212 protein-coding genes, 1 tRNA gene and 3 riboswitches (1 of these 216 cut by a window edge) are annotated in these 230,686 nt (G+C 62.7%); of the genes, 127 read left to right on the forward strand and 86 right to left on the reverse strand.

What is annotated here, in order from left to right; genetic code table 11:
• Positions 1-190 (reverse strand): hypothetical protein (locus BG57_RS33565; RefSeq protein ID WP_206539423.1); only part of this gene is annotated, 190 nt, incomplete at its 3' end.
• A 1,884-nt stretch (positions 191-2,074) separates the two neighbouring features.
• Between BG57_RS33565 and BG57_RS07730 the strand changes: the two genes are divergently transcribed.
• From BG57_RS07730 to BG57_RS07745, 3 genes are all read left to right on the forward strand, one after another.
• Positions 2,075-2,389 (forward strand): hypothetical protein, encoded by a 315-nt coding sequence (locus BG57_RS07730; RefSeq protein ID WP_052005676.1) that lies wholly within the window; start codon positions 2,075-2,077, stop codon positions 2,387-2,389.
• Positions 2,390-2,428: 39 nt separating this feature from the next.
• Positions 2,429-5,026, forward strand: a complete 2,598-nt coding sequence (locus BG57_RS07735) for an SIR2 family protein (RefSeq protein ID WP_081850852.1) — start codon at positions 2,429-2,431, stop codon at positions 5,024-5,026.
• Between the two features lie 980 nt (positions 5,027-6,006).
• A complete protein-coding gene (locus BG57_RS07745; protein WP_206539424.1) occupies positions 6,007-7,350 on the forward strand; it encodes a DNA cytosine methyltransferase in 1,344 nt (447 codons plus the stop codon).
• Positions 7,351-7,355: 5 nt separating this feature from the next.
• On the opposite strand, the gene BG57_RS07750 is transcribed toward BG57_RS07745, so the two are convergent.
• Positions 7,356-8,387, reverse strand: a complete 1,032-nt coding sequence (locus BG57_RS07750) for a NotI family restriction endonuclease (protein ID WP_075583100.1) — start codon at positions 8,385-8,387, stop codon at positions 7,356-7,358.
• A gap of 46 nt (positions 8,388-8,433) precedes the next feature.
• Between BG57_RS07750 and BG57_RS07755 the strand changes: the two genes are divergently transcribed.
• Entirely contained in the window at positions 8,434-8,841 is a 408-nt protein-coding gene (locus BG57_RS07755; RefSeq protein WP_035961983.1) for a very short patch repair endonuclease, read from the forward strand.
• A gap of 50 nt (positions 8,842-8,891) precedes the next feature.
• Here BG57_RS07755 and BG57_RS07760 read toward each other — a convergent pair whose 3' ends face one another.
• The 3 genes from BG57_RS07760 to BG57_RS07770 form a co-directional block, all read right to left on the reverse strand.
• Complete coding sequence (locus BG57_RS07760; RefSeq protein WP_035961985.1) at positions 8,892-9,770, reverse strand: restriction endonuclease; 879 nt, start codon at positions 9,768-9,770, stop codon at positions 8,892-8,894.
• A complete protein-coding gene (locus BG57_RS07765) occupies positions 9,767-11,056 on the reverse strand; it encodes a hypothetical protein (protein WP_035961986.1) in 1,290 nt (429 codons plus the stop codon). The genes BG57_RS07760 and BG57_RS07765 overlap by 4 nt, the downstream gene beginning before the upstream one ends.
• 70 nt (positions 11,057-11,126) lie before the next feature.
• The gene (locus BG57_RS07770; protein WP_035961988.1) at positions 11,127-12,272 is read right to left on the reverse strand and encodes a site-specific integrase; all 1,146 of its coding nucleotides are present in this window, start codon (positions 12,270-12,272) and stop codon (positions 11,127-11,129) included.
• Positions 12,273-12,482: 210 nt separating this feature from the next.
• Here BG57_RS07770 and BG57_RS07775 point away from each other — a divergent pair, with 210 nt between their 5' ends.
• Positions 12,483-12,890 (forward strand): VOC family protein, encoded by a 408-nt coding sequence (locus BG57_RS07775; RefSeq protein ID WP_035961990.1) that lies wholly within the window; start codon positions 12,483-12,485, stop codon positions 12,888-12,890.
• 2 nt (positions 12,891-12,892) lie between these two features.
• Here the strand turns inward: BG57_RS07775 and BG57_RS07780 are convergent, their stop codons facing one another.
• Together BG57_RS07780 and sap1 are read right to left on the reverse strand one after the other, a co-directional pair.
• Positions 12,893-13,444, reverse strand: coding sequence for a YaeQ family protein (locus BG57_RS07780; protein ID WP_035961994.1), 552 nt, complete (start codon positions 13,442-13,444; stop codon positions 12,893-12,895).
• A gap of 209 nt (positions 13,445-13,653) precedes the next feature.
• Positions 13,654-13,998, reverse strand: coding sequence for a surface attachment protein Sap1 (sap1, locus tag BG57_RS07785; protein ID WP_035962393.1), 345 nt, complete (start codon positions 13,996-13,998; stop codon positions 13,654-13,656).
• 406 nt (positions 13,999-14,404) lie between these two features.
• Here sap1 and BG57_RS07790 point away from each other — a divergent pair, with 406 nt between their 5' ends.
• Together BG57_RS07790 and BG57_RS07795 are read left to right on the forward strand one after the other, a co-directional pair.
• Positions 14,405-15,031 (forward strand): LysE family translocator, encoded by a 627-nt coding sequence (locus BG57_RS07790; protein ID WP_035961996.1) that lies wholly within the window; start codon positions 14,405-14,407, stop codon positions 15,029-15,031.
• Entirely contained in the window at positions 15,028-15,498 is a 471-nt protein-coding gene (locus BG57_RS07795; protein WP_052005677.1) for an SgcJ/EcaC family oxidoreductase, read from the forward strand. The genes BG57_RS07790 and BG57_RS07795 overlap by 4 nt, the downstream gene beginning before the upstream one ends.
• Here the strand turns inward: BG57_RS07795 and mnmE are convergent, their stop codons facing one another.
• Positions 15,499-16,887, reverse strand: coding sequence for a tRNA uridine-5-carboxymethylaminomethyl(34) synthesis GTPase MnmE (mnmE, locus tag BG57_RS07800; RefSeq protein WP_035962000.1), 1,389 nt, complete (start codon positions 16,885-16,887; stop codon positions 15,499-15,501). It lies immediately after the preceding gene.
• 297 nt (positions 16,888-17,184) lie between these two features.
• On the opposite strand from mnmE, the gene BG57_RS07805 reads away from it, so the two are divergent.
• Positions 17,185-17,601 carry a helix-turn-helix domain-containing protein gene (locus BG57_RS07805; protein ID WP_035962002.1) on the forward strand — a complete coding sequence of 139 codons (417 nt, stop codon included), beginning with the start codon at positions 17,185-17,187 and terminating at the stop codon, positions 17,599-17,601.
• A gap of 179 nt (positions 17,602-17,780) precedes the next feature.
• Positions 17,781-18,194: a hypothetical protein gene (locus tag BG57_RS07810; protein ID WP_152562540.1), complete on the forward strand. Its 414-nt coding sequence runs from the start codon at positions 17,781-17,783 to the stop codon at positions 18,192-18,194.
• 60 nt (positions 18,195-18,254) lie between these two features.
• On the opposite strand, the gene yidC is transcribed toward BG57_RS07810, so the two are convergent.
• The 4 genes from yidC to rpmH all read right to left on the reverse strand — a co-directional run bounded on the left by yidC (position 18,255) and on the right by rpmH (position 21,038).
• A complete protein-coding gene (gene yidC / locus BG57_RS07815; RefSeq protein WP_035962006.1) occupies positions 18,255-19,922 on the reverse strand; it encodes a membrane protein insertase YidC in 1,668 nt (555 codons plus the stop codon).
• Between the two features lie 30 nt (positions 19,923-19,952).
• Positions 19,953-20,279, reverse strand: coding sequence for a membrane protein insertion efficiency factor YidD (gene yidD / locus BG57_RS31145; protein ID WP_229754046.1), 327 nt, complete (start codon positions 20,277-20,279; stop codon positions 19,953-19,955).
• A gap of 58 nt (positions 20,280-20,337) precedes the next feature.
• Positions 20,338-20,814: a ribonuclease P protein component gene (gene rnpA, locus BG57_RS07825; RefSeq protein WP_035962395.1), complete on the reverse strand. Its 477-nt coding sequence runs from the start codon at positions 20,812-20,814 to the stop codon at positions 20,338-20,340.
• 89 nt (positions 20,815-20,903) lie between these two features.
• On the reverse strand, positions 20,904-21,038 hold the full coding sequence (rpmH, locus tag BG57_RS07830) for a 50S ribosomal protein L34 (protein ID WP_006998755.1): 135 nt from the start codon (positions 21,036-21,038) through the stop codon (positions 20,904-20,906).
• 406 nt (positions 21,039-21,444) lie between these two features.
• Between rpmH and dnaA the strand changes: the two genes are divergently transcribed.
• The 6 genes from dnaA to dbpA all read left to right on the forward strand — a co-directional run bounded on the left by dnaA (position 21,445) and on the right by dbpA (position 29,585).
• Positions 21,445-23,022, forward strand: a complete 1,578-nt coding sequence (gene dnaA / locus BG57_RS07835; protein ID WP_035962008.1) for a chromosomal replication initiator protein DnaA — start codon at positions 21,445-21,447, stop codon at positions 23,020-23,022.
• Positions 23,023-23,292: 270 nt separating this feature from the next.
• Positions 23,293-24,399, forward strand: coding sequence for a DNA polymerase III subunit beta (gene dnaN / locus BG57_RS07840; RefSeq protein ID WP_035962010.1), 1,107 nt, complete (start codon positions 23,293-23,295; stop codon positions 24,397-24,399).
• Between the two features lie 114 nt (positions 24,400-24,513).
• The gene (gene gyrB, locus BG57_RS07845) at positions 24,514-26,985 is read left to right on the forward strand and encodes a DNA topoisomerase (ATP-hydrolyzing) subunit B (RefSeq protein WP_035962399.1); all 2,472 of its coding nucleotides are present in this window, start codon (positions 24,514-24,516) and stop codon (positions 26,983-26,985) included.
• A 32-nt stretch (positions 26,986-27,017) separates the two neighbouring features.
• Complete coding sequence (locus BG57_RS07850) at positions 27,018-27,932, forward strand: phosphorothioated DNA-binding restriction endonuclease (protein WP_052005664.1); 915 nt, start codon at positions 27,018-27,020, stop codon at positions 27,930-27,932.
• A gap of 71 nt (positions 27,933-28,003) precedes the next feature.
• Positions 28,004-28,198 carry a hypothetical protein gene (locus BG57_RS07855; protein WP_035962012.1) on the forward strand — a complete coding sequence of 65 codons (195 nt, stop codon included), beginning with the start codon at positions 28,004-28,006 and terminating at the stop codon, positions 28,196-28,198.
• A 4-nt stretch (positions 28,199-28,202) separates the two neighbouring features.
• Entirely contained in the window at positions 28,203-29,585 is a 1,383-nt protein-coding gene (dbpA, locus tag BG57_RS07860; RefSeq protein ID WP_035962014.1) for an ATP-dependent RNA helicase DbpA, read from the forward strand.
• Positions 29,586-29,654: 69 nt separating this feature from the next.
• On the opposite strand, the gene BG57_RS07865 is transcribed toward dbpA, so the two are convergent.
• The 4 genes from BG57_RS07865 to mgrA form a co-directional block, all read right to left on the reverse strand.
• Positions 29,655-30,311, reverse strand: coding sequence for a response regulator (locus BG57_RS07865; RefSeq protein ID WP_035962402.1), 657 nt, complete (start codon positions 30,309-30,311; stop codon positions 29,655-29,657).
• 8 nt (positions 30,312-30,319) lie between these two features.
• Positions 30,320-31,141, reverse strand: a complete 822-nt coding sequence (locus BG57_RS07870; RefSeq protein WP_035962017.1) for a sensor histidine kinase — start codon at positions 31,139-31,141, stop codon at positions 30,320-30,322.
• A gap of 323 nt (positions 31,142-31,464) precedes the next feature.
• On the reverse strand, positions 31,465-32,235 hold the full coding sequence (locus tag BG57_RS07875) for a ferredoxin--NADP reductase (protein ID WP_035962019.1): 771 nt from the start codon (positions 32,233-32,235) through the stop codon (positions 31,465-31,467).
• 356 nt (positions 32,236-32,591) lie between these two features.
• Positions 32,592-33,635 carry an L-glyceraldehyde 3-phosphate reductase gene (gene mgrA / locus BG57_RS07880; RefSeq protein ID WP_035962020.1) on the reverse strand — a complete coding sequence of 348 codons (1,044 nt, stop codon included), beginning with the start codon at positions 33,633-33,635 and terminating at the stop codon, positions 32,592-32,594.
• A gap of 192 nt (positions 33,636-33,827) precedes the next feature.
• Between mgrA and BG57_RS07885 the strand changes: the two genes are divergently transcribed.
• A complete protein-coding gene (locus BG57_RS07885; RefSeq protein ID WP_035962022.1) occupies positions 33,828-34,622 on the forward strand; it encodes a mechanosensitive ion channel family protein in 795 nt (264 codons plus the stop codon).
• Positions 34,623-34,686: 64 nt separating this feature from the next.
• Complete coding sequence (locus BG57_RS07890) at positions 34,687-34,890, forward strand: DUF3185 family protein (protein WP_035962024.1); 204 nt, start codon at positions 34,687-34,689, stop codon at positions 34,888-34,890.
• Positions 34,891-34,900: 10 nt separating this feature from the next.
• Here the strand turns inward: BG57_RS07890 and BG57_RS07895 are convergent, their stop codons facing one another.
• Positions 34,901-35,677, reverse strand: a complete 777-nt coding sequence (locus BG57_RS07895) for a phytanoyl-CoA dioxygenase family protein (protein ID WP_035962027.1) — start codon at positions 35,675-35,677, stop codon at positions 34,901-34,903.
• Between the two features lie 324 nt (positions 35,678-36,001).
• Between BG57_RS07895 and BG57_RS07900 the strand changes: the two genes are divergently transcribed.
• Positions 36,002-36,352: a hypothetical protein gene (locus BG57_RS07900; protein WP_174447198.1), complete on the forward strand. Its 351-nt coding sequence runs from the start codon at positions 36,002-36,004 to the stop codon at positions 36,350-36,352.
• 86 nt (positions 36,353-36,438) lie between these two features.
• On the opposite strand, the gene metK is transcribed toward BG57_RS07900, so the two are convergent.
• Positions 36,439-37,626, reverse strand: coding sequence for a methionine adenosyltransferase (metK, locus tag BG57_RS07905; RefSeq protein ID WP_035962031.1), 1,188 nt, complete (start codon positions 37,624-37,626; stop codon positions 36,439-36,441).
• Between the two features lie 271 nt (positions 37,627-37,897).
• Between metK and BG57_RS07910 the strand changes: the two genes are divergently transcribed.
• The 12 genes from BG57_RS07910 to BG57_RS07965 all read left to right on the forward strand — a co-directional run bounded on the left by BG57_RS07910 (position 37,898) and on the right by BG57_RS07965 (position 50,934).
• A complete protein-coding gene (locus tag BG57_RS07910; RefSeq protein ID WP_035962033.1) occupies positions 37,898-38,782 on the forward strand; it encodes a lipid A biosynthesis lauroyl acyltransferase in 885 nt (294 codons plus the stop codon).
• Between the two features lie 51 nt (positions 38,783-38,833).
• Complete coding sequence (gene dapF, locus BG57_RS07915) at positions 38,834-39,706, forward strand: diaminopimelate epimerase (RefSeq protein ID WP_035962035.1); 873 nt, start codon at positions 38,834-38,836, stop codon at positions 39,704-39,706.
• 33 nt (positions 39,707-39,739) lie between these two features.
• On the forward strand, positions 39,740-40,456 hold the full coding sequence (locus BG57_RS07920; protein WP_035962037.1) for a DUF484 family protein: 717 nt from the start codon (positions 39,740-39,742) through the stop codon (positions 40,454-40,456).
• 7 nt (positions 40,457-40,463) lie between these two features.
• Positions 40,464-41,405 (forward strand): tyrosine recombinase XerC, encoded by a 942-nt coding sequence (xerC, locus tag BG57_RS07925; RefSeq protein WP_035962039.1) that lies wholly within the window; start codon positions 40,464-40,466, stop codon positions 41,403-41,405.
• A 34-nt stretch (positions 41,406-41,439) separates the two neighbouring features.
• Positions 41,440-42,639 carry a class I SAM-dependent rRNA methyltransferase gene (locus tag BG57_RS07930; protein WP_035962041.1) on the forward strand — a complete coding sequence of 400 codons (1,200 nt, stop codon included), beginning with the start codon at positions 41,440-41,442 and terminating at the stop codon, positions 42,637-42,639.
• 107 nt (positions 42,640-42,746) lie between these two features.
• On the forward strand, positions 42,747-43,820 hold the full coding sequence (locus tag BG57_RS07935) for a CobW family GTP-binding protein (protein ID WP_035962043.1): 1,074 nt from the start codon (positions 42,747-42,749) through the stop codon (positions 43,818-43,820).
• Positions 43,821-44,379: 559 nt separating this feature from the next.
• Positions 44,380-44,796 carry an RNA polymerase-binding protein DksA gene (gene dksA / locus BG57_RS07940; RefSeq protein ID WP_035962045.1) on the forward strand — a complete coding sequence of 139 codons (417 nt, stop codon included), beginning with the start codon at positions 44,380-44,382 and terminating at the stop codon, positions 44,794-44,796.
• A gap of 354 nt (positions 44,797-45,150) precedes the next feature.
• On the forward strand, positions 45,151-45,687 hold the full coding sequence (gene hslV / locus BG57_RS07945; protein ID WP_035962047.1) for an ATP-dependent protease subunit HslV: 537 nt from the start codon (positions 45,151-45,153) through the stop codon (positions 45,685-45,687).
• Between the two features lie 11 nt (positions 45,688-45,698).
• A complete protein-coding gene (hslU, locus tag BG57_RS07950; RefSeq protein ID WP_035962048.1) occupies positions 45,699-47,036 on the forward strand; it encodes an ATP-dependent protease ATPase subunit HslU in 1,338 nt (445 codons plus the stop codon).
• A gap of 338 nt (positions 47,037-47,374) precedes the next feature.
• A complete protein-coding gene (gene ada, locus BG57_RS07955) occupies positions 47,375-48,457 on the forward strand; it encodes a bifunctional DNA-binding transcriptional regulator/O6-methylguanine-DNA methyltransferase Ada (RefSeq protein ID WP_035962403.1) in 1,083 nt (360 codons plus the stop codon).
• A 203-nt stretch (positions 48,458-48,660) separates the two neighbouring features.
• Positions 48,661-50,280, forward strand: a complete 1,620-nt coding sequence (gene gshA / locus BG57_RS07960; RefSeq protein ID WP_035962050.1) for a glutamate--cysteine ligase — start codon at positions 48,661-48,663, stop codon at positions 50,278-50,280.
• 147 nt (positions 50,281-50,427) lie between these two features.
• Positions 50,428-50,934: a hypothetical protein gene (locus BG57_RS07965; protein WP_035962052.1), complete on the forward strand. Its 507-nt coding sequence runs from the start codon at positions 50,428-50,430 to the stop codon at positions 50,932-50,934.
• A gap of 10 nt (positions 50,935-50,944) precedes the next feature.
• On the opposite strand, the gene BG57_RS07970 is transcribed toward BG57_RS07965, so the two are convergent.
• Both BG57_RS07970 and BG57_RS07975 read right to left on the reverse strand, forming a co-directional pair.
• On the reverse strand, positions 50,945-52,516 hold the full coding sequence (locus tag BG57_RS07970; RefSeq protein ID WP_035962053.1) for a DHA2 family efflux MFS transporter permease subunit: 1,572 nt from the start codon (positions 52,514-52,516) through the stop codon (positions 50,945-50,947).
• A gap of 91 nt (positions 52,517-52,607) precedes the next feature.
• Positions 52,608-53,090, reverse strand: a complete 483-nt coding sequence (locus BG57_RS07975; RefSeq protein ID WP_035962055.1) for a MarR family winged helix-turn-helix transcriptional regulator — start codon at positions 53,088-53,090, stop codon at positions 52,608-52,610.
• A 182-nt stretch (positions 53,091-53,272) separates the two neighbouring features.
• Between BG57_RS07975 and BG57_RS07980 the strand changes: the two genes are divergently transcribed.
• Together BG57_RS07980 and BG57_RS07985 are read left to right on the forward strand one after the other, a co-directional pair.
• On the forward strand, positions 53,273-53,563 hold the full coding sequence (locus BG57_RS07980) for a hypothetical protein (protein WP_052005665.1): 291 nt from the start codon (positions 53,273-53,275) through the stop codon (positions 53,561-53,563).
• Positions 53,564-53,741: 178 nt separating this feature from the next.
• On the forward strand, positions 53,742-55,298 hold the full coding sequence (locus BG57_RS07985; protein ID WP_035962056.1) for an efflux transporter outer membrane subunit: 1,557 nt from the start codon (positions 53,742-53,744) through the stop codon (positions 55,296-55,298).
• Here the strand turns inward: BG57_RS07985 and BG57_RS07990 are convergent.
• The 12 genes from BG57_RS07990 to gspD form a co-directional block, all read right to left on the reverse strand.
• Entirely contained in the window at positions 55,295-56,077 is a 783-nt protein-coding gene (locus BG57_RS07990) for a type II secretion system protein N (protein WP_035962059.1), read from the reverse strand. The two genes, BG57_RS07985 and BG57_RS07990, sit on opposite strands and share 4 nt — an antisense overlap.
• Positions 56,074-56,577, reverse strand: coding sequence for a type II secretion system protein GspM (gene gspM, locus BG57_RS07995; RefSeq protein ID WP_035962060.1), 504 nt, complete (start codon positions 56,575-56,577; stop codon positions 56,074-56,076). The genes BG57_RS07990 and gspM overlap by 4 nt, the downstream gene beginning before the upstream one ends.
• Positions 56,574-57,896, reverse strand: coding sequence for a type II secretion system protein GspL (gene gspL, locus BG57_RS08000; RefSeq protein ID WP_035962063.1), 1,323 nt, complete (start codon positions 57,894-57,896; stop codon positions 56,574-56,576). The genes gspM and gspL overlap by 4 nt, the downstream gene beginning before the upstream one ends.
• 31 nt (positions 57,897-57,927) lie before the next feature.
• The gene (gene gspK / locus BG57_RS08005) at positions 57,928-59,037 is read right to left on the reverse strand and encodes a type II secretion system minor pseudopilin GspK (protein ID WP_035962065.1); all 1,110 of its coding nucleotides are present in this window, start codon (positions 59,035-59,037) and stop codon (positions 57,928-57,930) included.
• Between the two features lie 2 nt (positions 59,038-59,039).
• Entirely contained in the window at positions 59,040-59,723 is a 684-nt protein-coding gene (locus BG57_RS08010; RefSeq protein WP_075583101.1) for a PulJ/GspJ family protein, read from the reverse strand.
• Positions 59,701-60,087, reverse strand: a complete 387-nt coding sequence (gene gspI / locus BG57_RS08015; RefSeq protein WP_035962069.1) for a type II secretion system minor pseudopilin GspI — start codon at positions 60,085-60,087, stop codon at positions 59,701-59,703. The genes BG57_RS08010 and gspI overlap by 23 nt, the downstream gene beginning before the upstream one ends.
• Positions 60,087-60,560: a GspH/FimT family pseudopilin gene (locus tag BG57_RS08020; protein WP_035962071.1), complete on the reverse strand. Its 474-nt coding sequence runs from the start codon at positions 60,558-60,560 to the stop codon at positions 60,087-60,089. The genes gspI and BG57_RS08020 overlap by 1 nt, the downstream gene beginning before the upstream one ends.
• Before the next feature lie 24 nt (positions 60,561-60,584).
• Positions 60,585-61,055: a type II secretion system major pseudopilin GspG gene (gene gspG, locus BG57_RS08025; protein WP_035962073.1), complete on the reverse strand. Its 471-nt coding sequence runs from the start codon at positions 61,053-61,055 to the stop codon at positions 60,585-60,587.
• Positions 61,056-61,188: 133 nt separating this feature from the next.
• Positions 61,189-61,602, reverse strand: a complete 414-nt coding sequence (locus tag BG57_RS08030; protein WP_035962075.1) for a type II secretion system protein N — start codon at positions 61,600-61,602, stop codon at positions 61,189-61,191.
• A complete protein-coding gene (gspF, locus tag BG57_RS08035) occupies positions 61,602-62,819 on the reverse strand; it encodes a type II secretion system inner membrane protein GspF (protein ID WP_035962077.1) in 1,218 nt (405 codons plus the stop codon). Before gspF ends, BG57_RS08030 begins: the two co-directional genes overlap by 1 nt.
• A 16-nt stretch (positions 62,820-62,835) precedes the next feature.
• The gene (gene gspE / locus BG57_RS08040; protein WP_035962079.1) at positions 62,836-64,356 is read right to left on the reverse strand and encodes a type II secretion system ATPase GspE; all 1,521 of its coding nucleotides are present in this window, start codon (positions 64,354-64,356) and stop codon (positions 62,836-62,838) included.
• Positions 64,353-66,797, reverse strand: a complete 2,445-nt coding sequence (gene gspD / locus BG57_RS08045) for a type II secretion system secretin GspD (RefSeq protein WP_052005666.1) — start codon at positions 66,795-66,797, stop codon at positions 64,353-64,355. Before gspD ends, gspE begins: the two co-directional genes overlap by 4 nt.
• A gap of 591 nt (positions 66,798-67,388) precedes the next feature.
• Between gspD and BG57_RS08050 the strand changes: the two genes are divergently transcribed.
• Together BG57_RS08050 and BG57_RS08055 are read left to right on the forward strand one after the other, a co-directional pair.
• Positions 67,389-67,835, forward strand: a complete 447-nt coding sequence (locus BG57_RS08050; RefSeq protein WP_052005667.1) for a lytic transglycosylase domain-containing protein — start codon at positions 67,389-67,391, stop codon at positions 67,833-67,835.
• A 114-nt stretch (positions 67,836-67,949) separates the two neighbouring features.
• Positions 67,950-69,155, forward strand: a complete 1,206-nt coding sequence (locus BG57_RS08055; protein WP_035962084.1) for a GTP-binding protein — start codon at positions 67,950-67,952, stop codon at positions 69,153-69,155.
• A gap of 139 nt (positions 69,156-69,294) precedes the next feature.
• Here the strand turns inward: BG57_RS08055 and BG57_RS08060 are convergent, their stop codons facing one another.
• Positions 69,295-69,573, reverse strand: coding sequence for an HU family DNA-binding protein (locus tag BG57_RS08060; RefSeq protein ID WP_035962086.1), 279 nt, complete (start codon positions 69,571-69,573; stop codon positions 69,295-69,297).
• Between the two features lie 476 nt (positions 69,574-70,049).
• Here BG57_RS08060 and mnmC1 point away from each other — a divergent pair, with 476 nt between their 5' ends.
• Positions 70,050-71,861 carry an FAD-dependent 5-carboxymethylaminomethyl-2-thiouridine(34) oxidoreductase MnmC1 gene (gene mnmC1, locus BG57_RS08065; protein ID WP_035962087.1) on the forward strand — a complete coding sequence of 604 codons (1,812 nt, stop codon included), beginning with the start codon at positions 70,050-70,052 and terminating at the stop codon, positions 71,859-71,861.
• 416 nt (positions 71,862-72,277) lie between these two features.
• Here the strand turns inward: mnmC1 and BG57_RS32950 are convergent, their stop codons facing one another.
• Complete coding sequence (locus BG57_RS32950; RefSeq protein ID WP_160174714.1) at positions 72,278-72,415, reverse strand: hypothetical protein; 138 nt, start codon at positions 72,413-72,415, stop codon at positions 72,278-72,280.
• A gap of 209 nt (positions 72,416-72,624) precedes the next feature.
• Here BG57_RS32950 and BG57_RS08070 point away from each other — a divergent pair, with 209 nt between their 5' ends.
• The 6 genes from BG57_RS08070 (at position 72,625) to BG57_RS08095 (ending at position 79,000) form a co-directional block, all read left to right on the forward strand.
• On the forward strand, positions 72,625-73,827 hold the full coding sequence (locus BG57_RS08070; RefSeq protein ID WP_035962089.1) for a cation:proton antiporter: 1,203 nt from the start codon (positions 72,625-72,627) through the stop codon (positions 73,825-73,827).
• A gap of 40 nt (positions 73,828-73,867) precedes the next feature.
• The gene (locus BG57_RS08075; RefSeq protein WP_035962091.1) at positions 73,868-74,983 is read left to right on the forward strand and encodes a YbdK family carboxylate-amine ligase; all 1,116 of its coding nucleotides are present in this window, start codon (positions 73,868-73,870) and stop codon (positions 74,981-74,983) included.
• Between the two features lie 702 nt (positions 74,984-75,685).
• On the forward strand, positions 75,686-76,330 hold the full coding sequence (locus tag BG57_RS08080) for a MarR family winged helix-turn-helix transcriptional regulator (RefSeq protein ID WP_035962093.1): 645 nt from the start codon (positions 75,686-75,688) through the stop codon (positions 76,328-76,330).
• Positions 76,331-76,470: 140 nt separating this feature from the next.
• Positions 76,471-77,187: a glutamine amidotransferase gene (locus BG57_RS08085; protein ID WP_035962095.1), complete on the forward strand. Its 717-nt coding sequence runs from the start codon at positions 76,471-76,473 to the stop codon at positions 77,185-77,187.
• A gap of 70 nt (positions 77,188-77,257) precedes the next feature.
• The gene (locus tag BG57_RS08090) at positions 77,258-78,370 is read left to right on the forward strand and encodes an NADH:flavin oxidoreductase/NADH oxidase (protein ID WP_035962096.1); all 1,113 of its coding nucleotides are present in this window, start codon (positions 77,258-77,260) and stop codon (positions 78,368-78,370) included.
• Between the two features lie 174 nt (positions 78,371-78,544).
• Positions 78,545-79,000: an SET domain-containing protein gene (locus tag BG57_RS08095; RefSeq protein WP_035962406.1), complete on the forward strand. Its 456-nt coding sequence runs from the start codon at positions 78,545-78,547 to the stop codon at positions 78,998-79,000.
• Between the two features lie 9 nt (positions 79,001-79,009).
• Here the strand turns inward: BG57_RS08095 and BG57_RS08100 are convergent, their stop codons facing one another.
• Together BG57_RS08100 and BG57_RS08105 are read right to left on the reverse strand one after the other, a co-directional pair.
• On the reverse strand, positions 79,010-80,554 hold the full coding sequence (locus BG57_RS08100; protein WP_229754044.1) for a sensor histidine kinase: 1,545 nt from the start codon (positions 80,552-80,554) through the stop codon (positions 79,010-79,012).
• A gap of 29 nt (positions 80,555-80,583) precedes the next feature.
• Positions 80,584-81,270 carry a response regulator transcription factor gene (locus tag BG57_RS08105; protein WP_035962098.1) on the reverse strand — a complete coding sequence of 229 codons (687 nt, stop codon included), beginning with the start codon at positions 81,268-81,270 and terminating at the stop codon, positions 80,584-80,586.
• Between the two features lie 507 nt (positions 81,271-81,777).
• On the opposite strand from BG57_RS08105, the gene BG57_RS08115 reads away from it, so the two are divergent.
• Positions 81,778-82,263, forward strand: coding sequence for an Lrp/AsnC family transcriptional regulator (locus BG57_RS08115; protein WP_035962102.1), 486 nt, complete (start codon positions 81,778-81,780; stop codon positions 82,261-82,263).
• Here BG57_RS08115 and BG57_RS08120 read toward each other — a convergent pair.
• Both BG57_RS08120 and BG57_RS08125 read right to left on the reverse strand, forming a co-directional pair.
• A complete protein-coding gene (locus BG57_RS08120; protein WP_035962104.1) occupies positions 82,239-82,775 on the reverse strand; it encodes a class IV adenylate cyclase in 537 nt (178 codons plus the stop codon). The two genes, BG57_RS08115 and BG57_RS08120, sit on opposite strands and share 25 nt — an antisense overlap.
• Before the next feature lie 60 nt (positions 82,776-82,835).
• Positions 82,836-83,738, reverse strand: a complete 903-nt coding sequence (locus BG57_RS08125; RefSeq protein ID WP_035962105.1) for a LysR family transcriptional regulator — start codon at positions 83,736-83,738, stop codon at positions 82,836-82,838.
• A gap of 225 nt (positions 83,739-83,963) precedes the next feature.
• Here BG57_RS08125 and BG57_RS08130 point away from each other — a divergent pair, with 225 nt between their 5' ends.
• The 29 genes from BG57_RS08130 to BG57_RS08260 all read left to right on the forward strand — a co-directional run bounded on the left by BG57_RS08130 (position 83,964) and on the right by BG57_RS08260 (position 114,495).
• The gene (locus tag BG57_RS08130) at positions 83,964-85,634 is read left to right on the forward strand and encodes a GMC family oxidoreductase (RefSeq protein ID WP_035962107.1); all 1,671 of its coding nucleotides are present in this window, start codon (positions 83,964-83,966) and stop codon (positions 85,632-85,634) included.
• A gap of 294 nt (positions 85,635-85,928) precedes the next feature.
• Complete coding sequence (locus tag BG57_RS08135; RefSeq protein ID WP_035962410.1) at positions 85,929-86,708, forward strand: ABC transporter ATP-binding protein; 780 nt, start codon at positions 85,929-85,931, stop codon at positions 86,706-86,708.
• The gene (locus BG57_RS08140; protein WP_035962109.1) at positions 86,705-87,466 is read left to right on the forward strand and encodes an ABC transporter ATP-binding protein; all 762 of its coding nucleotides are present in this window, start codon (positions 86,705-86,707) and stop codon (positions 87,464-87,466) included. Before BG57_RS08135 ends, BG57_RS08140 begins: the two co-directional genes overlap by 4 nt.
• A gap of 56 nt (positions 87,467-87,522) precedes the next feature.
• Positions 87,523-88,743: an ABC transporter substrate-binding protein gene (locus BG57_RS08145; RefSeq protein ID WP_035962111.1), complete on the forward strand. Its 1,221-nt coding sequence runs from the start codon at positions 87,523-87,525 to the stop codon at positions 88,741-88,743.
• Positions 88,744-88,815: 72 nt separating this feature from the next.
• Positions 88,816-89,700 (forward strand): branched-chain amino acid ABC transporter permease, encoded by an 885-nt coding sequence (locus BG57_RS08150; RefSeq protein WP_035962113.1) that lies wholly within the window; start codon positions 88,816-88,818, stop codon positions 89,698-89,700.
• A complete protein-coding gene (locus tag BG57_RS08155) occupies positions 89,700-90,671 on the forward strand; it encodes a branched-chain amino acid ABC transporter permease (RefSeq protein ID WP_035962411.1) in 972 nt (323 codons plus the stop codon). Before BG57_RS08150 ends, BG57_RS08155 begins: the two co-directional genes overlap by 1 nt.
• Before the next feature lie 331 nt (positions 90,672-91,002).
• Positions 91,003-91,215 carry a hypothetical protein gene (locus tag BG57_RS32455; RefSeq protein ID WP_152562542.1) on the forward strand — a complete coding sequence of 71 codons (213 nt, stop codon included), beginning with the start codon at positions 91,003-91,005 and terminating at the stop codon, positions 91,213-91,215.
• A complete protein-coding gene (locus BG57_RS08160) occupies positions 91,193-92,359 on the forward strand; it encodes an ABC transporter substrate-binding protein (protein WP_035962115.1) in 1,167 nt (388 codons plus the stop codon). The genes BG57_RS32455 and BG57_RS08160 overlap by 23 nt, the downstream gene beginning before the upstream one ends.
• Positions 92,360-92,598: 239 nt before the next feature.
• A complete protein-coding gene (locus BG57_RS08165) occupies positions 92,599-93,771 on the forward strand; it encodes an ABC transporter substrate-binding protein (protein WP_035962117.1) in 1,173 nt (390 codons plus the stop codon).
• A 142-nt stretch (positions 93,772-93,913) separates the two neighbouring features.
• The gene (locus BG57_RS08170; RefSeq protein ID WP_035962119.1) at positions 93,914-94,969 is read left to right on the forward strand and encodes a branched-chain amino acid ABC transporter permease; all 1,056 of its coding nucleotides are present in this window, start codon (positions 93,914-93,916) and stop codon (positions 94,967-94,969) included.
• A gap of 4 nt (positions 94,970-94,973) precedes the next feature.
• Positions 94,974-96,758 (forward strand): branched-chain amino acid ABC transporter ATP-binding protein/permease, encoded by a 1,785-nt coding sequence (locus tag BG57_RS08175; RefSeq protein WP_075583102.1) that lies wholly within the window; start codon positions 94,974-94,976, stop codon positions 96,756-96,758.
• The gene (locus BG57_RS08180; protein WP_035962123.1) at positions 96,755-97,504 is read left to right on the forward strand and encodes an ABC transporter ATP-binding protein; all 750 of its coding nucleotides are present in this window, start codon (positions 96,755-96,757) and stop codon (positions 97,502-97,504) included. Before BG57_RS08175 ends, BG57_RS08180 begins: the two co-directional genes overlap by 4 nt.
• Before the next feature lie 153 nt (positions 97,505-97,657).
• Complete coding sequence (mnmG, locus tag BG57_RS08185; RefSeq protein ID WP_035962125.1) at positions 97,658-99,613, forward strand: tRNA uridine-5-carboxymethylaminomethyl(34) synthesis enzyme MnmG; 1,956 nt, start codon at positions 97,658-97,660, stop codon at positions 99,611-99,613.
• Positions 99,610-100,260, forward strand: a complete 651-nt coding sequence (rsmG, locus tag BG57_RS08190) for a 16S rRNA (guanine(527)-N(7))-methyltransferase RsmG (protein WP_035962127.1) — start codon at positions 99,610-99,612, stop codon at positions 100,258-100,260. The genes mnmG and rsmG overlap by 4 nt, the downstream gene beginning before the upstream one ends.
• A gap of 60 nt (positions 100,261-100,320) precedes the next feature.
• A complete protein-coding gene (locus tag BG57_RS08195) occupies positions 100,321-101,136 on the forward strand; it encodes a ParA family protein (protein ID WP_052005669.1) in 816 nt (271 codons plus the stop codon).
• Complete coding sequence (locus BG57_RS08200; RefSeq protein WP_035962130.1) at positions 101,133-102,038, forward strand: ParB/RepB/Spo0J family partition protein; 906 nt, start codon at positions 101,133-101,135, stop codon at positions 102,036-102,038. The genes BG57_RS08195 and BG57_RS08200 overlap by 4 nt, the downstream gene beginning before the upstream one ends.
• Positions 102,039-102,052: 14 nt before the next feature.
• Positions 102,053-103,189, forward strand: coding sequence for an SLC13 family permease (locus BG57_RS08205; protein WP_035962131.1), 1,137 nt, complete (start codon positions 102,053-102,055; stop codon positions 103,187-103,189).
• Between the two features lie 283 nt (positions 103,190-103,472).
• A complete protein-coding gene (locus BG57_RS08210; protein WP_152562543.1) occupies positions 103,473-103,997 on the forward strand; it encodes an ATP synthase subunit I in 525 nt (174 codons plus the stop codon).
• A gap of 180 nt (positions 103,998-104,177) precedes the next feature.
• A complete protein-coding gene (gene atpB, locus BG57_RS08215; protein WP_035962133.1) occupies positions 104,178-105,029 on the forward strand; it encodes a F0F1 ATP synthase subunit A in 852 nt (283 codons plus the stop codon).
• A gap of 90 nt (positions 105,030-105,119) precedes the next feature.
• The gene (atpE, locus tag BG57_RS08220; protein WP_035962415.1) at positions 105,120-105,386 is read left to right on the forward strand and encodes a F0F1 ATP synthase subunit C; all 267 of its coding nucleotides are present in this window, start codon (positions 105,120-105,122) and stop codon (positions 105,384-105,386) included.
• 138 nt (positions 105,387-105,524) lie between these two features.
• Positions 105,525-105,995, forward strand: coding sequence for a F0F1 ATP synthase subunit B (locus tag BG57_RS08225; protein ID WP_035962134.1), 471 nt, complete (start codon positions 105,525-105,527; stop codon positions 105,993-105,995).
• Positions 105,996-105,997: 2 nt separating this feature from the next.
• Complete coding sequence (locus BG57_RS08230) at positions 105,998-106,540, forward strand: F0F1 ATP synthase subunit delta (RefSeq protein ID WP_035962136.1); 543 nt, start codon at positions 105,998-106,000, stop codon at positions 106,538-106,540.
• A gap of 57 nt (positions 106,541-106,597) precedes the next feature.
• Positions 106,598-108,139, forward strand: a complete 1,542-nt coding sequence (atpA, locus tag BG57_RS08235) for a F0F1 ATP synthase subunit alpha (protein WP_035962138.1) — start codon at positions 106,598-106,600, stop codon at positions 108,137-108,139.
• A gap of 62 nt (positions 108,140-108,201) precedes the next feature.
• Positions 108,202-109,086, forward strand: coding sequence for a F0F1 ATP synthase subunit gamma (gene atpG, locus BG57_RS08240; protein WP_035962140.1), 885 nt, complete (start codon positions 108,202-108,204; stop codon positions 109,084-109,086).
• A gap of 41 nt (positions 109,087-109,127) precedes the next feature.
• Positions 109,128-110,522: a F0F1 ATP synthase subunit beta gene (gene atpD, locus BG57_RS08245; RefSeq protein WP_035962142.1), complete on the forward strand. Its 1,395-nt coding sequence runs from the start codon at positions 109,128-109,130 to the stop codon at positions 110,520-110,522.
• Between the two features lie 91 nt (positions 110,523-110,613).
• Entirely contained in the window at positions 110,614-111,039 is a 426-nt protein-coding gene (locus tag BG57_RS08250) for a F0F1 ATP synthase subunit epsilon (protein ID WP_035962143.1), read from the forward strand.
• A 175-nt stretch (positions 111,040-111,214) separates the two neighbouring features.
• Positions 111,215-112,945 carry an AMP-binding protein gene (locus tag BG57_RS08255; protein WP_035962145.1) on the forward strand — a complete coding sequence of 577 codons (1,731 nt, stop codon included), beginning with the start codon at positions 111,215-111,217 and terminating at the stop codon, positions 112,943-112,945.
• Positions 112,946-113,159: 214 nt separating this feature from the next.
• On the forward strand, positions 113,160-113,444 hold the full coding sequence (locus BG57_RS32460; RefSeq protein ID WP_152562544.1) for a hypothetical protein: 285 nt from the start codon (positions 113,160-113,162) through the stop codon (positions 113,442-113,444).
• Positions 113,445-113,547: 103 nt separating this feature from the next.
• Positions 113,548-114,495: an alpha/beta hydrolase gene (locus BG57_RS08260; RefSeq protein WP_035962147.1), complete on the forward strand. Its 948-nt coding sequence runs from the start codon at positions 113,548-113,550 to the stop codon at positions 114,493-114,495.
• A gap of 4 nt (positions 114,496-114,499) precedes the next feature.
• Here BG57_RS08260 and BG57_RS08265 read toward each other — a convergent pair whose 3' ends face one another.
• Positions 114,500-115,330, reverse strand: coding sequence for a transporter substrate-binding domain-containing protein (locus BG57_RS08265; protein WP_035962149.1), 831 nt, complete (start codon positions 115,328-115,330; stop codon positions 114,500-114,502).
• A 180-nt stretch (positions 115,331-115,510) separates the two neighbouring features.
• On the opposite strand from BG57_RS08265, the gene hemE reads away from it, so the two are divergent.
• Both hemE and BG57_RS08275 read left to right on the forward strand, forming a co-directional pair.
• Complete coding sequence (hemE, locus tag BG57_RS08270; protein ID WP_035962151.1) at positions 115,511-116,596, forward strand: uroporphyrinogen decarboxylase; 1,086 nt, start codon at positions 115,511-115,513, stop codon at positions 116,594-116,596.
• Between the two features lie 417 nt (positions 116,597-117,013).
• Positions 117,014-119,248 carry a primosomal protein N' gene (locus BG57_RS08275; RefSeq protein WP_035962153.1) on the forward strand — a complete coding sequence of 745 codons (2,235 nt, stop codon included), beginning with the start codon at positions 117,014-117,016 and terminating at the stop codon, positions 119,246-119,248.
• A 6-nt stretch (positions 119,249-119,254) separates the two neighbouring features.
• Here BG57_RS08275 and BG57_RS32955 read toward each other — a convergent pair whose 3' ends face one another.
• Positions 119,255-119,413 carry a hypothetical protein gene (locus BG57_RS32955; protein WP_160174715.1) on the reverse strand — a complete coding sequence of 53 codons (159 nt, stop codon included), beginning with the start codon at positions 119,411-119,413 and terminating at the stop codon, positions 119,255-119,257.
• Between the two features lie 297 nt (positions 119,414-119,710).
• On the opposite strand from BG57_RS32955, the gene putA reads away from it, so the two are divergent.
• Both putA and BG57_RS08285 read left to right on the forward strand, forming a co-directional pair.
• A complete protein-coding gene (gene putA / locus BG57_RS08280) occupies positions 119,711-123,640 on the forward strand; it encodes a trifunctional transcriptional regulator/proline dehydrogenase/L-glutamate gamma-semialdehyde dehydrogenase (RefSeq protein WP_035962155.1) in 3,930 nt (1,309 codons plus the stop codon).
• 97 nt (positions 123,641-123,737) lie between these two features.
• Complete coding sequence (locus tag BG57_RS08285) at positions 123,738-124,886, forward strand: branched-chain amino acid ABC transporter substrate-binding protein (RefSeq protein WP_035962157.1); 1,149 nt, start codon at positions 123,738-123,740, stop codon at positions 124,884-124,886.
• A 119-nt stretch (positions 124,887-125,005) separates the two neighbouring features.
• Here BG57_RS08285 and BG57_RS08290 read toward each other — a convergent pair whose 3' ends face one another.
• From BG57_RS08290 to BG57_RS32960, 4 genes are all read right to left on the reverse strand, one after another.
• A complete protein-coding gene (locus BG57_RS08290) occupies positions 125,006-125,527 on the reverse strand; it encodes a cytochrome b/b6 domain-containing protein (RefSeq protein WP_035962417.1) in 522 nt (173 codons plus the stop codon).
• A 20-nt stretch (positions 125,528-125,547) separates the two neighbouring features.
• The gene (locus tag BG57_RS08295; RefSeq protein WP_035962159.1) at positions 125,548-125,811 is read right to left on the reverse strand and encodes a PepSY domain-containing protein; all 264 of its coding nucleotides are present in this window, start codon (positions 125,809-125,811) and stop codon (positions 125,548-125,550) included.
• 77 nt (positions 125,812-125,888) lie between these two features.
• Complete coding sequence (locus tag BG57_RS08300) at positions 125,889-127,580, reverse strand: thiamine pyrophosphate-binding protein (RefSeq protein ID WP_035962161.1); 1,692 nt, start codon at positions 127,578-127,580, stop codon at positions 125,889-125,891.
• Between the two features lie 50 nt (positions 127,581-127,630).
• Entirely contained in the window at positions 127,631-127,768 is a 138-nt protein-coding gene (locus BG57_RS32960) for a hypothetical protein (RefSeq protein ID WP_160174716.1), read from the reverse strand.
• Between the two features lie 62 nt (positions 127,769-127,830).
• Between BG57_RS32960 and flhF the strand changes: the two genes are divergently transcribed.
• From flhF to BG57_RS08320, 3 genes are read left to right on the forward strand one after another with little or no spacing between them, the layout of a single operon-like run.
• Positions 127,831-129,555 carry a flagellar biosynthesis GTPase FlhF gene (flhF, locus tag BG57_RS08310; protein WP_035962165.1) on the forward strand — a complete coding sequence of 575 codons (1,725 nt, stop codon included), beginning with the start codon at positions 127,831-127,833 and terminating at the stop codon, positions 129,553-129,555.
• Entirely contained in the window at positions 129,548-130,465 is a 918-nt protein-coding gene (locus BG57_RS08315; protein ID WP_035962167.1) for a MinD/ParA family ATP-binding protein, read from the forward strand. The genes flhF and BG57_RS08315 overlap by 8 nt, the downstream gene beginning before the upstream one ends.
• A gap of 20 nt (positions 130,466-130,485) precedes the next feature.
• Entirely contained in the window at positions 130,486-131,217 is a 732-nt protein-coding gene (locus tag BG57_RS08320; protein WP_035962420.1) for an RNA polymerase sigma factor FliA, read from the forward strand.
• Between the two features lie 729 nt (positions 131,218-131,946).
• On the opposite strand, the gene BG57_RS08325 is transcribed toward BG57_RS08320, so the two are convergent.
• Positions 131,947-132,022 (reverse strand) — tRNA-Arg (locus BG57_RS08325).
• Positions 132,023-132,305: 283 nt separating this feature from the next.
• Here BG57_RS08325 and BG57_RS08330 point away from each other — a divergent pair.
• Complete coding sequence (locus BG57_RS08330; RefSeq protein WP_035962169.1) at positions 132,306-133,199, forward strand: c-type cytochrome; 894 nt, start codon at positions 132,306-132,308, stop codon at positions 133,197-133,199.
• Between the two features lie 112 nt (positions 133,200-133,311).
• Here the strand turns inward: BG57_RS08330 and BG57_RS08335 are convergent, their stop codons facing one another.
• Entirely contained in the window at positions 133,312-135,399 is a 2,088-nt protein-coding gene (locus BG57_RS08335; protein WP_035962171.1) for a UvrD-helicase domain-containing protein, read from the reverse strand.
• 228 nt (positions 135,400-135,627) lie between these two features.
• Between BG57_RS08335 and BG57_RS08340 the strand changes: the two genes are divergently transcribed.
• The 8 genes from BG57_RS08340 to BG57_RS08375 all read left to right on the forward strand — a co-directional run bounded on the left by BG57_RS08340 (position 135,628) and on the right by BG57_RS08375 (position 145,778).
• The gene (locus BG57_RS08340) at positions 135,628-136,671 is read left to right on the forward strand and encodes an oxidoreductase (RefSeq protein WP_035962173.1); all 1,044 of its coding nucleotides are present in this window, start codon (positions 135,628-135,630) and stop codon (positions 136,669-136,671) included.
• Positions 136,672-136,808: 137 nt separating this feature from the next.
• A riboswitch (glycine riboswitch) is annotated at positions 136,809-136,903 on the forward strand.
• 18 nt (positions 136,904-136,921) lie between these two features.
• Positions 136,922-137,055: riboswitch (glycine riboswitch) on the forward strand.
• Positions 137,056-137,170: 115 nt separating this feature from the next.
• Complete coding sequence (gene gcvT, locus BG57_RS08345; protein ID WP_035962174.1) at positions 137,171-138,295, forward strand: glycine cleavage system aminomethyltransferase GcvT; 1,125 nt, start codon at positions 137,171-137,173, stop codon at positions 138,293-138,295.
• A gap of 64 nt (positions 138,296-138,359) precedes the next feature.
• Positions 138,360-138,740, forward strand: coding sequence for a glycine cleavage system protein GcvH (gene gcvH / locus BG57_RS08350; protein WP_035962176.1), 381 nt, complete (start codon positions 138,360-138,362; stop codon positions 138,738-138,740).
• 55 nt (positions 138,741-138,795) lie between these two features.
• Positions 138,796-141,726, forward strand: a complete 2,931-nt coding sequence (gene gcvP / locus BG57_RS08355) for an aminomethyl-transferring glycine dehydrogenase (RefSeq protein ID WP_035962178.1) — start codon at positions 138,796-138,798, stop codon at positions 141,724-141,726.
• 110 nt (positions 141,727-141,836) lie between these two features.
• Positions 141,837-142,955, forward strand: a complete 1,119-nt coding sequence (locus BG57_RS08360; protein ID WP_035962180.1) for an alginate lyase family protein — start codon at positions 141,837-141,839, stop codon at positions 142,953-142,955.
• 20 nt (positions 142,956-142,975) lie between these two features.
• Positions 142,976-144,364, forward strand: a complete 1,389-nt coding sequence (locus tag BG57_RS08365) for an L-serine ammonia-lyase (protein WP_035962182.1) — start codon at positions 142,976-142,978, stop codon at positions 144,362-144,364.
• A gap of 170 nt (positions 144,365-144,534) precedes the next feature.
• Entirely contained in the window at positions 144,535-145,032 is a 498-nt protein-coding gene (locus BG57_RS08370; RefSeq protein ID WP_052005670.1) for a hypothetical protein, read from the forward strand.
• Positions 145,023-145,778, forward strand: a complete 756-nt coding sequence (locus tag BG57_RS08375; protein WP_035962184.1) for a hypothetical protein — start codon at positions 145,023-145,025, stop codon at positions 145,776-145,778. Before BG57_RS08370 ends, BG57_RS08375 begins: the two co-directional genes overlap by 10 nt.
• A gap of 10 nt (positions 145,779-145,788) precedes the next feature.
• Here the strand turns inward: BG57_RS08375 and flhA are convergent, their stop codons facing one another.
• The 5 genes from flhA to flgA all read right to left on the reverse strand — a co-directional run bounded on the left by flhA (position 145,789) and on the right by flgA (position 151,665).
• Positions 145,789-147,894 (reverse strand): flagellar biosynthesis protein FlhA, encoded by a 2,106-nt coding sequence (gene flhA, locus BG57_RS08380; protein WP_035962186.1) that lies wholly within the window; start codon positions 147,892-147,894, stop codon positions 145,789-145,791.
• On the reverse strand, positions 147,891-149,099 hold the full coding sequence (gene flhB, locus BG57_RS08385) for a flagellar biosynthesis protein FlhB (RefSeq protein ID WP_035962188.1): 1,209 nt from the start codon (positions 149,097-149,099) through the stop codon (positions 147,891-147,893). Before flhB ends, flhA begins: the two co-directional genes overlap by 4 nt.
• 180 nt (positions 149,100-149,279) lie before the next feature.
• Positions 149,280-149,714: a flagella synthesis protein FlgN gene (locus tag BG57_RS08390; RefSeq protein WP_035962189.1), complete on the reverse strand. Its 435-nt coding sequence runs from the start codon at positions 149,712-149,714 to the stop codon at positions 149,280-149,282.
• An 82-nt stretch (positions 149,715-149,796) separates the two neighbouring features.
• Positions 149,797-150,123, reverse strand: a complete 327-nt coding sequence (flgM, locus tag BG57_RS08395) for a flagellar biosynthesis anti-sigma factor FlgM (RefSeq protein ID WP_035962422.1) — start codon at positions 150,121-150,123, stop codon at positions 149,797-149,799.
• A 210-nt stretch (positions 150,124-150,333) separates the two neighbouring features.
• The gene (gene flgA / locus BG57_RS08400) at positions 150,334-151,665 is read right to left on the reverse strand and encodes a flagellar basal body P-ring formation chaperone FlgA (RefSeq protein WP_035962192.1); all 1,332 of its coding nucleotides are present in this window, start codon (positions 151,663-151,665) and stop codon (positions 150,334-150,336) included.
• Between the two features lie 256 nt (positions 151,666-151,921).
• Between flgA and flgB the strand changes: the two genes are divergently transcribed.
• The 12 genes from flgB (at position 151,922) to flgL (ending at position 164,645) form a co-directional block, all read left to right on the forward strand.
• Positions 151,922-152,410, forward strand: coding sequence for a flagellar basal body rod protein FlgB (flgB, locus tag BG57_RS08405; RefSeq protein WP_035962194.1), 489 nt, complete (start codon positions 151,922-151,924; stop codon positions 152,408-152,410).
• Between the two features lie 26 nt (positions 152,411-152,436).
• Positions 152,437-152,862, forward strand: a complete 426-nt coding sequence (gene flgC, locus BG57_RS08410; protein ID WP_035962196.1) for a flagellar basal body rod protein FlgC — start codon at positions 152,437-152,439, stop codon at positions 152,860-152,862.
• Between the two features lie 22 nt (positions 152,863-152,884).
• A complete protein-coding gene (locus tag BG57_RS08415; protein ID WP_035962198.1) occupies positions 152,885-153,601 on the forward strand; it encodes a flagellar hook assembly protein FlgD in 717 nt (238 codons plus the stop codon).
• A gap of 47 nt (positions 153,602-153,648) precedes the next feature.
• Entirely contained in the window at positions 153,649-154,866 is a 1,218-nt protein-coding gene (gene flgE / locus BG57_RS08420; RefSeq protein WP_035962201.1) for a flagellar hook protein FlgE, read from the forward strand.
• 38 nt (positions 154,867-154,904) lie between these two features.
• Positions 154,905-155,657, forward strand: a complete 753-nt coding sequence (gene flgF, locus BG57_RS08425; protein WP_035962203.1) for a flagellar basal-body rod protein FlgF — start codon at positions 154,905-154,907, stop codon at positions 155,655-155,657.
• Between the two features lie 27 nt (positions 155,658-155,684).
• Entirely contained in the window at positions 155,685-156,473 is a 789-nt protein-coding gene (gene flgG, locus BG57_RS08430; protein WP_035962205.1) for a flagellar basal-body rod protein FlgG, read from the forward strand.
• 75 nt (positions 156,474-156,548) lie between these two features.
• The gene (locus BG57_RS08435) at positions 156,549-157,232 is read left to right on the forward strand and encodes a flagellar basal body L-ring protein FlgH (RefSeq protein ID WP_035962209.1); all 684 of its coding nucleotides are present in this window, start codon (positions 156,549-156,551) and stop codon (positions 157,230-157,232) included.
• A 2-nt stretch (positions 157,233-157,234) separates the two neighbouring features.
• Positions 157,235-158,362 (forward strand): flagellar basal body P-ring protein FlgI, encoded by a 1,128-nt coding sequence (locus BG57_RS08440; RefSeq protein WP_035962211.1) that lies wholly within the window; start codon positions 157,235-157,237, stop codon positions 158,360-158,362.
• A 12-nt stretch (positions 158,363-158,374) separates the two neighbouring features.
• Positions 158,375-159,418: a flagellar assembly peptidoglycan hydrolase FlgJ gene (gene flgJ / locus BG57_RS08445; RefSeq protein WP_035962213.1), complete on the forward strand. Its 1,044-nt coding sequence runs from the start codon at positions 158,375-158,377 to the stop codon at positions 159,416-159,418.
• A gap of 196 nt (positions 159,419-159,614) precedes the next feature.
• Positions 159,615-160,367, forward strand: a complete 753-nt coding sequence (locus BG57_RS08450; RefSeq protein WP_035962423.1) for a flagellar brake protein — start codon at positions 159,615-159,617, stop codon at positions 160,365-160,367.
• Between the two features lie 1,081 nt (positions 160,368-161,448).
• Positions 161,449-163,392, forward strand: a complete 1,944-nt coding sequence (flgK, locus tag BG57_RS08460) for a flagellar hook-associated protein FlgK (protein ID WP_035962217.1) — start codon at positions 161,449-161,451, stop codon at positions 163,390-163,392.
• An 11-nt stretch (positions 163,393-163,403) separates the two neighbouring features.
• On the forward strand, positions 163,404-164,645 hold the full coding sequence (flgL, locus tag BG57_RS08465; protein ID WP_035962219.1) for a flagellar hook-associated protein FlgL: 1,242 nt from the start codon (positions 163,404-163,406) through the stop codon (positions 164,643-164,645).
• A gap of 834 nt (positions 164,646-165,479) precedes the next feature.
• Here flgL and fliR read toward each other — a convergent pair.
• From fliR to fliF, 13 genes are all read right to left on the reverse strand, one after another.
• On the reverse strand, positions 165,480-166,274 hold the full coding sequence (gene fliR, locus BG57_RS08470; RefSeq protein WP_035962221.1) for a flagellar biosynthetic protein FliR: 795 nt from the start codon (positions 166,272-166,274) through the stop codon (positions 165,480-165,482).
• A 10-nt stretch (positions 166,275-166,284) separates the two neighbouring features.
• Complete coding sequence (fliQ, locus tag BG57_RS08475; protein WP_035962223.1) at positions 166,285-166,554, reverse strand: flagellar biosynthesis protein FliQ; 270 nt, start codon at positions 166,552-166,554, stop codon at positions 166,285-166,287.
• Between the two features lie 17 nt (positions 166,555-166,571).
• Positions 166,572-167,312, reverse strand: coding sequence for a flagellar type III secretion system pore protein FliP (gene fliP / locus BG57_RS08480; RefSeq protein WP_229754047.1), 741 nt, complete (start codon positions 167,310-167,312; stop codon positions 166,572-166,574).
• Between the two features lie 237 nt (positions 167,313-167,549).
• Positions 167,550-168,062 carry a flagellar biosynthetic protein FliO gene (gene fliO / locus BG57_RS08485; protein ID WP_035962226.1) on the reverse strand — a complete coding sequence of 171 codons (513 nt, stop codon included), beginning with the start codon at positions 168,060-168,062 and terminating at the stop codon, positions 167,550-167,552.
• On the reverse strand, positions 168,059-168,493 hold the full coding sequence (gene fliN / locus BG57_RS08490) for a flagellar motor switch protein FliN (RefSeq protein ID WP_035962228.1): 435 nt from the start codon (positions 168,491-168,493) through the stop codon (positions 168,059-168,061). The genes fliO and fliN overlap by 4 nt, the downstream gene beginning before the upstream one ends.
• Positions 168,486-169,487: a flagellar motor switch protein FliM gene (gene fliM, locus BG57_RS08495; RefSeq protein ID WP_035962230.1), complete on the reverse strand. Its 1,002-nt coding sequence runs from the start codon at positions 169,485-169,487 to the stop codon at positions 168,486-168,488. Before fliM ends, fliN begins: the two co-directional genes overlap by 8 nt.
• Before the next feature lie 35 nt (positions 169,488-169,522).
• Positions 169,523-170,014, reverse strand: coding sequence for a flagellar basal body-associated protein FliL (fliL, locus tag BG57_RS08500; protein WP_035962232.1), 492 nt, complete (start codon positions 170,012-170,014; stop codon positions 169,523-169,525).
• A gap of 947 nt (positions 170,015-170,961) precedes the next feature.
• Positions 170,962-172,362: a flagellar hook-length control protein FliK gene (locus BG57_RS08505; RefSeq protein WP_035962234.1), complete on the reverse strand. Its 1,401-nt coding sequence runs from the start codon at positions 172,360-172,362 to the stop codon at positions 170,962-170,964.
• A 56-nt stretch (positions 172,363-172,418) separates the two neighbouring features.
• Complete coding sequence (fliJ, locus tag BG57_RS08510; RefSeq protein WP_035962237.1) at positions 172,419-172,868, reverse strand: flagellar export protein FliJ; 450 nt, start codon at positions 172,866-172,868, stop codon at positions 172,419-172,421.
• Between the two features lie 58 nt (positions 172,869-172,926).
• Complete coding sequence (gene fliI / locus BG57_RS08515) at positions 172,927-174,453, reverse strand: flagellar protein export ATPase FliI (RefSeq protein WP_035962239.1); 1,527 nt, start codon at positions 174,451-174,453, stop codon at positions 172,927-172,929.
• The gene (fliH, locus tag BG57_RS08520; protein ID WP_035962240.1) at positions 174,447-175,115 is read right to left on the reverse strand and encodes a flagellar assembly protein FliH; all 669 of its coding nucleotides are present in this window, start codon (positions 175,113-175,115) and stop codon (positions 174,447-174,449) included. Before fliH ends, fliI begins: the two co-directional genes overlap by 7 nt.
• Positions 175,108-176,103: a flagellar motor switch protein FliG gene (gene fliG, locus BG57_RS08525; RefSeq protein WP_035962242.1), complete on the reverse strand. Its 996-nt coding sequence runs from the start codon at positions 176,101-176,103 to the stop codon at positions 175,108-175,110. The genes fliH and fliG overlap by 8 nt, the downstream gene beginning before the upstream one ends.
• Complete coding sequence (gene fliF, locus BG57_RS08530) at positions 176,093-177,868, reverse strand: flagellar basal-body MS-ring/collar protein FliF (protein ID WP_035962243.1); 1,776 nt, start codon at positions 177,866-177,868, stop codon at positions 176,093-176,095. Before fliF ends, fliG begins: the two co-directional genes overlap by 11 nt.
• 255 nt (positions 177,869-178,123) lie before the next feature.
• Here fliF and fliE point away from each other — a divergent pair, with 255 nt between their 5' ends.
• The 5 genes from fliE to BG57_RS08555 all read left to right on the forward strand — a co-directional run bounded on the left by fliE (position 178,124) and on the right by BG57_RS08555 (position 181,122).
• Complete coding sequence (gene fliE, locus BG57_RS08535; RefSeq protein ID WP_035962245.1) at positions 178,124-178,489, forward strand: flagellar hook-basal body complex protein FliE; 366 nt, start codon at positions 178,124-178,126, stop codon at positions 178,487-178,489.
• A 235-nt stretch (positions 178,490-178,724) separates the two neighbouring features.
• A complete protein-coding gene (gene fliS / locus BG57_RS08540) occupies positions 178,725-179,144 on the forward strand; it encodes a flagellar export chaperone FliS (protein ID WP_035962247.1) in 420 nt (139 codons plus the stop codon).
• A 30-nt stretch (positions 179,145-179,174) separates the two neighbouring features.
• Complete coding sequence (locus BG57_RS08545) at positions 179,175-179,504, forward strand: flagellar protein FliT (RefSeq protein WP_035962249.1); 330 nt, start codon at positions 179,175-179,177, stop codon at positions 179,502-179,504.
• Positions 179,505-179,548: 44 nt separating this feature from the next.
• The gene (fliK, locus tag BG57_RS08550) at positions 179,549-180,823 is read left to right on the forward strand and encodes a flagellar hook-length control protein FliK (RefSeq protein ID WP_035962251.1); all 1,275 of its coding nucleotides are present in this window, start codon (positions 179,549-179,551) and stop codon (positions 180,821-180,823) included.
• Positions 180,820-181,122: an EscU/YscU/HrcU family type III secretion system export apparatus switch protein gene (locus BG57_RS08555; protein ID WP_035962253.1), complete on the forward strand. Its 303-nt coding sequence runs from the start codon at positions 180,820-180,822 to the stop codon at positions 181,120-181,122. The genes fliK and BG57_RS08555 overlap by 4 nt, the downstream gene beginning before the upstream one ends.
• A gap of 21 nt (positions 181,123-181,143) precedes the next feature.
• Here BG57_RS08555 and BG57_RS08560 read toward each other — a convergent pair whose 3' ends face one another.
• Positions 181,144-182,856, reverse strand: coding sequence for an isovaleryl-CoA dehydrogenase (locus tag BG57_RS08560; protein WP_035962427.1), 1,713 nt, complete (start codon positions 182,854-182,856; stop codon positions 181,144-181,146).
• A gap of 333 nt (positions 182,857-183,189) precedes the next feature.
• Here BG57_RS08560 and BG57_RS08565 point away from each other — a divergent pair, with 333 nt between their 5' ends.
• A complete protein-coding gene (locus BG57_RS08565) occupies positions 183,190-184,905 on the forward strand; it encodes an OmpA family protein (protein ID WP_035962428.1) in 1,716 nt (571 codons plus the stop codon).
• Between the two features lie 86 nt (positions 184,906-184,991).
• Here the strand turns inward: BG57_RS08565 and BG57_RS08570 are convergent, their stop codons facing one another.
• Positions 184,992-185,921, reverse strand: a complete 930-nt coding sequence (locus tag BG57_RS08570; RefSeq protein WP_035962255.1) for a LysR family transcriptional regulator — start codon at positions 185,919-185,921, stop codon at positions 184,992-184,994.
• Between the two features lie 155 nt (positions 185,922-186,076).
• Here BG57_RS08570 and BG57_RS08575 point away from each other — a divergent pair, with 155 nt between their 5' ends.
• The 11 genes from BG57_RS08575 (at position 186,077) to BG57_RS08625 (ending at position 197,310) form a co-directional block, all read left to right on the forward strand.
• Positions 186,077-186,502 carry a CidA/LrgA family protein gene (locus BG57_RS08575; RefSeq protein WP_229754048.1) on the forward strand — a complete coding sequence of 142 codons (426 nt, stop codon included), beginning with the start codon at positions 186,077-186,079 and terminating at the stop codon, positions 186,500-186,502.
• A gap of 17 nt (positions 186,503-186,519) precedes the next feature.
• Positions 186,520-187,242 (forward strand): LrgB family protein, encoded by a 723-nt coding sequence (locus tag BG57_RS08580; RefSeq protein ID WP_035962430.1) that lies wholly within the window; start codon positions 186,520-186,522, stop codon positions 187,240-187,242.
• Positions 187,243-187,312: 70 nt separating this feature from the next.
• Positions 187,313-187,454, forward strand: a riboswitch (S-adenosyl-L-homocysteine riboswitch).
• 32 nt (positions 187,455-187,486) lie between these two features.
• The gene (gene ahcY / locus BG57_RS08585; RefSeq protein WP_035962259.1) at positions 187,487-188,908 is read left to right on the forward strand and encodes an adenosylhomocysteinase; all 1,422 of its coding nucleotides are present in this window, start codon (positions 187,487-187,489) and stop codon (positions 188,906-188,908) included.
• Between the two features lie 83 nt (positions 188,909-188,991).
• Positions 188,992-189,345, forward strand: a complete 354-nt coding sequence (locus tag BG57_RS08590) for a phage holin family protein (RefSeq protein ID WP_035962261.1) — start codon at positions 188,992-188,994, stop codon at positions 189,343-189,345.
• A gap of 28 nt (positions 189,346-189,373) precedes the next feature.
• Positions 189,374-190,213, forward strand: a complete 840-nt coding sequence (gene metF, locus BG57_RS08595; protein ID WP_035962263.1) for a methylenetetrahydrofolate reductase [NAD(P)H] — start codon at positions 189,374-189,376, stop codon at positions 190,211-190,213.
• Between the two features lie 238 nt (positions 190,214-190,451).
• The gene (locus tag BG57_RS08600) at positions 190,452-192,083 is read left to right on the forward strand and encodes an ABC transporter substrate-binding protein (RefSeq protein WP_035962265.1); all 1,632 of its coding nucleotides are present in this window, start codon (positions 190,452-190,454) and stop codon (positions 192,081-192,083) included.
• 122 nt (positions 192,084-192,205) lie between these two features.
• Positions 192,206-193,216 (forward strand): ABC transporter permease subunit, encoded by a 1,011-nt coding sequence (locus BG57_RS08605; RefSeq protein ID WP_035962268.1) that lies wholly within the window; start codon positions 192,206-192,208, stop codon positions 193,214-193,216.
• Between the two features lie 10 nt (positions 193,217-193,226).
• Positions 193,227-194,144, forward strand: coding sequence for an ABC transporter permease subunit (locus BG57_RS08610; protein ID WP_035962270.1), 918 nt, complete (start codon positions 193,227-193,229; stop codon positions 194,142-194,144).
• 1 nt (position 194,145) lies between these two features.
• Positions 194,146-195,177 carry an ABC transporter ATP-binding protein gene (locus tag BG57_RS08615; RefSeq protein WP_052005671.1) on the forward strand — a complete coding sequence of 344 codons (1,032 nt, stop codon included), beginning with the start codon at positions 194,146-194,148 and terminating at the stop codon, positions 195,175-195,177.
• Entirely contained in the window at positions 195,174-196,178 is a 1,005-nt protein-coding gene (locus tag BG57_RS08620; protein ID WP_035962272.1) for a peptide ABC transporter ATP-binding protein, read from the forward strand. The genes BG57_RS08615 and BG57_RS08620 overlap by 4 nt, the downstream gene beginning before the upstream one ends.
• Before the next feature lie 55 nt (positions 196,179-196,233).
• Positions 196,234-197,310: a TraB/GumN family protein gene (locus tag BG57_RS08625; RefSeq protein WP_052005681.1), complete on the forward strand. Its 1,077-nt coding sequence runs from the start codon at positions 196,234-196,236 to the stop codon at positions 197,308-197,310.
• Between the two features lie 142 nt (positions 197,311-197,452).
• On the opposite strand, the gene BG57_RS08630 is transcribed toward BG57_RS08625, so the two are convergent.
• From BG57_RS08630 to pxpB, 16 genes are all read right to left on the reverse strand, one after another.
• Complete coding sequence (locus tag BG57_RS08630; protein WP_035962274.1) at positions 197,453-198,193, reverse strand: WecB/TagA/CpsF family glycosyltransferase; 741 nt, start codon at positions 198,191-198,193, stop codon at positions 197,453-197,455.
• Positions 198,190-198,996, reverse strand: coding sequence for a heparin lyase I family protein (locus BG57_RS31465; RefSeq protein ID WP_160174717.1), 807 nt, complete (start codon positions 198,994-198,996; stop codon positions 198,190-198,192). Before BG57_RS31465 ends, BG57_RS08630 begins: the two co-directional genes overlap by 4 nt.
• A gap of 119 nt (positions 198,997-199,115) precedes the next feature.
• Positions 199,116-200,390, reverse strand: a complete 1,275-nt coding sequence (locus tag BG57_RS08645) for a WzyE family oligosaccharide polymerase (RefSeq protein ID WP_035962280.1) — start codon at positions 200,388-200,390, stop codon at positions 199,116-199,118.
• Between the two features lie 69 nt (positions 200,391-200,459).
• Complete coding sequence (locus tag BG57_RS08650; RefSeq protein WP_160174718.1) at positions 200,460-201,515, reverse strand: glycosyltransferase family 4 protein; 1,056 nt, start codon at positions 201,513-201,515, stop codon at positions 200,460-200,462.
• 50 nt (positions 201,516-201,565) lie between these two features.
• Positions 201,566-202,810 (reverse strand): hypothetical protein, encoded by a 1,245-nt coding sequence (locus tag BG57_RS08655; protein WP_052005672.1) that lies wholly within the window; start codon positions 202,808-202,810, stop codon positions 201,566-201,568.
• A complete protein-coding gene (wecC, locus tag BG57_RS08660) occupies positions 202,807-204,051 on the reverse strand; it encodes a UDP-N-acetyl-D-mannosamine dehydrogenase (RefSeq protein ID WP_035962284.1) in 1,245 nt (414 codons plus the stop codon). Before wecC ends, BG57_RS08655 begins: the two co-directional genes overlap by 4 nt.
• 29 nt (positions 204,052-204,080) lie before the next feature.
• Positions 204,081-205,226, reverse strand: a complete 1,146-nt coding sequence (gene wecB, locus BG57_RS08665) for a non-hydrolyzing UDP-N-acetylglucosamine 2-epimerase (protein WP_035962285.1) — start codon at positions 205,224-205,226, stop codon at positions 204,081-204,083.
• A 39-nt stretch (positions 205,227-205,265) separates the two neighbouring features.
• The gene (locus BG57_RS08670) at positions 205,266-207,467 is read right to left on the reverse strand and encodes a polysaccharide biosynthesis tyrosine autokinase (RefSeq protein ID WP_035962286.1); all 2,202 of its coding nucleotides are present in this window, start codon (positions 207,465-207,467) and stop codon (positions 205,266-205,268) included.
• A complete protein-coding gene (locus BG57_RS08675; protein ID WP_035962287.1) occupies positions 207,464-207,901 on the reverse strand; it encodes an arsenate reductase/protein-tyrosine-phosphatase family protein in 438 nt (145 codons plus the stop codon). The genes BG57_RS08670 and BG57_RS08675 overlap by 4 nt, the downstream gene beginning before the upstream one ends.
• Positions 207,898-209,076, reverse strand: a complete 1,179-nt coding sequence (locus BG57_RS08680; RefSeq protein WP_081850855.1) for a polysaccharide biosynthesis/export family protein — start codon at positions 209,074-209,076, stop codon at positions 207,898-207,900. Before BG57_RS08680 ends, BG57_RS08675 begins: the two co-directional genes overlap by 4 nt.
• A 15-nt stretch (positions 209,077-209,091) precedes the next feature.
• Positions 209,092-210,426 (reverse strand): undecaprenyl-phosphate glucose phosphotransferase, encoded by a 1,335-nt coding sequence (locus BG57_RS08685; protein WP_160174719.1) that lies wholly within the window; start codon positions 210,424-210,426, stop codon positions 209,092-209,094.
• A gap of 470 nt (positions 210,427-210,896) precedes the next feature.
• Positions 210,897-211,853, reverse strand: coding sequence for a DUF979 domain-containing protein (locus BG57_RS08690; RefSeq protein WP_035962289.1), 957 nt, complete (start codon positions 211,851-211,853; stop codon positions 210,897-210,899).
• Entirely contained in the window at positions 211,850-212,569 is a 720-nt protein-coding gene (locus tag BG57_RS08695; protein WP_035962291.1) for a DUF969 domain-containing protein, read from the reverse strand. The genes BG57_RS08690 and BG57_RS08695 overlap by 4 nt, the downstream gene beginning before the upstream one ends.
• A 128-nt stretch (positions 212,570-212,697) precedes the next feature.
• Positions 212,698-213,444 (reverse strand): 5-oxoprolinase subunit PxpA, encoded by a 747-nt coding sequence (pxpA, locus tag BG57_RS08700; protein WP_035962293.1) that lies wholly within the window; start codon positions 213,442-213,444, stop codon positions 212,698-212,700.
• 33 nt (positions 213,445-213,477) lie between these two features.
• Positions 213,478-214,509 carry a 5-oxoprolinase subunit C family protein gene (locus tag BG57_RS08705; RefSeq protein WP_035962295.1) on the reverse strand — a complete coding sequence of 344 codons (1,032 nt, stop codon included), beginning with the start codon at positions 214,507-214,509 and terminating at the stop codon, positions 213,478-213,480.
• The gene (gene pxpB / locus BG57_RS08710; RefSeq protein ID WP_035962436.1) at positions 214,506-215,159 is read right to left on the reverse strand and encodes a 5-oxoprolinase subunit PxpB; all 654 of its coding nucleotides are present in this window, start codon (positions 215,157-215,159) and stop codon (positions 214,506-214,508) included. Before pxpB ends, BG57_RS08705 begins: the two co-directional genes overlap by 4 nt.
• A 173-nt stretch (positions 215,160-215,332) precedes the next feature.
• On the opposite strand from pxpB, the gene BG57_RS08715 reads away from it, so the two are divergent.
• Positions 215,333-215,845 (forward strand): winged helix DNA-binding protein, encoded by a 513-nt coding sequence (locus tag BG57_RS08715; protein ID WP_035962437.1) that lies wholly within the window; start codon positions 215,333-215,335, stop codon positions 215,843-215,845.
• Positions 215,846-215,858: 13 nt separating this feature from the next.
• Here BG57_RS08715 and BG57_RS08720 read toward each other — a convergent pair whose 3' ends face one another.
• On the reverse strand, positions 215,859-216,485 hold the full coding sequence (locus tag BG57_RS08720) for a 5-formyltetrahydrofolate cyclo-ligase (RefSeq protein ID WP_035962439.1): 627 nt from the start codon (positions 216,483-216,485) through the stop codon (positions 215,859-215,861).
• A gap of 8 nt (positions 216,486-216,493) precedes the next feature.
• On the opposite strand from BG57_RS08720, the gene BG57_RS08725 reads away from it, so the two are divergent.
• The 4 genes from BG57_RS08725 to BG57_RS08740 all read left to right on the forward strand — a co-directional run bounded on the left by BG57_RS08725 (position 216,494) and on the right by BG57_RS08740 (position 221,395).
• Positions 216,494-218,461, forward strand: a complete 1,968-nt coding sequence (locus tag BG57_RS08725; protein ID WP_035962296.1) for a lytic transglycosylase domain-containing protein — start codon at positions 216,494-216,496, stop codon at positions 218,459-218,461.
• A 109-nt stretch (positions 218,462-218,570) separates the two neighbouring features.
• Positions 218,571-219,527: a complex I NDUFA9 subunit family protein gene (locus BG57_RS08730; protein WP_035962298.1), complete on the forward strand. Its 957-nt coding sequence runs from the start codon at positions 218,571-218,573 to the stop codon at positions 219,525-219,527.
• 12 nt (positions 219,528-219,539) lie between these two features.
• Positions 219,540-220,163 carry a glutathione S-transferase family protein gene (locus BG57_RS08735; RefSeq protein WP_035962300.1) on the forward strand — a complete coding sequence of 208 codons (624 nt, stop codon included), beginning with the start codon at positions 219,540-219,542 and terminating at the stop codon, positions 220,161-220,163.
• Positions 220,160-221,395, forward strand: a complete 1,236-nt coding sequence (locus tag BG57_RS08740; protein ID WP_035962302.1) for a multifunctional CCA addition/repair protein — start codon at positions 220,160-220,162, stop codon at positions 221,393-221,395. The genes BG57_RS08735 and BG57_RS08740 overlap by 4 nt, the downstream gene beginning before the upstream one ends.
• Positions 221,396-222,263: 868 nt before the next feature.
• Here BG57_RS08740 and BG57_RS08745 read toward each other — a convergent pair.
• Together BG57_RS08745 and BG57_RS08750 are read right to left on the reverse strand one after the other, a co-directional pair.
• Positions 222,264-222,458 carry a DUF2905 domain-containing protein gene (locus BG57_RS08745; protein ID WP_035962304.1) on the reverse strand — a complete coding sequence of 65 codons (195 nt, stop codon included), beginning with the start codon at positions 222,456-222,458 and terminating at the stop codon, positions 222,264-222,266.
• Positions 222,459-222,468: 10 nt separating this feature from the next.
• Positions 222,469-223,674: a class I SAM-dependent methyltransferase gene (locus BG57_RS08750; RefSeq protein WP_035962306.1), complete on the reverse strand. Its 1,206-nt coding sequence runs from the start codon at positions 223,672-223,674 to the stop codon at positions 222,469-222,471.
• Between the two features lie 13 nt (positions 223,675-223,687).
• On the opposite strand from BG57_RS08750, the gene BG57_RS08755 reads away from it, so the two are divergent.
• From BG57_RS08755 to glmS, 5 genes are all read left to right on the forward strand, one after another.
• On the forward strand, positions 223,688-224,533 hold the full coding sequence (locus BG57_RS08755) for an SDR family oxidoreductase (RefSeq protein WP_035962308.1): 846 nt from the start codon (positions 223,688-223,690) through the stop codon (positions 224,531-224,533).
• Positions 224,534-224,549: 16 nt separating this feature from the next.
• Positions 224,550-224,951, forward strand: a complete 402-nt coding sequence (locus BG57_RS08760; protein ID WP_035962310.1) for a dihydroneopterin aldolase — start codon at positions 224,550-224,552, stop codon at positions 224,949-224,951.
• Positions 224,948-225,907 carry a tRNA 2-thiocytidine(32) synthetase TtcA gene (gene ttcA, locus BG57_RS08765; protein ID WP_035962313.1) on the forward strand — a complete coding sequence of 320 codons (960 nt, stop codon included), beginning with the start codon at positions 224,948-224,950 and terminating at the stop codon, positions 225,905-225,907. The genes BG57_RS08760 and ttcA overlap by 4 nt, the downstream gene beginning before the upstream one ends.
• Positions 225,908-226,014: 107 nt before the next feature.
• Complete coding sequence (gene glmU / locus BG57_RS08770; RefSeq protein WP_035962315.1) at positions 226,015-227,376, forward strand: bifunctional UDP-N-acetylglucosamine diphosphorylase/glucosamine-1-phosphate N-acetyltransferase GlmU; 1,362 nt, start codon at positions 226,015-226,017, stop codon at positions 227,374-227,376.
• Between the two features lie 73 nt (positions 227,377-227,449).
• Positions 227,450-229,267, forward strand: a complete 1,818-nt coding sequence (glmS, locus tag BG57_RS08775; RefSeq protein ID WP_035962317.1) for a glutamine--fructose-6-phosphate transaminase (isomerizing) — start codon at positions 227,450-227,452, stop codon at positions 229,265-229,267.
• A gap of 363 nt (positions 229,268-229,630) precedes the next feature.
• Here the strand turns inward: glmS and BG57_RS08780 are convergent, their stop codons facing one another.
• Positions 229,631-230,335 (reverse strand): FadR/GntR family transcriptional regulator, encoded by a 705-nt coding sequence (locus tag BG57_RS08780; protein ID WP_035962319.1) that lies wholly within the window; start codon positions 230,333-230,335, stop codon positions 229,631-229,633.
• A 302-nt stretch (positions 230,336-230,637) separates the two neighbouring features.
• Between BG57_RS08780 and garL the strand changes: the two genes are divergently transcribed.
• Positions 230,638-230,686 carry the start of a 2-dehydro-3-deoxyglucarate aldolase gene (gene garL / locus BG57_RS08785; protein WP_035962322.1) on the forward strand. The gene runs 737 nt beyond the window's last position, so the window shows 49 of its 786 coding nt (coding positions 1-49); its start codon is at positions 230,638-230,640; its stop codon lies off the right edge, out of view.

Here is a 230,686-nt window from a genome sequence, read left to right on the forward strand (position 1 = left end):
GTCGTATCAATTCCAGAGTGCCGTTGACAGATGCAAATAGCAATGCTGGATCTCGTTGAAAAACCAGCTGCCCGGTAGCCCATCTTCGATCGTCATCCGTCATGCTTTTCGAATGAGTGGCTACCAATTTAACCGCTTCCAATGTAAGCGATTGGCGCCGGCTATTTCGGTCGCCGGAAGTTGCCGTCATTCGCGGACTGCAAAATAAGTGCGTCTTGGCTCTGCTCTCCGACGGTGTCTTCAAAGGACCGTCAAGATTTAGCCGCTAAATTTCCCGCCCGGTTCCCTCGCCCGCTCGCCGGGAACGGTTCAGTGTTCCGAAGGTGCGGTTGCGGTTATCGCCCGACGCTGGCGCGCTAGGCGAATTTAGCGTCTAGATTTCGCTCCTGAACGAGGACATGTCAAGCTTTGTGACGACGCGGACTGGTGTGAATAACTCGCCGACGAAAAACATGCGGCAGATGAGTACGACGGTGAATACGTGGTAAAGGAGGAGAAATGAGCGGAGATAGGATAGTTGAGCAGAGCGCGGGCGGATGTACAACGCCGTGGAAAACGTACTACGAGCTGTTTGATGACGATGTGTTGCACGTCGAAATACAGGGAGTTGATTTCGAGGTGTTGGTGGTTCGACAGAAGGCTTCGATTCTATTGCGGTTGCCGCGTGAGTTGGCTCGGCAACTCGGGTTCCGCGTGGGGGAGAGGTTTTGGGACGGGAACCCTGACGGTATCGCAGATGGCGCATAGGTCATCTGTCACAAGCGCTGTTGACAAACGAGGGGCAAGACAGAACGTCTATTCGGTTTGGGTCAACGTATTCCCGAACATCAAGAATGTCTTGATGCTTTTGAACAACGTCACTATGTTTTCCTAGAAACGCGGGGGTTTGCATGAAGGATGTGACAGATCGTAGGACGTTTGAGTTGCCGGCGTTCTCGGATCAGACATTGGTAACGCAGCGGGTAGCGACGGAGCTGCGCGAGGGGGGCCTCTTGACCGCCTTTGCGTTGGTTCGCGTTCCAGGCGGATGGGTGGTTCGCTTCTTTGGAACTAAAGATCGAGCGGTGGCGTTGCGAGCGGTTAAGGATGGTGCCGCTCGGGTGTTTAAGTCGTTGGATGCTGCGGCGTCGGCGGTCGAGGTTGTTGGATTTGAAGTGTCGGCGCTTGGGACCTCGGTGTGATGGGTTGGTCAGGTCGCAAAGCGGCACGTTCGACCCGGAAGCCGCGCCCGTTCGAGCTGGACATTAAAGCCATTCTGCGTGAGCGGCCGTTTGAAGCGGTCTTAGCAGCCGGTCAACCGGCGTATGTGTCGGCTCCCGAAGGGATGGACGGAATTTTAAAGGTGTATCCGGACGGTCGACGGGAGCTGGTGACATTTGACCTGCAAGGCGAGCATTTGATAGCGGTTTTGCCGAGCTATAAGGGACCGCGGCGCTATTCCGTCAAGCCCCGTCTCGGAGACCGCCGGACGCGGCGGACGTAGGTTGATGGCCCGAAAGAAATAAGCTCCTCGGTAGAGGGGAGGGGTTGAGAACCCCACCCCTCTACCGAGCGGCGAGCTGGATTAATAGAGGGGTGATCGATGGTGGAGCGGGAAGAGCGTAAGCGCGTTCCTTGATTGCTGCGTCCGTCCAGAAGGCCAATGACGCTGTAGACGACGCCTGTCGTTCATCTCCGCTTCGAATCGGCGTATCGACAAGGAGAAGGACGAGCCCCACAGGAGTGGAGTCTATAGCAACTAACCCCGCCCTCGTACTGTCAACGTAGAGGCGGCGGCACGATTTTTCGCACGGCTTCAATCAACAACATCAAGGCGCGGTTGTTTCGGGGCCTTCGACGCTCATGGCGGTCCCATAAGGCGTTCGAAGCCGTGCCTCGCGGCTTGAGATTGTGCAAGAGGCCTTGAATCTGCGCGCGATGGCATCAACGGCAATGGCGCGTAAGACCGTCAGCTCCCGTTCATTGGCAGTACGGGGGCGCGCGGTTTTTCAATCCCGCAGACGAAAACGACGAGTCTGTGCGGAGCTGTAATCGAAGAGATGTGGCAGTGGACCGTGCGCAAGCGAGGCCGGACATGAACCCGGAACTAGCTGCCGAACTGGCAGAAGATGCGCAACTGAAGACGGCGATACGCGAATTGCGGAAGCTGAGGAAGGACAGCGAACAGCTTAATCGTGCGTGGTCGGAAACCTGGGTGGCTCGTCAAAAGTACGAGCGAGACTACGCATTCATGGTCAAGCAACTCCGGGAACGGGAGGACCGTATCATGGACGAGCTCAGGCCCTATCTCGCAAAGATAGAGGAGCTTGAGAAGCAAGTAAGGAAGCTGGACCGAAAAATTCGAAAGCGACACTGCAACAAAGGTCGTCCGAGCCTGTCAGATTTTTAGTGTGCCGAGGTCATGAGACGATAACGGGAATAACGTCCTATGACCGAAGCAACCGATGGCGAACAATGCGTCGACGCGCACCACGCAACTGTACGACCGACGACACGATTTCGGCACTTGCCCTTCACAGGGCCGAAATCCCGTGTACGAGCGAGTTTGGCTTCGTTTAGATCGATTAGAATCCCGGAAACGGCACCAAAGGCTAACGAAAAAATGGCGATGACTTGGGGATTCACAGTTAGAAGTTTCGACGATATGGCAACGCAAGATTTCCTTCGCGGGATTTTGCGTACAGAGCAATGCGTACCATTTATCGGAACCGGGTTCACTGCAGGGGAAAAGACTCGAGGGGCGACGGTGCCGTTCGGTTCGCAGTGGATGGAAACGATGCGGAGACAAATTCTCGCTGCAGAAACCGAAGATAAGCCTGGCGAAGACGAGATTGGCGAGTATTCGTTTCAGGAATTGTCCGATGCTTATTTCCGTAAGGAAATTGTACCACTTGAAGTAATAAAAGAGACGCTGAACAAGTATTTCACCAAGACTGATATTCTCGACCCCGCAAAAAAAGAATTTCTTAGCATTCCGTGGCCGTATCTTTATACGTTGAACATCGATGACGGACTTGAACGAGCAATCGATGGCGTCAAAGTGCTACCGAATGTCGCCTTTGCGCGTCATGAGACGCGACGATTTGTTTACAAACTACATGGAGATGCAGACGACGCATTGACGGCGCATAATCGCGAAGATTTAAAAGTGATATTCGGCAAAGCCGACTACATCAAAAGTTTAAAAACAAATCACCATCTTCTCAATGATTTGGCAACGGATTTTTCTGAGAAGCACATTCTTTTTATTGGGTGCAGCCTTACGGACGAAATTGATATCGCATTTTCGCTCGTCGATGGAAACTCTGAAAAAACTGGGGCTAAAAATGCCCGCCTTTACGTCACATCAAAACCGCCCACCACCTTCAAAGAAAAGACCAAGCTTCAGGATTATGGCATAACTGACGTTATAGTTTGCGATTATAGTATTTTCTATGGATTTGCGGCGAAAGTTATAGGCTCACTCAGTAACGGGGGCTCGGTTGTAAGCAAGTTTCTATTTGATGGCGAACTCATCGAGCGCTCCAATCAAACGTTGATGCGCTATCTGGTTCAACAGGGCTGGAAGCATTCAGACGATCCATACGACGTTTCGATTCGCAGATTCGTCGAGAAATCCGTCAAGCAGAAACTGGAAAAGGACCCTCTCGTGGTTGTTTGGGGGCGTCGTTTTTCTGGGAAAACCACATTGCTATATCGCGCCCTGCACGAAAACACGACAAGAAGGCGCTTCTTCCTGTCGTCGTCGGTTTCCGTCGATGATCAGCTAATGAATGCGATTTTACGTTTGCAAGACGCGATAGTGGCAATTGACACCGAAGCTGTTCGTTACGAACACCTACGGTTACTGCTTCGCAGCGCTGACCGTCTAAGAGAGAACAATACAACGGTTTTGGTGGCGGTCGCGAAAAGTGACCTCAATGCATTTGGGCTGGATTTCGTGGATGAGGCTGTGCAATTGTCTGCGCAATTTTTTAAAATTGAGGCGGGCGAAATCGACAAATTAACTAGTCCGCTCGGGTTTCAGCGCTGGAAAATGAAGGATCGTATCCTCGACAACATTTTCTCCATCTCGGCGTCTCCAATTCTTGAGACGATCTTGAAGGGCGAGTCCAGTCTGCGTACTCGAGTGAATGAAAGCTGCGTAAAATGGAAAGAAAATAAGAAAAGCAGGCTTGAGTTTGCAGTTCTGTTTTACCTGGCCATTCGGCAGCGTATGTTCTCCAAGACCTATCGGGCGATCGCAACGGATTATGGTCTGAATTACATTGCCGATTCGCATCTTGAAGGATTCGCCAAACAATGGACGCCGTTTTTGGAGTTTGAAGAGGCCGATGCGATATCTCGGCGTGAAGAAAATTCGCATTGGGTTTTAATTTGCAATTCGTATGCTTGGATACAATACGCAATTCGCAATATTTCCGAATCAGTAGGGGTCGAAGAATCTGCATCGACCATCGTTGATCTATTTTCCAGTGCAAAAAAAATTGACAGCGAGGCGTTTCAGCTGATTCTGTTCGACAATTTGAATTCGATATATGAGCAGAATGTAGCGCACAAGGCGGATTGGAGGAATAGGGTAATTAAACTTGTTTATGAAAAACTCGCATCCGTAATATCGCAGGAACCTGATTATTGGCTGCAGCGAGCGAAAAGCGTTTATTATATTTCCAATGATGAAATCGAACTACGGGCCGCGGTAGAATTTTGCGAGAAAGGAATTATAGAGCGCGACAGGAAAGCGTCCATCAATGCAAATCTGACGAAGGCAAATCTATTGGGCAAGCTTTGTCAAATCACAAATTTTGTAAGCGATGAGGATTTGAGGAAAGCTATCTCTACTTATGCTGAAGCCCTAGCGTCGCGCAATGAGAATCCTCGCTATATTGATGGCCTTCTGAAAAGGAATCGATACGGGAAAGGGTATATACGAGGCGTCTGCACGGCAGCTCAAGGCCGTCTAGCACTTTTGCCGATTCGACACGATTTAAATTTCGTCGAAGCGTATCTTTCCAACGGAGGATAATTGGCCCGCTGGCGACCCCAATAGCTCTAAGGGTCAAAGCTTCGAACGACTCCCGCATCGCAAACCGGCCTCGTTTTTCTACGAGGTCGAATCGTATGGCAAAGAAAAGAAAGTTCGCTGCGGGCTATGAAAAATCTCGGTCGATGCGGACATCACGCGATAAACATCAATCCGATTGCCGACAATCTAGCCAGTTACGTTGACTGACGGCTCTTGGCCGCTCCTGGGCCGACTGCGCCCGACGGCGGGCGGTCCCAGTCGCTGACGCGTCCATTTCTCCGTTAGATTGACACGCTGTAGAAGGAGGCCCGGCGGCTGGACTGCAGTACACGCGAAGCGCAGCAAGCTAGTGAGCACAAGTCGGAAGGTCCGGCCGAATCGAGCACACGTACGCCTGCAAGCCGTTGAGCTTGTCTAGTTCCTGCTGGTTACAACAGGCACGCCCGAAAGCGCGGGCGTCGAGTACTAGTCAAGAAAGCGGTCGATTCATGGGCGGATTCAAATTCACGCTTCAGAGCGTGAAGATTGCCGGTCTTCGTGTAATGCAGTCCGTCTATCTTTCGACCCTACACCCGCTTGCGTACCTAGCGGATGTCGCGCCTGTACTGTATATATATACAGTTCTGAAATCAGGCGCGCCACGCACGGAATGGATACACAGATGTGTATCCATGTGTTAGTCTCGCGGCATGAAAGACGCCGGTATCCGTATTAGAGTCGAGAAGGGCTTGCGTGAGGCATTTGTGGCGGTGTGCCAAGAACAAGAACGGCGCGCCTCGGACGTGCTGCGCGAGTTCATGCAGGCATATGTCGAGCGCCACCATAAAGGACAAGGCGATTTGTTCGTTGGCCAAGCTAGCAAGCCGACAAGCAGACATAGGACGTGAACCTGCCCGCCAGTTTTGAGCGAGAAAGCGACAGGGACAGCGGCGGCAACCGCTGACCTGTCTGACCACAACCCTACTGACGAGAGTAGAGATATGGCTGATGAGCATGATATGACGTTGGACGCCCCCGGCGGAAAATTTGACGACGCGGGGCCGATGGCCCCGCGCGTACCCAAGACGAAACCATCCGCATCCAAGCGCGCAACTGAAAAAAAAGGGAAAGGCGCGACACCGCTGCGCACCATAGACTTGTTCTGCGGCGCAGGGGGCATTACCGAAGGATTTCGGCAGGCCGGCTACATCAGTCTGTATGGCAATGATGTGATGCCGGAGGCCATAGAAACGTTCAAGCTCAATCATCCCGAGGCCATTGCAGATTGCCGCCCGATCGAAGACGTCGATCCCGTAGAGATCCGCGAGCGCCTTGGCTTGCAGCCTGGAGAACTCGACGTGCTGGTGGGAGGGCCCCCATGCCAAGGGTTTTCGATCAACGCTCCCGAGCGGTTTCTGAATGACCCGCGTAACAAACTTTTCAAGCACTATGAGCGTTTTCTCGAAGAATTCCAGCCAAAAGCGTTCCTTTTCGAGAACGTGCCAGGTTTGCTGTCGCTCGGCGATGGCAAGGTGTTCCGCCAGATCGTGAAGATCTTCACTGGGCTCGGGTACGCTGTAACTGCCAAGATACTTTTCGCGGCCCACTACGGAGTGCCTCAAGAGCGTTGGAGGCTGATCCTGCTTGGCTCCAAGACTGGTGAGGTTGCGCACCCGGCACCCACGCATTACGCCGTGGGCCGCGCTAATTTCCGGGGGGGCAATACGATGACGCTCCAGCTGGACGAGACTGATCGCGAACGCCTGCTTCCGGCGATTACAGTCGGGGCCGCGATCGCCGACCTCCCACGCTTGGCGATGGGCGAAGGCTCAGAGGTGATCGGCTATACGACGGACGCGCACAGCGTCTATGCAGAGCAGATGCGGAATCCGACCGACGTTACGTTCAACCACTTTGCCGCCAAGCTCTCGAAACAAAATGCAGAGCGAATGAAACATGTGAAGCCCGGCGGATCGTGGCGCGATATACCTCATGATCTATTGCCCAAAGGGATGCAGCGTGCCCGCCGCTCAGACCATACCAAGCGTTATGGCCGATTGCACCCGGATCGGCTATCGGGCACAGTGCTGACCAAATGTGATCCTCACTGGGGAACGGTATTTTTGCCGGATCAGGACCGCACCTTGACTGTAAGGGAAGCTGCCCGCTTTCAGTCTTTTCCTGATAGCTATAAGTTCCTTGGCTCGCGCGTGTCCCAATACGAGCAGGTGGGCAATGCAGTGCCGGTATTGATGGCGAAGGCGATAGCGGTCAAACTCCGTAGCCATCTCATCGAGGAAGAGGCGGACCCGAAGACTACCGAGTCCGCTACACACTACATTTAAGTTGATTACCCGGCGACGCTCGAGTCGCCGGATTCTGCCTGCTTCACTTGGTCGGCGTATGGATCATCCTGGTTCAGCAGCGGGTGCACAATTTTTTCGGTGATGCGCGTTTCGAACATAGGCAATGGAACCGGCTTGCCTCCTGTCAGCCCCTCTACCGAACGCTCAAGTGTGGTGTAGCGGACCTCATCGCGTACGATGCGCGTACGCTTTCCGCCTTCCACCTCTTCAAACCGGACGACAAACCAAGCAATGTCCGCGTTGGAGATATCGGGTACGTTGTCCATCTCGCCGATGGAGTCAAAGAACGCACGATCTACTACCACCGCCATCTTCTTACCCCAGCGTCGAAGCGTTGGCACTTTGATTTGAAGTTGCGGCATTAAACGCTTCGGGCCGCTGCTACGGTAGTCGGGGCGGCGGCGCCCAGCGGGAAAGATCGTCCAATCGACGCTTGCGTCGTTGAAAGCCTCAAACTCGCCTCTCATCGCCTCGCCACTAAAATAAACTGCCTGGATTTCTAAGGCGGTCCATTTCATTGGTGCGCCCTTCGCCGTCTTATTGCTAACGAGCACCATATCAATACGGCCCACATCGTCGCCGCCCGCGTTGTCCGTAGTAGCTCCGGCTTCGAGGAAACCGACTTCGCTGACGAGTATCGGGTCTGAGTCGCCCAGAATCACCTCGCCGACCCACTTGAAGACATCAAGCGCTTCATGGAAGCGGTACGGGCAGGTGGCCCGCAGGTCGCCTTGCCGACCGGTGACGGGCACGCCCACGGCACGACCGTTGTGGGGGTGCGCTGCATAAGAATATTGCCGCAACGAACAAACGCCGCCGTCTTTGTTGCAAACAGCGGCGGCCTTGCGCGCCTGAAAAGGACAGAGCTGAGGCGCACGCTGCCTTTTCGGTTTCAGGCATTCCGCGGCGAACTTCTGCCGTTCTTCGGGCGCCAGTTGCGTAAGATTGAAGCCGTACCATTCCCCAATCCCGAATCGCGGAGTTAAATCTCTTGGTTTTCTAGGTGTTTTTGTCATAACTCAAAACTACCACATTGGAAAATTTCCGCCGAGAGGCAATCGAATGGCAATAAGCCGGAGTGAAAACATGCGCCGCATCCGGGGAAAGAACACGCGCCCCGAGCTGGCCGTCCGGAAGCTCCTGCGCGACCTTGGATTTCCGGGCTACCGCCTTCACCGTAAGAATCTGCCCGGAAAGCCCGACGTTGCTTATATAGGGCGGCGCAAGGCCATCCTGATACACGGCTGCTTCTGGCACGGGCACGAATGCAAGGTCGGTTCGCGGACACCACTGTCGAACAGGGATTACTGGTTGCCGAAGATCCAGCGCAACCGGCAACGAGATATTCAACACCTTGCCGACCTGGCACAGCTCAACTGGTCGGTGCTTACTGTTTGGGAATGTCAATTAGCTGATCGCGAAATGCTCGCCAAGCGGCTTACAGCGTTCTTGGCCGACGACCATGCATAAGCTCATACGCACGCAGCTATGCTAGCGTTCGCCCACAGCAACTAGCTGGGCTAAGTAGGCCCATTGAGCCATGTCCGAAACGCAGCCGGGTCAAATGTCGGGCCTTGTGCACTGGGAACCATACTTACACCTCGATCCGCAAGGAACGTGGCGAGCTGAGTTCCGTTTCGCGCAATCACCCCGGCTCGTTCGGCCAGCCTGATCGCGCCGCTCGAAATGGTACCTGTCGTAAAAATCAGCGCCAACAAGGGATTAAAGGGCTTCAATGCCAGCGGTTCGAAAATGTTTATGTCACTAGAGAAAGTGCCGTATCGCGCGAGACTCATTGCCCCGACCATTTCGCGGATCACGCTCGTACTCAGAGATGCGTTAGGGTAATGTTTTGCTTGGCCAGCGAAGCGCAACTCCACGTCGTGAACGAGTTTAAAGAATGGGCCTGGTATGCTTTGCAGTCTTCCAAGGTTCAAAATTCCAAAGAAATCAATGCCCTGATCGTTCGATCGCCGCGTGACTCGGACTTCCGTTGCGCCCATCTCGGTCAACACCCTTGCGCCAAACTGCTCGAAGTCGTTAGGTGTTATCGCGCGAATCGCCCGATAGAGTGGATCTATGTTTAGGCGGTGCCTTTTGGCTTGAGCGACCTGTGGAGAATCGCTGCCATGTATCCTGCAAGCTCCGGAAACGCTCGGAACCGGGTGCTCTAAAACACTGAGCACACCCGGCGTCCCGGACGATTCTGCATCCGCCTGAAGGCTGGCAATTTTTTTTGCGATGCGCGCTTCCGTCTGTTCGGCTTTTTCTGCGGCTGCGATTGGAGCCATTCCGAAAGATGCCACGAATTCATGCTCAAGCGCTTCCCTGAGGCGACGCGGCGCACCGTCAATACCAATTGTGTCTTCAAGCCGAGCGATGACGTCCGCGTCTTTCAATTGTTCACCGGCAGGATGCGACGCACGCTGTCAACAACAGCAACCAAATCAGTCCACAACTGCTTAGAGCGCTCCGTCGGATTGAGCCACGTTTCGATGCTTGGTTGGCGCAGGGCCGCAACCGCTACTCCGAGCGAATGCTCCAAGATTCCAGTTTCATCAGGGAGGGATTCATCGTCGGCCGCCCTTACAGCATCCTCAAAGGACCGCTCGGGGTCGAGAAGGATTCTAAGCGGTACCGGCTTGTCGACGATTTCTTTCAACTGACGTACTTGGCGAGTAGCGTTATTTAGCTTCGGAGGCAGCATTTCGCCGTCGACATTCCTTGGGCTGAGCAGTTCGTAGAAGCTACGACGAGCATCCGCATTTTCCGCGCGATACGTCGTATCCGAAAAATTAAGCCATTCTCGTACCTTCGGCTGAGAAACAGCTTCGTGAAAGAACGTATAGAGCCTAGGCGTAGCGAACTCGCCGAACTCATCGTCTTCTTCCATCTGCTGAAGAGCCTTTGATGCCCGGTACCTCCGTGCAACTTCCCGCGACGAGATACCGATCTGCTGTGCGACGGCCCCGAACGACTCCTCATTGCGCTCGTAAAGCTCGACTACGAGTTTGGCCTGTTGATATGGCCCCCATTCCCGTATGCCTGCAATGTGGCGGATCGCCATCAAGGTCTGCTGATAATTGTTTCTCTCTTCCGGCGTCCCGATAAGTTCGATCACCGGCAGGTTAGAAATCGAATCCAGCACAGGTTGCGGAAGATCCACCGATCCGGCGTGTTGTTCCCTGAGCAAACCTTTCACGGCCGCAGTTCTTCTATTGCCCTCGACCACAAGGTAGCTGACTACCCCGTCAACGTCGTCGAACTTCTCAACTACGATCTGTTCGATAGGCACGTAGCCATTGCTTCGAATGGAATCCTTCAAAGCGTTCAGCTCGAATGCTTCCGTTCTTTGCAACAATTGCAGTGCGCGCTCTTGTACGCCCGCTTCCGCATATCTAGCTCTGGTGGGAACCGATCGATATTCTGGCAAATCGTGAAACCGGTAGTTGTTCGGGTCCAGCAGTAGCTGGTCTGGATTTACGGTCAGTTGAACGGTCTGCATTTCGGGCCGGAAGAAAGTTTGTACGCGGTCGAGATCATACGCCGACTTTCCACGCGAATTCGACTTTGCAGTTTTCGCGCCTTGTTGACAGTGTTTCAGCTTGCGCTTGGTGGATGAATCCCCAAGCAGGTCGTGGCTGTTCGCTTGCCGCATACGCCGCCGGCCGTATGGGCGGTCCATGGACGGCTATGGCGCTGCACCGGAAACTCCTCGAATGGTCCATTCGACCGCACTGCACGCCCCTTTAGCATTACGACAGTCTCTTTGCTAGATCCTCGGCTCGTGGATGGTAGTAACGCATCAACATGCGCGGATCCTTGTGGCCCGTTATCTTTGTTAGTTCATGCATGGGGAAGATAGACGCCAGGCGCGAAGTCGCCTCATGTCGCAAATCATGAAAGCGAAGATCTGTCAGATACTTCCCATCGGGTCGTCGGCGGGCTTCTCTGCATTCGTCGAGGTAGCGTTCGCGCGCACGCGCTACAGCACGCTCAAAAGCCCTCGTAACTGCGTCGCTGCGAATATCGAAGACTCGCCGTTTTTCGTCACCTACGCCCGCAGTAGTGGGGGCAGCTTTGGGGGCATCCTCGGTTTCGGCGCAATTGTCCTTCAGCGCTTGAAGGACGGAGATAGCTCGAGGCGACAACGGCACGTCGCGGGCGTCTCCGTTCTTCGTGGCTGGCAGGTGCGCGACTCGGCGCTTGAGATCCACATGTTCCCATCGCAGCGAAACGATTTCTCCCCGGCGCATAGCCGTTTCAACGGCCAGCCAAATGATAGCGGGCAGTAGAGCGGAGTTGCTGGCCGTGACAACCCGTTCGAGCTCGCCATCCTGCGCGCCCCGCAGTGACTCAGGATCGTCGGCGTCTGGAACTCCTGCCGCTGGCTCGCTGAGGGCGATGCGCCGCGTCCGGGCGTTATTCGGCTGGGGTTTCCGAATTAGCTCGACTGGATTTGAAAGGCTTTCCATGCCCCATTCCTTGCGGGCAACGTTGAACACATGTGAAAGAACAGCCAAGCGTCGCAGTACCGTGGCCGGTTTATAGTCTTTCAGCCATTCGTCTCGAAGTTTCGCAATGTCGGCGCTCCGGATTGTAGCCAACGGCCGCTTCGCCAAGTCAGCGGCTTGGCAAACCTTTAAAACGGAAGCTTCTTGTGCGGCCCCCTTCTTCGTGAGTGAGATTTCTTCTTCGTAGCGTTTCAGCGCTTCGTAGAGCGTTGTTGCCTCGGCCTCGTTGCGGCTGACCCATATCCCACGCGACATTTCCGATTCGATCATGCTGGCCCAGGCTTCCGCCTCGGCCTTGGTAGTAAAGGTCTTGCTTTGCGCGGGGTAGCCGCGCCTGCGAACCTGCGCCTCCCATTGGTACTGCCCACGCTTCCGGATGGTCGGCATTTCTCGGCGCTCGGTTGGAGTGGAGTGTGGCGATATTGTGGCAAATAATCGAAAAATACGCTACGAGCCCCAGCGACATTAGGGTGGTTTTTACATTCGCAATGCGAAGGTCGGGAGTTCGATCCTCCTCCTCCCACCACGAATCAAAAGGGCTTGGCTTCGCGCCAGGCCCTTTCCATTTGCGGCCTCCCATCATCGCGCGAGGGCAACATGCACTTCACCATCCGCGAAATCGATCACGTCGTGATCCGCTGCATCGATCTCGACAACATGATCCGCTTTTACCAATCCGCCCTTCATTGCCCCATCGAGAAAGAGCAGCGCGATATCGGCCTCGTGCAGATGCGCGCCGGCCGTTCGCTCATCGACCTACTCGCTGAAGGCGCATCGATCGATCGCCCTGAAAACGGCCAGCCCGGCGCCGGCCGCAACATGGATCACTTGTGCCTGCGCGTCGAGCCGTTCGACGCCAACGCCCTGCGCACTCACTTCGAGCAACACGGCGCGCTCATAGGCGAACAAGCGCGACGCTATGGCGCCGAAGGCTTCGGCCCGTCGCTCTACGTGTTCGATCCCGAAGGCAATATGATCGAGCTAAAAGGACCGCCCGAAGCCTGACTTCACGCTTCCGGCGCCTTCAGCACGTTCCAGCGGATAGCAACCGGATCGACCGTCGCGCTTCCCAACGATGCCTCTCCGTCCTGCACCATGAGTTGGAGCCGCATCGTCCGTTCGGCCAACTTGCCAAGCGCGTCAGCGACGCCATCCGCGAGCGACCACACCGTCACGTTGCGCAGGCGCTCAACCTTGCCCTTCACGCCTTGCCACCAGATATCCGCGGTCTTGCCCGCATAGGCGATGATCACCACGCGATCCGAGCGCCCGCTGGCCTTCGCGATGCGCCTTTCGTCCGGTTGACCGGCTTCGATCCACAACTGAATCTGGCCCGTGAGATCCTTTTGCCAGAGATCGGGCTCGTCGGTATCGGAGAGGCCCTTGCAGAATTCGAGCCGCTCGCTGGCGAACAGGCCGAACGCCGCGACACGCACCATCATGCGTTCGTCAGTCTCGGACGGATGACGCGCGATGGTCAGGGAATGATCGCCGTAATAGTGGCGATCCATGTCGGCGATCTGAAGATCGGCCTTATAGATAGTCGATTTGAGAGCCATGCAGCAGTGACGCCAATGCTTTCGCCCGGCGAATGAGTTGAGTGGGAGCGGCACGGCGGAGCGAGGCACCGCACATCGGACGCAAGCGAGTCCGACATTGTGCGGCGAAACGATGCGGAAATGGAAGCCCGAGCGACCGGCATCGGGCGCGACGCGACGGCCGGCGAGGTTCGAGATCGCCGGCTAATCGGTGATTGAATTAGAACCGCTTATTGATCGATGAATCGATCCGCGGTCCACATGCCTTGAGTATCGTTATTCGCGGCATTGACGAATTCAACGTCATGGCCGACGACGCGTAAAACCCGGAAATGCGAATTAACCGGAGTCGATATGCACTCGTAGCCTTCGAAGAACTGCTGCATCTGTTGATGTTCGCCGGCTCTCGCGTGCTTGTCGGCTGAATCGAATTTGTCTTTGGACAGGCAGCCATATGAATCGGGCCGGAATTTGAACGTCTGTTGAGCCTGAACCACGCTGTCCTGGGCTTGCACAGTGGAAACGACAGCAAACAAGCCCATCGCGACGAAGAGAGCATTGGCGCATTTCTTCATGTACTCGGCCTCCAAACGAAACCATTCGACATTAGCTACGTATTTAAAAGCGGCAAAGCCGCAAAAACGATGCTAGACGAGAGCGAGAAACTTGCAAGCACATGTTGTGTGCGAGCGCAACACGGCGGAATGTCGCATGTCTTATTCGGTTGTTCGCTGCTGGGACTTCGAATGACCGAATGCCGTTAAGGCTGGGGTCCCGAAACAAACTGACTTCGAATGACTGCTTTCTGTGGCGTTTTTCCCTGCAGGCGGTTTTGTGCGCCGCACTTAACTTAACCGCTTGAGCGCAACGACTCAGCTAACCGAGCGCCCGCACGCGCGCAAGCTAGCCGAACGGCCTATTGCCATGAGCCGCCGTTCGTGGATAAATCGACTCTGCTAGCAGGAGACCTCAGGAGAAAACATGACTTTCGCTCAATGGCTGCCGTTCGCCATCGCATCGGCGATTCTGGTGGCGATTCCCGGACCGACCGTACTGCTCGTCGTGTCGTACGCGCTCGGTCACGGCCGCAAATACGCGCTCGCGACGACGATCGGCGTCGCGCTCGGCGATCTCACCGCGATGACCGCGTCGATGCTCGGGCTCGGCGTGCTGCTCGCGGCATCGGCTGAGTTGTTCACGGCCGTCAAATGGATCGGCGCGGCGTATCTGATCTATCTTGGCTTCAAGCTGTGGCGTGCACCGGCCGTCGATCCGGATGCGGTCACGACCGGCAACGACCTGCACACCGGGCGCATCATGGCGCACGCCTATGCCGTGACCACGCTCAACCCGAAGAGCATCATCTTCTTCGTCGCGTTCGTGCCGCAATTCATCGATCCGCATGCGGCCAGCGTCTCGCAAATCGCCATCTTCGAGGCGACGTTCGTCGGTCTCGCCGCCGCCAACGCACTGGGTTACGCGCTTCTCGCATCGGGCGCGCGCCGCGCCATCCGCAAGCCGTCCGTCCAGCGCGCGGTCAACCGGACCGGCGGCGCCTTGCTGATGGGCGCGGGCGTCTTCGCAGCCGCATGGAAGAAAGCCGCATGAATCAAGTCGACGACTGGGCCGCGAGCGCCCGGCAACTTTACTTCGCCCTGCTCGGCGACTGGAATCGCAAGGACGCCGCAAGCATGGCCGCGCGCTTCACGGAGCGCGGCAGCTTGATCGGCTTCGATGGCAGCACAATCGATGGGCGCGCGTGCATCGAGGCGCATCTCGCGCCGATCTTCGCCGCGCATCCGACGCCGGTCTTCGTCGCGAAAGTGCGTGAGGTGAGGCGTCTGGCTGCGGGCCAGACGCTGCTGCTGCGCGCCGTCGCCGGAATGTGGCCGCGTGGGGCAACCTCGCTCGATAACCGGTTGAACGCAGTGCAGACGCTCGTGCTGTCACTTTGCGACGGCGCGTATCGCATCGAAATGTTCCAGAACACGCCGGCCGCTTTCCACGGACGGCCGGATGAGGTCGAGAAGCTCAGCGCGGAACTGCGCGCGCTTGGGAAGCCCGAAGGCGCGTAATCATTTGCCGATGCAGAACCGGCTGAAAATAACGCCCAGCAGATCGTCCGATGTGAATTCGCCGGTGATCGCGTTGAGGCTGTCTTGCGCGAGACGCAGTTCTTCGGCGAAAAGGTCCAATACCTGCGACTGCTGATTCGCGTGGCCGGCAGCGAGTGCGAGGTGATCGCGCGCCTCCCGCAGTGCGATCAAGTGGCGTTCGCGCGCAAGGTAGACGCTTTCGGCGCCCGCTTGCCAGCCCGCGATCTTCAGCAACTCGCCTCGCAACGGCGCGATGCCGTCACCGGTCTTCGCCGACAGGTTGACTTCGCGAGCGTGGTCCTCGCTCTCGCGTACGCCGGCGGGTGTGCCTTCGAGGTCCGTCTTGTTCCACACGCGCACGACCGGCACGCCTTGCGGAAATCGCGCGGCGATCACCTTGTCTTCGGGCGTGATCGCGGCGCGCGCATCGAGCAGATGAAGCACGACGTCGGCGCGTTCGATTTCTCCCCACGTCCGCTCGATGCCGATACGCTCCACTTCGTCCTCGGTCTCGCGCAATCCGGCCGTATCGATGATATGCAGCGGAATGCCTTCGACCTGGATGGTCTGCGCGACCTTATCGCGCGTCGTGCCCGCGATCGGCGTGACGATGGCCAGTTCCGCGCCCGCGAGCGCATTTAAAAGCGAAGATTTGCCGACGTTCGGCTGTCCCGCGAGCACCACCGACATGCCTTCGCGCAACAGCGCGCCCTGCCGTGCCTCGCTCAGCACGACGTCTAGCCGCTGCCGGATGTGGGCGAGCTTGCCGCGAGCGTCGGCGGCTTCCAGGAAGTCGATTTCCTCTTCGGGGAAGTCGAGCGTGGCTTCGACCAGCATCCGCAGTGTGATGACGTCCTCCACGAGCGCGTGTATCTCGCGCGAGAACGCGCCTTCGAGCGAGCGGCCGGCCGAGCGCGCAGCCGCTTCGGTGCTCGCTTCGATCAGATCGGCGACGGCTTCGGCCTGCGCCAGATCGAGCTTGTCGTTCAGGAAAGCGCGGCGGGTGAACTCGCCCGGCTCGGCGAGCCGAAGTCCGAAGCCGCGGCCCGCTTCGATCGCGCGCTGCAGCACGAGTTGCAACACGATCGGACCGCCGTGGCCCTGCAACTCCAGCACGTGCTCGCCGGTGTAGGAGTGCGGCGCCGGAAAGTACAGCGCAATGCCGCGATCGAGCGCTTCTCCGTTTCCGTCGATGAACGGCACATAGCTGGCGTGGCGCGGCGCGAGTGCCTGTCCGCATAGCGCGAGCATCGCCTGCTGGGCGGCAGCTTCTCCCGCCCGCCCGAACGACAGCCGCACGACGCCGATCCCTCCTCGCCCCGGTGCGGTGGCGATTGCGACGATGGGGTCGGTGTCGTTGCTCAACATAGTGGCTTGCCGGACGTGATGGTGGACTGCCGGCATTGTATCGCGCGGGTTCGCCCTCCTCGTCTTAGGACGATTCTTGCATTATCTTAAACGAGATACGTGTTTGGTTCGGAATGGAGCGAACTGAGTGGTGCGAGGGAAGCTGAGCGTTTTGCCCTACGCGGGCTACAGCCCGCTTATGCCTGCTTCTAGGCAACTTTCGCCGGAGCGTGCACAAGATAAAAACAGTCCGAGCTTCGCCATATATCGCCCGCATGGTTGACTACATGGCAGCGATTGCCTTGCACAATCGAAAGCATGCCTACACCACAAGAAAAAGCCGATTTCTCGGAACGACTCAAGTTCTCGATGGCTCGCTCACCCGAGAGAATGCGCGGCGCCACTGATCTCTCCAACAAGTTCAATTTGCGCTTTCAGGGCGACCCGGTTTCGCCGCAGACCGCGCATAAGTGGCTTACCGGACGTTCGATTCCCACCGTCGACAAGTTGCAGACGCTCGCAGATTGGCTGAAAGTCGACCTGCACTGGCTGCACTACGGCCCGCCGCCGAGCGGCAGCACGCAAACGACGCCGAAGCCGCTTGCACGCGACGAGAAATATCCGGCATCGGAGGAGACGCTGGAACTGGCGTCGAAGATCGAGGCGCTATCGCCGCATCATCGGTATCTGCTCGAGGAACTCATCGACCAGTTTTATGGGGCGATGAAGCGGTAGGCATCTACGCGCGATAATTTTCGTCAAATTGCGATAAAAATGCGACTCGCTTGGTTCCCGTCAGGGCCAAGCGGGTCGCGGGAGAGCGGCCTACCGCCACGTCTTTGAGCCGAACGGCCTTTCGGCACGCCAAACAGTGTTTGTCCGCAAAAGCCGGGTTGAGACGCAACCTTGAGTCCATGAAGAAAACGACAGTCAAACATCCAAAGTTCAAGGCACGCTTGGGGCAGGCGTTGACGGCAATCAGCCCGAATATGGAAAAGCTACGTCGCTTCCAGAAAGACGGGTTCGATCCGAAAAGCGGTACGCAAGTGTCCGATGCTATCTTCGACACGTTCCGCATCAAACTTCATCCTGCCACGGTACAGCGGTGGATCAATGGGCAAGGCTATCCGTCGGAAGACACTTGGCCGCTCCTTACTGCATTCGTGGGCCGGTCTCGCGAACAGCTGATAGGAGAAGAGCCGCTTGTAAATCGGATGCTGAGACCGGAGGCCGCAGAGCCTGGCCGCCGGTATGGCGAAATATCACCGTCGGAACGGCTGCTCGAATTGCTCGACGAAGCAAGACGAATCGTCAAAACCGGTCTCTGACCCGCAGACGCAAAAACGCCCGGCCAGGCCGGGCGTTTTCACGTTCGAATCAAAGCAGAATCAGGCTGCCTTTTTCTTGCGCTGACCCATCATCCGCGTGATGTAGTACTGCTGCGCGATCGACAGCACGTTGTTCACCACGTAGTACAGCACGAGACCCGCCGGGAAGAAGAAGAACATGACCGAGAAGGCGATCGGCATGAACATCATCATCTTGGCCTGGACGGGGTCCGGCGGCGTCGGGTTCAGCTTCGTCTGCAGGAACATCGAGACGGCCATCAGCACCGGCAAGATGAAATACGGGTCTTGCTGCGACAGATCGTGAATCCAGCCGATCCACGGCGCGCCGCGCATTTCCACCGACGACAGCAGCACCCAGTACAGCGAAATGAACACCGGAATCTGCACGACCACCGGCAGGCAGCCGCCGAACGGATTCACCTTCTCCGTCTTGTACAGCTCCATCAGTTGCGCATTCATCTTCTGCGGATCGCTCTTGAAGCGTTCGCGAATCTGCTGCATGCGCGGCGTGATTTCCTTCATGCGCGCCATCGACTTGTAGCTCGCCGCCGACAGCGGGAAGAACACCGCCTTGATCAGCACCGTCAGCAGCACGATCGCCCAGCCCCAGTTGCCGACGTAGCTGTGAATCTTCTCCAGCAGCCAGAACAGCGGCTTGGCGATGATCGTCACCATGCCGTAGTCCTTCACCAGCTCCAGTCCCGGCGCGATGCCTTCCAGCATGCGCTCTTCCTCCGGACCGGCGAAGAGGCGGGCATCGACGTTCACGCTCTGTCCCGGCGCGATCGTCGGCACCGGCTGCTGCACGCCGACGCGGTACAGCACCGGATCGATCTTCTGCACGTAAATGTCGCGCTGCGCGCCTTCCTTCGGAATCCACGCGGACGCGAAGTAATGCTGCACCATCGCGATCCAGCCATTGTTCGCGGACGGCACGAAGTCGGCCTTGTTCTTGTCGATGTCGGAGAAATCGATCTTCTGGAAGTGCTTCGCTTCCGTATAGACCGCCGGCCCGATGAACGTGTGCGAGAAGCGCGGCGTTTCCACCGGCGTGTTGTCGCGCACCAGTTCCATGTACAGCTTCGGCGTGACCGGCGTGCTGCCGACGTTCTCGATCTTCGTATCGACGTTGATCACATAGCTTCCGCGCGTGAACGTGTAGGTCTTCACGACCTTCACGCCACCCTTCACCGGCGATTCAAACGCGAGCGTCAGCGTCTTGGCGTCGCCCGACAGCGAGGTCTGGCCGGGCACCGGCGTGAAGACATCGTTGTGATTCGGGAAGTCGCCGCCGAGCAGGCCCGTGCGCGCGAGATACGTGTGGTTCGGCGTGTGATCGAACAGCGTGATGTAGAGGTCGGGCTGCTTGCCGTCGCCTTCCTTCAGGAGCGACAGCTTCGACAGCGTGCCGCCGCGCGTGTCGATCTCACCCGAGTACACGTCGGTCGTGAACTTGACCAGTTGCGAAGCCGCCGTGGCGGGCGGCGTTGCCGCGCCAGGCGCGGCGCCGGCCGGCGCGTTGGGCAGTTCGGACGGCTGCGTGCCCGGCGTGGCCGAGCCCGGTGCCGGATTGCTGGCGGTCTTGGCCGGCTGCGTCGCGCTCGGGAAGAACATCGACGGGCGCCCGTGGTCGCGCTGCCAGTTGTCGAACAGCATGACAACTGACACGAAGAAGATGACCCATAGGACGGTGCGTTTGATATCCATGCGTTGTCTCAGTGTCGATCGATAAGCGCCTCAGGCGCCGTTTAGTGGTGAATGCTTTTTTTTAGCGGCTTCCGCCGCCGGTTTCCGAGCCGCGGGGCCGGCCGGTGGCGGATCGTGCGGGTCGGGATAGTCGTTGCGTCCGGCGGGCGGCGGCACGAGATCGATGCCGCCTGCCGAGAAAGGATGGCAGCGGCAAAGCCTTCTCGCGGCCAGATACGTGCCACGCGCGGCGCCATGATACTGGATTGCCTCGCGCGCGTAGTCGGAACAGGAAGGGTAAAAGCGGCACCGGTTGCCGAGCAGGGGGCTCACAGCAACCTTGTAGAAGCGCAACAACGCGATGAGTGCCGTTTGCATAAGCTTCGCGCCGCGCATCATGTCCGCCATGAGGGCCGGACCTGACGAAGCCTGCGCTTCATGACCCCGAAGGGCCGGATGAGTCGTCGACGGCTGGCGCGCTCGGCGGCCCCGCCACGGATTCCGCCGCACGGCGCGCGGCTTCGCGCACGGCACGGTCGAACAATGCTTCCAGTTCGCCGCGGCATAACGCATGAAGCGGCGGCGAACTGGCGCTCGGCATCGCCTTGCGGTCGATCTTCGCGTGCAGCCGCACGAGAATGTCGAATCCGCGTAGCTGTTCGCGTCGCAGACGAAACGCCTCGCGCGCGAGCCGCTTGATCAGGTTACGCGTGACGGCGCGCGGCGCCTGCTTCTTGCCGATGACGAGACCCAGCCGCGCCTCGCCGCCCGTGGGCTTGCCGTACAGAACGAAGTGCGGCGAGCGCCGCCAGGGGCGCAAACGAAAAACGGATGAGAACTCATCCGTTTTCAGCAGCCTTGCGGCCTTGGGGAACGCGGCGTGCGCCGGCAACTGAACGATGTCCTGTTTCAAGACTTCTGTGCGGCGCTCGGCATGCGGCTCGCCATCCTGCGCTGCGTCCGGTTCCGGACGCGACCCGGCTGCGAGCAGCACCGTCTCTATTAGACTGCCAGGCGCTTGCGGCCCTTCGCGCGGCGAGCGTTGATGACCTTGCGGCCGCCAGCGGTCTTCATGCGAACGCGGAAGCCATGGGTGCGCTTGCGGCGCGTCACGGAAGGTTGGTAAGTACGTTTCATGGTGCTCTCACTTGAGTTGATTGACCGCGCGGGCTTGGCTCCAGTGTGGTCACTGCAAGCGCGATGGCCGGAGGTTCCAGGAATTCTGTTTTCGCGGAACCCGCTATTTAAACCGTTTTCCTATTGACCGTCAATACTTTAGCGCCGATTAACGCCCCATCGACCGTCTCGAGTGGTCGCTCGTCGCGCTGATTTGACCCTGTGGATAACTCGCGCGTCCAGCGGGTTTGGCGTTAGAATCTCGCCTTACTCCCAAATATCCGCCCGCTGCTTCGGCCCGCCGTTCGCCCGCAAACCCTTGCGGCGAAAGCCTCCGGAGCATGCCTGCTTGGCCGTGCCGGGACTTGCCGCAATCTTGGGCAAGCATGGCCGCAGGTGCGCGCAGCAACCATAACGACCGCATTCGATGAACGATTTCTGGGAACATTGTTCCGCATTGCTGGAGCGCGAGCTTACGCCCCAGCAGTACGTCACGTGGATCAAGCCGCTAACCCCGGTCGACTTCGATGCCGACGCGAGCACCCTGCGCATCGCCGCTCCCAACCGCTTCAAGCTCGACTGGGTGAAGAGCCAGTTCTCGGGCCGCATCGCCGATGCGGCGCGCGAGTTCTTCAGCGCACCCATCGACGTCCAGTTCGTTCTCGATCCGAAAGCCACCGCGCGCAGCGCAATCGGCGGCGGCCCGAATGCGGCGCCGCGTCCGAGCGTGGCCGCGCCCCGTCCGCCGGCGCCGTCCGCGCCATCGCCGGCCCAGCAGGCGCCGACCGTCGTCGCGCACGCGAACGCCGCCGCGCACGTCAATGCGCTCGCGGCCGAGGCCGCGCAGCAGGCGCAGTCGATGCACGAAGACCAGGCCGACCTCGACCTCCCGAGCCTCGACGCCAACGAAGCCGCCGCTGGCCGGCGCACGTGGCGGCCGGGCGGCGCGGCATCGGCGGGCAGTGAAAACGATTCCGCGTTCGAGCGCTCGAAGCTCAATCCGGTGCTCACGTTCGACAACTTCGTGACCGGTAAGGCGAACCAGCTCGCGCGCGCGGCGGCCATTCAGGTCGCCGACAACCCGGGCATCTCGTACAACCCGCTCTTCCTGTACGGCGGCGTGGGCCTCGGCAAGACGCACCTGATCCACGCCATCGGCAATCAGTTGTTGATGGACAAGGCCGGCGCGCGCATCCGCTACATTCACGCGGAGCAGTACGTGTCCGACGTGGTGAAGGCGTACCAGCGCAAGGCGTTCGACGACTTCAAGCGTTACTACCACTCGCTCGATCTGCTGCTCATCGACGATATTCAGTTCTTCTCGGGCAAGTCGCGCACGCAGGAAGAGTTTTTCTACGCGTTCGAGGCGCTGGTCGCCAACAAGGCGCAGGTCATCATCACGAGCGATACGTATCCGAAGGAAATCTCCGGCATCGACGATCGCCTGATCTCCCGCTTCGACTCCGGGCTGACGGTCGCGATCGAGCCGCCGGAACTGGAGATGCGCGTCGCGATCCTGATGCGCAAGGCGTTCTCCGAAGGCGTGAGCCTGTCGGAAGACGTGGCGTTCTTCGTCGCCAAGCATCTGCGCTCGAACGTGCGCGAGCTCGAAGGCGCGCTGCGCAAGATCCTCGCGTATTCGAAGTTCCACGGCCGCGAAATCACCATCGAGCTGACGCGCGAAGCGCTGAAAGACCTGTTGACGGTGCAGAACCGGCAGATCTCGGTGGAGAACATCCAGAAGACCGTCGCCGATTTCTACAACATCAAGGTCGCCGACATGTATTCGAAGAAGCGGCCGGCCAATATCGCGCGCCCGCGCCAGATCGCGATGTACCTGGCGAAGGAACTGACGCAGAAAAGCCTGCCGGAAATCGGCGAGCTGTTCGGCGGTCGCGATCACACGACGGTGCTGCACGCGGTGCGCAAGATCGCCGCCGAGCGCGGAAACGACGCCCAGTTGAATCACGAACTGCACGTGCTCGAGCAGACGCTCAAGGGCTGAGCCCGGGCGATGCCCGCCTGAAGAACGCACGCCTTCAAAAGCACGCGCCGCGGACCTGTTTATTGGCGAAAACGCCCCTATTTTTAGGGAGTGGTTCCGTTTTAAGGCACAATACAGGTTTGCCGTCCGTGGCCCGGGCGGTTCTCAAGCGCAAGCTCGCGAGTGACCGGCGGGGGGCCGGCAACGCGTGTTACGAGGTTGTCCGGCGGTGCAGTGAGAAGCAGCGGTGGCGAACCGCGGGACAGGCCGTCACATCAATGAAGGAACTCTATGCAACTGGTCAAGACCGAACGAGATAATCTTCTAAGGCCGCTGCAAACCGTGAGCGGTATCGTAGAACGCCGCCACACGTTGCCTATCCTCGCGAATCTGCTCATCACCAAGAACGGCGGGGATGTGTCGTTCCTCTCGACCGACCTCGAACTTCAGATCACCACCCGCGCGGATTTCGGCGTCGGTGGCGATCAGGTCGCGACCACCGTCGCCGCGCGCAAGCTGCTCGACATTTTGCGTGCGATGCCCCCGGGCGAAGTCGCGCTCGACCTGTCCGACAAGCGCCTCACGGTGCGCTCGGGCAAGAGCCGCTTTGCGCTGCAGACGCTCGCCGCAGACGAATTTCCCACGGTCAATCAGGCTACTGACTTCGGCGCGAGCCTGTCGGTTCCCCAGAAGACGTTCCGCCAGTTGCTCGGCATGGTGTATTTCGCGATGGCCCAGCAGGACATCCGCTACTACCTGAACGGCATGCTGCTCGTGGTGGATGGCGACCAGCTCATGGCAGTCGCAACGGATGGCCACCGCCTCGCGTTCTCGTCGATGAAAATCGACGGCGGCGCGTTCCCGCGTCAGGAAGTCATCATCCCGCGCAAGACCATTCTGGAACTGCAGCGTTTGCTGGAAGACATCGACGACACGCTCAAGATCGATATCGCCGCGACGCAGGTCAAGTTCACCTTCGGTCAGGTGGAACTGGTGTCGAAGCTGGTCGAAGGCAAGTTCCCCGACTTCCAGCGCGTCATTCCGAAGTCGCACAAGAACACGTTTGAAATCGGCCGCGAAGAATTGCAGCGTTCGCTGCAGCGCGCGGCCATTCTGACCTCGGACAAGTTCAAGGGCGTGCGCTGCCTGATCGAGCCGGGCCAGCTCAAGATCATGTCGACCAACGCGGATCAGGAAGAGGCGCAGGAAGAACTCGAGATCGCCTATCAGGGCGATACCGTCGATATCGGATTCAACGTCACGTACCTGCTCGACGTCCTCGCGAATCTGAAGGTCGACACGCTGCAAGTCGCGCTTGGCGACGCCAATTCCAGTGCGCTCATCACGATTCCCGAGAACGAGGAATTTAAGTACGTGGTGATGCCGATGCGCATCTGACGCACGCGGATACCGAGGACACTCCAAGGGGCGGCGCGCCCCTTTGGCGTTTTTAAGGTGTTTTGAAAAGTTCGAGCAGTAACCGAAGCAGTGACGCAGAACCGGAAGAAATCCATGACTGAAAACACAAATTCGCAGCCCGACAACAGCTACGGCGCATCGTCCATTCAGATCCTCGAAGGTTTGGAAGCCGTGCGCAAGCGCCCTGGCATGTATATCGGCGATACGTCGGATGGCACCGGTCTGCATCACCTCGTCTTCGAAGTGCTGGACAACTCCATCGACGAGGCGCTCGCGGGCTATTGCGACGACATCCACGTGACGATTCACGCGGACAACTCCATCTCCGTGACGGACAACGGCCGCGGCGTGCCCACGGGCCTGAAGCGCGACGACAAGCACGATCCGAAGCGCAGCGCCGCTGAAATCGTGATGACGGAACTGCACGCCGGCGGCAAGTTCGACCAGAACAGCTACAAGGTGTCAGGCGGCCTGCATGGCGTGGGCGTGTCGTGCGTGAACGCGCTGTCCGAATGGCTGCGCCTCACGGTGCGTCGCGATGGCAAGAAGCATTTCATGGAGTTCTCGCGCGGCGTCGTGCAGAACCGCGAGATCGTCGAAGAAGACGGCGTGCAATATTCGCCGATGCCCGTTGTCGGCGAAACCGAAAACCGCGGCACCGAAGTTCACTTTCTGGCAGACGCGACCATCTTCGGCAATGTCGAATTCCACTACGACATTCTCGCCAAGCGTATGCGCGAGCTGTCGTTCCTGAATAACGGCGTGCGTATCCGCCTGACGGATCTGCGTACGGGCAAGGAAGACGATTTCGCGTTCGCGGGCGGCGTGAAGGGCTTCGTCGAATACATCAACAAGCAGAAGCAGGTGCTGCATCCGAACGTATTCTATTCGACGGGCGAGCGCGACAACGTGTCGGTCGAAGTGGCGATGCAGTGGAACGACAGCTTCAACGAAAGCGTGCTCTGCTTCACGAACAACATTCCGCAGCGCGATGGCGGGACGCACCTGACCGGCCTGCGCGCCGCGATGACGCGCGTCATCAACAAGTACATCGTGGACAACGAGATTGCGAAGAAGGCGAAGGTCGAGACGACCGGCGACGACATGCGCGAGGGGTTGTCGTGCGTGCTGTCGGTGAAGGTGCCCGAGCCGAAGTTCAGCTCGCAGACGAAGGACAAGCTGGTGTCGTCGGAAGTGCGCGCGCCGGTGGAGGAAATCGTCGCGAAGGCGCTGGAAGATTACCTGCAGGAAACGCCGAACGACGCGAAGATCATCACGAGCAAGATCGTCGATGCCGCGCGAGCGCGCGATGCTGCCCGCAAGGCCCGCGAAATGACGCGACGCAAGGGCGTGCTGGATGGCATTGGTTTGCCGGGCAAGCTCGCGGATTGCCAGGAGAAGGATCCGGCGAAGTCGGAGATTTATATCGTCGAGGGTGACTCGGCGGGCGGATCGGCGAAGCAAGGCCGCGACCGCAAGTTCCAGGCAATCCTGCCGTTGCGCGGCAAGGTGTTGAACGTGGAGAAGGCGCGCTTCGACAAGCTCATTTCGTCGGAGCAGATCGTGACGCTGGTGACGGCGCTGGGCTGTGGCATCGGCAAGGACGACTACAACCTCGACAAGCTGCGCTATCACCGCATCATCATCATGACGGATGCGGACGTGGACGGCGCGCACATCCGCACGTTGCTGCTGACGTTCTTCTATCGGCAGATGCCGGAGATCGTCGAGCGCGGCTATATCTATATCGCGCAGCCGCCGCTGTACAAGATCAAGGCGGGCAAGGACGAGCGGTATATGAAGGACGCGCACGAGCTCAACCAGCATATGCTGAAGCTCGCGCTGAACGGATCGGAACTGATTCCGAGCGAAGGCGCGGAAGGCATCAGCGGCGATGCGCTCGGTGAACTCGCGCGCGCGTATTTGCTGGCGCAAGCGGTGGTGGATCGACTGAGCCGCATTTACGATGCAGCCGCGCTCGAAGCGGTGATGGATGGCGTGGTGATCGATCTGTCGTCGCAGGAACAGGCGGAGGCATCGGCGAAGCGGCTGGAGGAACGGCTGCGGGCCGATCCGCTGAAGCCGGAAGTCAGCGTCGAAGCGGCTTACGATCAGGTGCGCGAGGTGCGCTCGCTGCATATCAAGCGGCGTCATCACGGCAACGTGAAGGTCTCTGTGCTCGATGAGGACCTTCAACTGACGGCGGATTACAAGCAACTCGTATCGACGGCGGATACGTTCAAGGGCTTGATCGGCGAAGGCGCGGTGATCAAGCGCGGCGAGCGGTCGATGGCTGTGTCCGATTTCAAGAGCGCGATGAAATGGCTGATCGCGGATGCGGAACGGAATGTTTCGAAGCAGCGGTATAAGGGCTTGGGTGAGATGAATCCCGAGCAGCTTTGGGAAACGACGATGGATCCGAATGTGCGGCGGTTGCTGCGCGTGCAGATCGAAGATGCGATCGCTGCGGATGGCATCTTTACTACGCTCATGGGCGATGATGTCGAGCCGCGTCGGGCGTTTATCGAGAGTAATGCGTTGAGGGCGGGGAATATTGATGTTTGAGGGGTAACTTCCTCCCACGCCTCAAACGCAACATGCAAGAAATCAGTCAGCCCAGCATCCTTCAACGCTTCCATGCGTTGAAGGTCTGGCAGCGTGGCGACGAACGTGCGCCTCATAAGCCTTTGCTCGCGCTCCTGGCGCTCGGTCTATACAGTCGCGGCGTGCGCGAAGTCCCGTTCGTTCAGTACGAAAGCAAGCTGAACGAACTGCTCCGCGAGTTCGGCCCGTGGCGGCGCACGCTTTACCCCGAGATGCCATTCTTGCGCCTGCAGAGCGACGACGTCTGGCAGGTTCAGACGCAGGACGCCACCGACCGTATCGCGCCGAACGCGGCTCTCACCAAGACGCAATTGCGAAAACTGGATGCCGTCGGCCGCTTCTCCGACGACGTGCAACGTGCGTTCGACGCCGACCCGCGAGCAATCGGCGCCGTCGCGCACATGCTGCTCGATGCGCATTTCGCCGATAGCATCCACGACGACATCCTCGACGCCGTTGGCCTCGCGCCGGAATCGCTCACATCGCTGGACCTAAGAGAACCCGCCAGGACGCGCCGAAACGCCTACTTCCGCGACAACGTCCTGCGCGCCTATGAATATCGCTGCGCGTTGTGCGATCTGGACATGCGCATCTGCAACCGCACCGTCGGCCTCGAAGCAGCGCACATCAAGTGGTTCCAGTTCGAAGGCCCCGACACTGTCGAGAACGGCATCGCGCTGTGCTGCCTGCATCACAAGCTGTTCGATATGGGCGCGTTCACGCTCGCCGACGACCGGCGTGTGCTCGTCTCCGAGAAAGCCCACGGCAGCAGGCAATTCGAGCAGATACTGTTGAGACACCACGGCGGCCAACTGAACGCTCCGGTGCAACGGGAGCATCATCCGTCGCATTCGTTCGTCGCATGGCATCGCGATCAAGTCTTCAGAGGACGTCCGCGGCCGCTCTGAAGACCGCCCCGCATCGCCACCCGCGTACACTCTCGCTTTAACCCACTCCATCGCGCCCACGCGACCTCATCATGTTCACCTGCCGAAACCAGTCCTGCGGCGCAGACTGGAAGCTCTCTGACGTCAACATTCACAACGAAGGCCAAGGCCTGCTCTTTCGCTGCCCGATGTGCGGCGCGCGCAACTACGTAACCCGCCGCCGGACAAAGGATGGCGAAACCACGTACGCGCAAGTCACCGAATTCCCGCCCAACGGCAAGCGTTGACACCATGATGACCGATACTTCCTTCGCCAGCCTGCCGCTCTCGCCCGCGATGCAGGCGAATCTCCAACAACTCGGCTACACCTCGATGACGCCGATTCAGGCCGCGAGCCTGCCGCACGCGCTCGCGGGTCACGACCTCATCGCGCAGGCCAAGACGGGCAGCGGCAAGACCGCCGCCTTCACGTTGCCGCTGCTGGCGCGGCTCGACGTCGGCCAGTTCGCGGTGCAAGCCATCGTGCTGTGCCCGACGCGTGAACTCGCCGACCAGGTCACGCAGGAAATCCGCCGCCTCGCGCGTGCAGAAGAGAACATCAAAGTGCTCACGCTGTGCGGCGGCACGCCGATGCGTCCACAAGTCGCGAGCCTCGAACACGGCGCGCATATCGTCGTGGGGACGCCCGGGCGCATCATGGACCATCTGCAACGAGAGACGCTTTCGCTCGATGCAGTCCGCACGCTCGTCCTCGATGAAGCCGATCGCATGCTCGACATGGGCTTCTTCGACGATATCGCATCGGTGGCGCGGCAATGTCCGAAGGATCGGCAGACGCTGCTGTTCTCGGCGACATATCCGGAAGGCATCGTCAAACTGAGTCAGCAGTTCCTGCGCAATCCGCGGGAGATCAAGCTCACCGAGCAACACAGCAACGCAAAGATCAAGCAGCGCTTCTATCAGGTCGAGGAAGACCAACGGTTGCACGCGGTTGGTTTGCTGCTCGATCACTATCGCCCGGTCAGCACGCTCGCGTTCTGCAACACGAAGCAGCAATGCCGCGACCTGCTGGACGTCCTGCTCGCGCAGGGCTTCGAGGCGCTCACGCTGCATGGCGAACTCGAGCAGCGCGAACGCGATCAGGTGCTCGTGCAGTTCGCGAATCGCAGTTGCTCGGTGCTCGTCGCAACGGATGTCGCCGCGCGCGGGCTCGACATCGCGCAACTGGAGGCGGTCATCAACGTCGATGTGACGCCGGACCCCGAGGTGCACGTGCATCGCATCGGCCGAACCGGGCGCGCGGGCGAGGAAGGCTGGGCGCTGTCGCTGGCGAGCATGGAGGAGATGGGGCGCGTCGGGGCAATCGAAGAGGCGCAGCGGGCTGAAGTGGAGTGGCATCCGCTGGCGGAGCTGACATCGGCGGAACCCGGGCACCTGAAGCCGCCGATGGCGACGCTGCAGATTCTCGGCGGCCGCAAGGACAAGATCCGCCCCGGCGACGTGCTCGGCGCGCTCACGGGCGAAGCGGGTTTCAAAGGCGAGCAGATCGGCAAGATCAACGTGATGGATATGGTGACTTACGTCGCAGTGGAGCGCGGCGTCGCGGACGATGCGGTGCGTAAGCTGAGTGCCGGGAAACTCAAGGGGCGGAAGGTCAAGGTGCGGCGGATGTGAGTCGGGCGGCAGCGTGGATTCGTTCTTGAAGAGCGACTTACGATTCACGCTCGCCAGCCAAACCGCCCCTCAAGCCGCAATAGCCGGATTCATGTCGACGAGGCGGTTGCTCATCACGTAGTACGTCAGTTCAGCGTTGTTCGCGAGCTTCATCTTGTCGAGGAGACGCGCGCGATAAACGCTGACCGTCTTGACCGACAGCGAGAGCGCGTGCGCGATGTCCGTCAGCCGCTTACCCGATGCAAGCATGCAAAGCGTCTGAAACTCGCGGTCGGAAAGCGTTTCGTGCGGCTGCCGCTCCGTATCGAGCGAGACGTAGTTGGCGAGCGCTTCCGCCATTTCCGGGCTGATGTACTTCCGCCCGGCGGCGACTTGCTGAACCGCGCGAATCATCAGCGCGGGATCGGCGGTTTTCGACAGATACCCCGACGCGCCGGCCTTCAGCGCACGCACCGCATACTGGTCTTCGCGATACATCGAGAACATGAGCACCGGAACCACATGCTTCAGGCGCCTGAGGCGTTTGAGCACGTCGAGACCGGTGATGTCCGGCAGGGAGATGTCGAGCAGCACGACGTCGTAAGGCTCGCGCGCCGCCAGCGTGAGCGCGTCCGCGCCCGTTGCCGCTTCGCGGACCTCCGATGCAATCCCGCGCTCGAGCAGCAATTGTGCGACACCGCGCCGCACGATGGCGTGGTCGTCTGCGAGCAGGACTTTGAGCGTCATCGACAGGTTCAGGCGTTGACGGAGCGCGGCGTCGGACGCGGCGCGACGGTCCACGGCAGGCGTGCGCGTACCGACGTGCCGCCCGCTTTCGACGAAGCGATCAACAAGGCGCCGCCCAGCGCCTCGCAGCGCTCGCGCATACCCTCGATCCCGAAGCGCCCCGTCTTGCGACGCGCGGCGGGCGTCATGCCGACGCCATCGTCTTCGACGACGAGCGTCAGCGCGTCCGCATCGGCGGTGAGCGTTACGCTTGCGTGCGTCGCTTTCGCGTGGCGTGCGACGTTCGCGAGGGCTTCCTGCGCGATGCGATAAAGCGCCAGGGCTGCGTCGGCGGGAACGCTGTTTTCAACTGAACAAGATAAATCGACACGGAGCGAAGACGCCGTTCGAAAACCGTCGATCAATCGGCGAAGCGTAGCGCACAGGCCGTCGGCCAAGGCAGGTTCGTGCAAACGCTCCACGATGCGATGGCTCGTGTCCGCGGCCTCCATCAGGCATTCTCGCGCCTGACGGAGCGCTTCCACGCAAACGGCGGGGGCATCGGTCGGGAGGAAATATTCCGCGCGGGAGATCGCCAGATTGGCGGCTGTCAGTATCGCGCCGGTTTCATCGTGCAGATCCCGGGCAATGCTGCGGCGGGCGTGCTCGTCGGCGGCAGCGAGTCTCGCACTCAGATCGCGGACGCGCTCACTCAGCAATTGCAGCTCGCGATCGCTGCGCAACGTGGCTTCGAAAAGCGCGGAGAACGGCGAGTGCGACGACGAAGCCCCGCGCAATTCCGCGCGGGGCGTTGGGCGCTCATCGTGCGTCGACGAAGCCAACGTGTTCATTCTTTCCTCGCTTTGAGCGCAACTGGCGCTACGTCCTCGGCGAACTCACGAGCGAGCGTAACGAAATTTACACTCCGTAACATCGAAGGCGGCGAAGCACATATTCGGCTTCGCTCAAGGTAATTGCATCATATCTCAAAATTATGATCAATCGCAGGTGCGGCAAGGGTTGCGGCGATATACCTCATGCCGTTTCACAGCATCAGCGAATGTGATGTTTAGGCACTTGCCCTACGCAACTTGTAACAAGCAGATGCCTGGGCGAAAAAAAAACCGGAGCGCGAAGCTCCGGTTTCCGTATTGCACTAAAACGTCGCAGCCGATCAGCCGACGAACGCCTTCTCCACGACGTAATGCCCCGGATGGTTATTGCTGCCTTCCTGGAAGCCCATCGAGTCGAGCAACTGGCGCGTGTCGCGCAGCATGTGCGGGCTGCCGCAAAGCATCACGCGGTCGTTTTCGATCGAGAACGGCTCCACGCCGATATCCGCGAACAGCTTCTTCGTTTCAATCAGATCCGTAATGCGGCCGCGGTTCGCGAACTCTTCGCGCGTCACCGTCGGGTAATACACGAGCTTTTCCGAGACGATCTCGCCGATATGCTCGTGCGCCGGCAAGTGCTCGGTGATGAAATCCTTGTACGCGAGCTCGTCGACGAAACGGCAGGTGTGCGTAAGCACGATCTTGTCGAAGCGGTCGTAGACGTCGGGGTCCTTGATGATCGACATGAACGGCGCGAGCCCGGTGCCGGTCGACAGCAGCCACAGCGTCTTGCCGGGCAGCAGATTGTCCGCGACGAGCGTGCCCGTCGGCTTCTTGCCGATCAGCACGGAATCGCCCACTTTCAAATGCTGAAGGCGCGAAGTCAGCGGGCCGTCCGGCACCTTGATGCTCAAGAATTCCAGATGCTCTTCGTAGTTCGCGCTCGCGAGGCTGTAGGCGCGCAGAAGCGGCTTGCCGTCGACTTCGAGGCCCACCATCGTGAACTGGCCGTTCTCAAAGCGGAACGAGGCGTCGCGGGTGCAGGTGAAACTGAAAAGCGTGTCGGTCCAGTGATGGACGCTCAGAACGGTTTGAGAGTTAAGGTTGCTCATGGCTTCTTGGACTAGGCGAAAACGGTGACGCTCACGGGCTGGACGTCAGAAGGGCGCTACGCTCGATGCTGCGCGAATGGACGAATCGAATGGCTCGACGGTCCGCGATTCCATGCTGTCTGCCTTCGACGGCCGCGCATTTGCAGAGGCGCAATCAGCTATTTTAACCTGATAGCCGATGCGCGTCCCGAGGCCGCTCGTGGCACGGCTGCGGCGACGAAGCACAACTCCGCCGGACCGGCCACATTACCCATTCATTGCTGATCGGCAATAAAAGGCCGGGAGCACGCATCATAGCAACCGACGCCGCGCCTATCCCGAAATACCCTTCCGGCAGAAGGCGGCAGCGTCGCCGTTCAGACTCGCTGATCCGTCGACGGCTTTTCCCACAGGTTGATGCCGCCTTCCTGCGCGTGCTGGTCGATTTCCGCCAGTTCTTCCGCGCTGAACTCAAGGTTCTTCAACGCGCCGACGTTCTCGACGACCTGTTCCGCACGGCTCGCACCGATCAGCACCGACGTCACGCGCCCGTCGCGCAACGCCCACGCGAGCGCCATCTGAGCGAGGCTCTGACCACGCCGCTGAGCCAGTTCGTTGAGCTTGCGAACATGGGCGAGGTTCGCATCGCTCAGATGTTCCTGCTTCAGCGATCCGCCGCCCGGCTTGTTGACGCGCGCGTCCTGCGGCACGCCGTTCAGATACTTGCTCGTCAGCAGTCCTTGCGCGAGCGGCGTGAACGCGATGCTGCCCGCGCCGACATCGTCGAGCGTATCGAGCAGCTCGTGCTCGATCCAGCGATTGAGCATGTTGTACGACGGCTGATGGATCAGCAGCGGCACCTTGTGCTCGGCCAGCAGCTTCGCCATTTCGCGCGTTTTCGCGGCCGAATACGACGAAATCCCGACATACAGCGCCTTGCCCGAATGCACGGCCGTCGCCAGGGCGCCTGCGGTTTCTTCGAGCGGCGTGTCGGCATCGAAACGATGCGAATAGAAAATATCGACGTAATCGAGGCCCATGCGCTTCAGGCTCTGATCGAGGCTCGCGAGCACGTACTTGCGCGATCCGCCGCCCTGGCCGTACGGACCGGGCCACATGTCCCAGCCCGCTTTCGACGAAATCAGCAGTTCGTCGCGATACGGCCGGAAGTCGTCCTTGAACAGGCGGCCGAAGTTCGACTCCGCGCTGCCGTACGGCGGGCCGTAGTTATTCGCGAGATCGAAGTGCGTGATGCCGTGGTCGAACGCTGCGCGCAGAATTTCGCGCTGCGTCGAGAGCGGCGTCGTATCGCCGAAGTTGTGCCAGAGACCCAGCGACAACGCCGGCAGTTTCAGTCCGCTCTTGCCGCATGTGCGGTATTGCATCTGCGTGTAGCGCTCTGAAGCTGCTTCGTAAGCCATGACGGATTTCCTTTGCGGGTTGCGGAATTGAACTAACTTTGACAAGCGTAAGTGGCCGATGCCCGGAACCTTGCGATACGCTCGCGGGTCCGGTCAAAACCGACAATGGTAAGCCAAACGGCGCGGGCGCGAGCGTGGCGCTGCGGCCGTCCCGCCATCCGGAATCATTCACATGCAATTAAGGAGAGTCTCGTGGACCCAATCGACAAACTGCGTCCCGCCTACGATTTCATGCTCACGCTCGGGCTGACTTACGGCGTCAACATTCTGATGGCGATTCTGATCGTCGCTATCGGCTGGTGGATTTCGAACGCCGTGTCGAACGCGCTGCGGCGCACGCTGAGCCGCACGAATGTCGATGCGACGCTTACGCCCGTGCTCGCGAGCCTCGCGATGTGGGCGATTCGCGTCGTCGCGATCGTCGCCGCGCTCGGCAAGTTCGGCATCGCGGCGGCGAGCATTCTGACGGTGCTGGGCGCGGCGGGACTGGCTATCGGCCTGGCGCTGCAGGGCACGCTGCAAAACATCGCGGCGGGGCTGATGCTTCTGCTGCTGCGGCCGTTCCGTGTGGGCGATTACATAGAAGGCATCGGCGTGACGGCGGGAACGGTCAACGAAATTGGCCTCTTCACGACGCGTCTCACGAAAGCCGACGGCATCGTCATGTATGTGCCCAACAGCATCATCTGGGCGAATCCGGTGACGAACTACAGCGCGAACGAACGCCGCCGCGTCGTGCTCAACTTCCTCGTGCAGCATGGACAGGACGTCGAGCGCGTGCTCGCCGAACTGCGCCGGATGGTGGCTCAGGATCCGCGCATCGTTCAGGAAGGCGCGTCGGCGCCGTGGATCGCCGTCACGGATTACACGGATACGGGCGTCAAGTTCAACGTGGGCGTATGGACGAGCGCCGCCGATCATCCCGGCGTCCAGGCGGACCTGTTGCGTCAGATTCAGCCGCTGACGCGCGTGCCCGTCGCCGCGTGACTGGACGCGTTCGGGCGCGCCTTGTAAGCTGGCGCGCCCCATCCCGAAAAGAACGAGGACACGTATGACCCGGGCGATTTCTGTTGCGTTGCTGATCGGCGGCGTCGTGCTGCTTTACTTCGGCGGCCAGTCGTTCCATTCGCTGAGCAACGATGTATCGCGATTCTTTACCGGCTCGCCGACGAACAAGACGATCTGGCTGATCGCGGGCGGTATCGTCGCGTCGCTGGCCGGCCTGATCGGCCTCGCGTTGCCGTCGAAGCGCTGAAACCGGTGCGTCAGATCAGCGCGACTTCCGGCTTCGACGCCGAGCGCGTGCCCGGCAGCGGAGCGTTGCTGGCGCCGCGATACGTGTAGACGAGCGAGAACTTCACCTGCTCGGTCAGGTTCTTGCCCGCCGAATGCAGCGTGTTGCAGTGAAAGAACACGACATCGCCCTTTTTGAGCGCCGGTGAAAACGCCGTGCGAATCAGCGCGGTGTTCTCCGGGAGGTCCGCGCGGAAAAACTTCGCCTCGTCGAAACGATCCGACGTGAACGCCAGCCGATGCGATCGCGGCACGAACCAGAGCGCGCCGTTATCGACAGTTTCGTCGCCGAGCGCGACCCACGCGGACACTAGGTCGTCGCGCTCGAACGCCCAGTAACGCACATCGCGATGCCATCCCGTCAGGCTGCCGTATGCGGGGTGCTTCGTCATCACGCAGTTGTGATGCGCGCGCGAAAGATACGGTGCCTCGCCGAAATAAAGCTCCATCCAGCCGCGCACTTCCGGCGACGTCGCGAATTCCGCGAAAAACGCGTGGCGCGCGTACGCGTCAAGCAGACGTCGCACGGTTTGCCCGCCCGGCGCATGCCTGGATTGCGGCGCACCGGGATACCGCAGGTCGGCTTCGTATTCCAATGGCGCGGCGGCTTCGGCCAGTTGCCGTTGCGCAACTTCGCGCATCTGGTCGCAACGCGCGTCGGGCACGAGCCCGTTCACGATCACGAAGCCCGTCTCGCGCAACTCCTGCACTTGCTCTTTCTTCGATTTCAGCGACGTTTGTTCAAACATGTTCGTTCAGCCTAAGCGTGGCGAGCGCATCGCCTCATGCCGCCAGCGCAATACCCGAAATTGGGGCGAATACGAACATTGTAAGTCGGACGCAGCGCGACAGCCCGTGCAGTCGGGCCTTTCATTCGCCATTTGAAGCGTTCGCTTCACTATTCGGCAGGGAAAACGTGGACTTAACGCAGTAATAAAGCTCTTGTACATTGACTGCATCGATTCGGTGCAACTTCGCATCCAAGGTTGAATCGAAGCCTTGAACACTAATCTGAGACAACTATCGTCAAGTTTGCGATCGACCTCGACCACGCAAACGGACCTTCTGCCGACATGACCCAACGTATCGCTACTGGCCTTCGACGCGTCGCATCGAGCGCCGCGCGGCCCGCCCGGCGCGGCGTGATCCGCGCGTTGCGCCATCATTCCGCGCGCACGCAGGCGCTCGCGGAGCAAATTAGAACCGTGCATCCTGTCGACGGCATCCGCTCCTGGTTTCGCGGATTCTTCTTCAGCATCCGCGTGCGCGCGGCTTCGCGCAGCGTATCGCTCAAGACGCTGCTGCGGCGTCCGATGCAACTGCGCGCTCCGACGCCCAAGCCGAAGAGCACTACGCTGACGAGCCGGCGGCCGCGTCGCGTGTCGGCGAGCAGCGCCGGCTGGTACGACTTCGCGGTGCGCTGAAAGCCGTACGCGGCTTTACGAACGGCAATAAAAAAACCGGCAGGCGCAACGCCTGCCGGTTTTTTGTTGTCAGCCCCGCGCCAGCTTCAGGCCACGCGCGCGACCGGTTCGGTGCCTGCTGCTTCAGCCAGCACGAGCGCCTTGTCCGTGGCTTCCCACGAGAATTCCGGCTCTTCGCGGCCGAAGTGGCCATAAGCCGCCGACTTTTCGTAGATCGGGCGCAGCAGGTCCAGCATCTGGATGATGCCCTTCGGACGCAGGTCGAAATGTTCCAGCACGAGCTTGGTGATCTCCGCATCCGAGACGCGGCCGGTGCCGAAGGTGTTCACCATGACCGAAGTCGGGCGCGCCACGCCGATTGCATACGACACCTGAATCAGCGCGCGCGAAGCCAGCCCCGCCGCGACGATGTTCTTTGCCACATAGCGGCCCGCGTAAGCCGCCGAGCGGTCGACCTTCGACGGGTCCTTGCCCGAGAACGCGCCGCCGCCGTGCGGAGCCGCGCCGCCGTACGTATCGACGATGATCTTGCGGCCCGTCAGACCGCAATCGCCTTGCGGACCGCCGATCACGAACCGGCCCGTCGGGTTCACCAGGAACTTGATGTCGCCCTTGATGAGTTCCTTCGGCAGCGTCGGCTTGATGACTTCTTCGATCACCGCCTCGCGCAGTTGCGTAAGGTCGATGTCCGGCGAGTGCTGCGTGGACAGCACGACGGTATCGATGGAGTGCGGCTTGCCGTCGACATAACGCACCGTGACTTGCGACTTCGCATCCGGACGCAGCCAGGGCAGACGGCCATCGCGGCGCAGGTTCGCCTGGCGCTCGACCAGACGGTGCGAAAGGTGGATCGGCAGCGGCATGAGTTCGGGCGTTTCGTCGCATGCGTAGCCGAACATCAGGCCCTGGTCGCCCGCGCCTTGGTCGAGGTTGTCGTCGTGCGCCTTGTTCACGCCTTGCGCGATGTCCGGCGATTGCTTGTCATAAGCGACGAGCACCGCGCAGCCGCGATAGTCGATGCCGTAATCGGTGTTGTCGTAGCCGATGCGCTTGATGGTGTCGCGCGCGATCTGGATGTAATCGACGTTGGCGCTGGTCGTGATTTCGCCCGCGAGGACGACGAGACCTGTATTGCAGAGCGTTTCCGCTGCGACGCGCGAGTATTTGTCCTGCGACAGGATGGCGTCGAGGATGGCGTCGGAGATTTGGTCGGCGACCTTGTCCGGGTGGCCTTCGGAAACGGATTCGGAAGTAAAGAGATAGTCGTTTGACACGCTTCAGACTCCAATTGAGTACGGTTGAGATTCACGTAGCCGGCTTCGTTTGGAGTCTGAAGCGGCGACGCTTTAGCGGATGTCCTTTCTCCGGCTTCTGCCCGATTTGATCAGGCTTCGGCCGGCTTCGCCCCGCAAGTTGTCCATTAACTCGGCGAAGGTCTTATTATACCGGTTTCCCGTGTTTTCACAGAGCCGAACGCTTGTTGTCATTCGCCCCGCGTCAATATTCCGCTCCACGCTGCCGCCCCTCTGTTCGCTGGGGCACGTCATGCTAGGGCGCATCGGTGTATCGCTTGCCATTGGCTTTCTCAAGTTTCTGGCGATCATTCCTTATGGCATCACGGCCCGTTTCGGCGACGGCCTCGGCTGGCTGCTCTATCAGATTCCGAGCCGCCGCCGGCGCATCGTGCATACGAATCTGAAACTCTGCTTCCCCGAATGGACGCCCGAGCGCCGCGAGGAAGTCGCGCAGAAGCATTTCCGCCACGCTATCCGCAGCTACGTCGAGCGCAGCGTGCAATGGTTCGGCTCCGCGAAGAAGCTCGAAAAGCTGGTCGAAGTCGATAGCGCCATCGACCTCACCGATCCCGATCTGCCGCCGACGCTGTTCCTCGGCCTGCACTTCGTCGGCATCGAGGCGGGATCGATCTTTTTGAACTACTCGCTGCATCGGCGGTGCGGATCGCTTTATCAGCCATTTTCGAATCCGCAGATCGAAGCGGTAGCGAAAGCGCAGCGCGCGCGCTTCGGCGCCGACATGGCGAGCCGCGCGGACAGCGCGCGCGTCGTGCTGCGCTGGCTGCGCGACCGCAAGCCCGTGATGCTCGGCGCGGACATGGATTACGGCATGCGCAATTCGACGTTCGTGCCGTTCTTCGGCATACCGACGTGTACGCTCACCGCCGTCGGCCGTCTCGCGAAGACAGGGAAGGCGCAAGTCGTGCCGTTCATCGGCGAAGTGTTGCCGAACTACAAGGGTTATCGGCTGAAGGTATTCGAGCCGTGGCAGAACTACCCGACCGGCGACGACGTCGCGGACGCGCGCCGCATGAACGAATTCCTCGAAGAGCAGATTCCGCGCATTCCGGAGCAGTATTACTGGGTCCACAAGCGTTTCAAGACGCGGCCGCCCGGCGAGCCCGGCTTTTATTGAGCGCCGGCACGGCGTCGAACGGCGCTGCATCGCTCACATACAATAGCGGCCATGAAACTCAAGTTCACCAAGATGCAGGGCGCGGGCAACGACTTCGTCGTGCTCGACGGCTACTCGCAGACGCTCGATCCGAGCCCCGCGCAAGTGCGCGCGCTGGCCGACCGTCATTTCGGCGTGGGCGCGGACCAGTTGCTGCTCGTCGAAAAGCCGACTATCGACGGCGTCGATTTCAAATATCGCATCTTCAATTGCGATGGCGGCGAAGTCGAGCATTGCGGCAATGGCGCGCGCTGTTTCGTGAAGTTCGTGCGCGATCGCGGCCTCACCGACGCGTCGACCATTCGCGTGCAGGTGCAGAAAGGCGTCATCACGCTGACGATGCAGGAAGACGGTGAAGTCATCGTCGATATGAGCACGCCGGTATTCGATCCGCCCGACGTGCCGTTCGACGCGCACGGTCTCGAAGGCCGCCGTGAAGGCAAGGACACGCTCTGGCCGATCGACGTGGCCGGCGAAACGCGCTGGATCTCCGCCGTGTCGATGGGCAATCCGCACGCGGTGCAAGTAGTAGAGGATGTCGAAGCGTATCCCGTGCTGACGGAAGGCCCGCTCGTCGAGCGCCACGCGCGCTTTCCGAAGCGCGTCAACGCAGGCTTCATGCAGATCGTCGATCGCCATTCGGTCAAGTTGCGAGTCTACGAGCGCGGCGCGGGCGAAACGCTCGCGTGCGGTACCGGGGCGTGCGCGGCGGTGGCGGCAGGCATCCGCCGCGGTCTGCTCGATTCGCCGGTGTGCGTCGAAACGCACGGCGGCACGCTGACCATCCGCTGGGACGGCGCGCGCGACGAATCCGCCGCGCTCTTCATGGCAGGCCCCGCGACAACGGTGTTCGAAGGTGAAATCGAGCTTCCCGGCATCGGCTGAGCCGGACCACGCATCTATCTGTATCAGGCAAACATGAATCCACGCGAAGTCGCCGACTATCTGATCGAGAACCCCGATTTTTTCGTCGAGCACGCTGAACTGCTCGGCACCATCCGGCTGTCGAATCCGCATGGCAAGGCCGCTGTGTCGCTGCAGGAACGGCAGATGGAAATGCTGCGCGACAAGAACAAGCAACTGGAACGGCGTCTCGCCGAACTGCTGCGCTACGGCCACGAAAACGACAGCATTTCAACGAAGTTCAACCGCTGGACCACGCGCGTGATCGGTCAGCGCGATCCGTACGCGTTGCCCGCCACCATTAGCGGCGGCCTGTGCGAAGTCTTCGACGTGCCGCACGCCGCACTGCGCGTGTGGGATGTCGACGAAGCGTACCGCCAGGCCGATTTCGCGCGTCACGTCGGCGAGGAAGTGCGCATTTTCGCGCATAGTCTGGATGCGCCTTACTGCGGCGCGAACAGCGGTTTCGCGGCGGCGCAGTGGCTGGGCGCGGCGAATTCGGCATCGGCGACGAGCGGCGCGGCGGGCGGCGCATCCGCCGAGCGCGGCGTTCAGTCGGTTGCGCTGCTCGCCTTGCGCGACCCGCAAGCCGGCCCGGATGCGCCCGCGTTCGGCCTGCTGGTGATGGGATCGCCCGATGCGCGCCGTTTCCACGACGGCATGGCCACCGATTTCCTCACGCAGATCGGCGTGCTGGCCAGCGCGGCGCTGAGCCGTCTGCTGCCGAACTGAGCCACTCATGACCGACGCCGCCGACAACGCGCCAGGCGATCCGATCGCCGCCTATCTGGCGATGCTCGAGCACGAGCGGCGTCTCTCCGAACACACGCTGCGCGGCTACACCTACGAACTCGGCGAACTCCGCGCGATCGCGAAAGGCCGCCCGCTCGAAACGCTGGTCGCGGCGGACATACGCGGCGCGGTCGTTCGGGCGCACGCGGCGGGACTGTCGTCGCGCTCGATTGCGCATCGGTTGTCGGCCTGGCGCGCGTTCTATCGATGGCTCGCCGAGCGCGTCCCGATGCCCGCGAATCCGGTCGCGACCGTGCGCGCGCCCAAGCGCGAGAAAACGCTGCCGAAGGCGCTTTCCGTCGATGACGCCATGACGCTGATGGACGCGCCGCAAGCCGGCACGCCCGAAGCGCTGCGCGATCACGCGATCCTCGAGCTCTTTTATTCGTCTGGATTGCGGCTCGCGGAGCTCGTCGGACTGGATGTTCAGTTCGTCGAGAAAGACGGTTATCGGTCGGCGGGCTGGCTCGATCTCGCGCACGAGGAAGTGACCGTGCTCGGCAAGGGCGGTCGGCGGCGTTCGGTGCCGGTCGGCCGCAAGGCGATCGACGCACTGCGCGCGTGGATCGAGGTCCGCGATCAGTTCATCCGGCTCGATCCGCATCCGCTCTTTCTGTCGGTGCGCGGCAATCGCATGTCGCCGGGCGTCGTGCGCGAGCGCGTCAAGCGCATCGCGTTGATGGCCGGCATCCCGACGAACGTTCATCCGCACGTGCTGCGCCATTCGTTCGCCACGCACGTGCTGCAGTCGAGCGGCGATCTGCGCGCGGTGCAGGAACTGCTCGGCCATGCGAGCATCACCGCGACGCAGGTTTATACGTCGCTCGATTTCCAGCATCTCGCCCGCGTCTACGACTCGGCGCATCCGCGCGCAAAGAAGCGCGACTAACTTCGGGCGCGCCTCGCGCGCTCTCATCTACGCAATGAATACCATCACGCTCAAACCGGCGAAGGACAAGTCGCTCGTCCGCCGCCATCCGTGGATTTACGCGAACGCCATCGCGCGCGTCGACGGCAATCCCGCGCCTGGCGCGACCGTCACCGTGCGCGCCGCCGACGGCCGTTTTCTAGCGCGGGCATCGTACAGTCCGCATTCGCAGATTCGTGCGCGCGTCTGGACCTTCGACGAAGCCGAGCCCGTCGATCACGCTTTCTTCAAGCGGCGCGTGCAGCGCGCGGTCGCGCATCGGCAATCGATGATTCGCGATACTGGCGCGACGCGTCTCGTCTTCGGCGAAGCGGACGGCTTGCCGGGACTGATCGTCGATTACTACGTCGCGGATCAGGGCGCGCACTCGCAACTCGTCTGCCAGTTCATGGCGACGGGCGTCGAAACGTGGAAGGACGCGATCGTGCAGGCGCTCATCGCGGCGACCGGCTGCCCGAACGTCTACGAGCGCTCGGACGTATCGATCCGCCAGAAGGAAGGGCTCGAGCAAATCACCGGTGTGCTTGCCGGCGAGCCGCCGCCCGAGACGCTCATCACGAACGAATGCGGCGTGCGTTATCACGTCGACGTGCGCAACGGCCACAAGACAGGCTTCTACGTCGACCAGCGCGATAACCGCGTGCTCGTGCAGCAGAACGCGCAAGGCCGCGAAGTGCTCAACTGCTTCTGCTACACGGGCGGTTTCTCGCTGGCCGCGCTGAAGGGCGGGGCGACGCGCGTCGTCTCGGTCGATTCATCGGGCGAGGCGCTCGCGCTGGCGCGGGAGAACGTGAAGGCCAACGGCTTTGATGCGGACAAAGCCGAATGGCTCGACGCCGACGCCTTCAAGACGCTGCGCCGTCTCTACGACGAAGGCCAGCGCTTCGACCTGATCGTGCTCGATCCGCCGAAGTTCGCGCCGTCGCGCGAAACCGTCGATCGGGCCGCGCGGGCCTACAAGGACATCAACCTGAGCGGCTTCAAGCTGCTGCGTCCGGGCGGCCTGCTCTTCACCTATTCGTGCTCCGGCGCGATCGATTCGGAGCTGTTTCAGAAGATCGTCGCGGGCGCCGCCGCCGATGCCCGCGTCGATGCGCGCATCCTCAAACGGTTGGGCGCGGGCGTCGATCATCCGCTGCTGACGGCGTTTCCCGAAGGCGAGTACCTGAAAGGGCTGCTGTTGCAAATCGCGTGAACGGCCTTATTTGAGCGCGATGGCAGGCGCAGCATCGGCTTGACGAATATGTTCCAATAGGCGATTCGACGCGATTCCCGAACACTGACAAGGAAACAGGCGACACCATGATTCCCGTAACCATCCTGACCGGCTTCCTCGGCAGCGGAAAGACGACGCTGCTCAAGCGCATTCTGAACGAGAAGCACGGCATGAAGATCGCCGTGATCGAGAACGAGTTCGGCGAAGAGAACATCGACAACGAAATTCTCGTGCAGGACACGAACGAGCAGATCATTCAGATGAGCAACGGCTGCATCTGCTGCACGATTCGCGGCGATCTGGCGCGTGCGCTCGAAGACCTGGCGAACCGCAAGAAGGCCGGCACGCTCGACTTCGACCGCGTGGTGATCGAAACCACCGGCCTCGCGAATCCGGGCCCGGTCGCGCAGACGTTCTTCATGGATAACACCGTCGCCGACGAATTCCTGCTCGACGCGATCATCACGCTCGTCGATGCCAAGCACGCGAACACGCAGCTCGATCAGCAGGAAGTGGTGCAGCGCCAGGTCGGCTTTGCGGATCGCCTGTTCATCACGAAGTCCGATCTCGTCGACGCAGACGCGCTCGAGGCGCTGAAGCATCGCCTGCTGCACATGAACCCGCGCGCCGCGATCAAGGTCGTCAATTTCGGCGAAGCGGACATCAAGGAAATCTTCGATCTGCGCGGCTTCAATCTGAACTCGAAGCTGGAAATCGATCCGGACTTCCTCGCGGAAGACGATCACGATCACGCGCATGACCACGATCACGCGCACGACCACGATCACGACCATGAGACTTGCGGTCACGATCACAGCCACGATCACGAGCATCACCATCATCATCACGCGCATCACGATGACAAGATCAAGTCGTTCGTGTATCGCAGCGACAAGCCGTTCGATCCGAACCGTCTCGAAGACTTCCTCGGCGGCATTCTGCAGATCTACGGCGAACGGCTGCTGCGCTACAAGGGCGTGCTGTATATGAAGGGCGTGGATCGCAAGGTCGTGTTTCAGGGCGTCCATCAGATGATGGGCAGCGACCTCGCGGGCAAGTGGCTGCCGGTCGAGAAGAAGAACAGCAAGATGGTGTTCATCGGTATCGAACTGCCGAAGGACCTCATCACCGACGGCCTCGACGCCTGTCTCGTGAAGTGATGCGCAATGGATGCGTGTCCGGCACGCATCTGGCTTGCACGTGCGACAGCGCCTCACGGCGCAACGCATGAAACGATGAAACGCCGCCGTGAATTTTCGCGTGCGGCGTTTTTCGTGATGCTTTTCTTTCGCGATGTGTAATCACGCCCACGAACGGACATCGCTTTTTGCACGTTCAGGCGTTATATTTTTGAGATTCCGACAATTTTTGACAGGGTTTTCCGTAGGTTTAGTCGGAAATTGCGGTTCAGTTACAATACAGCCCCACTGGAGAAGGGCAGATCCGATCGGCGCGCGTCGCAAGCGCTTTACCGTCGGGTTTCAGAAGAAGGGATGTCCCGAGGGACGATGTCTCGACTGGCCGGGGAGGGCCGGTCAGGCGGAGCGCCAGGCGGGCCGCGAGTTGCCGGAGTGCAGCCACGGAGCAGCATCCAATATCGGTTTCCAGAGGAGTTCGGCCCCGCATCGAGTGTCGCGTGATGCCAAAACGCTGCAGGCATGCGGGTAACGCAAGTGCGGGCGTCGCGAAGACATCGCCCTACATTGAAGAAGCAAGCAGATGACAACGAAACTCTTGACCGAAGCCGAAATCCTGAAGATGAGCGAGAAGGACTACATGAACGAGGAACAACTCGCCTTCTTCAAGAACCGGCTCGAGCAGTTGCAAGCGGACATTCTCAAGAATGCCGGCCAGACGACGGAAAATCTGCGGGAAACGGTGATCGTGCCGGACCCGGCGGACCGCGCAACCATCGAGGAAGAGCATGCACTGGAACTGCGCACGCGCGACCGTGAGCGCAAGCTTCTGAAGAAGGTGCAGCAGTCGCTCGCGCGCATCGAATCCGGCGATTACGGCTGGTGCGAGGAAACGGGCGAGCCGATCGGGATTCCGCGCCTGATCGCGCGTCCGACCGCCACGCTCTCGCTCGAAGCGCAAGAACGGCGCGAACTGCGCCAGAAGCTCTTCGGCGACTGAAGCGCGCGCCGCCTGCGGTGAGATCGCGGGGTCGCCCCGCGACGGGGGAATCGCCGCCGCGAGAAATGGCTGTTCATCCCGCAGCCACTTGAAAAGGCACACGATCGACGTGTGCCTTTTTGCTTATCCGGCGCCGTCGTCACGCTGCGCTCGCACACTTGATAAATCGCGCCACGCCCTAAGATAAACAAAACGCGCCTGCTCAAAGCAAGGCGCGCGCGCGGCGCCGTACGCCTTTCGCCTCATCGGCCGGCGGAACCCCGCGCCGTGCACTCCATCGAATTCTCGACTGCGTGGCGGCTCGACAGTCTTCGCGAAGCCGCCCGCGTTCTTCTGTTTTCTTAAGGAACGCACATGGAACAATTTCACGGCACGACCATCGTCTCCGTGCGGCGCGGCGGCAAAGTCGCGTTGGGCGGCGATGGTCAGGTGACGCTCGGCAACATCGTCATGAAGGGCGGCGCCAGAAAAGTGCGCCGCATCTATGGCGGCAAGGTGCTGGTCGGATTCGCCGGCGGCACCGCCGACGCGTTCTCGCTGCTCGACCGCTTCGAAGCCAAGCTCGAAAAGCACCAAGGCAATCTCACGCGCGCCGCCGTCGAACTCGCCAAGGACTGGCGCACCGACCGCATGCTGCGCCGGCTCGAAGCCATGCTCATCACCGCGGACAAGGACGCGACGCTCGTCATCACCGGCAACGGCGACGTGCTCGATCCCGAAAACGGCATCTGCGCGATCGGCTCCGGCGGCGCCTACGCCCAGGCCGCCGCGCAGGCGCTTGCGGAAAACACCGAACTCGCGCCGCGCGATATCGTCGAGAAAGCGCTGACGATCGCCGGCGATATGTGCATCTATACCAATCACAATCGCGTCATCGAGACGATCGAATAAAGGACCCCGCGATGACCACCATGACTCCCTCCGAAATCGTCTCCGAACTCGACAAACACATCATCGGGCAGGGACGCGCGAAGAAAGCCGTCGCCGTCGCGCTGCGCAACCGCTGGCGCCGTCAGCAGGTCGCGGAGCCGCTGCGTCAGGAAATCACGCCGAAGAACATTCTGATGATCGGGCCGACGGGCGTCGGCAAGACCGAAATCGCGCGGCGTCTCGCGAAACTCGCGGACGCGCCGTTCATCAAGATTGAAGCGACCAAGTTCACCGAAGTCGGCTACGTGGGCCGCGATGTCGACAGTATCGTGCGCGATCTGATTGAGATTTCCGTGAAGCAGACGCGTGAATCGGAAATGAAGAAGGTTCGCACGAAGGCCGAGGATCGCGCCGAAGACCGCATCCTCGACATTCTGCTGCCGACGGCGCGGCCGGTCGGTTTCGGCGCGGCGGAAACCACGAGCGAAGGCGACAACACGACGCGCCAGACCTTCCGCAAGCGTCTGCGGGAAGGCGCGCTGGACGACAAGGAAATCGAGCTCGACGTGGAAATGCCGCAAGCCGGCATGGACATCATGGGGCCGCCGGGCATGGAGGACATGACCGAGCAGATTCGCTCGATGTTCGCGAACATCGGCGGCGGCAAGAAGACGCGTCGGAAAGTGAAGGTCAAGGAAGCGCTCAAGCTCCTGACCGACGAGGAAGCCGGCAAGTTGCTCAACGACGAAGAGGTCAAGAGCCGGGCGGTTCAGAATGTCGAGCAGAACGGCATCGTGTTTCTGGATGAAATCGACAAGATCGCGTCGCGCAGCGAAGTCGGCGGGGCGGAAGTGTCGCGTGCGGGCGTGCAGCGGGATTTGCTGCCGCTCGTCGAAGGCACGACGATCAACACCAAGTACGGGATGATCAAGACGGATCACATTCTCTTCATCGCGAGCGGCGCGTTCCATCTCGCGAAGCCGAGCGACCTCATCCCCGAATTGCAGGGCCGTTTCCCGATCCGCGTCGAACTCGATTCGCTTTCGGTGCAGGACTTCGAATCGATCCTGAATTCGACCGATGCCAGCCTCGTCAAGCAGTACAAGGCGCTGCTCGCAACTGAAGAGGTCGAACTCGATTTCGCCGACGACGGCATCCGCCGGCTTGCCGAAATCGCGTACTCGGTCAACGAGAAGACGGAGAACATCGGGGCGCGGCGGCTTTATACGGTCATTGAGAAGCTGCTGGAAGAAGTGTCGTTCGCGGCGGGCAATCACACGGGCCAGCCGGTGAAGATCGATGCGGCTTACGTCGATCGTGCGTTGGGCGAAGTGGCGCAGGACGAGGATTTGTCGCGGTACGTGCTGTAAGGGGAATCGCCGACGAGCAAACCGGGCCGCGCGCCCGGTTTTTTTACGCCCGCGCTCACGGGCCGCGAAAGCGACAGGCGAAAAAAAACCCGCCTGGCCGGCGGGTTGAATCCATATCAGGAGGAGACATGGAGGAGACAGTTCCAATCATACACAGCGTGTTGATGCGACGCAATAGTTTTTCTAGTAAAAACCCCTATGGCGTCGATGTGTGGTATCTGTGCGTCACTTTTTGTGACGCGCTGGACGAATCGCACGATGACAGCGCAAGAAACGGCGCGTAACCTCTTCGGCGCGGCAATACAGTGGACGCGTACCCAAAAGCCGCCGAGGTTCTCATGAATACCGCCCGCATCGACCTTCCCTATCAGTCATCCGAAAGCCGCTGGCAAGCCGTCGCCGAGCGCGACGCCCGCGCCGACGGCGCGTTCTTCTTCGCCGTGCGCACCACGGGCGTGTTTTGCCGGCCGTCGTGCGCGTCACGGGCGCCGCGTCGGGAGAATGTCTCGTTCTTTACGACGACAGACGAAGCCGCCGCCGCCGGGTATCGTCCGTGCAAGCGCTGTCAGCCGACGAGCCTGCCGCGCGAACTCGCGATCGTCGAACGTGCGTGCAAGGCGCTCGACGCCGATCCGCAGCAGCGCATGACGCTCGCGCAACTAAGCGACGCCGTACACGTCAGCCCGTTCCATCTGCAAAGGCTGTTTACGCGGATCGTCGGCATTTCGCCGCGGCAATATCAGGCGGCGCAGCGTGCCGGCGTGCTGCGCGACGCGCTGCAACGCGGCCGCGACGTGACTCGCGCCACGCACGACGCGGGCTTCTCGCCTTCGCGGCTGTACGAAGCGGCGGCGACGGAACTCGGCATGACGCCATCGGCGTATCGGCGCAAGGGCGCGGGACTCACGGTGCGCTACGTCACCGCCGATACGCCGCTCGGCGTCGCGCTGATCGCGGCGACGGACAAGGGCGTCTGCAAGATCGCTTTCGGCGATGACCGTGACGCCCTCATCGGCCAGCTTGCGGCGGATTTCGCGCAGGCCGCGCGCATCGAGGACGCCGCGCGTCTCGCGCCGTTCGTCGCGCAGATCCGTGCGTATCTCCAAGGCACGCGCGAGCGTTTCGATTTGCCGCTCGACATCGGCGCAACCGCGTTTCAACAGCGGGTGTGGGACGCGCTGATGCGCATTCCGTACGGGCAGACGCGCAGCTATACGGAGATCGCGGCGTCGGTCGGGTCGCCGGGCGCGGTGCGGGCGGTGGCGAACGCATGTGCATCGAACCCGGTGGCGCTGGCGATTCCGTGTCATCGCGTGATCGGGAAGGACGGTGCGATCGCCGGCTATCGGTGGGGACTGGCGCGCAAGGAAACGCTGCTCGACACCGAGCGCACGCATAAGGAAACCGGCGAGATCGCCTGACGAGTCGTACCGGATATGCGCCCGCCGTCGCCGAGACGCGCGGGCGTTTTCTTGTCGCGAAAAGACTGCGAGACGGACGTGCAAACGGCGCACAGCCAGGCCTGTTGTCACCTCAAGCACGCGCAACATCGAAATGTTAAAGTGCCCGCTACCCGAAAATATGACCGGGCGCGAGCCGCTCGCGCTCCTTGCACAACGCTTCGATGGCAAATAAGAATTCCGCTCACCCCGCAGCCGGCGCGTATCAGCGCAGGCTTGCCGCGCTTGCGTCCGGCCCGCACGCCGATGCGCTGCGCCAAGGCTTGCGCGGCATCGAGAAAGAAAGCCTGCGCGTGACGCCCAAGGGCGAACTCGCCATGACGCCGCATCCGCGCGCGCTTGGATCGCCGCTGACGCATCCGCTCATCACGACCGACTACTCCGAGGCGCTCGTCGAACTGATCACGCCCGCCGAAGCAGACGCTGCGCGCGCCATCGAGCGGCTCGATTCGATCCATCGCTTCGTCTACGCCCATCTCGGCGACGAGCTGCTGTGGAACAACTCGATGCCCAACGCGCTGCCGCCGGACGATCAGATTCCGATCGGCCAGTACGGCACGTCGAACATCGGCAAGCTGAAGCACGTCTACCGGCAGGGGCTGTCGCTGCGCTACGGCCGCAGGATGCAGTGCATCGCGGGCATCCACTACAACTATTCGCTCGACGACCAGGTCTGGCGCGCGTGGCAGGCGCTCGAACCGGCGATCACGCTGACGGAGCAGGACTACCGCTCGCAGCGTTACTTCGCGCTGATCCGCAACTTCCGGCGCACGAGCTGGCTGCTGATGTATCTGTTCGGAGCGTCGCCGGCGCTGGACAAGCGCTTCGTCGAAGGGAAACCGCATTCGCTCGAAGCGTTCGACGCAGACACGTTCTACTTGCCGCACGCGACCAGCCTGCGCATGAGCGACCTCGGCTACACGAACAATCCGGCGCAAGCGGATTTGCTGCCGAGCTACGACAACGTCGACGCCTATCTCGACGTGCTCGCCAAAGCCGTCAGCCAGCCGTATGCGCCATACGAGGCCATCGGCACGCAGCAAGACGGCGAGTGGGTGCAGATCAACACCAACGTGCTGCAAATCGAGAACGAGTTCTACTCGACGATTCGCCCGAAACGCATCACGCGATCCGGCGAGCGGCCGCTGCATGCGCTGGCCGAGCGCGGCGTGCAGTACATCGAGGTGCGTTGCCTCGACATCGATCCTTTCGCACCCGCCGGCATCTCGCTGGAAACGGCGCGTTTTCTGGACGCGTATCTGCTGTATTGCGCACTCGAAGACAGCCCGCTGATGCCGCGCGAGGAGAGTATCGAAGCGAACGACAACTTCAGCGCGATCACCAAGGAAGGACGCAAGCCCGGCCTGACGCTTCAACGCGACGGCGCGCCGGTGTCGATGCAGCAATGGGCGAATGAACTGCTCGATGCCATCGAACCGGTCGCGGCGACGCTGGACAAGCTCATCGGCACGGGCGATCACGTGCGCGCGCTCCAGGCGCTTCGTCCGCGCATCGCGGATGCGTCACTCACGCCGTCTGCCCGCGTCCTCCAGACGATGCGCGACAAGCAGCAATCCTTCCACGCGTTCGCGCTCGACGTGAGCCTTCAGCACGCGGAGCACTATCGCCGCAATCCGCTGCCGGCGGACGAAGAGCGCGAGATGCAGGCGCTCGCGGCGAAGTCGCTGGAAGAGCAGGCCGCCATCGAGCGCAACGAAACCGAATCGTTCGATGCGTTCGTCGCTGCTTATCGCGACTACAAGCTCACACGCGCCGACGTCTGAGAAGCGCAGGTTTTCTTACCGCAACGCTTCGGGCGACCGGAAAGAAGTTCCCGATTTGAAACAGACGGCAACGCGCCGAACATCATCGTCGGTGGCTGGTCGAAAATCGGCTCTTTATCGATCAAACGGGGACGCGGGGGATATGCGATGAACCACAAACTGATAAGCGCGGCTGCGTCGCTCGTATTGCTTGCCGGCTGCGCCACCGATACGCACGTCAGCAGCCAGACGATGGAGCAGGCCACCGCGCCGCTCACCTGCATGAGCAAGCTCGAATGCGACGCCTGGTGGGCACGCGCGCAGGTCTGGGTGACGAATCACTCGGAGTACAAGCTGCAGGCCATCACGGATGCCATCATCCAGACGGCGGGGCCGTCGAGCGGCAAGCGCGCGCTCGCGTATCAGATCACCAAGACGCCGAGCAACGAAGGCACCGCGACGATCGGTTTCGCCGCGCACTGCGACAGCCCGCTCGGCTGCGAGCCGAATCCGTGGGCGGCGGGCGCGGACTTCAAGAACTTCGTGCGCAACGGCGCGCCGCGCCCCGCGATGTCGACGCCGCAGGCAGTGCAGACGCCGCCTGCGCCGCAGCCCGTGCCGCTCAATCTGGACAGCCAGCCGGGCCAGTCGGTCGCGCCGCTGACGCCGCAGTAAGCGCGCCGCGTCAGTGTCCCATCGACGCTGACGCGCCTTTCTTCGGACGCGTCAGCCACACCATCGCGGCCAGCACGATGAACGCATAGAAGGAAATGCGGAAGAAATCGTTCGTCGACATCATGTACGCCTGAGCCGTCACCACGCGATCCAGTTGCGCCGCCACCGCCGGCCCGGACAAGCCGAGGCCGGAGAGCGCGTTGGTATATTCCGTCGTCGTGGACGAGTACGCGGTGACGGATTCCGTCAGCACCGCGTGATGGCGGATCATGTCGTTTTCCCAGAACGTCGTGCTGACCGCCGTGCCGATTGCCCCCGACAACGTCCGCAGGAAGTTCGACAGCCCCGCCGCGCCCGCCAGCCGGTCGTCGGACACGCTGGACAGCGTGATGGTCGTCATCGGCACGAAGAAGCACGCCACGCCGATGCCCTGCACCAGCCGGGGATAGATGATGTCGTGGAACGGCGTGTCGAGCGTGAACGTCGAGTTCCAGTACGACACGAGCGCGAACACGATGAACGCGAAGCTCGCCACCACGCGCAGATTCATGCGATGCATGTTCTGGCCGATCATCGGCGACAGCACGAGCGCCAGAATGCCGACGGGCGCGGTCGCCAGGCCGGCGAGCCACGGCGTGTAGCCGAGCACGGTCTGCAACCAGAGCGGCAGCACCACGACGGAACCGAAGAACGCGAGAAAGCCGAGCGAGGTGATGAGCACGCCCATCGCGAAGTTGCGGTCGCGGAACAGCGACAGGTCGATGACCGGCTCTTTCTCGGTGATTTCCCAGACGAACATGAACGCGAGCGACACGGCCGCGACGATCGCCAGCGTGACGATGAACGTCGAACTGAACCAGTCGCGGTCCTTGCCGAGGTCGAGCATCATCTGGAGACTCGCGACGCCGATCACGAGCAGCGTCAGCCCGACGCCGTCGATGCGCTGCTTCGTCGTCTTCGTCTCGTGGCCGCGCAGCAGGAAATACGCGATGGCCGCCGAGAAGATGCCGATCGGCACGTTGATATAGAAGATCCACGGCCACGTGTAGTTGTCGGTGATGTAGCCGCCCATCACGGGGCCGAAGATCGGCGCGACGATGACGGTCATCGCCCACAGGCCGAGCGCCAGGCCGCGCTTCTCCGGCGGATAGCTCCGCATGAGGATGGTCTGCGACAGCGGGACCATCGGACCGGATACGAGGCCTTGCAGCAGCCGGAAGGCGATCAGCGACTCGAAGCTGTTCGCGAAGCCGCAGAGCGCCGAGGCGACCGAGAACAGCAGCACGGAAATCGTGAACAGCTTGACCTCGCCGACGCGGCGCGCGAGCCAGCCCGTCAGCGGCACCGCAATCGCCGATGCCACCGAGTACGACGAGATGACCCACGTGCCTTCGCTCGTGGCGACACCGAGGCTGCCTGAGATCGTCGGCACCGCCACGTTCGCGATGGACGTATCGAGCACTTCCATGAACGTGCCGAGCGCGAGGCCCATCGTCAGCAACGCGAGGATGCCGCCGGCGAGCGGCGTCGGGGCGGGCGGTTGGGCGTCGTTGGCCTGGTCGGTCGCTGCGGGTGTAGACATTCTTGTTCTTGCTCCGGCGTTTCGAAAGTAAGTGCCGCGTCATTCTCTGCCCAGACAGTGAAACGGGCAGCGTTAAAGCGTGGTGGCTGCGTTAATCGAGCGTGCAGCCGGGGCTTGCGTCGGTTGGAGAGTTATCGATCACGCGCGCCAGCATCGCGACGAGCGAATCGAGTTCAGTTCGGCTGAAACCTTGCAGCTGCTCATTGAGCACCGCCGCGCCGATCGCCGGAAGCCGCGCCGCCGCTTCGTGCCCGCGCTCGCTCAGCTTCAGTTCGACGATGCGCCGGTCGGTGTCGCTGCGTGTGCGCCGCACGAACCCCTTCTTTTCGAGCCGGTCGAGCATACGGGTCATCGAGCCGCTGTCGTATGACATCTCCCGCGACAGTTCCAGCGGCGTGCGTGCCCGTCCGGACGCCAGACAGAGAATCACGCCGATTTGCTGCGAGGTCAGGCCGAGCGGTTTCAGCGCCTGATCGGTCCGCGCCATCAGCACGTTGCGCGCTCTGGCGAGGTAATAGCCGAGGCTGGTTTCGAGCTGAATCGTGGCGGTATCGTAGAGCGGTTCGCTGTCCATTCGGTGATGACGTCGGGCGCGGCGTGCCGCGATACAACAGTCGTAAAAAAGCAGACAGCAGTATCTTGAAAAGTAGTTGCTTAGTCAATATTATTTGATGCAACGCGTCACGCGCTCTTTGCGCCGCCCGAAACCATGTTTTGATTCCAGCCGCGTCACTACCACGACGTCAGGACCATCCGATGACCCGCCTCGCCAACACCGCCCGCCGACGCTTCGGCCAAGTCAGCAGCACGATCGCCCGAGCTTCGCGTCAGTTCGTCCCGTCGAAACTGAATGCGTGGAAGCTCGCGCTGTATCTGATTGTGTTCTTGCTGCCGGGCGGCTCGTTCGCGGTGCTCGGGATGGGGTGGTTCGAGAATCGGCATCGACGGAAAAGCGCGGCTGCGGCTTCGGCCACCGTTTCCGAGCGCCGCTTGCTCGCGCCACCGGCCGCGCCGTGTCAGGGAAGCTGCGGCGCGACGGGCCGTTGAAGTAACGCGCCGTAACTCATACGTCTGTCCGCGTAACACCAGGCTTACGCTGAAGCCGTTAGGCTAACGTCTGCCCGACGCCCGCCGCGCCCGACCGCGCGGGCGTTCCGTTACCATCTCGGCTCACCGCGTTCGCCGCACCGGATGAAACGCCGCCGACAGGATTCCTGACAAGCAGATGCCGTATTGCCCCGCCGCTTCCGCCTCGTTTTCTCCTCGCACCGTCAATCGCACTGCGCGGCAACTGCGCGCCATTGCGGTTGCTGCCGCAGTCGCCATGGCCGTCGCCGGATGCGCCGTCGGTCCCGACTATCAGCGTCCGGCCACCCCGATGCCGGCCAGCTACAAGGAAGCGCCTCAAGGCTGGAAAGTCGCGCAGCCGTCCGATCAGTTCGACCGCGGCGAATGGTGGACCATCTATAACGACGCCTCCCTCAACGACCTCGAAGCGCGTCTGAACCAGTCGAACCAGAGCATCGCGCAATTCGCGGCTGCGTATCGGCAGGCGCGGGCGCTCGTCGGCGAGGCGAGGGCATCGTATTTCCCGACAATCGGCGCGTCGGCGTCGGCATCGCGTGCGGGGACGGGCGCGGGCAACCGTTCGACCAACAGTTCCAGCTTCGGCCAGCAGGGATCGATCAACAACCAGTTCAGCCTCGCGCTCGACGCGACGTGGGAGCCGGACCTGTGGGGCAGCATCGGCCGGACGGTGAATGCGCAGAAGGCGGGACAGCAGGGCGCCGCCGCCGATCTCGCCAACGCGCGCCTCTCCGCACAGGCAACGCTCGCGCAGACGTACTTCCAGTTGCGCTCGCTCGACGCGCAGCAAAAGCTCCTCGACGACACCGTCGGCGCTTATCAGCAGTCGCTCAAGCTCACACAGAACCAGTATGCGCAGGGCATCGTCGCGCGCTCGGATGTGATTCAGGCGCAAACGCAGTTGCAGTCGGCGCAGGCCGCCGCAATCGATAACGGCGTCGCCCGCGCGCAGTATGAGCACGCGATAGCCGTGCTGGTCGGCGAGCCGGCATCGACGTTCTCGCTTCCCGCCATGCCGCTCGACGCCACGCCGCCCACCGTGCCGGCGGAAATGCCGTCCGCGATTCTCGAGCGGCGGCCCGATATCGCATCCGCCGAGCGCAAGGCCGCGGCGGCGAACGAGCAGATCGGCATCGCGATCGCGGCGTATTTTCCGTCGCTGACGCTGTCGGCTCAGGGCGGCTTCGAAAGTTCGGTGCTATCGCAATTGCTGCGCGCGCCGTCGCGTTTCTGGACGCTCGGGCCGGATATCGCCGCGACGATCTTCGACGGCGGCCTGCGCGCCGCCCGCACCGACGCAGCCCGCGCCGCTTACGATCAGAACGTCGCGACGTACCGGCAGACGGTGCTGACCGCGTTCCAGGACGTCGAGGACAACCTCGCGTCATTGCGGATTCTGGAAAAAGAGATCGTCGTGCAGCAGCAGGCGGTCGAATCCGCGCAGCAGGCGCTCGCGATCATCAACAATCAGTACAAGGCGGGCACCGTCGCGTTCATCAACGTGCTGACGGCTCAGACGACCGCATTCACCGCCCAGCAAAAGCTCGCGAGCATCGCGGGGCAGCGAATGGTGTCGTCGGTCGGACTGGTGAAGGCGCTGGGCGGCGGCTGGGATGCCGGGCAGATGGACCGCGAGACGGGCGGCGTCGAAGCGCCTGTCGCGGTCTCAGCGGAGAAACGCGCGCCGGGCGGCTAGTAGCGCGCGAAGGTCAGCGCGACCGTATCCGGATCGGTATGGCGTCCCAGCAGGTTCAACAGGCCGGCGAGGTTCTCGCGCTGCTGCGGCTCGGCCTTCGCTGTGCCTTCGAACGAAGTCGCGCCCTCCGCGAGCATGCCTTTGCCCGTCAGCAAAAGCGGTCCCTTGGTCGTCGATAAATCGATCGCCGCCGATGCGCCCTGCGCCTGCAACGCAACCCGATACGATCCGAGCGGCCTCACGCGCGACACGCGCGAAGCCATGTCATCGAGCGTGACGACGAACTGGCCGTAAGCATTCTTGCCGAGCACGCGGAATTCGGTCCACGAAAGCCGCACGGTTCCATCGAAGTTCAGCGTATTGAACGGCGCACCGAGTCCGGCGAGCAGCGTCGCGGGCACGGCCATCGCGCCCGGCGAAAGCGACGCGCCCCGCATCGTGGCGTCAACGGTCACGGGGTCGGGCATCGCTTCTGTCTGCCGCATCGTCATGTGGATGCGGCCCGTGAAGAGCGGCCAGAACGCCGTGGTCCATTCGATGCGCCCCGGCAGCAACGTCGCGCCCGCGCCGTCGCCGCCCGCCGCGAGCATCAGTGTCGCGGAGCCGCGCCACAGCGAGCCAGCCGGGTCGACGAGATTCACGTGGCCGCCCGTCGCGCGCGCGAACTGCGGGGTGATCCACGCGGCCGGCAGCATCACGAGCAGCGTTCCGGCGATCGACAACACCATCACGACGAGCGCCGGCAGCGCGAGCCGGATTCTGCGAGTCCAATAGCTCATTTGACCCCGGCCGGTTGCAGCGATGCGCTCAAATCCACCTGGCCGTCCGGCTTGAGCGCCGTCACGTGCGCCTCCGACACCTGCACCTTGAACTGCTTGCGTGCGTCGTCGAGCCACATCGTCCAGTTCGGGAACGATGCGTTCTTCAACTGGATCTGCACCGCCGCGCCGATCACCTGAATCTGCGTCGGCTGCATGCCGTTGTCCGCCAGCGACTTGGCGAGCGCATCGCGCAGCGCGCCGCCCGTCGGCGTGACGCTTTCGGCGTTCCCCGCGAGGGCGCGCGCTTCGGTGGCTTGCGCGGTCATCGTCGCGAGCTGGCGCTGCATCGCCGGCAGCGTTTGGCGCAGGCGCTCGCGGCCTTCGAAAGCCGGCGCCCACAGCACGAGATAAATCAGCGCCACGCCCAGCACGAGGCCGCCCCACAGCAGCAAGGTCTTCTCGCGCGGCGTGCGCCCTTCCCAGAATTCGGAAAGCGTTCGTCCGAGTTCCGCTTTCATTGGCCGCTCCTGATGGTCCATTTGCCGGTATTGGTGTCGATCGCGCCGTTCAGCCCGTTCGCGGCGAGGCGCTTCGTCAGGTCGGGATCGACCTTCGTTTCCGGCTTGAAGGTGACTTCGAGATGCCGGTCGCGATAATCCAGCCCGGCGATGCCATTGACCGGCACCGGGCCAAGCGAACGCGCGAGGCCGTCAGCGAGGGAAAGAAAATCCGAAGGCGACAGCTCGCCCGACGCCACCCGCAAGCGGTCGAGATTGCGCGACATCTGATCAGGCGCATCGAGCACGACGGTCGTTTTCGGGAATGCGTTGAGCAGCAGTTCCGTCATCTGCGCGCTGATCGCGTCGCGCTGGCGCGCAAGCTGAAGCCACTGCACGTTGATCCCGACGATCGACACGATCACCGACGCCGCCACGAGCGCGATCGGCACGCGCAGACGCCGCATCGTCGCGCGATCGAGCCGCCACGGCTGCGCGGCGAATTCGAACTGGCAGAGGTCGAAGCGGCTCGCCAACGCTTGCCGCGCGAAGGCTTCGAACGCGAGCGGCTGCGCGGTCGCCAGCGCCACCGCGCTTCGCGACGACGCGAGGCGCGGCTCGTCGCCGGGCAGATCGGCGAGCGAGTACAGCGTGACCGGCTGATCGCCGGCGAGCGCCGCGAGCGTCGGCGCGATGGAATCGACGGGAAGCGCCAGCCCCTCACCGAGCGCCGCGCCTTCGCCGCGCGCAATGGCGATTTCGACGCGCGGAGCAGCCGGCGACGGCGCGCTCGCCTCGATCTCACCGAGCAGCGCGGGCGCAGTCGACACCACCTTGCCCAGCAATCCCGCGATGAACGGCGTGTGTGCGAACGCTTCGCCTTCGACCGCTTCGACGGCCGGGACGGGCAGGCAGCGCATCGCCGGCACGGCTTTCAGATTGCGATGCCCCGCGCTCGCGAACGCGTCGCAGACGAAGCGGAACCATCCGCGATCGATGACCGCGACCACGCGACGCCCATCCGCGAGCGCGACGGGATCGACCGCGATGTGGCAGGTCTGCGGGTCCTGAATCAATTGATCTTCGACGACGTTCGGCAACGCCTGACGCAGCCGCGGCCCCTTGAGCGGCGGCACGGCGGCGGCGAGCAGCAAGGTATCGCGAGCGGCGACGATCAGCACCGTCAAGCTGGCGCGCGGCAGCAATCCGACTGCGGCGCGGCCGGCGCGCTGCGTCTCGCCGCGCTTGTCGAGCAGCAGAAACGGCAAGTCCGGCAGGTCCCACTCCTGCGAGCGCACCGCGGGATCGCGCGGCGGCAATAGAACGATCAGTGTGCTCAAAGGCCACTTCCTCTTGTCAGAAACATCGTCATCACAGCGCGTCGCGCGTGTAGACGATGCGCGTGGTGTGCGTCGTCGGATCGCGGTAGACGAGCGTCGTGCGCTCGAGCTGCGCGCGCTCATGGTCGACGCGACCGTGAATCACGAAATAGCGCGTGGTGACGTCGAGCTCGCTCGGGTCGATCGACGTCGATTTCACGCCCGCGCCGGTCAGCGCGAGCTGCACGTTGCCGGCATCGTGGAAGAACACCGTCTCGCGGCGCGCGACGAACGCCTGCGCCTGCGACAGGCTCATGCCTTCCACCACCGCCGCGACCACTTCGGCGGGCGCGGTGTTCATGTTGACGGGCGTCGTCGTCGGCAACACGGTCGCGAATTTGCGCAGCTTCGCCACTGCTTCCGCCGAAAAGCCGGGCACGTCGAGGAGCGAATCCACGCTGATCATTTGCAGCGGCGCGACGGGCGCGTTGCTGTCGGCGTCCTTCAGGCCGGGATCGTCGGTGAAGTTGCCGCCGCCCGCCGCGCCGCCGCCCTGCGCGATCGCGGCCATCGTCTGTTCCGGCGATGTCGCGAGGCTCGTGCCGTTGCCGGTCTGCGTCTGGAAGCGCGTGGCGGACCGCGCGAGTCCCGCGCGCATCTGCAAGGCCACCGTCTTCGCCAGCGATCCGTTGATGCCGAGCAGCGTCAACAGCCGCTGAAACGACTGAATCTGCTGCACGTTGATGGTCAGCACGCCCGGCGCGGGCGTCGCGACCAGATTGCGCAGGTTGAATTTCGCCTGCGCATCCTCGATCGAGCCGGACAGAAACGTCTGCGCGCCTTCCTGCGCGCGCACTTCGCCGATCTGCCCGAGAAAATCGGAGAGCTTCGTCTTCGCGATCGGCACGCCCCACACGCCGCCGAGATACGTGACCGTCGGCGAGGTATCCGCTTCCGAACGAAGGATCAGCCGCGTCCAGTCGAGCGCGCTGCGCGAAATCCACTGCGCCTGCGCGAGCAGCCGCTGATTCTCGATGCGCCGCACCTGCACCTGCTGCCGCCACAACATGCCCGAAACCAGAATGGCGGACAGCGCGACGACCAGCAGCGCGCTGATGATCGCGACGCCACGTTGCTTTGCGCTTGCGCCCGCTGTCCGCATCGTCACTCTCCGACCAGAAACACGCGCCTGATCGGCACGCTGAGATTCGGCGCGCCGACCGCCACCTGAATGCCCGATACCGCCCGCGCGAGCGGCGCATTGCCGAGTTGCGGCACCTTCAGGTTGTTGTCGTTGTCGTTGATCTGCGAGAGCACGTCGGCCATGCGCGTCGTCCAGCCTTTCTGCGGAATGTAGACGCGCGCCGCCAGCGACCCGACGCCGCCCATCAGCGGCACGGCGCTCCAGCCATCGGCGGTATCGCCCGATGACAGCGCGCGCCGCACTTCCCCAACGTTTTCGAGCGGCGGCGACGCATACCGCACGATGCGCCCGCTCGACAGCCGATACCGCACCACCTGCAAGCGCGGCGCCGTGTTCGGCGCAAACACGCCGCGCACGATTTGCAGCGAGCCGTTGCCGAGCGACACGGCGGGCTGGCCGGCTTCGTCGTCGGTCGCGGCCTGGCGCGCGTCGATGCGCATCTGGTCGAACAGTTGCGCGACCACGCGCTCGTCTTCCATCGAATTGGTGATGGTCGCACGCGAGCGGATGATCGAATCGAGCCCGCGCCACGACAGCACCGCGATGACCGCGAGAATCGCAATCGCGATCAGCATTTCGAGCAGCGTGAAACCGCGCTGCCGCTGGCCGCTGCGCCGGGCCTCAGAGCGAGCGATTCGTTTCATTCGCCACCACCGTGACCATTTGCGCGAGATTGCCCGAGCGGCCGGGCGTCGAGACGAACATTTCGACGCGCCGGAAGATCGGGTTCGGCGTCGCGGTGACGCGCTGCGTGCAGACGAGCTTCAGGTTGCCTTGGGAGCAATCGAACGAGCGCGAGCCGATATCCGGAAACACGTGCGACAGGCGAAGCTGCGCGAGTTCGTTGTCCGCGCTCCAGCCCGCGAGCAGCCGCCGATGCAGGTCCGCTTCACCCGTCGCAAGCGAGCCGACCGCGCGCAGCGACGCCGCGAGCGCCACCGCGATGATCGCCAGCGCGACGAGCACTTCGATCATCGTGAAGCCGGAGGTTTGGCGTCGCGTGTGCATCACCGCACCTGAAAGCGGCCATTGCCGCTGCCGATGATCGTCGCGCGGCCCGCCGCCGAGACGAGCGTGATTTCCATCGGCGTATCGATGGCTTCCGTGCCGAAGATCAGGCGGCTCACCGACTTGTCGGAATCGAGAAACTGGATGGTCACGCCGGTCACGCCGCCCTCCCAGCGCCGCGCGCGCAGCAGGTCGTCGCGCAGCGGACGCCAGCCGTCCTCGGTGCGGATGTCGAAGCGAAACCCGCCGTCGGTCGGCTGCCAGGCGATGGGGCGCGCGCGCACTTGCGCTTCGTCGCCCGCCGATTCGAACAGCAGCGCAAGCCGCTGCGCCTCTTCGTTCAGATCGGTGCGCGGATTGCGCGTGAGCTGCAGCGAGGCGAGCGACACGAGCAAGCCGGCGATCACCAGCACGACGAGCATTTCCAGCAGCGTGAAACCTGCCTGACGACGCGCTTTTCGATGCCCGTTCACGCTGATCTCTCAACTACGCAATGGCTATTGCCACGAGCCGACGTCGGCATCGTTGCCGTCGCCGCCCGCCTTGTTGTCCGCGCCGTAGCTGAACACGTCGATTTCGCCGTGCACGCCCGGATTCAGATACTGATATTGGCCGCCCCACGGATCGGCCGGAAGACGCTCCAGATAACCGCCGTCCTTCCAGTTGTTCGGCACCGGCTCGGTGGACGGCTTCTCGACCAGCGCGCGCAAGCCTTGCTCTTGCGTCGGATAGCGGCCGTTGTCGAGCCGGTACAGCTTCATCGCCTGCATGATGGTGCCGATGTCCTGCTTCGCGGCGACGCGGCGCGCTTCGTCCGGACGGCTCATGATCTTCGGCACGATGAGCGCGGCGAGAATGCCGAGAATCGCGATCACGACCATGATTTCGATGAGCGTGAAACCGCGTTGACGACGCCCCTGGGCCTGCGCCCGGGTGATTTGCATGCGGCGTTGAGTCCACATTTGCATGAGTGCTACCTCGTGGTTGATTCTGGGCTTGCGCCCGCTGTGATTAAAGGACAAGCGGCTTACACATGATGGAAGCCGCCGGGCATTCTATCCATCCGCGCCCGCCGCGCCGTGACCGCAGTCAACGCGCGCACTAGCGCACGTAGATCGTCGGTCCGGGCGGCATCGGCGGCAGGAAGATTTCCGACTTCGCGCCGTTGCGTTCGATGATGATCGAGCGCGGCCGCACCTCCGACAGCTTCACGCCCTGCGTGAGCGCGCTGCCGAGCGACACCGCGCGCGCCGGTTCGCCGCCGTAGCTGACGATGGCCGCCGCGCCGCCCTGCAGCGCGAGGATGCCGAACAGATGCACGTCGGAATTCGCCTGACGCTCCAGTTGCCCGCCGAAGATGGTCGCGGCCTGCTCGACCGATGGCGTGCGCGTCGCGGCGGCGGCGGGCAGCGGCGCGGTCTGACGCGAGGTCAGCGTGACGACCCAGTACGTCACCGTCACGCAAAAGAGCGCCAGGGCGGCAAGGGTGAGCAGGCGGGTTTGCAGGGCGTTCATTACTGCACCAGATTGTTCAGTTCGATGATCGGCAGCATCACCGCAAGCACGATGACCAGCACCACGCCGCCCATCGCCAGGATCAGCAAGGGTTCGAGGAGGCTCGTGAGGAACATCGTGCGGCGTTCGAGTTCGCGCGATTCGCCTTCGGAAGCGCGGTCGAGCATCGTGGTGACGTCGCCGGTCGCTTCGCCCGAGCGGATCAGATGCACGAGCACGGGCGGAAACGTCTTCGTGTTGCCGAGCGCGCGCGATAGCGACGAGCCTTCGCGCACGCGCACGATGGCGTCGTCGACGTTATTGCGCATCGCCGTGTTGCTCAATGTTTCGCCCGCGGCCTGCAACGCACGCAGGATCGGCACGCCGGCGGCGGTCAGAATGGCGAGCGTGCTGGCGAAGCGCACGGTGTTATAGCCGCGCACCAGCTTGCCGACGAGCGGCGCGGTCAGCAGCCAGCGGTCGAACGCGAGGCGCGGTCCGGGCCGCGACAGAATGCGCCGCACGAGCCACGCAAGCACCGCGACCGAAATCAGCACCGCCCACCAGTAACTGCGCACGAACGCGGACAGCGCCATCATCATCACGGTGAGGAAGGGCAGCGCCTGCTTCGTGCTGGCGAACACGTTCACCACTTGCGGCACGACATAGCTCAACAGGAACGTGACGATGCCGAACGCGATGATCGTCACGATGCCCGGATACGTAAATGCCAGAATGATCTTCTGCTTCAGCGCATTGCGCTGCTCGATGTAATCGGCGAGACGCGACAGCACGAGCCCGAGCTTGCCGGTATGCTCGCCCGCCGCCACCAGCGCGCGATAAATCTCCGGGAAGTCCTTCGGATGCTGCGCGAGCGCGTTGGCGAAAGAATGGCCGCCGAGCACTTCGGCGCGGATTGCGGCCATAAGTTCGCGGATGTAGTCGCGCTCCGATTGCTCCGTCAGCACCGCGAGCGTTTCGCCGAGCGGCAGGCCGGCGATCAGCAGGCTCGCGAGCTGGCGCGTCAGGATGGCCTGCTCGCGCTGCGACAGCCGACGCCCCAGCGACAGGCGCTGCTGCCGCTCCCCGCGCGTGCGCGTGCCGGCGGCCTCGACGACCAGCGGCGTCAGTCCTTGCGTGCGCAACTGGCTGCGCGCGGCGCGGGCGCTGTCAGCATCGAGAACGCCGGTCTGCGTCTTGCCCGCGTGGTCGATCGCTTCGAAACGGAAAGCTGGCATACGTTACGCTCCGCCCTTAATCGCCACCGGTCACGCGCAGCACTTCTTCGAGCGATGTCACGCCCGCCGCCAGCCAGCGGTTGCCGTCCTCGCGCAGCGTGCGCATGCCTTGTGCGCGGCCGGCGGCGAGAATCTCGGCGTCGGCGGCGTTGCGATGGATCAGCGGGCGGATCTCGTCGTCGATCAGCAGCAGTTCGTACACGCCGCGACGGCCTACGTAACCGGACTGGCCGCATCGGTCGCAACCGACCGGATGCCAGTGCTTCACGCCGTTCTCGTCCTCGCGCTCTTCCTTGCAGACCGGACACAGCTGGCGCACGAGCCGCTGCGCGAGCACGCCGAGCAGCGACGACGCCAGCAGATACGGTTCGACGCCCATATCGGTGAGACGCGTGACGGCGGATGCCGCATCGTTCGTGTGCAGCGTCGCGAGCACCAGGTGACCGGTCAGCGACGCCTGCACCGCGATCTGCGCGGTTTCGAGGTCGCGAATTTCCCCGATCATGATGATGTCCGGGTCCTGACGAAGAATGGAGCGCAGCGCCCGCGCGAACGTCATGCCGATGCGCTCGTTCACCTGCGTCTGACCGATGCCCGACAAGTCGTATTCGATCGGGTCTTCCACCGTCATGATGTTGGTGGTGGTCGTCTCGAGCCGCGACATCGACGCGTACAGCGTGGTCGTCTTGCCCGAGCCGGTCGGACCGGTCACGAGCACGATGCCGTGCGGCTTGCCGATCAGTTTGTCGAAATTGACGAGCGTGTCGCGCGCCATCCCGAGCGTTTCGAGATTCAGGCGTTGCGCGTCCTTTTCGAGCAGACGCAGCACCGCGCGTTCGCCGTGGCCGGTCGGCAGCGTGGACACGCGCACATCGACCGGACGGCCGCCGACGCGCAACGTGATGCGGCCATCCTGCGGCAAACGTTTCTCGGCGATATCGAGCTGCGCCATGATCTTGATTCGCGAGATCAGCGCGCCGTGCAGCGCCTTCTTCGGACGCACGACATCACGCAACGTGCCGTCGACGCGAAACCGCACCACCGACGCGTTCTCGAACGGCTCGATATGAATATCCGACGCCTGTTCGCGCGCCGCCTGGGTCAACAGCGCGTTGATCATGCGGATGATCGGCGCGTCGTCTTCGGATTCCAGCAGGTCTTCGACTTCCGGAATGTCCTGCATCAGACGCGACAGATCGACTTCGCCTTCCACCTCGCCGACCACTTGCGCGGCGCTGCCGTCGTTGCGGGCGTAAGCCGAGTTGATCGCGGCGGCGAGTTCGTCGGCTGACTTGCGCACGATCGACAGCGCGCCGAAATTGCGCGCGACTTCCGCGAGGGCGGCGTCGCTCGTGCGCTCGCTGATCCACACTTCGATGTTGTCCGCGTGCTGATGCGCGAGCAGAATCTGCCCGCTTCGCGCGAAGCCGTAAGGCACGAGCCGCGCGGCAAGCGGCGACGCGGCCGTGGCGGCCCCGTGCGCTGCTGCATCGGCGAGGGGGTTCGTGCTTTCGACTACCGCGTTCACCGTGTTCACGGTCGGGCTCCTGTCGGACTGCTGTCGAGCGGCCTCGCGCTCGGCGCATTGTTAGGCACCGCGTAGTTGTTCGTCGCCGCGTTGCCCGGCATGGCGTTGGTCGCCGCGTTGCCGGGCATCGCGTTCGTCGCGCCGTTGGCGGGCGCCGGATACGTGCTCTGCGGCGCCTGCTGATACGGCTGCGGCGCGGGGCCGGCGTTCGGGTCCTGCGGCAGCGTCGAACTCGGCACGCCGCGCGTCAGATTGTTCCAGTCGAGCAGATTCTGGGCCGGAGCGCCACCGCCTTCGCTCGGACCGAGCGGCTTCGGCGGCATCATCGGCACGTTCTGATCCTTGATGAGGCGGTTATCCGTGGTCGATCCGTATTGCTGCTGACGCAAATAGTCGTAGCGCGAGTTCGCGATCTGCGTGGCCGTGGACTGGTCGCGCACGATGACCGGACGCAGGAACACCATCAGGTTCGTTTTCGTGCGCGTCTTGCTTTCGCTGCGGAACAGGCTGCCGATGAACGGAATGTCGCCGAGCAGCGGAATCTTGCTGTTGTTGTTGTTGTACTGGTCCTGCATCAGGCCGCCGAGCACGACGATTTCGCCGTCGTCGGCAAGAATGGTCGACTGCACCGAGCGCGTGTTGATGGTCACGCCGCCCGGATCGGTCTTGGTCGAGGCATCGACGCTCGAATCTTCCTGATAGATCTGCATCTTGAGCACGCCGCCGTCCGTGATTTGCGGCTTCACGTGCAGCGTCACGCCGACGTCGCGCCGGTCGAACGTGTTGAACGCCGTCACCGACGTGGCCGCGTTCGCAGTCGGCGTCGCATACGAGCCCGTCACCACCGGCACGTTCTGGCCGACGACGATCTTCGCTTCCTCGTTGTCGAGCGTGATCAGATTCGGCGTGGAGAGAATGTTCGCATCCGACGACGTCGACAGCGCCTGCAACAGCCCGCCCAGACCGAACAAATTGCCGAAACGATGAAGCAGGCCAATGTTCAGGCCGTTGGCGAGCAGGCCGGTCGTCGACGTGATGGCGGAGGGATTCTGCGCGATCGCATTGCCCTGCACGGTCAGATCGAAGATGTTCGTATTGCCGGAGCCGAAGCTCGAACTGCCGTAGAGCGCGTTGTTGCCGCCGTTCGAGAGCAGCAGGCCTTGCCACTGGATGCCGAGGTTCGCGCCCGTCGTCGCGGAAAGCTCGACGATCAGCGCTTCGATATAGACCTGCGCGCGGCGCGCGTCGAGCTGGTCGATGACCGAGCGCAAGTTGCGATAAACCGGGTCCGCCGCGGTAATGATCAGCGAATTGGTCGCGGAATCGGCCTGGATCATGCCGCCGCCGCTGCCGGTATCGTTGCCGCTCTCGCTCTCCTTGTTCGACGAGAAGCTGCTGTCGCGATTGCCGCCCGAGCCGGACATCGGATTGTTGCCCATGCCGGAACTGCTGCTGCTGCTCATGCCGCCAGGCAGCGGCGGCATGCCGGCGGAGCCCGTCGAGCTGGACGAGTTGCCGAGGCCGCTTTGTCCGAACGAGTTCGACGTGTTCGAGCCCGAACTGCCCGAAGTGTTGTCCGACCCGCCGCCGCCCTTGCCGAGCATCGCGCGCAGCGTTTTGGCAAGACGCGTCGCGTCGGCGTTGCGCAGCGCGACGACGTGCATGTTGCCGGGCTCGGACGTGGGCGCATCCAGTTTCTTCGCCAGTGCCTTCGCAGCCGCGAGCCGCGCGCTGCTGGACGCGCGGAACATCAGCGAATTGGTGCGCGCGTCGGGCGTGACGGTGACTTTGAGCGTCGCGTCGGTGCTGCCGATCGTGCCGGGATCGAGCAGCTTGTTCATCTGCTCGGCGACGTCGATCGCGTTCGCGTTCTTCAGCGAGACGACATCGACTTCGCGGCCCGCCGCCGTATCGATGCCCGCGATAATGCCGGCGATGCGCCGCACGTTGTCGGCGTAATCGGTGACGACGAGCGTGTTGTTCGCGGGATAGGCGGCGATCGTGTTGTTCGGCGAGATCAGCGGGCGGAGCACCGGCAGCAGGTTGTTCGCCGATTCATTGCGCAGCGTGAAGACCTGCGTGATGACCTGATCGCCGCGCGCGCCAGGCGCATTGCCGACGTACGTCGGCACGCCTTGCAGCTTGGCGTCGGCTTCGGGCACGACCTTCAACACGCCGTGATCCTGCACGAGCGAGAAGCCCTGCATGCGCAACGACGACTGCAGCGTCTTCAGCGCCTGCTCCTCGGGCACCGGATTCTCGGAGACGAGGTTGAGCTGCCCCTTCACACGGGGATCGACGATGATGGTTTTGCCGGTAGCGGCGCCGATCGCCTTCGCGACCTGGTCGATATCGGCGTTGACGAAATTCAACGTCACTTGCGCGTGCGCGGCTTGCGCGACGATAAGTCCCGCCGCCAGCAGTGCCGTCGCGTGGCGACGCAGTGCCATAGGTTGTCTTCTCATGGATGTGATGTCTGAGCCGGGCTACAAAAATTAACCGGCTAAGGCGGCGCCAATGATTTCGACGGCGCTGCCGACCGAGGTGCAAGCGTGTCCGCTCCACCACGATTATTTATAAAAATGTGACGATAGCAGCTTTGCGTAACGAATTTATTCCAATTCGCTGACGTAATGGCTGCAGCCGGCTGCGTGCCGAGTGATTCCCGCCGCCGTTGAAGCATTCCAGAAACTTGCCGATATACCGTCAGGCGGCTTCCGTCGACTCAGTCGAATTTGCGCGGGAGCCGAATTGTAACGCGTATACAACACTTTATTATTCATACGTTTAGCTGCGTATTGGCAACCGTCCATCGTCGCGGCCGATCCGCTTCGCGCATTGTGTCGGACCTATGTCGGCTAGCTAACTTATGACCTGAAACGTCAGCCGGTATCATACGGGCGGTTCGGCTTGGCCGGCACGTGCCCGGCACACGGGTTTTCCCGACACCGGCCCGGCTCGGACATGGGTTTCTGGCGACGGCGCGCATGCGTCGCGTCGGCGGTATGACGTTCCGCATCGGCGGATGGAGTAGATAGACAATGAAGAGATTCCTGCGATTACCTGTGATGGCGTTCGGCGCGATGTTGGCGGCCGGCGCGGCGCATGCCGACTGCTTCGACGAAGCGGCGAAGTATCAAAAGGTAAATCCGCTCATACTGCGCGCCATCGCCTGGCAGGAATCGCACAACAAGCCCGATGCCATCAACAAGAACGCCAACGGCTCGACGGACTACGGGCTGATGCAGATCAACTCCATCCACCTGAACACGCTGTCCCAATATGGCATCTCGAGCGGCACGCTGATGGAGCCGTGCAAGAGCGTCTACGTCGCCGCGTGGCATCTGCGCCAGAAGATGAACAAGTATGGCAATTCGTGGCAGGCGGTCGGTGCTTACCATTCCGAAACACCTGCGCTGCGCGACAAATACTCGGCGCAGATCATCGAGATTCTGCGGCGCTGGAAGCTGCTGCAAGCCGCCAAGTAAATCCGGGCGTCGGCGGGCCGCGGCCGCAAGCGCCGCCTTCGCTGCATTTTTGATGCAGAATCGTCGCTTCCAGGCGTCTCGATGCCCCCGCAGCCCTTCCACTGATCGCCCGCAATGAACCAGACACCCCTGCCAGTCACCGTGCTTTCGGGCTTCATCGGCGCGGGCAAGTCCACGCTCGTCGACGCGTTGCTCGCCAATCAGCAGGACGTGCGCATCGGCACGATCACCGGCCAGTCGCTGCACGACATGGAACAGGCAATCGTCGATCTCGCGGCCCAGCAACGCTTCGATGCCATCGTGATCGAATCGACGGGCGTCGATAACCCGATGGACATCGCCGAGCATCTCGCTTTCGCCGATGACGACGAGTCCGCGCTCGCCGGCCGCGCGCGTCTCGATACCTTCGTGACCGTCGTCGATGGATCGAGCTTCATGCGCGATTACGCATCGGCGGATTCGCTCGCGGAACGCGGCATCGCTATCGGCGACGAAGCGCATGACGAAGGCAAGACGGTCGTCGAAACGCTCGTCGAGCAGATCGAATTCTGCGATGTCATCGTCTTGAACAAGACCGATCTCGTCAGCGAAGCAGAACTCGACAAAGTGGCGCGCGTGCTGCGCGGTCTCAATCCGCGCGCCGTGCAGATTCGCGCTGAGTTCGGCAATGCACCGCGCGATGAGCTGATCGACACCGGCCGCTTCGACTTCGATGCGACGGCGAGCGCGCCCGGCTGGCTCTCGATTCTCAACGGCGATGAGACATCCGATGCCGGCGATTCAGGCGTCGGCCACTATGTGTATCGCGCGCGCCGGCCGTTTCATCCGGAACGGCTCTGGAATCTGCTGCATCAGGAATGGCCCGATGTGCTGCGCGCGAAGGGCTTCTTCTGGCTGGCGACGCGCAGTGTCGTGGGCGGATCGTTGTCGCAGGCGGGCGGGACGCTGCGTCACGGCCCGGCGGGCGTGTGGTGGGCGGCGCAGGATCGCAGCGAATGGCCGACCGATGACCCCGAGCTGGAAGCGGAGATCGTCGCGGAATGGTTCGGCGATCCCGACGACAACAGCATCGGCGACAGGCGGCAGGAGCTGGTGCTCATCGGCCTGGATCTGGATGCCGATGCGTGGCAGCGCAGGTTCGACGCATGCCTGCTGACCGACGAAGAATGGGCGCTCGGAGCGGATGGCTGGCAACGCTTCAGCGATCCGTTCCCGGCGTGGGACGTGGAAGAACACGATCATGACCATGAGCACGGCGGCCACGATGACCACGGCCACGATCACGGCCCCGGCTGCGATTGCGACGATCACCGGCACTGAGCAAATAAAAAAACCCGCCGAAGGCGGGTTTCTAAATTCTCATGGTCTCCAGCTTATCTCCGCACATGCGGAAGAACCTGACCAACAGGCGCTGCGAGGCGCTGCGCAACTGAGCGGGAAGCGCCACACGGCAGACAGCTTACTTCTTGTTGACTGCGTCTTTGAATGCCTTGCCAGCCGTGAACTTGACCGTCTTTGCTGCCGGAATCTTGATGGATTCGCCGGTCTTCGGGTTACGGCCGGTGCGCGCTGCGCGCTTTCCCGAACCGAAGCTGCCGAAACCGATCAACTGAACCGCGTCACCTTTCGAGACAGCCTTCTTGATCACTTCGAGCAACGTGTCGAGCGTTTCGCCGGTTTGAGCCTTGCTTGCGCCGGTTTGGGCGGCTACGGCGTCGATCAATTCCTGTTTGTTCATTAAGGTTCCTTTATCAGTTTAGGTTGACACGAACAGCGCGAACGCGCCGATTATACGTGCGCAAGCCCTGCAGTCGAGTAGGGGCGACCTTGTGGCCTGCCCGTCCGGCGAAGCGGCGCGGTTTCGCGCCGCTTCGTCTGCATTGCCTTACATCAAAGTCTCGCGCCGCCTTCGAACGCGGCGCTTCGTATGATAGCGCAGCGCAAACCCAATCAGGATAAGGGTTTCAAAGATTTACCCTTATGTAACCAGGGGTTGCCGGCGGATTTTTGGCGCGCAATCTTCGCGCGCCGGCGCACGCCCGCGGAGTGCGCGTTCGAGTCGCGAACGCGCGTTGGTTTTTGCCAACGTTTAGCGTGAAAACGCTTGTCCGTATTGGGTTTGGCGCGTCCGGACGGGTCGCGGGCCATCGCGTGCGGCCCGCTCCGACTTCCGGCGATACAGTGTCATGTTTGCCCCAACACGCCGCTCGACGCATGACTCACTCTTCGCCGCTTCTCGCCTTTCACGATCTTCCCGCACGCTGGAAGAACACGCGCATCTTCACATTCCTCGCGGCCGATGCGCGTATCGGCAGTCACCGCGCCTTGCTCGCCGTGTGGCGTCTGTGGCGCGAATCCAGCGCGCGAAGCGAACGTCTGCATCTGGTGGCGATCGCGCCGCTCACCGTTCACCAAGACGAAGACGCGCTTTCGACCGCACTCGGCGAAGCCTTGCCGATGCGCACGCCGGGCGTGCATCGCCTGGAACTCGATGCGGGGCGCGTCGTGCTCACGCTCGCCATCGGCGATGAAGACGACGCCGACCTGCTGTCGAAACTGTGGCTGCGCGCCGATGCCATCCATTTCGACGCATCGCAACACGACGATCCGCGCAAGCTGTGCAAAACGCTCGCGCGCTTCGCCGCCGATGCCGCGACGCTCTCGGCTTCGGCGCCCGAGCCTGCGAAAGCGGCTCTGCTCAAGACGCTGACAAGTTCCGGATTCGATTGCCACGCGACGGCTGACGGCATAACGGGCCGTTTCGCACCGCGCTGGCGGGTGCGCCGTCACGATCCGCCGGTTGCATGCAACGCGCCGGCGCGCGACGCGATCGTGATCGGCGCGGGACTCGCGGGCTGCGCGATGACATCGGCGCTCGCGTCTCGCGGATGGCGTGTCACGCTGATCGACCGCCATTCATCGCCCGCGCGGGACGCATCGGGAAATCCGGCTGGCGTCTTTCACCCGATTATCTGGCGCGACGACAGCGTCGCCGCCCGCCTGACGCGCGCCGGTTTTCTTCACGCGCTGCGCCGATGGTCCGCGCTCGAGGCCGCCGGCCATGACTTGCAGCGCAGCCGCGCGGGCCTGCTGCAAATCGCCGATACGCCGGACGATGCGGACGCGCTCGCCGACGCCATCGAACGATTCCGCTATCAGCGCGATTACGTCACCGCGATGACGCGCGACGAAGCATCGCGGGTGGCGGGCGTCGATGTCGCACGCGGCGGTTGGTTCTTTCCGCGCGGCGGCGCCATTTCGCCGGCCGCTGTCTGCGCGGCGCAACTGGCCGCCGCCGGCGATGCGCTCACCGCGCGCATGAATACGGAAGTGGCGCGCGTCGAGCACGACGGACGGGACTGGCAGGCGTTCGATGCAAGCGGCGCACTGATCGCGAAAGCGCCGGTCATCGTGTTGGCGAACGCGCACGATGCCGCACGCCTCGCCGGCCTCTACGGCGAACCGACGCGCGGCGTGCGCGGCCAGCTTTCGCTGCTCGACGCGGGCCCGCTCGATGGGCTGCGCGTGCCGGTCATCGGCGAGGGATACGCCGTGCCGTTGAGCGACGGCCGCACGTTGATCGGCGCGACCTACGACATCGACGACACCGACCCCGGCCTGCGCGACGCCGGACATCGGGAGAACGTGGAGCGCGTCGGCCGGATGCTGCCGGCGCTTCGGGACGTATCCGCGTCGCACGGACGCGTGGCGTTTCGCTGCGTGACAAGCGATCGCATGCCGATGATTGGTCAACTCGCCGACGAAACCGCCGCGCGTCGCGACGCGCAACGGCTGTCCGGCGCATGGCCGCTCGACTTGCCGCGCGTCGAAGGGCTGTACGGCGCGTTCGCGTTCGGCTCACGTGGCCTCGTATGGGCGACGCTCGGGGCGGAACTCATCGCTTCGCAGATCGAGGGCGAGCCGTGGCCGATCGAACGCGAGCTGGCCGAAGCCGTCGATCCGGCGCGATTCCTTCTGCGAGCGTTACGTCACGGAGCGATCTCCGCGCCGCAGTTGTCCTCGTGACGCTGTGGATAACCCGGCGAATTGCGCCGAGAAGAGCTGTGAACGCGTTGTGCACGTAAACGGGACAAGCCGCAGGCACCGGTCGGACGGCTGAAAGTTGTTCCGTGTTAACGGCCCGGCGCGAACATGTTTACCGCGTGGTTCTTCGGCGCGCATCTCGTTGAACCGTATCGGTAAACACGAGTTGTCCACAGAAGCGGCGGGGCCTTGTTAACTACTACTACGTATACATACAGTAAACCTGTAAACACCTGAAGACGACGCCATCGGCAGCGGAAAACCCGAAGCCCGACCGGTTGGAATTTCCACCGCGAATCGGGCAGCAGTCGCTTTTACTTCTTACGAATCATGGGATTGCAGTTCGGTCGCAGGGTCCGGCGTGTGGCACAATCGCGCTTCTTCCTGCGTCGCGCCGATCAGCCGGCGAGCGCTTCAATGGAACGATGCTTGCGGAACGACAATCCGATCACCAAGCCGCAACGTCGTTTACCAAGTTCGGCCAGCGCTCGCGCGCGGCGCATCGCAGTGCTTTCCGAGAGCCAGGATGCGAGCAAGCCAGTCAGCTCGAGCCGGACGCGTCATCAAGTCGTACACGGCTGAACCGTGACGCCGTGTTCGGTCAAGTTCGTTTGGCCTGAATGAACCTACGCTCAGTCGTTATCGGGTAGCGCGTGTCGGCGTCTCCCGCGAGTCTCGCTGTGACGCGCGGCCCCGCGCGACCGAGCGTGTCCTCTGCTGAAGCAACGAAGGAGAAGCCCATAAGATGAATTCGGCATTTTCATTTCTTCCCGCGTGGCCGCTCGAACCGGACGCCATCCTGTGGGCCGGTCTCGCGCTGGTCACGGCGGGTCTCGCCGGAGAGTTGCTGTGGCGCGCATGGCGTCTGCCGCGCATCACGGGCTATGCGGTGATCGGCCTGATCGCGGGCAACGCCGGTCTCGGCGTCATCGACGCCAGCGCGGGCGGCCTGTCACGTCCGCTGCTCGATGTCGCGCTCGGATTGCTGCTTTTCGAACTCGGCGGACGGCTCGACCTTCGCTGGATCCGCCGCAATCCTTATCTGATTCTGTCGAGCATCGCGGAATCGACGCTGACGTTCATCCTTGTGCTGATCGCGCTGATGCTCGCCAACGTGCCGACGATGCCCTCGATCGTCATCGCCGCGATCGCGATGGCCACGTCACCCGCGATGGTCATCCAGCTCAAAACCGAACTGCGCGCCGAAGGCCAGGTCACGCAGCGGCTCATGACGCTGACCGCGCTCAACAGCATGTACGCGGTGATCGTCGAAAAGCTCGCGGCGGGCGTGCTGCATCAGGAAATCTACGGCAACACGTTCGCGACGATTCTTCAGCCGCTGTATTTGCTGCTCGGCTCGCTGGTGCTGGCCTTTCTGCTGGCGCGCGCGTGCAACCTGCTTTACCGGCGTCTCAACGCGAACGACGAGCATTCGTTCGTCGCGCTGTTCGGCCTCGTGCTGCTGGCGATCGCGGTTGCGCACATCTTCAAGCTCTCGACGATCCTCGCGCTGCTCGCCGCGGGCATCATCGTGAAGAATGCCGACGAGCGGCCGCAGTTGTGGCCGTCGCATTTCGGATCGGCGGGATGGCTTCTCACCGTCATTCTGTTCGCGCTGACACTGACTTCGTTCCACTGGCGCGATATCGCGCTGGGCGGGGTGGCGGCGCTGGGGCTGATCGTCGCGCGTGTGATCGGCAAGCTCGTCGGCGTGATGATCTTCGCGAAGCCGAGCGGACTTAACTGGAAGCAGGGGGCGGCGCTCGGCGTCGCGCTGACGCCGATGTCGGCGCTCGCGTACTTGCTCGTCGACGACATGTACGTGCTCTATCCCGACTACGACCCGACCTTGCGCGCGATCGTCATGTGCTCGATCGTCGTGCTGCAGATCGCGACGCCCTTCGTGGTTTACCGTAGTTTGTCGGCGGTTGGCGAGCGCCGCGAGTAAGCGCGCGCGGCCGCTCATGCATTGATCAACAAGAGGCGTCATGGCACTCGAACCATTCATCAACTCCGAGCCGTTCACGTTCGGCGTGGAACTGGAGATCCAGGTCGTCAATACGCACGACTATGATCTGACACGCGCCGCGTCCGACCTGATGCGGCTCATCAAGGACGAAAAGATTCCCGGCAACATCACGCCGGAAATCACCGAAAGCATGATCGAGCTTTCGACGGGCATCTGCACGACGCACGAGCAGGCCGTCACCGATCTGCGCAAGATTCGCGACACGCTTATCGCTGCCGCCGATCAACTGAACGTCGGGCTCGCGGGCGGCGGCACGCATGCGTTCCAGCAATGGAGCGATCGGCAGATCTACGACGCGCCGCGCTTTCAGTACATCTCCGAGCTGTACGGCTATCTCGCCAAGCAGTTCACCGTGTTCGGACAGCACGTGCATATCGGTTGCCCGGACCCGAACAGCGCGTTGTTCCTGCTGCACGCGATGTCGCGCTACATCCCGCATTTCATCGCACTGTCGGCTTCGTCGCCGTACATTCAGGGCGTCGATACGGGCTTTCACTCGGCACGGCTCAATTCCGTGTTTGCGTTTCCGCTGTCGGGACGCGCGCCGTTTGTCCTTACGTGGGATAGCTTCGAAGAGTACTTTTCGAAGATGGTCAACACGGGCGTCGTCAACAGCATGAAGGACTTCTACTGGGACATTCGGCCCAAGCCGGGTTTCGGCACGATCGAAGTTCGCGTGATGGACACGCCGCTGTCGGTGGATCGCGCCGCAGCCATCGCTTGCTACATTCAGACCTTGTCGCGTTATCTGTTGCTCGACAAGCCGCTGACGCCCAGAGAAGACGATTACTTGGTCTACACGTTCAACCGCTTCGAGGCATGCCGCTTCGGCCTGGAAGGCACGTGCATCCATCCGCAGACGGGCGAGCGGCGCACCATCGCCGAGGACATCCTCGCGACGCTCGACGTGCTCGCGCCGCACGCCGAAGCGCTCGGTTCTCAAGCGGCGCTCGCGCAGGTCGCGGATATCGCGCGCGGCGGCGTCAACGATGCGTCGTGGCTGCGCGGCGTGTTCGACAAGGAGAAGTCCTTGCACGAAGCCGTCCGCCAGCAATGCCTGCAATGGCGCGCTTGAGACCGTAGCCGCATTACCCGCTTCAGCGACAATCGAAGAAGGCTGCCCGAGTGATTCCGGGCAGCCTTTTTTGTTTGAGGCATCGCTCTGTATGAAACGCGTGCATGTTGCTGGCAATTCAATTGCTCGCCGCGCGATTTAGCGTAAAGCCGAATGGCATCCTTAAGGTTTGCATCCAGCGTCCGTATACCTGAGTAATAGTCGGTAACGAAACGAATGTGTTGCCGTCGGTTACTCAAACGATAGACCGAGCATCGAGCGGTTTGCCGCAGCTTCCTTGCCGGGAGGCCTGCAACGGACTCCGAACGTGGTCTGCCGTACAGTACCGATGGTTACCGAAAATACACTCACGACGAAATAAGCCGCTTTTCCACGGGTTATCCACAGTTTTGCGTGGATAATTAAGGTGTACGTTTCGTCTCAGTCGCTTAGAATGGCGACTTTCCCGGCGGCGGGGTATAGTCGGCGAAAGAGCGCCACGGCTGGTAAAAGAAGGCGCAAAACGAAGAGGGTGGCAATGTCCCCTTTCAGGCAAAGCGAATTGGCTTGGTACGCCTGAATTTTGAGACGGCGGGGACCACGAACCGGGAGTTATCCCGACGAACGGGCAAAGTGAGTCGGGGCGGCTTTCGGGACGAGGGGTTCGCAGTTGCAGGCGAACATGCCGTCGAAACCCATAAAGCGGAAAACAAGCGAAATATTATGAGTGAAGGCGTTTACGGAGAGCAGGCGACGGGGCGGGTGACCCACGGCCTGCTGAGGCTGAGCACCGCGATGCGCAGCCAGGCTTGGGAGTGGGCGGAAGGAGCGGGGCTCACGCCGACCCAAGGTGAGATTCTCGTGCTGCTGATGCAGCGTAAAGGGCCGATGCGCCTTGGCGAGATCGCGCGTGAAACCGCGTTGACCGCCGCGACGACGAGCGATGCCGTCAGCACGCTCGAAGGCAAGGGGCTCGTCGAAAAGCGCCGCGCCATCGACGATGGCCGCGCGCTGGCGGTTCGTCTGACCGCCCGCGGCCGCACTGCCGCGAAGAAGGCGCTGCAATGGCCGGACTTTCTCTCGAAAGCAGTCGGCACCTTGCGCGAGGACGAACAGGCGGCGTTCTATCGCTCGCTGCTGAAGACGATTCGTCAACTCGAAGCGGCGCAGCAGATTCCCGCGCACCGCATGTGTCTCTCGTGCTCGCACTTCGAGGTCAGCAAGAACCCGAAGAAGGTCCCGCATCACTGCGCGCTCCTTCAGATCGACATGGCCGACACCGACCTGCGTCTCGATTGTTCGGTATACGAAGAAGGCGATCTCGGTCAGCAGAAGAAAGTCTGGAAGGTCTTCGCGCAGATCGCCTGAGATTAGGCAGGTAATATCGGTGGCATTCCGCGCTGTGAGGCGTCGGCGAGTCGGTTAGACTGTGCCGTCGCGCCTCGCAGCGAGGCGCGGCTCGTCCCTGGCTCTTGTTCAGGCCACGCAGTCGACTCCTGGAAGCGCCGATGAAACATGAAGTCCTGGCGATTCGCCACGTCCATTTCGAAGACCTCGGCAGTCTGGAGCTGGTGCTCGGCGACCGGGGCCATCTCGTGCGTTATCTCGACGTCGGGCGCGGGCGCATCGCGGCGCCGAATCCGCTCGACCCGTCGTTGCTCGTCGTGCTCGGCGGACCGATCGGCGCCCATGAAGACGCGCAGTATCCCCATCTCGCTCCGCTGCTGTCGATGCTCGAAAAGCGCATCGCAGCGGGGCTTCCCACCATCGGCATCTGTCTCGGCTCGCAACTGATCGCGCGGGCGCTCGGCGCACGCGTGTATTCGTCGGGGCGGCTGGAACTCGGCTGGTCGCCGCTTTCGCTGACGGAAGCGGGGCGCGCGTCGCCGTTGCGCCACCTCGATGCCGTGCCGGTCTTCCACTGGCACGGCGATACGTTCGAGCTTCCCGAAGGCGCGACGCTGCTTGCATCGACAGAAGCGTGCGCTCATCAGGCGTTCTCCTGGGGCGAGCATGTGCTCGCGCTGCAGTGCCATGCAGAAGTGCTGACGGATCGCTTCGAGAACTGGCTGATCACGTATCCCGGCGATATCGCGCATGGCGGTGCAACCGTTACCGGCTTGCGCGATGCAACCGCACGGCACGGCGCCGCCCTCGAGACTGCCGCTCGCGCGATGTTCGGCGAGTGGCTCGACCGCTTTCCCGGCGCTGCGCGATCGGGCTGACGTATCGGCGCTGCACGCATAAAAAGGCAGTGCTATGCTCGACCGCTCATCTTCGCGACGGGCTTACTACATGAGCGCGCTGTTCACTCCCCGGACCCTTCGCGGTCTGCAGCTTCCCAATCGCATCGTCGTGTCGCCGATGTGCCAGTATTCCGCCGAGCGCGGCGAAGCGAGCGCATGGCACATGATTCATCTCGGCCATCTCGCGCTGTCCGGCGCGGGGATGCTATGCGTCGAGGCCACTGCTGTCGAGCCGGATGGACGCATCACGCCGGGCGACCTCGGCTTGTGGGACGACGTCACCGAAGCGGCGTTGCGGCCGGTGCTCGCGGCAATTCGCCAGTATTCGAACATCGCGGTGACGATGCAGCTCGCACATGCGGGCCGCAAGGCATCTAGCCGCAAGCCGTGGGAAGGCGGCCAGCTCATTTCGGTCGCGGATGGCGGATGGATGACGCACGCGCCATCGGCGATTGCGCACAAGCCCGACGAAACCCCGCCGCTCGCGCTCGATACGGCGGGACTGCTGCGTGTGAAGGAAGCCTTCGCGGCATCGGCGAGGCGCGCCGCGCGGCTCGGCATCGACGCGCTCGAGGTTCACGCGGCGCACGGTTATCTGCTGCATCAGTTTCTATCGCCGATTGCGAATCAGCGCACCGACGAATACGGCGGATCGCGCGAAAACCGCATGCGTTATCCGCTCGAAATCTTCGATGCCGTGCGCGCCGCGTTTCCCGGCGACAAGCCCGTCGGCGTGCGCGTCTCGGCGACGGACTGGGTGGAAGGCGGATGGGGCATCGAAGATACGATCGCGTTCGCAGCGGAGTTGAAGAAGCGTGGCGTCGACTGGATCGATGTGTCGTCGGGCGGGGTATCGCCGCAACAGAAGATTCCGCTGGAACCCGGCTATCAGACGCCGTTCGCCAAGGCCGTCAAGGAAGCGACCGGCGTGACGACCATCGCGGTCGGTTTGATTACCGAGGCGAAGCACGCGGAAGAGATCATCGCGAGCGGCCAGGCCGACTTCGTTGCGATGGCGCGCGCCATGCTCTACGATCCGCGCTGGCCGTGGCACGCGGCGGCCGAACTCGGCGCGACCGTCAGCGCCCCGCCGCAGTACTGGCGCTCGCAACCGCGCGAGCAGAAGCATCTGTTCGGCGACATCGCGTTCGGCCAGCGTTGATACGACGGAGTTGAGAATCCGGCGCGCGGGAGTGTACGATACCGTCGTTACCGTTGAACGCGGCGCCTTCGAGGCCACCGCGTTTTTTTATGTCCCGGTCCGCACAAGCGTTCATCGTGCGGAAAGAAGCGGGCATGAAGCCTCCATAGAAATTCGTTACTTGGGATTCGTTCGATGAGTTCACGCAGGGTCACCGTTCGCCGCTCGGGCGTGCATGGCAAGGGCGTGTTTGCCGTGAAGCCGATCGCCGCCGGCGAGAAGGTGATGGAATACAAGGGCGAGCGCATATCGTGGAAAGAGGCGCTGCGCCGTCATCCGCATAATCCGGACGAACCGAATCACACCTTCTATTTCGCACTCGACGATGGCCGCGTGATCGACGGCAAGATCGATGGCAACAGCGCGAAGTACATCAACCATTCGTGCGCGCCGAACTGCGAAGCCGAGGAAGTCGAAGGCCGTGTGTTCATCCACGCGCTGCGCGACATCGGGCCGGATGAAGAGCTCAATTACGACTACGGGCTCGTGATCGAAGGGCGCATCACCAAGAAGCTGAAGAAGGAATACGAGTGCCGCTGCGGCGCGAAGAAGTGCCGCGGCACCATGCTCGCGCTCAAGAAGAAAAAGTAAGCGCCTCGCTTATTTTTCCGCAGGGGCCGTTGCGGGCGCTTCGACGTGTTGCGCCTTCAGCGGCATCCGTACGATGAAGCGCGCGCCGCCTTCGGGCGCGTCTTCGTAATGCACTGTGCCGCCGTGCAGCGCGACGATGTCGTGCACGATCGCAAGCCCGAGTCCCGCGCCGCCTTCGACGCTCTGGCCATCGCCACGGAAGAAGCGCTTGAACAGATCGGGCTGCTGATCGGCCGGAACGCCGGGGCCGTTGTCCTCGATCACCACTTCGCCGAAACGCGCGCCGTCCGGGTTTTTCGGATCGCGCCAGTCGCCGACCGTCAGCGTGATGCGCGCGCCTTCGTACCGCGCGGGCGGCACGTACTTGAGCGCGTTGTCGATGAGATTGGCGAGCACTTCGCGCACGAGCACGACGTTGCCGCGCATCGTCATCGGATGCTCGTTTTCAGGATCGTCGATGCGCTGAAAGCCCAGATCGACCCGCGCCGCCAACGCGCGCGGCACCCATTCCGCGCCGGTTTCGAACGCGAGCGCGGCGAAATCGAAGTCCGTGAAGCGCGCCGCCTGTTCGCCCGGCTCCGCGCGCGCGAGCGACAACAACTGATTCGACAGCCGCACCGCCCGATCCGCCGATGCCCGCAGTTCCTTCACCGCTTCGACCGCCTTTGCGGGATCGCGTGAACTGAGCGCCTGCTCCGCGTGCAGCTTCACGGCCGTGAGCGGCGTGCGCAACTGATGCGCGGCATCGGCGATGAATTTGCGCTGCGCATCGAGCGCCGTCTGCAGGCGCACGAGCAGGCCGTTCATCGCGCTCGTGAGCGGACGGATTTCGCTCGGCACATGCGATTCGTCGACCGGTTCGAGCGAGACGTGCGTCTGCCGGTTCAGCGCGTCGGCGAGATCGGTGAGCGGGTTCAACTGCTGATTCACGACGCGCCACACGATCACCCAGCCGGCCAGCAGGAGCAGCAGCAGCGGCATCATGATCGCGAAGAGAAACTCGACGGCGATGCGATACCGCGACCCCACGCGCTGCGCCACTTCCACGACGATCGGATTGCCGGTCTGCTGCGGCACGCGCACTTGCGCCGCGCGAACGCTGGTGCCCTGATAGTGCGTCTCGAAGACGTACGCGTAATGGATGCGCCGCACGGAGGTGCCGGTGAGCGGAAGGTCCGGGTCGCCAGCGATTTCCTCGTCGCCCGTGCTGATGCGGTAGACGAGCTGTTCGACGGGATCGGAGAACATCGCCTGGGCGAGCGGCGGGACGGTGACGGGCGCATCGACGCCCGCGAGCTGGATTTGCTTCGAGATGGCGGTGGCGAGATCGGCGAGCGAACGATCGACGACGTGCTGCGTGTACTGCCACGCGAGCCAGTACGCCATGAGGCCGGACATCAGCGCGAGCAGCGACAGCGGCGCGGCGAGACGGCGCAGCAGGGTGCGCCGCAGGCTCGGCGGGGCGGGAGGTCGGGTGGGCGTCGATCGCGCCAGATCGAGCCAGTCTTCGCGGGCGAAACGCTGATCGCCCGCGCGCCGGGTGGGAAGTCGCAAAGCGTTCTAGGGCGAGAGTGGCCGATGCATCACGCCGCCTGCCGGATCTCCTGAAGCAGATAACCGAAGCCGCGCACCGTCACGATTTCCACGCGCGTGTTCTCGAGCTTCTTGCGCACGCGATGCACATACACTTCGATAGCGGTATCGCCGAGATCGCCGCCGAAGTGCGTCAGATGATCCTGCAGTTGCGCCTTGCTGACGACACGGCCGTGACGCAGCAGCAGCATTTCGAGAACCGCAAATTCGCGCGGCGACAGTTCGAGCGGACGCTCGTCGTTGAAGATGCGGCGATCGACGCCGGACAGGCGCAGGCCGCCCAGCGTGACTTCGGGACGCGGCACGTCGCCGTGCGGACCGCTGCGGCGCATCACGGCGCGAATGCGCGCTTCGAGTTCCTGCGGCTCGAACGGCTTGAGCATGTAGTCGTCGGCGCCGCTGTTGAGGCCTTGCACGCGGTCGTGCAGTTCGTCGCGGGCCGTGAGGATGATCACCGGCGTATGGCGATTGCCCTGGCGAAAGCGCGAGAGCAGCGTCATGCCGTCGATACCGGGCAAGCCCAGATCGAGAATGACGAGTTCGTGGCGGTTCTGCGCGAGCGCCTGCTCGGCGAAGATGCCGTCGTGAACCATGTCGACGGTGAAACCGGATTGCTCGAGGCTGCTTTGAATGCCGCGCGCGATGGGGCGGTCGTCTTCGATCAGGAGGATTCGCATGAAGTCGCTCAGTACAATGGGTTGAAGTCGATCCGGCGCTCTGGTCCGCGCAATGCGGCGGGACAGCGCGGGGTCGGCCGGATCAAAACCGTTACTTCTCATGCGGCGCCGCGCGGCTTGAGTTCGAGCGGCGCGGGCGATTGCCGTCTTCGGGCCTTGTGCGCTGCTGATTGTACCGCTTCGAACCCGCACGCCGACCCGCGTCCGAAAGGCGGTATCTTGCACCGTTCACGCAGTTTACGAGCGGTTCAAAATTGGCCTTCATCACTGAAAGATACGCCGGGATTCCGCTTACGTCTGCTTTCGGATCGCCTTGCAATAGTGCGATTCGGCCGCGCATCGGACGTCCAACGGCTCGCGTCGATGTCACAGTTCGTAATACGCCTGTTACCTTGTCGGGTGCTGTAAGCCGGTATTAATCCGCGCGCGGAAGATCGTGCGGCGCGTCGCTCATCCGGGCGATGCGCTAAAGTCGCATCTCCTTCCGCTTTCGCGCACATTCGCATCATGCTGGAACTCGATCATTTCGACCTTGCCCTGCTCGATGTCCTTCAGCGCTTCGGGCGCGCCACGCATCAGCAGCTCGCGGAGCAAGTGCCGCTATCGCCGTCGCAGATCGGGCGGCGCTTGCAGCGGCTCGAAGCGACGGGCGTGATCGAGGGCTATCGCGTGATGTTGCGCCCCGAGAAACTCGGCCTCGGCGTGACGGCGTTCACGAGCCTGAAGCTCAAGCATCACGGCGACACCGTCATCGAACAGTTTCAGCAGGAGATCGACGCCTTGCCCGAGGTGCTCGAATGTCACGCGACCGTCGGCGATGCGGATTATCTGCTGCGCATCGTCGCGCCGGATCTGAACGCACTGTCGGGCTTCGTGATGAAGAAGCTGATGCGCGTGCCGGGCGTGGACAGCGTGCGCTCGAACATCGTTCTGACCACGTTCAAGCGCAACGGCCCATTGCCGCTCGATCACCTTTCCGGCGACGCGGCCTGAGCGGGGTTTAGCAAGTCCACATACGCGAGCGGCACCAGGTCCGCTTGCGCCACACCCAGGCGCGCGAACATGTCGTGCGCTTCCTGATGGCCGCCGGCTTCATCGTCGTCCTGGCCTAGTACCACTTCCAGTTCGACGAAATCGCCGAGCCCGTCCACCCGGTCAAGATGAATGCGCGTGCGTCCGACCAGATAGACATGCCGCTCTTTTGAGACGATGCCGCGCGTCGTCAGTGCCTGCGCGAGCAGCGCGTGCATGGCTTCGGCGTTCGTCACCGGACTGCGGGAGTAATAGGAGACTTTCGGGCCATCGCGATCGTCGCGCTGATAGAAGATCAGCTCGGACGGCGTGCCGTCGTCGAACTGGCGCAGCTTGAGGCGGCCGGTCGGCACGTCGTAGAAGAAATCCTGCTGGCGAAAGACGAGCGGCGCATCGGGGGCAAGCGCGGATGCGCGCTCGCGCAGTTCGTCGAACCGATGCGCGCGTGCCTTGATTTCGATGTTGCGTGCCATGAAGGAACTCTCCGGTGGTGGGGCGTCGCTCAGCGTACCAGTCTTATCGTGAATCTGGCGTTACACGGACCATTGAGCGTCGATGAGTTTCAGCGCAGCGGCGATCGCCGGTTCCTCGCGACGTTCGGTAAGCGCGACGAACGATAGCTGCGTCGGCACGGTGACGCCATCGACGATGGTGAGTGCGTGCGCGTGTGCCTGCGCGAGCGCGATGGAATCGCGCGCCAGCGACAGCCCGACACCGGACTTCACGAGATCGAGCATCGACGGCTCCTGGTCGACTTCGGCGACTTTCACGGGCATCGCGCCGGCTTCGCGAAAGACGCGCGACAGCAGCCGGTTATGCGCGGATTCAGGCGGCGTCCAGATCCACGGCAGCCTCGCGAGGGCGGCCCAGCTGCGTTTGCCTTTATTGACGCGGTTATGCCATCCGGCGGGCGCGAGCACGTGATAGGAGAACGGCGTGAGACGCACGACATGAAAGCGTTCGCCGTCGCGCGCGCCGTCGATGGCCGGATCGCCGATGTAATAGCCGACATCTAGATCGCGTGTTCTTATGCGTTCGAGCACCCATCCGGACATGCCATGCCGAAGTGCTGTTTCGATACGCGGATACGTTTCGACGAACTGCCGCAAGAATCCGCCGAGCCGCAGGAATTCCGGATCGAGAATGGTCCCGATACGAAGCGTGCCGCTTACTTCATGACGCAGCGCGGCAGCGGCCCGCTGAACTTCGGACGCGGCGGCGATGGCGCGCTCGGCGTGGGGAAGAAGCGCTTCGCCGTCGCGTGTGAGGAGCAGTCCGTGCGACGTGCGTGTGAAGAGGACAACCCCGAGCATCTCCTGAAGGTTCTTGATTTGCAGGCTGACGGCCGGCTGCGTGAGGTGCAGCTGGGCGGCGGCCCGCGTGAGATTGCCTTCGCGGGCGACAGTGAGAAAAGCGCGCAGGAGGATGTAGTCCATGCCTGATATTAGCGCGACTTATATCGCAGTTGAACAGAACTCATTGGATTCGGAAGAAACCTCGCACTAGTCTTCGTAGACGGTCGAGCGAATGAAACGCGTGGAGAGTGATCGCCTATGCGGTCGACTACGCAGCGAGCCGGAGGAGCATTCGGCGCTAAGAAGTAACAGATCAACATCAAAAGCCGCATCGAAGACGGCAAAGCAAAGAAAGGAGACAACGCAATGAACGAGCGCAAGGAAGAAGGCAGCTACGACTACATCATCGCCGGCGCAGGCACAGCCGGCTGCGTGCTGGCAAACCGCCTGACGCAAGACCCGGCGATAAACGTGCTGCTGCTCGAAGCAGGCGGCAAGGACGATTACCACTGGATCCACATCCCGGTAGGCTACCTGTACTGCATAGGCAACCCCAGAACGGATTGGCTCTATAAGACACAGAGCGAACCGGGCCTGAACGGCCGGGCGTTGTCATACCCGAGAGGAAAAGTTCTGGGCGGATGCTCGTCGATCAACGGCATGATCTACATGCGCGGCCAGCGCGAAGACTATGACGACTGGGCGCACATCACCGGCGATTCGAACTGGTCCTGGGACTCGGTGCTTCCGATTTTCAAGCGCAGCGAGGACCACTACGGCGGCGCCAGCGAATGGCACGGCAAGGGCGGCGAATGGCGCGTGGAGAAACAGCGGCTGAAGTGGAAGATCCTCGAAACGTTCTCACAGGCCGCGCAACAGACCGGCATCCCCGCCACCGATGACTTCAATCGCGGCGACAACACCGGCGTCGGCTATTTCGATGTGAACCAGCGCGGCGGCATCCGCTGGAATGCGGCAAAGGCATTTCTGCGCGAAGCGATGAAGCGTCCCAACCTGACGACGATCACCGGCGCGCACACGCAAAAGCTCGTGTTCGAAGGCGCACGTTGCGTCGGCGTGGCGTATCGCGGCGGCGATGTCGATTTCATCGCGCGGGCGCGTTGCGAAGTCATCCTGAGCGCGGGCGCGGTCAATTCACCGCAGATTCTCGAACTATCGGGTATCGGTAATGGCGCGCGCCTGCAGCGGCTCGGCATCGATGTCGTGCGTCATCTGCGCGGCGTCGGCGAGAACCTGCAGGATCACTTGCAATTGCGCATGGCGTACAAGGTGAACGGCGCACGCACGCTCAATACCTTGTCCGCGCGATGGTGGGGCAAGCTTTTCATCGGCATGCAATACGCGTTGATGCGAAGCGGTCCGATGTCGATGGCGCCATCGCAACTCGGCGCATTCGCGAAGTCGAATCCGGATGATGCTTCGATCAGGCGGCCCGATGTCGAATATCACGTGCAGCCCTTATCGCTCGAACGCTTCGGTGAACCGTTGCATCCGTTCAACGCATTCACGGCGTCGGTCTGCAATCTGCGGCCAACGTCACGCGGCAGCGTGCATATCGAATCGCCGGATGCGCATGCCGCGCCTTTGATCGCGCCGAATTATCTGTCGACCGAGCGCGATCGCGAAGTGGCCGTCAATTCGCTCCGGCTCACGCGGCGCATCGTGAGCGCGCCGGCGTTATCGCGCCATGCGCCCGAAGAGATCCTGCCGGGCATTCAGTTTCAGACGCAGGAAGAACTCGTCGAAGCAGCGGGGCAGATCGGCACGACCATCTTTCATCCGGTCGGCACATGCCGCATGGGCGCGGACAACGATCCCGCCGCGGTCGTCGATAGCCGCTTGCGCGTGATCGGCGTGCGTGGCTTGCGCGTGGTCGATGCATCGGTGATGCCGGTCATCACATCGGGCAACACCAATTCGCCCACGTTGATGATCGCGGAGCGCGCGAGCGAGATGATCCGCGAAGACCGCGGCGCGTTGCAGACGCAGGAAGTGATCGCGTCGGCACTCGCATGATGTTCGCCGCAGCACGCAGCGTGCCCTGATTGCGTGCATCGGCGGCCACTTTGCGCGCCGCATGAGTTAGTGCAAATCCCAATGATTGCGCTGCATCATTGGCGCGACAATGGCCCCGGATCAGAGTGATGCTCGGCTTACCTCGTGCCCGCTTTGTGCAGCACGCAATATCGATGCAACGGCAGCACGAAGCGAACCGTACCGGAATCGAAGCAACGTTCGGGTGCGCGCGTAAAGAACAATAAGGCGCAGGCGAACCGATCGTTTAGCGCCTCACTTCGCATGGAAGGGGACATGATTCTCGGCGATACCATTCTGGAAACGCGAGGGCTCACCAAGGAATTCAAAGGCTTCACCGCCGTGAATGGCGTGAACCTGCGCGTGCGCCGCGGCTCGATCCATGCGCTCATCGGACCGAACGGCGCAGGCAAGACCACCTGCTTCAATCTGCTCACCAAGTTCCTCGAACCCACGGCGGGCCAGATCGTCTTCAACGGCGCCGACATCACGCGCGAACGGCCGGCCCATATCGCGCGGCGCGGCATCATCCGTTCGTTTCAGATTTCCGCCGTGTTCCCGCATTTGACCGTGATGCAGAACGTGCGTATCGGCTTGCAGCGGCAACTCGGCACGTCGTTTCAGTTCTGGCGCAGCGAACGTTCGCTCGATGCGCTGAACGATCGCGCCATGGACCTGCTCACGCAAGTGGGCCTCACCGATTTCGCCGATACGAAGACCGTCGAGCTTTCCTACGGACGCAAGCGCGCGCTCGAAATCGCGACGACGCTTTCGATGGAGCCCGAACTCATGCTGCTCGACGAACCGACGCAAGGCATGGGACACGAAGACGTCGATCGCGTGACGGCGCTCATCAAGAAGGTATCGGCGGGGCGCACCATTCTGATGGTCGAGCACAACATGAACGTAATCGCCGGCATCTCCGACACCATCACCGTCCTGCAGCGCGGCGAAGTGCTCGCCGAAGGAAACTACGCGGAAGTATCGAAGAATCCGCTCGTGATGGAAGCCTACATGGGCAGCGCCGATGCGGCGCTCACCGGAGCGCACGCATGAGCACGATCGTGGAAGAGCGCCGCTCGCGCGAGGCGAACGGCGCGGCGGGCAATGCGCCTGCGCTGGAAATCGCGGGACTGCAGGCGTGGTACGGGGAATCGCACATCCTGCATGGCGTCGATCTCAAGGTGGATCGCGGCGAGGTGGTCACGCTGCTCGGGCGCAACGGCGCGGGCCGCACGACGACGCTTCGCGCGATCATGGGCCTGACCGGCCGGCGCACCGGGTCGATCCGCGTCGGCGGACGCGAGACCATCGGGCTGCCGACGCACAAGATCGCGCATTACGGCATTGGCTATTGTCCGGAAGAGCGCGGCATCTTCTCCAGCCTGTCGTGCGAAGAGAATCTGCTGTTGCCGCCGCTCGTCGGCAATGCGAAAGAGGCAATGCCGCTCGACGAACTCTATTCGATGTTCCCGAACCTAAAGGAGCGGCGCGCGAGCCAGGGCACGCGCCTCTCGGGCGGCGAGCAACAGATGCTCGCCGTCGCACGCATTCTTCGCACCGGCGCGAATCTGCTTCTGCTCGACGAGATATCGGAGGGACTTGCGCCCGTCATCGTACAGACACTCGCGCGCATGATCCTCATGCTGAAATCGCGCGGCTACACGATCGTGATGGTCGAACAGAATTTTCGCTTCGCGGCGCCGCTCGCGGATCGCTTCTATGTGATGGAGCATGGAAACATCGTCGAGCATTTCGGCGCGGGGGAACTCGAAGCGAAGATGCCCGTGCTGCATGAACTGCTCGGGGTGTGACAGCAACACGCGTAACGCCAGCTTGACAGCAAGAACCAAAACTCACGGAGACTGGAATGAAAAAGAAGACCCTCGCGCGCCTCTCTTCTCTTTGCTTTGCGGCTGCGGCGGCGAGTGTGGCGCTGATGAGCAGCGGCGCGCAGGCTGCTGAGGCCAACAGCGTCAAGATCGGCTTCGTCACGGACTTGTCGGGGCTTTACGCCGATATCGACGGACAAGGCGGCCTCGAAGCCATCCGCATGGCGATCGCCGATTTCGGCGGCAAGGTCAACGGCAAGCCGATCGAACTCGTCTATGCCGATCACCAGAACAAGGCGGATATTGCGGCATCGCGGGCACGCGAGTGGATCGACCGTGACGGCGTGAACGCGATCATCGGCGGGACTAATTCGGCCACCGCGCTGTCCACCGCGCAAGTGGCGGCCGAGAAGAAGGTGCCGTACATCAACATCGGTGCGGGCGCGGACAACCTCACGAACGAACAGTGCTCGCCGTACACCGTCCACTACGCCTACGACACGATGGCGCTCGCGAAGGGCACCGGCTCCGCCGTGACGAAGCAGGGCGGCAAGTCGTGGTACTTCCTGACCGCCGACTACGCGTTCGGCAAGGCGCTGGAAAAGAACACGTCGGATGTCGTGAAGGCCAACGGCGGCCAGGTGCTCGGGACCGTGCGGCATCCGCTGTCGGCGTCGGATTTCTCGTCGTTCCTGCTGCAGGCGCAGGGATCGAAGGCGCAAGTGCTCGGCCTCGCGAACGCGGGCGGCGACACGATCAATTCGATCAAGGCGGCGAAGGAATTCGGCATCACCAAGTCGATGAAGATCGCCGCGCTGCTCATCTTCCTGACGGACATTCACAGCCTCGGACTCGAAACGACGCAAGGTCTCGTCGCGACGGATAGCTGGTACTGGAACAAGGACGAGAAGACGCGCGAGTGGGCGAAGCGCTATTTTTCGAAGATGAAGAAGATGCCGACGAGCCTTCAGGCCGCCGACTATTCCGCCGTCACGACTTATCTGAAGGCGGTGCAGGCAGCAGGCGGCACCGACAGCGACAAGGTGATGGGCGAACTGAAGAAGGCGAAGATCGACGACTTCTATGCGAAGGGCTACATTCGCCAGGACGGTTCGATGATCCACGACATGTACCTGATGGAAGTCAAGAAACCTTCGGAATCCAAAGAACCGTGGGACTACTACAAGATCACGGCGACGATTCCGGGCGAGCAGGCGTTCGCCACCAAGGCTGAATCGCGCTGCGCGGCCTGGAAGTAAGCTCGCGGTGGAGAGACGTGGCGGGCGGCTCGCGGGCTGCCCGTCGCCACAACGATTCTGACGGCAGGTTCAATGGAAATATTCGGCATACCGCTCGCCGCCATGATGAGCCAGCTGCTGCTCGGACTGGTGAACGGATCGTTCTACGCGATCCTGAGTCTCGGGCTCGCGGTGATCTTCGGCTTGCTCAACGTCATCAACTTCGCGCATGGCGCGCTCTTCATGCTGGGCGCGATGCTCGCGTGGATGGGCTACTCGTACTTCAACGTTCCCTATTGGGCGATGCTCGTGCTCGCGCCCGTCATCGTCGGCGTGCTCGGCGTCTTCATCGAACGTTCGATGCTGCGCTGGCTCTACAAGCTCGACCATCTCTACGGCTTGCTGCTCACGTTCGGCCTCACGCTCGTGATCGAAGGCGTGTTCCGCTCCATCTATGGTTCGTCGGGGCAGCCGTATGACGTGCCATCGCTTTTGTCCGGTGCGACGAACCTCGGCTTCATGTTCCTGCCGAACTATCGCGCGTGGGTCGTCGTCGCGTCGCTGATCGTGTGCTTCGCGACGTGGTTCGTCATCGAGAAGACGCGAATCGGCGCCTACTTGCGCGCGGGCACGGAGAACCCGAAGCTCGTCGAGGCGTTCGGCGTCAACGTGCCGCTGATGATCACGCTGACCTACGGCTTCGGCGTCGCGCTGGCGGCATTCGCGGGCGTGCTGGCCGCGCCGGTCATCCAGGTATCCCCGCTGATGGGGCAGTCGATGATCATCACCGTGTTCGCCGTCGTCGTGATCGGCGGAATGGGGTCGATCATGGGCTCGATTCTCACGGGCCTGCTGCTCGGCGTGATCGAAGGCTTCACGCGCGTGTTCTATCCGGAAGCGTCCGCGACGGTCGTCTTCGTCATCATGGCGCTCGTGCTGCTCGTGCGTCCGGCAGGGCTCTTCGGCAAGGAAAAATGATGCAGAGAAAAGCGCTATACGTCCTGTTGCTGATCGCCCTGGTCATCGCGCCGTTCGCGGGCGTGTATCCGGTCTTCATGATGAAAGTGCTGTGCTTTGCGCTGTTCGCGGCGGCGTTCAATCTGCTGATCGGCTATACGGGACTGCTCTCGTTCGGGCACGCGATGTTCCTGGCGAGCGCAGGCTACACGGCCGGGTACGCGATCCAGACGCTCGGCTTCACGCCGGAGCTGGGCGTGCTTGCCGGCACGGCGGTCGCGACGCTGCTGGGTCTGGTCGTCGGCCTGCTGGCGATTCGCCGTCAGGGTATCTACTTCGCGATGGTCACGCTCGCGCTCGCGCAGATGGTCTACTTCGTGTTCCTGCAAGCGCCGTTCACGCACGGCGAAGACGGGCTGCAAGGCGTGCCGCGCGGCAAGCTGTTCGGCATCGTGAGCCTGAGCAACGACGTTACGCTCTACTACGTCGTGCTGCTGGTGATGCTGCTCGCGTTCGCGCTCATCGTGCGCATCGTGCATTCGCCGTTCGGGCAGGTGCTGATCGCGATCAAGGAGAACGAGCCGCGCGCCATATCGCTCGGCTACGACACCGCGCGCTACAAGCTGCTTGCGTTCGTGCTGTCGGCAGGGCTTGCGGGTCTCGCGGGCGCGACGAAGACGCTCGTGCTCGGCTTCGAAACACTCGGCGATGCCTACTGGACCATGTCCGGCCTCGTCGTGCTGATGACGCTCGTCGGCGGCATGAGCACGATGTTCGGGCCGCTGCTGGGCGCTGCGATCATCGTGGCGCTGGAAGACCGGCTCGGCGATATCGGCACGGGCATCGCGAAGCTCACGGGCGTTGCGTGGTTCCAGTCGCTCGGCGAATCGGTGACGATCGTGACGGGGGTGATCTTCATTGCGTGCGTGCTGGCGTTTCGCCGCGGCATCGTGGGGGAGATCGTCGCGCGGATTCGGCCGTTGCAGGGCTGAGGCAATTTAGTTGGAATACCGAAAGGACTATGCCAATGCGAAGGCTTGATTAACGGCAATTAACGCGCCCCTTTGAGGTGCCTGCATGCACCACTAGGGTAAATGCTAGGTTGTCGCTAATCGGTCACGACATTACTATGCGTCTAGTTCTGTTGCACCCGAATTTTTGAGGTGGAGAACGAGGAGACATGAGGCACAAAGTGCCCAAATCGGAAGCGCTGTTGGATGACTCCAACAGCGCTTTTTTATTTGTCCGCCGATAATACGTATCGCGATCGCGCGATTCACCAGACAGATAATCCAGGCGGGACATCCAACAGCATGGCGGGGCGTGCGCTACGCCTCACGCAGCCTGCCGCAAGCCCTTCAAAACGCTTGCTGGGCGGCGCTTGCCTCCGCTAAACTGCATTTCCCGACCCGCTGGTCGGCGATTCGCGACATAAATAAATCCGCGGGCTTCGAAGCAAAGAATCATCCGGCAAGACTTCAATTCGAACTGACGATTTACGGGGTGCAAATCAATGAAGTGGGCATTGCGCGGTAAAGCGGTCGCTATGGCGATTGCGGGAATGGCAGCGGTTTTAAGCACGCAAGTTTGGGCGGACGTGAAAATAGGCGTCACGGTATCGGCGACAGGCCCGGCCGCATCGCTCGGTATTCCGGAGAAAAACACCTTCGCGTTATTGCCGAAGGAAGTCGCGGGACAAAAGGTGCAATACATCGTGCTCGACGACGCCACGGATTCCACGCAAGCCGTCAAGAACGCGCGCAAGCTCACGAGCGAAGATCACGTCGATGCGCTCATCGGTTCCACAGTCGTTCCTAATTCGCTCGCGATGATCGACATCGCCGCCGAGACCAGCACCCCGATGATCTCGATGGCCGCCGCGGCCAGCATCGTCGAACCGATGGACAGCAAGCGCGCGTGGGTCTTCAAGACGCCGCAGAACGACATCCTCATGGCGACGGCCATCGCACAGCACATGGCCAATCATGGCGTGAAGACGGTTGCCTTCATCGGCTTCTCGGATGCGTATGGCGAGAGCTGGTTCAAGGAATTCTCAAAGGCGGCGGATCTGGCGAAGGTGAAGGTCGTCGCGAACGAGCGCTTTGCACGCAACGATGCTTCGGTGACCGGCCAGGTCCTGAAGATGATGTCGCAGAACGCTGACGCGGTGTTGATCGCCGGCGCGGGTACACCCGCCGCGCTGCCGCAGAAGACGCTCAAGGAGCGCGGATACAAGGGCAAGCTCTATCAGACGCACGGCGTCGCCAATAACGACTTTCTCCGCGTATGCGGAAAGGACTGCGAGAACACGTTCTTGCCAGCGGGTCCGTTGCTCGTGGCCGAGCAGTTGCCTGACAGCAATCCGGTGAAGCAGGCCGCGCTCACTTATAAGAAGGCGTATGAAGGCGCTTACGGCGCGGGTTCGGTGTCGACGTTCGGCGGTCACGCATGGGACGCGGGCCTCATTCTTCAACGTGCGATACCCATCGCGCTGAAGAAGGGCCAACCGGGCACGCCGGCGTTCCGGGAGGCGTTGCGCGCGGCCATCGAAGAGACGAAGAATCTGCCGGCGTCGCATGGCATCTTCAACATGAGCGCGAACGATCACTCCGGGCTGGATCAGCGGGCGCGCGTGATGGTCGAGATCGTGGGCGGCAAGTGGAAGTTGTCGGCCAACTGAACAGCGATATGTGAATCGATTCTGACATCAAAGGCGCGTTGCAACGAACGCGCCTTTTTTGTTGTGCGGAAGTGGAAAGAAGAGGGCGCAAAGCCTCGCGGATGAACTGGGCGACTGTCATCGACGGTCAGGGAAAACGAGCCTAGGCATGGTGTAACGCGGTAAATAGATTGAGTGCGCCTCTGGCAGGCCGCATCGACAAATACTCGCAGCAGCACAGTCGCGTTTGGAGACGAGCAATGAAAACGAAGAAATCATGGGTTAGCAAAAGCATCGCGCTTGCCATCGCCGGCAGCGCGGTTTTCAGGACGAGTGCGGTATTCGCACAGGTGAAGATCGGCGTGACGTTATCGGCGACGGGGCCGGCGGCATCGCTTGGGATTCCCGAGAAAAATACCGTCGCGCTGTTACCAAAGGAAATCGGCGGGAAGTCGGTGCAATACATCGTGCTCGACGATGGCTCCGACACGAGCCGCGCCGTGCAGAATACGCGCAAGCTGATCGACGAGGATCACGTGGACGCGATCATCGGCTCGACCGTCACGCCGAATTCGCTCGCGATGATCGATGCGGCATCGAGCGCGAAGACGCCGATGATCTCGATGGCCGCCTCCGCCGCGATCATCGCGCCGATGGACAGCAAGCGCGCGTGGGTGTTCAAGACGCCGCAAAACGACGCGCTCATGGCTGACGCGATCGCCGGCTATATGGAGAAGCACGGCGTGAAAACCGTGGGTTTCATCGGCTTCGCGGATGCGTACGGCGACGGCTGGTACAACGTCTTCAACGCGGCAGCCTCGGCGCACAAGCTGAAGATCGTCACGAACGAACGCTATAACCGCACGGATACGTCCGTCACGGGGCAAGTGCTGAAGACGATGGGCGCGAACCCGGATGCGGTGCTGATCGCGGGCGCGGGCACGCCGTCGGCGTTGCCGGCGAAGGCGTTGAAGGAGCGCGGCTACAAGGGCAAGGTCTATCAGACGCACGGCGTGGCGAACAACGACTTCCTGCGCGTGTGCGGCAAGGACTGCGAAGGTGAGATTCTGCCTGCCGGTCCGGTGCTCGTGACCGAGCAACTGCCGGACAGCAATCCGGTGAAGAAGTCGTCGGCGGCCTACAAGGACGCGTACGAGAAGGCCAACGGCGCGGGTTCGCTGTCGACCTTCGGCGGTCACGCATGGGATGCCGGTCAGATGCTCGCACGCGCGATTCCCGAGGCGCTGAAGAAGGCGCAGCCCGGCACGCCCGAATTCCGCGAAGCGCTGCGCGCCGCGCTCGAGAGCCTGAAGGATCTGCCGGTCGCGCACGGCATCATGAACACGACGCCGAGCGATCACAACGGCTTCGACGACCGCGCGCGCGTGATGGTGCAGATCGTCGACGGCAAGTGGAAGCTGCTGAACGACTGACCGACGCGGGACGCAGCGATTCCTGAGCGTCCCCGTCTCCGATTTTCAAGATAGGGAAGCGGCGCGCCGATGGTGCGCCGCTTTTCCCATGTTCCACGGACTCTGACGGTCCGCAGATTTCAGGTAGCTCACAAGAGGAAGTATGGACTTATCGATTGCGGCGATTCTCGCGCAAGACGGCATCACGACGGGAGCGATCTACGCCTTGCTCGCGCTCGCCCTGGTGCTCGTGTTCTCCGTGACACGCGTCATTTTTATTCCGCAAGGCGAATTCGTCGCGTACGGCGCACTCACGCTCGCCGCGCTTCAGACGCAGAAGCTGCCCGCGACGTGCTTTCTGCTGATCGCGATGGGCGTGGGTTGTTTCATCGCCGAGAGCGTATCGATCGCGCGGCATCCCGGGCGCTATCACCAGATCGGCCGCCTGCTTGCCGTGCTCGCGGGCAAGTACCTGTTGTTTCCGCTCGCTGTGTGGGGCATCACGCAAGCCGTGTTCGCGCAGCCGCTGCCGATGATCGCGCAGATCGCGCTGACGCTGCTGATCGTCGTGCCGATGGGACCGTTCGTCTACCGGCTCGCGTATGAGCCGATCGCGGAGGCGAGCACGCTGCTGCTGCTGATCGTCGCGGTCGCGGTGCACTTCGCGATGGTCGGCCTCGGGCTCGTCATGTTCGGCGCGGAAGGCTCGCGCACGACGGCGTTTTCGGACGCCAACTTCAACATCGGCAGCGTGTCGATTTCGGGGCAAAGCCTGTGGGTGGTGGGCACGGCTGTCGTGCTGATCGCGGCGCTGTACTTCTACTTCGATCGCTCGATCTCCGGCAAGGCGCTGCGGGCAACGTCGGTGAATCGGCTGGGAGCACGGCTCGTCGGCATCGGCACTACCCAGGCTGGGCGGCTGGCCTTCACGCTGGCGGCGGGCCTCGGCGCGCTGTGCGGCGTGCTTGTCGCGCCGATTACGACCATCTACTACGACTCGGGCTTCCTGATCGGTCTGAAGGGATTCGTCGGCGCGATCGTCGGCGGCCTGGTGAGTTATCCGCTCGCGGCGGCGGGGTCGCTGCTGGTCGGCTTGCTCGAGTCCTATTCGTCGTTCTGGGCGAGTGCTTACAAAGAGGTCATCGTCTTCACGCTGATCATTCCGGTGCTGCTGTGGCGAAGCCTGGCGAGCCCGCATTCGGACGAAGACGAGGAGTAATCGGATGACATTCCTACATCGATATGGATTTTTGTGGCTGTTTCTCGTCGTGGTCTTCGCTTTGCCCGTGCTGCCGGGCGCGGTCGCGGTGCCGGAGTACTGGATCACGCTGCTCAACTACATCGGGCTTTATTCGATCGTGGCGATCGGGCTGGTGCTGCTGACGGGCATCGGCGGCATGACGAGCTTCGGGCAGGCGGCGTTCGTAGGCGTCGGCGCGTACGCCACCGCGTTCCTGACGACGCGATTCGGCGTCTCGCCCTGGATCGCGTTGATCGCGGGCGTGGTGCTCACGGCGTTCATCGCGCTGCTGCTCGGGCTGATCACGATGCGGCTATCCGGCCACTTCCTGCCGCTTGGGACCATCGCGTGGGGACTGTCGCTGTTCTATCTGTTCGGCAACATGGAACTGCTGGGCAAATACGACGGCATCAACGGCATTCCGGTGCTCAATCTTTTCGGCTGGCAGCTCGAATCGGGGCGAAGCATCTACTACCTGATCTGGGTCGTGGTGTTGCTCGCGGTGATATCTGTTCAGAATTTGCTTAATAGTCGACCCGGCCGCGCGATTCGCGCGCTACGCGGCGGTGGCATCATGGCCGAGGCGATGGGCGTAAACACGGCGTGGATGCGCGTCGTGATCTTCATATACGCCGCGGTTCTTGCGGCGATTTCCGGCTTTCTTTATGCGCACCTGCAGCGCGCGGTCAACCCGACGCCGTTCGGGCTGAACCACGGCATCGAATTCCTGTTTATGGCCGTGGTGGGCGGCGTTTCGCATGTCTGGGGTGCGATTCTCGGTGCGACGATCCTCACCGTTTTGCAGGACTACCTGCAGACGCTGCTACCGAAGCTGCTTGGCGCAAACGGGAATTTCGAGATCATCGTGTTTGGCGTCGTGATGGTGCTGCTACTCCAGTACGCGCGGCAGGGCGTTTGGCCCTTCGTCGCGCGGCTTTTTCCGCGCGGTCCGCGAGCGCATGTACCGGAGCACGGCGAGGCGTTGCCGCAGCGCAGCAAACCTGTCGCAGGCGCGCCGCTTCTGACCGTCGATAAGGCGCGCAAGCAGTTCGGCGGCCTTGTCGCCGTGAACGACGTCAGTTTCGATGTCAAAGCGGGGGAAATCATTGGGCTGATCGGTCCGAACGGCGCAGGCAAGTCAACGACCTTCAACCTCGTGACGGGTGTTCTCCAGGCCACGAGCGGCGCGATCACTTTTCACGGCGAACGCATCGACAAGCTGACGTCGCGTCAGATCGTAAAGCGCGGTATCGGGCGGACGTTTCAGCACGTCAAGATGCTGCCGGGGATGACCGTGCTCGAGAACGTTGCCATAGGCGCGCATCTGCGTGGGAAGACCGGCGTGTGGCGAAGCATCGCTCGTCTCAATGCGGCAGAGGAAGCTCGGCTAATGGCCGAAGCCGCGAAGCAGATCGTGCGCGTCGGACTGGAGAAGCATCTTTATAGCGAGGCGGGTAGCCTCGCGCTCGGTCAGCAACGCATTCTTGAAATCGCGCGCGCGCTTTGCTGTGATCCGACGCTGTTGCTTCTCGATGAACCGGCTGCGGGCCTGCGTTATCAGGAAAAGCAGCAACTCGCAGACTTGCTCCGTAAACTGCGCGCCGAGGGTATGAGCATTCTGCTGGTTGAACACGACATGGATTTCGTGATGAATCTCACGGATCGGCTCGTCGTGATGGAGTTCGGGACGAAGATCGCGGAGGGCTTGCCTAAGGAAGTGCAAAAGAATCCAGCGGTTCTCGAAGCGTATTTGGGCGGGGTGGAATGATGAACGGACCGATTCTTGAAGTCAGCGGCTTGTCCGTGCGTTACGGGAAAGTTGAAGCGTTGCACGGCGCCAAGCTGACAGTGGGGGCCGGGCAGATCGTATCGGTCATCGGCCCCAATGGGGCGGGGAAATCGACGCTGCTCAACGCCATCATGGGGGCGCTGCCGCAGACAGGGCACGCGAAAGGAAATGTTCAGTACGTCGGTGAAGATGTGTCGGCGCTGGCTATCGAGCGTCGCGTCGCACGTGGCATGTGCCTCGTGCCGGAGAAGCGCGAGCTTTTCTCGTCGATGGCGGTTGAGGACAATCTCGTGTTGGGCGCCTATCGACGGAAGCGCGCCGGGGAGCGTAACTTTCTCGACCAGCTCGATCACGTCTTCGAGCTATTTCCGCGTCTCAAAGAGCGCCGGAAGCAGGGGGCCGGCACCCTCTCTGGTGGCGAGCGGCAAATGCTGGCCGTTGGACGTGCGTTAATGGGCAAGCCGCAACTGCTTATGCTTGATGAGCCGAGCTTGGGCCTCGCACCGCTGATCGTTAAGGAGATATTTCACATCATCAGCGCGCTGCGGCAAACCGGCGTGGCGACGCTGCTGATCGAACAGAATGCCCGAGCCGCGCTGCAAATCTCTGACTATGGCTATGTGCTGGAAACTGGCGAAGTCGCGCTCGAAGGCAGGGCGGAAGAGCTTCAGCATAATCCGCAAGTCATCGAGACCTATCTGGGACTAGCAAAAAAGGCGGTTTAAACGGTCCGATGTTGGGGCACAGTGGCGTGTTTCACGTGAAACACGCCATTTTTTTCGCGCCGTCCAAGCGACGCGATTCGAGCCGTAGCGGAAACCGATATAATTCTGCGATATTCCATCTCCAGGTTCGTGTCGTTCGCACACGAAATTCCAATGCTTTATCCCACAGAATTTGATGTGATCGTCGTTGGCGGCGGTCACGCTGGCACCGAGGCGGCCCTTGCATCCGCACGAATGGGCTGCAAGACGCTTCTCTTGACGCACAATATCGAGACGCTCGGGCAGATGAGCTGCAATCCGTCGATTGGCGGCATCGGCAAAGGCCATCTCGTTAAGGAAGTCGACGCGCTCGGCGGCGCTATGGCGGCCGCAACGGACGAATCGGGCATCCAATTTCGGGTACTCAACTCGTCCAAGGGGCCGGCAGTGCGGGCCACGCGTGCGCAGGCTGACCGGCTGCTCTATAAGCAGGCGATTCGCCATCGGCTCGAAAACCAGCCGAACCTCTGGCTGTTCCAGCAAGCGGTCGACGACCTGATGGTGGAGGGCGATCGCGTCGTCGGTGCGGTCACGCAGGTAGGCCTGCGCTTTCGGGCGCGTGCCGTCGTGTTGACAGCCGGTACTTTCCTCGACGGGAAGATTCACGTTGGCCTGAATAACTACGTCGGTGGACGCGCGGGCGATCCGGCTGCAGTGTCTTTATCAGCGCGTCTGAAGGAGTTGAAGCTTCCGCAAGGCCGCTTGAAGACCGGCACACCACCGAGAATTGACGGTCGTACCATCGATTTTTCGCAGCTGGAAGAGCAACCGGGCGATCTCGATCCGATTCCGGTGTTCTCGTTTCTCGGACGCGTCGAGCAGCATCCGCGGCAAGTACCGTGCTGGGTGACGCATACCAACACACAGACACACGACATCATCCGTTCGGGGCTGGATCGTTCGCCGATGTACACCGGTGTCATTGAGGGTGTTGGGCCGCGCTACTGTCCGTCAATCGAGGACAAGATCCACCGATTCGCGTCGAAGGACGCGCATCAAATCTTCCTCGAGCCGGAAGGGCTGACAACGAATGAGTTCTACCCCAACGGTATCTCCACGAGTTTGCCGTTTGACGTTCAACTGAATCTCGTTCGCTCCATGCGCGGACTTGAGCACGCTCATATCCTGCGCCCGGGCTACGCGATCGAATACGATTATTTTGATCCCCGCGCGCTGAAGGCGTCGCTGGAAACGAAGGCGATCAGTGGACTGTTCTTCGCCGGGCAGATCAACGGGACAACCGGGTACGAGGAAGCGGCTGCGCAAGGATTGTTGGCAGGGATCAACGCGGGCTTGCAGGTTCAGGGCAAGGACGCGTGGTCGCCGCGTCGCGATCAGGCTTATCTCGGCGTTCTGGTGGATGACCTCGTGACGCGCGGCGTTTCCGAGCCGTATCGCATGTTCACGAGCCGCGCGGAATATCGACTCTCGCTGCGTGAAGATAACGCCGACATGCGTCTGACTGAAGTCGGGCGCGAATTCGGCGTGATCGACGATCTGCGCTGGGACCAATTCAATCGCAAGCGCGACGGTGTTTCACGTGAAACAGAGCGACTGCGTTCGACTTGGGTGAACCCCAAGACGCTGGCCGCAGAAGAAGCGACGGCGTTGCTGGGCAAACCCATCGACCATGAATACAGCTTGGCCGATCTGTTGCGTCGTCCCGGCGTTTCGTACGACGGCATTTGCGCGCTGCGCGACGGGCAGTGCGGACCAGAAGCACCGCTAGCCGACGATCCTGTGCTGCTCGCGCAGATCAAGGAACAGATTGAAATTGGCGTGAAGTATCAGGGCTATATCGATCGCCAAGCGGACGAAATCGTTCGCAACGGTGCGCAGGAAAACACCCGCTTGCCCGAAGGCATCGACTATAGCGAAGTGCGCGGCCTTTCCTTCGAAGCGCGACAGAAGCTGTCGCAGCATAGGCCGGAGACGATTGGGCAGGCATCGCGGATATCGGGCATCACGCCAGCGGCAATTTCGCTTCTCATGGTGCATCTCAAGCGTGGCCTCGGACGACGCGGCAAGCAAGCCGATGGTTCCGCAGCAACCACAACGGCGGCCCAATGACCGACTTGGCAACGATGTTGGACGATGGCGCTGCGCAGCTGGGCGTCGCGCTGTCGGCAGGGCAGAAGCAGCAATTGCTCGATTACGTTGCGCTGCTTGGAAAGTGGAACGCCGTCTACAACCTGACGGCGATCCGCGATCCGAAGCAGATGCTGATTCAGCACATTTTGGACTCGCTGGCCATCGTCCCGGCGATCCAGGCGCGCGGTGCTTCGACGGTACTGGATGTCGGCTCGGGCGGCGGATTGCCGGGCATCGTGATCGCGATCGCGCTGCCGCAGGTCCGCGTCACGCTGAACGACATCGTTCACAAAAAGACCGCGTTTCAATCGCAGGCGAAGGCGCATCTGGGTCTGTCCAATATTTCCGTCGTCACTGGCCGCGTCGAGAGCCTGTCGCCGGGCGTCGAAGTACCGGAAAAATTCGACGCAATTGTGTCGCGCGCATTCGCAGATCTCGCGGATTTCGTTACACTTGCGCGTCATCTAGTTGCCGAGAACGGTCGCATTCTCGCGATGAAAGGCATCCGGCCGGACGCGGAAATCTCACGCTTGCCTGCCGGCGTGACCGTCGTGGGCGTCGAACGGTTGATGGTGCCGATGCTCGACGCTGAACGGCACCTGATCGAAGTCGCCTTCGATGCCTGAGCGCCCGCAACGACTCAGCCATGCTGATCTTCTGACAGCGAAGAAACGAGGACACTAACGATGGCAAAAATCTTCTGCGTCGCAAATCAGAAGGGCGGCGTTGGAAAGACGACGACTGCGGTCAACCTCGCGGCCAGTCTCGCCGGGCTCGGACAGCGCGTTTTGTTGATCGACCTCGACCCGCAGGGTAACGCGACGATGGGTAGCGGCGTCGACAAAGCAGCATGCGAGAGCACGGTGTACGAAGTGCTCGTCGATGGCGTCACTCTGCGCGAAGCGCGCGTGCGGCCGGATGCGGTCGGATACGACGTCCTCCCGGCAAACCGTGAACTGGCCGGCGCCGAAGTCGAATTGGTTTCGATGGAGAACCGTGAGCGCATTCTTCGCGCTGCCATTGCCGATATAGAAGACGACTATGACTTCGTGCTTATCGATTGCCCGCCAGCGCTCTCGCTGCTCACATTGAACGCGCTGTGCGCCGCGCACGGCGTCGTCATCCCGATGCAATGCGAGTATTTCGCGCTGGAAGGGCTGTCGGACCTCGTCAACACAATTAAACAAATTCACGCCAACCTGAACCGGGACCTCAAGGTAATCGGTTTGCTGCGCGTGATGTTCGACCCGCGAATCACGCTACAGCAACAAGTGTCCGATCAGTTGAAGTCGCATTTCGGCGACAAAGTCTTCGATGTCGTGATTCCGCGCAACGTGCGCCTTGCCGAGGCGCCGAGTTACGGGCTGCCGGGCGTCGTGTTCGACAAGTCGTCCCGCGGCGCCCAGGCGTATATCCAGTTCGGCACTGAGATGATCGAGCGCGTCCGCGCGCTGCAACCCCATTCGATGCGGCAGGAAACGCCGACGGAGGAACCGAAATGAGCGCTGTGATGAAGAAGAAGGGTCTTGGCCGCGGCCTCGACGCATTGCTCGGCGGTAGCGTGGATATCACGGAAGCCGTGCGCGGTGAGGGCACGCCGACAGTTTTGTCGCTCGACAAGCTGCAAGCCGGCAAGTATCAGCCTCGCACGCGCATGGACGAAGGCGCGCTGCAGGAGCTTGCGGCCAGTATCCGCGCGCAGGGCCTCATGCAGCCGATTCTCGTGCGCTCGGTCGGCGATCAGCAGTATGAAATCATCGCGGGCGAGCGGCGGTTCCGCGCCGCGCGCCTGGCCGGGCTGGAAGAAGTGCCCGTGCTTGTGAAGAACGTGCCCGATCAGGCAGCCGCCGCGATGGCGTTGATCGAGAACATCCAGCGAGAGGACTTGAACCCGCTGGAAGAGGCGCAGGGCATTCAGCGTCTGCTCGACGAGTTCACGTTCACGCACGAGCAGGCAGCGGAAGCTGTTGGCCGCTCGCGCAGCGCGGTATCGAATCTGCTGCGCTTGTTGAATCTCGCCACCCCTGTCCAAACGATGCTGCTCGCGGGCGATCTCGACATGGGCCACGCGCGCGCGCTGCTCGCCGTCGATGCCGCCACGCAGATTCAATTGGCGAATCACGTCGTGAACCGGCGTCTGTCGGTGCGCGAAACGGAGCGCCTCGTCGCGGCGACGTTGAAGCAGGCGCCCGCCACCAAGGCGCGTCCCGCCAACGACGGCGGCCGCGATACGCGACGCCTCGAAGAAGAACTGTCGGACCTGCTTGCGGCCAGCGTCAAGATCAAGCTGGGCGGCAGGGGCCGTGGGAAGGTCACGATCGACTTCGGCAACCTCGACGCGCTGGAAGGCATTCTGACGAAGCTGCGCGGCAGCAACGTCGAAACGCCGGCGCCGGCCGTCTGACCGCACGGCCCACCTTGTCCGAATACAACGCGAAGGGCGTTCAGCCCGATGTGCTGACGCGCGTCTGGAGAACCGTCTGCAAGGAGCCGGTTCTCGCGATACTTGTTGCGGCGCTCGTGCTGTTGCAACTGGCGCGGCCTCGTCCGTGGATGTCGCTGCCGGGTCTCGTCGACTGGCAGACGGTGCTGACGCTGGCGGGCTTGCTCATCCTGACCAAGGCGATCGAATATTCAGGATTCCTGATGTGGGCCGCGCATCGGCTCGTGCATCACATCCACGGCGAGCGCGGGCTTGCGCTGTTTCTCGTCGCGCTGGCGGCTGCTTTGTCGACCGTGCTGACGAACGATGTCGCGCTATTCGCCGTCGTGCCGCTCGCGCTGTCGCTGAACAAGCTCGCGCCGCTGCCGATGAAACGGCTCGTGATCGTGATTGCGCTGGCTGTGAACGCCGGGTCGATTCTGACGCCGCTTGGGAATCCTCAGAATCTGTTCCTCTGGCAGACGAGCGGCGTTTCGTTCGGCGCGTTCGTCTGGGCGCTATTGCCGCTATGCGCGGCGCTGATGGCGCTGCTCGCAGCGGTCACGTTCGTGATGTTCCGCGCCACGCCGCTCGACCTGTCGGGCGATGTCGAAGCGCATTCCGTGGACCGCGTGCTGTGCGGCGTCAGCGCAGTGGCGTTTGCGGCGTTCGTCGCGCTCGCGGATGCACATCATGCGGGGCCGGGGCTTGCGGCGGTCGCCGTTGGTTTCCTGTTATGGCGGCGGGAAATCGTGCTGAAGATCGACTGGCTGCTGCTGCTCATCTTCGTGCTGATGTTCATCGTGCTGCGCAGTGCGGCGGCGTTGCCGTCGGTTCACGGCGCGATCGCGCATATCGGCATTCAGTCACCTGCGCGCGCGTTTGCTGCCGGCGCGGTGCTGTCGCAAGGCATCAGCAACGTCCCCGCTACGATCGTGCTCGCCGAGTTCTCGAAGGATTGGCGGGCGCTTGCATTCGGCGTGAGCGTCGGCGGCTTCGGCGTGGCGATCGGTTCGCTCGCGAATCTCATCGCGGTTCGCCTGTCCGGCGAAAAGGCCATGTGGATGCGTTTCCACATCGTCTCGATTCCATTCTGGATCGCCGCCGCAGTGATCGGCTGGGCGCTTGTCTGATGCCTCGCGCGCATCGGGTCAATTCTGAAAATCTGCTTGCAGTCACAAGAAAAATCTCGCTTTCGAGACCAATTTTTAAGCTCCGTCTGCTTGGCTTTTGACACACCTAAACTATTGAATCCGTGACAACAATCGCTTACAATCGCCCGGATTTAACAGCTAGGCCACCTCGAAAGCGCGTCGAAAGCGCAGGGTGATTTTCCGGACTCTCGGTTCTCTCGGTTGAGGGCTCGGAGACGGCGCGAGAGCACACCGCGCGAGTCTCGAGCAAAACGCGAAGCAAATGCGCGAACGAAACATGCAAGTCAGCGCTCGCTCAACCGGCGACACCAACGCCACCGGGAACCAGCCACGCAGTTCGTCGGACGACTCGTGGGAGGCCGAAGCGCAAGATAACAATATCGTTCCGCTCACGCGGGATCAGGCAGAAGAGCTGTTTGGACCCGAAGTGAGTCGTCCATCGCGTGTCACGCCGTTCAAGGTCGTGGCAGCGCAAATGGTTTTGTCCCTGGGTGCGACGCTACTGTGGTGGCTGTTTTACAAGCCGCCGGGAGATGCTGCGCTGTCCGCCTTTCTGGGAGGAGCGATCTGCTGGCTGCCCGCCGCCTTGTTTGCGGCGCGCCTGCAAGCGAAGACAGGCGCCGAGACGATCATGAGCTGGATGATCGGCGAAGCGGTCAAGATGGGAGCGACGATTGCTATGTTCGTCGCGGTCGCGTTCTGGTACAAGAGTGCGCTGTGGCTGCCGCTGCTCGTCACGTACATCGTCGCGTTGAAGGCGTACTGGATCGCAATGGCTCTGCGGTGACGCAGCAACGTGCGGCGATGACCTCCCAGGTAAGTGCGGGACGGCAGAGCTGCCACTAGCATACATATGTGCGGAGCGTGTTCCGCACACGGGCCTTCCGCCCTGGAGCCGCAACGCGAAGCGGCGGCTCGGAGCGGCAGGCGTCGAAAGATTTTTGACAATTTGGGTGGCTTTAACGATATGGCAGCTAGCGAAGGAACGCACGCTCTGGATCCGTCCGAGTACATTGCGCACCACTTGCAGAATCTTTCCACGGACCACCAGACGTCGATTTTCGACATCCACGTCTGGAATCTGGACACGCTGTTCTGGTCCATTCTGTGTGGCCTCTTGACCATCATCATCCTCGGCCTCGCGGCGCGTAAGGCGACGTCCGGTGTTCCCGGCCGCTTCCAGTGCGCCATCGAAATGCTCGTGGAAATGGTCGAAGACCAGTCGAAGTCGATGATCCACGGCAACCGCCGCTTCATCGCTCCGCTCGCACTGACCGTGTTCGTCTGGGTCGCCCTGATGAACTCGCTCGACTTCATCCCCGTGGACTTGCCTGGCCGCGTGATCGGCTGGCTGGGTCTCGAGAACGTCGTGCCCCATCACCGCATCGTTCCGACGGCCGACCTTAACGGCACCATCGGCATTGCGCTGGGGGTGTTCATTCTGATGATCTACTACAACTTCAAGATCAAGGGCGCCGGCGGCTTCGTGCACGAACTGCTGTCCGCTCCGTTCGGCGCGCATCCGGTCTTGTGGATTCCGAACCTTGCGCTGAACATCATCGAGTTCGTGGCCAAGACTGTGTCGCTCGGCATGCGGCTGTTCGGCAACATGTACGCGGGCGAACTGCTGTTCCTGCTTATCGCATTGCTCGGCAGCATGTGGCATTTCGGCGCGGACGCCTCTGTACTTGGCTTTATCGGCCACGTGGTCGCGGGTACGGTCTGGGCGATTTTCCACATCCTGATCGTGTTTCTGCAGGCTTTCATCTTCATGATGCTGACGCTGGTGTATATCGGCCAGGCTCATGACACGCATTAACGCGGCATTGCGGCAGTTCGGAATCGCCAACGGTTCTAAGTTTCAATTTTTATAAATCAAGTTCCAAAGTCTTTAATCAAAGGAGTGATCATGCAAGCTTTCATCGCCAACATCCAGGGTCTGACCGCCGTCGGTATCGGCATCATCATCGGCCTGGGTGCAATCGGCGCCTGTATCGGTATCGGTCTGATGGGCGGCAAGTACATCGAGGCTTGCGCTCGTCAGCCTGAACTGATGAACCCGCTGCAGACCAAGATGTTCCTGTTGGCTGGTCTGATCGACGCGGCGTTCCTGATCGGCGTTGGTGTGGCAATGCTGTTTGCGTTCGCGAACCCGCTGCTCGCACGTCTCGGCTGAGGTTACTCGGAAGTGTGCTGCGTCTGATTTTTTGGACACGACGCAAAGCGGAACGGTGAGGCGCTGATCGAGCACAACAGCCGGTTAGCGCCTTTTAACCGTTTCACTCTCCCGAAAAGCAACGTTTAAGGAAACACCGTGAATCTCAACGCAACCCTGTTTGCGCAAATGGTCGTGTTTCTGATCCTCGCGTGGTTCACGATGAAGTTCGTGTGGCCGCCGTTGATCAACGCCCTCGACGAGCGCTCGAAAAAGATTGCCGACGGCCTCGCCGCCGCCGACAAGGGCAAGGCGGAACTCGAAGCTGCGCACAAGCGCGTCGACCAGGAACTCGCCCAGGCACGCAATGACGGTCAGCAGCGTATCGCTGACGCCGAAAAGCGGGCGGCTGCCGTCGCCGACGAAATCAAGGCCAATGCTCACGCGGAAGCTGCGCGCATCGTCGCGCAAGCCAAGGCGGACGCCGACCAGCAAGTCGTCAAGGCTCGCGAAACACTGCGCGCCGAAGTCGCCGCGCTGGCCGTCAAGGGCGCCGAGCAAATTCTGAAGCGCGAAGTCGATCAGAAGGCTCACGCCGATCTGCTGAATCAACTCAAAACCGAGCTCTGATCATGGCCGAACTTGCAACCATCGCTCGTCCTTACGCAGAAGCGCTGTTCCGCGTGGCCGAAACCGGCGATCTCGCGGTCTGGTCCACCTTCGTCGAGGAGCTGGCACAGGTTGCGCGTCTGCCCGAAGTGGAGACGGTCGCCTCGAGCCCGAAGGTCAGCCGCGAGCAGATCACGGACTTGCTGCTCGCCGCGGTGAAGTCGCCGCTGGCTCAGAGCAGTGCTCAGGCGAAGAATTTCGTGCGCATGCTGGTAGAGAATCATCGTCTGCCGCTGCTGCCGGAAATCGCCGTCCAGTTCGACGAGCTGAAGAACGCCCGTGAAGGTGCGGCCGACGCGCATATCGTCAGCGCGTTCCCCCTCGAAGGCGCACAGTTGAACGACTTGGTCGCAAGCCTCGAACGCAAGTTCGAGCGCAAGCTGAAGCCGATCGTCGAAATCGATCAGTCGCTGATCGGCGGCGTTCGCGTAACGGTCGGCGACGAAGTGCTCGATACCTCGGTCCGCGCGCGCCTCGCCAGCATGCAGACGGCTCTGACCGCCTGACGCTTCCCGGAAGCGCCTTAGCTGGCACGCAACAGAATTGACTATCAGGAGCGAATAATGCAACTCAATCCCTCTGAGATCAGCGAGCTGATCAAGAGCCGGATCCAGGGCCTTGAAGCGAGCGCGGACGTTCGCAACCAGGGCACCGTGATCTCCGTGACCGACGGTATCGTTCGTATCCACGGCCTGTCGGACGTGATGCAGGGCGAAATGCTCGAATTCCCGGGCAACACCTTCGGCCTCGCGCTGAACCTCGAGCGCGACTCGGTCGGCGCCGTTATTCTCGGTCAGTACGAGCACATCACGGAAGGCGACATCGTCAAGACGACGGGCCGCATTCTCGAAGTGCCGGTGGGTCCGGAACTGATCGGCCGCGTGGTCGATGCACTGGGCAACCCCATCGACGGCAAGGGTCCGGTCAACGCGAAGATGACCGACGCGATCGAAAAGATCGCCCCGGGCGTGATCTGGCGTAAGTCGGTGTCGCAGCCGGTGCAGACGGGTCTCAAGTCGATCGACGCAATGGTGCCGATCGGCCGTGGCCAGCGCGAGCTGATCATCGGCGACCGTCAGTGCGGCAAGAGCGCCGTGGCTGTCGACGCGATCATCAACCAGAAGGGCAAGGACCTTTTCTGTATCTACGTCGCGATCGGCCAGAAGGCATCGTCGATCATGAACGTGGTGCGCAAGCTCGAAGAAACCGGCGCGATGGCTTACACCATCGTCGTGGCGGCTTCGGCTTCGGAATCGGCTGCGATGCAATACCTCGCACCGTACGCCGGCTGCACGATGGGCGAATACTTCCGCGACCGCGGCCAGGACGCGCTGATCGTCTATGACGACTTGACCAAGCAAGCGTGGGCGTATCGCCAGATCTCGCTGCTGCTGCGCCGTCCGCCGGGCCGTGAAGCGTATCCGGGTGACGTGTTCTATCTGCACTCGCGTCTGCTCGAGCGTGCTGCTCGCGTCTCGGAAGAGTACGTCGAGAAGTTCACCAACGGCGAAGTGAAGGGCAAGAGCGGTTCGCTGACGGCGCTGCCGGTCATTGAAACCCAGGCCGGCGACGTGACCGCGTTCGTTCCGACGAACGTGATTTCGATTACCGATGGCCAGATCTTCCTGGAAACCGACCTGTTCAACGCCGGTATCCGCCCTGCGATCAACGCGGGCGTGTCGGTGTCGCGCGTCGGCGGTGCGGCTCAGACCAAGGTCGTGAAGAAGCTGTCGGGCGGTATTCGTACCGACCTCGCGCAGTATCGTGAACTGGCGGCGTTCGCCCAGTTTGCGTCGGACCTCGACGAAGCCACCCGCAAGCAGCTGGAACGCGGCCGCCGCGTGACGGAACTGCTGAAGCAGCCGCAGTATCAGCCGCTGCAGGTGTGGGAACTGTCGGTGGCGCTGTTCGCGGCCAACAACGGCTATCTCGACGATCTGGAAGTCTCGCAAGTCCTGCCGTTCGAAAAGGGCCTGCGCGAATACCTGAAGACGAGCCATGCCGATCTGATTAAGCGCATCGAAGACAACAAAGACTTGTCGAAGGACGACGAAGGCGCACTGCATGCCGCGCTGAAGGACTTCAAGAAGTCGGGCGCTTATTGATCGGGACAGAGGAGCAACGCGCGGTGTGAAAGCGCCGCGCGGCTTCGATCAAGGAGTAAGCAATGGCTGGAATGAAGGAAATTCGCGGCAAGATCAAGAGCGTTCAAAACACGCGCAAGATCACGAAAGCGATGGAAATGGTCGCCGCATCGAAGATGCGCCGCGCCCAGGAGCGCATGCGTTCCGCCCGTCCGTATGCCGACAAGGTCCGCGCAATCGCCGCGCACATGAGCGCAGCGAACCCCGAGTATCGTCACCCGTTCATGGTGACGAACGAGGGCGCGAAGACGGCCGGCCTGATCCTCGTCACGACCGACAAGGGTCTGTGCGGCGGCATGAACACGAACATCCTGCGTGCGTCGCTGGCCAAGATCAAAGAGCTGGACCAGAGCGGCGTGTCCGTCGAGGCGTCGGCTATTGGCGGCAAGGGGCTCGGCTTCCTGAACCGGCTGCGCGCCAAGGTCGTGTCGCAAGTCACGCAACTGGGCGATACGCCGCATCTGGAAAAGCTGATCGGCGCGATCAAGGTGCAGCTCGACCTGTATTCGGAAGGCAAGATCAACGCGGTGTACCTGGCGTACACGCGCTTCGTCAATACGATGAAGCAGGAAGCGGTGATCGAGCAATTGCTGCCGCTGTCGGTTGACGACCTCAACCAGAAGAGCGCGGACGGCGAGACGCCGAAGACGTCGTGGGATTACATCTACGAGCCGGACGCTCAGACCGTGGTGGACGACCTGCTCGTGCGCTACGTCGAAGCGCTCGTGTATCAGGCGGTCGCGGAAAACATGGCGTCGGAACAGTCGGCGCGGATGGTCGCGATGAAGGCCGCGTCCGACAACGCGAAGACCGTGATCAACGAACTGCAGCTCGTCTACAACAAGAGCCGCCAGGCCGCGATTACGAAAGAATTGTCGGAAATCGTCGGCGGCGCCGCTGCGGTCTGAGCTTGACCGCGTGAAAGAACACAGTATCTAAAGGAAATGCGATGAGTACTACTGCTTTGGTAGAAGGCAAGATCGTACAGTGCATCGGCGCCGTTATCGACGTGGAATTTCCGCGTGCGCAAATGCCGAGAATCTACGACGCGCTCATTCTGGAAGGCACCGAACTGACGCTCGAAGTCCAGCAGCAGCTGGGCGACGGCGTGGTTCGCACCATCTGTCTGGGTGCATCGGACGGCTTGCGCCGCGGCACGATGGTCAAGAACACCGGCAAGCCCATCAGCGTGCCGGTCGGCAAGCCGACGCTCGGCCGCATCATGGACGTGCTCGGCCGTCCGATCGACGAAGCAGGCCCGATTGAAAGCGCGAATCTGCGCTCGATCCACCAGGCTGCGCCGTCGTTCGACGAACTGTCGCCGTCGACCGAACTGCTCGAAACGGGCATCAAGGTTATCGACCTGATCTGCCCGTTCGCAAAGGGCGGCAAGGTGGGTCTGTTCGGCGGTGCAGGCGTGGGCAAGACCGTGAACATGATGGAACTCATCAACAACATCGCGAAGGAACACGGCGGTTACTCCGTGTTCGCGGGTGTGGGTGAGCGTACCCGTGAAGGGAACGACTTCTATCACGAAATGAAGGACTCGAACGTTCTGGACAAGGTCGCGCTGGTGTACGGCCAGATGAACGAGCCGCCGGGCAACCGTCTGCGCGTCGCGCTGACCGGCCTGACGATGGCCGAGCACTTCCGTGACGAAGGCCTCGACGTGCTGTTCTTCGTCGACAACATCTACCGCTTCACGCTGGCGGGTACGGAAGTGTCCGCACTGCTCGGCCGTATGCCTTCGGCAGTGGGCTATCAGCCGACGCTGGCTGAAGAAATGGGCAAGCTGCAAGAGCGCATCACGTCGACCAAGACGGGCTCGATCACGTCGGTTCAGGCCGTGTACGTCCCTGCGGACGACTTGACCGACCCGTCGCCGGCTACGACCTTCGGCCACCTGGACGCAACCGTCGTGTTGTCGCGTGACATCGCATCGCTCGGTATCTACCCCGCTGTGGACCCGCTCGATTCGACCTCGCGTCAGATCGACCCGAACGTGATCGGCGAAGAGCACTATTCGATCACGCGCGGCGTTCAGCAGACGCTGCAGCGCTACAAGGAACTGCGCGACATTATCGCGATTCTGGGCATGGACGAACTGTCGCCGGAAGACAAGCTGTCGGTCGCGCGCGCTCGCAAGATCCAGCGTTTCCTGTCGCAGCCGTTCCACGTTGCTGAAGTGTTCACGGGCTCGCCGGGCAAGTACGTGCCGCTGAAGGAAACCATTCGCGGCTTCAAGATGATCGTCGAAGGCGAGTGCGATCATCTGCCGGAGCAGGCGTTCTACATGGTCGGCACGATCGACGAAGCCTTCGAAAAGGCCAAGAAGATCCAGTAAGGTCGGGTTCTTCGGGCGGACGCCAGCCGCGTTTTCACACGCGCGCTGACGTCCACGGATGACACTGACCCTCGGCTTGGAGTCGACATAAATGGCAACCATCAAAGTAGACGTCGTTAGCGCGGAAGAGCAAATCTTCTCGGGCCAGGCGAAGTTCGTCGCGCTGCCGGGCGAATCCGGTGAGCTGGGCATTCTGCCGGGTCACACGCCGCTCATCACGCGCATTCGTCCGGGCGCGGTTCGCATCGAGGCGGAAGACGGCTCGGAAGAGTTCGTGTTCGTCGCCGGCGGGATTCTCGAGATTCAGCCGGGCATCGTGACCGTGCTCGCGGATACCGCCATCCGCGGCGCCGATCTCGACGAAGCGAAGGCCGAGCAAGCGAAAAAGCGCGCCGAGGAAGCGTTGCAGAACAACACTTCCGAGCTGGAATACGCCACCGCGCAAGCGGAACTGGCGTACGCGGCAGCTCAGATTGCAGCAATTCAGCGTCTGCGCAAGGCGCACGCGAAGCACTAAGCAGTCACGCTTCGCAAGCAGTCAGAGAAAGCAGCCTTCGGGCTGCTTTTTTTACGCGCGTCGTCAGGGCAGCATGGCCGGTCGCCATGCGCTGCGGGTAACACTCAATGCCGTCACGCGCGACCGGCGGGCACAATGGCCTTCCAATCAGCCTTCATTCGGGCGGAGACCATCGATGGCAACTGAACCGACGCAGGCCGGCGCGCAGATCGAACCGCGCGACGGGCTTTCCTATGTCCGCGGCGCAACCGATATCCCCTTGAGCGACGCGACCGTATCGCGTTTTCTTCTGGACACAGTCGAGCGTTTTCCGGACCGGCCGGCTGTCGTCTTCCGCGAGCAGGGCATCCGCTGGACGTGGCGTGAGTTCGCGCATGAAGTCGACGTGCTCGCGAGCGGCCTGCTCGCGCTCGGACTGAAAGCGGGCGATCGCGTCGGCATCTGGTCGCCGAATCGCGTGGAGTGGCTGCTGACGCAATTTGCGACGGCGCGCATGGGCGCTGTCCTCGTCAATATCAATCCGGCCTATCGGCTGGCCGAACTCGAGTACGCGCTGAACAAGGTCGGCTGCAAAGCGATCGTCGCGGCGGAGCAGTTCAAGTCGTCGAAATATCTGGAGATGCTGCAGACGCTTGCGCCTGAACTCGCCGACGCCGAGCCCAACGCGCTGCACGCGGCACGGTTGCCTGAACTGCGCGCCGTCATCCGCATGGGCGCCGCCGTCACGCCCGGCATGCTGAACTTCGAAGACGTGATGGCGAAAGGCCGCGCCGCCGTCGACACAGCGAACCTCGACGCGCTCGAAGCGAAGCTCGCTCCGGACGACGCGATCAACATCCAGTTCACGAGCGGCACGACCGGCAATCCGAAGGGCGCGACGCTGACGCATCGGAATATCGTCAACAACGCGCGATACATCGCGATGGCGATGCGGCTCACCGAGGAAGACTCCCTGTGCATTCCGGTGCCGCTGTATCACTGCTTCGGCATGGTGCTGGCGGTGCTGGCGTGCGTCTCGACCGGCGCGGCGATGATCTTCCCCGGCGAAGCGTTCGATCCGGCCGCGACGCTCGCCGCCGTCCACGAAGAACGCTGCACCGCGCTGCATGGCGTGCCGACGATGTTCATCGCGGAACTGGATCACCCGGACTTCGCGAAATACGATCTCAGTCGCCTGCGTACGGGCATCATGGCGGGTTCGCCGTGTCCGATCGAGACGATGAAGCGCGTCGTTTCAACGATGCATCTCGCCGAAATCACGATCGCATACGGCATGACGGAGACGAGCCCCGTGTCGTTCCAGAGTTCGACCACCGACCCGCTCGACAAGCGCACGACGACCGTCGGGCGCATTCAGCCACATCTGGAAGTGAAGATCGTCGATCCGCTCGGAGAGATCGTGCCGGTCGGCGAGACCGGCGAGCTCTGCACGCGCGGCTATTCGGTGATGAAAGGCTACTGGGGCGAAGACGAAAAGACGCGCGAAGCAATCATCGACGGATGGATGCATACCGGCGACCTCGCGACCATCGACGCCGAAGGCTACTGCAACATCGTCGGCCGGTTGAAGGACATGGTCATACGCGGCGGCGAGAATGTGTATCCGCGCGAAATCGAAGAGTTTCTGTTTCGTCACCCGAAGATTCAGTCCGTGCAGGTCTTCGGCGTGCCCGACGAAAAATATGGCGAGGAAGTGTGCGCGTGGATCGTCGTGCGGCCCGGCGAACAGGCGAGCGAAGAGGATATTCGCGCATTTTGCCAAGGACAAATCGCCCATTACAAGATCCCGCGATATATCCGCTTCGTCGATGAACTGCCGATGACAGTCACCGGGAAGGCGCAGAAGTTCGTGATGCGGGCGCGCATGATCGACGAACTCAAGCTGGCGGAGTCCAGGACCGCATAAGCGGTTCGGCGTAGAACGGTGGAAAAGACAAAGGGAGCGCGCGGGCGCTCCCTTCTGTCATGGGACAAACGTCCGCGCGACAATCGCAAACGTTTGTTCAGGCGAAAAAAAAGCGGGCCTGGAGCCCGCTAAAAACCACACGCTACGGGGTTAGCGCGAGGAGACCAACTGTGGGAGACTTCGATTTTTAAATCGAAGAACGATCCCAACACCGATGTCCCTGGAAGAGCGTCGACCTTCGCCGACCACCCCAACGCACGGCATTTGCACTGCGCGTTCGAATCCATCCGTGTTGAAACCGTTTGAACAGATTGTGGGCGAATTGAATCTGGATCGGCGTAACAAAGTGTTTCAGGTTGTAACCCGCGCCGGACAAGGCGCCGATAAACAATCTCGCGCGAATCCACCTTTTGTCTTGCAAATATTCTCGCTTATTCCACCGATTTATTCTGTCGCCGCTCTTACGCGTCAAAATACCGTTTTTTGGCCCACGCGCTGATTTGCAAATCCTCAGAAAATTAGCACGTGTGCACGGAAGAAATCGATTAGAAAAAGCCTACACACTCGTTCGATTCACATAACCAATTCTATTGGAGACTCGCATGACCATTGACGCAGCTTTGCACCGCTACTACCACGATGTCGCCGAGGCGTTCCCGCCGCTCGCACCGGACGCTGGCGCACCCGCGATACGTGAGCGGTTCAAGGCCGTGGCGCAGGCGTACGCACGCGAACGTGACAACGCTGTGACCGTCGAGGACATTGACATTGTTTTACAAGAACGGACGCTGGCAGCGCGCATTTATAAGCCGCGTGCGACGAGTGGTCCGCTGCCGCTGCTCGTCTATTTTCATGGCGGAGGCTGGGTCGTCGGCGATATCGACACGCACGACGCGCTCGTCGCCCGCCTTGCGCTCGACGCACAGTGCGCCGTGGCTAGCGTCGATTACCGTCTAGCGCCCGAGCATCCGTTTCCCGCGCCTTGCGACGACGCGCTCGACGCGCTGATCTGGTTCGCGGAGCATCGCTCGCGGCTGGGCTTCGCAACGGATCGGCTGGGCGTCGGCGGCGACAGCGCGGGCGCGCATCTGGCGGTCGTCGCGGCGCGCGGCGCGAACGAGCGCGTGGCGGGTCTCGTCGGCTTGCAACTGCTGCTGTATCCGGTCATGCGGCGGCAATTCGAAAGTCCGAGTTGCGTCGCGAATGCAAACGGCCCCGGACTGACGAACGACGAGATGAAGTGGTACTGGACGCAGTTCCTGTCTGGCGTCACGCCCGGCGATCACGACGTCCGCGCCTTTCCCCTCGCCGAGCCGTTCGAGCGCACGCCGGCGCGCGCGCTGATCGTCGCGGCCGCCTACGATCCGCTCTACGACGACGCTTTCGAGCTCAAACGCTTCCTCGAAACGAACGGCGGTCCCGTCGAAGTCATCGACGCCAGGGACATGACGCACGGATTCGCGCGCTTGCATACGCAGTCCGACGCGGCGCTCGGCTGGCTGCGGAAGATAGGCGAACGCGCGGGCGCGTTGCTGCGCGCGGAGCGGTGAAAGGCTACTTCAGCCACTTGTCGACGACAGCCTGAAACTCGCCCGTCGACCGCGTCAGATGCAGCCACTGATCGACGTACTGCTGCCACGCGACATCCCCGCGCGGCAGCAGATACGCCTTTTCGCCGAACTGAAATGGCTTGTCCGGATGCACCGAGCACAGGCCGGGATTGAGCTTCTGTTGCAGCAGCGTTTCGGAGGCATCGGTGACCATCACGTCGGCGTGGCCGTCGAGGATCTGCTTGAAGATCGTCACGTTGTCCGGGTACTCGATCAACTGCGAGTGTGAAAAGAACTGCTTGGCGAAGCGCTCGTTCGTGCCGCCGGGATTGACGATGGTCCGCACGCCCGGCTGGTCGATTGCCGCGACGGTCTGATACTTGTCGACGTCGGCGCAACGCACGATCGGCGTCTTCCCGTCCTCCATGTACGGCGCGGTGAAGAACGCGCGCTTCTGCCGGTCAAGCGTCGTCGACACGCCGCCGACGGCAATATCGCATTTCGCGGTGAAATCGTTCATCAGGTTCGACCACGATGTCTTCACGTACTCCGCCTTCGCGCCGAGCGACTTCGCAAGGCTGTCCGCCAGATCGATGTCGATGCCTTCGAACTGCCCGTCCGGCTTGAGGAACGTGTACGGCTTGTAATCGCCGGTCGTGCAGACGCGCATCGTGTGGCGCGCGAGGACATCGTCGAGTCGCGAGGCGACCGGTGCGGACGCGGGCGCGGCTTGCGCGACGCTGCCCGCCTGAACCGTCTGGGCGCACGCGACGCCCGATGCGAAAACCGACCACGCGACTGCACACGCGGCGAGACTGAAGAACGTGCGTTTCATCGATGCTCCTGATTGTTGTTGTGACGACGAGGCGGCCATCGATGATAGCGAGCACGCGGTCGTCTGAGAATCATCTCGAAAAGACGCCGCCCCGCGCGGATTTGCCGCCGCGCTGCTGCGGAAACGGGCAGCCCGTCCGGTAGAATGGGCGATTCTCTTCTGGCTTCAGCACCGAGCGACGTGGCACAGACTCTCCTCAACGACACCTTCCTGCGTGCGCTGCTGCGCCAGCCGACCGACTACACGCCCATCTGGCTGATGCGCCAGGCTGGCCGCTACTTGCCCGAGTACAACGCGACGCGGGCGCGCGCCGGCAGTTTCCTGGGACTCGCGAAGAATCCTGATTTCGCCACCGAAGTGACGCTGCAACCGCTCGAACGCTTCCCGCTCGACGCCGCCATTCTGTTTTCGGACATCCTGACGGTCCCCGACGCGATGGGCCTCGGCTTGAACTTCGTGCAGGGCGAAGGCCCGCGCTTCGAGCGCACCGTGCGTACGGAAGACGACGTGAAGCGCCTCGCCGTGCCGGACATCGACGCCACGCTGCGTTACGTCACCGATGCCGTGAGCCAGATTCGCCGCGCGCTGACGGACGCGCAAGGCCGCCAGAAAGTGCCGCTGATCGGCTTCTCCGGCAGTCCGTGGACGCTCGCCTGCTATATGGTCGAAGGCGGCGGCTCGGACGATCATCGAACCGTGAAGTCGATGGCTTATGCCCGGCCCGACCTGATGCATCGCATTCTGGACGTGAACGCGCAAGCCGTGACCGCGTATCTGAATGCGCAGATCGAAGCGGGCGCGCAAGCGGTGATGATTTTCGACACGTGGGGCGGTGCACTCGCCGATGGCGCTTACCAGCGCTTCTCGCTCGACTACATCGCGAAGGTCGTCGCGGGGCTGAAGCGCGAGCACGACGGCGAACGCGTGCCGGTCATCACGTTCACGAAGGGCGGCGGGCTGTGGCTCGAAGAGATCGCCGCAACGGGCGTGAACGCAGTCGGCCTCGACTGGACGGTGAACCTCGGCGTCGCGCGCAAGCGTGTCGGCGGCCGCGTGGCGCTTCAGGGGAACATCGACCCGGCCGTGCTGTTCGCGCCGCCCGAGGCAATTCGCGCCGAAGCGCGCGGCGTGCTCGACAGCTTCGGGAATTTTCCGGGCCATGTTTTCAATCTTGGCCACGGCATCTCGCAGTTCACGCCGCCGGATCACGTCGCCGAACTGGTCGACGAAGTCCACAAGCACAGCCGCGCGATACGCGCCGCGTGATTCCGACCGGACGATGCTGCGGTGCAGCGTCATCCGTAACGCCCGCCCTTCGCGGCCTGCCGGGATGTCAAGATCGACTTATGCACATTTTGTTCGTTGCGTCGCGCCATCAGACATATGAGCCGGGGCCATCCATAAATCGGCTCTATTCGTGAAGCAAGTGGCTGTTTTAAAACAACTTTACTGAGTTTTGTCCGAAATGTGGGCAGACGCACATAAGCGATCCGTGACATTGATTCCGGCGAAGCACAGCCCAGTTCTCAACAAAGTTATCCACAGGCCTGTGGAAAGCACTGCAAAACCAAAAAAAATCGCTTACTTACGGGCGTTTCTGACGTTCCACTTTAACTTCGTCCCGTCCGGGCTTGCGCGGCCGTGGGACGGCCTCGCGGCGGCTGCCGACGAGCGCGCCACGCGATGACCGACGTATTCGTGCGTGTCGCCGTCGACCAGCCGATGCCCGTGCTGTTCGACTATCGATACGCGCTACCGCACGAACCGGCTCCCGGCATGCTCGTGCTCGTGCCCTTCGGAAGGCGCGAGGTCGTCGGGCTGATTTGCGAAATCGCGTCCACGAGCGACGTACCGGCCAGCAAGCTGCGCAGCGTCAGCAGAATTTGCGTCGACTGCCCGCCACTCTCGATGCAATGGATCGCGCTAGCCGGCTTCGCGGCGGATTACTACCAGCGCGGCCTCGGCGAAGTCGCATTGCCCGCGCTGCCGCAAGCCTTGCGCGATGCATCGCGCTGGGAGCGGCTTCTGGCGGTGGAGCCGCGCTTCGTTCTGCTGCCATCCGGCCGCGCCGAAATGCACAACGCGCTGCCCGCACGCGCAACGGCGCTTCGCCGCCTCGCCGACGCCCTGACAGCAGAAACGTCCGTCGGCTTATCGGATGCACGCGCTCTACATCCGAAAGCCGCCGCGATCCTGGACGAGTGGCTCGAGCGCGGCTGGATCGACCGTGCAGCGCCTGAAACGCCGCCGCCGCAAGCGTCCCCGATGGGCGCAGCGCACTTGCCCCAACTCACCGATGAACAACGCGAAGCGGTCGAAGCGATCGCTGGCGCGCAAGGCTTCGCGCCGTTCCTGCTGCACGGCGTAACGGGCAGCGGCAAGACGGAGGTGTATCTCCACGCGCTCGCCGAACTGCTCGCCGCGCGGCCCGACGCGCAAGCGCTCGTCCTCGTGCCGGAAATCAACCTGACGCCGCAGTTCGAAGCCGCCTTCCGTTCGCGCTTCGCCGCGCTCGCCGAAGGTTCCATCGTGACGATGCACAGCGGCCTGGCCGAAGGCGAGCGCGCGCGGAACTGGCTCGCGGCGCATACGGGCAGCGCGCGCATCGTGCTCGGCACGCGGCTCGCGATTCTCGCGTCGGCGCCGCAACTCGCGATAATCGTCGTCGATGAAGAACACGACCCCGCGTACAAGCAGCAGGAAGGGCTCCGCTATTCGGCGCGCGATCTCGCGGTCTATCGCGCGAAGCAACTGGATATTCCGGTGGTGCTCGGCTCCGCGACGCCATCGCTCGAAACCTGGTGGCAGGCCGAGCAGGGCCGCTACACGCGCCTGACGCTCACGCGCCGCGCCGTCGCGGAGGCCGTGCTGCCGGCGGTGCGGCTCGTCGATCTCGAAGAGGAACACCGGCGCGGGCGCGCTTCCGTCGATGGACTGTCGGGGCCGCTCATCAGCGCGTTGCAATCGCGGCTCGAGCGCGGCGAGCAAAGCCTCGTCTTCCTGAATCGCCGCGGCTATGCGCCGATCCTGTCTTGCGAAGCGTGCGGCTGGGTCGCGGGCTGCCCGCGCTGCAGCGCGTATGCCGTGCTCCACAAGCCCGAGCGCGCGCTGCGTTGCCACCATTGCGGCTGGGAATCGCGGATTCCGAAGTCGTGTCCGGAATGCGGCAACGTCGATATCGCGCCGATGGGACGCGGCACGCAGCGCGTCGAGGAAACGCTCGCGAGCGTGGTGCCGGGCGCGCGGGTGTTGCGTATCGACGCCGACAGTACGCGCCGCAAAGGCAGCGCGCAGGCGCTTTTCTCGGATGTCCACGCCGGCGAAGTCGATATCCTCGTCGGCACGCAGATGATCGCGAAGGGACACGACTTCCGCCGCGTGACGCTGGTCGGTGTGCTGAACGCGGACACCGCGCTGTTTTCCCACGACTTCCGCGCAAGCGAGCGGCTTTTCGCGCAGCTCACGCAGGTCAGCGGACGCGCGGGCCGCGCTGGTCTGCCGGGCGAAGTGCTGATTCAGACGCGCTATCCACGCCACGCGCTGTATCTGGCCTTATCCCGGCAAGACTATGTCGGCTTCGCCAACGCGACGCTCGCGGAGCGGCGCGACGCCCGCCTGCCGCCGTTCGTCTATCAGGCGATGCTGCGCGCCGAAGGCCGCACGCTCGAGGCGGCCATCGCTTTTCTCGAAGATGCCGCCGCGGCATTCGCCCCGTTGCCGGGCGCGGATCGCGTAACGGTCTACGATCCGGTGCCGCTCACGATCGTGAAGGTGTTCAACGTGCATCGCGCCCAGTTGCTGCTGGAAAGCGGATCGCGGGGCGCGCTGCAATCCGCGTTGCGCGCGTGGCAACCCATCCTGCGCACGCTCAAAGGCGTGTTGCGCTGGAACGTCGAAGTCGATCCGCTCGACGTCTGAGCGCGATCACACTCCGTTCACGCGCGACCGGTCGTTCGGCGCGGGCGCCACCTCGTCGCGCGATTCATCGACCGCATCCGTGCGCGGCGACGCGCCACGAATGAACAACACGACGCAGGCCGCGAAAACGATCCAGACGCCGACAATCCACATCCAAGTGCTCATGCTGCTCCTCTCCCCGTAGCCTCAAGCCGCGCCGGCGGCGGGCCTCGGTCGTTATATCGGCTGCGGAGATGCATTTACTTAGGGCTTTATCCCAAAAAACTTGAGTTAGGGAAAGTACTAGGCGGATTCCGCCTTTCGCCAGCGACGCGTTTCACCGCGCAAAGCCTTGCCGGTAAAGGGTTCGACAGTGGTGCAACCCTGCCTAAAACGCCGGTTGCACCTTTTAAATCAGCGGGGTACGATTCGCCAACTTTTTAGTCTTTCGCCGGGTAGGCCCGACCGGCAAACGAAGGAAATATGGCGAGCACAACCCTTGGCGTGAAAGTCGACGATTTGCTGCGGTCCCGGCTGAAAGACGCCGCGACCCGGCTGGAACGCACCCCGCACTGGCTCATCAAGCAGGCGATCTTCGCCTATCTCGAACGCATCGAGCATGGCCAGCTTCCGCCGGAATTGTCGGGCGTGAACGGCGCATCCGACATGACCGACGCAGCCACCGTCGACACCGATGAAGACGGCGCGCCGCATCCGTTCCTCGACTTCGCGCAGAACGTGCAGCCGCAATCGGTGCTGCGCGCGGCGATCACGGCGGCGTATCGGCGGCCGGAGCCGGAGTGCGTGCCGTTCCTGATCGGTCAGGCGCGCTTGCCCGCGAACGTCGCGGCAGAAACCGAAAAGCTCGCGACGAAGCTCGTCGAGGCGCTGCGTGCGAAGAGCACGGGCGGCGGCGTCGAAGGGCTGATCCACGAGTTCTCGCTGTCGAGTCAGGAAGGCGTGGCGCTGATGTGCCTTGCCGAAGCGCTGCTGCGCATTCCCGATCGCGCGACGCGCGACGCGCTCATCCGCGACAAGATCAGCAAGGGCGACTGGCGTTCGCACATGGGCCAGGCGCCGTCGCTGTTCGTGAACGCGGCGACGTGGGGCCTGATGATCACCGGCAAGCTCGTCACGACGAACAGCGAAGCGGGCCTGTCGTCGGCGCTGACGCGCATGATCGGCAAGGGCGGCGAGCCGCTGATCCGCAAGGGCGTCGACATGGCGATGCGCCTGATGGGCGAGCAGTTCGTCACCGGCGAGACCATCTCCGAAGCGCTCGCGAACAGCCGCAAATTTGAAGCGCGCGGTTTCCGCTACTCGTACGACATGCTCGGCGAAGCCGCGACGACCGAGGAAGACGCACAGCGCTACTACGCCTCCTACGAGCAGGCGATTCACGCCATCGGCAAGGCGGCGGGCGGGCGCGGCATTTACGAAGGCCCCGGCATCTCGATCAAGCTCTCCGCGCTGCACCCGCGGTATTCGCGCTCGCAGCAGGAACGCACGATGACCGAACTGCTCCCGCGCGTGCGCGCGCTGGCGCAACTCGCGCGCCGCTATGACATCGGGCTGAACATTGACGCCGAAGAGGCGGATCGTCTCGAACTGTCTCTGGATCTGCTCGAAGCCCTGTGCTTCGACCCCGAACTCGCGGGCTGGAACGGCATCGGCTTCGTGGTGCAGGGTTATCAGAAGCGCTGCCCGTTCGTGATCGACTATCTGATCGATCTCGCGCGCCGCAGCCGTCATCGTTTGATGATTCGTCTCGTGAAGGGCGCGTACTGGGATACCGAAATCAAGCGCGCACAAGTGGACGGCCTCGAAGGCTATCCGGTCTATACGCGCAAGATCTATACGGACATCTCGTATCTCGCGTGCGCGAAGAAGCTCCTCGCCGCGCCCGACGCGGTGTATCCGCAATTCGCGACGCACAACGCGTTCACGCTGTCGGCCATCTATCACCTGGCGGGCCAGAACTACTATCCCGGCCAGTACGAGTTCCAGTGCCTGCACGGCATGGGTGAGCCGCTCTACGAAGAAGTCGCAGGCCGCGACAAGCTGAACCGTCCGTGCCGCGTGTACGCGCCGGTCGGCACGCATGAAACGCTGCTCGCGTATCTCGTGCGGCGTCTGCTCGAAAATGGCGCCAACACGTCGTTCGTGAACCGGATCGCGGATGAATCGATTCCGGTGAAGGATCTCGTGCAGGACCCGATCGACGAAGCGCAGAAGATCGTGCCGCTTGGCGCGCCGCACGCGAAGATTCCGCTGCCGCGTCACCTTTACGGCAACGAGCGCCTCAACTCGATGGGTCTCGATCTGTCGAACGAGCATCGGCTGGCGTCGCTGTCGTCGGCGCTGCTGGCGAGCGGCAACCATCCGTGGCAGGCCGCGCCGATGCTCGAAGGCGGTTCGCCCGCCAACGGCGTCGCCCGCGATATCCGCAATCCGGCCGATCATCGCGATGTGGTCGGGACCGTGATCGAAGCGTCGCCGGAACAGGTGAGCGCCGCGCTCGCGAACGCGGTGGCTGCCGCGCCGATCTGGCAGGCGACGCCCGTCGAAGACCGCGCCGATTGCCTCTCGCGCGCCGCCGATCTGCTCGAAGCGCAGATGCACACGCTGATGGGCCTCATCATCCGCGAGGCCGGGAAGTCGCTGCCGAACGCGATTGCTGAAATTCGCGAAGCCGTCGATTTCCTGCGTTACTACGCTTCGCAAATCCGCGCGGAGTTCTCGAACGACACGCATCGTCCGCTCGGCCCGGTGGTCTGCATCAGCCCGTGGAACTTCCCGCTCGCGATCTTCATGGGTCAAGTGGCGGCGGCGCTCGCGGCGGGCAATCCGGTGCTCGCGAAGCCGGCGGAACAGACGCCGCTGATCGCCGCGCAAGCCGTGCGTCTTCTGCGCGAGGCCGGCGTGCCGGCGGGCGCGGTGCAACTGCTGCCGGGCGACGGCGAAACCGTCGGCGCGGCGCTCGTTTCCGATGCCCGTACGCGCGCCGTCATGTTCACCGGCTCGACCGAAGTGGCGCGCCTCATCAACAAGACGCTGTCGGAGCGGCTCGATCCGGAAGGCCGTCCGATCCCGCTGATCGCCGAAACGGGCGGCCAGAACGCGATGATCGTCGATTCGTCGGCGCTCGCGGAACAGGTCGTCGCGGACGTGATGCAGTCATCGTTCGATTCCGCCGGTCAACGCTGCTCCGCGCTGCGCGTGCTCTGCCTGCAGGACGATGTCGCCGATCGCACGCTCGAAATGCTGACCGGCGCGATGAAGCAACTCGCGGTGGGCAATCCGGACCGGCTGTCGGCGGATGTCGGCCCGGTTATCGATGCCGACGCGAAGCGCAGCATCGACGCGCACATCGCCTCGATGCGCGAGAAGGGCCGCAAGGTCGTGCAACTGCCGCTGCCGGAAGGCTGTGCGCAAGGCACCTTCGTGCCGCCGACGCTGATCGAACTGGAAAGCATCGACGAGTTGAAGCGCGAAGTCTTCGGGCCGGTGCTGCATGTCGTGCGTTATCGCCGCGCGTCTCTTGATAAACTGCTCGACCAAATTCGTACGACGGGTTACGGCCTGACGCTCGGCATCCATACGCGCATCGACGAAACTATCGCGCATGTGATCTCGCGGGCGCACGTGGGCAACATCTACGTGAACCGCAACGTGATCGGCGCGGTCGTCGGCGTGCAGCCGTTCGGCGGCGAAGGCTTGTCCGGCACGGGCCCGAAAGCGGGCGGCGCACTGTATCTGCAGCGCCTGCTGGCGAAGCGTCCGACCGGCCTGCCGAAGTCGCTGGCGAGCACGCTCGTCGTCGATCAAGTCGCTTCCGGCGATACGCCTGCCGCCGCCCTGACCGCATTGCGCGACTGGGCCATCGGCGAGCGCGATCCGCAGACGGCCGCGCGTTGCGACGGCTATCTGCAGCACGTGCTGGCGGGCGCGACGGCGGTGCTGGCCGGTCCGACGGGCGAGCGCAACACGTACACGTTGAGCGCGCGCGGCACGGTGCTGTGCGTGGCGTCGACGGACAGCGGCGCACGCGCGCAGCTGGCTGCCGTGCTGGCGACGGGCAACAAGGCGCTCTTCGCGGGGCCGGCGGGCGAGCAGCTGGTGGCGTCGCTGCCGGCGTCGCTGAAGGGCCATGCAGCAGTGAGGAAAGATCCTGCAGCCGGCTTCGATGCCGTGCTGTTCGAGGGCGACAGCGATGAACTGCTGTCGCTCGTGAAGGAAATCGCCAAGCGTCCGGGACCGATCGTATCGGTGCAGGGCGTGGCGGCGGGCACCTTCGCCGACGCGGGCCACGACGGCGAAGACTACGCGCTCGAACGTCTGCTGACGGAACGCTCGGTGAGCGTGAATACAGCGGCGGCGGGCGGCAATGCGAATTTGATGACGATCGGTTGAGACTTTCGCGGCGCTCGATTCAACAAATTCAAACAAACGGCAGCCAGCACGGCGATCCCGGCAGAAGCTGCCATCCACACTGGTACTAGGAGAAGCTATGAAGTACACGATGAACAAGCTGGCAGCAGCCCTGACGCTCGCTGGCCTGTCGCTGGCGGGGACGGCAGTTGCACAACAAGTCGAAGACGTGAAGGTCGGTTTCGCGGGTCCGATGACCGGCGCGCAGGCGCACTACGGCAAAGACTTCCAGAACGGCATCACGCTGGCCGTCGAAGACTTCAACGCGACGAAGCCGGTGATCGGCGGCAAGCCGGTTCGCATCGTGCTGGATTCGGCGGACGATCAGGCCGACCCGCGCACGGGCACGACCGTCGCGCAGAAGCTGGTCGATGACGGCATCAAGGGCATGCTCGGTCACTTCAACTCGGGCACGACCATTCCGGCTTCGCGCATCTACGCGAACGCGGGCATTCCGCAAATCGCGATGGCCACCGCGCCGGAATACACGACGCAGGGCTTCAAGACCACGTTCCGTATGATGACGTCGGACACGCAGCAAGGTTCCGTCGCGGGCGAGTTCGCGGTGAAGAACCTGAAGGTCAAGAAGATCGCCATCGTCGATGACCGCACGGCCTACGGCCAGGGTCTCGCCGACCAGTTCGAGAAGGCGGCGAAGTCGGCGGGCGGCACGATCGTCGATCGCGAGTTCACGAACGACAAGGCTGTCGACTTCAAGGCGATTCTGACGAAGATCAAGGCGACGAACCCGGACCTCGTCTACTACGGCGGCGCCGATTCGCAAGCCGCCCCGATGGCCAAGCAGATGAAGACGCTCGGCTTCCGCGCTCCGCTGATGGCCGGCGAAATGGTCAAGACCGACACGTTCCTGAAGATCGCGGGTGACGCGGCCGACGGCACGGTGGCATCGCTGGCTGGCCTGCCGATGAACGAAATGCCGGGCGGCGCGGCATACGAAGCGAAGTACAAGAAGCGCTTCAACGAAGAAGTGCAGACGTACTCGCCGTACGCATATGACGGCGCGATGGCCATGTTCACCGCAATGAAGGCGGCCAACTCGACGGACCCGGCGAAGTACTTGCCGATGCTCGCGAAGACCGACATGCAAGGCGTGACGGCGAAGCATCTGTCGTATGACGCCAAGGGCGATCTGAAGAACGGCGGCATCACGCTGTACAAGGTCGTCGGCGGCAAGTGGACGACGCTGCAGAGCGTGGGCGGCAAGTAAGGCTTAGGCTTTCGCCCTAAGAGTTGGAACGGCCCGGTTCGCGCAAGCGGCCGGGCCGTTTTGCATTGAGGTGGCCGTTTGAATCTCGCGGCCAAATGTCTGACCGCGCCGCCGAACGGCTATTCCAACGGCTTATTGACCCGCTTATACCCCGTCACCATCGCGCGAATGAGTTCCTCACGCGTCCAGACGGTCATCAGCACGGCCGCGGCGATATGCACGCAAGCGAAGATCTCGATGACGAGAGAAAGCCACGTATGAATCTGCTGCGGCCAGTCTTCGCCCCAGAAGGTATCGAGCCGCATGAGCCACCCCGACACGCCGAGCGCGAGAATCAGAAGCCACAGGAAGAGCGCCATCAAGCCGCCGAGCGGATTGTGCGATTGATGATGCAGCGGCCGGCCCGCCGCAAGCGAGCGGAAGTATTCGCGCAGACGCGCCGGTGTCGGCCACCACGCCGAGAAGCGCGCATTCGCCGAGCCGATGAACCCCCACACGATGCGCGCGACCACGAGTCCCGCCGCGATGTACCCCAGCAGCCGATGCGTGGAATCCGTCGGCCCGAAAAGATTCCACACGACGATGCCCGCGACCGCCCAGTGCGTCAGCCGGACCCAGATGTCCCAGACCTTTACGCGCATCGACATGACAAACAGCGTGCTCAGTCGACTTCGGACTTCACGACATCGAGCGTTTTGGTGTCGTAGTAAATCTCGACTTTCTTGCCGTCCTTGTCGCGACCGTAGATTTCGTAGCAGTTGCCATCGACCTTGAACTTGCGGATCTTGTAGCCCTGCGACTCGATCTTGGCCTTCGCATCCGATTCCTTCATCCACTCGCTCTTCGGATGCGCCGTGCAGTCCGCTTTCGCGAACGCCGCACCGGAGAAGCCCAACGCCAATGCAACCGCAACAATCTTGAGCATCGCTAACCCCCAGTAATTTGGAGCGAATTACTCTACTGCCACCGGGGGTTAAGAGCAAGCGAATCGAAAGCTGGCGGTCAACGCTTGCCTTGCTGACGAACCTGCTCCAGCGTCGCCGCCGGCGTGCTCTGATCCTGTGGAATGCGGATTTCGATGACTGCGGGCAGCCCGGACTCAACGGCGCGATCGAACGCGGGCATGAACTGGTCCGTCGTCTCGACGCGTTCCCCATGCGCCCCGAACGCGCGCGCATACGCGACAAAATCCGGATTGGTCAGCCCCGTCCCATGCACGCGATGCGGATAGTGCCGCTCCTGATGCATGCGGATCGTGCCGTACTGCGCGTTGTTCACGACGACGAAAATCACCGCCAGCCGATACTGCATCGCCGTGGCGATTTCGTGGCTCGCCATCATGAAGCAGCCGTCGCCGGCGAAGGCGATCACCGTGCGATCCGGATACAGCGATTTTGCGGCGATAGCGGCGGGCACGCCGTAGCCCATCGCGCCGCTCGTCGGTGCGACCTGCGAGCGGAAGTGCCGATACGAATAGTGCCGATGCAGCCACGTCGCGTAATTCCCCGCGCCGTTCGTGAGAATGGCATCGGCGGGCAGCCGTTCGGCGAGCGCGCGCATGATCTCGCCGAGCTGGACATCGCCCATCATCGGCCTGGGCTTGCGCCATTCGAGATACGCGGCGTGCGCGGCCTCGGCGGCTCCCGTCCATGCAATCTCAGCGGGCGGTTCGAGCGCCGCGAGCATCGACGCGATTTCCGGCATGCCCGACACGATCGGCAAATCCGCGCTATAGACGCGCCCTAGTTCTTCCGCGCCCTGATGCACGTGGATGAGCGTCTGCTTCGTCTTCGGAATATCGAGCAGCGTGTAGCCGCCCGTCGTCGATTCGCCCATGCGCGGGCCGAGCACGAAGAGGACATCGGCGTCGCGCACGCGGGCAGCGAGCGCCGGATTGATGCCGAGGCCGACATCGCCCGCATAGTTCGGATGCTCGTTGTTCAGCGTGTCCTGGAAGCGGAACGCGCAGCCGGCCGGCAACTGCCATCGCTCGATGAAGCGCGCGAAGTCCTGCGTGGCAGCTTCCGTCCAGCCGCTGCCGCCCGCGATCACGAACGGCTTCTTCGCATTGGCGAGCAGGTCGCGCAACCGTTCCATCTGCGCCGGCGCGGCCGATGCCGCCACACGCTGATAACGCGGCGCGGCGGGCGCGGCATCGCAGGCTTCGGTCAGCATGTCCTCGGGGAGCGCGAGCACGACCGGCCCCGGACGCCCCGACGTCGCGACGTGGAACGCATGACTCATGTATTCAGGCACGCGACGCGGATCGTCGATCTGCGCGACCCACTTCGCCATCTGCCCGAACATGCGCCGATAGTCGATCTCCTGAAACGCCTCGCGATCCATGTGGTCGCGCGCGCATTGGCCGATGAGCAGGATCATCGGCGTCGAATCCTGATACGCGGTGTGCACGCCGATGGATGCGTGCGTCGCGCCCGGCCCGCGCGTGACGATCGCGACGCCGGGCCGGCCGGTCAGCTTGCCGACCGCTTCGGCCATGTTCGCCGCGCCCGCCTCGTGGCGGCACACGATGGTCTGGATCTGGTCCGTTTCGTCGTGCAGCGAATCGAGCACGGCGAGAAAGCTCTCGCCGGGCACGCAGAACACGCGCTCGACGCCGTGTTGCACGAGCGCATCGACGACGAGACGCGCGCCGGTGGTTTGAGTGGAAGCGGGGGAAACATCGGACGCCATGCGTAAAAGTCTCCTGTCGGTTCTGGTTGGGCAGAAAAGCGCCCTATAGCTTACGCCGTGGTCGGCACGGCGAGCCGAATCTTTACCGCGATCTGCTCCATCAGCCGAAATACCCCTTTTTCACACCCCTTATCCAGCGATAGACGCAGGCGCTTCTTCGCAATAATGGCTTCACTGAAAGCGGACACGTCGAAACATCCGGCGACGCCCGCCTCGCAAAGATCGCAGTCATTCCTCATCGGGGGCAAGTTTGAACATCCGTAAATTCATTGGCGCGAACAGCCGCGACGCACTGCGACAGGTTCGGGAAGCGCTTGGCCCCGATGCAATCGTGCTGTCGAACCGTACGCTGGACGATGGTTCCGTAGAGATCGCCGGTTGCGCGGATAGCGATATCGCGTCGATCTCGCCGAAAGCGCAAGAGCTGGCCGCGCCCGCGACGTTCGCGAGCGCCACGCCGCGCGCCGCGCTGGCGCAGGCAGCAGCCGCTGCGGCAAAGCACGCCGCACCGAATCCGTATGCGAGCGGCGATGTGTTCTCGTCCGTGTTCGGCGCGAAGCCGGACGCCGATGCCGACGCAGCCGACGAAGCACTCGCCGACGAAGCATCCCGCACGATGGCCGATTCGAATCCGTGGCTGATCGAGCATGCGCGACGCATCGCCGAGCAGGCCGCGACGCCGTCGAATCGTCCGCTGACGGCATCGTCGGCAATCGCACGCGGCATGGGCGTGCCGGTGGCGCCGAAAGCACAAGCCGCCGACAAGCCGGAGACGGCGAACTACCCGCCGCGCCAGGCCGCGCAACCGAAGGTCGACACGCCCGAGTGGGCGCGCGAAGCCGCGCAAGTCGCCGCACGCCGCGCCGCGCAGAAGATCAACGCAAGCGCGCCGCAAGCGGAAGCATCGCCGGCATCGGCTGAAGGTGCGTTCGAAGGCTTGCCCGCGAATGCGGCGGCTGTCGTCACCGAGGCGATTCGTGCGCGCATGGAGCAGGTCGTCAACGATACGGTGATGAACGAGCTGTCGTCGATGCGCTCGATGATGGAAGAACAGTTCTCCGGCCTGCTGTGGGGCGATCGCCAGCGCCGCATGCCGAGCAACGCCGCGCTGACCAAGCACCTGTTCGCCGCGGGCTTCTCCGCGCAACTCGTGCGCATGGTCATCGACAACATGCCGGAAATGGAAAACGCCGAGCACGCGCTCGAATGGGTGCAGCAGGTGCTCGAATCGAACCTGCCGGTGATGGCGAGCGAAGACGCGCTGATGGAACGCGGCGGCGTGTTCGCGCTGATGGGCCCGACGGGCGTCGGCAAGACGACGACCACCGCGAAGCTCGCCGCGCGCTGCGTGATGCGCTTCGGCGCAAGCAAGGTCGCGCTGCTGACGACGGACAGCTACCGGATCGGCGCGCACGAGCAGTTGCGCATCTTCGGCAAGATTCTCGGGGTCTCGGTGCACGCGGTGAAGGACGCGGCCGATCTGCAACTCGCGCTTTCGGAGTTGCGCAACAAGCACATCGTGCTGATCGACACGATCGGCATGAGCCAGCGCGATCGCACGGTGTCCGATCAGATTTCGATGCTGTGCGGCGCGGGTCATCCGGTGCAGCGCCTGTTGCTGCTGAACGCGACGAGCCACGGCGACACGCTCAACGAAGTCGTGCAGGCCTACAAGAGCGCGGCCGATCAGCCGCCGCTCGCGGGCTGCATCCTGACCAAGCTCGATGAAGCGACGAACCTCGGCGGCGTGCTCGATACGGTCATCCGCTACAAGCTGCCGGTGCATTACGTATCGACCGGACAGAAGGTGCCGGAAAACCTGTACGTGGCGACCAAGCGTTTCCTGATCAAGAGCGCGTTCTGCATTCCGCGCGACGGTTCGCCGTTCGTGCCGCAGGACGAGGAAGTGCCGGCGCTGTTGTCCGCATTGTCCGCGCGTGCCGCGGCTGAACTCCATGAGGTTCGCTTTGGATAAGCTCGTCCTCGACCAGGCTGAAGGCCTGAGACGGCTCCTGACGCGTGCAGGCTCGCGCGTGGTGGCGGTCGCGGGCGGACCGGCGGGCATCGGTTGCACGTCGGCGGTGGTGAATCTCGGCGCGGCGCTGGCCGTGCATGGCAAGGACGTGCTCGTCATCGACGAGCGGCAGAACGGAACATCGGTGAGCCGCATGGCGGGGCTTTCCGGATCGCAGGCGATGAGTGCGGTGATGTCCGGCCGCCACGCGTTGCAGGACGTCGTCACGCGCACGCCGCTCGGCTTTTCGCTGATCGCCGCGCCCCGCGAGGAGCGCGTGAGTCACGACGCCGCGCAGTGCCGCGCGCTGCTCGACGGACCGGCGGACATCGTGCTGATCGATACGCAACTGGATCGGCATGGCGCGCTGTCGTCGCTCGCGGCGCAGGCGCATGACTTCCTGATCGTCACGCGGGCGGCTGCGCCGGCGATCACCGAGGCGTATGCGTGCATGAAGCGTCTGCACTACGTGCATGCAATCGGCCAGTTCCGCGTGCTGATCAATCACGTGCAGAACCCGGCCGATGCGGCGGTCGCGTTCGACAACCTGTCGGGTGTGGCGAGCCGGTATCTGGCGGTGGCGCTCGTGCAGGCGGGGTATGTGTCCGAGGATGCGCGCATTACTCGGGCGAGGGAGCTGTCGCGTTCGGTGGTGGAGGCGTTTCCCGCTACGGCTGCGGCGCGCGACTATCGCCAGATTGCGGCGGAGCTTCTGCACTGGCCGATGCGTTCCACGCCGGCTGGGCGTGATGCTGAAGTTGAAAACGAAATGCAGTTTTTGGATGGCGAGTCTGACAAGGGCGGGCGGGAAGTGGCGCGAAGAGCGTCGATGTTTCCCGGCCATGCATTGAGCAGCACGGCGTCGATGTGATCAAGACAAAGGTGACCCAGATGTACAACGCCCAAGGCAAACTCTCGCAGTCCGACGTGTTGACGCGCTACGCGCCGCTGGTTCGCCGGCTGGGGCTGCAGCTCGTCGCCAAGATGCCGGCGAGCGTCGACCTCGACGATCTGATTCAGGCCGGCATGATCGGCCTGATGGATGCGGCGAGCCGTTACAAGGAAGATCAGGGTGCGCAGTTCGAGACGTATGCGAGCCAGCGCATTCGCGGCGCGATGCTCGATGAACTGCGCGCGAACGACTGGCTGCCGCGCAGCATGCGCAAGACGTCGCGCGAAGTGGAATCGGCGGTGCACAAGGTCGAGCAGAGCCTCGGCCGTTCGGCGAGCGAGACGGAGATCGCCGAGCATATGAAGCTGCCGCTCGACGAGTATCAGTCGATGCTGCAGGACTTGCACGGCAGCCAGTTGATCTATTACGAAGACTTCGACCGCTCGGCGGACGACGAACCGTTCCTGGATCGACATTGTGTGGATCGGTCGGACCCGCTGTCGGCGTTGCTCGATGACAGCCTGCGTGGCGCGTTGATCGAGGCTATCGATCGGCTGCCGGAGCGGGAGAAGCTGCTGATGAGCTTGTATTACGAGCGCGGGTTGAACCTGCGGGAGATCGGCGCGGTGATGGAAGTCAGCGAGTCGCGGGTTTGCCAGTTGCATAGCCAGGCGGTGGCGCGGCTGCGGGCGAAGTTGCGGGAGCAGGAGTGGACGGGGGTGGAGGCTTGAGGGGGCTGAATTGCGGGGACGGTGCAATGTCGCTTCGTTCCTGCGGCCCCGCGCACCGTTAGAGATGCCAACTTTTGGCGCTGGTTGGCTGACGCTTGGTCGTCGATGACGTGGTGCTTGGCGCGATTGGCTACGGAGGATGGCGCGGGGACTCGTCGTCTTCTGGGATGAGCCTAATATCTCGGTGGTCCGTAGCGGAACGCACGTCAGCAACGCATATCGCGGAATGAGTTCTTGCCGCGTGGGCTTGGCTGATCCGCGAGGAGTGAGCCTCAAGCTTTCATGGGCGATGACTGCGGTAGCGGCTGAGTATCGAAAGCCGCGCTATTGCTCGCGAGATTGACCCAGACCCGGCTCAACGCGACAGATGATTCACGCAGCGGACTGCTCTCGACGCCGCGATTGTCGAAGCTCAGGTAGCGTGAAGTTAGTCCGGGCGACTGTCGATTACGGTAGCGGTAAGCAAGTTGCAAAAAGCGCCCGGGGAATGCGATGCACTTCCCGCCGCCAAGATGCCGTAGTCGGCAGTCGGGAGCGACCCTTGTTTCTTTCGTTTGATGCCGTCTGGATTCTGGCCGCCTTTTGGCGACATTTGGCCAAGCAACGGCAAATAGGCGCATCCGCGTTCAGTTTCACCCCGACCGTTTGAGCGTAGAAGCGAGCGGTAGCACGAAGCCTTGATTCAGGAAGCGCGCTTGAAACGATCGACCTGTGCTTCAGCGATGATGATGGTGCGCCCGGCTGGGATCGAACCAGCAACCCCTGCCTTCGGAGGGCAGTACTCTATCCATTGAGCTACGGGCGCATCGGCGGGAGCCTTGCTTGCGGGGTGCCGAAAGGCGACAGCAAGACTCATGCGAATCCGAGAGGATACCTGTTTTCCGGACATCCGTCCACGGCGAGCGGTTCAACGCAAAATCCAGCGCCACCGAACTGCGGGTAAACGCCCGTCACCCGCCTCGCCGCCCCGCCGCCTTCCGTTAAACGTTCCGTCTATAATCGACCGTGCCTTTGACGACGCAAGGGCGAAGCGGTAGCCGTCACGCTGTCTGAACCGACTCAATCAAAAAACGGGAGACGAGACAAGCATGAGCGAAGCACCCCACGGAGCTCCGATCAGGACACCCGGCCAACTCATCGCGGCGATCATCGCGGGGTTCGGCATCCCGGTCGCCATCATCATCCTGCTCGCCGTTTACGTCGATACCTCGACGCGCACCGGCGCCGGCACCAACATCGACGCTTCGGTGCAAGAGCGCGTCGCGCCCGCCGCGAAAGTCGATATCCGCGACGCCAACGCCCCCCGCGTCTACAAAACCGGCGAAGAAGTGTTCAAAGCCGTCTGCTCCGCATGTCACGCGACAGGCACAGCCGGCGCACCCAAAGTCGGCGATGCCGGCGCATGGGCCCCGCGCATCAGCGAAGGCTACGACACGCTGCTGCACAACGCGCTCAACGGCAAAGGCGCGATGCCTCCGCGCGGCGGCGCCAGCCCCGACGATTACAGTGACTTCGAAATTGCGCGCGCCGTCGACTACATGGCGAACAACGCTGGCGCGAAGTTCGCCGAACCGGCGCAACCTGCATCGGGGGCGGCGGCGGGTGCATCGGCTGCGGCGTCTGCTCCGTCCGGCGCATCGGGCGCGACCGACAACGCACAGGCCGCAGCCGCACTAGCGGCGCTCGCATCGGTGCCGCAAACCGCATCCGCGCCGGCTGCGGGTGCACAAAGCGCGGATGCCGCTCAGGCGGGCAAGGCGCTCTACGAACAGGTCTGTCAGGCGTGTCACGCGGCAGGCGTGCTGAACGCGCCCAAGTTCGGCGACAAAGCCGCCTGGGCGCCGCGCCTCAAGGAGCCGATGGAAACGGTCTACAACTACGCGCTCCACGGCAAAGGCGCGATGCCGCCGAAGGGCGGATCGAACGCACCGGACGCAGATGTGAAAGCGGCCGTCGATTACATGGTGAACGCGTCGAAGTAACGTCGCGGCCAGCAGTATCGTGCGAGCCGGTTGCTGTCGTCCGGCGTCGCAACGAAAAAGCCCTGCGCACGCATCAAGCGTCGCAGGGCTTCTTATCGAGTGCAGAAAGTCATTAGCTCTTCTGCAACATCGCCTTCAGCATCGCCATCCGGTCTTTCGGCGACAACGGCGCTTCTTCCGCCGTCGGCGGCGGCGCATCGTCGAGCAGCATTTCCGGAATGAAGCGCGATGGCTCGCACACCACCGTCTCCCGCGCGCGCTTGCGCTTCTTGCACCAGTTCAGATGCAGGCTGCGCTGCGCCCGCGTAATCGCCACGTACATCAGCCGGCGCTCTTCCTCGATGCGCGCATCGTCGACCGGACTGTCGTCGTCCGCGTTTCCGCGATGCGGCATGATGCCTTCCTCGACGCCCACCAGAAACACGTGCGGATACTCCAGCCCCTTCGACGCATGCACCGTCGAAAGCCGCACCGCGTCCGGGTCTTCGTCCTTGCCTTCGAGCATAGACATCAGCGCAACGGTCTGGATCAGCCCGAGCAGATTCTTGCCCTCGTCGGCGAGGCCATCGGCGGTGTCGTAGCCGGTCTGCTCGCTTTCCGGCGATGCCTCCGGCTTCGTGCCCTTGCGCTTCAGCCATTCGCAGAATTCGAGCACGTTCTGCCACTTCGATTGCGCCTGCCGCTCGTCGAAGGCATCGTAGAGATAGGCTTCGTAGTGGATGGCTTCCATCATGTCGTCGAGCACTTCGGTCGCCGGATCGCGCGCGGCGCGGTCCGAGAGCCGGCGTATCCATTCGCAGAAGGTGCGCAGCGGTTCGACTTGCCGCGCCGACAGCCGCGCCTCGATGCCGCCCATGAACACCGCCTCGAACAGCGACACCTTCGCTGCGCCCGCGAACGCACCGAGCGCTTCGAGCGTCGTGTTGCCGACGCCGCGCCGGGGTGTCGTGATGGCGCGGATGAAAGCGGGATCGTCGTCCGGATTCGCGATCAGCCGCAAGTACGCGATGATGTCCTTGATCTCCGCGCGATCGAAGAACGACTGCCCGCCCGACAGCACATACGGGATGCGCTCGCGCCGGAGCACCTGTTCGAAGATGCGCGCCTGAAAATTTCCGCGATACAGTATGGCGTAGTCGCGGAACGCCGCGCGCCGCTCGAACTTGTGCGCCGAGAGCCGGAACACGACGGATTCGGCCTCGTGCTGTTCGTCGTTGCAGCCGGTGACGGTGATCGTGTCGCCCATGCCGTGCTCGGACCACAGCTTCTTCTCGAAGAGCTTCGGATTGTTGGCGATGACGTTGTTCGCCGCAGTCAGAATGCGCACCGTCGAGCGATAGTTCTGCTCCAGCTTGACGATGTGCAGCTTCGGAAAGTCCGTGCTCAACTGCGCGAGGTTCTCGAGCGTGGCGCCGCGCCAGCCGTAGATAGCCTGATCGTCGTCGCCGACGGCGGTGAACGCCGCGCGCGGCCCGGCGAGCTGTTTCAGCAATTCGTACTGGCAGGCGTTGGTGTCCTGATATTCGTCGATCAGCAGATAGCGCAAGCGGTTCTGCCACTTGTCGCGCACCTGCTCGTTCTCCGCGAAAAGTTGCGCGGGGCGCAGGATAAGATCGTCGAAATCGAGCGCCTGATACGCGTGCAGCGTCGCGGCATAGCTGCGATACACGATCGCCGCCTGATGCTCGTCCTCGTTGTTCGCGAGCACGGCTGCCTGATCGGGAGAGACCATCGCGTTCTTCCACAGCGAGATGATCGACTGCACCTTGCGGATGAGCCCTTTGTCCGTGGTGCCGAGCTGTTCCTGGACCATGCCGAAGCAGTCGTCGGAATCCATGATCGAGAACTGCGGCTTCAGCCCGACGTGCTCCGCTTCCTGCCGCATGATCTGCACGCCGAGCGAGTGGAACGTGCAGATGGTCAACTGATTGACCGGCACCTTGCGGCCTTCCTTGCCGGGCGTCGTCAGCGTCTTGCCTTCGAGGAGCTTGGCGGTCCGCTCGCGCATTTCGAGCGCGGCCTTGTTCGTGAAGGTCAGCGCGGCGATGTGCTTCGGCTCGAAGCCACGGCCTTCGATCAGATGCGCGATCTTCTGCGTGATCACGCGCGTCTTGCCGCTGCCGGCGCCGGCGAGCACGAGACAGGGACCATCGAGATAGCGCACCGCTTCGCTTTGTGCGGCGTTGAGACCTGCGGACATCGTTCTGGACTTTGGAGAGTGAGGCGAGCGGCAACCGGTAAAAAACACCGCCGCTAATGGACTGCGAGCATTTGCCTGGCGGCACACTGTTCATGCGCGCGGCAAATTCGAGAGCGCGATGTTAACACGATAAAACGCGGCGGGTTTTGGCCCTCGTTCGCTTTCCGGTTGCCGCCGTTTGGCCGCGTGCCACAATATCTGTTCGATACGAACAGGATGATGCCCACAATGAGTTCAGCACTAAAAGTCGGCCTGATGGGCTATGGCCTCGCCGGCGCGACGTTCCACGCTCCCGTCATCGAGCATTGCGGCCGCGCGAGCGTGACGGCCATCGCGACGAGCCAGGCGGAGCGCGCGCAGGCCGATTATCCCGACGCGCAGATCGTCGCCGACTTCGATGCGCTCGTCGCCATCGACGACATCGCGTGCATCGTCATCGCCACGCCCAACGATACGCACTTCGACCTCGCGCGCCGCGCGCTGTCGGCGGGCAAGCACGTGGTCGTCGACAAGCCGGTGACGCTCAGCGCAGCGGATGCCCGCGCGCTCGCCGATCTTGCCGCCGAGCGCGGCTTGCTGTTCGCGCCGTTTCACAACCGTCGTTGGGACGGCGACTTCATGACGGCGCGCGCGCTGATAGAGAGCGGGCGGCTCGGGCGCATTACGCATTACGAATCCCATTTCGATCGATTCCGTCCCAAAGTGCCGCAACGCTGGCGCGAGGAAGCGGCGCGCGGCGGCGGCTTGCTGTTCGATCTGGGGCCGCATCTGATCGATCAGGCGCTCGCGCTTTTCGGCGCGCCGCAGACGGTGACGGCTTTCGTGAAGGCGCATCGCGATCACGCGCACGCGCCGGATTACGTGCATCTCGTGCTCGGCTACGCGGACAAGGAAGTGGTTTTGCATGCGAGCGCGCTCGCTGCGCTGGAGCCGCCGCGTTTCACGATCCACGGCACGCGCGGCAGCTATGTGAAGACCGGCCTCGACGTGCAGGAAGATCAGTTGCGCTCCGGACTGCACCCCGGCGATGCGGGCTTCGGCAAGAATCCGCCGGGATTGCTGCGCGAAGTGGATGGCGACCACGATCTGCGCCACGAATTCGCCACGCGCGATGGCGCGTATGTGGAGTTCTATCGTGCGCTGGCGGCGTCGGTGCTGGATGGCAAGCCGTTCCCGGTCACGCCGCAGGATGCGGTGGACACGATGACGGTTATCGAGCTTGCGCTGCAGAGCGAGCGGGAAGGGAGAAGGGTCGAGTTTACGCGGGGGTGAGGGGAGGGCGATTCCTGACACGGCACCGCCCCGAACCTAAAGAATCGTGCGGAATCACACCGCCCGATCGCACACAATCGCCCGTCTCCGAATCCGTTTGACAACCCCATTTCCGTCGCGTAAATTCTGCCGCACGCGTCGGGAGAGCGCGTGGCCGTCGTCGTGCAAACGCACCGCGAGCGCCGCGCCGCCGAAGGGGCACACCCGCAAACTCTCAGGCAAAAGGACCGGCCGCGTCGGAGGATCGAATCCTCCGTACTCTGGAGAGCGGCAACGGCTTCGTCGAACGAAAAGCCAGTTGCCCACCGAAGGGGCGCGCGAGGGACCATCGGCACACGTCGAAGTCCGCGCAATCTCTCAGGTACCGAGGACAGAGGGGTCACGCATCGCAACTGCATCGTGGTTGCGCTTCGCATGCCGCATCGGGCGGCGAGCGAAGCCGCATTTCACCGGCAAACCGCGCTGCGTGGCCTTTCTTGTTTCGCGAACCGAGGCCCCGATGACTGCACTCCAACACACGCCCCTGCATGCCGCTCACCTCGCGCTCAACGCGCGCATGGTCGATTTCGGCGGCTGGGACATGCCCGTCAACTACGGTTCGCAGATCGACGAACACCGCGCCGTGCGCACCGACGCCGGCATGTTCGACGTCTCTCACATGCGCGTCGTCGATTTCCAGGGCGACGCCGTCCGCGATTTCTTCCGCTACGCGATCGCCAATAACGTCGACAAGCTGACGACGCCCGGCCGTGCGCTCTACTCGTGTCTGCTCAAGACCGACGGCGGCGTGATCGACGATCTCATCGTCTACTACTTCTCCGAAACGAACTTCCGCGTGGTCGTCAACGCGAGCACGGCGGACAAGGACATCGCGTGGTTCGGTCAGCTGAACGCCGAAGGCGGCTTCAACCTGTCGATTACGCCGCGCGGCGATCTCGGCATCATCGCCGTGCAAGGCCCGAACGCGCGCGAGAAAGTCTGGCAAGTGCTGCCGGACACGCGCGCCGCGACCCAGGACATCAAGCCGTTCAACGCGGTCACGTTTCCCTCCACCAACTACGGCGAACTGATGCTCGCGCGCACTGGCTATACCGGTGAGGACGGCTTCGAAATCGTCGTTCCCGCGACGCACGTCGAAGCGCTCTGGAACGCGCTGGTCGCAGCGGGCGTGAAGCCGGCCGGACTTGGCGCGCGCGACACGCTGCGGCTCGAAGCCGGCATGAACCTCTACGGCCAGGACATGGACGAAACCGTGTCGCCGCTCGACGCGGGCCTCGCCTGGACCGTCGATCTGAAAACGCCGCGTGACTTCGTCGGCCGCGCGGCGCTCGAGGCGAACGGCGCGAAGGCGAGTTTCGTCGGCCTCGTGCTCATCAAGGAGAACGGCCGTGCAGGCGGCGTGCTGCGCGCGCATCAAAAAGTCGTGACGCCGCACGGCGACGGCGAAATCACGAGCGGCACGTTCTCGCCGTCGATGCAGGAGTCGATTGCGTTCGCTCGCGTGCCGACGGCCGTCGCGCCCGGCGATACGGTGCAGGTTGTCATCCGCGACAAGCAAGTCCCTGCGCGCGTGGTAAAACTTCCGTTCGTGCGCAGCGGCAAGGTTCTCTTCGAACCCCAGTAAGCCGGACGCGCGCGTTTCTCCAGTCAAAACTTCACGAACGAACGAACCACGCAAGGAGCATCCAATGAGCATCCCGGCCGATCTGAAATACACCGAATCGCACGAATGGGTCCGCACGGAATCCGACGGCACGCTGACCGTCGGCATCACCGATCACGCGCAGGAAGCGCTCGGCGACATCGTGTTCGTCGAACTGCCGGCGGCGGGCAAGTCGGTGGCGGCGGGCGACGCCATCGCGGTCATCGAATCGGTGAAAGCGGCCTCCGATATCTACGCGCCGGTCTCGGGCGAAGTGGTCGCGGCCAACGACGCGCTGACGGCATCGCCCGATCAGGTGAACGGCGCGCCGTACGAAAGCTGGCTGTTCAAGATCAAGCCCGCGAGCGACGCGGGTCTCGACAAGCTGCTCGACGCCGAAGGCTACGGCAAGTCGATCGGCGAATAAACCTCTATCAGACGAGAGCGGTTTCACGAAAGAGGCCGCTTTCGCAGGAATTCAAATGAAGCTCGAACACCCGGATCGCCCGATGAACCGCACCTCTTTGTCACTCGCCGCGCTCGAATGCCACGATGCATTCGCTAGCCGGCACATCGGCCCCGACGACGCCGACCAGCGCGCGATGCTCGACGCGCTCGGCTTCGCGTCGCGCGCGGCCTTCATCGACGCGGTGATTCCCGAAACGATCCGCCGCAAGGAGACGCTGCCGCTCGGCGCGTTCACGCAGCCGAAGAGCGAAGCGGAAGCGCTCGCGTCGCTGCGCAAGCTCGCGGACGAGAATCTGGTGTTTCGAACCTTCATCGGCCAGGGTTACTACGGCACGCACACGCCGGCCGTGATCCTGCGCAACGTCCTCGAAAATCCGGCGTGGTACACCGCGTACACGCCGTATCAGCCCGAGATTTCGCAAGGCCGTCTGGAGGCGCTGCTCAATTTCCAGCAGATGGTGATGGACCTGACGGGCCTCGCGATGGCGAACGCATCGCTGCTGGATGAAGCCACCGCCGCCGCCGAAGCGATGACGCTGCTGCAACGCATCGGCAAGCCGAAGTCGAACGTGTTCTATGTCGCCGACGACGTGCTGCTGCAGACCATCGAAGTCGTGAAGACGCGCGCGAAGCCGGCGGGCATCGACGTTCGGGTCGGCCCCGCGGCCGACGCCGCGAGCGCCAACGCATTCGGCGTGCTGCTGCAATATCCCGGCTCGAACGGCGACGTGCGCGACTACCGCGCGCTGGCCGAAGCAATTCACGCGGCGGGCGGGCATGTCGTCGCGTCGGCGGATTTGCTTGCACTGACGCTCATCACGCCGCCGGGCGAGTGGGGCGCGGACGTAGCGATCGGCAATACGCAGCGTTTCGGCGTGCCGGTCGGCTTCGGCGGTCCGCACGCGGCGTACATGGCCGTGCGCGACGAGTTCAAGCGCCAGATGCCGGGGCGTCTCGTCGGCGTGACCGTCGACGCGCAAGGCAATTCCGCGCTGCGTCTCGCGCTGCAAACGCGCGAACAGCACATTCGCCGCGAGAAGGCGACGTCGAACGTCTGCACGGCGCAGGCGCTGCTCGCGATCATGGCGAGCATGTACGCGGTCTATCACGGCCCGCAAGGACTCAAGGCGATCGCGCTGCGGGTGAACCGCGTCGCGTCGATATTCGCGGCGGGCGTTGCGAAGCTCGGCTATGCGATCGCCAACGAAACGTTCTTCGATACGGTCACCATCGACAGCGGCGCGAACACCATCGCGCTGCATCAGGCCGCCCACGCCGCGCATATCAACCTGCGCCAAGTGAGCGCCACGCAAGTGGGGGTATCGCTCGATGAAACCACCACGCGCGACGACCTGCTGAAGCTCTTCGCATTGTTCGCGGAAGTCGCGGGCAAGACCGAAACGTTCGACATCGACGCGCTCGACGCGGCGCTGAAGGAGTCGCTTCCCGCCGAACTGAAGCGCACGAGCGATTACCTCACGCATCCGGTCTTCAACCGCCACCACTCCGAACACGAAATGCTGCGCTATTTGCGCAGCCTCGCCGACAAGGACCTCGCGCTCGACCGCACGATGATTCCGCTCGGCTCCTGCACGATGAAGCTCAACGCGACGTCCGAGATGCTGCCGGTGACGTGGCCCGAGTTCGCGCAGATTCATCCGTTCGCGCCCGCCGAACAGACGCTCGGTTATCGCACGATGATCGATCAGCTCGAGCAGATGCTCGTTGCGTGCACGGGTTACGCGGCGGTGTCGCTGCAACCGAACGCGGGATCGCAGGGCGAGTACGCGGGCCTGCTCATCATTCATGCGTATCACGAGTCGCGCGGCGAAGGGCATCGCAACGTGTGCCTGATTCCGGCTTCCGCGCACGGCACGAATCCGGCATCGGCGCAGATGGCGGGCATGCAGGTCGTCGTCGTCGCGTGCGATGCTAACGGCAACGTCGATATCGAAGACCTCAAGGCGAAGGCCGAGAAGCATTCGGCGAATCTCGCGGCGATCATGATCACATATCCGTCGACGCACGGCGTGTTCGAGCGCAACGTGCGCGAGATCTGCGACATCGTGCATCAGCACGGCGGCCAGGTGTATGTCGACGGCGCGAACATGAACGCGATGGTCGGCCTCTGCGCGCCGGGCCAGTTCGGCGGCGATGTCTCGCATCTGAACTTGCACAAGACGTTCTGCATTCCGCACGGCGGCGGCGGACCGGGCGTCGGTCCGGTCGCGGTCGGGGCGCATCTCGCCAAGTTCCTGCCGAATCAGACCTCCACGGGTTACAAGCGCGACGAAGCGGGCATCGGGGCGGTATCGTCGGCGCCGTATGGCTCGGCCGCCATTCTGCCGATCTCGTGGATGTACATCGCGATGATGGGCGCAACGGGCCTCACCGCCGCCACCGAGAGCGCGATCCTCGCGGCGAACTATGTCGCGAAGCGCCTCGCGCCGCATTATCCGGTGCTGTATAGCGGCCCCGGCGGGCTGGTCGCGCACGAGTGCATTCTCGATGTGCGGCCGATCAAGGAAGTGAGCGGCATCTCCGTGGAAGACGTGGCGAAGCGCCTGATCGACTATGGCTTCCACGCGCCGACGATGAGCTTCCCCGTCCCCGGCACGCTGATGGTCGAGCCGACGGAATCGGAGTCGAAGGAAGAGCTGGACCGCTTCATCGACGCGATGATCGCCATTCGCGAAGAGATTCGCGCGGTCGAGGAAGGCCGCGCCGATCGCGAAGACAACGTGCTGAAGAACGCGCCGCACACGGCCGCGGTCGTCACCGCCGACGAGTGGAATCATGCGTACACGCGTGAACAGGCTGCGTATCCGGTGAAGTCGCTCGTGACGCGCAAGTACTGGTCGCCGGTCGGCCGCGCGGACAACGCGTATGGCGATCGCAACCTGATGTGCTCGTGCGTGCCGATTTCGGAGTACGCGGACGCGTGAGCGTGAAAGCCGCGAGCCGCCCGCAAGCGTAAAGCATTGTCGGGTGAACTTGCGGCGCGTTCGGGAACGGCTAACATCTCACCCCTGACCAAAGCAATCAGGGAGTGCATATGGCGCTGAAGGTGCGAAGGGTGAACGAGGCAAGCCGTTTCCGGACGACGCACGCAACGCTGGCGGCGCTGAGCGTGCTCTCCGCGCTGATGATCGCGCCAGGCGCACACGCGGCGATGAACTTCTGCGCCGCGCCCGCCATGCAGACGAGCGAGCGCACGCACGCCGATCCGGGCGTGAAGGCGCTCGTGAAAGCGGTGCAATCTCACGTCGACGATCAGCCGAAGCCGCGCGCCACCCTGCACACCGAAGGCACGCTGCCGCACGAAGGCATTCACGATGAAAGCGTCGAGGCTGCCGGCGATCTCGGCCTCATGCGCGATGCGGCGCTTGCGTGGCGCGCCACGGGCAACGAACGGTATCTGCGTCTGGTCGATCGCTTCCTCTTCGCGTGGACGACGACTTACCAGCCGAGCTTCAATCCGATCGACGAGACCAACTTCGAATCGCTGATTCTCGCGTACGACCTGACGGCGAGCGCGCTGCCGGTCAAGACGCGCAACGCGGCGAATGCGTTTATCGCGAAGATGGTGACGGGCTATATCACCGATATCGACAAGCAGCCGCGTCCGCTCACCGGGACGTATCGGAACAACTGGCAGAGTCATCGCGTGAAGCTGGTGGCGATGGGCGCATTCACCATCGACGATCGCAAGATGATCAACGAGGCGCAGCGGCTTTTTGTCGAGCATATCGGCGACAACATCGCGCCGGATGGATCGACGGTCGATTTCTCCGAACGCGATGCGCTGCACTACGTCACCTACGATTTACAGCCGCTCGTGACGGCGGCGCTTGCGGCGCGGCGTCACAACCGCAACTGGCTGCCGGAACGCGCGGCGACCGGCGCGACGCTCGCCGATGCGCTCAACTGGCTCACGCCGTATGCGATCGGCACCCGAACGCACGAGGAATTCGTGCGCTCCACCGTACCTTTCGATGCGAAGCGTCGCGAGGCCGGCTTGCCGGGTTCATCGGGGCAGTGGGACCCGAAGAACGCGGCGGAACTCTTTCATCTGGCGGCGCGTCTCGACGGCCGCTATGCGCCGGTGGCATTGCGGCTCGCGCCCACGCCTCCCGCGTGGCTCGCGGTCTGTTTGCCGCTGCCGGCGCGCTAATTTCTTTCGCAGGGGCAGTCATGGCAGTCAGCGTTTTCGATCTCTTCAAAATCGGCATCGGACCTTCGAGCTCACACACCGTCGGACCGATGCGCGCCGCGCTGATGTTCGCGCAAGGGCTGGAACGCGACGGGCTGCTCGGCGCGGTGGCATCGGTGAAATGCGAGTTGTACGGATCGCTCGGCGCGACGGGCAAGGGCCACGGCACGGATCGCGGCGTGATGCTCGGCCTGATGGGCGACGCCCCCGATACCGTCGATGCCAGCACCATCGTGCCGCGTCTCGAAGCGGTCCGCGCGTCGAAGACGCTTGCGTTGCTCGGCACGCACGACATTCCGTTCTCGTTGAAGGAGAACATCGCGTTCTATCGGCAGGCGTTGCCCGAGCATCCGAACGGCATGAAGCTGCATGCATTCGATGCGAGCGGCCAGCCCTTGCGCGATGCGACGTATCTGTCGGTGGGCGGCGGCTTCGTGGTGACGGCGGGCGCGGCGAACACGGCGGTGCTGACGGCGCACGAGCAGTTGCCGTATCCGTTTCATACCGGCGACGAGCTGATGAAGATGTGCGCGGAATCCGGCAAGTCGATAGCGCAACTGATGTGGGAGAACGAGCGCATCTGGCGCAGCGAGGACGAGATTCGCGCGGGCTTGCTGCGCATCTGGGACGTGATGCAGGATTGCGTCGCGCGTGGGTGCGGTATCGGCAATCCGGAAGCGGATGGCAATTTGCCGGGACCGTTTCAGGTGAAGCGCCGCGCGCCGCAGTTGTATCGCGCGCTGGCGGGCAAGCCGGAGCAGGCGTTGCGCGATCCGCTATCGATGATCGACTGGATCAACCTGTACGCGATCGCCGTGAACGAGGAGAACGCGGTGGGCGGACGCGTCGTCACCGCGCCGACGAACGGTGCGGCGGGGATCATTCCGGCGGTGCTGCATTACTACGATCGCTTCGTGCCGGGCTCGAACGAGCAGGGCGTGATCGACTTTTTGCTGACGGCGGCGGCCATTGGCATTCTGTACAAGATGAACGCGTCCATCTCCGGCGCGGAAGTGGGATGCCAGGGCGAAGTGGGCGTCGCATGCTCGATGGCGGCGGGCGCGCTCGCGGCGGTGCTCGGCGGCACGCCGGCGCAAGTGGAGAACGCGGCGGAAATCGGCATGGAGCACAACCTCGGGCTGACCTGCGATCCGGTCGGCGGCATGGTGCAGATTCCGTGCATCGAACGCAACGCGATGGGATCGGTGAAGGCCGTGAACGCGGCGCGCATGGCGATGCGCGGGGATGGGTCTCACTATGTTTCGCTGGATTCGGTCATCAAGACGATGCGTGAAACCGGCGCGGACATGAAGACGAAGTATAAAGAGACGTCGCGGGGTGGGTTGGCGGTGAATATTGTGGAGTGTTGAGGGAGGCGGCTGCTTCGAGAAGCGGCTTCGGAGACGAAGTGGAACATTCGGTCAACGGAGTGTTGTCTGGCGAAGGATGCATATAGCATCGATCTCGAAATCGTATCCGCCGACCGCACTGCCTGCTCACATCGCTGCGGTTGCCCTAAGCCGAATCGAGAGAACCGCAATTGCATCCGAAGGATCTCGCCGCTCACAAATGCTCGCGCAAGCTGTTGGCTAACGCGCCTCGCTTCAGAAAGCTAGTACGGAATTCGCTGCCCAAGCCGTTCAACAGACTCGGCAGGCAGGGAAGCCAGACCACCGACTTGCTGGCGGTGTCGGATGACCACCGGGTTCTCTTCATGTGGCACGATGGCCCGGAGCGCACAGATCGCTCGTTCTATGGGTACCTGTTAAGCGTCGCTTCAAACGGCGACATGTTCCCGCTCTTCGAGTTTCACTATCATCCGACCCACAAAGGCTTGCACTGCAAAATGCCGTGCGAGACGAGCGCGAACTACCGGAACCGCTTGCTGCCGGGCGCGCCCGAGCTTAACCTGAAGCCTGCTCGCGATTTCGATCCAGCGTCCGAGCAGGACCGCGTGACCTTGATCAAGGTCTTCTGCAAAGCAGTCGGTATCGAGACGATGTTCGAAGACGATCGCCAGGCCAAGCTATGGAATTGACTCAAACGCTCAAGCGTTGCATTTGCTCCCTCTTTGAGGTCCACGCCGATACCAACGGCGTGCAACGGATCGTTACGCCGCTCGAATACCCCGGAACGGGCGACCGCGTGGTGGTGCGCGTTCGTCCAGCAGACGACGGTTATCTGATCGATGAGAACGGAGAAGCTTGCCTCAATGCAAGCATGGCGGGCGGTGATGTCGAATCGGCGGCGGTTGGACGATGGTCTCATGAACTCGCGGAACTGAGTCCTGCGAGCCTCGGCGGTGACGAGGTGATTCGGGCATCGACTAACGATGAGCGGTTGATCGCGCCCTATGTCTTTCGCGTCGCCGAAGCTGCACAGCAGTTGTACGCTGTCGCAACTTCACAAGCCGACCGCCAGTCCAGCAGCGATTTCAAGGATCAGTTGACGAGCGTGCTCGTCAGCATCGCACACGAGCTTCAGGTTCCGCTCCGCTCGGATGTCGAACTTCCCATTGCGGGGGGCTGGGTTGCGGATCACGTCATCGACATAGGAAAGCCGATGATCATCATCGGTGCGTCGAACCCGGCGCGCCTGCTCGAAGCCGAGATGATCTTCATGCAGTACAAGGTGCAGAAAATGACGGGCTACGTGCTCGCCATCGCGGAGAGCCAGAAGGCTGTCACCAAGAAGCAGTTCGAACGCGCCAGCTATTACACGGACAAGACAGTCGCTTTCGACGCCGCCAACCTCAAAGACATGATCGGCGCGTCGCTGCACTAGGGCGCGGTCGTCACCCCCCAATCAGATTAACCACCTTCACATTCCGCGTATCCGGCACTTCCGCATAGGAAATCACCTTCAGCTGCGGCAGACTCCGGCGCAGGAAGCGCGCAAGCATCGCTCGCAACGAATGCTGCACCAGCAGCACCGGCGGCAGACCCAGATTCTGCTGGCGCATCATCGCGTTCTGCGTCGATGTCATCAGCGTTTGCGCAAGTCCCGGCTCCAGGCCCGGATTCGGCCCCGTCGATAGCGCCTGCGACAACACCCGCTCCAGCGTCGGATCGAGGCCCATCACCTGCAAATCGTTGCTGCCCGGATACCACTGCTGCGTGATCGCACGGCCCAGCGCGAGACGCACCGCCGCCGTCAGTTCGTACGGGTCCGAAATGCGTGGCGCATGCTCCTGCAACGCATCCAGAATCGTGCGCATGTCGCGAATCGGCACGCTCTCGTCGAGCAGGTTCTGCAACACCTTCTGCAGCGTCGTGAGCGACAGCGTCTTCGGCACGAGGTCGTCGGTGAGCGAAGGCGTGTCCTTGCCGATGCGTTCCAGCAGCGCCTGCACTTCCTGTCGCCCGAGCAGTTCCGCCGAGTGCGTTACGACAAGGTGATTCAGATGCGTCGCGACCACCGTGCTCGCATCGACGACCGTATAGCCGAACACCTGCGCCTGCTCGCGCATCGCCGTGTCGATCCACACCGCCGGCAGGCCGAACGCCGGATCGGTGGTTTGCGTGCCCGGCAGCGTCGCCGATACCTGGCCCGGATTGATCGCCAGCCATTGACCCGGAAACGCCTCGCCGACGCCCACTTCCACGCCCTTCAGCGCAATGCGATACCCATTCGGACGCAACTCGAGGTTGTCGCGAATATGAATGACGGGCGGCAAGAAGCCGATTTCCTGCGCAAACTTCTTGCGGATGCCCTTGATGCGCTTGAGCAGTTCGCCGTCCGCGTTGCGATCGACGAGCGGAATCAGCCGATAACCCACTTCCAGGCCCAGCGGATCGATGAGCGCGACATCCTCCCAGCTCGCCTCCGCGCCTTCAGCGGACGCGGCTGCGGCGGCGGCGATCGGCGTGACATCGGTGATGACGCCGGATTTCTTCTTCGCTTCCGCGCGCTTGTTCATCGAACGGGCGGCATAGACGAGGCCGCCGCCGAGCAGCAGAAACGCGAAGTGCGGCATGCCCGGAATCAGGCCCATGATGCCGATGATCACGCCGGTGATCATCAGCACGCGCGGGTTCTGGAACAACTGTCCGGTCAGCTGCGTGCCAATGTCCTCTTCCGTCGCGACGCGCGACACGATCACGCCCGCCGCCGTCGAAATGATGAGCGACGGAATCTGCGCGACGAGGCCGTCGCCGATGGTCAGCAGCGTGTAGTTCGTCGCCGCGTGCGCGAAGTCCATGTCGTGCTGAAGCATGCCGACGATCAGCCCGCCGACGATGTTGATCACCATGATCAGCAAGCCCGCGATCGCGTCGCCGCGCACGAACTTCGACGCACCGTCCATCGAACCGTAGAACTCGGACTCCTGCGCCACCGCCGTGCGGCGCTTCTTCGCGACTTCCTCGTTGATGAGGCCGGCGTTCAGGTCGGCGTCGATGGCCATCTGCTTGCCGGGCATCGCGTCCAGCGCAAAGCGCGCGCCGACTTCCGCGATACGTCCGGCGCCCTTCGTGATGACCATGAAGTTGATGATCATCAGGATCACGAACACGACGATACCGACCGCGAAGTTCCCGCCGACGAGGAAGTGCCCGAACGATTCGATCACCTGACCCGCCGCGTCCGGGCCGGTGTGGCCCTCCAGCAGCACGATACGCGTCGACGCGACGTTGAGCGACAGGCGCAGCAGCGTCGAGAACAGCAGCACGCTCGGGAACGCCGCGAAGTCGAGCGGCTTCTGCGTGTACATGCTGACGAGCAGCACCATCACCGACAGCGCGATGTTGAAGGTGAACAGCAGATCCAGCAAAAACGCCGGCAACGGCAGAATCATCATGCCGAGGATCATGCAGATCAGGATCGGGCCGGCCAGCGCCCGAAGGTTCTGCGTGCCGAGCGCGTCGGGGCGTTTCGCGAAAAATCCAGCGCGCGCGTTCATGCTGCGGCTCCTTGTGATGAGTTGTCGCCGGAAAGCGCTTCAGCGGCTTCCTGATCGGCGTCGGCGTCGGATACGCCGCCTTTGTCCAGTTCCTTCGGCACGTCGAGATCGGTAGGACGGTCCGGCTTCGTGCCGCCGTCTTCCTTGTAGCGCTTGAGCTGATACACCCACGCCAGCACTTGCGCGACCGCGCCGTACAGCGCGCCCGGAATCTCGCGGTTGATCTCGACGTTGTGATACAGCGCCCGCGCAAGCGGCGGCGCTTCGAGCAGCGGCACGTTATGCTCGCGGCCCAGTTCGCGGATGCGCGCCGCGACGAGATTCACGCCCTTCGCGACCACCTTCGGCGCGCGCATCTCGCCGTCGGCATACTTGAGCGCGACCGCGAAGTGCGTCGGGTTCGTGACAATGACATCGGCGGTCGGGATCGCCTGCATCATCCGGCGACGCGCAGCCGCACGCTGCTGCTGGCGAATCTTGCCCTTGATGTGCGGATCGCCTTCGTTCTCCTTGTGCTCGCGCTTCACTTCTTCCTTGCTCATGCGCAGCTTCTTCGCATGCGACCACATCTGATACGGCACATCGACGACCGCGACGAGAAACAGCCCGCCGATCGCCATGCCGCAGCACACGAGGATCAGATGCATCACATCGGCGAGCGCGAGGCCGAGCGGCTTCGTGAGGAGGCCCAGCACTTCAGCCTTGCGGGTCCACATCGCCGAACCCGCCATGCCGCCGACGACGAGCGTCTTCAGAATCGACATGCCGAGCTGAATCGGACCCTGCGACGAGAACATCTTGCCGAGCCCGCTGATCGGGTTGAGGCGTCCGAAGTTCGGCGCGAGCGGCTTTGTCGTGATGAGCCAGCCGCCGAGGGCCATCGGCGCGGCGAGCGCGGCAACCGCCGTCAGCGCGAGCACCGGCAGCACGGCGAGCATGCCTTCCTTGCTGGCGTTGGCCGCGCCGATCATCATCTGGCGCGTGTCGAGCACGGTCTCGTGATTGAACGTGAACGCGCCGCGCAGAATCGACTGCAAGTGTCCGCTGATCGGGCCCGACAGGCCCCATACGCCGAAAAAGCCCGCCGCGAGCAACGCAAACGATGCGAGTTCCCGCGAGCGCGCAACCTGGCCTTCCTCCCGCGCCTTTTCCAGGCGCTTGGGAGTGGCTGATTCGGTTTTTTCGAGATCGCTTTCTTCCGCCACCGCTTGCTCCGCTTCGTGCTCGCTTTCTGTGATGGAAGCGATTATTGCGGAAGGCGTCGAGCGGCCATCGGCGGATTAGGCCGCGGAAAACCGGGTTAATCGATGGATAAGAGGCGGGGCAAGAGAAACGGCGCATGACCGCTGAAGTCATGCGCCGCGAAGAAAAGACAGAACGGCCGATTACGCGCCAGGCACGCGCCCGTCGGGACCGTAAAACCCGCTTCTCGACGGCGCGACCTGCAACGCCGCGAGCGCCTTGCGGTTGTATTCCATGCGGGTGCGGATCAGCACGCCGTTGTTGTTGTTGCCCTGCTTCGCACGGCGGGCGGCGGCGCACAGCAGCGCCCATTGTTCGGCGAGCGGCGCATCGCCCTCGGCGGCGGCTTCCATGCCGATGAATCCGCCCGGCAGGCCGAGCGCGCCGAGCTGCGTGTCCCGCTGCTTCTCGAGTACGCCGATGCGTTCCGTGAGCGCGGTCTTTTGCTCGATGATCTCCGGCAGCGCGCCGAGCGGCTGCGCGGCGATCAGCGCTTTTTCCTCGTGGGCGAGGAGGGATTCGAACGCCTGAACGGCGGCGACTTCTTCGATGACAGTGGCAAGCAGGGCGTCTCTCATTGCAGCTCGCTAAAACGCGGGTTCGTCAAAGCCGCCCGGCGCCGTCCACGTCGTGCTCCGAGCGAGCCCGGGCCGTTGCGCTTCAGCCGCCGGTCGGCGGGGTTCTCGTTTGCAGCAGGTCGCGGGCGGTGCTCAAAATGCCGTCGGCGATCTTGCTGGTGTCGATCTTCAGGCTGCCGTCGCGGATCGCGGCCTTGATCGATTCGACTTTCGCCGTATCGATGTCCGAGCCGTTCGACGCGCGCAAGTCCGACGACAACGTCGACAGACTCACCGGCGATGCCGTGTCCGCTTTCACGCCGTTCGCCGGCGCGGTGGTTGCGGCAGTCTTCGCATCGCTCTGCGATGCGCGTTGTGAGCCTTCTTGCAGGCTCGCCAGAGTGGTGTTGCTTTTCGATTCGATTTTCACGATGTCCATTCCCGAACGTGTTGAGTCCTTTATCGGCGGTGGGTCTCGGAAACTTTACCCTGCCTCTGTGGCGCAGCACACGTTCGGCGGCATCATCGCCCGGAAAGCCTTATGGGGCGGGGCTTCTGCCTAAATGCAACAAAATGAAACATTCGGTAATCAATTCTTCGGGCGGTGATGGCCGGGTCGGGAATGGTCGGCCGCCGCCTGTCACATGCGGATCTCCACCGTCTGGGCATCCTTGACGACGCCGGTCACGATCTGGCCGCCGGCGGTTTTCACGCGAACCTGCTGGCCGGGGGCGGCGTTGCTCATGGCGCTGCCTTCGGCGGAAATCGAGAAGCCGGAGCCGGCGGTGACGACGCGAACCGTCTGCCCGATCGCCACCGCGCTTGCGGCGCGCAGCATGTCGGTGCGCAGCGGCAGTCCCGCCGGCACGCGCGACAGCGTCACCGCGCCGACCGCCTGCGACGGATCGGTGACGACGGCTTGCGGCATTGCGGTCAGATCGCCGTCGCGGGCGACGAGGTCGGCGTTGCCGAGCACTTCTCCCGGCGCAACGGCGCGGGCGGCGACGTAGTAAGTCGCGTTGATCGACACCCGCGCCTGGACATACAGCGTCCACGGCCGCTCGCCGACGCAGCGCACGCCGACCGTTACGCGGCCCCAGAGGCGCGCGCCCGTCGGCATGAACGGATCGAGCGCCGTGCAGGCGGCGAGGCCGCGCGGAAAGACGGGCGTCACCGTGATGTCGATTTTGCCGGGCAAGCCAGCGGCTTGCTGCTGAAGGAACGCGAGCGCCGCGGCGCGGATGGTTTCGCCGTCCTGCATCGCCGCGGGAGCGGTGGAGGCCGAGGAGGCGGCGGGCGACGGCGTGAAGCTCGCCCGCTTGAGGGCAGGAGCATCGGTGACGGACGGCGTGTAGTTCGCGCGCTTGACCGGCGATGCCACGCCCGCCGCGATCGGCCGTGCGCCGGCCGCGGGCGACGCGGCGGCGTCATCGCGCGTGACGACGACCGGAACGACATCGCGCGGCGCCGATGCAGGCGCGGCAGCCGGCTTGACCGCAGCGGCAGCAGGCGCCGGCTTCGCAACGCCCGCGCCGGGAATGACGATCAGTCCGCTGGCATCGTCCATTGCGTCGTCGGCAGCGTCGGCGCGGGCGTCGAGCGCGAGCGCGGCGTGACGCATGGCGGCATCGGCGGCTTTGGTCGCGGCGCGGTAGCCGGGCGCAGGCGCGAGATAAGGCGCTGGCGCAGCCGTGGAAACATTAGAAACAGCGGGAGCGCTGGAGACAGGGGAGACAGAAGAAACAGCGGCAGGCTTCGCGGCAGGAAGGCTCTTCGCCATCTCCGCGACCGCCGACGGATTCGTCTCCGCGTTGCCGGGAATCGCGATGAAGCCGTCGCTCTGCTGCGCAACCGCGCCCGCGACGACGCCCACGAGCAGCGACGCGCCGGTCACGCATCGCAACGCGCGGCGCGCAAAAGACGCTGCGCGCGGTGCGGCTGCTTTCGACGGATGCCCGGCGGACCTGCTCATCACTCTCTCCCTTGCTCGCCGCGCCAGGCGCAGACACGTTGTTCGGCTGGATTCGTGAGCGCGAAATTCATCCGCCTCTCACCACGACCCAGATTCTAGATAGCCCGCGTCACGCTCAAGCCTCGAATAGAGGCCGCGTTTCCCGGTTATTCATCGGATCAGTCATTGCGCGCCGCTCCTAAGATGCGTGTCATGCAAAAAGGCCCGCGCGGTGTGGCGGGCGTGTGCGACACCACGAACTTGGGGGACCCGGGGAATGCTAGACAAGCTCGATAAGGAATTCGCGTTCGGCCGCGAAGCGCTCGATGTGCGCGCTTACCGGCAGGAACTGCTGTCGTCGAATATCGCGAACGCCGACACGCCCGGCTACAAGTCGCGCGACGTGGACTTCTCGACCGCGCTCGCCGGCGCGCTCAAGCAGGGCCGCGGCGCAGCGGGAGCGTCGAACGCATCGACGCTGAAGATGGCGCAGCCGGTATCCGTCAGCAGCGGCGCGTCGATGGCCGTGACCGCGAAGGGACACCTGTCCGGCACATCGACGCTCACCGCATCGGGCGGTCCGAGCGACGACTATGGCCGCCTCGCGTATCGCGTGCCGAGCCAGCCATCGCTCGACGGCAACACCGTCGATCTCGACGCCGAGCGCGTGCAGTTCGCGGACAACGCGCTGCACTTCGAAGCCGGCATGACGGTGCTCAGCTCGCAGATCAAGTCGATGCTGTCCGCGATCACGTCCAACAGTTAAGCGCAGTTAAGAAAGGTCAAGGAATCATGCCTTCATTGATGAACATATTCAGCGTCGCCGGTTCGGCGATGTCGGCTCAGGCGCAGCGCCTGAACGTCACCGCGTCGAATCTCGCTAACGCGGACAGCACGACCGGGCCGGACGGCCAGCCGTACAAGGCGAAGCAGGTCGTGTTCGCCGTCGATCCGCTCGGCGGCGCGAAGAGCGGCTCCGGCCAGCAGGTCGGCGGCGTCCAGGTGACGGGCGTCATCGACGATCCGAGCCCCATGAAAACCAGCTACGACCCGAGCAATCCGGCGGCGAACGCGGACGGCTACGTGACGCTGCCGAACGTCGACCCCGTGCAGGAGATGGTCAACATGATTTCCGCGTCGCGTTCCTATCAGGCGAACGTCGAAACGCTGAACACCGCCAAGCAATTGATGCTCAAGACACTGACCATCGGAACCTGAACCGGAACCTGAGGAATAACCCGTGACGACCAACACCACGATCGGCAGCAACGGCACCCCCGTGTCGCAGACGCTGCTCGACACCATGAACGGCGCATCGAGCGCGTCCAGCTCGACGAGCAGCACGAGCGGCACGTCCGCCTCCGATCTGCAGAACACGTTTCTCACGCTGCTCGTGACGCAGTTGAAGAACCAGGACCCGACCAATCCCGCCGACAGCTCGCAGATGACTTCGCAGCTCGCGCAGATCAACACGGTGTCGGGCATCGGCCAGTTGAATACGTCGTTGAGTTCCCTCGCGACGCAACTGTCCGCCGGCCAGTCGACGCAGGCGGCGTTGCTGATCGGCTCCAACGTGCTCGCGCCGGGCAATGCGCTGACGGTATCGAGCGGGGCCTCGTCGAGCTTCGGCGTGCAACTCGCGAAAGATGTCAGCGACCTGCAGATCGTCGTGAAGGACAAGTCGGGGAACATCGTCAACACGCTGGATCTCGGTGCGCAAGGCGCGGGCGTGGTTCCGGTGTCGGGCTGGACGCCGGTCGATTCGAAGGGCGCGAAGCTCGCCGACGGCAGCTACACGATCACCGCGCAAGGCACGATCAACGGCCAGCAGGCTACCGCGGCGACGCTCTCCGCTTCGCAAGTGCAGAGCGTCGTGCAGATGTCGGGCGGCGCGCCGGGCCTCAAGCTCGCGAACGGCTCGACGGTTGCGCTGACCAGCGTCGCTTCGATTCTTTGATTCCAACTTCCTTTGCTGCCGGGATGCGCCCGGCTGAGAGATAAAACATGAGCTACCAACAAGCACTGAGCGGTCTGGGCGCCGCCTCGAGCGATCTCGATGTGATCGGCAACAACATCGCGAACGCGAATACCGTCGGCTTCAAGCAGGGCTCCGCGCAGTTCGCCGACATGTACGCCAGTTCGATGGCCACGGCCGTGTCGAACCAGATCGGCATCGGCACGCGCCTCTCGGAAGTGCAGCAGCAGTTCTCGCAAGGCACGATCACGACGACCAACCAGGCGCTCGACGTCGCGATCAACGGCAACGGTTTCTATCAGCTGTCGAACAACGGCTCGGTCGTGTACTCGCGCAACGGCGTGTTCCATCTGGACAACAGCGGCAACATCGTCAATTCGGCGGGCCTGCAACTGATGGGCTACGCGGCCGATTCGGGCGGCGTCGTCAACAGCGCGAGCACGGTGCCGCTGACCGTGCCGACCGCGAATATCGCGCCGACCGCGACCAAGACCATCACCGCTGCGTTCAACCTGAACTCGCAGGACGCCGTGAAGGCCGCCGCCGACTTCGATCCGGCCAACGGCAACACGTACAACGCATCGACTTCGGTGGATGCGTACGACTCGCTCGGCGGCACGCAGAAGGTCTCCGTCTACTTCACGAAGACCGGCACGAACACGTGGGAAGCGTTCGCGGGCTATGGCGATCCGGTCTCGCAGAAAACCGATCTCGGCGCGGTGAGCTTCGATGCGTCGGGCAACATGACCAGCGGCAAGAGCTTCACCTTCACGATTCCGAACGGCGCCGATCCGACGCCCGGCGCGACGCAATCGTTGACGCTCAGCCTCGCCGGCACGACGCAATACGGCGCGAAGAGCGGCCTCACGAATCTGCATCAGGACGGCAACAGCACCGGCGAACTGACGGGCTTCACGGTCGGCACCGACGGCATGCTGACGGGTAACTACTCGAACGGCGAAACGAAGGCGCTCGGCCAGATCGCGATTGCGAACTTCAACAACCAGAACGGCCTGCAGAACATGGGCGGCAACGTGTACGCGCAGACGGCGGCTTCGGGCGCGGCGCAAGTCTCGGTGCCGGGCTCAACGAACCACGGCACGCTGCAAGGCGGCGCGGTGGAAAACTCGAACGTCGATCTGACGAGCGAGCTGGTGAATCTGATCACCGCGCAGCGCAACTATCAGGCGAACGCGCAGACGATCAAGACGCAACAGACCGTCGACCAGACGCTGATCAATCTGTAAGCACCGTCCGCACGCACAGGAAGAGAAGGAAGCGATTCATGGACCGTCTGATCTATACCGCAATGACCGGCGCAAGCCAGTCGCTCGAGCAGCAAGCCGTCGTGGCGAACAACCTCGCGAACGCATCGACCACGGGTTTCAAGGCGCAGCTTGCGGCCTTCCGTCAGGTGCCGATGTCGTTCGAGAACCAGTCCGCCGATGGCACGACGCGCACCTTCGTGCTGTCGTCGACGCCGACGGCGGATTACTCCGCCGGCCCCATCCAGCAGACCGGCAATCCGCTCGACGTCGCCGTGCAGGGGCCGGGCTGGCTGTCCGTGCAAACGGCGGACGGCGGCGAGGCGTACACGCGCGCCGGCAATCTGCACGTGGATCAGAACGGCCAGCTCGTGACGGCGAACAACCTGCCGGTGCTCGGCAACGGCGGTCCGCTGTCGGTGCCGCCGGGCGCTGAAGTCACCATCGGCAAGGACGGCACGATTTCCGCGCTGATTCCGGGCGATCCGCCGACCGCGATCGCGACCGTCGATCAGTTGAAGCTCGTCAATCCCGATGCGGCGACGCTCACACGCGGCGACGACGGCCTCTATCGCACGGCAAGCGGCGACCCCGCCGAGGCGGACCCGAACGTCGTCGTGGTCGGCGGCGCGCTGGAAGGCAGCAACGTGAACCCGGTCTCCGCGATGGTCTCGATGATCACCAACGCGCGCCAGTTCCAGATGCAAACGAAGCTGATGGAATCGGCGGACCAGAACGAACAGTCGGCTAACAAGCTGCTCAACTTCTCCTAAGCGGCAAAGTAAATCCAGGAATCGAACATGAATCGCTCTCTCTATATCGCCGCGACCGGCATGAATGCGCAACAAGCGCAAATGGATGTGATCTCGAACAACCTCGCGAACGTGGCCACCAACGGCTTCAAGGGTTCGCGCGCCGTGTTCGAAGACCTGCTGTATCAGACGACCCGTCAGCCGGGCGCGAATTCGACGCAGCAAACCGAACTCGCATCGGGCATTCAGCTCGGCACCGGCGTGCAGCAAGTCGCAACCGAGCGTCTCTATACGCAGGGCAATCTGCAACAGACGGGCAACTCGAAGGACGTCGCCATCAACGGCCAGGGCTTCTTTCAGGTGACGATGCCCGACGGCACCACGTCCTATACGCGCGACGGCTCGTTCCAGACGAACGCGCAAGGCCAGCTCGTGACGTCGAGCGGCTATCAGCTGAACCCGGCGATCACGATTCCGCAGAACGCGACGTCGATCACCATCGGCTCGGACGGCACGGTGTCGATCACCCAGCCGGGCACGACCGCCGCGACGAACGTCGGCGCGATCCAGCTTGCCACGTTCATCAACCCGGCCGGTCTCGAAGCGCGCGGCGAAAACCTGTTCTCGGAAACGGGCAGCTCGGGCGCGCCGAACGTGTCGCAGCCGGGCTTGAACGGCGCGGGCTCGCTGCAACAAGGCTATGTGGAAGCGTCGAACGTGAACGTCGTGCAGGAACTGGTCAACATGATCCAGACGCAACGCGCGTACGAAATCAACAGCAAGGCCGTGACGACGTCCGACCAAATGCTGCAGACGCTCTCGCAAATGCAGGTTTAACCCTCTATTCGACGGATGGGATTTACGAAGATGGCGTCACACTGACACATCTTTCGCTTCAACCGAGTTATCAAGATGTCGCCTACTCCAATCCTCGCGCGTGCTTCGATCGCGGTGCTCATTGCGGCGCTTGCGTCGTGCGGCCTCGTGCCGAAAGAGCCGATCATCCAGCAACCGATGACCGCTCGTCCGCCGCAGCCTCCGGGCGGCACGCGCTCGCCCGGCGCGATCTACAACGCGGGCTACGCGGGCCGGCCGCTTTTCGAAGACCAGCGGCCGCGCAATGTCGGCGACATCCTGACGATCGTGATCTCGGAGAACGTGAACGCGACGAAGTCGTCGGCGGCGAACACCAACCGTGGCGGCTCCGGCTCCTTCGCGCTGCCGACGACGCCCGGCATCTTCGGCGGTCTCTTCAACAATACGACCTTGTCTGCCACCGGCGCGAACAAGTTCACCGCAGCGGGCGGCGCGAGCGCGGCCAACACGTTCAACGGCACGCTGACCGTCACCGTGACCGAAGTGCTGCCGAACGGAAACCTGATGGTGAGCGGCGAAAAGCAGATGCTCATCAATCAGGGCAACGAATTCGTGCGCTTCTCGGGCGTCGTCAATCCGACGACGATCTCGGGCAGCAACACCGTCTACTCCACGCAAATCGCCGACGCGAAAATCGAATACTCGGCGAAGGGCTATATCGACGAAGCGCAGAACATGAGCTGGCTGCAGCGCTTCTTCCTCAACGTCGCGCCGTTCTGATCATGACTCCGCTTCTTCGTTTTCTTTCGTTCTCGCTCGCGGCCGCGCTGGTGGCCATTGGCTCGGCGCAGCACGCGCACGCCGAGCGCCTCAAGGATCTCGTCTCGTTCCAGGGCGTGCGTGACAACCCGCTGATCGGCTACGGCCTCGTCGTCGGTCTCGACGGCACCGGCGACCAGACCATGCAGACGCCGTTCACGACGCAGAGTTTGACCAACATGCTGGGCAATCTCGGCATCACCGTGAATCCGGCGACGACGCAGAACATGCAGTTGAAGAACGTCGCCGCCGTGATGGTGACGGCGACGCTGCCGCCGTTCTCGCGTCCCGGCGAAGCGATCGACGTGACGGTGTCATCGCTCGGCAATGCGAAGAGCCTGCGCGGCGGCACGCTGCTGATGGCGCCGCTGAAGGGCGCGGACGGCCAGGTTTATGCGATGGCGCAGGGCAATCTCGTCGTCGGCGGCGCGGGCGCGAGCGCGAATGGCAGCAAGGTGCAGGTCAACCAGCTTGCGGTGGGCCGCATTTCGGGCGGCGCGATCGTCGAGCGCGCGGTGCCGACGGCGCTTCAGCAGCAGGGCGGCGTGATGCAGATGGAACTGCGCGAGATGGACTTCGACACGACGCAGCGCGTCGTCGCGGCGGTCAACAACCAGTTCGGCACGGGCACGGCGCTCGCGCTCGATGGCCGCACGATCCAGCTTCGCGCGCCGGCGGACGCCGCCGAACAGGTGTCGTTCATGGCGCAACTGCAGAACATCGACGTGCGTCCGGCGCAGGCCGCCGCCAAGGTGATTCTCAACGCGCGCACCGGCTCCATCGTGATGAATCAGATGGTGACGCTGCAGAACTGCGCGGTTGCGCACGGCAACCTGTCGGTGGTCATCAATACGCAGACGGCGGTGAGTCAGCCGAACGCGCTGTCGAATGGGCAGACGGTGGCGGCGAAGCAATCGCAGATTCAGCTCAAGCAGGATAGCGGCGCGCTCAAGGTGCTGGCGGCGGGCGCCAATCTCGCGGATGTCGTGAAGGGGCTGAACGCACTCGGCGCGACGCCCGCAGACCTGATCTCGATCCTTCAGTCGATGAAGGCGGCGGGCGCGTTGCGCGCCGACCTCGAGATCATCTAAGGAGGACGGCACATGAACTCGAATACGAGCGGTATCGCCAGCACGGCGCTGGCATCGACCGATACGAGCGGATTGTCGAACCTGTCGAACCGTTTCGCGCTCGACACGCAGGGCTTCGACGCGCTGCGGGCGCAGGCAAATGCGGATCCGCAGAAAGGACTGAAGGCGGCCGCGCAGCAATTCGACGCCGTCTTCACGCAGATGATGCTGAAGAGCATGCGCGACGCGACGCCATCGGACAGCCCGTTCGAATCGAACGATTCGAAGTCGTTCACCGCGATGCTGGATCAGCAGTTGTCGCAGCAGATGTCTTCGAAGGGCATCGGCGTGGCGGACATGATGCTCAAGCAGCTCATGCGCAACGCGGGCGGCAAGGCGGATGCGGGCGGCATGGGCAGCGCCGGCGCGATGAATGCGATGAACGCTTTATCGGGCGGCGGCGGCGGCGACATCGAAGCGAATGCGGGCAACATCGCCGCGATGAATGCGATGGCGAAGGCTTATGCGGCGGCGCAGGCGAACAAGAACGGCGCATCGCTCGGCGATGGACGCGGCTACACGGCGGCGAGTGCGCTGGAGCCGCCGGTGCGCGGCAACGGTTCGGACAAGGTGAACGCGTTCGTCGAGCGGCTGGCTGCACCGGCGCAGGCGGCGAGCGCGGCGACGGGCATTCCGGCGCGGTTCATCATCGGGCAGGCGGCGCTGGAGTCCGGCTGGGGCAAGCGCGAGATCAGGCAGGCGAATGGCGCGACGAGCCACAATATTTTCGGCATCAAGGCGACGAGCAGCTGGACGGGCAAGACCGTCAGTGCGGTGACGACGGAATACGTCAACGGCCAGCCGAAGAAGGTCGTGGAGCGGTTCCGCGCGTATGACTCGTATGAAGAAGCGTTGACCGATTACGCGAGCTTCATCAAGAACAATCCGCGTTATGCGCCGGTGGTGGAAGCGTCGCGCGACGTGGCGGGCTTTGCGCATGGCATGCAGAAGGCGGGCTATGCGACGGACCCGCAGTACGCGAAGAAGCTGATTTCGATCATGAAGCAGATCGTTTGACGGCGCCCTGGATGGTGCAAACGTTTTACGTCTGAACGCACGCCTCCCCACACAAGATTTACGTGACGGCCCCTAAACTTTTCGTGAGGCATGCCGCTAACTCGTGGACGACAAGTACCGTAGCGAGGCGGGCGGCTCGCCGCGTGGCGTCGAGAGGCGGGCGATGCGGGGAGAAAACATGAACACGGCCAGCACCATGAACACCAATCACAAGCATGACTTTGCCGATGACGACTGCGACCACGAAGTGGATTTCGGGCGTCGGAATCCGCTGGAGATCGGCGTATCGCTGCGCAATCTGGCGAATCGCGGCGACTTTCTGACGGCGCAATATGGCGACGCGCAGATCGTCACGCGCCTGCTGGATGTCGATGTGACGTCACATCGATTCACTTTCGACTGGGGCGGCGTGGCGGAGCAGAATCGCGATCTGCTGCGTGCGCAGAAGCTGATTTTCCATGCTGCGCCTGAGGGCGTGCGGGTCGAATTCACGACGGCGACGCCGCGCGAGACGGTGTTCGATGGCCGGCCTGCGTTCGAGGCGGAGTTTCCGCCGGTGCTGTACTACATGCAGCGTCGCGAGTATTTCCGTGTGGAAGCGCCGGTGCTCGATCCGTATATTTGCAGCGGAACGCTGCCGGATGGGGATCGGTTTCGCTTCGAAGTGCATGATTTGTCGCTGGGCGGCGTTGCGTTGCGCACGTCGGATGAGCGGGTTGCGGATATGGAGATGGGCGTCGTGATTCAGGATGCTGAATTGCACTTCACCGCCACGGGGAAGGTGACGCTCGATATCATGCTCGTATCGCATCGGGAGTCGCTGACGCCCAAGGGCGATCGGCGGTTCACGCTCGGGTTCAAGTTCATTTCGATGCCGGGGTCGGCGGAGAATACGCTTCAGCGGCTTATTACGCAGTTGGAGATGAAGCGGCGGGCGCTCGCTAAGTGAGGGCGGTTGTTCTTGGCAACCGCCGGTTGGGCCGCTTTCGTTTTTTGCGCAGCGGCGCGGGGTGTTCTTTTCTCGTTGAGCTTGTATTCGTGTCGGTGTATTAGCTCGCCCCTCCCCGGGGCGGGGGTCACTTTCTTGGCTGTCGACCAGAGTTGGCGCTTTAGCGCCTTACTCTGGTCCCATGCAAAGAAAGTAACCAAAGAAAGCAGCTTTTTCGGGCCCGAAGCAGAGTACATGTGCTCACTTCGTAGAACAGCAGTGGCACTCAGCTTGAAAGAGCCTTGAATCACCTTCCGCGCCCACTGACAACTAACGTCCTCCGAGCCCCTTGGCTCGTCAAAACCAACTGAGAGCTAGGCGCCACCTACAACTCAAGAGCTGACGGATTTACTCGAAGCTGCTTACTGAGGCTGCCGCTCGAACTCCCCGCTTCGTTGCTATTGCACCGCTTCTGGCGCGCGACGCTCATGATGAGCCACTACAACGCGAGCGACGGTCAACCGTGCAAGGCTATCCCGCCTTTGAGACGCTGCTGCGTGATCTTGCGCTGTACACGTGCCTGTTTTTTCTTCAGATGTCCGATCAGCGTTAATTGTGCGTAGCGCGTGATGCCCCATTGGTGTTAACGAGCCAAGGGGCTCGGAGGACGTTAGTAGTCAGCGGGCGCGGAAGGTGATTCAAGGCTCTTTCAAGCTGAGTGCCACCGATGTTCTACGAAGTGACCACACAACTTAGTGCTTCGTGCGGTTCAGAAAGAAGCTGCTTTCTTTGGTTACTTTCTTTGCATGGGACCAGAGTAAGGCGCTAAAGCGCCAACTCTGGTGGACAGCAAAGAAGGTGACCCCCGCCCCGGGGAGGGGCGAGCCAATAGACCGACACGAATACAAGCTCACCGAAAAAGAGCCCAAAACAACCGCCATTTCGGCAGATAAAAACAAAAACACAAACCCGATAATCAACAAAGCCAAGTTCCGGCTAAAGGAACGCAAACCATCCGCCGATATAAGGCACAACGGCAAGAGCGCGAGCGCAGCAGCAGCAGGCACGCCCCCGCGGGCAGCGAAAAAAGGAACCCCCGTCAATGTCCAACAACCTCTTCAACATCGGCCTGTCGGGCTTGAACGCGGCCCAATGGGGCCTGACGACGACCGGTCAGAACATCAGCAACGCCGCGACACCGGGCTATACGCTCGAGAAGGTCGCGTACCAGGAATCGTCGGGGCAATACACCGGCTCGGGCTATCTCGGCAGCGGCGTGCAAACCGCCGCCGTCACGCGCCAGTACAGCCAGTACCTCACGACGCAAGTCAACAACACGCAATCGTCGAGCAGCGCAGCGAACACGTACTACACGATGATCTCGCAGCTCAACAACCTCGTCGGCGATCCGACCGAAGGCATCGCTGCAGGCATCACCAACTACTTCTCCGGCCTCCAGTCAGTCGCGAACGCTGCAAGCAGCTCCGCGTCGCGTCAATCGCTCGTCAGCAGCGCGCAAACGCTCGCCAATCAACTGACGTCCGCCGGCGAGCAATACGACCAGTTGCGCCAAAGCGTCAACACGCAACTGACCAGCGCCGTATCGTCGATCAACAGCTACGCGCAGCAAATCGCCGATCTCAACAAGCAGATCAACATCGCCGGCGCATCGGGACAGCAGCCGAATCAACTGCTCGACCAGCGGGATCAGGCAGTGTCGAGTCTCAGCTCGATGATCGGCGTGCAAGTCGTGCAGCAAGACGGCAACTACAACGTGTTCATCGGCAACGGGCAGCCGCTCGTCGTCGGCAATACGCAATATGGATTGCAAACCGTCGCGTCGCCGTCCGATCCGAGCGAACTCACCGTCGCATTCAAGAGCCGCGACGGCTCCACGCCGACCGCCGCGCAGACGCAATACATCGACGACTCGGCGCTCACCGGCGGCGTCGTCGGCGGACTGATCTCCTTCCGCAACGAAACGCTCGATCCGGCGCAGGCGCAACTCGGCGCCATCGCCACCAGTTTCGCCGCGCAACTCAACGGGCAGAACGCGCTCGGCCTCGACCTCAACGGCAAGCCGGGCGGCGCACTGTTTTCGACGGGCGATCCCGTCATCTACGCCGACGCCCGCAACAAGGGCACGGGCAGCGTCTCCGTTTCGTTCGCCGATCCGACCCAGCCGACGACCAGCGACTACGACGTCACCTTCGACGGCACCGACTACCAGGTGACCGACAGCGCATCGGGCAAGGCGCTCGGCAGCTTCTCCGCCGCCGATGGCGGAGGCACGGTCGCGGGCCTGAAGATCACCGTGTCCGGCACGATGCAGAAGGGCGATTCCTTCTCGATCCAGCCGACGCGCGCCGCGCTCGACAACTTCGCACTCGCGACGACCAGCGCCGGCGCGATTGCGGCGGCATCGCCGGCGGTGTCGTCGGCGTCGACGAGCAATACGGGCACGGCGGCGATCACATCGGCGACGGCCGCGGCGGGCTATACCATGCCGACGGGATCGGGCATCACGCTGACGTACGACTCGGCGGCGAGCGGCTTCACGTCCAATGTCGATGTGACCGTGAACGGCACCACGTATGCCGCGAATTCGACGATTCCCTACGACTCGTCGAAGGGTTTGACGGTCACGTCGAACGGCATCAGCGCGACGATCAGCGGCAAGCCCGCCGATAACGATGCGTTCACCATCGCCCCGAACAAGGGCGGCACGAGCGACGGCAGCAATGCGCTCGCGATGGCGAAACTCGTGTCGGCGAAATCGCTCGATGGCGGCAGCGAAACGCTGACGAACTCGTATGCGGCGTACGTGAACACCATCGGCAATCAGACGAACCAGCTCAAGGCAACGAGTTCGTCGCAGACCGCGCTGCTCAATCAGGCGACGACGGCGCAGCAATCCGTGCAGGGCGTGAACCTGAACGAGGAAGCGGCGAATCTGATTCAGTATCAGCAGCTTTACCAGGCGAACAGCAAGGTGATCCAGACGGCGTCGAGCCTGTTCCAGACGCTGCTCGGCATCTTCAATTAAGGCGAACCGCGATGCGTATTTCCAGTTCCCAGTACTTCAACATGAACGTCGCTTCGATGAGCGACCAGCAGAGCACGCTTGCGTCGATGTATCAGCAGATCTCGGCGGGCAAGCGCATTCTGACCGCATCGGACGACCCGCTCGGCGCCGCGCAGGCTGTGCAACTGACGCTGCGTAGCGGCGCGCTTTCGCAATACAGCACGAATCAGACGACGGCGCTGTCCGCGTTGCAGCAGGAAGACTCGACGCTCAGCGAAGTGAGCAGCGTGATGCAGAGCATTCAGTCGAAGCTCGTTCAGGCGGGCGACGGCTCGCTCAACGATTCGAACCGTGCGGCGGTCGCGGACGCGATCAAGGGCTATCGCGACCAGCTGATGGGCCTGGCCAACACGACGGACGGCAGCGGCAACTACATCTTCTCGGGACTGAAGGGCGGCACGAAGCCGTTCTCGGACGATCCGTCGGGTGTGGGCACGACCTATTCGGGCGATTACGGCCAGCGCACGATGCAGATCAGCGAGGGCCGCTCGATTGCCGTGGGCGATACGGGCGCATCGATTTTCCGCAGCGTATCGGCGACGGAGAGCGATCCGGTATCGAGTGCGGCTTTGGGCAACACGGGCACGGGCACGATCAGTGCCGTGAGCGTGGAGGACACGAGCAATCCGAACAACGCGAGCACGTACACGATCAAGTTTTCGGTCGATGCGACTGCTGGCACGACGAGCTATCTGGTGACGGCGACGCCGCCGGATTCATCGCTGCCGACGACGCCGACTGCGTACACGGGCAAGACGGACATCACGCTTGGCGGACAGAAGGTGACGATCGGCGGCGTGCCTGCGAACAACGACACGTTCACGGTGCAGCCGGCGGCGACGGACAACAACGACATCTTTGCGACGCTGGATAACCTGGTCAATGCGCTGAAGCAGCCGACGGGTACGTCTGGCGCGCAGGCGGCGCTCGTCAATGCGCTGACGACGGCCGGGACCAAGATCACCAATACGTTCAATAACGTGCTGTCGGCGCAGACGGTCGTAGGCGGACGCGAACAGGAAGTGCAGTCTACGCAGAGCGCGATGCAGACGACGCAGACGCAGACTGCGTCGGATCTGGCTAACCTCACGAGCATCGATCTCGTGTCGGCGATTAGCTCTTATGAGTTGACCCAGACTTCGCTTCAAGCCGCGCAGATGGCTTTTACTCAAATTCAGAAGATGTCGTTGTTTGATTATTTGGGTGGTGGTTGAGGGTTCGTTTTCTCTCGTTGAACTGTGTTCGCGTCGGTCTATTAGCTCGCCCCTCCCCGGGGCGGGGGTCACTTTCTTGGCTGTCGACCAGAGTTGGCGCTTTAGCGCCTTACTCTGGTCCCATGCAAAGAAAGTAACCAAAGAAAGCAGCTTTTTTTTCGAACCGCCCAAAGCACTAAGTTGTGTGATCACTCCGTAGAACATCGGTGGCCCTCAGCTTGAAAGAGCCTTGAATCACCTTCCGCGCCCACTGACTACTAACGTCCTCCGAGCCCCTTGGCTCGACAACACCAGTGGAGCACCACGCGCCACGTGCCACACACCATCAACGCTGATTGAACCTTCGAAACACAGAACAGGTATGGAGCACAGCGGCAGGTCATGCGGCAGTCACCTTCCAAAGGCGGGAATACCTTTGCAGGATCGAACGCGGCTCGGCGGCAGGCCGACTCATCACGAGCGTCGCGCGACAGAAGCGGTGCAATAGCAACGGAGCGCGGAGTTCGAGCGGCAGCCTCAGTAAGCAGCTTCGAGTCAGTCCGTCAGCACTTGAGTTGTAGCGTGGCGCCTAGCACGCAGTCGGTTTTGACGAGCCAAGGGGCTCGGAGGACGTTAGTAGTCAGTGGGCGCGGAAGGTGATTCAAGGCTCTTTCAAGCTGAGTGCCACCGCTGTTCTACGAAGTGACCACACAAGTCTGTGCATCGTGCGGTTCGAAAAAAAGCTGCTTTCTTTGGTTACTTTCTTTGCAGCAGCAAAGAAAGTGACCCCCGCCCCGGGGAGGGGCGCGCTAATAGACCGACACGAATACAAGCTCAACAACAGAAAAAAGCCCTTCAGAACATCCCCTGCGCAACGCGCCCCACCTGTGCGATCCCCGAATCAAAAACCCTCGCAAAGAACGGCAAAAGATTCGGCACCATGAGCTGCAGGAGAAGCAACCCAACGAGCATAGTGACAGGAAATCCAACCTGGAAAATCCCAATCTGCGGCGCAGCCCGATTGAGAATGCCAAGCGCGAGATTGGCGATGAGCAACGCAGCAACAACCGGCAGCGCCAGCAAAAGCCCAGTGGCAAAGATGCTTCCGCCGTATCCAACAAGCACCCTCCACCCCTGTGCATGAGAAGCCGCAGCAACGACATTCGCCCCGATGGGCACGTTCTGAAACGTAGTCACGAGCGCTCCAATCAATTGCAGATGCCCATCGAAGACAAGAAACGCGAGCATCGCCAGCGTGTTGAGGTATCGCGATATAACCACCGCATTCCCGCCAGCGCGCGGATCATAGAGCATCGCGAAGCCGAGACCCATCTGCTGCCCGATGAACTCGCCCGCCGCATCGATGGCGGCAAACGCAATCTGCATCGTCATTCCGATAGCCGCGCCGATCAGAAACTGATTCACGATGATCCACACGCCGGCCGCCGAAAACACCGTCGCATCCGGCATGGCCGGCAACGTCGGCGCAACGATCAGCGTCACGAAGGCCGCCAGCGCGATCTTCACCCGCATCGGAATGGCCATGTGGCTCAGGATCGGCGCGGTGGCCACGAGCGCGAGAATGCGCACGAACGGCCAGAGGAACGCGGTCAGCCAGACATTGAGCTGCGCATAAGTGACGGAGAACATCGCGGCGAACTCAGCCCGTGATGCCGGGCGTGATGGTGAACACGTGCCGCATGTAGTCGAGCAACGTGGACAGCATCCACGGCCCGGCGATGACCAGCGTCACCGCAACGGCAATCAGCTTGGGAATAAACGATAGCGTCGACTCATTGATCTGCGTGGCCGCCTGGAACAGGCTCACCACCAGACCCACGACGAGCGCCACCAGCAACAGCGGCGCAGCCAGCAACAGCGCGACATACATCGCCTGATGGGCCATCGTCATGACGGATTCGGGTGTCATTTCAAAGTCTCACGGAATCAGGAAACGAAGCTCTGCGCGAGCGAGCCGATCAGCAATTGCCAGCCATCGACGAGCACGAACAGCATCAGCTTGAACGGCAACGCGATCGTCGACGGCGAAACCATCATCATGCCCATCGACATCAGCACGCTCGCCACCACCATGTCGATGATGAGAAACGGAATGAAGATCGTGAAGCCGATCTGAAAGCCCGTCTTCAGTTCGCTGGTGACGAACGACGGCACGAGCAGCGACAGCGGCACGTCCTCGGGGCCGTTCATCGGCGGAGCCTTGGAAATGCGGGCGAACAGCGCAAGATCCGATTCGCGCGTCTGCTTCAGCATGAACTGCTTGAAGGGCGCGACGCCGCGCGTCATCGCCTGTTCCATCGCGATGGTGCCTTCAGAAAAGGGCTTGTACGCGTCGTTATACGCCTTGTCGAGAACCGGCGACATCACGAAGAACGAGAGAAAGAGCGCCAGTCCCACGATCACCTGATTCGGCGGCGTGCTCGACGTGCCGAGCGCCTGACGCAGCAGCGACAGCACGATGATGATGCGCGTGAAGCTCGTCATCATCAGGACCATCGCGGGGAGAAACGACAGCATCGTGAGCAGCAGCATCGTCTGCACACTGAGCGAATACGTCGTGCCGCCGTTGGGGCCGGGACTCGTGTTGAAAGCGGGCAGACCCGCCGTGCTTTGCGCGAAGGCCGCATACGGCATCAACGCGATGACAACGGGCAGCGCGAGTTTCATTCCGCGCACGATGTTCCGACTGAACTGCATTACTTGCTCCCGCCTACGAAAACGTAGTCATGTTCGACAGGCTGAATTGTTGACCACGCCGCTCGCAAACGATGGCGGGAAAAGAGGGGGGATTTGGGGCTAACTCGCTTCATTGCGAGCGACGTTTCAGCGCGTTTTCAAGCGATGAAACGCAAAGGCGCGCGACCCTCGCGGACCGCGCGCCCTGTACCGCTGAACTGCGAAGACTTACTTGCCGCCGACGAACTTCTGCATGCGCTTGTTCGCTTCGCCCGCGAGAGCATCGCGGAAGCGCTGACCGAACGAGCCTTGCAACGTTTGCGCGGACGACGGCGCTTGATCCGTGACGCCTTCCACTTCAGCCGATCCCGCGGGCATCGTATGCAAGAGCCGCACGTTGCCGGGGCCCGCGCCGAGCACGAGCCACGTACCGCCGACTTCGACGACCGCGACGCGCTCCTTGTTGCCGAGCGATGCGCCGCCGATCACTTTCACGAGTCCGCTTCGCTTGCCGCCCTGGTAGCCGAGCTTGCGCGCGAGCCATGCACAGCCGAACACGAAGCCGATCACGATGACGAGGCCGAGCAGCGTCTGCAACACGGCGCCGAAACCGAGCGACGGCACCGCGCTTCCCGCGCCGACGCTCGATGCGATCTGCGCGGCATGATTCACCGCGTTCATGTCGGCGGCGCGAGCGAGGAGGGGCGCGGCGAACAGCGCGCCAGCGGCAATGCGTTTCATCGATTCAGCTTCCGGATACGTTCGGACGGCGTGATGATGTCCGTCAGGCGAATACCGAACTTGTCGTTCACGACGACCACTTCGCCTTGCGCGATGAGGCAGCCGTTCACGAGCACGTCCATCGGCTCGCCAGCGAGACCGTCGAGTTCCACGACCGAGCCTTGCGCGAGCTGCAACAGATTGCGAATGGCGATTTTCGTGCGTCCCAGCTCCACCGTCATCTGCACGGGGATGTCGAGGATCATCTCGATGTCGTTGCGCGTCGACGGCGTTGCGGCCTTCGACAGCGGCTGAAATACGCCGGCGGAGGCGACGGGCGTATCGTTGCCGTTCTGTTCGGCGAGCGCGGCGGCCCAATCGTCCATGGCCATTTCCTCGTTGTTCGAAACGGTCGCGCCGGGCTGCGTGTCTTCCTGCATCAAATCACTCATAACTACCTTCCTTCGGGGAATCGCTTGCGCTGATCATCTTCTGGACGCGCAGCGCGTATTGACCATTGAAAATTCCGTAGCCGCATTCCATGACGGGCACGCCATCCACTTTGGCGACGACGTGCTCGGGAATGTCGATCGGCAAGACATCGCCCACGCGCATGTTGAGCAGCTTTTCGAACGACGAGCGCACCTCCGCGAGATCCACCGTCAGTTCCACTTCCGCCGATTGCACCTGTTGCGACAGCACGCGCACCCAGCGGCGGTCCACTTCGAGCGCTTCACCCTGTATCGGCGATGAGAGCACGTCGCGGATCGGTTCGATCATCGAGTACGGGAAGCAGATGTGCAGCGTGCCGCCCGTCGAGCCGAATTCGATCGTGAACTGCGTCACGATGACGATTTCGTTCGGCGTCGCGACGTTCGCGAACTGCGTGTGCATCTCCGAGCGCATGTATTCGAACTGCAGCGGGCGCACGCTGCGCCACGACGCCGCATAGTGTTCGAACACGAGATTGAGCAGCTTGTGGATGATGCGCTGCTCGGTCTGCGTGAACTCGCGGCCTTCGACGCGCGTATGGAACCGCCCGTCGCCGCCGAAGAGGTTATCGACGACGAAGAACACGAGGTTCGGATCGAACACGAACAGCGACGTGCCGCGCAGGGGCTTCACGTGGACGAGGTTCAGGTTCGTCGGGATCGGCAGATTGCGGGTAAATTCGCTGTACTTCTGCACCTTCACGGGACCGACGGAGATTTCCGCCGAGCGCCGCATGAAGTTGAAGATGCCGACGCGCATGAGTCGCGCGAAGCGGTCGTTGATGATTTCGAGGCCGGGCATCCGGCCGCGGACGATGCGTTCCTGCGTCGCGATGTTGTAGGGACGCACGCCGGCGCCGGGCTTGTTCTCGTCCGAGACCTGGTCTATTTCGCCGGTGACGCCTTTGAGGAGAGCATCGACCTCCTCTTGCGACATGAATTCTTCGTGGCCCATGACTCTTTCCGTTTCTTTAGATTGATGCCGCGGGCTTACTGGACGACGAACTCGGTGAAGAGCACATCATCGACGTGGGCGGGCTGCTCGGGCGTGCTGCCGATGGTTTCGACTGCGCTGCGCAGTTCGGTTGCGAGCTTGCGTTTGCCGTCGATGGTCGCGAGTTCTTCCGGATGCTTGGCCGACAGAATGAGCAGCACGCGGCTGCGGATTTCCGGCATGCGTTCGGTGAGGGCGGCCTGGCCTTTTGCGTCCTTGAGCTTGAGCGTGAGGCCGACGCGCAAGTAGTGCATGATGCCGTCGTCGGCTTGCAGGTTGACGGTGAGCGAGTCGAGCGGGAAGAAGACGGGCGGCGGCACCGGCGCGGGTTTCGCGGGGCCGTGGTTCGTCTTGCCGAGCAGGAAGTAAGCGCCGCCGGCGCCTGCGCCGAGCAGGACGATTGCGCCGATCGCGATGATCAGGATGCGCTTGAGTTTGCCGCTCTTCGCGGGAACGATGGGTTGCTGGTTTGCGGTCGTGGTAGCCATGAATGCGTGCCTCTTTCGATAGGATGCATTGTTCGCTATCGCAGGTGGTTGTGATGGGGGGAATAGAGGGGGGTTTCGGGGCTATCTCGTACGTTTGGGGTTTTCGGTTCTTTTGCGCAACCGCGCGGGGTGTTCTTTCTGTTGTTGAGCTTGTATTCGTGTCGGTCTATTGGCTCGCCCCTCCCCGGGGCGGGGGTCACTTTCTTTGCCGCTGCAAAGAAAGTAACCAAAGAAAGCAGCTTTTTTTCTGAACCGCACGAAGCACTAACCTGCGTGGCCACTCCGTAGAACATCGGTGGCACTCAGCTTGAAAGAGCCTTGAATCACCTTCCGCGCCCACTGACTACTAACGTCCTCCGAGCCCCTTGGCTCGACAACACCAGTGGAGCGCCGCGCGCCATGTGCCACACGCCATCAACGCTGATCGAACGTTTTAGATACGGAGCAGGTAAGGAGCACAGCTGCAAGATCATGCAGTAATCACCTTCCGAAGGCGGGAATACCTTTGCAGGATCGAACGCCGCTCAGCGGCGCAGGCCGGCTCATCGCGAGCGTTGCGCGAGCGACAGAAGCTTCAGTAGGTGGCGCCGAGCGGCTTCGAGCGGAGTCGGCAGCCCTTGAGTTGCAGCGTGGCGCCTAGCACGCAGTTGGTTTTGACGAGCCAAGGGGCTCGGAGGACGTTAGTAGTCAGTGGGCGCGGAAGGTGATTCAAGGCTCTTTCAAGCTGAGGGCCACCGATGTTCTACGAAGTGACCACACAAGTTAGTGCTTCGTGCGGTTCAGAAAAAAGCTGGTTTCTTTGGTTACTTTCTTTGCATGGGACCAGAGTAAGGCGCTAAAGCGCCAACTCTGGTCGACAGCAAAGAAAGTGACCCCCGCCCCGGGGAGGGGCGCACTAATAGACCGACACGAATACAAGCTCAACGAAAAAAGAGCCGCCTGAAACCTCAGGCAAACGTATCCACGAGTCCAACAACCCGCCGCGAAGGCGAAACAGAACCCGAACCGCCGGCAGCACCCACTCCACCACCGCCAGTAGAACCCCCACGCCGCCCGCCGCCACTCTCCGACCGATCCCCGCCCGACTGCCCCTGACGAGCAAACGCAGACCCATCGGAAACCGAAGCGCTTCCGAGGCTGATGCCATTAGCCTCCATGGCCTCACGGAGCTTCGGCATGGCGGCCTCGACCGCCTCCCGGACCTGCGCATGCTGCGACACGAACAGCGCATGCGCGTGGTTATCGGCGACTTGCAAAGTCACCTGCAAAGGCCCGAGATCCTTCGGATTGAGCGTGAGTTCAGCACTCTGCTGATCCGCATTCGACAAGAACACCACCTTCTGACTGAACGCATCGTCCCAGCCCGATGCCCCCACGTGCGGTGCAATCGCCGCGCTCGTGGCCGCCGTCATCGCGCCCTGCGGATTCGATACCGCCGAACTCGCCGATGCCGTCTGCATCGCCACCGCGTGCGCCGCCGCATCCGCTGCCTGCTTGTACGCGGCCGTCCCGCCATCGGCAGCAACCGGCGTCAGCGCCGCCTGTGCATTGGTCAATGCCGTCGCGTCGGCCTGCGCGCTCGCAGCGGCATTCTTGCCGTCGCCCGCCGACGCATTCGCCAGCAGCACGCCCCGCGCACCCTTCGCGCCACGCGGCATGTCGCCGTCGCCAGCCTTGCCGCCATCCGCGCCCGCATGACCAGCCGGCGCCGTCACGACCGCGGCCGCCGGCGGGTTGTTCATCGCCGCGAGCGCGGCTTGCAACGGGTCCGGCGCCGCTTTCGCATCGCCGGTTTTCTTCGTGTCGCCGGTAGCGGATGCATCGTCGTCCGTCGATGCCGTCGTCAAACCGCTCGCTGCCGCATCGGCAAGATCGGCGAGCGTGGCGTCGTCAGCCACCGCGTTGGTGTCCGCATTCGCTGCGTTCGCGGCATCCGCCCGCGCCTTCGCGTCGGCGGCAGCCTTGGCCGCTGCATCGGCGGATGCGGCCGGCTTGGTCGATGCAGCCGCCTTCGATGCGTCCGCGCTTTCGGTCTTGTCCGCGGGCTTCGATGCGTCCGCCGCAGCGTCCGCCTTGCCGCTCGCATCCGACGACGACGAAGCCTGCACGTCGTCATCCTGACTCGCGGCGCTGTCGTCGGGCTTCGGCGCGTCATGCACGCTCGACTGGTCGGACGAAGCCTGCGCCTGCGCCGCTTGCGCCTCTGCATTGGCGCGATCGGTGATGCTTTGCAGCGTCAGCCCGAACGACGCGCCCGCGCTCGCCGCGCGCTTGGCCGCCGATGCGCCAGAAGACGATGACGATGACGAAACACCCGTCAGCGCGCCAGTGAATGAAACGGAGGACATATCAGTCTCTGAAATTCGATAAATGAACTACACGCGGACAAGCGCCGCTAAAAAACTCAGGCCCTCGCGGCACGCATCCGAAGCACCTTCGCCGCATGCTCATCGGCCTCGCGCTGTTCAACGCGCGCCGCCTGTTTCGCGAGCACCGCTTCGCCACGCGCCGCAAGCACCTCGTAACTGCCGACCTTCTGCTTCTTCAACCGCCATTCGGGCTTCATCGCCTCGATGCGGTGATCCGCCATCACGATCGCCGCGCGTTGCTGCGCAATGGCCGCATCGAGCGTATCGACGAACGCCTGGAAATTGCGCAGCGTCTGCGCCGTCGTGCCTTGCTGCGCGGATGCCGTGAACTTCGCGTGATACTCGTCGCGATACGTCACGAGCGATTGGAGCTGCGCCTCGGCTTCGGTTTTTTCCTGCTGCAACTTGCCCAGCTTCTTGGTAGCGGTGTCGAGCTCTTCTTGCGCGAGTTCGATGAGCGTGGTGATCGGCAGATTCTTGGACATGGACGTGCGGTCTCTGTGGTCGTGGTTCTACGCGTTCTTCTGAGGAATGGCCCGAATACTATTCGAAAAGCTGGTGCAACAAATCGAGGCTCGGTTCAAAATTTGCCTGCTCACGAAAGCCTTGCTGTAAAAACGACTCCATGCGCGGATATAACGCAATCGCGCGGTCCAGTAACGCGTCCCGTCCGTGCGAATACGCACCGACATTAATCAAATCCTTGTTGCGCTGATAACGCGAAAGCATCTGTTTGAAGAGACGCACGCGCTCGAGATGCTTGTCGTCGATGATCGACGTCATCACGCGGCTGATCGACTGTTCGATATCGATCGCCGGATAATGCCCCGCCTCCGCGAGCGACCGGTTCAGCACGATATGGCCGTCGAGAATCGCGCGGGCGGAATCGGCAATCGGGTCCTGCTGGTCGTCGCCTTCGGTGAGCACCGTGTAGAACGCGGTGATCGAGCCGCCGCCTTCCGGGCCGTTGCCGGTACGCTCGACGAGCGCGGGCAGCTTCGCGAACACCGACGGCGGATAACCCTTCGTCGCGGGCGGCTCGCCGATCGCGAGCGCAATCTCGCGCTGCGCCATCGCGTAGCGGGTGAGCGAGTCCATCAGCATCAGCACGTGCTTGCCCTGATCGCGGAAATACTCCGCGAGCGAGGTCGTGTACGCGGCGGCCTGCATCCGCAGCACCGGCGACACGTCCGCCGGGGCGGCCACGACGACCGAGCGCGCGAGTCCGTCCTCGCCGAGAATCTGCTCGATGAATTCCTTCACTTCGCGGCCCCGCTCGCCGATCAGCCCGATCACGATGACTTCCGCGCTCGTATAGCGCGCCATCGTGCCGAGCAGCACGGATTTACCCACGCCCGAGCCCGCGAAGAGGCCCATGCGCTGACCGCGTCCGACCGTGAGCAGCGAGTTGATCGCTCGCACGCCGACATCGAGGACCTTGTGAATTGGCTCCCGGTTCAGCGGATTAATCACGGGCCCGGCCAGCGGCGCATCCATCTTCGCGCCGAGCGGGCCGAGGCCATCGAGCGGGCGGCCGGATGCGTCGACCACACGGCCCAGCATTTCCCAGCCGACGGGCAGACGCTTGGCGCCCGCCATCGGATCGTTGATCGGCGCGCTTTCCAGCGGATACACGCGCGCGCCCGGCAAAAGGCCCGCGACTTCCGTCGTCGGCATCAGAAACAGCTTGTCGCCCGCGAAGCCGACGACTTCCGCTTCGGCAGTCGGGATCGCGCTGCCGGGCGGCAACTCGATCATGCATTCCGAACCCACGCCCATCTTCAGGCCGACGGCTTCGAGCACCAGGCCCGCGGCGCGCGTCAGGCGGCCGCAAGGACGCAGCGGCTTGGCGATCGCGTTGCGCGACTTCAGCGCATCGAGCTTGTCGCGCCACGTGTCGATATGCGGATTGCCCGCGAGCGCGGCGAGTTCGGCGATCGTGCGCGCGGCGTGGTCATCGGGCAGATCGCCGGCGATAGTCTCATCGCCTGCGAGCGGTCCAAACGACGCCCGCGCGAGTTCCTGTTCCAGCGCGCTCAGGCCATCCTGCGTGATTCGATTGTTCACCACGGCTTGTTCCTCCCGAGCGCCGCCACGACGCGCTCCCAGCGCGATACGTTGGTCGCGTCGATTTCGCCCGTCGCCGCGTGCGCCTTGCAGCCGCCGCGTTCGATGGCCGGATCGGGCCGCACGGTCCAGCCAGCGGCTTCGAGCTCTTCCTTCAGATACGAATCGACGACGGGCAAATCCGCCGGACTGACGACCAGCGTCGGCGCGCCCGAAAGCTCCGGCTCGGAGGCAATCACTTCACGCGCCACGGCGACGAGCGCGGTCGGATCGAGCGTCAAATGCTGACGCACGACCTGCTGCGCGATATCGATGGCAAGCGCGGCAAGCGATTCCGCGATGGCAGCATCGGCGGCCTGCAGCGCGGTCTTGAAGGTATCGGCGATCTGTGCGAGTTGCGCGGCTTGCGCAAGCGCTTCCTTGCGGCCTTCCTCGAAGCCGCGCGCCTCGCCCTGCTCGAAGCCCGCCTTGAAGCCGAGCGCCTGACCGGCGACGTGCCCCTTGGCCAGCCCCTGCGCGTGCGCATCTTCCTCCACGCGCCGCAGATGCGCTTCGAGCGCGGCCTGGTCGGCCGCACTGTTGTCGACGGTGACGGGATCGAACGACGCCATCTCCCAGCGTTGGTACGCCGACACGTTGGCCTTCGCGGCAGCAGCGTTAGACATATGCGTCCTCCGCCTTGCCGCCTAGCTGAATCTGGCCGGCTTCGGCGAGATTGCGCACGATCTGCAGAATCTTGCGTTGCTGCTGTTCGACTTCCGATACACGCACCGGACCGCGCGAATCGAGGTCTTCGGCGAGCAGTTCGGCCGCGCGTTGCGACATGTTCGACAGGAACTTCTGGCGCAAGCCGGGCTGTGCCCCCTTCAGCGACACGATCAGCGTTTCGGACTCGACTTCCTTCAGCAGCAGCTGGATTGCGCGGTCTTCCAGATCCATCAGGTTCTCGAACACGAACATCTGGTCGATGATCTTCTGCGCGAGTTCGGCGTCGTAGTCGCGCACGTTCGACAGCACGCCTTCCTCGTGATTGCTCGACATGAAGTTGAGAATCTCCGCCGCCGTGCGGATGCCGCCCATCGGCGCGCGCTTCAGGTTGTCGCTGCCGGACAGGAGCGTGGTCAGCACGTCGTCGAGTTCGCGCAGCGCGGCGGGCTGGATGCCGTCGAGCGTTGCGATGCGCAGCAGCACGTCGTTGCGCAGCCGGTCGTTCAGCAGCGACACGATTTCCGAAGCCTGATCGCGGTCCAGGTGCACGAGGATCGTCGCGATGATCTGCGGATGCTCGTTCTTGATGAGTTCCGCAACCGCGCCCGAGTCCATCCACTTCAGGCCCTCGATACCGCTCGTATCGCTGCCTTGCAGAATGCGGTCGATCAGCGCGCCCGCCTTGTTCTCGCCGAGCGCCTTCGTCAGCACCGAGCGAATGTACTCGCTCGAATCGAGCGACAGCGCGGTGTGCTTTTCCGCTTCCAGCACGAATTCGGTCAGCACGTTGTCGAGCTGCTCGCGCGTCACGTTCTTGAGCGCCGCCATCGTCGCGCCGATTTTCTGGACCTCGCGCGGTGCGAGATATTTGAAAACGTCGGCGGCTTCTTCCTCACCGATCGACATCAGGAGGAGAGCGGCTTTATTCAGGCCTTCAGCGTTCATCGGACACCCAGTTCTTCACGACGGTCGCAACGATTCTCGGGTCCTGCCGCGCAACCATGCGGGCGTAGTCGAGATTGCGATCGAATTTGGCTTTGTTGCTTTCATGACCGAGGAGACTGACCTCGGCATCCTTTTCTTCTTCGTCCTTCTTCTCGCCGTCCATCGTGGGGCCGTCGAGCAGCGAAAGTTCGTCCGGTGCGCCAGCGAGCGTCGGCGCGATTTCGGGCGGCGGCGGGAAGGCGCGCTTCATCGCCGGCTTCACCATGCTGAAGTACAGGAACAGTGCGACGATGCCGATGCCCACGTACTTCGCCAGCGAGATGCCGCGCGCAATCATGTCGGGCGTGCGCCACCACGGCACGTCCGGCGTCATGTTCAGGTCCGACGAGAACGCGCTGTTCACGACGTTGACCGAATCGCCGCGCTTCTCGTCGTAGCCCATCGCGTCCTTCACGAGCTGCTGCACTTGCGCGAGCTTGTCGGCGGCGAGCGGCGTCATCGTGACGTTGCCCTTCGCATCGACCTTCTTCTCGTAATTGACGACCACCGCCACCGAAAGACGCTTGATGCCGCCCGTCGCCTGCTCGAAGTGGCGCACGGTGCGATCCACTTCGTAGTTCGTCGTCGTGTCCTTGCGCTGGTTTTGCGGCGTGGACTTCGTGGCGGCCGCGCCGGATGCGGCGGCGTCGATCGGTGCCGATGCCGCTTGCGGCGGCTGATTCGACAGCGCGCCCGGCACGCCCGTCGCACCGCTGCCCGACGTTTCGCTCGATTCGCTCGATTGCTGGCTGCGGATCGCCGTGCTTTGCGGATTCGCGTTCGGGCCATAGCTTTCGGCGGTCTGTTCGAGCTTGGAGAAGTCGATGTCCGCGCTGACTTGCGACCGCGCATTGCCGGCGCCGAAGAGCGGCGCGAGGATCGCGTCGATGCGCTTCTGCGTGTTGTGCTCGATCTGCTGCATGTACTTGAGCTGCGATGCGTCGAGGCCGCTTGCGGCGCTCTGGCTCGTGAGCAGGTTGCCGTCCTGATCGACGATGTTCACGTTCTTCACCGGCATGTCCGGCACGCCCGACGACACCATGTGCGCGATCGCGAGCACTTGCCCTTCGTCGAGCACGCGGCCGGGATAGAGGTTCACCATCACCGAGGCGGTCGGCAGTTCCTTGTCGCGCACGAAGACGCTCGGCTTCGGAATGGCGAGATGTACGCGCGCCGACTTCACCGACGAAATCGAACCGATGGTGCGTTCGAGTTCGCCTTCGAGCGCGCGCTGATAGTTGATCTGTTCCGCGAACTGGCTGATACCGAACTTCTGGTTGTCCATCAGTTCGAAGCCGACCGAGCCGTTTTTCGGCAAGCCCTGGCTCGCGAGACGCAGGCGCGTTTCGTGAACCTGCTCGGCCGGAACGAGGATGGCGCCGCCGCCTTCGGACAGCTTGTAGGGAATGTTGCCCTGCTGGAGCGCGGTAACGATTGCGCCGCCGTCCCGGTCCGACAGATTGCTGAACAGCACGCGATAGTCCGGCTGGCGCGACCACAACAGCAGCCCGGCGACGACCATCGCGAGCACGGCGACCGCGATGATCAGCGGCACGCGCGGGTTCGAGCGGAATTGCGAAAGCATCGGCACGCGCTGTGCAAAGCCGCCGAAATTACCGCCCGGAAGGCCCGCGCCCGCAGCGGCGCTGCCGGCCGCGCCAGGCTGCGCGCCGGCCAGGCCCATCCTGGCGTCGGGCGTAATCAAAGAGTTGTTGGGCGTTTCCATTTGGCGTCGATGCTCCGAATCTTGGCGTCTTCCTGTCGCCGCTGTTCGTCAGCGGTTAAGGAGTCTTTTCACGATGGGGATTATCCGCACAAGATTGCAAGTCGATTCGATGAATAGAGCCGGGTTTCCCCCGTTCTTCGGGCGGTTTGGAAACGCCCCCGCTGCTAATCTTTTTCAAACCTGGAAGAGGCTCCCGAGCGCCGCCCGGACACCCTTCTGTTCTTTGAGATAGCGTTGCAGTCACACGGAGTCAACATGAACTTTCCGATCAATCCGCTTTCCGCCGCGATGAGCGCCATCCAGTCGATGTCCGCGGAGGCGGCCGGCGGCGCGTCGGCGTCGGGCGCAGTCACCGGCGGGGTCTCCAAGGCACGCGGAAGCTCCGGCGCGGTCAGCGCGGGCAGTTTCGCGGATGCGCTGAAATCGTCGATCGACAAAATCAGCGACAACCAGACCAAGGCGCTCGGCGAAGCGCACGCGTTCGAAATCGGCGCGCCGAACGTCTCGCTCAACGACGTGATGGTCGACATGCAAAAGGCGAACGTCGGTCTCCAGTTCGGCCTGCAGGTCCGCAACAAGCTGGTGTCGGCGTACAACGACATCATGCAGATCTCCGTCTGACGCGTTCAGGCGCCGTCCGCGCGAGCCCGCCGTTTTGGCCCCGAAGCCTTGCGCCCTAAAGCTTTGCCGCGTTCCTCCGATAACCCCGATAACAGCACGGCGAACGATGGTTCGCTCGCGAGAGCGGGCAGCGCCTTCGTGATTTCCGCCGGCACCGATTTCTTGCCGGACACGCAACGGGCGTCCGGACGGGCGGCGAGGGCCGCGCGGGCATTGCATTCAGGGAGAGCCATCGATGTATTCGCAGGGACAGGCGGGAGCCAACGCATATGCGCGCGTCGGCGTTCAGACGGGCGTGATGGGAGCCAGCCCGCACCGGCTCATCGTGATGCTTTATCAGGGCGCGAGGCAGGCCATTGCGCAGGCGCGGATGCATCAGCAGCAGAACAACATCGGCGCACGCGGAGCGGCGATCGGCAAGGCGATCAACATCGTCGAAAGCGGCTTGCAGCAGGCGCTCAACAAGGAAGCGGGCGGCGAAATCGCGCAGCGGCTGGACGCGCTGTACTCGTACATGACGCGCCGGCTTCTGGAAGCGAACCTGAAGCAGGACGAGAAGATGCTCGTTGAAGTCGACGACTTGCTCGCGACGCTCGAGGAAGCGTGGGTTGGAATTGGACCGGAAGTGGCGCAGATGACCGCGGCAGCCGTCTGAACGGAAGTGGCGGGCGACTGCCAGAGAAGAATGAAAACCACACAAGAATACTTCGCTCACTACGAAGCCATCGCCGCGCTTTCCGCCCAGATGCTGGTGGCGGCGCGCGAAGGCGAATGGAGCGAACTAAAGGCGATGCAGGGCGTGTATCGCGGCTTGGTCGACCAGTTGCAGGAGACGGATGCCGGCTCGGAGCTCGACGAAAGCGCCCGGGCGCGCAAGCTGGACCTGGTGAAGAAGATTCTCGCCGACGACGCCGCCATTCGCGATCTGAGCTCGCCGAGTCTCGCGCGCTTGTCGGCGCTATTCACGGTCAACAGCACGGCGCGCGTTCTGAAGAAGATGGTCGGACTGCGTTGAACGACGCGCCGCGCGATTGAGCGGACGCACTTGAGGATTTCGGCATGACAGGACTCGACTCCACGCTGGCGGCGCTGCTTGCGAGCCGCACCGACCTCGTCCTGTCCGCGATCCGCGCGGCCGATGGCGTCAACGGCGCGGCCGGCGCCGCCGCTGGCCGGACGACCACGCAAGCGGACACATCGCATTCCGTCGATGCGCCAGTCACGCCCGCATCGGTTGCGGCGAACGCGGCGGCGTCGGCGAAAACCGAGCTTTCAGAAGTCGCGCGCACGCTCGACGTGATCTCCCGGCTGGGCGGTGCAGCGCCCGCCGTGCTCGGCGATACGCCTCTATGGCCGACGCCTCCGCGCCCTGCAAGCGCGTTCGCCGCGCTCACGACCGGCCTTTTCGATACCGCTTTCTCTTCCAACGCAGCCGCCGTCGCCGCAGCGCGCGCCGCGAGCCTGAACTTGCCGCCGCTGCCGGCTTCGGTGCTCGCGGGAGAGCTGGCGAAGACCGTCGGCGAGAGCGGGCTCTTTTACGAATCGCATCTCGCGCAGTGGCTGGCGGGGCAGCGCAGCGCGGCGTCGCTCGGCAACGAGCCGCAGGCGCACGTCGATTCCCGCTCGGCGCCGCTCGACTTCGCCGACGATTTCCACTCCGCCCCCGATATTCCCGACACGCCCCCGCCGATGCCCGCGCGCCCCGTCGCGATGCCGCAGACGCCGCAGCAGGCGGCCGCGCTCGCGGCGTCGGTGCGGGATGCGCCGCCTTCCGTGCTGTCGAATTCGCAGACGGCGAGCCCTGCCCCGTCCATGGCTGCGCAGCCGGGATCGCATGAATCGGCGGTTCAGGCGTCGGTGACGGCGGGCATTCATCCCGCGACGCTCGATGTCGTGCGCCAGCAACTCGACGTGCTCGCCAACGGACAGTTCCGCTGGCAGGGCGAGGCGTGGCCGGGCACGCGCCTCGAATGGGAAGTGAGCCGTGAGCCGCGCGACGCCCGCACGCCCGAATCGCCCGCCGACGATCGCGCCTGGCGCACCCGTGTGACGCTTTCGCTGCCCGCGCTCGGCACGGTGGACGCGGAACTGGTGCTGACCGGCGAGCAGCTCGCGGTGCGCATCCGGACGAGCGATCGCGGCGCGAGCCGCCTGGCGTCGGAGGGCGCGGCGTTCGCGCGTCAGCTCGATGCGGCGGGCATCGCGCTGGCGTCGTTTTCCGTGCGTGCGACGGACGGTTCGGCGGACATCGATTTGGGCGAGCACGAGGCAAGCACGAAGCCGGTGCGCTCGCCGCTCGAGCATTTATTCCGCAGCGACGGAGCTTCGGCATGAGCACGCCCTACAGCCGCAAGCAGGCGACGGCGCTGACCTACGATTCCGCGAATCGCGAGACGACGCCGCGCGTCGTCGCGAAGGGTTACGGGCTCGTCGCGGAAATGATCGTGCAGCGCGCGAAGGAAGCGGGCGTGTACGTTCACGATTCGCCGGAAATGGTGTCGCTGCTGATGCAGGTCGATCTGGACGCGCATATTCCGCCCGCGCTTTATCAGGCGGTGGCGGAATTGCTGTCGTGGGTTTACCGGCTGGAGAACGAGGAGCCGATCCGGGAAGCGGGGCGGACGATCCGCTGACGGCGGCTGCACCGTTGCGCGCTACCCCGCAAACGCCCGCGCCACGATCCCCTCATGATCGAAGCGCGCCGGCAACGTCCCATACACCCGCCCGGTATCGCCGCGCGCATCGCCGAGCCGCGTGTCGATAAAAGCCTGCGCCACGTCCGCCGGCGCATGCCGCGCCATCAGCACGCCTTGCGCGCATAACGCCAGTCGCTGCGCAATGCCGCGCGCCGACGCTTCGCGGGACGCCGGATCGCCCGTCAGCATCGCGACGAGTCCCTGCAACGCCGCGCCAAGCGCCGGATGCCGCGCCGCAGTCTCGCGCCAGTCGTCGAAAAGCGCGTGCGCGGCGTCCTGTTCGCGCTCGAACGCGCGCAGCACGTCGAGGCACATCACATTGCCGGAGCCTTCCCAGATCGAATTGACCGGCGCTTCGCGATAGAAACGCGCCATCGGCCCGGTTTCGACGTAGCCGTTGCCGCCCCAGACTTCCATCGCCTCGCCGGTGAATTCGAGCGCGCGCTTGCACACCCAGAACTTCGCCGCGGGCGTCACGATGCGCCGCCACGCGCGCTCGTGCGGCGCGCTGCCCGCCGCCGCACTCTGCTCGAACGCGCCCGCGAGCCGCATGAACAGCAGCGTCGCCGCTTCCGATTCGAGCGCGAGGTCCGCCAGCACATTGCGCATCAGCGGCTGATCGACGAGCCGCGCGCCGAACGCGCTTCGATGCCGCGCATGATGAATGGCCTGCACGAGCGCCGCACGCATCAGTGCCGCGCTGCCGATCACGCAGTCGAGCCGCGTGAAGTTCGCCATCTCGATAATCGTCGGCACGCCGCGCCCTTCATCGCCGACCATCACACCGTAGGCATTAAAAAATTCGACTTCGCTGCTCGCATTCGAGCGATTGCCGAGCTTGTCCTTCAGCCGCTGCACGTGGACCGCGTTCTTGCGTCCGTCCGGCGCAAAGCGCGGCACGTAGAAACACGACAGCCCGCCTTCGTCGGCGGTGCGCGCGAGCACGAGATGCGCGTCGCATTGCGGCGCCGAGAAGAACCACTTGTGGCCGATGAGCCGATAGGCGCCGCCGCGCCCGCCGCCTCCATCGATGGCATGCGCACGCGTGCGATTGCTGCGCACGTCCGAGCCGCCTTGCTTCTCGGTCATGCCCATGCCGATCATCATCGAACGCTTGCCGGCTTCCAGCGGAATGTCGCGCGGATCGTGCTCGCGCGACAGCAACGGCCCCGCGAGCCGCGCATAAAGCGCCGGTTCGTTGCGCAAAACCGGAATGCTCGCGAAGGTCATCGTGATCGGACACAGCGACCCGGATTCGAGCTGACCGTGCAGGAAGTAGCCTGCGCAGCGCGCGGCCATCGAGCCGGCGCGCGCCTGCGGTTCGAACGGAAGCGCCTGCAGGCCCTCGTGACGCAGCCGCCGCAGCAACTCGTGCCACGCCGGATGAAATTCGATTGCGTCGATGCGCTCGCCGCGCGAATCGTGCGTCGCGAGTTCCGGCGCGTGGCGGTTCGCGAGGTCCGCGAGCGCGAGCACATCGGGCCGCGTGAGCGCGCGGCCATCGCGGGAAAGCGCGTCGGCATGCCACTGCGCGCCCTCGCGTTCGACGGCGGCGGCGAGCGCGCAATCGGCGGCGAAAGCGTCGTAATCGCAAAGCGGCGGCGCCTGGTTCGTCACGTGATGTGTCGCGCCGAAAGGGTGATCGTGTGCGCCGGCCAAGGGCGAATCCATGCGTCGGTCTCCGTCGTCGGTGACGCGGCAACGGCGCTGTCTTTTCCACGCGACACTCGCCCGGTCCATCGTCGCCATCTCGAATTCATCCATCATAGGCCGTGCTTTCGGGTGAGGTGTAGAGGCATCGCTCTCTTCAATCGGGCCGGGCGTGGCGGCGCGGTTGTCACAGATCGTCAACTTTTCTTGGGCGCAGTCTGAAAGCGTTGCGCGCTGAGAGAATTCCGATTGTTTAGGCGTCCACGCTGACTGGGTGTCGCGCGAACCTATAATCGGCTCGACTTGCCGGGCACGATCGCCCGCGCGACCACGCCTTTTCAGGAAGTAACCGCAATGAGCATGAACCTCAATCAATTGCTGCAGGGCGCTTTGAACGAAAGCGTGTTGCAGCAGCTTGCTTCACGCGTCGGCTGCACGCCGGAATCCGCCAAGCGCGTCATCTCGTTGTGCGGTCCTGCGCTCATCGGCTCGATGATGAACAAGGCGTCGTCGCTCGATGGCGCGCGCAACCTCTTCGCATCGGTCATGTCGCCGAGCGTGAACACGCATATCGCCGACGAACTGCCGCACTTCGTCGTCCATGACGAAGGCATGCAGTCGCTGCTGGCAACGGGTGCGTCGGTGGAAGGCGCGGTTGCGTCGCACGACAGCCTCAACTTGCTGAGTGAGCGCATCGCCGAGCACACCGGCGTCGCGGCGCGCGCGACCCGCACGCTGACGGGCGTTGTCGGGGCCACCATCCTCGGGCTGCTGAAACGCTACTTCACGCAGAACAACGGGCAGGTCGGCTCCTTGCCGACGCTGCTCGGGCATCAACTGCCCGTCGTGCGCGCAAACATGACGGACTCCTTCGCGCAGGCGCTCGGCCTCGGCTCCGTCGGCGCGTTTCTCGCGGGAGTGGCGTCGCGGCTGAAGGCGGTGTCGTCGCATCTGGAGCATCCGGCGACGCATGAAGCGGCGGCGTTCCCGATTCATAGCGATCGCCCGCCCGCGCCCGAAGCGGACGACGAAGCGAAAGACACGTCGGGCAAGCGCAAATGGCTGTGGGTCGCGAATGCGGCGGCGCTCGCGCTGTTCGCGGCGCTCGTCGCGCGTGGCTGCTCGACCGACGACAAGCCGAAGGAACAGGCCGCCGATGCGCAAGCAGACGCTTCGGCCGCGTCGGATTCCACGGCTGATTCGACCGCCGCGATCGCCGTGGATGCGTCCGCATCCGCGCCGGTTCAGGCTTCGATGCCGGCGCTGCCGGCCGGCAAGGACGCGGTGGCTTCTTTCACGGTCGACGCGTCCGGCGTGCCGACGCTCACCGCCAAGGTCGGCAGCGAGCAAGAGCGGCAGCGCCTGATCGCTGCATTGTCGTCCGCGCTCAGTGCAGACAAGTTCCACGCAAACTTGACGGTCGATCCGGACACGAAGCCGTCCGCGTGGATCGGCAAGCTCGACAAGCTGCTTCCCGTGCTGAAGCTGCCGGGCGCACGTGTGCGCATCGCGGGCGACAACATCGAACTGGAAGGCCCCGCCGCCGACGCGAAGTTCGGCTGGGCGGCCAAGCTGACGTCGCTGTTGGGCTCGGGCTGGCACATCGGTGCTGCGAAGGGCAGCGTCGATGCGCCGGCATCGGCTGCATCGGCTGCATTGGCTGCCTCCGCCGTTTCCGTCGCGGCGAACTCCGAAGCGTGCACCGCGCCGGCGATCGCCCGGACGCTGAATCTGCAGCCGATCAACTTCCGCATCGGCTCGAACACGCCTCCCGCCGCCGCGATGGCCGCGCTCGCCAAATCCGCCAAGACGCTCAAGGCGTGCGACGAACGCGTGTCGCCGATCAAGCTGGAGATCGCCGGCTATTCGGACAACACCGGCAGTGAGGCGTTGAACGTAGCGCTGTCGAAGAAGCGCGCGGAAGCGGTGCGTGCCTACCTGGTCAAGCACGGCATTCCGGCAAGTTCGCTCACGGCGCAAGGCTTCGGCGAAGCCAGCCCGGTCGCCAGCAACGCGACGCGTGCCGGACGCATGGCGAATCGCCGGATCGAGTTCCACGAAGTGCGTTAATTCGGCTTCCGGTTTCGTTCCCGTGCTGATTCACGCGCCGGACCGCTATTGGCGGTTCCGGCGCGTTTCGCTTTCAAGGCCGCGTTTCAGCGGCGTCCGCGGGCCAGGCCATCGGCCATGAAGTCCTGATCCAGATTCGCGGGCAAGGTTTCGCGCGCAACCTCGATCCAGGCGCGCGCCGCATGCGACAGATATCCGTTGCGCCGCCAGCCGACCGCCATGTCCCAGTGAATCTCGGGCGCGACCACCGGGCGGCAGGTAAACGCCTCCGTATCGAGGCGGCGGCAATACGGCGCGGGTAACAGCGCGATGCCGACGCCCGCCTGCACCAGCGCCGCCATGAAATCCCAATGCCCGCTGCGGCCGACGATCGTCGGCGAAAAGCCCGCCTCGCGGCAGGCGTGCAGCACGACATCGCTGAGCGCGAGGCTTTCCCCGTAAAACACGAACGGTTCGGCGGCGAGATCGGCGAGCGGCACTTCGTGCATGTCCTCCCAGCGCGAACCTTTCTGCGCGACGAGCCACAGCAGTTGGCGGCTGACGGGCAGCACGTCGAACATGTCGGTATCGACCGGCTGCAAGACGCCCCCCAGTTCGAGTTCACCTTCAATCAACGCGGCTTCGATGGCTTTCGATCCGCGCTCGAACAGTTTCAGCTCGACTTTCGGATACCGCTGCCGAAACGCCGCGATGGCGGGCGTGAAAAGCGAGCCGCCCATCGGCGGAATGCCGATGGTGAGCGCCCCGCGACCGAAGGTGCCCAGGTCGTTCAGTTCGGCTTCGAGCCGCGCATGAGCCGCGAGCACTTCGATGCCGCGCTGATACACGATCTGCCCCGCATCCGTCAGCACCATCTGCCGGCCCTCGCGCAGCAGCAGCGGCGAGCCGACCTCGTCTTCCAGCGCCTTCACCATTTTGCTGATCGTCGGCTGCGTGACGAACATGTGCTCGGCCGCCGTCGTGAAGCTCTTCTGCTTCACCACTTCGATGAAGTAACGCAGTGCACGCAATTCCATCGCAGCCTCCGGATTCCAGATCGGAATGATGCGAATAATTTTAAGTCATTTTTTTTATGGAAAGGCAGCCCATATACTCGGACTCAAGGTTAACCCTAGTCATTCTTCTACCGGAATACGCCATGTCCGCCGTCCTTTCGAATCAAACGCCCGTAATGAACGCCCGCGCCAGCGCCGCGCGGTTCGTTCGCGTGGCGGTGCAATCGGCGGGCATTGCCGCAATCTGGTTCGCTGCGGACTTCGTCGCGCGCACGCTGGCGTTGCCGGTGCCGGGCAGTGTGGTCGGTTTGGTCGCGCTGCTGATCCTGCTGATGAGCGGCGGCATCGCACCGCGCTGGGTCAAGGCCGGCGCGGACTGGCTGCTCGCCGACATGCTGCTGTTCTTCATCCCGGCGGCGGTCGCCGTCGTGCAATACGGCGGGCTGTTCAAGGAAGACGGCTGGCGGCTCGCGCTGGTCGTCGTCGGCGGGACGCTGATGGTGATGGTCGCCGTCGCCTTCGCCGTCGACCGCGCGGCACGGCTCGAGCGGCGTCTTGCGCTGCGGCGCGCGCTTGGCGCCCGCCACGCGGCGCGTGCGTGATCGGCGACCAAGCGACGATGAGCCACTTCTACGCTTCCCTTTTCGGTGACGACGCCGGCCGGCTGATCGCGGCGGGGTGCTTCGTGCTGACCGTCGCGCTGTACTTCGCGTCGAAGCGCCTGTACGCGCGCTACAAAAGCCCGTGGCTTACGCCGCTTCTGGCGGTCCCGGCGGTGCTCGCGCTGATCGTCGTGACAGCGCGCATCCCGTATTCGGTCTATTTCGCCGACACGCGCTGGCTGATGTGGCTGCTCGGTCCCGCGACCGTCGCGTTCGCGGTGCCGATCTACGAATATCGCGCGTTGCTCAAGCGTCACTGGATTTCGCTCACGGTCGGCGTGACGGTCGGGATTCTCGTGGGCGTCGGCGGATCGCTCGCGCTCGCAAAGCTGCTGCATCTGTCGCCGGAATTGCAGCGCAGCCTCGCGACGCGCTCGGTTTCGACGCCGTTCGCGCTCGCCGTGTCCGACAAGATTCACGCTTCCAGGGATCTCACCGCGCTTTTCGTGATCGCGACGGGCGTATGCGGCATGCTGTTCGGCGAACTCGTGCTCGCGCTGGTGCCGCTGCGCACGCGGCTCGCACGCGGGGCATTGTTCGGCGCAGCGGCGCACGGCGTCGGCACCGCGAAAGCGCGCGAATTGGGGAGCGAAGAGGGCGTCGTCTCCAGTCTCACGATGATGATCGCGGGCGTCGTCATGGTGCTGCTCGCGCCCTTGCTGCAAGTGTTGCCGTTCTAAGCGAACGCGCGACAAAATCGGCGCATCAAGAGCCAAACCATCTCATAAGACTTTGCTACAATCGACCTTCGCCCCCGAGGAGCGTTGCGACGGACGGTTCGCTGAAAAGCACCATCTGCCAGGCTCGGAGGCATTCAATCCGGACGGTTCGAAGGCGCTTCAGCACTGAACGCGCACGCAGAGCCACCGCATTCGAACGGCGCTCACGTCAACATTTCTAGTCTTTTTAGAAAAGGAGGGCGTGATGAACGCCGCAGTTCTCGATTCCCAAAACACCAAGGATTTCGTCGTCGCCGACATGTCGCTCGCCACATGGGGCCGCAAAGAGCTCGACATCGCCGAGACGGAAATGCCGGGCCTCGTGCAGATCCGCGAAGAGTACAAGGTGCAGCAGCCGCTGAAGGGCGCGCGCGTCGCCGGTTCGCTGCACATGACCATTCAGACCGGCGTGCTGATCGAAACGCTGAAGGCGCTGGGCGCGGACGTGCGCTGGGCGTCGTGCAACATCTTCTCGACGCAGGACCACGCTGCCGCCGCGATCGCCAATGGCGGCACGCCGGTGTTCGCGTTCAAGGGCGAATCGCTCGACGAGTACTGGGAATTCTCGCACCGCATTTTCGAATGGCCGAATGGCGAATTCGCCAACATGATCCTCGATGACGGCGGCGACGCAACGCTGCTGCTGATCCTCGGTTCGAAGGCGGAGAAGGATCGCTCGGTGATCGCCAAGCCGGCGAACGAGGAAGAAGTCGCGTTGTACAAGTCGATCGAGCGCCATCTCGACGCCGATCCGACGTGGTACTCCACGCGCCTTGCGCACATCCAGGGCGTGACCGAAGAAACGACGACGGGCGTGCATCGCCTGTATCAGATGGAGAAGGAAGGGCGTCTGCCGTTCCCGGCTATCAACGTCAACGATTCGGTCACGAAGTCGAAGTTCGACAACCTGTATGGCTGCCGCGAATCGCTCGTGGACGGCATCAAGCGCGCAACCGACGTGATGATCGCCGGCAAGATCGCGGTCGTGGCCGGCTACGGCGACGTGGGCAAGGGCTGCGCGCAATCGCTGCGCGGTCTGGGCGCGACCGTGTGGATCACCGAAATCGATCCGATCTGCGCGCTGCAGGCGGCGATGGAAGGCTATCGCGTGGTCACGATGGAATACGCCGCCGACAAGGCCGACATCTTCGTGACGGCGACGGGCAACTACCACGTTATCAACCACGATCATATGAAGGCGATGCGCAACAACGCGATCGTCTGCAACATCGGCCACTTCGATTCGGAAATCGACGTTGCGTCCACGCGCCAGTACACGTGGGACAACATCAAGCCGCAGGTCGATCACATCATCTTCCCGGACGGCAAGCGCATCATTCTGCTGGCCGAAGGGCGTCTCGTGAATCTGGGCTGCGCGACGGGCCATCCGTCGTTCGTGATGTCGAACTCGTTCACGAACCAGACGCTCGCGCAGATCGAACTCTTCACGCGTGGCGACCAGTACGAAAACAAGGTCTACGTGCTGCCGAAGCAACTCGACGAGAAGGTCGCGCGCCTGCACCTCGGCCGTATCGGCGCGGAACTGACCGTGCTGTCGGATGAGCAGGCCGGCTATATCGGCGTAGAAAAGAACGGTCCGTTCAAGCCGAACCACTACCGCTATTAATCGGACGCGGCGGCTGTCGCGCGCGGGCGCCTCGTGCATCCGCGCGCCGTTGCGCCTAACGACGACCATCCCGGAGAACCTCGATGACCGTGCTGCTGACATGGCTGATCAATGCGCTCGCGCTGTTGATCATCACATATCTGGTGCCGTCGATTCACATACGCAGTTTCGGCACGGCCCTCATCATCGCGGTCGTGCTGGGGCTGATCAACGCGGTGCTGCGCCCGATCCTCATCGTCCTGACGCTGCCGGTCACCGTCCTCACGCTCGGCCTCTTCATCCTCGTGGTGAATGCGCTGTGCTTCTGGCTGTGCTCGTCCTTGCTGAAGGGCTTCGAAGTATCGGGATTCTGGTCCGCGTTCTTCGGCTCGATTCTGTACAGCATCGTCTCGTGGCTGCTGTCGGCGCTCATCTTCGGGCAGCGCAACTTCGGGTAGCCGCCGCGCTTCCCGCGCACACACCAACATGAAACCGATCGAACTCTCATTCGAGTTTTTCCCGCCGAAGACGCAGGAAGGCGTGGACAAGTTGCGGGCTTCGCGCGCGCAACTGGCGAAGCTCTCGCCGAAGTTCGTCTCCGTGACCTTCGGCGCGGGCGGCTCCACGCAGCAAGGCACGCTCGACACCGTGCTCGAAATGGCGGCGGAAGGCTTCGAGGCGGCGCCGCATCTTTCGTGCATCGGCTCGTCGAAGGAAAGCCTGCGGGCGATTCTCGGCGCGTATCGCGAGCACGGCATTCGCCATATCGTCGCGCTGCGCGGCGATCTGCCTTCGGGCATGGGCGAAGTCGGCGAACTGCGCTATGCGTCGGAGCTCGTGGCATTCATCCGCCAGGAGCACGGCGACTGGTTCCACATCGAAGTGGCCGCGTATCCGGAGTTTCATCCGCAAGCGCGTTCGCCGCGCGCCGATCTCGAGAATTTCGCGCGCAAGGTGAAAGCGGGCGCGAACGCCGCGATCACGCAGTACTTCTTCAACGCCGACGCGTACTTCGAGTTCATCGACGAAACGAAGAAGCTCGGCGTCGATGTGCCGATCACGCCGGGCATCATGCCGATCACGAACTTCTCGCAACTGATGCGCTTCTCCGACATGTGCGGCGCAGAAGTGCCGAAGTGGATCGCGCGCCGGCTGGAAAGCTATGGCGACGATCGCGAGTCGATTCGCGCGTTCGGTCTCGACGTGGTGACGGGCTTGTGCCGCCGTCTCGTCGATGAAGGCGCGCCGGGCCTGCATTTCTATACGTTGAACGGTGCGGCCGCGACGAAGACGATCTGCGAGCGGCTCGGCTTCGGCAAAGCCTGATTTTTCGTTGTTTGCATCACCCGCGCGGCGCTCGCCGCGCGGTTCTTCTTCTCTCCCGCATCAACGCATCCCGCCACACGCCTTTGCTCCTTCCGAAACTGGGGAAAACCGCGTATCGGCGTCATATTTGTTCGTGCTAGTGTTGCGCCCGGTTTTTTCGTCCGCTAACAAGGCGGAGGACGCGATCAAGTAAGATCGCGCTACGCTGGCCAGAAGCCGGCACTGACCTGGAGGAAACATGAAGAAAACTGGCCTGTTGCGAGCCGCCCGCTTGTCGGCGCTCATGGGCGCTGTCGCTACGGCAACGCTGTTCGCGGCGAGCGCTGCGAACGCGGCAATCCCGAACAAGACACTGATTTACTGCTCCGAAGGCAGCCCCGCCGGTTTCGATCCCGCGCAATACACCACAGGCACCGATTTCACCGCCAACACGTTCACCGTGTATAACCGCCTCGTCGAATTCGAGCGCGGCGGCACGAAGGTCGAACCGGGTCTCGCCGAAAAGTGGGAAGTCTCGTCCGATGGCCTGACTTACACATTCCATCTGCGCCACGGCGTGAAGTTCCAGACGACGTCGTACTTCAAGCCGACGCGCGAATTCAACGCGGACGACGTGCTCTTCACGTTCAACCGCATGCTTGATGCGAACCATCCGTTCCGCAAGGCGTACAACGTGCAGTTCCCGTACTTCACGGACCTTGGCCTCGACAAGCTGATCGCGAAGATCGACAAGGTCGATCCGTACACCGTCAAGTTCACGCTGAAGGAAGTGAGCGCACCGTTCATCCAGAACATGGCGATGGAATACGCGTCGATTCTCTCGGCGGAATACGCGGACAAGCTGCTGAAGGACGGCAAGGCCTCCGACATCAATCAGTATCCGCTCGGCACGGGCCCGTTCATTTTCCGCAGCTATACGAAGGACGCGACCATTCGCTTCGATGGCAATCCGGACTACTGGAAGCCGAACGCGGTGCAGATCTCGAAGCTGATCTTCTCGATCACGCCGGATGCCGCCGTGCGGGTGCAGAAGCTGAAGAGCAACGAATGCCAGGTGATGAGCTATCCGCGCCCCGGCGACATTTCGGCGCTGAAGTCGGCATCGAACGTGGACACGCCGTCGCAGGCCGGCTTCAACGAAGGTTACGTCGCCTATAACGTGACGAAGAAGGACCTCGGCAACGCCGACGTTCGCCGCGCGCTCGACATGGCCATCAACAAGAAGGCGATCATCGATTCCGTGTATCAGGGCGCGGGCCAGGCGGCCACCGCACCGATGCCGCCGACGCAGTGGTCCTACGTCAAGAACCTGAAGACGAACCCGTACGACACCGCCAAGGCCAAGGAACTGCTCTCGAAGGCAGGCTTCCCGAACGGTTTCGAGATCACGCTGTGGGCCATGCCCGTGCAACGCGCCTATAACCCGAACGCTCGCTTGATGGCCGAAATGATCCAGGCCGACTGGGCGAAGATCGGCGTGAAGGCGAATATCGTGTCCTACGAGTGGGGCGAGTATCTGAAGCGCGCACACGCGGGCGAACACGATGCGCTGCTGATCGGCTGGACCGGCGACAACGGCGATCCCGACAACTGGCTCGGCACGCTGCTCGGCTGCGATGCCGTGAAGGGCAGCAACTTCTCGAAGTGGTGCTACAAGCCGTTCGACGATCTCGTCGTGAAGGGCCGCTCGACCACCGATGTCGCCGCGCGCACGAAGGCCTACACCGACGCGCAGCAGATCTTCGCGCAACAACTGCCGTTCTCGCCGATCGCGCATTCGACCGTCTATCAGCCGGTCAGCAAGAAGGTGACGAACATGAAGATCGAGCCGCTCGGCTACGTGCGCTTCGATGGCGTCGGCATGCAGTAATCTGCTGACGGAACGCTTTTTGCACTAGACGATAATCAGTCGCAACAGGGCCGGCGGCGCGGATCGAAACGATCCGGCCGCCGGTTACGTATTTACCCCACGAACGATATCAAAGGGCGATCATGTTCCGATTCGTTTTGCGACGCATAGGAATGGTGATACCGACGTTCATCGGCATTACGATTCTCGCGTTCGCGCTCATCCACCTGATCCCGGGCGATCCCATCGAAGTGATGATGGGCGAGCGGGGCGTGGACCCGGCGATGCACGCCGAAGCCATGAAGCGCCTGGGGCTGGACCAGCCGCTTCCGCTCCAATATCTCACTTACGTCGGCCATGCATTGAAGGGCGATCTCGGCACGTCCATCATCACGAATACGAGCGTGATGGGCGAGTTTCTGGCGCGCTTTCCGGCCACGGTCGAACTGTCCATTTGCGCGATGATCTTCGCGCTCGTCGTCGGCCTGCCGGCTGGCGTGGCGGCGGCGCTCAAACGCGGCACGGTCGTCGATCACAGCGTCATGGGCACCGCGCTCACCGGCTATTCCATGCCGATCTTCTGGTGGGGCTTGATCCTCATCATGTTCTTCTCCGCGAAGCTCGGATGGACGCCCGTGTCGGGACGCATCGCGGTGGAGTACGACATTCCGCACGTCACGGGCTTCATGCTGATCGACTCGCTCTTCTCGACCGATGAAGGCGCGTTCACGTCGGCGTTGTCGCATCTGATCCTGCCGACCATCGTGCTCGGCACGATTCCGCTTGCGGTCGTCGCGCGCATGACGCGCTCGTCGATGCTCGAAGTGCTGCGCGAGGACTACATCCGCACGGCGCGCGCGAAGGGCTTGTCGCCGTTGCGCGTGGTCGTCGTGCATGCGCTGCGTAACGCGCTCATTCCGGTGGTCACCGTCATCGGCTTGCAGGTCGGCACGCTGCTCGCGGGTGCGGTGCTGACCGAGACGCTGTTCTCGTGGCCGGGCGTCGGCAAGTGGCTGATCGACGCCATTTCGAGGCGCGACTATCCGGTCGTGCAGGGCGGCATTCTGATGATCGCATCGCTCGTGATCGTCGTGAATCTGGTCGTCGATCTGCTCTACGGCGTGTTGAATCCGCGCATTCGCCATACTCGCTGAGGACACACGAATGGCTGACGTTCAAAACAATCTCCCGCCCGGTGCGCTGACGCCGCCGTCCGGCCGCATGGTCGCGGCGCGCGAGTTCTGGGCGAACTTCTCGCGCAATCGCGGCGCCGTCGTGGCGGGCGTCATCGTCATTGCGCTCATGCTGGTGGCGATCTTCGCGCCGCTGATCGCGCCGCATAGCCCGATCGAGCAATACCGCGACTATGTGAAGATCCCGCCCGCGTGGCTCGAAGGCGGCAATCGCATGTTCCTGCTCGGCACCGACGAAGCGGGCCGCGACATTCTCTCGCGTCTGATGTACGGCGCGCGGCTGTCGTTCTGGATCGGCTTCGTGTCGGTGGTGCTCGCGCTGATTCCGGGCGTCGTGCTCGGTCTGATGGCCGCGTTCTTCAACTGGCTCGATACGCCGATCATGCGCGTGATGGACGTGCTGCTCGCGCTGCCGTCGCTGCTGCTCGCGGTCGCTGTCGTGGCGATCATCGGGCCGGGGCTCGTCAACACGATGCTCGCCATCGCGATCGTCGCGCTGCCGGGTTATGTGCGCCTCACGCGCGCATCGGCGCTCGGCGAATTGCAGAAGGAATACGTGACGGCATCGCGCGTCGCGGGTGCGGGCACCGTGCGGCTCATGTTCTCGCAAGTGCTGCCGAATTGCGCCGCGCCGCTCATCGTGCAGGCGACGCTTGGTTTCTCGTCCGCGATTCTCGATGCCGCCGCGCTCGGCTTCCTCGGCCTCGGCGTGCAGCCGCCGGCTGCGGAGTGGGGCGCGATGCTGGCATCGGCGCGCGATTACATCGAAAGCGCATGGTGGATCGTGACGATGCCCGGTCTTTCGATTCTGATCTCGGTGCTCGTCATCAACCTGCTCGGCGACGGGCTGCGCGATGCGCTCGATCCGAAACTGAAACGGATGGGATGACATGAACGATCTATTGACTATCCGTAACCTGCAGGTGACCTTCGGCGGCACGCAGGCCGTCGATCGCATCAGCCTGTCGGTGGCGCCGGGCGAAGTGGTCGGCGTCGTCGGCGAATCCGGCTCGGGCAAGAGCGTCACGATGATGGCGCTGATGGGCCTCATCGATGCACCCGGCAAAGTCACCGCCGATCAGGTCACGTTCGACGGCAAGGACTTGCTGAAGGCGTCGGCGCGCGAGCGTCGAAGGATCATCGGCAAGGACATCGCCATGGTGTTTCAGGACGCGCTCACGAGCCTGAACCCGAGCTATACCGTCGGCTATCAGATCAAGGAAGTGCTGAAGCTGCACGAAGGATTGCGCGGCGATGCCTTGCACAAGCGTGCGCTGGAGCTGCTCGATCAGGTCGGCATTCCGGATGCAAAAAGCCGCATCGATGCGTTCCCGCATCAGATGTCGGGCGGCATGAACCAGCGCGTGATGATTGCGATGGCGGTCGCGTGCAATCCGAAGCTGCTGATCGCCGACGAGCCGACCACCGCGCTCGACGTGACCATTCAGGCGCAGATCATGGAACTGCTCGTGCGCCTGCAGAAGGAACGCGGCATGGCGCTCGTGCTGATTTCGCACGATCTCGCGGTGGTGTCGGAAGTGGCGCAACGCGTGGCGGTGATGTACGCGGGCGAGATCATCGAAACGAATCATGTGCCGGCGATTTTCAGCGAGCCGCATCATCCGTACACCGAAGCGCTGCTGGCCGCGATTCCCGAGCATAGCCGCGGCGCGGCGCGTCTCGCGGCGCTGCCGGGCATGGTGCCGGGACGGGACGATCGGCCAAGCGGGTGTCTGTTTGCGCCGCGCTGCAAGTATGCCGTCGATGACTGCTGGAAGGGCCGGCCGCATCTGTATCAACTCGACTGGAACGATCCTGCGGTGCGTGCGCGCTGCATCAAGCCGCTCAATGTCGCAAGCGATGTGAAGCAGGCGGTGCGCGCGGAGCGTGAGGCACAGATCGTCGGGGAGGGCGCGCGATGAACGCGATACCGAAGGAACTCAATCAGGACATCGTGCTGGCCGCCGACAAGCTCACGAAGCATTACTCGGTCAAGCGCAGCATGTTCACGCAGGGCACGGTGAAGGCGCTGAACGGCGTGTCGTTCGAATTGCGGCGCGGGCGCACGCTCGCGGTCGTCGGCGAATCGGGATGCGGCAAGTCCACGCTTGCTCGCCAGTTGACAATGATCGAAGCGCCGACGTCGGGCCGCCTTTTGATCGACGGCGAAGACGTGGCCGGCGCGAGCAAGGCGAAGATCGCGGATTTGCGCCAGCGCGTGCAGATGGTGTTTCAAAACCCGTTTGCATCGCTGAATCCGCGCAAGACGGTGGAGCAAACGCTCGGCGAGCCGCTCGCGATCAACACGAAGCTCTCGTCGACGGAACGGGCGGAACGTATCGCGAAGATGATGCGCACCGTTGGCCTGCGGCCCGAACATGCGTCGCGTTATCCGCACATGTTCTCGGGCGGACAGCGTCAGCGCGTGGCAATTGCGCGGGCGATGATTCTCGATCCGCAGATTCTCGTGGCCGACGAACCGGTGTCGGCGCTCGACGTGTCGATTCAGGCGCAGATTCTCAATCTCTTCATGGATTTGCAGCAGGAGTTCGGCACGAGCTACGTGTTCATCTCGCACAATCTTTCGGTGGTGGAGCATATCGCCGACGACGTGATGGTGATGTACTTTGGCGGCATTGCGGAGCTGGGCGACAAGAAGACGATCTTCGCGAATCCGCGACATCCGTACACGCGTTCTCTCATGTCCGCGACGCCTGCGTTGTTCGAAGAGGATCGGCGCATCAAGATCAAGCTGCAGGGCGAGATGCCGTCGCCGCTGAATCCGCCGTCGGGCTGCACGTTCCATCAGCGCTGCCCGTATGCGATCGAGCGATGCCGGGTGGAAGAACCGGCGCTGCGTGTCGTCGATGGCCGCCAGGTGTCGTGTCATCGCGCCGAGGAGGTCGGTGAAGCCGAAGCCTGAATCGCGGGTGGCGCGCCGGTTGATCGACCGGACGCGCCGCTTCGTGTCCTGTGGCATGGCGCTGCTCGCGCGGCGCGCTGGCGTCGTGGCGTACGCGATGGCGCTGTTATTCGCGTTGTCGACGGTGGCGTTCGCGGTCACGGGATCGCGCAGTCCGCCCGGCGGCACGCCTCAACCCGCGGGCGATGCAAGCGCGACGGAGGTTCCGGCATCGGCTGCACCGCCCGCGACGCCGGCTCGGGTCGTTCCAGTCGACCGCTCCGACGGCACGACGGCAAGCGGGCCGGTGCGCGCGGAACCGGCGCGCATGCCGTTCTATGTCGCCACGAAAGGCGCGACGACGATCTATCTGCTCGGCACGTTGCACGTCGGTTTTCCGACCGACTATCCGCCTGAACAGCCTTTTCGCAAGCCGATCCTCGCGGCGCTGTATGCATCGCCGACACTGGCGCTCGAAATTTCCCCCGACGAACTGCTGCTCTCCCAGGACGATGTGAACCGCTATGGCATGTGCCGCAGCGAATGTCTGATCGACTATTTGCCCGATTCGATGTGGAAGAAGGTCGAGGCGCGCATGCGCGGCAATCCTGTCGCGCTGAAGAATTTGCGGCATACAAGGCCGTGGCTTGCGTCGATGCTGATTCAGACGTACGACACGCTCAAGGCCGGGTTTCAGAGCGAGTACGGCACGGAGGCGCAGTTGCAGAATGTTTATCTGCGCGTGCGCGGAAGGATTGTTGGTCTCGAGACGCTGAACGAGCAGATATCGACGTTCACGCATCTATCGTCGGCGCAGCAGCGGGAGATGCTGGCGCAGGATCTCGTGCAAACCTCGGCGGAGAATATCGCCGATGTGAAAGAGCTGCATCGGCTGTGGCGTATCGGCGATGCGGATGCGTTGAAGGCCTGGGACGATGCGAAGAGCTCGAAGCTGGCGCGGTCGAAGGCGCTGGCGGCGCAGGTGGATAACCGCGTGGTGTATGAGCGGAATCGGCGGTTTGTGCAACGGATCGTGGGGCTGGCGGCGCCCGATCGGCCGGTGTTTGTGGCGATCGGGGCGTTGCATCTTGGTGGCGAGCGCGGGGTGCTGGAGTTGTTGAGGAGGAGGGGGTTTGTGGTGGTTCCCGGGTAGCTTCTCGAGATGTCTTTCCGGCCTTGGCGATCAGCCGCTCGTCTGGGCAAACCAGCATCCACCGCTTTGAAAGGCGATAGACGCGCGATGCATTGTCGCAATTGGATAGCCCTAGCGCGCCCAACAGCCGAGGTTTGGCGATTTAGCTGTACGCTCGGTTGAGAAGTGCGCCGGTAAGCATAGCAGCGAACTTCACGTTGGTAACGAGATAGCGCTTCCACATCCGGCGTGGCTCCTGAATTACACGAAACAGCCATTCGAGACCGCTTCGCTGCATCCAGACCGGCGCTCGACGAACTTTCCCGGCGATTACGTCGAACGTTCCACCCACGCCCATGACGAAATCGACACCGAGGTCATCCTTCCAGCGCTCAATGAACGTCTCTTTCTTAGGCGATGTAATGGCCACGAACAAGAGTCGCGCACCCGAACTGCGAATCGCATCAACGGCAGCTTTCTCGTTGTCCCAGAAGTATCCGTTACTGCATCCTGCGACCTGAAGTCCACGATGCTTCTCCAGCACGCGTTCTACCGTTTTTGCTACCACTACATCCGTCGCGCCAAGCAGATAGACCGGCCATTTGCGGTCAGCAGCGGTTGCCAGCAAGCGATCGAACAGATAGATTCCCGCGACACGCTCCGGTACGGCGTGTCCTAGAAGACGCGCCCCCCAGACAACGCCCATTCCATCAATATTGATGAGGTCGCATGCTTGAACTGAGTCGGCAAGTTCCCGGTCTCGCTTCATATGGACGAGCTTGGAAACGTTGACAACAGCGTGCTGTGTGAAGTCTCTTCTCTCTATGCGCTCGGCAAGAAGCGACACCGTTTCTTCCATCGTCCCGGCATGCATCGGGAACCCTAAAAAATTGAAAAGCCTCATTGATTGCCTTCGTGCACGTTAATGTCTGATGGAGCCTTCCCTTTCGCCCCGCGAGAAGAATGCAGAGACCGATCGGCCCCGATGCGCTCTTTGATCACCAAGGGACCGAAGTCGATGGTTCTCACGTCGACGTCGGTCGGATCGCGCTTCCACCGAGCCTTATAGATGCCCAGCTTAAAATACGCGCCGTCATCTCCGCGGTACGCGTTAGGAACGCCTTCTATCGAGAACACCTTTTTTTCGTTATAAAATAGTTCTGTCTTCGATGCCGCTCCAGTAGGATCAGGAACGTATATCAATGTCCACGTCACTGTATTGCCGCGGTCAAACATAGGCGCGCCGAACAAACGAGTGACATAGTCCTGTCTGTGCTCAGTACGACTATGTACTTCATACTGGCCACCACCTGAAATAAACAATGCAAATGGCGGATATCCGGCAGCCGGTCCCTGATGTATTTGTGCAATAACTTCGTCTTGCTTACTGTCGAATTGATAGTCATCCGGGATCCGCATTTGCCACTGCACGACATATTCGCGGCCTTGGATGAAATGCAGAAAGCCTCCAAAAGATATTTCGGCCCTGGGCGTCCCGTTTGCAACGCCCGTGTAATCTGTTTCGCGGGCTATTTGCGCTCGCAGAACTTTCTTTGGATCGCCAGCCGGAAATGGGACGATTCTGATCGAATCGGGACCAGAGACCTGCAACTGTAGACGTCGATCGATGCCGGTAGTCCAATCTGTTGAGAAAAGTACTCTCTCGGCGGCGCCAGGCGTCGATGCGCACGCCGGCTTCGGCCACATCGACGCGCCACCCCAAATAACAAACACTATAAGTATGTTAATGAAATTTACAACTGATCGAACCACCGAAGAGTTCCTCGAAGGAGCAGCGGAGTCACTGCGTTTCATAGCCATAAGGATTATTGCGCGCTTCGACGGGGTTGAGTCAGCAGTTCTGTCGCCAACCAAAGTACAGCGACGGCACCACCGAAGAGAATTGTCTTCGTGACAAGAACTTCAATGCCTTCGCGATAAAGGTTGAAGACGAAGACGAACGAGAATGACGAAAGAAAGGCAACAACCAACTTTCGCTTGGAACGGATTAAGACTTCGTCAAACGTTCGCAGGATGACACCGGAAACAAGACTGCCGACTGCACAAGCGACACCACCGCCGAGTAGGTACAACTCGCCTAGAATCGTTGGCGAGTATGTAATGAGGTCAGTTCGCCCGAGCACGACTTGAGTATAGTAGTTGCCAGCATTCAACACGATCGCAGGCTTGTCGTGCCACAGAAAGCGAGGTATCGGCGTCGTCAATTGATTCAAGAAGACGTTCTCGGTGACTTCGTGGCGTCTGCAAAAATCAACAATGTTGTAGAACGCATCGACCGGCGCGAAGCCGTCGTAGAGAAAGATGAATAAACGTCCCGCGACGCCACCTGTTTCGTCTGACGTGGTGCCTGTGTAACGAAATATGGCAACGGCGAGTGTGATCGTGATCAGAGCGCCCGAAACTGCGATAAAACTTCGAAACGATATGTCTTTGCGCAGCACCGCAATAACGGCGATTGAGAACAAAGCCGCGAAGCCCAGTTGTCGATATCCGCCAAGTACGACAAAGGTGAGGGCGCAGTAAAGAACCGTTGCGACGATCGTGTGGACTTTCTCTCTACGTGTCCTGGCTCTCAGAGCAGCTAACGTGCAAGCGACCAATCCCATGGAAAAAAACAGAGAGTAGCCACCCATTCCCACATTCGCGTCGTAGCGGTTTTCGTAGCCACCTTCCTTGAGTAGCACCGGCCCTCCGGAGCTTGCTAGGTAAATAAGCATGGAAACCGTGAATGCAGTGGTGAGGACCTGGACAAATCCCTTCGTGCCCAATCGCCAATCGATTTCCGCTCGCTTCGGCAGCAAGCGCCTAACCGGAGCTGCAATGAAATAACCAAGCAAGAACAGGAGAAGGCACGCCTGTGCGAGCAAGACGAGCTCGCGACTTGTCGCATCGGAAGCGCTGATCTTGTCAATGCCGAAGTAAGAAAACAGAATTCGTGCGAGCAGAAGGCCGCCGAAGTATGTGAACACATAGCACGAGACGAACAGCGTGAAATATACGCGCCGAAGGCTCGTTGCGCCCAACCTTTGCCAGTACAGAGCCAATCCAACAAGATTTGCGAGGCAGAGCAAATAAATCATTTCGGCTCGTAGTTCATCGAGAATTTTTCTTTGCGTGCAGCTTCGTAACGACGCGAGTCGAAGCACAGATCATTTTTTGGTCGATACTTCTATAACTTCGCGTTCAAGGAGCTGTCCGACGCGATCTAATCCAAAGCGCTCCGTAATCCATCTAGACCCGGCTCCAGGTTGGATTGAGGAAGATAGCTTCTGCGCTTCCAGGATCGCATCCGCGAGAGTGCGAGGATCGAGGCTATCGACAATCACGGATTGATCCGGCTTGAGGACTTCGATTACTGGCGGATGCCGATAAGCCACGACCGGCAAGTCGAAGCATTGAGCCTCCACGAAGCTCATACCGAACGAATCCACCCGGCTCGGCAGGCAGAACACGTCCGCCTTTTGGAGCAATCTGCGTTTCGCTTCGCCGGAGACCCAACCGGCCCATTCGATGCGCTCTTGGAGGCTGTGCTGCTCCGCCTCCCTACGCAACGCATCGAACTCTGGCCCCTCGCCGGCAATGATCAAGCGGAACGAGTCGGGCAGACGAGCTAGGGCTCCGAGCGTTTCCACAAAGCCCTTTCCGTGAACGATCCTGCCCATGACGAGGACGTATCGAACGTCGTCGCCCTTAGAGTTCGGAGCGAACGCCTCTGCTTGATACGGATTCGGTACGACTACCGCCTTCTCCGCCAATCGCGCTTCCTCAAGCAGACGCTTCCCGTAGTGAGTCAGAACGACGGTGCGTGTGGAAAGCCTGATCAAGCAGGCGATCACCTTTCTCCAGAATCCGCTCCGGAGATACTGTTCAAGGTATGGCGTGTGGAGATAGACGAAAGCACGCTGCCTCAGACCGATTCGGAGAAACGCGGTAAGCCCAAGCATCCTTAACAGACACAAGCCTGATCCGGGATGGACGTGGAAGAGCTTTGCTCTGCCGAAATTACGGAGCAAAACGCCATAACAACGGAAGAACGATAGGATCCACGGACCGAGTTTTCCCCAAAGCGGTGTCGACCGATGAGTCGAGATGTGAATCGTCTCACCTAACGCGCCCAGCAACCGGAGGTGAATTGGAATAACGGTGGCGACCCCGCCCTTTCCGCCCTTCGGCTCCGTCGATAAGACCACGTGAATCGTATTCACCGGCATCCCTTGTGTGTTGAGTGCGTCGTCATCGCTTCGGCGAGGGGCGCTCAAGCGCGACGAATCTCAGCGGATGGCGCGCACAGCGCCCCACTCTGCGATTTGAGAAGAATATTGCGCATCACCGTAGTGGCGATGCACACGGCTAGAATGGGAGGGAAGTACAGCTTAGCGCTGGTCTCGAACAGCACCAGTGCCGCGCCCAGATAAGTGCCGCATGCAGCCAAATTAATCAGCATTGCTGCTTTGCTCGCCTCCCTCACCATGAGCACGTTGCTGTATGCCATGCTCGACATGCTGATGCAACCGACCGCGGACATCGCGAGGCCGCACGCGAGAGTCATCGCGAGTTCATCGGCAGTAGCGTTAAGAAGACAGATCGCCGACACGATGCCTGCGTTCGCAGCGAACGTGGCAACGCTGGCAAGGACGATCTCGCGGTTGGTCCTTCGCGTCAGGTCGTATAGCGGCCCGCCCGCAGCAGCGATGCGGCTCAGTTCGGGTAATCGATACATGGTGATTGCTCGAGGAATGAGCGCGCTAATCGCTGAAACCGATGCGATGAGTGACATGATTCCAGCGAACCGGGGACCATTCGTGAAGGACGCGATCGGCACAAGGCTCAGGGCAATTCCGCCAGAAAGGAAGTTGGTGAAGCCGAACTCAAGTCCCTTGAACTCGTATTGCGACGCCTTGAATGTGCCAGGCTTTCCTATTCGCACGAACATCCACACGCCGGCGGTGCCTAGCGAGAAGCCAAGCGGAAGCCCAGCGCAGGCGCCGAACCGCTTGAAGGCAAAAATGCTCACGCAGGTGACGATGATGAGCGCAGCGTCCGTGAGAATAATGAATCGGTAACTGCGCTGCGCAAGAAAGTAGTGACGCCCGAGCTGATAGACGGTCCATCCGACCAGTATCGCGATGACCTCGGGCACCGGTAGTCCAAACCCGAGTACCGGCTCCTCCATGGCGAAAACGGTGCCGCAGACAAGCAGCGTAACCATGCCCATGCGGACGAGATCATAGAAACACTGGACCCCGTGCGAACGGTCGGGCGACACCGGCACGCGCACGAGAATAAGCGCGCCCCATCCAATAGCCGTGAAGAAAGCGAGCGTCTGCGCGATGGAAAACGCTGAGCCGGCGCGACCAAGGTCGCCAAGGTCATACACTCTCTCTATGAGCAGAAAGGCGATGACCCGATAAAGTCCCGGCATGCCCGTCGCGACAATCGCTTCGAACTTTCGCACCAGGTCTGGGAGGGGCTTCGCGATAAAGGGCACGAACTGCTTCATCCCCGCGCCAACATCCCGCGCGTATCGATCACGACTTTGGCCTGCAGCCGAATCGGATCGATGTTCTTAAAGGGCACGTGATCGACGAGAACCACGATCACATCCGCGCGAAGCAGCGCGTCGTTGAGCGTGCAGAGTTCGACCTTGTCGGCGAGATGCCGCGGCAGTTCGCGGATATTCGGTTCCACCGCCAGCACGCTGCCCGGATAATTACTCGCCAGTTCCGTCGCGATTTCAAGAGCCGGACTCTCCCGCAGATCATCGATATCCGCCTTGAACGCCAGCCCCAGACACGCGATGACCGGCTCCTTGAACCGCTTCGCCGCCCGCTCGACGCGCTCCACCACCCAATGCGGCTTCGAATCATTGACGATGCGCGCCGTACGAATCAACCGCGCCTCTTCCGGTGCCGAATCCACGATGAACCACGGATCAACCGCAATGCAATGCCCGCCGACGCCCGGCCCCGGCTGCAGAATGTTCACGCGCGGATGGCGATTCGCCAACCGAATGAGTTCCCACACATTGATGTCGAGCCGATCGCAGATCAGCGACAACTCGTTGGCGAACGCAATGCCCACATCGCGCGATGCGTTTTCGGTCAGCTTGCACATCTCCGCCGTGCGCGCCGTCGTGAGAATGCACTCGCCGCGTACAAAGATTTGATACAACTCGCGCGCCACTTCACCGCATCGGCGCGTCATGCCTCCGATCACGCGGTCGTTCTCTACCAGCTCGCGAATCACGTGGCCCGGCAACACGCGCTCCGGGCAATGCGCGACACGAATATCCGACGCCTCGCCCGCATTCTGCGGAAAGCTCAGATCCGGCCTCATTTCTGCCATCCAGGCAGCCATCTGCTCGGTCGCGCCGACAGGCGACGTCGATTCCAGCACCACGAGATCACCCTTCTTGAGCACCGGCGCGATCGCACGGCTAGCGGCTTCGATATACGACAGGTCGGGCTTGTGACCATCGGTGAATGGCGTGGGCACCGCGATCAAGAAAGCATCAGCGGGTTGCGGCCTCGTGAACGCCTGCAGATTTCCTTGCGCCACCGCTGCCTGCACCAGCATGTCGAGTTCCGGCTCGACGATATGAATCTCGCCACGATTAATCGTATCGACGGCATGCTGATTCACGTCGACTCCGATGACCTTCTTGCGCCGCGCCGCAAAAGCAGCAGCGGTCGGCAAGCCGATATACCCGAGTCCGACGACGGAGATAGTTTCGAATTCCATAAGCTCGCGTGTTTCTTTTGGCAGTACGATCAGGCAGCTACGGCAAGCGGATGCTCGGAGCGCAGCAAGGCGTCGGCGATGCGATCGCAGGCGCGACCGTCACCGTAAGGGTTGGCGCCACGGCTCATTGCCGCGTATGCGTCGGCGTCGCGCAGAAGATGCATCACGTTCTCGACGATCGCGTCAGCGTCCGTGCCGACGAGCTTCACCACGCCCGCGTCCACCGCCTCCTGACGCTCGGTGGTCTCGCGCATCACGAGGACAGGCTTGTTCAACGACGGCGCCTCTTCCTGGATGCCGCCCGAATCGGTCAGGATCACATCGGCGCGATCCATCAGGCGTACGAACGGAAGATAGTCGAGCGGTTCGATGAGATGCACGTTCGTGATGCCCGTCAACAGGCGATTCACGGGCTCACGCACGTTCGGGTTCAGATGCACCGGATAAACGATGTCGACGTCCGGCGACGCGTGCGCGATCTGAGCGAGCGCTGAGCAGATGCGCTCGAAGCCGCCGCCGAAACTCTCGCGCCGATGCCCCGTCACGAGCACGAGGCGTCGGCCCGGGGCCAACGAGGGCAATTCACGCTCGGCGACCGCGCACAGGTCGGCATCATTCGAAAGACGCGCACCGACTTGCAGCAGCGCGTCGATGACGGTGTTGCCCGTCACGACGATCTTGTCGTCGTCGATGCCTTCGGCGAGGAGGTTGTGCCGAGCGCGCTCAGTCGGCGCGAAGTGCAGCGCGGCCAATGCACCTGTGAGCTTGCGGTTCGCTTCCTCCGGCCACGGCGACGCCAGATTGCCTGTGCGCAAGCCGGCTTCGACGTGTCCCACTGAGATGCGCTGGTAGAAGGCAGCGAGCGTCGTGGCCATGGTCGTCGTGGTATCGCCATGGACGAGAACCATGTCGGGGCGATACGTCGCGAGCACGTCGCGCATGCCAGCGAGAATCGCAGACGTGACGTCGAAGAGATCCTGTCCGCGCTTCATGATGTTGAGATCGAAATCGGGACGGATGTCGAATAGCGCAAGCACCTGATCGAGCATCTCGCGATGCTGACCCGTAACGCACACGCGGCATTCGAACCCAGAATCGCGCGCGAGGCGCTTGACGAGCGGCGCCATCTTGATTGCTTCGGGACGAGTGCCGAACGCAAGAAGCAGTTTCTTCATGAATGTCGAGTCTTTTGTATTTGTGGGCGACGCGGCCGATCAACTGCCCGTGGCGGCATATTGCGAATACGCCCCATACGCCGTGCCGCTCGCCGGCGTATCCGTGAGCAACGCTCCGTGCAGCGGCACGCCCGCGTTTGCGAGTTGGCGCGTGGTTTCGCGAAGTTCAGCCGCGGTGTGACGTCCATGCCGCACGACCAGCAACGACGCATCGACGTGCCTGCCGATCAGCCCGGCATCGGTCACAGCGAGCACAGGTGGCGAGTCGATAATCACGTAGTCGTAGCGCTCGCGCAGACGCTTCAGAACACTCGCGAGCCGTTCATTCATCAGTAGTTCCGATGGCCGATCGGGCATCCCCCCGCCGGTAATGACGTCGAGACCCGGAAGCACGTTGCGGTTAATCACTGCATCCGGTTCCGCGTCACGAAGCAGATTCGAGAAACCCGGTTCCCGCTTCAGCCCGAGCACGCCGCTCAAGTTGCCGCGACGCATGTCGCCGTCGATCAACAGCACGCGAGCGCCGCCCGCCGCGATCACCGCCGCGAGATTGACCGAGATAAACGATTTGCCGATCCCCGGCCGCGCGCCGGTGACCATGACGATCATGTTCCGCTGCTTGAGCACGCCGAACTGAAGCGCCGTGCGCAAGCTGCGCAGACCTTCGACAGCGACGTCGTTCGGGGCGAGCGCGGCCAGCACTCGATGTTTCGACGAACCACGCCGGCGCGAAGCGGCAAGTGCCGCCTCGCGTGGCGAGTGGGAGATGATCGCGAGCACAGGAAGGTCGATCGCGCTTTCGATCTCGGCAGGCGTTTCCAGCCCGCGATTGAACATGCGTCGACCGAGCGCGAGGGAGCAGCCCGCCACGAGACCGAGCAGGACCGAAAGCACCAAAGCCAGCGCCTTTTTCGGTGCAACCGGCTTCTCCGGCGTCACCGCATAGTCGACCGTCCGTACATTGCCCAGTTGACCGGCCTTGAGCACGCTCAATTGCTGCGTGCTGTTCAGCAGACTCGTATACAGGTCGTTGCTGACTTTCACATCGCGCAAGAGCCGCACCGCGTCCTGCTGAACAGACGGCAGCGCGCTGATTCGATGATCGAAATCGCCCGACTGCCGCTTCAATTCGCCAATGCTTGCATCGATGGCCACCACTTCCGGATGGTGCGCGGTATAGCGCTGCACGAGCTCAGCGCGCTTCTGTTCCAGTTCGACGATCTTCGACCGGTTTTCGACCGCCGATTGAAGCAGCAACTTGCTCTGTTCTTCTAGGTCCACCGCGCCGTTTTTGGCACGGAACGCGTTGTAGCGTGCTTCGGCGCGATCGAGATCGGCGCGCAGTTGCGGCAACTGATCGGCCAGGAACGCGAGCATCTGTTGCGCCTGCGCGGATTTCCGGTCGACGTTGCGCTGCACGTACAGCGCGGCGATGGCGTTGACGGTCGTCGCCGTCAGTTCGGCATCCTTTCCATCGAGCGACATGCCGACGATGCCCGACTGCTTCGTCTTCTCCGCGATCTTCAGCGCATCTTGAAGATCGGCGATGGTCTGCTGTGTCGAGAAGCGCTTCAGATCGAAGCGAGTACCGGAGCGCGCAAGCAGCGACCTGACGGTCAACGTGACGCCGCCCGCGCTTGCTGTCTCGCCCACGCGTCCGCGCAGTATGGTGTCGCCGTCCGGCGACACCAGTTCGTATCGTTCGCCGTCTCGAGCGATCAGCGTGAAGGTCTTCTCGTACTGCGTCGAAGGCACAGTGAACTCAGATACGCCGATGCGCTCGCCGCCCCACGCGAAGCTGCCAAGACCGAAGGCCGCGCTCGCCAGTCCGCTGCCGGCTGTGTAGCGCACATACGGCGCGCCGACGATAGGAACGTAATGCGGACGCGCATCGATGTCGAGATGGAGTCGATTGACTGCGTCGCCCACCACGTTGCGCGAACGCATCAACTCGATTTCTGCGTCCGCGCTCGCCTTGTTTTGAAACAGCGCCGCGAGGTCGCCCAGCTTGTCGTTCAGCGAGCCGGCGCCGCTGTCGTCATCGACCTGGATGAGCACGTCGGCGCGATAGGTCGGCGCCCAGAGGAACGCATAGAGCGAGCCGATCGACAGCGCGCAGGCCGTCGCGATTGCAATGAGCTTCCGGTTCTCGCGAAGCACTGTGAGCACTTCCGAAAGAGAAATCTCGTCGTTGTCGGGCGTGGAGCGCGACTGATTGGGAGGTTGCTGCATATCTTTCATTGCGGCTCGTTCAGCCTGTGAGTCCATTGCGAGATGCCGTATCGAATCTGGGCGAAGGCGAGTTCGGACACGGTTCGATGGCGTCGATACGGGTCCATGACGTCCGCTTTGTCCTGTTCGCAAAGGCGAAATACCTTGCCGCGCGCCGATGGAAACGCGGCCTTCACCCAGTCGCACTGGGCCAGTGTCATGGTGAGAATCAGATCGGCGTCGCGCACGAGCGACGCGTCGAGTTGCCTCGCGACGTGCGAATCGAGCGCAATACCGTGTGCTTGCGCGAGTTCGCCGATGACCGCGTCCACAGGCGCGCCAACGAGCGCAGCCGTCCCCGCCGACGTCACCTCGACATCCGCAAGCTCATGCGCCAGCAACGCCGCCGCAACCGGACTCCGGCACACATTCCCCTCGCACACCATCAGCACGGAGCGGATCATTTCGCGATCACTCCCGCCGTAAGCCCCGTGCTGATCAGCGGCATCAACAGGCTTATCACGCGGTTGAAGCGCACGAGCCCATTGCCGTCGACATAAACGATGTCCTTCGGCTGCAGATCGAAATCCTTCGCGACGAGCATCGCGACCGGCGACCGGCTGTCGAGATGGAAGACTTCGGGCTTGCCGTCGCGCGAGCGGATGACGAACATCTGCGCGGTGTCCGCCGTGTTCGCATTCACACTGCCCACTTGCGACAGCGCATCCGCGAGCGACAGCGTGCCGTCGCGTCGCGGCACCGCCGAACCGGGCTTGCTGACTTCGCCCATCACGTAGACGCCCTTGTCCTCGCGCGAGGTCACGCGCAGCACGTCGCCCGCCTTGAGAAACAGCTTCGACGGATCGACGCCCTGCGCCAGCATCCGCGTCACATCGAGCCGATGCGGCACGCCATTGCGCACGAGCACGACATCGCTCTGATCGGCGCTGTCGGAGAAGCCGCCCGCGTGCGCGATCGCGTCGTAGAAATTGAGCGGCACATCCGTCAACGAGAACGCACCGGGCGACCGGACTTCGCCATCGACATAAACCTGACGCGAACGGTACGACGCCATGCGAACCGTCACCTGCGGGTTCACGAAATAGCGGGACAGCGCGGAAGTCAGCCGCTCGCGGATTTGTTGCGTGCCGAGGCCCGCCACGTTGAGACTGCCCGCGTAGGGGAAAGCGAGCTTGCCGCTTTGATCGACGACGAAACCCGCCGCCGGATCGCCCGGCTTCGACGGCCCCTGCGTCTGCGTGGAGCCGACGGCCTGCGCAAGCTCGGGGTGATCCCACACGACGATCTGCAAGACATCGCCCGGGCCGACCGTATAAGGTTGCGGCGCGGCGAACAACTGGCGCGTCTGCGCGTCCTGCCAGGCACTGCGCTTCTCCGCGAGGCTTCTCACGGTCGCGAGATCCAGCTCGGTGATCGGAATCTCGGGCGTCGCGGCCGTCGGCGCAACGGAGGACGTGCTGGTCTGCACGCCATCGTTCGTGTTCGGCCCGGTGAGCATCTGAAAGCCCGGTGCGGCCGCGCAGGCGCTCAGGAGTCCTGTCAGCGCGATCGCAGCGCCAAGCCGCGGAGTGGAAGCGCGCCGCATTGCGTCGCAGGCGCGTTCAATCGAAAACTTCATGGATGACCCTGCGCTTCAATAAGCGTTGTGATGAACGAAGCCCCGCACGATCGTCGCGAAGAGGATGCGTACATCAAAGGCCAACGACCAATTGCTGAGATAGAACAAATCGTGCTCGACGCGCTTTTGCATCTTCTCGATGGAATCCGTTTCGCCGCGCAGCCCGTTCACCTGCGCCCAGCCCGTGATGCCCGGCTTGATGCGATAGCGATGGATATAGCCGTCGACGATTTCCTGATACACCGCGTCATGCTCGATGGCATGCGGACGCGGCCCCACCACCGACATGTCGCCGCGCAGCACGTTGAGGAATTGCGGCAGTTCGTCGAGACTCGTGCGGCGCAACAGCGCGCCAAGGGGCGTGATCCGCGCATCGCCGCGCGTGGCCTGCTCGACCACGCCGTCGCCCGGCGCGTGAACGTGCATCGTGCGGAATTTGAAAATCTGAAAGGGCTCGCCCTTCGCTCCGTGGCGCCACTGCTTGAACATCACCGGACCCGGCGACGAGCACTTCACCGCAAGCGCAATGAGCAGGAACAACGGCGAGAGCGAGATCAGCGCGCACGTCGCGAAAGCACAGTCGAAAATCGCCTTGACGGCCAGCGCGCGATCCGTGAGCGGCGCTGCGACGAGATTGACGGCGAATGCAGCGTCGACGTCGGCGGCGTCGTTGCGAAAACGCGCGTGCTTGCCGACATCCGGAAGAAAGCGGATGTTCAGCAAGTCATTGCGGAAGATGTCGAGGAAGCGCAGAAGCGTCGCTTCATCGGTCAGCGGAAGCGCGAGCCATAGTTCGTCGATACGCTGCTCTCGCACGTAGGCGACGAACGGCTCCATGTGGCAAAAGAGCCGGAAGCCGTCGGTGTTCGCCGTCGCTGCTTCGTTCAGATCGAACCGTGCGTCGATGCGATACACGGAATCGCGCCTGGCGAGAAAGCGCTGCATGAACGCATCGCAATGATCGCCGCGTCCGACGAGGGCAACCGAGCGCGTTCGAGCACGTCGGGCGCGAATCATTCGGACGACGAAGCGGCACCCTGTCACACCCGCGAAGGTCGACGACGACCAGCAGGCGAACCATATGAGCGATGGCTGAAACTCGCGATGCATCGACATTGCGGCGAAGGTCGCGAGGGCTTCGCAAAGCGTCCACGCGAGCGCCGGCCCGAGAATGCCGGCGACAGTCCCGCTGCACTGCTGACTGCGCACGGATTGGCCCGCCCAGGCGAGCAACACGGCGAACGCCGCGGCGGCGCTCACATAGCCGGCCTCGAAGGACGCGCCGAACACGCGATACGCAAAAAGCGCGCTTCCGAGAGCGACGAACGCTTCGCATAGACGCAGCGGCACGTCGCGGCCAGAAGGCCGCTCCAACAACAGAGAATATCTCGACAATCGCATGACCCGACCGACGGTGATACCGGGGCACCGAACCGCCGCCGGATAAAGGCAGCAGTCCACCGGACCATCGGCTATTCGACCTGAATATGAGGTCGCCATACTCGTGCTGCGAGACTGTTGTGCTCGCATGCCGGTCAGCGACTCCCTTTTGTAAGGCGGCGCAGTTCACCTGCGTCACCACCCGAAAGGGGCGAAGTCTCCGTTAAGCACCGGCATGCAGGAATCGGAGAGGTCTGAATTCAAGAGGCGCAGAAAAGCGCGCGGACGACGAGAGGAGAGATGAGGCGGGAGGCGGCGTGTGCGGTCACGCGAGGGCAGGGGTGACGCATCGCCATGTCGCGGCGGCGCGCGATGTAGGACAAATCGTGCAGGAACGGCGCGTGCAAACTTGTCGACACGCGCCGCTCGTTAATGCAGCTTCAGAGGAACATCAGCCAGTTCAACAGGAAGATATTCACGACCAGCAACGTCAGCGCAGTCGGCACCTGCACCTTGATGACCGCGTTCTTGTCGGGTAATTCGAGCAGCGCCGCCGGCACGATGTTGAAGTTCGCCGCCATCGGCGTCATCAGCGTGCCGCAGTAGCCGGAGAACATGCCGATCGCGACCATCGTCGCCGGATTGCCGTGAAAGACGCCAACGAGAATCGGCACGCCGACGCCGCCCGTCATCACCGGGAACGCGGCGAAGCCGTTGCCCATCACCATCGTGAACAGCGCCATGCCGATGCAGTACACCGCCACCGCGACGAGCCTGTAATCGAGATTCACGTAAGCCGTCGTCACGTGCGCGACCGCCTTGCCGACGCCCGCGTCGGAGAACACGAGCCCGAGCATGCCGAGCATCTGCGGCAGCACGGCGGCCCACGACAGCGCATCGATCAGGCGGCGCGCTTCACGCATCGACTGGCCGACGGTATCGCGCGTCATCACGCACGCGACCGCCAGCGCGATCACACAGCCGATGCCGAAGCCGATCAGCGTCACGTTCTTCAACTCGATGAGCGGCCTGCCGCCGAACACGAGATGACTCGCCCCGAGCGTCAGGATGACGGTGACGACGGGAATCGTCAGCGCGGGCACGAAGAGCTTGTTGCCGAGACGCATGGCGCTCTGGCGGCGCGTTTCATCGGAGAGCATCTTCGGCTTCGCGCCGGTGACGCCGCCGAGACCCGCGATCAGCGCCATCGCCACGACCAGCACGCCGACGACCGATGGCGGCAGCAAGTCGCCGATGAGAAAAATCAGCGCATACACGAGCCAGAACACGCCCGTTGTCAGCCGGCGCGGATGCGACTTGTCGGTGAGGATCATGCCCGCGACGACCACGAGCACGATGCCGACCAGATAGAAGAGATAGTTGATCGTCAGCGTCATGCTTTTTCTCCGGCGACGTTGCGGGTGAGCGCATCGAGTTCGCGCGTCAGTTGACGGTCGAGCAGCCAGAGGCGAAAGCCATGAATCAGGAACGCGCAGATGGCGGTCGGGATGCCCCAGACGGCCACGTGCATCGGCTCGACGATAATGCCCGCTTCCTTCAGGAACGTGACCATCAGCACGATCGCGCCGAACGCCACGAAGATGTCCTCGCCGAAGAACAGCCCGACGTTATCGGTCGCGGCCGAGTACGCGCGCAGCTTGTAGCGCACGGCGTCGGACAGCTTGCCGTAGCGCGCTTCCGTCGCGCCTTCCGCCATCGGGGCGAGCAGCGGCCGCACCATCTGCGGATGACCGCCGAGGCCCGTCAGGCCGACCGCCGCCGTCAGTTCGCGCACCAGCAAATAGACGATCAGCAGACGCCCGGCCGTCGCCGCGCGAATGCCCGAGATCCAGATTTGCGCGCGTTCGCGCAGCCCGTGCCGCTCCAGCAAGCCGATCACCGCAAGCGGCAACAGGATGATGAGCGGGATATTGCGCGTCTTCAGAAAGCCGGTGCCGATGGCGCTCAGAATGCGCTCGGGCGGGAAGTGCGCCGCGAATCCGGTGATGATCGCGGCTGCCGCGACGATCAGCATCGGATTGAAGCGCAGCACGAAGCCCACGATGATGACGGCCACGCCGATGAGCGGCCATAAACTGACTGGGGTTGCCATGAGATCTCCAAACGAACATGGATGAAAACACCGCGCCTCGAACCGGGCGCGTGGTGACTGCGCGGCTCTCGTGGCCGCTTGCTAAAACGCCCCGGCGGTGCGGGGCGTTCAGTGCTCGGTTACGTCGCTCAGGCGGCGCGGGCGGCGCGCACGCCAATGCCGGCGACAGCCAGTGCGCCGCGAATGCGCCGTGCGAACGCGAGCGCGTGTTCGCCATCGCCATGCAGGCAGATGGTCTGCGCATTCAACGGCACCCATTCGCCCGATACGGCCTGCACGCGCTGCTCGCGCACCATCGACAGCGTGCGGTCGAGCACGGCGTCTTCGTCGTCGAGCAATGCGCCCGGCTCCTTGCGCGGCACGAGCGAACCATCGGCGCGATAGCCGCGATCCGCGAACACTTCTTCGATTGCGCCGAGCCCCGCGCGCTTCGCGGCATCGACGAGACCGCTGTTCGCGAGGCCGAAGATCAGCAGCGTCGGATCGAAGTCGCGCACGGCGGCGACGATGGCATCGGCGATTTGCGGCGTTTTCGCCGCCTGGTTGTACAGCGCGCCGTGCGGCTTCACGTGCGCGATGCGCCCGCCTTCCGCTTTCGCGATCGCAGCGAGCGCGCCGAGCTGATACAGCACGCCCGCGTAGATCTCTTCGGGCGGCAGGTCCATTTCCTTGCGGCCGAAGTTCTCGGGATCGTTGAAGCTCGGGTGCGCGCCGATCGCCACGCCTTTCGCCACCGCCCAGCGCACGCAGTCGCGCATCGCGGTGGCGCCGCCCGCATGCCAGCCGCACGCGATGTTCGCGGAACTCACGAGGTCGAGCAGCGCTTCGTCCGAGCCGCAGCCTTCGCCGAGGTCGGCGTTGAGATCGATTTCCATGTTAGTCGTCGATGTAGTCGTTGGGTTTGTCTGTTATCGCGCGATGCGTTCTTCGTGCATCGCGATGGCTGTTTCCACCTGTTTTACATACTGCCGTTCTTCAGCAAGCGCGTGGCGCGCTTCCTCCACCGATGTCTCGATGAAGCGCACGCCTCCGTTCAGCCGCGCCTGCGCGAGCTTCCACAAGTCCGCGCGAATGACTGCGCCGATCTTCGGATAGCCGCCCGTGGTCTGGGCATCGCCCATCAGGATGATCGGCTGTCCGTTCGGCGGCACCTGAATCGTGCCGGGCAAGACCGCGTGTGACAGCAGTTCGGTCTTGTCGCGACGCTCGAGCGCCGTGCCCGCGAGCCGGAAACCCATGCGGTTGCTGTTCGGCGTGATCGTCCATTCCTCGTTCCAGAAGTCGTCGTGAGCCTTGTCGCTGAAGCTCGCATATTCCGGACCGCGCAGCACGCGGATCGGCGCGGCCCACGCGAGGCCGGGCGCGTGGCGGCCGCGGCGCAGGGGTTCATCGACGAGAACGAACTTGCACCACGCGGGCGCCTTGACGCCGAAAGCGGGTTCCTCCGGCGAAAACGCGATGCCCTTGTGCGGCTGCGGCACGCCTGCCGGCAAGCGGTCGCCGTCACGCAACGCGCGCCCGCCGAGCCCGCCGAAGCACGCGCCGAGGTCGGTGCTGCGCGAGCCGAGCATCGGCAGGACGTCGATGCCGCCCGCGATGCACACGTAGCCGCGCATGCCGCGCTTCGCCGCGCGCAGCGTCAGTTCCTGGCCCGCGCGCACCGGAAGGCTCCACCACGAATAGACCGGCACGTCGTCGAGCGTCGCGCCGAAGTCGGTGCCCGTGATGGCGATGCGCGTCGCGCGCTTGAAGCGCAGCACCGTCGGCCCGAACGTCACCTCGATGCCCGCCGCATCCGGCCGGTTGCCGACGAGTCGATTGCCGATTTCGAGCGACAGCGCATCCAGCGCACCGCCCGAACTGACGCCGAGATGGCGGTATCCGTGGCGGCCGAGATCCTGCACCGTGGACAGCACGCCTGCGCGAATCACGTCGATCATGCGCGCACCTCCAGCGCCGTGAAGCGCACGCGGTCGCCGGGCTGCATCAGCGTCGGCGGATTGCGCGACGGATCGAAAAGCCTGAGTTCGGTGCGGCCGAGCAGTTGCCATCCGCCCGGCGATGCAGCCGGATAGATGCCCGTCTGCGCCCCGCCGATACCCACCGATCCGGCCGGCACTTCGAGGCGCGGCTCGCGGCGGCGCGGCATGTGCAACGCGGGATCGAGCCCGCCGAGATACGCGAAGCCCGGCTGAAAGCCCAGGAAGAACACGATGTATTCCGCTTCGGTGTGACGCTTCACGACTTCATCGATGGACAGGCCCGCGTGCTTCGCCAGTTCCGCGAGATCGGGGCCGTCCTCGCCGCCGTAGCGCACCGGAATCTCGATCGTGCTGCCGGGCGCATCGGCGCTGCCGGCGGCGTCCCATCCGGCTTCGAGTTGCGCGGCGAGGCTTTCATAGTCGGCGTCGAGCGGATCGAAGACGATCGTCAGATTGTTCATGCCGGGCACGACTTCGACGACATGCGGCATCAGGCGCGCACGCTCGGCGAGCGCCCAGATGCGTCGCTGGCAGTCGATCGTGGCGGGCGGCGCGGCTTCGCAAACAAGCGCGCAGTCGCCCAGCGGATGAATTCGTGGTGGTGTCATGGCTTCCAGTCTTGCGTCGGCACGGAGGGCGGAGAACGCGTTTCTCTTCGCCGCACCGTGCACACGATGTTACATTGTCAATAAATTATCAAGAAGTTATCAATACGCGTTTGTCTGGAGTGTGGCGCAAGCGGGTTCCGCTAGACTCCGGTTCAACTCAAATGGTCATTGCCATGTCGCGTCATCCTGCCAAGATCGTGTCGTCTGAGCACCTCGTCTCCGAAACCAGCGCGGAACTTTCCGAGTTCGAATATGCGCTCATCATGGCGAGCAATGCGTTCAATCGATGGATGGTGCGCTGCATGTCCGCAGCCGGCGCGAAAGACATGACGGCGGTGGAAGTGTCGCTGCTGCATCACGTGAATCATCGGGATCGCAAGAAGAAGCTCGCGGATATCTGCTTCGTGCTGAATATAGAGGACACGCACGTCGCGACTTATGCGCTGAAAAAGCTCGTGGCGCGCGGCTACGTGGCGAGCGAAAAGGCCGGCAAGGAAGTGTTCTTTTCCGCGACGCCGGCGGGGCGTGAGCTGTGCGGGAAGTATCGCGAAGTGCGCGAGAGCTGCCTGATCTCGGCGCTGCGCGAAAGCGGATTGACCAATGAACAGATCGGCGAGGCCGCGCAATTGATGCGCAACGCATCCGGCCTCTACGACACCGCCGCGCGCGCGGCGGCATCGCTTTGAACGAGGCCGGCCATCAGTAAAGCGCCGCTTCGGTGACGATTGCATCGAGCGGCATATCGTGCAGTTCGCGCGGCAACGCATCGAGCTTGCCCGCTTCGTACGCAATGCCTATCGTGACCGGCTTGCGCGCGGCCGGCCAGGCGGCGAGCGTGCGGTCGTAATAGCCGCCGCCATAGCCCAGCCGATAACGGTCCGCATCGAAACCGACGCACGGCACCAGCAACAATTCCGGCACCACGACATGCTCTTCCTCGGGCACGGGAATTCGATAACGGCCGGCCTTCATCGGCGAGTCTGCGCGCCAGGCGTGAAAGGCCATCGGCGCGTGAGGCTGCACGACGACGGGCAACGCAGCCTCGCGTGCATCGCCGGCATTGCCCGATGCGAGCCAGTCGGTCAACACGACGCGGGCATCGAACTCACCGGCCACCGGCCAATAAAAGCCGATGCATCTGACCGGGCGTGCTTCGAGCAACGCGCGAAGCCGCTCGCCGAGCGCGGCATCGGCGAGCGCCCGCGACGGCTCTTCCTGCTGCGCTTCGCGCCTTGCCAGCAGCGTCGCGCGCAAGGTGCTTTTGGGTTCCGCGCAAACGTTGCGTGCTATGCTTTGGACCGATCTTTGGACCACCTCGCGCTCCAGTAATAACGATGTCAAAACGCCTCAACCGAGTATATCTTGCGGCCGGCTACGCCCTTGCCGCCGCTACGCTGGTCGCATGCGGAACGGCCACCGCCGTCCCGCCGGACGCGGACTTTTCTCCGTCCTCCGACGATCGCATTTTCATGCAATTGCGCGAGGCGTCACGTGCGAACGATGCGGGCCGCGCCGCTTTGCTCGCCTCGCAGATTCCGAACTATCCGGCGCCTGGCTATATCGACTATTTCACGATCAAGCCGCAGCTTTTCGATGCGCAAGGCCACGCGCGCCCCGACGCGCCCGATGCACCCGTGCTCTCGTTCCTGCAGCGTTACGACGGTCAGGCCATTGCCGACCGCATGCGCAACGACTATCTCGTCGTGCTCGGCGGCCGTCACGACTGGCGCAATTTCCAGGAGCAGTATTCCCGTTTCGTGCTCAACGACGACACGCAGGTCAAATGCTATGCGCTCGAAGCGCGCATGTCGCGCGGCGAGAATGTCGCGGATGCGGCGCGCGCACTGCTCGTCGATCCGAAATCGTACGGCGACGGCTGCGTCGATCTGATCGCTGCGCTCGCGGAGTCCGGCCAGTTCACGAGCGACGACATCTGGCAGCAAATCCGCCTCGCCTATGAGCAGAACTACACGACGACCGGCGCGAATATCGTCGATGCGCTCGGTCAGGAAAGGCCGAAGCCCGAACTGCTCGATAACGCCGTCAACAAGCCGCCGCTTTATCTGGCGCGCGGCGTCATGCCGAACACGCCGGCGCATCAACTGACGCTGCTCGCCGTCACGCGCCTCGCGCGCAACGATCCGGCGATGGCCGCCGCCACGTTCAGTTCCGTCGCGCCGAGCCTGACGGCCGCCGAGCGCGCCGTGGGCTGGGGCACCATCGGCTATCAGGCGGCGCTGAAGCGCATGCCGGCGGCGGCGGACTGGTATCGGCTGTCGGCGAATGCGCAGTTGTCGAATCCGGCGTATGAATGGCGCACGCGCAGTGCGCTGCTTGCCGGCGACTGGAACATGGTGCGCTGGTCGGTCGAGCAAATGCCGCCGACGCTGCGCAGCCAGCCTTCGTGGACCTACTGGCACGCGCGCGCCGTCAAGCAGGCCGGCGATACCGCCACGGCGAATCAGGAATTTCAGAGCATCGCGGATCAATACAACTTCTATGGCCAGCTCGCGCTCGAAGAGCTGGGGCAGAAGATCACGCTGCCGCCGCGCACGACCGTATCGGATGCGGAAATCGCGCAGATGCAGTCGGTGCCGGGCTTCGCGCTGTCGCAGCGTTTCTACGCGCTCAATCTGCGGCTCGAAGGCAATCGCGAATGGAACTGGCCGCTGCGCACGATGACCGACCGGCAACTGATCGCCGCTGCGCAGTACGCGAAGCGCATCGAACTGTTCGACCGCACCGTCAACACCGCCGACAAGACGAAGAGCGAACATGATTTCTCGCTGCGCTATCTGTCGCCGTTCCGCGAGATCGTGGAGCGCGATGCGCAGAACACCGGGCTCGATATCGAATGGGCGTACGGGCTGATTCGGCAGGAGTCGCGCTTCATCATCAACGCGCGGTCGGAAGTCGGCGCGGGCGGCTTGATGCAACTGATGCCCGGCACGGCGCAACTCGTCGCGAAGAAAATCGGTCTCGGGCCGGTGTCGCGCGCGCAGATGAACGACATCAACACGAACATCCTGCTCGGCACGAATTACCTGTCGATGATCTACAATCAATTCGACAACTCGCCCGTGCTCGCCACCGCTGGCTATAACGCCGGTCCCGGACGGCCGAAGCAATGGCGGCAGGATTTGCGGGCGCCCGTCGAGGGCGCGGTTTTTGCTGAAACCATTCCGTTTTCCGAAACGCGCGATTACGTGAAGAACGTGCTGTCGAACACCGTGTATTACGCCGCGTTGTTCGAAGGCCGTCCGCAATCGCTGAAGGCGCGGCTGGGTTATATCGCGCCGTAAGCGCATTCACACGACGCCGCGCGTTCCGACACGCGCGGCGGCTCGTCTTCGTATCTGTCCGCGCATTCGTCAGCCGCAACCGGCAAGCCGTGATATCCAAGAGGCGAACATGCGACATCAAAACGTAGCGCTCATCGGCGGTTCCGGCTTTATCGGGAGCCATCTCGTCAACGCGCTCGTCGATCTCGGCAAGAACGTGCGCATCGCCACGCGGCGGCGCTCGAACGCCGCGCATCTGACGCTGCTTCCCGTCGATGTCCTCGAAACCGACGTACACGATCCCGTGAAACTCGCCGCGTTCGTTGCGGAAGCGGATGCGGTCATCAATCTCGTCGGCGTGCTGCATGGAAGGCGCGGCGATCCCTACGGCCCGGAGTTCGCGCGTGCGCACGTGGAGTTGCCGCGCAAGATCGCCGCCGCGTGCGAGGCGAAGGGCGTGCGCAGGTTGATCCACATGAGCGCGATCGGCGCGGATGCAGAAGGCCCGAGCATGTATCTGCGCTCGAAGGGCGACGGCGAGAAGCTGATTCGCGAGTCGGGCCTCGACTGGACGATCTTCCGCAGTTCCGTCGTCTTCGGCCCCGAGGACAATCTGCTGAATCAGTTTGCGTTCCTTCAGCGCATCTTTCCGGTGATCCCGCTCGCTTGCGCCGATGCGCAGTTCCAGCCGGTGTTCGTCGGCGATGTCGCGAAGGCCATCGTGAACGTGCTCGATCTCGACGCGGCCAACCGCATGACCTACGAACTCGCGGGTCCGGGCGTGTACACGCTCGCCGAACTGGTGCGTTTCGCGGGCGCGACGATCGGACGGCGTGCGCGCATCATCAAGCTGCCCGACAGCCTCGGCCGCCTGCAGGCGATGACGCTCGAAATGGCGCCCGGCGAACCGCTGATGTCGCGCGACAATCTGGATTCGATGCGCACGCCGAGCATCGCGAGCGGCCCGCTTGCGCCGGAACTGGGCATCGGCGAGCCGGCGAGCATCGAGGCGATCGCGCCGCTGTATCTCACGGGCAACTCGCCGCGCTCGCGCTTCAATACCTTCCGCGCCACGGCGCATCGTTGATTTCGGAGCCGCATGAAACTCGTTATCGGTGACAAGAACCTTTCCTCCTGGTCGATGCGTCCGTGGGTGCTGCTCAGGCATTTCGGCCTGGCGTTCGACGAGATGCTGATCCGCCTTGACCAGCCCGACACGAAGGCGAAGATTCTCGACGTCACGCCATCGGGCAAGGTGCCGTGTCTTATCACCGATAACGGCCATGCCGTATGGGAATCGCTCGCGATCATGGAGACGATTGCGGAGAACCATCCGCAGCACGCGATGTGGCCGCGCGACGCCGCTGCCCGCGCGCTTGCCCGCAGCATCAGCGCGGAGATGCACGGGGGCTTCGCGGACCTGCGTCAGAACATGCCGATGCAGATCGACATGCACGCGCCCGGCCTCGGTGCGACGCCGGCGACGCTCTTCGATATCGCGCGCATCGACGCGATGTGGAACGACTGTCTCGCGCGATCGGGCGGGCCGTTCCTGTTCGGCGAGTTCGGCATCGCGGATGCGATGTACGCGCCGGTCGTCATGCGCTTCAACTCTTACGAGCCTGCGTTGAGCGAGGGATCGCGCGCCTATGCGCGTCGCGTGACGGCATTGCCGGCGGTGGCTGCGTGGATCGACGATGCGCGCAAGGAAGCCGCGCGATGAATATCTACGCGGTAGGCGGCGCGATTCGTGATGCGCTGCTCGGCATGCCGGTGATGGATCGCGATTACGTGGTCGTCGGCGCGACGCCCGAGCAGATGGTGGCGCAGGGGTATCGACCGGTCGGGAAGGACTTTCCGGTGTTCTTGCATCCGCAGACGCACGAGGAATACGCGCTGGCGCGCACGGAGCGCAAGACGGCGGCGGGCTATCACGGATTCCAGTTCTATTATTCGCCGGATGTCACGCTCGAAGAGGACCTGGCGCGCCGCGATCTCACGATCAACGCGATGGCGCGCGAAGTCACGCCGGCGGGCGAGCTGACGGGACCGGTGATCGATCCGTTCGATGGCCGGGCGGACCTCGAGAACAGGCTTTTCAGGCATGTGGGCGATGCGTTCATCGAGGACCCGGTGCGCATTCTGCGGCTTGCGCGTTTTGCTGCGCGCTTTGCGGATTTCACCGTCGCGCCGGAGACCGAGGCGTTGATGAAGAGGATGGTCGAGGCCGGCGAAGTGGATGCGCTCGTGCCCGAGCGCGTGTGGCAGGAAGTGTCGCGCGGCCTGATGGAGAAGAAGCCGTCGCGGATGTTCGAGGTGTTGCGCGGCAGCGGCGCGCTTGCGCGGATTCTTCCGGAGATCGATGCGCTTTGGGGCGTGCCGCAGCGTGCGGACTATCATCCGGAGGTCGACACGGGCGTTCACGTGATGATGGTGCTGGACTATGCGGCTTCGCAGGGCTTCACGTTACCGGTGCGCTTCGCCGCGCTGACGCACGATCTCGGCAAGGCGACGACGCCGGAGGATGTGCTGCCGCGTCATATCGGACATGAGGGGCGCAGTGTCGATTTGCTGAAGCCATTGTGCGAGCGTTTGCGTGTGCCGAACGAATGCCGCGACCTGGCGATGCTCGTTGCGCGTGAGCATGGGAATATCCATCGCGTGATGGATATGGGCGCGGCGGCGCTCGTGCGCTTGTTCGAGCGGTCGGATGCTTTGCGTAAACCTGCGCGGTTTGCGGAAGCGTTGCAGGCTTGTCTTGCGGATATTCGCGGGCGGTTGGGGCTCGAGGCGCAGCCTTATCCGCAGGCTGAGCGGTTGCGGGTGGCACTGGTTGCTGCTCGGGCTGTTGATGCTGGCGCTGTGGCTTTGCGGTTTGCTTCCGAGCCTTCGCGGATTAAGGATGCGGTGCATGAGGCACGGGTTGCGGCCGTGCAGGACGCTTTGTTTTCTTGATTGCTTTTTGTTGAGATTTTTTTTGTTGGTGAGCTTTCTTCGTTGAGGTTGTATTCGTGTCGGTCTATTAGCGCGCCCCTCCCCGGGGCGGGGGTCACTTTCTTTGCCGCTGCAAAGAAAGTAACCAAAGAAAGCAGCTTTTTTTCGAACCGCACGAAGCACAGACTTGTGTGCTCACTTCGTAGAACCTCCGTGGCCCTCAGCTTGAAAGAGCCTTGAATCACCTTCCGCGCCCACTGACAACTAACGTCCTCCGAGCCCCTTGGCTCGACAACACCAGTGGGGCACCACGCGCATCGCATGTTCAACGCTGATCGCACTTTGAAATCAAGGGCAGATAACGGGCACGGCGGCACGGTCACGCAGAAATCTCCGAAAGCAGAAATCGCCTCGCGGGGTCCTTCAAGGTCGAGCGCGACTCAGCCGGTCAGCCGCGCAGTAGCCGCTCATCAGGAGCGTCGCGAGACAGAAGGGACTGAAATCAGAAATTAAGCGGAGCGCGGGCGACGGAAGCCTGAGTAAAGTGGCTTCGAGTAATCGGTCAGCCCTTAAGTTGTAGCGTGGCGCTGTACATACAGTCGGTGTTGACGAGCCAAGGGGCTCGGAGGACGTTAGTTATCAGCGGGCGTGGAAGGTGATTCAAGGCTCTTTCAAGCTGAGTGCCACCGATGTTCTACGAAGTGACCACACGACTTAGTGCATCGTGCGGTTCGAAAAAAAGCTGCTTTCTTTGGTTACTTTCTTTGCATGGGACCAGAGTAAGACGCTAAAGCGCCAACTCTGGTCGACAGCAAAGAAAGTGACCCCCGCCCCGGGGAGGGGCGCACTAATAGACCGACACGAATACAAGCTCAACGAAAAAAGACCCCTAAAGCGCCCGAGCAATCAAAGAAAGCAAAATAGAGAGCAACAGCGTCGACATGAAGGGAAACGAATACTCCCGCCCGAAGAGGCGCAAATTAAAATCCCCGGGCAACCGCCCGATGCCAAGCTTCCTGAGCCACGGCCAGCACCCCGAAAGCACGACAAGTGCGATAAAAGTAGTGAGTACCCAGCGAATCATGATCGCGTGCTCAAAGTGTATGAGACCGGTCGCCGGAAGAAAACGCATCCAGTCCGGAAGAAACCCCGCGTGAAAACGCAATCACCTTGAACAGCTCGCCCATCTCGGCCTCCGACAACAGCTTCTGAACAGCATTAGCCGCAGGCAAAAACCGCTTCACATCCGAGGGATCGAGTTCACCGAGCACATCCGTAATGCCAGCGTTCATCAGAAACCGCGCCTGCGATGTGAACCCGAGCAAATCCGCCCCCGTCTCGACACCCGCCTCCGCGATACCCGTAAACTCGACGTGCGCCGTCAAATCCTGTAGCCCCGGATACAAAAATGGATCGGTATGCGCGCGATGCCGGTAATGACACATCAACGTCCCGCCCGCGCGCTGCGCATGATAAAACTCGCGGCGCGGGAATCCATAGTCGATAAAAAACGCCGCGCCACGCACGAGCATCGTGCAAACCGTCTTCGTGAACGCGAGCGCCGCTTCATGCGTCTCGGTCAGATATTCAGCGAAAGGCTCGTCATTCGTTTCGTCGATGGCGTCATCGATCAGCGAAATCTGCGGGTCCACAGACAGCGAACGATCCTCGAAGGCAAAGCCATCACCCTGCACGACGACGCCGCGCTCGTGCCACGCGCCCAGCTTGCGCACCACCAGACGCACCGGCATCGCGTCGAGCACTTCGTTGCCGACCACCACGCCTTCGAACGCATCGGGCAACGCATCAAGCCATTCGACCTTCGCGGCAAGCGCAGGCGCTTGCGCCATCAACGTCGCGCGCTGCCGATCGCGCAGTTCGCCCGACAAATCCACGATCGCGTATTGCTCGATATCCACGTCGAGTTCCGCGAGCGCCGTCAGCAGCCCCGCGGCGAGCTTGCCCGTGCCGGCGCCGAACTCCATCAGCCGCCGCGTGCCGCTCGCCCGCAACGCCTGCGCAACCGGCCGCGCCAGCGTCTTCGCAAACAAGGGCGACAGTTCCGGCGCCGTCACGAAATCGCTGCCGTCTTCCGCACGGCGGCCGAATTTCATCGCCCCGCCGCTGTAATAGCCAAGGCCGGGCGCGTAAAGCGCGAGGTCCATGTAGCGGTCGAACGGCAGCCAGCCGCCCGCCGCCGCGATGCGCTCGCGAATCAGTCGGGTAAGCGCCTCGGACTGCGCGAGCGCGTCGGCGCCCGGAGCAGGTAAACTATCGGATCGTTGAGCATTCGGATTCATCCCAGCATTGTAAATGAGCGCTTCCTCGCCGTTTTCCCCCGCAAATCCGCCCGATTCCCGCTCCGGGGAACCGCGAACCCGCGCCGTGCTCGTCACGGGCGCGGGCAAACGCATCGGACGGGGCATCGCGCTGGAATTCGCCCGCCAGGGATGGAACGTCGCCGTGCATTACGGAACGTCCGAACGCGAAGCGCGCGAAACCGTCGCACAGATCGAGGCGGTGGGCCGCCGCGCGGTCGCGCTGCAAGCCGATCTCGCCGATGAAACCGCCGTCGCGCAACTCGTGCCCGCGTGCGTCGAGTCGTTCGGCTCGCTGCAATGCGTGGTGAACTGCGCATCGCGCTTCGACGAAGACACCGCCACGACCTTCGGCTACGCGAAGCTGATGCAGATGACCGCGGTGAATCTCGCCGCGCCGCTCACGCTCGCGCGCACGCTGCACGAAGCGACGCCCGACGACGCCGCAAACGACGACGCACGGCGCGCCGTCGTCATCAACGTGCTCGATCAGAAGCTGTACAACATGAACCCGGATTACCTCTCGTACACGCTGACGAAGGCCGCGCTCGACAACGCCACCGTCGCGCTGGCGCAGGCGCTCGCGCCGAAGCTGCGTGTCGTCGGGCTCGCGCCGGGACTCACGCTCGTGTCGGCGTGGCAGACGCCCGCGTCGTTCGAGGCGGCCCATCGCGTGACGCCGCTCGGACGCGCATCGACTGTGGACGATCTCGCGCAGGCCGCGTGCTATCTGGCGAACGCGCATGGCGTGACCGGCACGACGCTCGTCGTCGATGGCGGTCAGCATCTCGTGCCGAGCCCGCGCGACGTGATGTACATGATCGACGCGCCAAAGCCTTAACCTTGGAACCTCACCCATGCTTGCCGCTCTTTCGCATCCCCGGCTGACCGATTGCCGGCGGCTTTTTCTGCGCAACTACGAAGTGCGCATCAACATCGGCGTGCATGACTTCGAGAAGCGCGGCGAGCAACGCGTCGTGATCAACGTCGAATTGTTCGTGCCGCTCGCGCTGTCGACGCCCGTCGCCGACAAGCTCGCCGAAGTGGTCGATTACGACTTCATGCGATCGACCATCGCCGAGCGCGTGAAGCGCGGTCACATCCACTTGCAGGAAACGCTCTGCGACGACGTCGCCGCCGCGCTTCTCGCGCATCCGAACGTTCGGGCCGTCGCCGTATCGACGGAAAAGCCCGATGTCTATCCGGACTGCGACGCGGTCGGCGTCGAAGTCTTTCGCATCAAAGAGGAACGAGCATGAACGCGCGTGAAGCCATCGACCAAGCAGAAGAAGCGAAGCCGGCGCGCGAAGCCATGACGAAGCGCCAGCAGAAGGAAGCCTACGAGAACAACAAGCTGTTCAAGCGCCTCGCGCGGCAGGTCGGCCAGGCGATCGGCGACTTCAACATGATCGAGCAGGGCGACAAGGTCATGGTCTGCCTGTCCGGCGGAAAAGACAGCTACGCGATGCTCGACGTGCTCTTGCGCCTGCGCGAGCGCGCGCCGATCGACTTCGATATCGTCGCCGTCAACCTCGACCAGAAGCAGCCGGGCTTTCCGGAGCACGTGCTGCCGGAATACCTGTCGAAGCTCGACATTCCGTTCCATATCGAGAATCAGGACACGTACAGCATCGTCAAGCGGCTCGTGCCGGAAGGCAAGACGACGTGCTCGCTGTGCTCGCGCCTGCGGCGCGGCATTCTCTATCGCGTGGCGGGCGAGCTCGGCGCGACGAAAATCGCGCTGGGGCATCATCGCGACGACATCCTTCAGACGCTTCTGCTCAACATGTTCTACGGCGGCAAGCTGAAGGGCATGCCGCCCAAGCTGCAGTCCGACGACGGCAAGAACGTCGTCATTCGTCCGCTCGCCTACGTGAAGGAAACGGACCTCGAGAAGTACGCCGAACTGCGCGAATTCCCGATCATTCCGTGCAATCTGTGCGGCAGCCAGCCGAACCTGAAGCGCGCGGAGATGAAGGCGCTGATTCGCGAATGGGACAAGCGTTTCCCCGGGCGCGTCGAGAACATGTTCAACGCGCTGTCGAACGTGGTGCCGTCGCATCTGATGGATAGCGCGCTGTTTCCGTTCGCCAGCCTGCGCGCGACCGGCGAGGCCGATCCGCAAGGCGACATCGCGTTCGATGAAGAACCGTGCGCGAGCGAACCGTCAGGATCGTCGAAGGCTATTTCAATTGTCCAGTTCGACGACCTGTGAACGCCTGTCCATCAAGGCCCGGCGTGCTCTCGCGCGCCTTTTCAGACAAGTTCGCGTGCTATATTGGCCCGACCTCAAACCCGGCTTGAACCCGCAATAAATTCGCGATGAACATCGTCATTCTGGCTGCCGGCATGGGCAAGCGCATGCGCTCCGCCTTGCCAAAAGTCCTTCATCCCCTGGCGGGCCGGCCGCTGCTGGCACATGTCATCGAGACGGCGCGCGCGCTGTCGCCTGAGCGTCTTGTCGTCGTCGTCGGACACGGCGCGGACAAGGTGCGCGAAGCCGTCGGCGCGCCCGACGTCCAGTTCGCCATTCAGGACAAGCAGCTCGGCACCGGACACGCCGTGCAGCAGGCGCTGCCGCTGCTCGATCCATCCGTGCCGACGCTCGTGCTCTACGGCGACGTGCCGCTCACGCGCGCAAGCACGCTCGAGCGTTTGCTCGATGCCGCCGGAACCGAACGCTACGGCGTGCTCACGGTGACGGTCGACGACCCGACCGGCTACGGCCGCATCGTGCGTGACGCGAGCGGCGCGGTGCGCAAGATCGTCGAACAGAAGGATGCGAGCGACGAACAACGGCGCATCGCGGAAATCAACACGGGCATCGTCGTATCGCCGACGCGCACGCTGGAAGCGTGGCTCGCGTCGCTGAAGAACGACAACGCGCAGGGCGAGTTCTATCTCACCGACGTCGTCGAGCGCGCGATCGAAGCGGGCGTCGAAGTCGTGACGGCGCAACCCGACGCCGAATGGGAAACGCTCGGCGTGAACAGCAAGGTGCAACTCGCCGAACTGGAGCGCATCCATCAGCGCAACGTCGCGCATGCGCTGCTCGAAGCCGGCGTGACGCTCGCCGATCCCGCGCGCATCGACGTGCGCGGCACGCTGGAATGCGGCGCGGATGTGTCCATCGACGTGAACTGTGTGTTCGAAGGCCGCGTGACGCTCGCTGACAACGTGAGCATCGGCCCGAACTGCGTCATTCGCGATGCATCGATCGGCGCGGGAACGCGCGTCGACGCGTACACGCATATCGAAGGCGGAACGACGGGCGCGAAGGTCGTGCTCGGGCCGTATGCGCGCTTGCGTCCCGGCGCGGTGCTCGGCGACGAGGCGCACGTCGGCAACTTCGTGGAAGTGAAGAACGCGGTGATGGGCCACGGCGCGAAAGCGAACCACCTGAGCTATATCGGCGATTCCGATATCGGCGCGCGCGTGAACGTGGGCGCGGGCACCATCACCTGTAATTACGACGGCGCGAACAAGCATCGCACGATCGTCGAAGATGACGTGTTCATCGGCTCGGATACGCAACTCGTCGCGCCGGTGCGCGTCGGGCGTGGCGTGACGATCGCGGCGGGCACGACGGTCTGGAAGGACGTGGGCGAAGGCGAATTGGTGCTGAACGAAAAGCGCCAGGTCAGCAGAACGGGCTACGTCCGCCCGGTCAAAAAGAAGGTTTGAAGCGCGCCAGGCCGTGCCGGAAGGCGCGGCCTTCTCAGTGGTGCGTTCGGTTCGGATTTCAAAGGATATCGCCATGTGCGGAATTGTCGGCGCGGTTGCGCAACGTAATATCGTCCCGGTGCTCGTCGAAGGTTTGCGGCGGCTCGAATATCGCGGCTACGACTCGTGCGGCGTCGCGGTGCTGAGTCATGGCGCGCCGCGCCGCGCTCGCAGCGTCGCGCGCGTGTCGGATCTCGATGCGCAAGTGAAGGAAACGAACCTTGCCGGCATGACGGGCATCGCGCACACCCGCTGGGCGACGCACGGCGCGCCCGTCACCGACAACGCGCACCCGATCTTTTCGCGCGATACCGTGGCGCTCGTGCATAACGGCATCATCGAGAATTACGAGTCGCTGCGCACGATGCTGCGCGACAAGGGTTACGAGTTCGTCTCGCAGACGGATACCGAAGTCATCGCGCATCTGATTCACAGCATGTATCGCGGCGATCTGTTCCAGACCGTGCGCGAGGCCGTCAAGCAACTGCACGGCGCGTATGCAATCGCGGTGATTCACAAGGATCAGCCGCATACGGTGGTGGGCGCGCGCCAGGGTTCGCCGCTCGTCGTCGGCGTGGGCGAGGGCGAGAACTTCCTCGCCTCCGATGCCCTCGCGCTGGCCGGCAGCACGGATCGCTTCGCGTTCCTCGAAGAGGGCGATGTCGTCGAGATCGCGCTCGATGGCGTGAAGATTGTCGATCGTCAGGGCATGCCCGCCGAGCGCGAAGTGCGCGTGGTGGCCGCGTATGGCGGCGCGGTGGAGCTGGGGCCGTATCGCCATTTCATGCAGAAGGAAATCTTCGAGCAGCCGCGCGCGATCACCGACACGATTCCGCAAGGCGATGAATTCACCGCGAGCCTCTTCGGCGAGAACGCGAAGGATGTGTTCGCGGGCATCGACAGCCTGCTGATTCTCGCGTGCGGCACGAGTTATTACTCGGGGCTGACGGCGAAGTACTGGCTCGAATCGATCGCGAAGATTCCGACGCAGGTGGAGATTGCGAGCGAGTACCGGTATCGGGAGTCGGTGCCCAATCCGAAGGCGCTGGTCGTCGTGATCTCGCAGTCGGGCGAAACCGCCGATACACTCGCCGCGCTCAAGCACGCGCAATCGCTCGGACATGCGCACACGCTCGCCGTGTGCAACGTGAGCACGAGCGCGATGGTGCGCCAGACGGAACTCGCGTTCCTGACGCATGCGGGGACGGAGATCGGCGTGGCGTCGACAAAGGCGTTCACGACGCAGCTCGTCGGTCTGTTCGTGCTCGCGGTGACGCTGGCGAAGCTGCGCGGCCGCGTCGATGCGAAACAGGAAGCGGCGTATCTCGGTCAGTTGCGTCACTTGCCGGCCGCGCTGAATAGCGTGCTGGCGCTGGAGCCGCAGATCATCGCGTGGTCGGAAGAGTTCGCGCGCAAGGAGAATGCGCTGTTCCTCGGGCGCGGGCTGCATTACCCGATCGCGCTGGAAGGGGCGCTCAAGCTCAAGGAAATTTCGTACATCCACGCCGAAGCGTATCCGGCGGGCGAACTGAAGCACGGGCCGCTGGCGCTCGTGACCGAAGCGATGCCGGTCGTGACCGTCGCGCCGAACGACACGCTGCTCGAGAAGCTGAAGTCGAACATGCAGGAAGTGCGGGCGCGCGGCGGAGAACTGTACGTGTTCGCGGATGCCGATACGCGCATCGTCAGCGAGGACGGCATTCATGTGATTCGCATGCCGGAGCACTACGGTGCGTTGTCGCCGATTCTGCATGTGGTGCCGCTTCAGTTGCTGGCGTATCACACGGCGTGTGCGCGTGGGACGGACGTCGACAAGCCGCGGAATCTGGCTAAGTCGGTGACGGTGGAGTGATGTTGGTGGGGATGTAGCGGGATGCTCGAAGCGCCTCTTCCGAGGCGCTTTTTTTTCGTCCCTCACCCGACCGCTCCCGCGTTTACCTGTGGACAAACCTGTCGACACTGCGCCGGTTAACCGTTGACGCTTTCTGCATAACCCGCCGTCCCGCGAGAATCGCCGAAAGTTGTCCCGGCTTCCGCCCGCAATCCGCCAAACCATACCGAAGTTGTTTACTCGGCAAGTCATTGACGCAAAACGCGCGAAGCGGGTTATCCACTGAAACGGCGCAGGCTTGTTAACTACTACCACGTATACATACGAATCCTTTTGTTTACTTAGAGGCGCGTGCAGTGCTGCTCAAAACCAAAGCAGCGCAGTTCACTCAACAGCCGTCTCGTGAACCTGCCGCAGACGCTCTCGGCTATTGCTCAAGTGCATGCGCATCGCGGCGCGGGCATCGTCGGCATCCTGGCGAACGATCGCCCGATAGATCGCCTTGTGTTCGTTCAGCACGTTGCGCAACCGTTCGATCTGATCCAGTTCCGCAATCTCCGCTTTTCCAAGCCGCGTGCGAGGACTGACCGCGCGTCCCATCTGACTGAGCACATCGTAGAAATAGCGATTGCCGCTCGCCCGCGCGATCTGCAAGTGAAACTCGACGTCATGCTCTAGCACATCGGTGCTGCCATTGGCGATCTGTTCTTCGTAACGCTCCACCGCACCGGCAATCTGCTTGAGATGCTGCTCCGTCCGGCGCCCCGCTGCCAGCGCGGCGGCGGCGCCTTCGAGATCGATTCGAAATTCGATGATCGCCATGATGTCCAGCAGGTTCGACAAGTCCGCATCGTGCAGCCGCACCGACTCGCGATCCGCCATCGCCCGAATGAACGTGCCGACGCCGTGCCGCGTCTCGACTACGTTTGCCGCCTGCAGCCGCGATACCGCCTCCCGCACCACCGAGCGACTCACGGCCATCTGTTTCATCAGCGCGGCTTCGGTCGGAATCTTGTCGCCGGGGCGAAGCACGCCGCGTTCGATCTCTTCGACGAGCGCGGCGACGACTTTATCGGTGAGGCTGGGCATTTTCGGTCTGGTTCTGATATTGATTGAGGTCGGATGACGCCAATGTCGCGCCGGCGCGGGTTTCGCCGGGACGTCCGATGAACCATCATGGAGTGCGGCTAAGACTCCGTCAATTCAGTGAACATCGAATTGTAAGACATCTTATCTCTTCATAAGACGAGCTACACGAGGCCGAGAGGCATCCTGCAACAAGAATTAAGGGTTAACGTCTCGTTCCACGCTCAAGAAAACCCGGTATCTTCTGTTAAGACATCCTATGACTTAGTCGCATCCAAACGACCCCGCCGCCACAGGGAGGCATCATGCCGTCTTCGACACCGTATCAACCGTTGCCCAATGCGTTCCGCACAT

This window comes from Caballeronia grimmiae (assembly GCF_000698555.1).
Classification (GTDB): Bacteria; Pseudomonadota; Gammaproteobacteria; order Burkholderiales; family Burkholderiaceae; genus Caballeronia; species Caballeronia grimmiae.

Bases quoted from the DNA above. Each gene is read 5' to 3' on its own strand.
- BG57_RS08740 (WP_035962302.1), top strand. From the start codon at position 220,160: ATGAATATCTACGCGGTAGGCGGCGCGATTCGTGATGCGCTGCTCGGC.
- BG57_RS07935 (WP_035962043.1), top strand. From the start codon at position 42,747: ATGATTCCCGTAACCATCCTGACCGGCTTCCTCGGCAGCGGAAAGACG.
- wecB (WP_035962285.1), bottom strand. From the start codon at position 205,226: ATGAAGAAACTGCTTCTTGCGTTCGGCACTCGTCCCGAAGCAATCAAG.
- BG57_RS07895 (WP_035962027.1), bottom strand. From the start codon at position 35,677: ATGTTTGAACAAACGTCGCTGAAATCGAAGAAAGAGCAAGTGCAGGAG.
- BG57_RS08610 (WP_035962270.1), top strand. From the start codon at position 193,227: ATGGCTGACGTTCAAAACAATCTCCCGCCCGGTGCGCTGACGCCGCCG.
- BG57_RS08435 (WP_035962209.1), top strand. From the start codon at position 156,549: ATGTCGCCTACTCCAATCCTCGCGCGTGCTTCGATCGCGGTGCTCATT.
- BG57_RS08555 (WP_035962253.1), top strand. From the start codon at position 180,820: ATGAGCACGCCCTACAGCCGCAAGCAGGCGACGGCGCTGACCTACGAT.
- BG57_RS08030 (WP_035962075.1), bottom strand. From the start codon at position 61,602: ATGAACGCCCTGCAAACCCGCCTGCTCACCCTTGCCGCCCTGGCGCTC.
- pxpB (WP_035962436.1), bottom strand. From the start codon at position 215,159: ATGACACCACCACGAATTCATCCGCTGGGCGACTGCGCGCTTGTTTGC.
- fliH (WP_035962240.1), bottom strand. From the start codon at position 175,115: ATGTCTAACGCTGCTGCCGCGAAGGCCAACGTGTCGGCGTACCAACGC.
- putA (WP_035962155.1), top strand. From the start codon at position 119,711: ATGGCGAGCACAACCCTTGGCGTGAAAGTCGACGATTTGCTGCGGTCC.
- BG57_RS08085 (WP_035962095.1), top strand. From the start codon at position 76,471: ATGAAACATGAAGTCCTGGCGATTCGCCACGTCCATTTCGAAGACCTC.
- BG57_RS07920 (WP_035962037.1), top strand. From the start codon at position 39,740: ATGAATCCACGCGAAGTCGCCGACTATCTGATCGAGAACCCCGATTTT.
- BG57_RS07990 (WP_035962059.1), bottom strand. From the start codon at position 56,077: ATGAGCTATTGGACTCGCAGAATCCGGCTCGCGCTGCCGGCGCTCGTC.
- BG57_RS08200 (WP_035962130.1), top strand. From the start codon at position 101,133: ATGAGCGCTGTGATGAAGAAGAAGGGTCTTGGCCGCGGCCTCGACGCA.
- rsmG (WP_035962127.1), top strand. From the start codon at position 99,610: ATGACCGACTTGGCAACGATGTTGGACGATGGCGCTGCGCAGCTGGGC.
- BG57_RS07890 (WP_035962024.1), top strand. From the start codon at position 34,687: ATGACCCGGGCGATTTCTGTTGCGTTGCTGATCGGCGGCGTCGTGCTG.
- BG57_RS08210 (WP_152562543.1), top strand. From the start codon at position 103,473: ATGCGCGAACGAAACATGCAAGTCAGCGCTCGCTCAACCGGCGACACC.
- atpG (WP_035962140.1), top strand. From the start codon at position 108,202: ATGGCTGGAATGAAGGAAATTCGCGGCAAGATCAAGAGCGTTCAAAAC.
- flgB (WP_035962194.1), top strand. From the start codon at position 151,922: ATGCTAGACAAGCTCGATAAGGAATTCGCGTTCGGCCGCGAAGCGCTC.
- BG57_RS07865 (WP_035962402.1), bottom strand. From the start codon at position 30,311: ATGACGCTCAAAGTCCTGCTCGCAGACGACCACGCCATCGTGCGGCGC.
- flgG (WP_035962205.1), top strand. From the start codon at position 155,685: ATGAATCGCTCTCTCTATATCGCCGCGACCGGCATGAATGCGCAACAA.
- BG57_RS08505 (WP_035962234.1), bottom strand. From the start codon at position 172,362: ATGTCCTCCGTTTCATTCACTGGCGCGCTGACGGGTGTTTCGTCATCG.
- flgK (WP_035962217.1), top strand. From the start codon at position 161,449: ATGTCCAACAACCTCTTCAACATCGGCCTGTCGGGCTTGAACGCGGCC.
- BG57_RS08140 (WP_035962109.1), top strand. From the start codon at position 86,705: ATGAGCACGATCGTGGAAGAGCGCCGCTCGCGCGAGGCGAACGGCGCG.
- BG57_RS08375 (WP_035962184.1), top strand. From the start codon at position 145,023: ATGGAATTGACTCAAACGCTCAAGCGTTGCATTTGCTCCCTCTTTGAG.
- BG57_RS08600 (WP_035962265.1), top strand. From the start codon at position 190,452: ATGAAGAAAACTGGCCTGTTGCGAGCCGCCCGCTTGTCGGCGCTCATG.
- BG57_RS08330 (WP_035962169.1), top strand. From the start codon at position 132,306: ATGAGCGAAGCACCCCACGGAGCTCCGATCAGGACACCCGGCCAACTC.
- BG57_RS08195 (WP_052005669.1), top strand. From the start codon at position 100,321: ATGGCAAAAATCTTCTGCGTCGCAAATCAGAAGGGCGGCGTTGGAAAG.
- mnmC1 (WP_035962087.1), top strand. From the start codon at position 70,050: ATGACTCACTCTTCGCCGCTTCTCGCCTTTCACGATCTTCCCGCACGC.
- sap1 (WP_035962393.1), bottom strand. From the start codon at position 13,998: ATGAAGAAATGCGCCAATGCTCTCTTCGTCGCGATGGGCTTGTTTGCT.
- fliP (WP_229754047.1), bottom strand. From the start codon at position 167,312: ATGAAACTCGCGCTGCCCGTTGTCATCGCGTTGATGCCGTATGCGGCC.
- BG57_RS07875 (WP_035962019.1), bottom strand. From the start codon at position 32,235: ATGAGCAACCTTAACTCTCAAACCGTTCTGAGCGTCCATCACTGGACC.
- yidD (WP_229754046.1), bottom strand. From the start codon at position 20,279: ATGCAAACGGCACTCATCGCGTTGTTGCGCTTCTACAAGGTTGCTGTG.
- BG57_RS08755 (WP_035962308.1), top strand. From the start codon at position 223,688: ATGAGCGCTTCCTCGCCGTTTTCCCCCGCAAATCCGCCCGATTCCCGC.
- BG57_RS07755 (WP_035961983.1), top strand. From the start codon at position 8,434: ATGGCAATAAGCCGGAGTGAAAACATGCGCCGCATCCGGGGAAAGAAC.
- ttcA (WP_035962313.1), top strand. From the start codon at position 224,948: ATGAACGCGCGTGAAGCCATCGACCAAGCAGAAGAAGCGAAGCCGGCG.
- BG57_RS08255 (WP_035962145.1), top strand. From the start codon at position 111,215: ATGGCAACTGAACCGACGCAGGCCGGCGCGCAGATCGAACCGCGCGAC.
- BG57_RS08675 (WP_035962287.1), bottom strand. From the start codon at position 207,901: ATGATCCGCTCCGTGCTGATGGTGTGCGAGGGGAATGTGTGCCGGAGT.
- BG57_RS08150 (WP_035962113.1), top strand. From the start codon at position 88,816: ATGGAAATATTCGGCATACCGCTCGCCGCCATGATGAGCCAGCTGCTG.
- fliL (WP_035962232.1), bottom strand. From the start codon at position 170,014: ATGGCTACCACGACCGCAAACCAGCAACCCATCGTTCCCGCGAAGAGC.
- BG57_RS08705 (WP_035962295.1), bottom strand. From the start codon at position 214,509: ATGATCGACGTGATTCGCGCAGGCGTGCTGTCCACGGTGCAGGATCTC.
- fliR (WP_035962221.1), bottom strand. From the start codon at position 166,274: ATGTTCTCCGTCACTTATGCGCAGCTCAATGTCTGGCTGACCGCGTTC.
- gspG (WP_035962073.1), bottom strand. From the start codon at position 61,055: ATGCAAATGTGGACTCAACGCCGCATGCAAATCACCCGGGCGCAGGCC.
- fliO (WP_035962226.1), bottom strand. From the start codon at position 168,062: ATGAAACGCATTGCCGCTGGCGCGCTGTTCGCCGCGCCCCTCCTCGCT.
- glmS (WP_035962317.1), top strand. From the start codon at position 227,450: ATGTGCGGAATTGTCGGCGCGGTTGCGCAACGTAATATCGTCCCGGTG.
- fliK (WP_035962251.1), top strand. From the start codon at position 179,549: ATGACAGGACTCGACTCCACGCTGGCGGCGCTGCTTGCGAGCCGCACC.
- dbpA (WP_035962014.1), top strand. From the start codon at position 28,203: ATGATGACCGATACTTCCTTCGCCAGCCTGCCGCTCTCGCCCGCGATG.
- BG57_RS07970 (WP_035962053.1), bottom strand. From the start codon at position 52,516: ATGTCTACACCCGCAGCGACCGACCAGGCCAACGACGCCCAACCGCCC.
- BG57_RS07855 (WP_035962012.1), top strand. From the start codon at position 28,004: ATGTTCACCTGCCGAAACCAGTCCTGCGGCGCAGACTGGAAGCTCTCT.
- BG57_RS07985 (WP_035962056.1), top strand. From the start codon at position 53,742: ATGCCGTATTGCCCCGCCGCTTCCGCCTCGTTTTCTCCTCGCACCGTC.
- fliN (WP_035962228.1), bottom strand. From the start codon at position 168,493: ATGAGTGATTTGATGCAGGAAGACACGCAGCCCGGCGCGACCGTTTCG.
- BG57_RS08260 (WP_035962147.1), top strand. From the start codon at position 113,548: ATGACCATTGACGCAGCTTTGCACCGCTACTACCACGATGTCGCCGAG.
- BG57_RS07750 (WP_075583100.1), bottom strand. From the start codon at position 8,387: ATGACAAAAACACCTAGAAAACCAAGAGATTTAACTCCGCGATTCGGG.
- BG57_RS08115 (WP_035962102.1), top strand. From the start codon at position 81,778: ATGCTGGAACTCGATCATTTCGACCTTGCCCTGCTCGATGTCCTTCAG.
- BG57_RS08155 (WP_035962411.1), top strand. From the start codon at position 89,700: ATGCAGAGAAAAGCGCTATACGTCCTGTTGCTGATCGCCCTGGTCATC.
- BG57_RS08690 (WP_035962289.1), bottom strand. From the start codon at position 211,853: ATGACGCTGACGATCAACTATCTCTTCTATCTGGTCGGCATCGTGCTC.
- flgC (WP_035962196.1), top strand. From the start codon at position 152,437: ATGCCTTCATTGATGAACATATTCAGCGTCGCCGGTTCGGCGATGTCG.
- dnaN (WP_035962010.1), top strand. From the start codon at position 23,293: ATGCAACTGGTCAAGACCGAACGAGATAATCTTCTAAGGCCGCTGCAA.
- BG57_RS08615 (WP_052005671.1), top strand. From the start codon at position 194,146: ATGAACGATCTATTGACTATCCGTAACCTGCAGGTGACCTTCGGCGGC.
- BG57_RS08320 (WP_035962420.1), top strand. From the start codon at position 130,486: ATGTACAACGCCCAAGGCAAACTCTCGCAGTCCGACGTGTTGACGCGC.
- xerC (WP_035962039.1), top strand. From the start codon at position 40,464: ATGACCGACGCCGCCGACAACGCGCCAGGCGATCCGATCGCCGCCTAT.
- fliQ (WP_035962223.1), bottom strand. From the start codon at position 166,554: ATGACACCCGAATCCGTCATGACGATGGCCCATCAGGCGATGTATGTC.
- BG57_RS08655 (WP_052005672.1), bottom strand. From the start codon at position 202,810: ATGAAGCAGTTCGTGCCCTTTATCGCGAAGCCCCTCCCAGACCTGGTG.
- BG57_RS08090 (WP_035962096.1), top strand. From the start codon at position 77,258: ATGAGCGCGCTGTTCACTCCCCGGACCCTTCGCGGTCTGCAGCTTCCC.
- BG57_RS08780 (WP_035962319.1), bottom strand. From the start codon at position 230,335: ATGCCCAGCCTCACCGATAAAGTCGTCGCCGCGCTCGTCGAAGAGATC.
- flgF (WP_035962203.1), top strand. From the start codon at position 154,905: ATGGACCGTCTGATCTATACCGCAATGACCGGCGCAAGCCAGTCGCTC.
- dnaA (WP_035962008.1), top strand. From the start codon at position 21,445: ATGAACGATTTCTGGGAACATTGTTCCGCATTGCTGGAGCGCGAGCTT.
- BG57_RS08075 (WP_035962091.1), top strand. From the start codon at position 73,868: ATGGCACTCGAACCATTCATCAACTCCGAGCCGTTCACGTTCGGCGTG.
- atpE (WP_035962415.1), top strand. From the start codon at position 105,120: ATGCAAGCTTTCATCGCCAACATCCAGGGTCTGACCGCCGTCGGTATC.
- BG57_RS08050 (WP_052005667.1), top strand. From the start codon at position 67,389: ATGAAGAGATTCCTGCGATTACCTGTGATGGCGTTCGGCGCGATGTTG.
- BG57_RS07770 (WP_035961988.1), bottom strand. From the start codon at position 12,272: ATGCCGACCATCCGGAAGCGTGGGCAGTACCAATGGGAGGCGCAGGTT.
- BG57_RS08440 (WP_035962211.1), top strand. From the start codon at position 157,235: ATGACTCCGCTTCTTCGTTTTCTTTCGTTCTCGCTCGCGGCCGCGCTG.
- BG57_RS07790 (WP_035961996.1), top strand. From the start codon at position 14,405: ATGACTTTCGCTCAATGGCTGCCGTTCGCCATCGCATCGGCGATTCTG.
- BG57_RS08695 (WP_035962291.1), bottom strand. From the start codon at position 212,569: ATGGCAACCCCAGTCAGTTTATGGCCGCTCATCGGCGTGGCCGTCATC.
- BG57_RS07730 (WP_052005676.1), top strand. From the start codon at position 2,075: ATGAACCCGGAACTAGCTGCCGAACTGGCAGAAGATGCGCAACTGAAG.
- BG57_RS08575 (WP_229754048.1), top strand. From the start codon at position 186,077: ATGAACGCCCGCGCCAGCGCCGCGCGGTTCGTTCGCGTGGCGGTGCAA.
- BG57_RS08010 (WP_075583101.1), bottom strand. From the start codon at position 59,723: ATGAAACGAATCGCTCGCTCTGAGGCCCGGCGCAGCGGCCAGCGGCAG.
- mgrA (WP_035962020.1), bottom strand. From the start codon at position 33,635: ATGGCTTACGAAGCAGCTTCAGAGCGCTACACGCAGATGCAATACCGC.
- BG57_RS08760 (WP_035962310.1), top strand. From the start codon at position 224,550: ATGCTTGCCGCTCTTTCGCATCCCCGGCTGACCGATTGCCGGCGGCTT.
- BG57_RS08060 (WP_035962086.1), bottom strand. From the start codon at position 69,573: ATGAACAAACAGGAATTGATCGACGCCGTAGCCGCCCAAACCGGCGCA.
- glmU (WP_035962315.1), top strand. From the start codon at position 226,015: ATGAACATCGTCATTCTGGCTGCCGGCATGGGCAAGCGCATGCGCTCC.
- ada (WP_035962403.1), top strand. From the start codon at position 47,375: ATGAATACCGCCCGCATCGACCTTCCCTATCAGTCATCCGAAAGCCGC.
- flgA (WP_035962192.1), bottom strand. From the start codon at position 151,665: ATGAGCAGGTCCGCCGGGCATCCGTCGAAAGCAGCCGCACCGCGCGCA.
- gcvT (WP_035962174.1), top strand. From the start codon at position 137,171: ATGACTGCACTCCAACACACGCCCCTGCATGCCGCTCACCTCGCGCTC.
- BG57_RS08680 (WP_081850855.1), bottom strand. From the start codon at position 209,076: ATGAAGTTTTCGATTGAACGCGCCTGCGACGCAATGCGGCGCGCTTCC.
- gspD (WP_052005666.1), bottom strand. From the start codon at position 66,797: ATGGCACTGCGTCGCCACGCGACGGCACTGCTGGCGGCGGGACTTATC.
- fliF (WP_035962243.1), bottom strand. From the start codon at position 177,868: ATGGAAACGCCCAACAACTCTTTGATTACGCCCGACGCCAGGATGGGC.
- BG57_RS07805 (WP_035962002.1), top strand. From the start codon at position 17,185: ATGCCTACACCACAAGAAAAAGCCGATTTCTCGGAACGACTCAAGTTC.
- fliE (WP_035962245.1), top strand. From the start codon at position 178,124: ATGAACTTTCCGATCAATCCGCTTTCCGCCGCGATGAGCGCCATCCAG.
- BG57_RS08745 (WP_035962304.1), bottom strand. From the start codon at position 222,458: ATGATTCGCTGGGTACTCACTACTTTTATCGCACTTGTCGTGCTTTCG.
- BG57_RS07775 (WP_035961990.1), top strand. From the start codon at position 12,483: ATGCACTTCACCATCCGCGAAATCGATCACGTCGTGATCCGCTGCATC.
- flhA (WP_035962186.1), bottom strand. From the start codon at position 147,894: ATGAACGCGCGCGCTGGATTTTTCGCGAAACGCCCCGACGCGCTCGGC.
- mnmE (WP_035962000.1), bottom strand. From the start codon at position 16,887: ATGTTGAGCAACGACACCGACCCCATCGTCGCAATCGCCACCGCACCG.
- fliS (WP_035962247.1), top strand. From the start codon at position 178,725: ATGTATTCGCAGGGACAGGCGGGAGCCAACGCATATGCGCGCGTCGGC.
- BG57_RS08735 (WP_035962300.1), top strand. From the start codon at position 219,540: ATGAAACTCGTTATCGGTGACAAGAACCTTTCCTCCTGGTCGATGCGT.
- BG57_RS08565 (WP_035962428.1), top strand. From the start codon at position 183,190: ATGAGCATGAACCTCAATCAATTGCTGCAGGGCGCTTTGAACGAAAGC.
- BG57_RS08570 (WP_035962255.1), bottom strand. From the start codon at position 185,921: ATGGAATTGCGTGCACTGCGTTACTTCATCGAAGTGGTGAAGCAGAAG.
- BG57_RS07780 (WP_035961994.1), bottom strand. From the start codon at position 13,444: ATGGCTCTCAAATCGACTATCTATAAGGCCGATCTTCAGATCGCCGAC.
- BG57_RS08715 (WP_035962437.1), top strand. From the start codon at position 215,333: ATGTCGCGTCATCCTGCCAAGATCGTGTCGTCTGAGCACCTCGTCTCC.
- BG57_RS07965 (WP_035962052.1), top strand. From the start codon at position 50,428: ATGAACCACAAACTGATAAGCGCGGCTGCGTCGCTCGTATTGCTTGCC.
- gspI (WP_035962069.1), bottom strand. From the start codon at position 60,087: ATGCACACGCGACGCCAAACCTCCGGCTTCACGATGATCGAAGTGCTC.
- BG57_RS08160 (WP_035962115.1), top strand. From the start codon at position 91,193: ATGAAGTGGGCATTGCGCGGTAAAGCGGTCGCTATGGCGATTGCGGGA.
- BG57_RS08130 (WP_035962107.1), top strand. From the start codon at position 83,964: ATGAACGAGCGCAAGGAAGAAGGCAGCTACGACTACATCATCGCCGGC.
- BG57_RS07980 (WP_052005665.1), top strand. From the start codon at position 53,273: ATGACCCGCCTCGCCAACACCGCCCGCCGACGCTTCGGCCAAGTCAGC.
- BG57_RS08725 (WP_035962296.1), top strand. From the start codon at position 216,494: ATGTCAAAACGCCTCAACCGAGTATATCTTGCGGCCGGCTACGCCCTT.
- metF (WP_035962263.1), top strand. From the start codon at position 189,374: ATGAAACCGATCGAACTCTCATTCGAGTTTTTCCCGCCGAAGACGCAG.
- BG57_RS07745 (WP_206539424.1), top strand. From the start codon at position 6,007: ATGGCTGATGAGCATGATATGACGTTGGACGCCCCCGGCGGAAAATTT.
- dksA (WP_035962045.1), top strand. From the start codon at position 44,380: ATGACAACGAAACTCTTGACCGAAGCCGAAATCCTGAAGATGAGCGAG.
- gcvH (WP_035962176.1), top strand. From the start codon at position 138,360: ATGAGCATCCCGGCCGATCTGAAATACACCGAATCGCACGAATGGGTC.
- rpmH (WP_006998755.1), bottom strand. From the start codon at position 21,038: ATGAAACGTACTTACCAACCTTCCGTGACGCGCCGCAAGCGCACCCAT.
- BG57_RS08295 (WP_035962159.1), bottom strand. From the start codon at position 125,811: ATGCTCAAGATTGTTGCGGTTGCATTGGCGTTGGGCTTCTCCGGTGCG.
- BG57_RS08545 (WP_035962249.1), top strand. From the start codon at position 179,175: ATGAAAACCACACAAGAATACTTCGCTCACTACGAAGCCATCGCCGCG.
- mnmG (WP_035962125.1), top strand. From the start codon at position 97,658: ATGCTTTATCCCACAGAATTTGATGTGATCGTCGTTGGCGGCGGTCAC.
- BG57_RS08630 (WP_035962274.1), bottom strand. From the start codon at position 198,193: ATGAGGCTTTTCAATTTTTTAGGGTTCCCGATGCATGCCGGGACGATG.
- BG57_RS31465 (WP_160174717.1), bottom strand. From the start codon at position 198,996: ATGTGGCCGAAGCCGGCGTGCGCATCGACGCCTGGCGCCGCCGAGAGA.
- BG57_RS08620 (WP_035962272.1), top strand. From the start codon at position 195,174: ATGAACGCGATACCGAAGGAACTCAATCAGGACATCGTGCTGGCCGCC.
- BG57_RS08340 (WP_035962173.1), top strand. From the start codon at position 135,628: ATGAGTTCAGCACTAAAAGTCGGCCTGATGGGCTATGGCCTCGCCGGC.
- BG57_RS08590 (WP_035962261.1), top strand. From the start codon at position 188,992: ATGACCGTGCTGCTGACATGGCTGATCAATGCGCTCGCGCTGTTGATC.
- BG57_RS08560 (WP_035962427.1), bottom strand. From the start codon at position 182,856: ATGGATTCGCCCTTGGCCGGCGCACACGATCACCCTTTCGGCGCGACA.
- BG57_RS08070 (WP_035962089.1), top strand. From the start codon at position 72,625: ATGAATTCGGCATTTTCATTTCTTCCCGCGTGGCCGCTCGAACCGGAC.
- BG57_RS08265 (WP_035962149.1), bottom strand. From the start codon at position 115,330: ATGAAACGCACGTTCTTCAGTCTCGCCGCGTGTGCAGTCGCGTGGTCG.
- BG57_RS07795 (WP_052005677.1), top strand. From the start codon at position 15,028: ATGAATCAAGTCGACGACTGGGCCGCGAGCGCCCGGCAACTTTACTTC.
- BG57_RS07975 (WP_035962055.1), bottom strand. From the start codon at position 53,090: ATGGACAGCGAACCGCTCTACGATACCGCCACGATTCAGCTCGAAACC.
- BG57_RS32460 (WP_152562544.1), top strand. From the start codon at position 113,160: ATGTCCCTGGAAGAGCGTCGACCTTCGCCGACCACCCCAACGCACGGC.
- BG57_RS07870 (WP_035962017.1), bottom strand. From the start codon at position 31,141: ATGAACACGTTGGCTTCGTCGACGCACGATGAGCGCCCAACGCCCCGC.
- BG57_RS07930 (WP_035962041.1), top strand. From the start codon at position 41,440: ATGAATACCATCACGCTCAAACCGGCGAAGGACAAGTCGCTCGTCCGC.
- gspF (WP_035962077.1), bottom strand. From the start codon at position 62,819: ATGCCAGCTTTCCGTTTCGAAGCGATCGACCACGCGGGCAAGACGCAG.
- BG57_RS08105 (WP_035962098.1), bottom strand. From the start codon at position 81,270: ATGCGAATCCTCCTGATCGAAGACGACCGCCCCATCGCGCGCGGCATT.
- dapF (WP_035962035.1), top strand. From the start codon at position 38,834: ATGAAACTCAAGTTCACCAAGATGCAGGGCGCGGGCAACGACTTCGTC.
- atpD (WP_035962142.1), top strand. From the start codon at position 109,128: ATGAGTACTACTGCTTTGGTAGAAGGCAAGATCGTACAGTGCATCGGC.
- wecC (WP_035962284.1), bottom strand. From the start codon at position 204,051: ATGGAATTCGAAACTATCTCCGTCGTCGGACTCGGGTATATCGGCTTG.
- atpA (WP_035962138.1), top strand. From the start codon at position 106,598: ATGCAACTCAATCCCTCTGAGATCAGCGAGCTGATCAAGAGCCGGATC.
- gspM (WP_035962060.1), bottom strand. From the start codon at position 56,577: ATGAAAGCGGAACTCGGACGAACGCTTTCCGAATTCTGGGAAGGGCGC.
- gyrB (WP_035962399.1), top strand. From the start codon at position 24,514: ATGACTGAAAACACAAATTCGCAGCCCGACAACAGCTACGGCGCATCG.
- BG57_RS08285 (WP_035962157.1), top strand. From the start codon at position 123,738: ATGAAGTACACGATGAACAAGCTGGCAGCAGCCCTGACGCTCGCTGGC.
- BG57_RS08645 (WP_035962280.1), bottom strand. From the start codon at position 200,390: ATGATTTATTTGCTCTGCCTCGCAAATCTTGTTGGATTGGCTCTGTAC.
- fliG (WP_035962242.1), bottom strand. From the start codon at position 176,103: ATGAACGCTGAAGGCCTGAATAAAGCCGCTCTCCTCCTGATGTCGATC.
- BG57_RS08625 (WP_052005681.1), top strand. From the start codon at position 196,234: ATGGCGCTGCTCGCGCGGCGCGCTGGCGTCGTGGCGTACGCGATGGCG.
- BG57_RS08250 (WP_035962143.1), top strand. From the start codon at position 110,614: ATGGCAACCATCAAAGTAGACGTCGTTAGCGCGGAAGAGCAAATCTTC.
- BG57_RS08175 (WP_075583102.1), top strand. From the start codon at position 94,974: ATGACATTCCTACATCGATATGGATTTTTGTGGCTGTTTCTCGTCGTG.
- hslU (WP_035962048.1), top strand. From the start codon at position 45,699: ATGACCACCATGACTCCCTCCGAAATCGTCTCCGAACTCGACAAACAC.
- BG57_RS08335 (WP_035962171.1), bottom strand. From the start codon at position 135,399: ATGTCCGCAGGTCTCAACGCCGCACAAAGCGAAGCGGTGCGCTATCTC.
- gcvP (WP_035962178.1), top strand. From the start codon at position 138,796: ATGAAGCTCGAACACCCGGATCGCCCGATGAACCGCACCTCTTTGTCA.
- BG57_RS08170 (WP_035962119.1), top strand. From the start codon at position 93,914: ATGGACTTATCGATTGCGGCGATTCTCGCGCAAGACGGCATCACGACG.
- BG57_RS07850 (WP_052005664.1), top strand. From the start codon at position 27,018: ATGCAAGAAATCAGTCAGCCCAGCATCCTTCAACGCTTCCATGCGTTG.
- hslV (WP_035962047.1), top strand. From the start codon at position 45,151: ATGGAACAATTTCACGGCACGACCATCGTCTCCGTGCGGCGCGGCGGC.
- flgE (WP_035962201.1), top strand. From the start codon at position 153,649: ATGAGCTACCAACAAGCACTGAGCGGTCTGGGCGCCGCCTCGAGCGAT.
- BG57_RS08095 (WP_035962406.1), top strand. From the start codon at position 78,545: ATGAGTTCACGCAGGGTCACCGTTCGCCGCTCGGGCGTGCATGGCAAG.
- BG57_RS08300 (WP_035962161.1), bottom strand. From the start codon at position 127,580: ATGGCGTCCGATGTTTCCCCCGCTTCCACTCAAACCACCGGCGCGCGT.
- BG57_RS08125 (WP_035962105.1), bottom strand. From the start codon at position 83,738: ATGGACTACATCCTCCTGCGCGCTTTTCTCACTGTCGCCCGCGAAGGC.
- yidC (WP_035962006.1), bottom strand. From the start codon at position 19,922: ATGGATATCAAACGCACCGTCCTATGGGTCATCTTCTTCGTGTCAGTT.
- BG57_RS08135 (WP_035962410.1), top strand. From the start codon at position 85,929: ATGATTCTCGGCGATACCATTCTGGAAACGCGAGGGCTCACCAAGGAA.
- fliM (WP_035962230.1), bottom strand. From the start codon at position 169,487: ATGGGCCACGAAGAATTCATGTCGCAAGAGGAGGTCGATGCTCTCCTC.
- BG57_RS08450 (WP_035962423.1), top strand. From the start codon at position 159,615: ATGAACACCAATCACAAGCATGACTTTGCCGATGACGACTGCGACCAC.
- BG57_RS08145 (WP_035962111.1), top strand. From the start codon at position 87,523: ATGAAAAAGAAGACCCTCGCGCGCCTCTCTTCTCTTTGCTTTGCGGCT.
- BG57_RS08275 (WP_035962153.1), top strand. From the start codon at position 117,014: ATGACCGACGTATTCGTGCGTGTCGCCGTCGACCAGCCGATGCCCGTG.
- BG57_RS08165 (WP_035962117.1), top strand. From the start codon at position 92,599: ATGAAAACGAAGAAATCATGGGTTAGCAAAAGCATCGCGCTTGCCATC.
- BG57_RS32955 (WP_160174715.1), bottom strand. From the start codon at position 119,413: ATGAGCACTTGGATGTGGATTGTCGGCGTCTGGATCGTTTTCGCGGCC.
- ahcY (WP_035962259.1), top strand. From the start codon at position 187,487: ATGAACGCCGCAGTTCTCGATTCCCAAAACACCAAGGATTTCGTCGTC.
- BG57_RS08670 (WP_035962286.1), bottom strand. From the start codon at position 207,467: ATGAAAGATATGCAGCAACCTCCCAATCAGTCGCGCTCCACGCCCGAC.
- gspK (WP_035962065.1), bottom strand. From the start codon at position 59,037: ATGCGGACAGCGGGCGCAAGCGCAAAGCAACGTGGCGTCGCGATCATC.
- atpB (WP_035962133.1), top strand. From the start codon at position 104,178: ATGGCAGCTAGCGAAGGAACGCACGCTCTGGATCCGTCCGAGTACATT.
- BG57_RS08365 (WP_035962182.1), top strand. From the start codon at position 142,976: ATGGCAGTCAGCGTTTTCGATCTCTTCAAAATCGGCATCGGACCTTCG.
- BG57_RS08120 (WP_035962104.1), bottom strand. From the start codon at position 82,775: ATGGCACGCAACATCGAAATCAAGGCACGCGCGCATCGGTTCGACGAA.
- BG57_RS08230 (WP_035962136.1), top strand. From the start codon at position 105,998: ATGGCCGAACTTGCAACCATCGCTCGTCCTTACGCAGAAGCGCTGTTC.
- BG57_RS07900 (WP_174447198.1), top strand. From the start codon at position 36,002: ATGACCCAACGTATCGCTACTGGCCTTCGACGCGTCGCATCGAGCGCC.
- BG57_RS07910 (WP_035962033.1), top strand. From the start codon at position 37,898: ATGCTAGGGCGCATCGGTGTATCGCTTGCCATTGGCTTTCTCAAGTTT.
- BG57_RS08180 (WP_035962123.1), top strand. From the start codon at position 96,755: ATGATGAACGGACCGATTCTTGAAGTCAGCGGCTTGTCCGTGCGTTAC.
- BG57_RS08290 (WP_035962417.1), bottom strand. From the start codon at position 125,527: ATGCGCGTAAAGGTCTGGGACATCTGGGTCCGGCTGACGCACTGGGCG.
- BG57_RS07735 (WP_081850852.1), top strand. From the start codon at position 2,429: ATGACCGAAGCAACCGATGGCGAACAATGCGTCGACGCGCACCACGCA.
- BG57_RS08580 (WP_035962430.1), top strand. From the start codon at position 186,520: ATGAGCCACTTCTACGCTTCCCTTTTCGGTGACGACGCCGGCCGGCTG.
- flgJ (WP_035962213.1), top strand. From the start codon at position 158,375: ATGAACTCGAATACGAGCGGTATCGCCAGCACGGCGCTGGCATCGACC.
- BG57_RS08055 (WP_035962084.1), top strand. From the start codon at position 67,950: ATGAACCAGACACCCCTGCCAGTCACCGTGCTTTCGGGCTTCATCGGC.
- BG57_RS08605 (WP_035962268.1), top strand. From the start codon at position 192,206: ATGTTCCGATTCGTTTTGCGACGCATAGGAATGGTGATACCGACGTTC.
- BG57_RS07810 (WP_152562540.1), top strand. From the start codon at position 17,781: ATGAAGAAAACGACAGTCAAACATCCAAAGTTCAAGGCACGCTTGGGG.
- BG57_RS08750 (WP_035962306.1), bottom strand. From the start codon at position 223,674: ATGAATCCGAATGCTCAACGATCCGATAGTTTACCTGCTCCGGGCGCC.
- BG57_RS08080 (WP_035962093.1), top strand. From the start codon at position 75,686: ATGAGTGAAGGCGTTTACGGAGAGCAGGCGACGGGGCGGGTGACCCAC.
- BG57_RS08730 (WP_035962298.1), top strand. From the start codon at position 218,571: ATGCGACATCAAAACGTAGCGCTCATCGGCGGTTCCGGCTTTATCGGG.
- BG57_RS08360 (WP_035962180.1), top strand. From the start codon at position 141,837: ATGGCGCTGAAGGTGCGAAGGGTGAACGAGGCAAGCCGTTTCCGGACG.
- flgL (WP_035962219.1), top strand. From the start codon at position 163,404: ATGCGTATTTCCAGTTCCCAGTACTTCAACATGAACGTCGCTTCGATG.
- BG57_RS07765 (WP_035961986.1), bottom strand. From the start codon at position 11,056: ATGGACCGCCCATACGGCCGGCGGCGTATGCGGCAAGCGAACAGCCAC.
- fliJ (WP_035962237.1), bottom strand. From the start codon at position 172,868: ATGTCCAAGAATCTGCCGATCACCACGCTCATCGAACTCGCGCAAGAA.
- gshA (WP_035962050.1), top strand. From the start codon at position 48,661: ATGGCAAATAAGAATTCCGCTCACCCCGCAGCCGGCGCGTATCAGCGC.
- pxpA (WP_035962293.1), bottom strand. From the start codon at position 213,444: ATGGAAATCGATCTCAACGCCGACCTCGGCGAAGGCTGCGGCTCGGAC.
- BG57_RS08390 (WP_035962189.1), bottom strand. From the start codon at position 149,714: ATGAGAGACGCCCTGCTTGCCACTGTCATCGAAGAAGTCGCCGCCGTT.